196 protein-coding genes, 2 pseudogenes and 1 riboswitch (2 of these 199 running past the window's edge) are annotated in these 230,686 nt (G+C 65.6%); of the genes and pseudogenes, 105 read left to right on the top strand and 93 right to left on the bottom strand.

Annotated elements, in window-relative coordinates; all coding sequences use genetic code 11:
- Window positions 1–299, bottom strand: the start of a protein-coding gene (locus K2O51_RS02120; protein WP_011299972.1) for a TauD/TfdA dioxygenase family protein. Its footprint begins 550 nt before the window's first position; only the first 299 of its 849 coding nucleotides appear in the window; it begins with the start codon at window positions 297–299; its stop codon lies beyond the left edge, outside the window.
- A 129-nt stretch (window positions 300–428) separates the two neighbouring features.
- Here K2O51_RS02120 and K2O51_RS02125 point away from each other — a divergent pair, with 129 nt between their 5' ends.
- Window positions 429–1,445 carry an AraC family transcriptional regulator gene (locus K2O51_RS02125; RefSeq protein WP_011299971.1) on the top strand — a complete coding sequence of 339 codons (1,017 nt, stop codon included), beginning with the start codon at window positions 429–431 and terminating at the stop codon, window positions 1,443–1,445.
- Here the strand turns inward: K2O51_RS02125 and K2O51_RS02130 are convergent.
- On the bottom strand, window positions 1,442–2,635 hold the full coding sequence (locus K2O51_RS02130) for an alpha-hydroxy acid oxidase (protein ID WP_220630432.1): 1,194 nt from the start codon (window positions 2,633–2,635) through the stop codon (window positions 1,442–1,444). The genes K2O51_RS02125 and K2O51_RS02130 overlap by 4 nt on opposite strands.
- Window positions 2,636–2,765: 130 nt before the next feature.
- On the bottom strand, window positions 2,766–5,465 hold the full coding sequence (locus tag K2O51_RS02135; RefSeq protein WP_041680139.1) for a winged helix-turn-helix domain-containing protein: 2,700 nt from the start codon (window positions 5,463–5,465) through the stop codon (window positions 2,766–2,768).
- A 307-nt stretch (window positions 5,466–5,772) separates the two neighbouring features.
- Between K2O51_RS02135 and K2O51_RS02140 the strand changes: the two genes are divergently transcribed.
- The 5 genes from K2O51_RS02140 (at window position 5,773) to K2O51_RS02160 (ending at window position 10,902) form a co-directional block, all read left to right on the top strand.
- Window positions 5,773–6,804, top strand: coding sequence for a hemerythrin domain-containing protein (locus tag K2O51_RS02140; protein ID WP_011299968.1), 1,032 nt, complete (start codon window positions 5,773–5,775; stop codon window positions 6,802–6,804).
- A gap of 90 nt (window positions 6,805–6,894) precedes the next feature.
- Window positions 6,895–7,950 carry a beta-keto acid cleavage family enzyme gene (locus K2O51_RS02145; protein ID WP_011299967.1) on the top strand — a complete coding sequence of 352 codons (1,056 nt, stop codon included), beginning with the start codon at window positions 6,895–6,897 and terminating at the stop codon, window positions 7,948–7,950.
- Window positions 7,951–8,027: 77 nt separating this feature from the next.
- Entirely contained in the window at window positions 8,028–9,005 is a 978-nt protein-coding gene (locus K2O51_RS02150) for a tripartite tricarboxylate transporter substrate binding protein (protein ID WP_041680138.1), read from the top strand.
- 52 nt (window positions 9,006–9,057) lie between these two features.
- On the top strand, window positions 9,058–10,029 hold the full coding sequence (locus tag K2O51_RS02155) for a quinone oxidoreductase family protein (RefSeq protein ID WP_011299965.1): 972 nt from the start codon (window positions 9,058–9,060) through the stop codon (window positions 10,027–10,029).
- A 114-nt stretch (window positions 10,030–10,143) separates the two neighbouring features.
- Window positions 10,144–10,902 carry an SDR family NAD(P)-dependent oxidoreductase gene (locus K2O51_RS02160; RefSeq protein ID WP_220630433.1) on the top strand — a complete coding sequence of 253 codons (759 nt, stop codon included), beginning with the start codon at window positions 10,144–10,146 and terminating at the stop codon, window positions 10,900–10,902.
- Window positions 10,903–10,989: 87 nt separating this feature from the next.
- On the opposite strand, the gene K2O51_RS02165 is transcribed toward K2O51_RS02160, so the two are convergent.
- From K2O51_RS02165 to K2O51_RS02195, 7 genes are all read right to left on the bottom strand, one after another.
- On the bottom strand, window positions 10,990–11,802 hold the full coding sequence (locus tag K2O51_RS02165; protein WP_140949235.1) for an SDR family NAD(P)-dependent oxidoreductase: 813 nt from the start codon (window positions 11,800–11,802) through the stop codon (window positions 10,990–10,992).
- A 206-nt stretch (window positions 11,803–12,008) separates the two neighbouring features.
- Window positions 12,009–12,464, bottom strand: a complete 456-nt coding sequence (locus tag K2O51_RS02170; protein ID WP_011299962.1) for a MaoC family dehydratase — start codon at window positions 12,462–12,464, stop codon at window positions 12,009–12,011.
- 8 nt (window positions 12,465–12,472) lie between these two features.
- Entirely contained in the window at window positions 12,473–13,639 is a 1,167-nt protein-coding gene (locus K2O51_RS02175) for an acyl-CoA dehydrogenase family protein (RefSeq protein ID WP_220630434.1), read from the bottom strand.
- A 34-nt stretch (window positions 13,640–13,673) separates the two neighbouring features.
- Window positions 13,674–14,879: an acyl-CoA dehydrogenase family protein gene (locus K2O51_RS02180; protein ID WP_220630435.1), complete on the bottom strand. Its 1,206-nt coding sequence runs from the start codon at window positions 14,877–14,879 to the stop codon at window positions 13,674–13,676.
- Between the two features lie 78 nt (window positions 14,880–14,957).
- Window positions 14,958–15,869 carry an SDR family NAD(P)-dependent oxidoreductase gene (locus K2O51_RS02185; RefSeq protein WP_011299959.1) on the bottom strand — a complete coding sequence of 304 codons (912 nt, stop codon included), beginning with the start codon at window positions 15,867–15,869 and terminating at the stop codon, window positions 14,958–14,960.
- A 44-nt stretch (window positions 15,870–15,913) separates the two neighbouring features.
- The gene (locus K2O51_RS02190) at window positions 15,914–16,474 is read right to left on the bottom strand and encodes an AMP-binding protein (RefSeq protein WP_011299958.1); all 561 of its coding nucleotides are present in this window, start codon (window positions 16,472–16,474) and stop codon (window positions 15,914–15,916) included.
- A 179-nt stretch (window positions 16,475–16,653) separates the two neighbouring features.
- On the bottom strand, window positions 16,654–20,664 hold the full coding sequence (locus K2O51_RS02195; RefSeq protein ID WP_220630436.1) for a LuxR C-terminal-related transcriptional regulator: 4,011 nt from the start codon (window positions 20,662–20,664) through the stop codon (window positions 16,654–16,656).
- Between the two features lie 366 nt (window positions 20,665–21,030).
- On the opposite strand from K2O51_RS02195, the gene K2O51_RS02200 reads away from it, so the two are divergent.
- From K2O51_RS02200 to K2O51_RS02220, 5 genes are all read left to right on the top strand, one after another.
- Window positions 21,031–21,348: a hypothetical protein gene (locus K2O51_RS02200; protein WP_245001824.1), complete on the top strand. Its 318-nt coding sequence runs from the start codon at window positions 21,031–21,033 to the stop codon at window positions 21,346–21,348.
- A gap of 75 nt (window positions 21,349–21,423) precedes the next feature.
- Entirely contained in the window at window positions 21,424–22,008 is a 585-nt protein-coding gene (locus K2O51_RS02205) for a DUF2889 domain-containing protein (protein ID WP_220630438.1), read from the top strand.
- A 132-nt stretch (window positions 22,009–22,140) separates the two neighbouring features.
- On the top strand, window positions 22,141–23,307 hold the full coding sequence (locus K2O51_RS02210) for a thiolase domain-containing protein (protein WP_220630439.1): 1,167 nt from the start codon (window positions 22,141–22,143) through the stop codon (window positions 23,305–23,307).
- A 41-nt stretch (window positions 23,308–23,348) separates the two neighbouring features.
- Window positions 23,349–23,747, top strand: a complete 399-nt coding sequence (locus tag K2O51_RS02215; RefSeq protein ID WP_011299953.1) for a Zn-ribbon domain-containing OB-fold protein — start codon at window positions 23,349–23,351, stop codon at window positions 23,745–23,747.
- A 99-nt stretch (window positions 23,748–23,846) separates the two neighbouring features.
- Window positions 23,847–25,949, top strand: a complete 2,103-nt coding sequence (locus K2O51_RS02220) for an acetate--CoA ligase family protein (RefSeq protein ID WP_140949243.1) — start codon at window positions 23,847–23,849, stop codon at window positions 25,947–25,949.
- Between the two features lie 571 nt (window positions 25,950–26,520).
- On the opposite strand, the gene K2O51_RS35740 is transcribed toward K2O51_RS02220, so the two are convergent.
- The gene (locus K2O51_RS35740) at window positions 26,521–30,321 is read right to left on the bottom strand and encodes an alkyl sulfatase dimerization domain-containing protein (RefSeq protein ID WP_084791940.1); all 3,801 of its coding nucleotides are present in this window, start codon (window positions 30,319–30,321) and stop codon (window positions 26,521–26,523) included.
- A gap of 596 nt (window positions 30,322–30,917) precedes the next feature.
- Here K2O51_RS35740 and K2O51_RS02230 point away from each other — a divergent pair.
- From K2O51_RS02230 to K2O51_RS02275, 10 genes are all read left to right on the top strand, one after another.
- Window positions 30,918–32,084, top strand: coding sequence for an acyl-CoA dehydrogenase family protein (locus K2O51_RS02230; protein ID WP_220630440.1), 1,167 nt, complete (start codon window positions 30,918–30,920; stop codon window positions 32,082–32,084).
- Window positions 32,056–33,327, top strand: coding sequence for a CaiB/BaiF CoA transferase family protein (locus K2O51_RS02235; protein ID WP_220630441.1), 1,272 nt, complete (start codon window positions 32,056–32,058; stop codon window positions 33,325–33,327). Before K2O51_RS02230 ends, K2O51_RS02235 begins: the two co-directional genes overlap by 29 nt.
- A 219-nt stretch (window positions 33,328–33,546) precedes the next feature.
- Window positions 33,547–34,518 (top strand): LysR family transcriptional regulator, encoded by a 972-nt coding sequence (locus tag K2O51_RS02240; RefSeq protein WP_140950319.1) that lies wholly within the window; start codon window positions 33,547–33,549, stop codon window positions 34,516–34,518.
- A 217-nt stretch (window positions 34,519–34,735) separates the two neighbouring features.
- Entirely contained in the window at window positions 34,736–35,149 is a 414-nt protein-coding gene (locus K2O51_RS02245; protein WP_011299947.1) for a VOC family protein, read from the top strand.
- A gap of 426 nt (window positions 35,150–35,575) precedes the next feature.
- The gene (locus tag K2O51_RS02250) at window positions 35,576–36,481 is read left to right on the top strand and encodes a LysR substrate-binding domain-containing protein (RefSeq protein ID WP_011299946.1); all 906 of its coding nucleotides are present in this window, start codon (window positions 35,576–35,578) and stop codon (window positions 36,479–36,481) included.
- A gap of 165 nt (window positions 36,482–36,646) precedes the next feature.
- Window positions 36,647–38,176 carry an argininosuccinate lyase gene (gene argH, locus K2O51_RS02255; protein WP_011299945.1) on the top strand — a complete coding sequence of 510 codons (1,530 nt, stop codon included), beginning with the start codon at window positions 36,647–36,649 and terminating at the stop codon, window positions 38,174–38,176.
- A gap of 14 nt (window positions 38,177–38,190) precedes the next feature.
- On the top strand, window positions 38,191–39,147 hold the full coding sequence (locus K2O51_RS02260; protein WP_011299944.1) for a Bug family tripartite tricarboxylate transporter substrate binding protein: 957 nt from the start codon (window positions 38,191–38,193) through the stop codon (window positions 39,145–39,147).
- A gap of 102 nt (window positions 39,148–39,249) precedes the next feature.
- A complete protein-coding gene (locus tag K2O51_RS02265; protein WP_235679931.1) occupies window positions 39,250–39,624 on the top strand; it encodes a RidA family protein in 375 nt (124 codons plus the stop codon).
- A 297-nt stretch (window positions 39,625–39,921) separates the two neighbouring features.
- Complete coding sequence (locus tag K2O51_RS02270; protein WP_011299942.1) at window positions 39,922–40,209, top strand: CppA family protein; 288 nt, start codon at window positions 39,922–39,924, stop codon at window positions 40,207–40,209.
- Between the two features lie 253 nt (window positions 40,210–40,462).
- Complete coding sequence (locus K2O51_RS02275) at window positions 40,463–41,314, top strand: DMT family transporter (protein ID WP_041680133.1); 852 nt, start codon at window positions 40,463–40,465, stop codon at window positions 41,312–41,314.
- 257 nt (window positions 41,315–41,571) lie between these two features.
- Here K2O51_RS02275 and K2O51_RS02280 read toward each other — a convergent pair whose 3' ends face one another.
- On the bottom strand, window positions 41,572–41,715 hold the full coding sequence (locus K2O51_RS02280; protein ID WP_041680132.1) for an entericidin A/B family lipoprotein: 144 nt from the start codon (window positions 41,713–41,715) through the stop codon (window positions 41,572–41,574).
- Window positions 41,716–42,074: 359 nt separating this feature from the next.
- On the opposite strand from K2O51_RS02280, the gene K2O51_RS02285 reads away from it, so the two are divergent.
- Window positions 42,075–42,257, top strand: coding sequence for a hypothetical protein (locus tag K2O51_RS02285; protein ID WP_011299939.1), 183 nt, complete (start codon window positions 42,075–42,077; stop codon window positions 42,255–42,257).
- 348 nt (window positions 42,258–42,605) lie between these two features.
- Window positions 42,606–42,944 (top strand): hypothetical protein, encoded by a 339-nt coding sequence (locus tag K2O51_RS02290; protein WP_041680131.1) that lies wholly within the window; start codon window positions 42,606–42,608, stop codon window positions 42,942–42,944.
- A 61-nt stretch (window positions 42,945–43,005) separates the two neighbouring features.
- On the opposite strand, the gene K2O51_RS02295 is transcribed toward K2O51_RS02290, so the two are convergent.
- From K2O51_RS02295 to K2O51_RS02310, 4 genes are all read right to left on the bottom strand, one after another.
- Complete coding sequence (locus tag K2O51_RS02295; protein ID WP_011299937.1) at window positions 43,006–43,488, bottom strand: DUF1579 domain-containing protein; 483 nt, start codon at window positions 43,486–43,488, stop codon at window positions 43,006–43,008.
- 115 nt (window positions 43,489–43,603) lie between these two features.
- Window positions 43,604–43,960, bottom strand: coding sequence for a DUF2880 domain-containing protein (locus tag K2O51_RS02300; RefSeq protein WP_220630442.1), 357 nt, complete (start codon window positions 43,958–43,960; stop codon window positions 43,604–43,606).
- A gap of 63 nt (window positions 43,961–44,023) precedes the next feature.
- Window positions 44,024–45,208 (bottom strand): MFS transporter, encoded by a 1,185-nt coding sequence (locus tag K2O51_RS02305; RefSeq protein WP_140950333.1) that lies wholly within the window; start codon window positions 45,206–45,208, stop codon window positions 44,024–44,026.
- Between the two features lie 141 nt (window positions 45,209–45,349).
- The gene (locus tag K2O51_RS02310) at window positions 45,350–45,943 is read right to left on the bottom strand and encodes an acyloxyacyl hydrolase (protein ID WP_140950334.1); all 594 of its coding nucleotides are present in this window, start codon (window positions 45,941–45,943) and stop codon (window positions 45,350–45,352) included.
- Window positions 45,944–45,990: 47 nt separating this feature from the next.
- Here K2O51_RS02310 and K2O51_RS02315 point away from each other — a divergent pair, with 47 nt between their 5' ends.
- Entirely contained in the window at window positions 45,991–46,206 is a 216-nt protein-coding gene (locus tag K2O51_RS02315) for a hypothetical protein (RefSeq protein ID WP_220630443.1), read from the top strand.
- Between the two features lie 135 nt (window positions 46,207–46,341).
- Here the strand turns inward: K2O51_RS02315 and K2O51_RS02320 are convergent, their stop codons facing one another.
- Window positions 46,342–48,051 carry a methyl-accepting chemotaxis protein gene (locus tag K2O51_RS02320; RefSeq protein WP_011299933.1) on the bottom strand — a complete coding sequence of 570 codons (1,710 nt, stop codon included), beginning with the start codon at window positions 48,049–48,051 and terminating at the stop codon, window positions 46,342–46,344.
- Between the two features lie 332 nt (window positions 48,052–48,383).
- Between K2O51_RS02320 and K2O51_RS02325 the strand changes: the two genes are divergently transcribed.
- The 4 genes from K2O51_RS02325 (at window position 48,384) to K2O51_RS02340 (ending at window position 53,395) form a co-directional block, all read left to right on the top strand.
- Complete coding sequence (locus tag K2O51_RS02325; protein WP_011299932.1) at window positions 48,384–48,737, top strand: hypothetical protein; 354 nt, start codon at window positions 48,384–48,386, stop codon at window positions 48,735–48,737.
- Window positions 48,738–48,865: 128 nt separating this feature from the next.
- Window positions 48,866–51,640 (top strand): autotransporter family protein, encoded by a 2,775-nt coding sequence (locus K2O51_RS02330; protein WP_140950337.1) that lies wholly within the window; start codon window positions 48,866–48,868, stop codon window positions 51,638–51,640.
- A gap of 195 nt (window positions 51,641–51,835) precedes the next feature.
- The gene (locus K2O51_RS02335) at window positions 51,836–53,062 is read left to right on the top strand and encodes an MFS transporter (RefSeq protein WP_245001825.1); all 1,227 of its coding nucleotides are present in this window, start codon (window positions 51,836–51,838) and stop codon (window positions 53,060–53,062) included.
- A 150-nt stretch (window positions 53,063–53,212) separates the two neighbouring features.
- Complete coding sequence (locus tag K2O51_RS02340; protein WP_041680130.1) at window positions 53,213–53,395, top strand: hypothetical protein; 183 nt, start codon at window positions 53,213–53,215, stop codon at window positions 53,393–53,395.
- 93 nt (window positions 53,396–53,488) lie between these two features.
- Here K2O51_RS02340 and K2O51_RS02345 read toward each other — a convergent pair whose 3' ends face one another.
- From K2O51_RS02345 to K2O51_RS02365, 5 genes are all read right to left on the bottom strand, one after another.
- Window positions 53,489–56,605 (bottom strand): efflux RND transporter permease subunit, encoded by a 3,117-nt coding sequence (locus tag K2O51_RS02345; protein WP_011299929.1) that lies wholly within the window; start codon window positions 56,603–56,605, stop codon window positions 53,489–53,491.
- 6 nt (window positions 56,606–56,611) lie between these two features.
- Complete coding sequence (locus K2O51_RS02350) at window positions 56,612–57,772, bottom strand: efflux RND transporter periplasmic adaptor subunit (protein ID WP_011299928.1); 1,161 nt, start codon at window positions 57,770–57,772, stop codon at window positions 56,612–56,614.
- A 2-nt stretch (window positions 57,773–57,774) separates the two neighbouring features.
- On the bottom strand, window positions 57,775–59,136 hold the full coding sequence (locus tag K2O51_RS02355) for a TolC family protein (protein WP_140953215.1): 1,362 nt from the start codon (window positions 59,134–59,136) through the stop codon (window positions 57,775–57,777).
- Between the two features lie 191 nt (window positions 59,137–59,327).
- Complete coding sequence (locus tag K2O51_RS02360; RefSeq protein ID WP_011299926.1) at window positions 59,328–59,762, bottom strand: hypothetical protein; 435 nt, start codon at window positions 59,760–59,762, stop codon at window positions 59,328–59,330.
- Window positions 59,763–59,951: 189 nt separating this feature from the next.
- Entirely contained in the window at window positions 59,952–60,797 is an 846-nt protein-coding gene (locus tag K2O51_RS02365) for an amidohydrolase family protein (protein WP_140953214.1), read from the bottom strand.
- Between the two features lie 99 nt (window positions 60,798–60,896).
- Between K2O51_RS02365 and K2O51_RS02370 the strand changes: the two genes are divergently transcribed.
- The 7 genes from K2O51_RS02370 to K2O51_RS02400 all read left to right on the top strand — a co-directional run bounded on the left by K2O51_RS02370 (window position 60,897) and on the right by K2O51_RS02400 (window position 67,267).
- Window positions 60,897–61,652 (top strand): GntR family transcriptional regulator, encoded by a 756-nt coding sequence (locus tag K2O51_RS02370; protein ID WP_011299924.1) that lies wholly within the window; start codon window positions 60,897–60,899, stop codon window positions 61,650–61,652.
- Window positions 61,653–61,655: 3 nt separating this feature from the next.
- On the top strand, window positions 61,656–62,672 hold the full coding sequence (locus tag K2O51_RS02375; RefSeq protein ID WP_011299923.1) for a tripartite tricarboxylate transporter substrate binding protein: 1,017 nt from the start codon (window positions 61,656–61,658) through the stop codon (window positions 62,670–62,672).
- 93 nt (window positions 62,673–62,765) lie between these two features.
- The gene (locus K2O51_RS02380; RefSeq protein ID WP_011299922.1) at window positions 62,766–63,755 is read left to right on the top strand and encodes a Bug family tripartite tricarboxylate transporter substrate binding protein; all 990 of its coding nucleotides are present in this window, start codon (window positions 62,766–62,768) and stop codon (window positions 63,753–63,755) included.
- A gap of 185 nt (window positions 63,756–63,940) precedes the next feature.
- Window positions 63,941–64,396 (top strand): DUF305 domain-containing protein, encoded by a 456-nt coding sequence (locus K2O51_RS02385; protein ID WP_011299921.1) that lies wholly within the window; start codon window positions 63,941–63,943, stop codon window positions 64,394–64,396.
- Between the two features lie 15 nt (window positions 64,397–64,411).
- Window positions 64,412–65,893 carry a YncE family protein gene (locus K2O51_RS02390; protein WP_011299920.1) on the top strand — a complete coding sequence of 494 codons (1,482 nt, stop codon included), beginning with the start codon at window positions 64,412–64,414 and terminating at the stop codon, window positions 65,891–65,893.
- A 70-nt stretch (window positions 65,894–65,963) separates the two neighbouring features.
- Window positions 65,964–66,473, top strand: coding sequence for an RNA polymerase sigma factor (locus K2O51_RS02395; RefSeq protein ID WP_084791992.1), 510 nt, complete (start codon window positions 65,964–65,966; stop codon window positions 66,471–66,473).
- Window positions 66,470–67,267, top strand: coding sequence for an anti-sigma factor family protein (locus K2O51_RS02400; protein ID WP_011299918.1), 798 nt, complete (start codon window positions 66,470–66,472; stop codon window positions 67,265–67,267). The genes K2O51_RS02395 and K2O51_RS02400 overlap by 4 nt, the downstream gene beginning before the upstream one ends.
- A 30-nt stretch (window positions 67,268–67,297) precedes the next feature.
- Here K2O51_RS02400 and K2O51_RS02405 read toward each other — a convergent pair whose 3' ends face one another.
- The 8 genes from K2O51_RS02405 to K2O51_RS02440 all read right to left on the bottom strand — a co-directional run bounded on the left by K2O51_RS02405 (window position 67,298) and on the right by K2O51_RS02440 (window position 76,147).
- Window positions 67,298–68,470 carry a xanthine dehydrogenase family Fe-S subunit gene (locus K2O51_RS02405; protein WP_011299917.1) on the bottom strand — a complete coding sequence of 391 codons (1,173 nt, stop codon included), beginning with the start codon at window positions 68,468–68,470 and terminating at the stop codon, window positions 67,298–67,300.
- Window positions 68,471–68,478: 8 nt separating this feature from the next.
- Complete coding sequence (locus K2O51_RS02410; protein WP_011299916.1) at window positions 68,479–69,306, bottom strand: FAD binding domain-containing protein; 828 nt, start codon at window positions 69,304–69,306, stop codon at window positions 68,479–68,481.
- A gap of 3 nt (window positions 69,307–69,309) precedes the next feature.
- Window positions 69,310–71,691 (bottom strand): xanthine dehydrogenase family protein molybdopterin-binding subunit, encoded by a 2,382-nt coding sequence (locus K2O51_RS02415; RefSeq protein WP_011299915.1) that lies wholly within the window; start codon window positions 71,689–71,691, stop codon window positions 69,310–69,312.
- 158 nt (window positions 71,692–71,849) lie between these two features.
- Window positions 71,850–72,476: an N-carbamoylsarcosine amidohydrolase gene (locus tag K2O51_RS02420; protein ID WP_011299914.1), complete on the bottom strand. Its 627-nt coding sequence runs from the start codon at window positions 72,474–72,476 to the stop codon at window positions 71,850–71,852.
- 7 nt (window positions 72,477–72,483) lie between these two features.
- A complete protein-coding gene (locus K2O51_RS02425; RefSeq protein ID WP_011299913.1) occupies window positions 72,484–73,536 on the bottom strand; it encodes a 2,5-dihydroxypyridine 5,6-dioxygenase NicX family protein in 1,053 nt (350 codons plus the stop codon).
- Window positions 73,537–73,575: 39 nt separating this feature from the next.
- Window positions 73,576–74,400, bottom strand: a complete 825-nt coding sequence (locus K2O51_RS02430; RefSeq protein ID WP_220630444.1) for an alpha/beta fold hydrolase — start codon at window positions 74,398–74,400, stop codon at window positions 73,576–73,578.
- A 10-nt stretch (window positions 74,401–74,410) separates the two neighbouring features.
- A complete protein-coding gene (locus K2O51_RS02435; RefSeq protein WP_011299911.1) occupies window positions 74,411–75,163 on the bottom strand; it encodes a maleate cis-trans isomerase family protein in 753 nt (250 codons plus the stop codon).
- Window positions 75,164–75,184: 21 nt separating this feature from the next.
- Window positions 75,185–76,147 (bottom strand): amidohydrolase family protein, encoded by a 963-nt coding sequence (locus K2O51_RS02440; RefSeq protein WP_011299910.1) that lies wholly within the window; start codon window positions 76,145–76,147, stop codon window positions 75,185–75,187.
- Window positions 76,148–76,578: 431 nt separating this feature from the next.
- Here K2O51_RS02440 and K2O51_RS02445 point away from each other — a divergent pair, with 431 nt between their 5' ends.
- The 10 genes from K2O51_RS02445 (at window position 76,579) to K2O51_RS02490 (ending at window position 86,566) form a co-directional block, all read left to right on the top strand.
- A complete protein-coding gene (locus tag K2O51_RS02445; RefSeq protein WP_220630445.1) occupies window positions 76,579–78,180 on the top strand; it encodes an MFS transporter in 1,602 nt (533 codons plus the stop codon).
- Between the two features lie 172 nt (window positions 78,181–78,352).
- Window positions 78,353–79,570, top strand: a complete 1,218-nt coding sequence (locus K2O51_RS02450; RefSeq protein ID WP_220630446.1) for an ABC transporter substrate-binding protein — start codon at window positions 78,353–78,355, stop codon at window positions 79,568–79,570.
- Between the two features lie 5 nt (window positions 79,571–79,575).
- Window positions 79,576–80,367, top strand: a complete 792-nt coding sequence (locus tag K2O51_RS02455) for an ABC transporter ATP-binding protein (RefSeq protein ID WP_011299907.1) — start codon at window positions 79,576–79,578, stop codon at window positions 80,365–80,367.
- The gene (locus K2O51_RS02460; RefSeq protein ID WP_011299906.1) at window positions 80,364–81,101 is read left to right on the top strand and encodes an ABC transporter ATP-binding protein; all 738 of its coding nucleotides are present in this window, start codon (window positions 80,364–80,366) and stop codon (window positions 81,099–81,101) included. Before K2O51_RS02455 ends, K2O51_RS02460 begins: the two co-directional genes overlap by 4 nt.
- 12 nt (window positions 81,102–81,113) lie before the next feature.
- Window positions 81,114–81,998, top strand: coding sequence for a branched-chain amino acid ABC transporter permease (locus K2O51_RS02465; RefSeq protein ID WP_011299905.1), 885 nt, complete (start codon window positions 81,114–81,116; stop codon window positions 81,996–81,998).
- The gene (locus K2O51_RS02470; protein WP_220630649.1) at window positions 81,998–83,047 is read left to right on the top strand and encodes a branched-chain amino acid ABC transporter permease; all 1,050 of its coding nucleotides are present in this window, start codon (window positions 81,998–82,000) and stop codon (window positions 83,045–83,047) included. Before K2O51_RS02465 ends, K2O51_RS02470 begins: the two co-directional genes overlap by 1 nt.
- Window positions 83,048–83,127: 80 nt before the next feature.
- Window positions 83,128–83,433, top strand: a complete 306-nt coding sequence (locus K2O51_RS02475; protein ID WP_011299903.1) for a non-heme iron oxygenase ferredoxin subunit — start codon at window positions 83,128–83,130, stop codon at window positions 83,431–83,433.
- A gap of 11 nt (window positions 83,434–83,444) precedes the next feature.
- Window positions 83,445–84,737: an NAD(P)/FAD-dependent oxidoreductase gene (locus K2O51_RS02480; RefSeq protein WP_220630447.1), complete on the top strand. Its 1,293-nt coding sequence runs from the start codon at window positions 83,445–83,447 to the stop codon at window positions 84,735–84,737.
- A gap of 11 nt (window positions 84,738–84,748) precedes the next feature.
- Complete coding sequence (locus K2O51_RS02485; RefSeq protein ID WP_220630448.1) at window positions 84,749–86,038, top strand: aromatic ring-hydroxylating dioxygenase subunit alpha; 1,290 nt, start codon at window positions 84,749–84,751, stop codon at window positions 86,036–86,038.
- Between the two features lie 12 nt (window positions 86,039–86,050).
- Window positions 86,051–86,566 carry an aromatic-ring-hydroxylating dioxygenase subunit beta gene (locus K2O51_RS02490; protein WP_373460964.1) on the top strand — a complete coding sequence of 172 codons (516 nt, stop codon included), beginning with the start codon at window positions 86,051–86,053 and terminating at the stop codon, window positions 86,564–86,566.
- Window positions 86,567–86,638: 72 nt separating this feature from the next.
- On the opposite strand, the gene K2O51_RS02495 is transcribed toward K2O51_RS02490, so the two are convergent.
- Window positions 86,639–87,172 carry a MarR family winged helix-turn-helix transcriptional regulator gene (locus K2O51_RS02495; protein ID WP_011299899.1) on the bottom strand — a complete coding sequence of 178 codons (534 nt, stop codon included), beginning with the start codon at window positions 87,170–87,172 and terminating at the stop codon, window positions 86,639–86,641.
- 379 nt (window positions 87,173–87,551) lie between these two features.
- On the opposite strand from K2O51_RS02495, the gene xsc reads away from it, so the two are divergent.
- The 4 genes from xsc to K2O51_RS35050 all read left to right on the top strand — a co-directional run bounded on the left by xsc (window position 87,552) and on the right by K2O51_RS35050 (window position 95,138).
- Window positions 87,552–89,318, top strand: coding sequence for a sulfoacetaldehyde acetyltransferase (xsc, locus tag K2O51_RS02500; protein ID WP_041680409.1), 1,767 nt, complete (start codon window positions 87,552–87,554; stop codon window positions 89,316–89,318).
- 133 nt (window positions 89,319–89,451) lie between these two features.
- Window positions 89,452–90,489, top strand: coding sequence for a phosphate acetyltransferase (gene pta / locus K2O51_RS02505; protein WP_140951327.1), 1,038 nt, complete (start codon window positions 89,452–89,454; stop codon window positions 90,487–90,489).
- Window positions 90,486–91,256, top strand: coding sequence for a sulfite exporter TauE/SafE family protein (locus tag K2O51_RS02510; RefSeq protein WP_220630449.1), 771 nt, complete (start codon window positions 90,486–90,488; stop codon window positions 91,254–91,256). Before pta ends, K2O51_RS02510 begins: the two co-directional genes overlap by 4 nt.
- A 177-nt stretch (window positions 91,257–91,433) precedes the next feature.
- Entirely contained in the window at window positions 91,434–95,138 is a 3,705-nt protein-coding gene (locus K2O51_RS35050; protein ID WP_245001826.1) for an autotransporter outer membrane beta-barrel domain-containing protein, read from the top strand.
- Between the two features lie 230 nt (window positions 95,139–95,368).
- On the opposite strand, the gene K2O51_RS02520 is transcribed toward K2O51_RS35050, so the two are convergent.
- The 9 genes from K2O51_RS02520 to K2O51_RS02560 form a co-directional block, all read right to left on the bottom strand.
- Entirely contained in the window at window positions 95,369–96,670 is a 1,302-nt protein-coding gene (locus K2O51_RS02520; protein ID WP_011299894.1) for an MFS transporter, read from the bottom strand.
- Window positions 96,671–96,699: 29 nt separating this feature from the next.
- Window positions 96,700–98,196, bottom strand: coding sequence for an amidase (locus tag K2O51_RS02525; protein ID WP_220630450.1), 1,497 nt, complete (start codon window positions 98,194–98,196; stop codon window positions 96,700–96,702).
- A gap of 259 nt (window positions 98,197–98,455) precedes the next feature.
- Window positions 98,456–98,632 (bottom strand): hypothetical protein, encoded by a 177-nt coding sequence (locus tag K2O51_RS02530; RefSeq protein WP_181184483.1) that lies wholly within the window; start codon window positions 98,630–98,632, stop codon window positions 98,456–98,458.
- 925 nt (window positions 98,633–99,557) lie between these two features.
- Complete coding sequence (locus K2O51_RS02535) at window positions 99,558–100,283, bottom strand: GntR family transcriptional regulator (protein ID WP_140951321.1); 726 nt, start codon at window positions 100,281–100,283, stop codon at window positions 99,558–99,560.
- Window positions 100,284–100,361: 78 nt separating this feature from the next.
- On the bottom strand, window positions 100,362–101,360 hold the full coding sequence (locus K2O51_RS02540; RefSeq protein WP_220630451.1) for a 2Fe-2S iron-sulfur cluster-binding protein: 999 nt from the start codon (window positions 101,358–101,360) through the stop codon (window positions 100,362–100,364).
- A gap of 25 nt (window positions 101,361–101,385) precedes the next feature.
- Window positions 101,386–101,865 carry a GlcG/HbpS family heme-binding protein gene (locus K2O51_RS02545; protein ID WP_011299889.1) on the bottom strand — a complete coding sequence of 160 codons (480 nt, stop codon included), beginning with the start codon at window positions 101,863–101,865 and terminating at the stop codon, window positions 101,386–101,388.
- A gap of 27 nt (window positions 101,866–101,892) precedes the next feature.
- On the bottom strand, window positions 101,893–103,338 hold the full coding sequence (locus K2O51_RS02550) for an aldehyde dehydrogenase family protein (RefSeq protein ID WP_011299888.1): 1,446 nt from the start codon (window positions 103,336–103,338) through the stop codon (window positions 101,893–101,895).
- Window positions 103,339–103,365: 27 nt separating this feature from the next.
- Window positions 103,366–104,097, bottom strand: coding sequence for an iron-containing redox enzyme family protein (locus tag K2O51_RS02555; protein ID WP_011299887.1), 732 nt, complete (start codon window positions 104,095–104,097; stop codon window positions 103,366–103,368).
- Between the two features lie 171 nt (window positions 104,098–104,268).
- A complete protein-coding gene (locus K2O51_RS02560; protein WP_011299886.1) occupies window positions 104,269–105,201 on the bottom strand; it encodes an ornithine cyclodeaminase family protein in 933 nt (310 codons plus the stop codon).
- Window positions 105,202–105,564: 363 nt separating this feature from the next.
- Between K2O51_RS02560 and K2O51_RS02565 the strand changes: the two genes are divergently transcribed.
- From K2O51_RS02565 to K2O51_RS02580, 4 genes are read left to right on the top strand one after another with little or no spacing between them, the layout of a single operon-like run.
- Entirely contained in the window at window positions 105,565–107,112 is a 1,548-nt protein-coding gene (locus K2O51_RS02565; protein ID WP_011299885.1) for a hypothetical protein, read from the top strand.
- A 59-nt stretch (window positions 107,113–107,171) separates the two neighbouring features.
- Window positions 107,172–107,528, top strand: coding sequence for a 2Fe-2S iron-sulfur cluster-binding protein (locus K2O51_RS02570; RefSeq protein ID WP_011299884.1), 357 nt, complete (start codon window positions 107,172–107,174; stop codon window positions 107,526–107,528).
- A gap of 1 nt (window position 107,529) precedes the next feature.
- Window positions 107,530–107,847, top strand: a complete 318-nt coding sequence (locus tag K2O51_RS02575; protein ID WP_011299883.1) for a hypothetical protein — start codon at window positions 107,530–107,532, stop codon at window positions 107,845–107,847.
- Window positions 107,848–107,884: 37 nt separating this feature from the next.
- Window positions 107,885–108,244, top strand: coding sequence for a 2Fe-2S iron-sulfur cluster-binding protein (locus tag K2O51_RS02580; RefSeq protein ID WP_220630452.1), 360 nt, complete (start codon window positions 107,885–107,887; stop codon window positions 108,242–108,244).
- 20 nt (window positions 108,245–108,264) lie between these two features.
- Here K2O51_RS02580 and K2O51_RS02585 read toward each other — a convergent pair whose 3' ends face one another.
- The 3 genes from K2O51_RS02585 to K2O51_RS02595 form a co-directional block, all read right to left on the bottom strand.
- Entirely contained in the window at window positions 108,265–109,986 is a 1,722-nt protein-coding gene (locus K2O51_RS02585; protein ID WP_140951317.1) for a cobaltochelatase CobT-related protein, read from the bottom strand.
- Window positions 109,983–110,951, bottom strand: a complete 969-nt coding sequence (locus K2O51_RS02590) for an AAA family ATPase (RefSeq protein WP_011299880.1) — start codon at window positions 110,949–110,951, stop codon at window positions 109,983–109,985. Before K2O51_RS02590 ends, K2O51_RS02585 begins: the two co-directional genes overlap by 4 nt.
- Before the next feature lie 113 nt (window positions 110,952–111,064).
- Complete coding sequence (locus K2O51_RS02595; protein ID WP_220630453.1) at window positions 111,065–111,892, bottom strand: IclR family transcriptional regulator; 828 nt, start codon at window positions 111,890–111,892, stop codon at window positions 111,065–111,067.
- Between the two features lie 311 nt (window positions 111,893–112,203).
- On the opposite strand from K2O51_RS02595, the gene K2O51_RS02600 reads away from it, so the two are divergent.
- The 6 genes from K2O51_RS02600 to nadC all read left to right on the top strand — a co-directional run bounded on the left by K2O51_RS02600 (window position 112,204) and on the right by nadC (window position 120,850).
- Window positions 112,204–113,640 (top strand): amino acid permease, encoded by a 1,437-nt coding sequence (locus K2O51_RS02600; protein ID WP_011299878.1) that lies wholly within the window; start codon window positions 112,204–112,206, stop codon window positions 113,638–113,640.
- Between the two features lie 65 nt (window positions 113,641–113,705).
- Window positions 113,706–115,247 (top strand): MocR-like pyridoxine biosynthesis transcription factor PdxR, encoded by a 1,542-nt coding sequence (pdxR, locus tag K2O51_RS02605; protein ID WP_011299877.1) that lies wholly within the window; start codon window positions 113,706–113,708, stop codon window positions 115,245–115,247.
- Between the two features lie 266 nt (window positions 115,248–115,513).
- Window positions 115,514–115,918 (top strand): nuclear transport factor 2 family protein, encoded by a 405-nt coding sequence (locus K2O51_RS02610; RefSeq protein WP_011299876.1) that lies wholly within the window; start codon window positions 115,514–115,516, stop codon window positions 115,916–115,918.
- Window positions 115,919–115,934: 16 nt separating this feature from the next.
- Entirely contained in the window at window positions 115,935–117,374 is a 1,440-nt protein-coding gene (locus K2O51_RS02615; RefSeq protein ID WP_011299875.1) for an NAD(P)/FAD-dependent oxidoreductase, read from the top strand.
- Window positions 117,375–117,565: 191 nt separating this feature from the next.
- Window positions 117,566–119,632 carry an elongation factor G gene (gene fusA / locus K2O51_RS02620; RefSeq protein WP_140949370.1) on the top strand — a complete coding sequence of 689 codons (2,067 nt, stop codon included), beginning with the start codon at window positions 117,566–117,568 and terminating at the stop codon, window positions 119,630–119,632.
- Between the two features lie 384 nt (window positions 119,633–120,016).
- The gene (nadC, locus tag K2O51_RS02625; protein WP_011299873.1) at window positions 120,017–120,850 is read left to right on the top strand and encodes a carboxylating nicotinate-nucleotide diphosphorylase; all 834 of its coding nucleotides are present in this window, start codon (window positions 120,017–120,019) and stop codon (window positions 120,848–120,850) included.
- A gap of 92 nt (window positions 120,851–120,942) precedes the next feature.
- On the opposite strand, the gene K2O51_RS02630 is transcribed toward nadC, so the two are convergent.
- Window positions 120,943–121,488, bottom strand: coding sequence for a MarR family winged helix-turn-helix transcriptional regulator (locus K2O51_RS02630; protein ID WP_011299872.1), 546 nt, complete (start codon window positions 121,486–121,488; stop codon window positions 120,943–120,945).
- 351 nt (window positions 121,489–121,839) lie between these two features.
- Here K2O51_RS02630 and phnN point away from each other — a divergent pair, with 351 nt between their 5' ends.
- Window positions 121,840–123,648 carry a phosphonate metabolism protein/1,5-bisphosphokinase (PRPP-forming) PhnN gene (gene phnN / locus K2O51_RS02635; protein ID WP_220630454.1) on the top strand — a complete coding sequence of 603 codons (1,809 nt, stop codon included), beginning with the start codon at window positions 121,840–121,842 and terminating at the stop codon, window positions 123,646–123,648.
- A gap of 43 nt (window positions 123,649–123,691) precedes the next feature.
- A complete protein-coding gene (locus K2O51_RS02640) occupies window positions 123,692–124,684 on the top strand; it encodes a tripartite tricarboxylate transporter substrate binding protein (RefSeq protein WP_011299870.1) in 993 nt (330 codons plus the stop codon).
- A gap of 124 nt (window positions 124,685–124,808) precedes the next feature.
- Here the strand turns inward: K2O51_RS02640 and K2O51_RS02645 are convergent, their stop codons facing one another.
- The 10 genes from K2O51_RS02645 to paaA form a co-directional block, all read right to left on the bottom strand.
- Window positions 124,809–125,141, bottom strand: coding sequence for a hypothetical protein (locus K2O51_RS02645; protein WP_011299869.1), 333 nt, complete (start codon window positions 125,139–125,141; stop codon window positions 124,809–124,811).
- Between the two features lie 335 nt (window positions 125,142–125,476).
- Window positions 125,477–127,141, bottom strand: a complete 1,665-nt coding sequence (locus tag K2O51_RS02650; RefSeq protein ID WP_011299868.1) for a cation acetate symporter — start codon at window positions 127,139–127,141, stop codon at window positions 125,477–125,479.
- Complete coding sequence (locus K2O51_RS02655) at window positions 127,138–127,452, bottom strand: DUF485 domain-containing protein (protein ID WP_140949373.1); 315 nt, start codon at window positions 127,450–127,452, stop codon at window positions 127,138–127,140. Before K2O51_RS02655 ends, K2O51_RS02650 begins: the two co-directional genes overlap by 4 nt.
- A 108-nt stretch (window positions 127,453–127,560) precedes the next feature.
- Window positions 127,561–128,907, bottom strand: coding sequence for a phenylacetate--CoA ligase PaaK (gene paaK, locus K2O51_RS02660; RefSeq protein WP_011299866.1), 1,347 nt, complete (start codon window positions 128,905–128,907; stop codon window positions 127,561–127,563).
- 86 nt (window positions 128,908–128,993) lie between these two features.
- A complete protein-coding gene (gene paaN, locus K2O51_RS02665) occupies window positions 128,994–130,658 on the bottom strand; it encodes a phenylacetic acid degradation protein PaaN (RefSeq protein WP_220630455.1) in 1,665 nt (554 codons plus the stop codon).
- 64 nt (window positions 130,659–130,722) lie between these two features.
- Window positions 130,723–131,799 carry a 1,2-phenylacetyl-CoA epoxidase subunit PaaE gene (gene paaE, locus K2O51_RS02670; RefSeq protein ID WP_220630456.1) on the bottom strand — a complete coding sequence of 359 codons (1,077 nt, stop codon included), beginning with the start codon at window positions 131,797–131,799 and terminating at the stop codon, window positions 130,723–130,725.
- Window positions 131,800–131,817: 18 nt separating this feature from the next.
- The gene (gene paaD / locus K2O51_RS02675; RefSeq protein WP_011299863.1) at window positions 131,818–132,333 is read right to left on the bottom strand and encodes a 1,2-phenylacetyl-CoA epoxidase subunit PaaD; all 516 of its coding nucleotides are present in this window, start codon (window positions 132,331–132,333) and stop codon (window positions 131,818–131,820) included.
- A 5-nt stretch (window positions 132,334–132,338) separates the two neighbouring features.
- On the bottom strand, window positions 132,339–133,091 hold the full coding sequence (paaC, locus tag K2O51_RS02680) for a 1,2-phenylacetyl-CoA epoxidase subunit PaaC (protein ID WP_011299862.1): 753 nt from the start codon (window positions 133,089–133,091) through the stop codon (window positions 132,339–132,341).
- Between the two features lie 26 nt (window positions 133,092–133,117).
- The gene (paaB, locus tag K2O51_RS02685; protein ID WP_011299861.1) at window positions 133,118–133,399 is read right to left on the bottom strand and encodes a 1,2-phenylacetyl-CoA epoxidase subunit PaaB; all 282 of its coding nucleotides are present in this window, start codon (window positions 133,397–133,399) and stop codon (window positions 133,118–133,120) included.
- Between the two features lie 55 nt (window positions 133,400–133,454).
- Window positions 133,455–134,438 (bottom strand): 1,2-phenylacetyl-CoA epoxidase subunit PaaA, encoded by a 984-nt coding sequence (gene paaA, locus K2O51_RS02690; protein WP_220630457.1) that lies wholly within the window; start codon window positions 134,436–134,438, stop codon window positions 133,455–133,457.
- Between the two features lie 128 nt (window positions 134,439–134,566).
- Between paaA and paaX the strand changes: the two genes are divergently transcribed.
- From paaX to K2O51_RS02705, 3 genes are all read left to right on the top strand, one after another.
- Window positions 134,567–135,490 (top strand): phenylacetic acid degradation operon negative regulatory protein PaaX, encoded by a 924-nt coding sequence (gene paaX, locus K2O51_RS02695; protein WP_011299859.1) that lies wholly within the window; start codon window positions 134,567–134,569, stop codon window positions 135,488–135,490.
- A 158-nt stretch (window positions 135,491–135,648) separates the two neighbouring features.
- The gene (locus tag K2O51_RS02700) at window positions 135,649–136,203 is read left to right on the top strand and encodes a YbhB/YbcL family Raf kinase inhibitor-like protein (RefSeq protein ID WP_140949379.1); all 555 of its coding nucleotides are present in this window, start codon (window positions 135,649–135,651) and stop codon (window positions 136,201–136,203) included.
- A 154-nt stretch (window positions 136,204–136,357) separates the two neighbouring features.
- Window positions 136,358–137,713 (top strand): esterase-like activity of phytase family protein, encoded by a 1,356-nt coding sequence (locus tag K2O51_RS02705; protein WP_220630458.1) that lies wholly within the window; start codon window positions 136,358–136,360, stop codon window positions 137,711–137,713.
- Between the two features lie 53 nt (window positions 137,714–137,766).
- Here the strand turns inward: K2O51_RS02705 and K2O51_RS02710 are convergent, their stop codons facing one another.
- The gene (locus K2O51_RS02710; protein ID WP_011299856.1) at window positions 137,767–139,308 is read right to left on the bottom strand and encodes a methyl-accepting chemotaxis protein; all 1,542 of its coding nucleotides are present in this window, start codon (window positions 139,306–139,308) and stop codon (window positions 137,767–137,769) included.
- Between the two features lie 307 nt (window positions 139,309–139,615).
- Here K2O51_RS02710 and K2O51_RS02715 point away from each other — a divergent pair, with 307 nt between their 5' ends.
- Window positions 139,616–140,041 carry a phasin family protein gene (locus K2O51_RS02715; protein WP_011299855.1) on the top strand — a complete coding sequence of 142 codons (426 nt, stop codon included), beginning with the start codon at window positions 139,616–139,618 and terminating at the stop codon, window positions 140,039–140,041.
- 113 nt (window positions 140,042–140,154) lie between these two features.
- On the opposite strand, the gene K2O51_RS02720 is transcribed toward K2O51_RS02715, so the two are convergent.
- Together K2O51_RS02720 and K2O51_RS02725 are read right to left on the bottom strand one after the other, a co-directional pair.
- Window positions 140,155–140,931: a 3-hydroxybutyrate dehydrogenase gene (locus tag K2O51_RS02720; protein WP_220630459.1), complete on the bottom strand. Its 777-nt coding sequence runs from the start codon at window positions 140,929–140,931 to the stop codon at window positions 140,155–140,157.
- Window positions 140,932–140,981: 50 nt separating this feature from the next.
- Window positions 140,982–142,373 (bottom strand): GntP family permease, encoded by a 1,392-nt coding sequence (locus tag K2O51_RS02725; protein WP_140949381.1) that lies wholly within the window; start codon window positions 142,371–142,373, stop codon window positions 140,982–140,984.
- A 289-nt stretch (window positions 142,374–142,662) separates the two neighbouring features.
- Here K2O51_RS02725 and K2O51_RS02730 point away from each other — a divergent pair, with 289 nt between their 5' ends.
- Complete coding sequence (locus K2O51_RS02730) at window positions 142,663–144,174, top strand: sigma-54 interaction domain-containing protein (protein WP_011299852.1); 1,512 nt, start codon at window positions 142,663–142,665, stop codon at window positions 144,172–144,174.
- A gap of 6 nt (window positions 144,175–144,180) precedes the next feature.
- Here K2O51_RS02730 and K2O51_RS02735 read toward each other — a convergent pair whose 3' ends face one another.
- The 3 genes from K2O51_RS02735 to gdhA all read right to left on the bottom strand — a co-directional run bounded on the left by K2O51_RS02735 (window position 144,181) and on the right by gdhA (window position 148,986).
- On the bottom strand, window positions 144,181–145,431 hold the full coding sequence (locus K2O51_RS02735; RefSeq protein ID WP_011299851.1) for a D-amino acid dehydrogenase: 1,251 nt from the start codon (window positions 145,429–145,431) through the stop codon (window positions 144,181–144,183).
- 142 nt (window positions 145,432–145,573) lie between these two features.
- Window positions 145,574–145,673: riboswitch (glycine riboswitch) on the bottom strand.
- Window positions 145,674–145,860: 187 nt separating this feature from the next.
- Window positions 145,861–147,333 carry a methyl-accepting chemotaxis protein gene (locus tag K2O51_RS35515; protein WP_011299850.1) on the bottom strand — a complete coding sequence of 491 codons (1,473 nt, stop codon included), beginning with the start codon at window positions 147,331–147,333 and terminating at the stop codon, window positions 145,861–145,863.
- A 309-nt stretch (window positions 147,334–147,642) separates the two neighbouring features.
- Window positions 147,643–148,986 carry an NADP-specific glutamate dehydrogenase gene (gdhA, locus tag K2O51_RS02745; RefSeq protein ID WP_011299849.1) on the bottom strand — a complete coding sequence of 448 codons (1,344 nt, stop codon included), beginning with the start codon at window positions 148,984–148,986 and terminating at the stop codon, window positions 147,643–147,645.
- Window positions 148,987–149,406: 420 nt separating this feature from the next.
- Here gdhA and K2O51_RS02750 point away from each other — a divergent pair, with 420 nt between their 5' ends.
- A complete protein-coding gene (locus K2O51_RS02750; protein ID WP_224002474.1) occupies window positions 149,407–150,306 on the top strand; it encodes a fimbrial protein in 900 nt (299 codons plus the stop codon).
- A 23-nt stretch (window positions 150,307–150,329) separates the two neighbouring features.
- Here K2O51_RS02750 and K2O51_RS02755 read toward each other — a convergent pair whose 3' ends face one another.
- The 4 genes from K2O51_RS02755 to K2O51_RS02770 all read right to left on the bottom strand — a co-directional run bounded on the left by K2O51_RS02755 (window position 150,330) and on the right by K2O51_RS02770 (window position 154,713).
- Window positions 150,330–151,085 carry a DeoR/GlpR family DNA-binding transcription regulator gene (locus tag K2O51_RS02755; RefSeq protein WP_011299847.1) on the bottom strand — a complete coding sequence of 252 codons (756 nt, stop codon included), beginning with the start codon at window positions 151,083–151,085 and terminating at the stop codon, window positions 150,330–150,332.
- A gap of 89 nt (window positions 151,086–151,174) precedes the next feature.
- Window positions 151,175–152,638, bottom strand: coding sequence for a phosphonoacetaldehyde dehydrogenase (gene phnY, locus K2O51_RS02760; RefSeq protein WP_220630460.1), 1,464 nt, complete (start codon window positions 152,636–152,638; stop codon window positions 151,175–151,177).
- Window positions 152,639–152,674: 36 nt separating this feature from the next.
- Entirely contained in the window at window positions 152,675–153,979 is a 1,305-nt protein-coding gene (gene phnA, locus K2O51_RS02765) for a phosphonoacetate hydrolase (RefSeq protein WP_425332976.1), read from the bottom strand.
- A gap of 35 nt (window positions 153,980–154,014) precedes the next feature.
- Window positions 154,015–154,713: a phosphonate utilization associated transcriptional regulator gene (locus tag K2O51_RS02770; protein ID WP_220630461.1), complete on the bottom strand. Its 699-nt coding sequence runs from the start codon at window positions 154,711–154,713 to the stop codon at window positions 154,015–154,017.
- Between the two features lie 342 nt (window positions 154,714–155,055).
- Between K2O51_RS02770 and K2O51_RS02775 the strand changes: the two genes are divergently transcribed.
- Window positions 155,056–156,192 carry a 2-aminoethylphosphonate--pyruvate transaminase gene (locus K2O51_RS02775; RefSeq protein WP_220630462.1) on the top strand — a complete coding sequence of 379 codons (1,137 nt, stop codon included), beginning with the start codon at window positions 155,056–155,058 and terminating at the stop codon, window positions 156,190–156,192.
- Between the two features lie 79 nt (window positions 156,193–156,271).
- Complete coding sequence (locus K2O51_RS02780; RefSeq protein ID WP_220630463.1) at window positions 156,272–157,123, top strand: EamA family transporter; 852 nt, start codon at window positions 156,272–156,274, stop codon at window positions 157,121–157,123.
- Window positions 157,124–157,138: 15 nt separating this feature from the next.
- On the opposite strand, the gene K2O51_RS02785 is transcribed toward K2O51_RS02780, so the two are convergent.
- Together K2O51_RS02785 and gudD are read right to left on the bottom strand one after the other, a co-directional pair.
- Window positions 157,139–158,143: a Bug family tripartite tricarboxylate transporter substrate binding protein gene (locus K2O51_RS02785; RefSeq protein WP_220630464.1), complete on the bottom strand. Its 1,005-nt coding sequence runs from the start codon at window positions 158,141–158,143 to the stop codon at window positions 157,139–157,141.
- A 56-nt stretch (window positions 158,144–158,199) separates the two neighbouring features.
- Window positions 158,200–159,570, bottom strand: coding sequence for a glucarate dehydratase (gudD, locus tag K2O51_RS02790; RefSeq protein ID WP_220630465.1), 1,371 nt, complete (start codon window positions 159,568–159,570; stop codon window positions 158,200–158,202).
- A 157-nt stretch (window positions 159,571–159,727) separates the two neighbouring features.
- On the opposite strand from gudD, the gene K2O51_RS02795 reads away from it, so the two are divergent.
- Together K2O51_RS02795 and K2O51_RS02800 are read left to right on the top strand one after the other, a co-directional pair.
- Window positions 159,728–160,465 (top strand): FadR/GntR family transcriptional regulator, encoded by a 738-nt coding sequence (locus tag K2O51_RS02795; protein ID WP_220630652.1) that lies wholly within the window; start codon window positions 159,728–159,730, stop codon window positions 160,463–160,465.
- Window positions 160,466–160,598: 133 nt separating this feature from the next.
- A complete protein-coding gene (locus K2O51_RS02800; RefSeq protein WP_220630466.1) occupies window positions 160,599–162,176 on the top strand; it encodes an aldehyde dehydrogenase (NADP(+)) in 1,578 nt (525 codons plus the stop codon).
- Window positions 162,177–162,182: 6 nt separating this feature from the next.
- Here the strand turns inward: K2O51_RS02800 and K2O51_RS02805 are convergent, their stop codons facing one another.
- From K2O51_RS02805 to K2O51_RS02830, 6 genes are all read right to left on the bottom strand, one after another.
- On the bottom strand, window positions 162,183–163,211 hold the full coding sequence (locus K2O51_RS02805; protein ID WP_425332981.1) for a porin: 1,029 nt from the start codon (window positions 163,209–163,211) through the stop codon (window positions 162,183–162,185).
- 62 nt (window positions 163,212–163,273) lie between these two features.
- Window positions 163,274–164,269, bottom strand: a complete 996-nt coding sequence (locus K2O51_RS02810; protein ID WP_220630467.1) for a Bug family tripartite tricarboxylate transporter substrate binding protein — start codon at window positions 164,267–164,269, stop codon at window positions 163,274–163,276.
- Window positions 164,270–164,363: 94 nt separating this feature from the next.
- Window positions 164,364–165,521, bottom strand: a complete 1,158-nt coding sequence (locus K2O51_RS02815) for an acyl-CoA dehydrogenase family protein (RefSeq protein WP_011299835.1) — start codon at window positions 165,519–165,521, stop codon at window positions 164,364–164,366.
- 26 nt (window positions 165,522–165,547) lie between these two features.
- A complete protein-coding gene (locus K2O51_RS02820) occupies window positions 165,548–166,771 on the bottom strand; it encodes an acyl-CoA dehydrogenase family protein (protein ID WP_011299834.1) in 1,224 nt (407 codons plus the stop codon).
- 13 nt (window positions 166,772–166,784) lie between these two features.
- Window positions 166,785–167,471 carry an enoyl-CoA hydratase/isomerase family protein gene (locus K2O51_RS02825; protein ID WP_011299833.1) on the bottom strand — a complete coding sequence of 229 codons (687 nt, stop codon included), beginning with the start codon at window positions 167,469–167,471 and terminating at the stop codon, window positions 166,785–166,787.
- A complete protein-coding gene (locus K2O51_RS02830) occupies window positions 167,468–168,685 on the bottom strand; it encodes a CaiB/BaiF CoA transferase family protein (protein WP_140951164.1) in 1,218 nt (405 codons plus the stop codon). Before K2O51_RS02830 ends, K2O51_RS02825 begins: the two co-directional genes overlap by 4 nt.
- 394 nt (window positions 168,686–169,079) lie before the next feature.
- On the opposite strand from K2O51_RS02830, the gene K2O51_RS02835 reads away from it, so the two are divergent.
- Entirely contained in the window at window positions 169,080–170,333 is a 1,254-nt protein-coding gene (locus K2O51_RS02835; RefSeq protein ID WP_140951167.1) for an alkyl sulfatase dimerization domain-containing protein, read from the top strand.
- A 31-nt stretch (window positions 170,334–170,364) separates the two neighbouring features.
- Here the strand turns inward: K2O51_RS02835 and K2O51_RS02840 are convergent, their stop codons facing one another.
- The 5 genes from K2O51_RS02840 to K2O51_RS02860 form a co-directional block, all read right to left on the bottom strand.
- Entirely contained in the window at window positions 170,365–171,324 is a 960-nt protein-coding gene (locus K2O51_RS02840) for a Bug family tripartite tricarboxylate transporter substrate binding protein (protein WP_049796540.1), read from the bottom strand.
- A gap of 66 nt (window positions 171,325–171,390) precedes the next feature.
- Complete coding sequence (locus K2O51_RS02845; protein ID WP_011299829.1) at window positions 171,391–172,701, bottom strand: DUF1254 domain-containing protein; 1,311 nt, start codon at window positions 172,699–172,701, stop codon at window positions 171,391–171,393.
- Between the two features lie 46 nt (window positions 172,702–172,747).
- A complete protein-coding gene (locus K2O51_RS02850) occupies window positions 172,748–173,749 on the bottom strand; it encodes a Bug family tripartite tricarboxylate transporter substrate binding protein (protein ID WP_140951173.1) in 1,002 nt (333 codons plus the stop codon).
- 94 nt (window positions 173,750–173,843) lie between these two features.
- Complete coding sequence (locus K2O51_RS02855; protein ID WP_220630468.1) at window positions 173,844–176,021, bottom strand: acetate--CoA ligase family protein; 2,178 nt, start codon at window positions 176,019–176,021, stop codon at window positions 173,844–173,846.
- A gap of 48 nt (window positions 176,022–176,069) precedes the next feature.
- On the bottom strand, window positions 176,070–176,876 hold the full coding sequence (locus K2O51_RS02860; protein ID WP_220630469.1) for an IclR family transcriptional regulator: 807 nt from the start codon (window positions 176,874–176,876) through the stop codon (window positions 176,070–176,072).
- 156 nt (window positions 176,877–177,032) lie between these two features.
- On the opposite strand from K2O51_RS02860, the gene K2O51_RS02865 reads away from it, so the two are divergent.
- The 6 genes and pseudogenes from K2O51_RS02865 to K2O51_RS35060 all read left to right on the top strand — a co-directional run bounded on the left by K2O51_RS02865 (window position 177,033) and on the right by K2O51_RS35060 (window position 182,662).
- The gene (locus K2O51_RS02865; RefSeq protein ID WP_140951178.1) at window positions 177,033–178,022 is read left to right on the top strand and encodes a LysR family transcriptional regulator; all 990 of its coding nucleotides are present in this window, start codon (window positions 177,033–177,035) and stop codon (window positions 178,020–178,022) included.
- A gap of 472 nt (window positions 178,023–178,494) precedes the next feature.
- Complete coding sequence (glnH, locus tag K2O51_RS02870; RefSeq protein ID WP_140951180.1) at window positions 178,495–179,241, top strand: glutamine ABC transporter substrate-binding protein GlnH; 747 nt, start codon at window positions 178,495–178,497, stop codon at window positions 179,239–179,241.
- 25 nt (window positions 179,242–179,266) lie between these two features.
- Window positions 179,267–179,923, top strand: coding sequence for a glutamine ABC transporter permease GlnP (glnP, locus tag K2O51_RS02875; protein WP_011299823.1), 657 nt, complete (start codon window positions 179,267–179,269; stop codon window positions 179,921–179,923).
- On the top strand, window positions 179,920–180,648 hold the full coding sequence (gene glnQ, locus K2O51_RS02880; protein WP_011299822.1) for a glutamine ABC transporter ATP-binding protein GlnQ: 729 nt from the start codon (window positions 179,920–179,922) through the stop codon (window positions 180,646–180,648). The genes glnP and glnQ overlap by 4 nt, the downstream gene beginning before the upstream one ends.
- Before the next feature lie 13 nt (window positions 180,649–180,661).
- A pseudogene (locus K2O51_RS02885) lies at window positions 180,662–181,711 on the top strand (C45 family autoproteolytic acyltransferase/hydrolase); the annotation flags it as partial.
- 3 nt (window positions 181,712–181,714) lie between these two features.
- Window positions 181,715–182,662 carry a MurR/RpiR family transcriptional regulator gene (locus K2O51_RS35060; RefSeq protein ID WP_049796539.1) on the top strand — a complete coding sequence of 316 codons (948 nt, stop codon included), beginning with the start codon at window positions 181,715–181,717 and terminating at the stop codon, window positions 182,660–182,662.
- 197 nt (window positions 182,663–182,859) lie between these two features.
- Here K2O51_RS35060 and K2O51_RS02890 read toward each other — a convergent pair whose 3' ends face one another.
- Window positions 182,860–183,510: a LysE/ArgO family amino acid transporter gene (locus K2O51_RS02890; RefSeq protein WP_011299819.1), complete on the bottom strand. Its 651-nt coding sequence runs from the start codon at window positions 183,508–183,510 to the stop codon at window positions 182,860–182,862.
- A gap of 73 nt (window positions 183,511–183,583) precedes the next feature.
- On the opposite strand from K2O51_RS02890, the gene K2O51_RS02895 reads away from it, so the two are divergent.
- Window positions 183,584–184,504 (top strand): LysR family transcriptional regulator ArgP, encoded by a 921-nt coding sequence (locus K2O51_RS02895; RefSeq protein ID WP_011299818.1) that lies wholly within the window; start codon window positions 183,584–183,586, stop codon window positions 184,502–184,504.
- A gap of 30 nt (window positions 184,505–184,534) precedes the next feature.
- Here the strand turns inward: K2O51_RS02895 and K2O51_RS02900 are convergent, their stop codons facing one another.
- Window positions 184,535–185,452: a LysR family transcriptional regulator gene (locus tag K2O51_RS02900; RefSeq protein ID WP_011299817.1), complete on the bottom strand. Its 918-nt coding sequence runs from the start codon at window positions 185,450–185,452 to the stop codon at window positions 184,535–184,537.
- A gap of 137 nt (window positions 185,453–185,589) precedes the next feature.
- On the opposite strand from K2O51_RS02900, the gene K2O51_RS02905 reads away from it, so the two are divergent.
- A complete protein-coding gene (locus K2O51_RS02905; protein WP_011299816.1) occupies window positions 185,590–186,354 on the top strand; it encodes an SDR family NAD(P)-dependent oxidoreductase in 765 nt (254 codons plus the stop codon).
- 332 nt (window positions 186,355–186,686) lie between these two features.
- Here the strand turns inward: K2O51_RS02905 and garD are convergent, their stop codons facing one another.
- On the bottom strand, window positions 186,687–188,261 hold the full coding sequence (gene garD / locus K2O51_RS02910; RefSeq protein ID WP_140951186.1) for a galactarate dehydratase: 1,575 nt from the start codon (window positions 188,259–188,261) through the stop codon (window positions 186,687–186,689).
- Between the two features lie 17 nt (window positions 188,262–188,278).
- Complete coding sequence (locus tag K2O51_RS02915; protein WP_220630470.1) at window positions 188,279–189,655, bottom strand: MFS transporter; 1,377 nt, start codon at window positions 189,653–189,655, stop codon at window positions 188,279–188,281.
- A 368-nt stretch (window positions 189,656–190,023) separates the two neighbouring features.
- On the opposite strand from K2O51_RS02915, the gene kdgD reads away from it, so the two are divergent.
- Window positions 190,024–190,938 carry a 5-dehydro-4-deoxyglucarate dehydratase gene (kdgD, locus tag K2O51_RS02920; RefSeq protein WP_011299813.1) on the top strand — a complete coding sequence of 305 codons (915 nt, stop codon included), beginning with the start codon at window positions 190,024–190,026 and terminating at the stop codon, window positions 190,936–190,938.
- 56 nt (window positions 190,939–190,994) lie between these two features.
- Here kdgD and K2O51_RS35520 read toward each other — a convergent pair whose 3' ends face one another.
- Window positions 190,995–191,126, bottom strand: coding sequence for a hypothetical protein (locus K2O51_RS35520; RefSeq protein ID WP_258234618.1), 132 nt, complete (start codon window positions 191,124–191,126; stop codon window positions 190,995–190,997).
- Between the two features lie 77 nt (window positions 191,127–191,203).
- Complete coding sequence (locus K2O51_RS02925) at window positions 191,204–191,653, bottom strand: ParB N-terminal domain-containing protein (protein WP_049796538.1); 450 nt, start codon at window positions 191,651–191,653, stop codon at window positions 191,204–191,206.
- Between the two features lie 328 nt (window positions 191,654–191,981).
- On the opposite strand from K2O51_RS02925, the gene K2O51_RS02930 reads away from it, so the two are divergent.
- Genes K2O51_RS02930 through K2O51_RS02955 form a run of 6 tightly spaced genes read left to right on the top strand, consistent with a single transcriptional unit; the run spans window position 191,982 to window position 200,925 of the window.
- On the top strand, window positions 191,982–194,111 hold the full coding sequence (locus K2O51_RS02930; RefSeq protein WP_041680124.1) for a TonB-dependent receptor: 2,130 nt from the start codon (window positions 191,982–191,984) through the stop codon (window positions 194,109–194,111).
- A gap of 16 nt (window positions 194,112–194,127) precedes the next feature.
- Window positions 194,128–195,576 carry a Y4yA family PLP-dependent enzyme gene (locus K2O51_RS02935; RefSeq protein WP_011299810.1) on the top strand — a complete coding sequence of 483 codons (1,449 nt, stop codon included), beginning with the start codon at window positions 194,128–194,130 and terminating at the stop codon, window positions 195,574–195,576.
- 12 nt (window positions 195,577–195,588) lie between these two features.
- Window positions 195,589–196,632: a PLP-dependent cysteine synthase family protein gene (locus K2O51_RS02940; protein WP_011299809.1), complete on the top strand. Its 1,044-nt coding sequence runs from the start codon at window positions 195,589–195,591 to the stop codon at window positions 196,630–196,632.
- The gene (locus K2O51_RS02945) at window positions 196,629–197,762 is read left to right on the top strand and encodes an NAD/NADP-dependent octopine/nopaline dehydrogenase family protein (protein ID WP_011299808.1); all 1,134 of its coding nucleotides are present in this window, start codon (window positions 196,629–196,631) and stop codon (window positions 197,760–197,762) included. Before K2O51_RS02940 ends, K2O51_RS02945 begins: the two co-directional genes overlap by 4 nt.
- A 5-nt stretch (window positions 197,763–197,767) precedes the next feature.
- Complete coding sequence (locus K2O51_RS02950; RefSeq protein WP_220630471.1) at window positions 197,768–199,681, top strand: IucA/IucC family protein; 1,914 nt, start codon at window positions 197,768–197,770, stop codon at window positions 199,679–199,681.
- Complete coding sequence (locus tag K2O51_RS02955) at window positions 199,681–200,925, top strand: MFS transporter (protein ID WP_220630472.1); 1,245 nt, start codon at window positions 199,681–199,683, stop codon at window positions 200,923–200,925. The genes K2O51_RS02950 and K2O51_RS02955 overlap by 1 nt, the downstream gene beginning before the upstream one ends.
- Before the next feature lie 33 nt (window positions 200,926–200,958).
- Here the strand turns inward: K2O51_RS02955 and K2O51_RS02960 are convergent, their stop codons facing one another.
- A complete protein-coding gene (locus K2O51_RS02960) occupies window positions 200,959–201,954 on the bottom strand; it encodes a Vgb family protein (RefSeq protein WP_011299805.1) in 996 nt (331 codons plus the stop codon).
- A gap of 149 nt (window positions 201,955–202,103) precedes the next feature.
- On the opposite strand from K2O51_RS02960, the gene K2O51_RS02965 reads away from it, so the two are divergent.
- The 4 genes from K2O51_RS02965 (at window position 202,104) to K2O51_RS02980 (ending at window position 205,744) form a co-directional block, all read left to right on the top strand.
- A complete protein-coding gene (locus tag K2O51_RS02965; protein ID WP_220630473.1) occupies window positions 202,104–202,421 on the top strand; it encodes a YnfA family protein in 318 nt (105 codons plus the stop codon).
- A 238-nt stretch (window positions 202,422–202,659) separates the two neighbouring features.
- Complete coding sequence (gene adh, locus K2O51_RS02970) at window positions 202,660–204,180, top strand: aldehyde dehydrogenase (protein ID WP_220630474.1); 1,521 nt, start codon at window positions 202,660–202,662, stop codon at window positions 204,178–204,180.
- 116 nt (window positions 204,181–204,296) lie between these two features.
- Window positions 204,297–205,325, top strand: a complete 1,029-nt coding sequence (gene adhP / locus K2O51_RS02975; protein WP_011299802.1) for an alcohol dehydrogenase AdhP — start codon at window positions 204,297–204,299, stop codon at window positions 205,323–205,325.
- Window positions 205,326–205,333: 8 nt separating this feature from the next.
- Entirely contained in the window at window positions 205,334–205,744 is a 411-nt protein-coding gene (locus K2O51_RS02980; RefSeq protein WP_011299801.1) for a DUF779 domain-containing protein, read from the top strand.
- An 81-nt stretch (window positions 205,745–205,825) separates the two neighbouring features.
- Here the strand turns inward: K2O51_RS02980 and K2O51_RS02985 are convergent, their stop codons facing one another.
- The gene (locus K2O51_RS02985) at window positions 205,826–206,068 is read right to left on the bottom strand and encodes a hypothetical protein (protein WP_011299800.1); all 243 of its coding nucleotides are present in this window, start codon (window positions 206,066–206,068) and stop codon (window positions 205,826–205,828) included.
- Between the two features lie 174 nt (window positions 206,069–206,242).
- Here K2O51_RS02985 and K2O51_RS02990 point away from each other — a divergent pair, with 174 nt between their 5' ends.
- From K2O51_RS02990 to K2O51_RS03000, 3 genes are read left to right on the top strand one after another with little or no spacing between them, the layout of a single operon-like run.
- Complete coding sequence (locus K2O51_RS02990; protein ID WP_011299799.1) at window positions 206,243–207,133, top strand: alpha/beta hydrolase; 891 nt, start codon at window positions 206,243–206,245, stop codon at window positions 207,131–207,133.
- 10 nt (window positions 207,134–207,143) lie between these two features.
- Entirely contained in the window at window positions 207,144–209,183 is a 2,040-nt protein-coding gene (locus K2O51_RS02995; RefSeq protein WP_140949628.1) for a penicillin-binding protein 1A, read from the top strand.
- Between the two features lie 55 nt (window positions 209,184–209,238).
- The gene (locus tag K2O51_RS03000) at window positions 209,239–210,498 is read left to right on the top strand and encodes an arsenic transporter (protein WP_140949629.1); all 1,260 of its coding nucleotides are present in this window, start codon (window positions 209,239–209,241) and stop codon (window positions 210,496–210,498) included.
- 26 nt (window positions 210,499–210,524) lie between these two features.
- On the opposite strand, the gene K2O51_RS03005 is transcribed toward K2O51_RS03000, so the two are convergent.
- A complete protein-coding gene (locus K2O51_RS03005) occupies window positions 210,525–210,680 on the bottom strand; it encodes a CAP domain-containing protein (RefSeq protein WP_235679908.1) in 156 nt (51 codons plus the stop codon).
- Window positions 210,681–210,939: 259 nt separating this feature from the next.
- Between K2O51_RS03005 and folE the strand changes: the two genes are divergently transcribed.
- The 3 genes from folE (at window position 210,940) to K2O51_RS03020 (ending at window position 212,618) form a co-directional block, all read left to right on the top strand.
- A complete protein-coding gene (folE, locus tag K2O51_RS03010; RefSeq protein WP_011299796.1) occupies window positions 210,940–211,683 on the top strand; it encodes a GTP cyclohydrolase I in 744 nt (247 codons plus the stop codon).
- Window positions 211,684–211,702: 19 nt separating this feature from the next.
- Complete coding sequence (locus tag K2O51_RS03015; RefSeq protein WP_011299795.1) at window positions 211,703–212,146, top strand: BLUF domain-containing protein; 444 nt, start codon at window positions 211,703–211,705, stop codon at window positions 212,144–212,146.
- A gap of 178 nt (window positions 212,147–212,324) precedes the next feature.
- Window positions 212,325–212,618 (top strand): nicotinamide mononucleotide transporter, encoded by a 294-nt coding sequence (locus tag K2O51_RS03020; protein ID WP_011299794.1) that lies wholly within the window; start codon window positions 212,325–212,327, stop codon window positions 212,616–212,618.
- A 23-nt stretch (window positions 212,619–212,641) separates the two neighbouring features.
- On the opposite strand, the gene K2O51_RS03025 is transcribed toward K2O51_RS03020, so the two are convergent.
- Window positions 212,642–212,893 carry a hypothetical protein gene (locus K2O51_RS03025; RefSeq protein ID WP_041680121.1) on the bottom strand — a complete coding sequence of 84 codons (252 nt, stop codon included), beginning with the start codon at window positions 212,891–212,893 and terminating at the stop codon, window positions 212,642–212,644.
- Window positions 212,894–213,025: 132 nt separating this feature from the next.
- Window positions 213,026–213,190 carry an FmdB family zinc ribbon protein gene (locus K2O51_RS03030; RefSeq protein WP_041680120.1) on the bottom strand — a complete coding sequence of 55 codons (165 nt, stop codon included), beginning with the start codon at window positions 213,188–213,190 and terminating at the stop codon, window positions 213,026–213,028.
- A gap of 443 nt (window positions 213,191–213,633) precedes the next feature.
- On the opposite strand from K2O51_RS03030, the gene K2O51_RS03035 reads away from it, so the two are divergent.
- The 3 genes from K2O51_RS03035 to K2O51_RS03045 all read left to right on the top strand — a co-directional run bounded on the left by K2O51_RS03035 (window position 213,634) and on the right by K2O51_RS03045 (window position 219,189).
- Window positions 213,634–214,281 carry a response regulator gene (locus K2O51_RS03035; RefSeq protein WP_011299792.1) on the top strand — a complete coding sequence of 216 codons (648 nt, stop codon included), beginning with the start codon at window positions 213,634–213,636 and terminating at the stop codon, window positions 214,279–214,281.
- Window positions 214,282–214,288: 7 nt separating this feature from the next.
- Entirely contained in the window at window positions 214,289–217,678 is a 3,390-nt protein-coding gene (locus K2O51_RS03040) for an ATP-binding protein (protein ID WP_140949630.1), read from the top strand.
- Window positions 217,679–217,788: 110 nt separating this feature from the next.
- Window positions 217,789–219,189, top strand: coding sequence for an MFS transporter (locus K2O51_RS03045; RefSeq protein ID WP_011299790.1), 1,401 nt, complete (start codon window positions 217,789–217,791; stop codon window positions 219,187–219,189).
- A gap of 25 nt (window positions 219,190–219,214) precedes the next feature.
- Here the strand turns inward: K2O51_RS03045 and K2O51_RS03050 are convergent.
- The 3 genes and pseudogenes from K2O51_RS03050 to K2O51_RS03060 form a co-directional block, all read right to left on the bottom strand.
- Window positions 219,215–220,187 (bottom strand): annotated as a pseudogene (locus K2O51_RS03050) (Bug family tripartite tricarboxylate transporter substrate binding protein).
- Between the two features lie 64 nt (window positions 220,188–220,251).
- Window positions 220,252–221,064, bottom strand: a complete 813-nt coding sequence (locus K2O51_RS03055) for an SDR family oxidoreductase (RefSeq protein WP_011299788.1) — start codon at window positions 221,062–221,064, stop codon at window positions 220,252–220,254.
- A 33-nt stretch (window positions 221,065–221,097) separates the two neighbouring features.
- The gene (locus K2O51_RS03060) at window positions 221,098–222,027 is read right to left on the bottom strand and encodes an IclR family transcriptional regulator (protein WP_011299787.1); all 930 of its coding nucleotides are present in this window, start codon (window positions 222,025–222,027) and stop codon (window positions 221,098–221,100) included.
- A 573-nt stretch (window positions 222,028–222,600) separates the two neighbouring features.
- On the opposite strand from K2O51_RS03060, the gene K2O51_RS03065 reads away from it, so the two are divergent.
- Genes K2O51_RS03065 through K2O51_RS03085 form a run of 5 tightly spaced genes read left to right on the top strand, consistent with a single transcriptional unit; the run spans window position 222,601 to window position 227,192 of the window.
- Window positions 222,601–223,464: a branched-chain amino acid ABC transporter permease gene (locus K2O51_RS03065; protein ID WP_011299785.1), complete on the top strand. Its 864-nt coding sequence runs from the start codon at window positions 222,601–222,603 to the stop codon at window positions 223,462–223,464.
- A gap of 10 nt (window positions 223,465–223,474) precedes the next feature.
- Entirely contained in the window at window positions 223,475–224,500 is a 1,026-nt protein-coding gene (locus K2O51_RS03070) for a branched-chain amino acid ABC transporter permease (protein ID WP_011299784.1), read from the top strand.
- Window positions 224,493–225,257 carry an ABC transporter ATP-binding protein gene (locus K2O51_RS03075; protein WP_011299783.1) on the top strand — a complete coding sequence of 255 codons (765 nt, stop codon included), beginning with the start codon at window positions 224,493–224,495 and terminating at the stop codon, window positions 225,255–225,257. The genes K2O51_RS03070 and K2O51_RS03075 overlap by 8 nt, the downstream gene beginning before the upstream one ends.
- Window positions 225,244–225,951 (top strand): ABC transporter ATP-binding protein, encoded by a 708-nt coding sequence (locus K2O51_RS03080; protein WP_220630475.1) that lies wholly within the window; start codon window positions 225,244–225,246, stop codon window positions 225,949–225,951. Before K2O51_RS03075 ends, K2O51_RS03080 begins: the two co-directional genes overlap by 14 nt.
- Before the next feature lie 59 nt (window positions 225,952–226,010).
- Window positions 226,011–227,192, top strand: coding sequence for an ABC transporter substrate-binding protein (locus tag K2O51_RS03085; protein ID WP_011299781.1), 1,182 nt, complete (start codon window positions 226,011–226,013; stop codon window positions 227,190–227,192).
- Between the two features lie 105 nt (window positions 227,193–227,297).
- Here the strand turns inward: K2O51_RS03085 and K2O51_RS03090 are convergent, their stop codons facing one another.
- Entirely contained in the window at window positions 227,298–229,889 is a 2,592-nt protein-coding gene (locus K2O51_RS03090) for a DUF6600 domain-containing protein (protein WP_425332982.1), read from the bottom strand.
- 417 nt (window positions 229,890–230,306) lie between these two features.
- Window positions 230,307–230,686, bottom strand: partial view of a putative bifunctional diguanylate cyclase/phosphodiesterase gene (locus tag K2O51_RS03095; RefSeq protein WP_011299779.1) — the 3' portion only. 949 nt of this gene lie beyond the right edge of the window; only the last 380 of its 1,329 coding nucleotides appear in the window; its start codon lies off the right edge, out of view; the stop codon is at window positions 230,307–230,309.

Consider the following 230,686-nt stretch of genomic DNA (forward strand, 5'->3'; position numbering starts at 1 on the left):
TCGGTGTGCCAGGAATTCTCGTAACGCGGAGTGGGCTCTTCGGGGCTCTTGTAGATGCGGACCAGCCCAGGGTGTTCGGGATCGCTGCCCGCGACCGGATGGTCCTCCAGTTCGCCAAAGCGGCGCGCAAAGGCGACGTGCTCGCCGGCGGTTATGTCCTGCCCGCGCACGAACAGGACACGATGTTTGAGCAGCGCTTCACGAATGCCGGCGAACAAGCCGTCATCGTGGATGGCATCGGCAAGGCTGACGCCGACCAGTTCAGCGCCGATGGAACAGGTAAGTGGCTCGACACGCATTGCGACTCCGAAAGATTGTAGGTAGAGGCCGAAGCAAAAGGGTCGATGCAAGTATTGAAGAGCCGGCGCGCGATGCGTTGACATTCCGGGGCAGTGACTTTACATTTTGGGGCACCTGGGGGAACTCCTATGTCGACGCTGCTGCAACACGTGAACCTGACGGAGTTTGTTGACGTGGCCCGCCAACTCGGCCTGGACCCTTACCGTCAACTGCGGCAAGCAGGTATCCGGCCGACGGCGCTGGTCGACCCGGAAATGCGCGTGCCTGCGAAGTCGGTCATGCAGTTGCTGGAGGATTCGGCACAGCTTGCGGGCCTGGAGGACCTCGGGCTACGCGTCGCGGAAGCGCGTGAACTGACCACGCTGGGCCCGTTGTGGACGGTGATGCGCGAGGGCGCCACCCTGCGCAACGCGCTGGGGGCGATGGCGCGCTACCTGCATTTGCTCAACGAAGCACTCGATCTGCGCCTCGAGGAAGTCGGGGACACCGCGGTGGTCAGGCTTGAATTCCTGGTGTCCGTGGACGGTTCCATGCGGCAATCGACCGAGTTCATCATCTGCCTGTGGTTCCGGCTGTTCAAGCTGCTGTCGGGCGATGCATGGAAGCCGCGCAGCGTCTGCTTCACCCACGCCGCGCCGGCGAGCCTTGCCACGCATCGGCGCGTGTTCGGCGTACCGGTGCGATTCCACCAGGATTTCGATGGCATCCTGCTGTCCGCCGCGGATCTCGACGTGGCGGGCACGACGTCGGACACGGCGCTGGGCCGCCATGCGCGCGAATTTCTCGATACCAAGCTGGCACAGTCCGATTCCACCATGCCGGACAAGGTACGGAAACTGGTATTCGCGCTGCTGCCCACCGGCGAGTGCGGGGCCGAACAGGTGGCCCGGCAGCTTGGCATCGACCGCAAGACCATGCATCGCCATCTGGCGGCCTATGGTCAGAACTACCTGTCCGTCGTCGATGCGGTCAGGGTCGAGCTCGTCACGAGATACCTGAAGAACAACGAACGACCGTTGTCGGACGTGGCGATCCTGATGGGGTTTTCCTCGCTCAGCGCCTTCTCCAGGTGGTTTGCCACGCGCTACGGCTGCAGCGTGTCGGCATGGCGCCGCCAGCGGACGGCACCGGAAATCAGGCGCTAGGCGCCGCGCATCGCGCCTGGCCTGCTGACACAGTCCGGCCCCAGATCCGTGAGCGCCGGGCAGCCGAGCAGGCCCAGCGTGCGATCGATCTCGGCACGCAGGATTGCCAGCGCGTGCGCAACCCCGGTCCTGCCGCCAGCCGCAAGGCCATACAGCGTCGCACGGCCCGACATTGCCGCATCGGCCCCGAGCGCGCGCGCCTTGACGAAATCGCCGCCGCGCCGCAGGCCGCTGTCGACGATCAGCGTCATGTCCGGGCCGACCGCCGCGCGGATCTCAGGAAGCACCTCGATCGGCGCCACGCAGCTGTCGAGTTGCCGCCCGCCGTGGTTGGTGATGACCAGCGCGTCGACACCAAGCGCGCGGGCGCGCAACGCATCGTCAGGCCGCACGATGCCCTTGAGGATGAGCTTGCGCGGCCACAAATCGCGCAGCCACTGCACGTCCTGCCAGTTCAGCGAGGGATCCATCTGCCGGGACAGGAAGGTGGCCGCATTGCGCGCATCGTCCTGGCCCGGTGGAAGGATGTCGCCGAGATTGCGGAAGTGCGGCATGCCGTGCGGCACCAGCACGTCCCACCACCACTTTGGCCGCAGGGCAACGTTGATCAGGTTGGCAACATCCAGCTTCATCGGGGCGCGATAGTTGCGCCGGTCCCACTCGCGGTTGCCAAGCACCGGCACGTCCGTCGTCACGACGATGGCTTCCGAGCCCGCCGCCTCGGCACGCCTGACGATCCCGGCGAGATTCTCGCGGTCCTTGAACGGATAGATCTGCATCCAGTGCCGTACGCCCGTTTCGGCAACGCGTTCGAGCGCAACCGTCGACACCATGCTCTGGCACATCGGGATGCCCGCATCACGCGCGGCATGCGCGAGCGCCAGGTCACCCTCGTGTGTGAGCAGTCCGTTGAAGCCGGTTGGCGCAATCACCGCCGGCATTTCAATGCGCTGGCCAAACAGCGTGCAGCCGGGATCGCGCACCGAGACGTCAACCAGCGTGCGCGGCGTGAAGGCGATGGCGTCATAACTGGCGCGGTTGCGGTGCAGCGTCAGTTCATCGTCCGCCCCGCCCTCCAGGTATTCCAGGCAAAAGTTGGGCAGCCGCGCTGACGCCATCGCGCGCAGTTCGGCAATGTTCTGGGCACGCCGCACGTCGCGGCCGCGATAGAGTCTGCGTTTCAGTGTCATGGGCACGAGTCGGTCCGGTTGGCGCACCGTGGTTGGGGCCTTCCGATTATCCGAAGCGCGCCGCCTCCTTCGCCCCCTGCGTGAAGGAGGGGGCGAAACTACCCGAAAGAGCGGGCACGAATGGACGGGACTACTCGAGACCTTCCAGCAGCCCCAGCAGCTGCGCGCGCCGTACGGCGTGCTTGCGCGTGCCGGCGCTGAGCTTGCCGAACAGGTTCTTCACATGCCACTTGGCCGTGACCTCGCCCACGCCGATGGCCTGCGCGATCTCCTTGTTGGAGAGATTGCGCGCCAGCAGTTCCAGGACTTCACGTTCCTTGGGCGTCAGCACCGTGCTGGCCACGGCGCGCGGCTCCGTCACCGCACGTTCGGCGCGGCGCGGCGTGCGCGCGACCGGCAGCGGCTGGCCGGCGCCCGGCTCCGTGGTCTCTTCCTCCACCAGGCGTCTGGCCCAGTCGGCCAGTGCCGGATGCGCGTCAGCAAAGGTGCGGGCCAGGCCATAGGTCTGCGCAAGATTCATGGCTTCCAGCATGAGCGTGCGGCTGTCCTCGCCCGCGCGATGACGCACGAACGCTTCCAGCGCCATGATCTCGATGCGCTTGCGCCCGAGCTTCATGGCCTCCGCCGCAGGCGCCGCGCGGCGCAGCGCATCGAGCGCAGACGACCAGTCCTGGGCCGCGATTGCCGCATTGGCGTGTGCCACGGCCTGCATCAGCACCACGTCGCGGCGCCACAGCGGGCCGTGGTCCGCCTCTGCCCCGGCAACGAGCTCATCAAGACGGACGATCAGGGCCCGGCACGTCTCGGCGCGGAAGCGTCCGGCGTGCATGCGCACCTGGTCCGCCAGGCTCGCCATGCAAAGCCGCGGCGTCCGGCGCGCAACGCCGACCGCATACAACGCTTCGAGCAGGTCCAGTGCGCGGTGCTCGACGCCCTGCAGGGCCGCCACGCGCGCCGCAGTCAGGTATGCCAGCAACGACGTCTCGGCCGTGCCCGACCGCTCCAGCACGTCGAGCCGGTTGGCGAGCAGCGCAGCGGCTTCGTCGACGCGTCCGTTCTCGTAGACCGCCGCAGCCAGCAGCGACGCGAGCATGCAGGAAAGCGGATGGCGGCGGCCGAGATCAGCTTCCGCGCTTGCCAGCGTAGGCCTCAGGATCGCTTCGCTCAGCATCATCTGCCCTTCCCGCAGGTAGCTGAGCCCGGTCACGAACTCGCCCCAGCGCGCCGCGTAGCGATGTCCTTCGCCCAGGTCGCCGCGTGGCGCGAGCTGCAGATGGCGCCGCGCATTGCCGGTCTGACCATGCAGGATCGCGGCCATTGCCATGCGGTTGGCATGCATCTGCGCGAGGCGTGGGTCGTGCGTGGCGGGCTGCTGCTGCCATGGCTCGAGCAGCGCCAGGCAACGGTCCGGCTGGTCCGCGTAGTAGGCCGCGATACTCAGGATCAGCGCGCATTCGTAGCGCAGCACAGTATCGTCGCCTGCCCCTTCGAGCATACGCGCGACCAGCGCCTCGGCCTCCGCATGGCGCTCGCCCAGCGCGAGCACCCACGCAGCGGCCAGGCGCAGGCCCGGGTAGCGGTCCAGTTCCGCGTCAGGCAGGCGTTCCAGCCATTCGAGCACGGTACCCAGCCGCCCCTGCATCACGGCGTCGTATAGCGAGCGCCCTGCCAGCTCGTAGGCCAGTGCATGCTGGCCCGCCGCGTGCGCGTGACGCGCGGCTTCCTCGGTGATCCCGCGCTCGGCAAGCCAGTGCAGCGCTCGCGCATGCAGTTCGGCCTGCTCATTGCGGGGCACCTCGGCCAGGCGAGCCTGCAGCGCGCCGCGCGCGAGCGCGTGGAGCCGGCACCAGTCGCTGCCGTCGCTGGAAACGAAGATCGGTGTTTCGCGGATCAGCCGCGCTAGATGTCCCGGCGCCTGCTCGTCGCCAGTCAGCGCGCGGCACAGGTCCGGATGGACGTGGTCGACGACGGCAATGCGCGTCAGGAACGCGACGTCGTCGGGCGTGAGCTTGGCAATCAGGCCACCCACCAGGTGCTCGCCCTCATCGGCCGGGCGGGCCGCCATGGTATCCACGACGCTGCGCGGATCGGCGCCCCGCTCCATGGCCGCCAGCACGAGTTGCAGGCCCAGCGGCCATCCGTCGGTCAACTCGTGCAGGCGCGCACAACGGTCGGCATCGACGCGGTCGCCGAAGCGGTTGCGCACCAGGGTCAGGGTCTCATCGAAGCGGAAACGCAGCGCTTGCGCGCCAATGCCGGCGCATTGGCCATACGCCGTGAGTTCGGCGACGGCGGTGTCGAACCCGCCGCGTGCCGCGACCACGATGCGCAGATTGGGCGGCGCGTTGTGCAGCAGGTAGAGCAATGCCGCAACGCCGTCCTGCGAGAGACGTTCGGCTTCGTCGACGATCAGCACGAGATCCAGCGAGGTCTGGGCCACCTCGGCAAGCCAGGCCGTGAGCCCTTCTGTGCTGCCGGGCGCCGCGGCCGCGCCTTCGAGCAGCGTGCGACCAAAGCCGGGCCGCGCGCCGCCGGCGCGGACAGCAAGCACCAGGCATTGCAGGAAATGCAGCGGATCGTCGTGCGTGTCAGCGGAAATCCAGGCCACGGCCGCACCGTGCGCCAGGTACTCGCGGCGCCATTGCGCCAGCAGCAGCGTCTTGCCGAAACCCGGCGGCGCCTGCACGACAATCGCGGGCCGGTCGCGCAGCGCCTCGCTGTCAAGGCTCAGGCGCGCGCGCGCAAGCAGGTGCCGCGGTGCACGCGGCGGCATGGTCTTGAGCGCAAGCTCGGAAAACGCGGCACCGGCGCCACGGTTCACGGAGGTCATCTGGCAGGTACTGGTTGGCTGGGGTGCGACGCTCGCCGGGGCCTGCGTGCCGGGCTGCGCGCGCGGCAATGCAGCGTCCGTGGCTTCGCGCTGCCGTTGGGGGCGGCGTGCCTGGCTCGGAATCTGGTGTCTCATTATAGGCACACGGCGCGCTTGGCGGGCAATCGCCCCCTCCTCCGCGGAGGGGGCGTATCGGGCGTGCCGGGGCTAGCATCCGTCCAGCTCGAAACGGAACCTGGGGGCATTCGATGCAGTACATGGACGTGTGCGCGCTGAAGCAGGGACGTAAGCGGGTCGGGGTGCCGGCATGAGCCGTCCTTGTCGCGATGCCGACGCCATCACGTGCCACCACCTGCTGGTGCCGCTCGACGAAGCGGACGCCTGCATGGCCACGGTCATCGGCGCCATCGAGCTGGCACGCATCGCCGCGGCACGGATCACGTTCGTCCATGTGCCGCCGCAGTCCGCAGTGCCGCGCGCCTCTATGGTTCGCGGCCGCGAACTGCTCGCCAAGGCCGAGTCAGTGGCGCGGGCACAAGGGGTCCCATGCGCGTCGGCTGGCCTGCTCGATGGCGACGCGCAAGCCGCCATCCCCGCAACCGCGCGAGAGGTTGGCTGTGACCTGGTCTTCATCGGCCCTCGTGGGCAAGAAGCGATGACAAGATCGCTCGTGCAGGCGGTGCTCGCGGCCGGTCTTCCGGTATTCGCCATGCCGGATCATGCTCCGGCAATGCCAGAGTCCGCCATCCGCGCGATCCGCGACGAGCACCGCGCTCTTAGTGCCGTACTGCGCGCCTGGCTGGACATGCTCACGGCTGCGAACGACCGCGACGCCGGTGCGGATGTGGTCGTGATGCGCGACATGATCCGGTTTATCGAGACCTTCCCGCTCGCTCGCCACCATCCGCGCAAGCAGGCCTGCCTCTACGACAGGTTGCGCCGGCGCACGGCCCGGGCCGACGCCGAGCTGGACGAACTGGAACGCCAGCATGAACGCGATGCGCAATGGGCCGGCGCGCTCACCGAGGCCATTGAGCGGTTTGCAACAGGTGGCCCGCTTGCCGAGCTGCTGGGCAAGGTCGATCACTACACGCAGTTTGTCTGGGCGCGCATGGGACGCGAGGAAGGCGTCATCCTGCCGGCGGCGCAGCGCTACCTGACTGAAGCGGACTGGGACAAGGTCAACGCCGCGTACGGCTCAGCGAATCGCTGCAACGTGCCCGACGATGAGGATCGCGCGTTCGGCCCACTGCTTGCGTACCTTGCCGACTTTCCGGATGCCGACTGCGTAGCGCGCATCTGCGCGCAGGCAGAAGACGTATCGATGCGACACAGCTAAGCGCAGCCACGCGCATCGCGTCGTGGCCTTTGAATCAAAGACCGTCAAACGGGCGCCAATGAATGCGCCATTCACCATCAGGAGGAGACCATGCAATTTCTCGACGATTCGCTGCACCCGGAGAACCAGGACAAAGTGGTGATCACCGTAGCCCCGTATGGCCCTGAGTGGATGCCGCAGGACTTCCCGGAAGACATTCCGGTGACCATGGAAGAACAGGTGCAGAAAGCCGTGGATTGCTACAACGCGGGCGCCACCGTGCTGCACCTGCATGTTCGCGAACTCGACGGCAAGGGTTCCAAGCGCCTGTCCAAGTTCAATGAGCTGATCGCCGGCGTGCGCGCTGCCGTTCCGGACATGATCATCCAGGTCGGCGGCTCGATCTCGTTCGCGCCGGAAGACGAAGGCGAAGCCGCCAAGTGGCTGTCGGATGACACCCGCCATATGCTGGCCGAACTCACGCCGAAGCCAGACCAGGTGACGGTGGCGATCAACACCACCCAGATGAACATCATGGAGCTGCTCTATCCCGAGTACCTGAAGGGTACCTCGCTGGAGCAGCCCGCCTACCAGGCCGCCTACCGCGAAATGACCGTGCCAGCCGGCCCGGGCTGGGTCGAAGAGCACCTGCGCCGCCTGAGCAACGCCGGCATCCAGCCGCATTTCCAGCTCACCGGCATCCATGCAATGGAGACGCTGGAACGCCTGGTGCGCGCCGGCCACTACAAAGGCCCGCTGAACCTGACGTGGATCGGCATCGGCGGCGGCTTCGACGGCCCCAACCCGTTCAACTTCTTCAACTTCGTGCATCGCGCGCCGGACGGTTGCACGCTGACCGCCGAATCGCTGCTGAAGAACGTGCTGCCGTTCAACATGATGGCGATGGCCATGGGCCTGCACCCGCGCTGCGGCATCGAGGACACCATCATCGACCAGCATGGCAACCGCATGACTTCGGTGCAGCAGATCGAACAATGCGTGCGCGTGGCGAATGAACTGGGCCGCGAGATCGCCTCGGGCAAGGAAGCGCGCGAGATCTACCGCATCGGCACGTGGTACGACAGCGCCGAAGAAACGCTGGCCGCCCACGGCATGGCGCCCAACCGCCAGGCCGGCATCCGGAACCTGCCGCTGCGCGCTGCGTGATGCGCCAGGCCGCCCGTACTGCAGCGACCTGGCTGCGGCCAGGGCGGCCGCCTATCCAGTCCCTGACGGAGTCCGACATGTCCAATCACCCCGCCCTCTTCGCTTTCCGCAAGGCCGCCGCCGCAGTCATCCTGGCCGCCGCAATGCCTGCTGCCATGGCCTGGACCAGCAAACCGGTGCGCATGCTGGTGCCAGCGCCCGCCGGCGGCACCATGGACGTCATCGCGCGCGTGCTGGCCGAACAGCTCACAGTCGACCTGGGCCAGCCCGTGGTCGTCGACAACAAGCCAGGCGCCGGTGGCGGCATCGCCATCAATACCCTGCTGGCGGCGCCGGCTGACGGCCAGACCATCCTGGTCACCCTCACCAATGTCTTCACGGAAGTGCCCCAGGTAATGAAGGTTTCCTTCGATCCGGTGAAGGACGTGAAGCCCGTGGCCGCCGTCAGCAAGGTGACCATGGTGCTGGTCGGGTCGCCTGACCTGCCGGCCAAGGATCTGCCAGCCCTGATTCGCTACGTCAAGGCCAACCCCGGCAAGCTCAGCTTTGCGTCGCCCAGCGCCGGGACGGTGGGCCACTATGCCGGCATGATCATGAACCAGAAGGCGGGCATCGACCTGCAGCACGTGCCATTTGCCGGCTCTCCGCCAGCCTTGACCCAGGTAATGGGCGGGCAGATCGCCGTGATGTATGACGGCATGGTGACCTCATTGCCGATGATCAAGGCCGGCAAGCTGCGGCCCTACGCGCTTGCGGCGAAGCAGCGTTCGCCACTGTTGCCGCAGGTTCCGACCTTTGCGGAACTAGGCTATCCGGATATCGACTTCAGCAACTGGGGCGGTGTCTTCGTCTCCGCCAGAGTGCCTGCCGACGTCAGCCAGAAAATCCAGGCCGCGGTCTACAAGGCGGCATCCAAACCCCATGTGCAGGAACGGTTCGCGGCGCTCGGCATGGAGCCGGTGCCGGTCCAGGGCCTGCCGGAACTCAGTCAGGCACTGCGCACGGAATACGAGCGCAATGCCGGCATCGTCAAGACCTACCACATTCAGCCATGAGGTCCGCCCTTGCGGGCACCGGACCGGCATGAACTTTCTCCAGGAGACCTAAATGGCAAAAGCAATCCGCTTCTACGAAACCGGCAGCGCCGACGTCCTCAAGCTCGAAACCGTCGAAGTCGGTGATCCCGGCCCGGGCCAGGCCCGTGTGCGACACACCTATATCGCGGTCAATTTCATCGACATCTACTTCCGCACCGGCCACTATCCGCTGCAACTGCCCAACGGGCTGGGCTCCGATGCGGTTGGCGTGGTCGAGGCCGTCGGCCCGGGCGTGACCGATATCCGTGTCGGTGACCGGGTCGGTTACCTGCTTGGGCCGCAGGGCGCATACTCGGATGTACGCGTGATGCCTGCGGAAGTCCTGATCCCGCTGCCCGATGGCGTGTCCGACCGCACGGCCTCGACGCTCATCATGAAAGGCATGACGGCGCAGTACCTGTTCCGCCAGGTGTACCCGCTCAAGGGTGGCGAGACCATCCTCTATCACGCCGCAGCGGGCGGCGTCGGACTGATCGCATGCCAGTGGGCACGCGCGCTTGGCGTGACCATGATCGGCACGGTCAGCTCCGACGAAAAAGCCGAGGTCGCCAGGGCCAATGGCTGCACGCACACCATCGTCACGTCGCGCGAGAACATCGTCGAACGCGTGATGGAGATCACCGACGGCAAGAAGGTGCCGGTCGTCTTCGACTCGATCGGCAAGTCGACGCTGGACGCATCGCTGTCCTGCCTGCAGGTACGTGGCACCCTCGTCAGCAACGGCACGACTTCGGGTCCGGTGGAAATCGACAGCCGCACGCTGGCGGCCAAGGGGTCGCTGTGGGTCACGCGTCCGGCCATGGTGCACTACGCCACGCCGCGCTCGCACATGCTGGATATGGCGAAGGAAGTGTTCGACATGGTGCTGGCCGGCAAGATCACGAGCGAGCCCCGGCAGAGCTTCGCGCTGGCCGATGCCGCCGAGGCCCATCGCGCGCTCGAATCGAGGAAGACCAGCGGCGCTACCGTGCTGGTGCCGTAACCGTTGCGGGCTGGCGCGGGCACCGCCGCCAGTGCGCCAGCCGCATCACGATCAACGGGGCGACGTGTTTATGGCACGATCGCCCCAAAGCCATTGCTGGATATCGGAGAAATCATGGACCTGAAGTTGAAAGGCAAGCGTGCAATCGTGACCGGCGGCAGCCGCGGCATTGGCAAGACGATTGCGCTGCAACTCGCACAGGAAGGCGTGGATGTCGTGCTCGCTGCGCGCGGGAAAGACGCGCTGGAAGCGACCGCAGCGGAACTTGCGACGCTGACCGGCCGCCGGATTGTGCCGCTCACGGTCGACACTGCCGACAAGGCTTCTGTCGACGCCATGGTGGAGCAAGCGATCGAAGCGCTGGGCGGCATCGACATCCTGGTCAACGCCGCGGCGCTGCCGGGCGGCATCTCGCCGGCCACGCAACTGGATCAGATCGTCGATGCGCAGGCACTCGAAGATATCGATATCAAGGTCATCGGCTATCTGCGCACCGCTCGGGCGCTGGCACCACATCTGGCCAGCAATGGCTGGGGCCGCATCATCAATATCGGTGGCCTGGCGATCTACCATACGGGCCGGCCCGTCGCCACGCTGCGCAATGTCGGCGTGGCGGCCATCACCAAGAACCTCGCTGATGAACTCGGCCCGAAGGGCATCAATGTCACGGCGGTCCATCCCGGACCGACACGCACCGAGAAGACCGATGCGGCAACCGAGGCGTGGGCGGCGACGAAGAGCAGCCTCGGCCGCATGGTCGATGCCCGCGAGGTTGCCTGCGTGGTGACTTTCCTCGCTTCACCGCTGAGCGTGGCCATCAACGGCGAGGCCATCCCGGTCGGCGGCGGAACCCCGGGCATCATCCACTACTGAACGTGCCCTGAACTGCTGACAGCAGCCTTGCCGCGCTGGCCCGCTTCAGAAGGGGCCAGGCCGGCGAGGCTGCCAGTTGCGCTGTACTCAGTGAGCCTGATCTTCCTGGAGCCGCTGGCGCAGCACCGCGCGCAGGTCCTCGCCATAGCCGGTAAGCGTGCCGCCATCCACGGCCAGCAACTGGCCAGTGATCATGTCCGCACGGTCGCTGGCAAGGAACGATACCGCTTCGCCGATTTCCTCGGGCTTGCAGAACCTGCCCAGCGGCACCGTGCGCCGGATCAGCGCCTCGCGCTTTTCCGCGCTCGCATACGCTTCGATGGCGGGCGTCAGGATACCGCCGGGGCACACCGCATTGACGTTGATGCGCTGGTCCGCAAGCTCCCATGCTAGATGCTGCGTCAGGCCCGTGACCGCGTGCTTGGATGCGGTGTAATCCACGCTGCTGAAGTAGGCCATCCGAATGCCGGCAATGGAGTCGATATTGACGATCTTGCCCTTGCCCTGCGCCTTCATGGCAGGGATGACCGCCTGGCAGCAGAACAGGATGCCCTTGGCGTTCACCCCCATCACGCGGTCCCAGTTCTCTTCCGTGACGTCGCACACCAGCGCGGAGGCGCCGCCGACGCCTGCGTTGTTGACCAGGATGTCGATGGTGCCGAACGCCTCCAGCGTCTGGCGTGCCATGGCTTCCGTATCGGCCTTCTTGCTGATGTCGGCGCGGATGGCGATTGCACGTTTGCCATCCGGATCAATGCTCGAAGCAACGCGTGTCGCAGCGTCAAGGTTCAGATCCACCACGGCAATCCTGGCTCCTTCACGTGCCAGCACGCGCGCAATGCCTTCCCCACCACCCTGCCCGCCACCCGTAATGATGGCAACCTTGTCCTTCAGCTCCATGCTCATCTCCTTGCGATCTTGCGTCGGATGTCGATACCGTTGGCCTTGGCCAATCTCAGCAAGTATCCAGCAACAGCGCGGAGCGTTTTGACAATCCGGGGCACCAGATTGACATTTCGGGGCGGCAAGGGAAATCACGAACCTCCGGCGAAACAGCGGCGCCTGCCAAGAACGACAACACCGCCCCTGCCAACGAAGACAAAACCTTACGGATATCTCCGAACAATCGACTCCGCAATACAAACCGGCCTCTGCCCCCCTTCCCGCTCGACAATCATCTCTACCTTGGTTTGCGCCCCGCCGCCTTCCAGCGCTTCATACGACAGCAGCTTGAACTGCGCCCGCAGCCGGCTGTTCACCGGCACCGGCGCAGGGAAACGTACCTTGTCGAGCCCGTAGTTCACGCCCGAGCGGGTCTCATTGACACGATAGGCAAGATTGGTGAACTCGGGCAGCAGGCTCAGCGTCAGGAAGCCGTGCGCGATCGGCGTGCCGAACGGACCGGCCTTGGCGCGCTCCACGTCGACATGGATCCACTGATGGTCGCCCGTAGCGTCGGCAAACTGATTGATACGGCCTTGCTCAACACTCACCCAATCGCTCGTACCGATGATTTCGCCCACCAGAGGCTGCAGGTCGCTGATCTTTTCGTAGACTTTCATGCTCGTTCTCACTCCGTGGTCAGGGATTGCTGCAACGCCTGGGCGACCAGCGATTCATGCAGGTCGGCGTTGCCGAAGAGCGCATCGGCTACCACCGCGCGCTTGAAGTAGTGACCGACCGTGTACTCCTCGGTCATGCCGATGCCGCCGTGCAACTGGATACCCTGGCCGCATACGTACTTGGCGGCGCGGCCGATCAGGACCTTGGCCTGCGACATCGTGCGTTGCATCGTTTCCGGCGTGCCGGTTTCGACGGCGGCCAGCAGCGCGTACAGCATCGAGCGCGCGACTTCCATTTCGGCGGCCATGTCAGCCATGCGATGCTGCAGGGCCTGGAAGCTGCCGATGGGAACGCCGAACTGCTGGCGCACCTTCAGGTATTCGGACGTGATCTCGATGGTCTTTTCCATCGCGCCTACGACTTCCGCGCACAAGGCGGTGGTTCCGTGCAGCAGGCCCTGCTGCAGTGCGGCCAGACCGGTTCCCGGCTCGCCGAGCAGCGCATCAGCCTTGACGGCAACGCCGTCGAACGTCACTTCAGCAGCCCACGTACCGTCATGCAGCGGCAGGGCGCGGCGCCTGACGCCCGGTGCATCGGCGTCCACCACGAACAGGCGCAGTTCGCCACCATCATGGGCGCTGGCCGGCTCGGCGATCGGCGTCATGGCCGAGACGATGAACGCGTCGGCTTCGGTGCCGCCGAGCACGAGGGTCTTGACGCCGTTCAGCACGTAGCCGCCCGGCGCGGCGTCGGCATGCGTGGATACCGGCGCGGGCAGGCCGCGGGAGCCGGCTTCGCTGTAAGCCAGCGCAATCTTGCGCGAGCCTTCCGTCACGGCCGGCAGCAACGCATCGCGCTGGGCGGGCGTGGCGGCGGCCAGCAGCGTCTGTGCGGCTGCGACGGCGCAGCCGAGGTACGGCTCGATGACGAGGCCGCGGCCGAGCTGGCCCGCGATCAGCACGGTGTCGAGCAGCGTACCGCCGAGGCCGCCCTGCTCTTCCGGCAGCGCGGCGGCAAGCCAGCCGTTGTTTGCGAAGGTATTCCAGTGCTTCGCGTCGCAGCGCGAACCGGCCTTGACCAGCGCGGTGCGAGCCTCGAAGTCATAGTCCTTCTCGACGAAGCGGGCCACGCTGTCCTGCAGCATCTGCTGCTCGGAAGTGAGATTGAAGTTCATGATCGTTATGTGCCAGGAGACGCGCGTCGCGGCGTCAGAGTTGGAACAGGGCGCGGGCGATGATGCCGCGCTGGACTTCGCTGGTGCCGCCGTAAATGGTCGAGGCTCGGCGGAAGAACAGTTCGTTGGCCATGCCGCGCGCCACGTGCTGCATCGGCAGCGGTTCGCCGCTGGTATCGCCCTCGGGCGCGGCGTATGCCACCGGGCCGTAGTCGCCAAGCGCTTCCACGACAAAGGAGCTGATGCGCTGCTGCAGTTCCGTGCCGCGGACCTTCAGCATCGAACCCAGCGCATGCGCGGCGGGACTGTGGTCCTCGGCCTGCTCCAGCGCGGCCACGCGCTGCACCAGCATGGCAATGGCGTTCAGCTCGGCTTCGAAGCGGGCGACCTGCTGCGCGATATGCGGCCGCTCGATCAGTGCGCAGCCTTTGGCGTCGCGTTGCCGCGCCAGGCTGCCGAGCTGGCGCATATAGCGCCGCAGCATCGGCAAGTCGGCTGCGGCGGCGTGTTCGTTGTTCAGCAGGAACTTGGTGATCTTCCAGCCATCGCCCTCGGCGCCGACGAGGTTCTTCACCGGCACGCGCACGTTGTCGAAGAAGGTCTCGTTCAGGTGATGGCAACCGTCGATCGTGTGGATCGGACGCACGGTGATGCCCGGCGTCTTCATGTCCACCAGCAGGAAGCTGATGCCGGCCTGCTTCTTGACTTCGGTGTTGGTGCGCACCAGCAGGAAGATCCAGTCGGCGCGGTGACCGTGGCTGGTCCAGATCTTCTGGCCATTGACCACGTACTCGTCGCCGTCGCGCACGGCCGCCGTGCGCAGCGACGCCAGGTCGGAGCCCGAGCCCGGCTCGGAAAAGCCCTGGCACCAGGTACGCGTGCCGCCGAAGATGTGCGGCAGGTGCTCGGCCTTTTGCTCGGGTGTGGCGAACTCGTTTAGCACCGGTCCGAGCAGCTTCTGTGCGCCGACGTCCTGCGTCGGCGCGCCGGCCAACGTGCATTCTTCATCGAACGCCAGGCGCTCGAGCACATTCCATCCGGTACCGCCATGCGCTGTCGGCCAGTACGGCGCCCCCCAGCCCTGTTCGTTGAGGATGCGCTGCCAGCGCGACAGTTCCTCGCGCGGCGAGCGCGTGCCGATACGCGGACGGCCGGCCAGGTCGGCCGGCAGCTTGTCGCGCAGGAAGGCGCGCACGCTTTCGCGGAACGCCTCCAGGCTGAGGTCAGGCTGAAAATCCATGTCTCTTCCTTGTCATCCAACATGGTGGCCAGCCGCCCCCCAGCGGCCGGCCACCAGCTACTACCCCCGTGGCAATGCTCAGACCGGGTCCCAGGCGAACGCGTCGCGCGAGAGATCCAGCGGGAACAGCGAGGGACGGAACATCGGGATCGCGCGCTCCAGGCAACTCTCCACGGTCCAGCCCTGGTCGTTGTGGGCGGTGCGGATCGGGCGCGGCTGCGACATCAGGTAGATCTCGTTGCTGCGCACGCCGAAGATCTGGCCGTTGACATCCTTGGCCTGGTCGGTCAGCAGCGCCAGCGTGAACGGGGCGATCTTGCCCGGCTCCATGCGCATATGGATCTTCATGCGCTCCACGGCCTCCGGCGTGTTGGCCGGGATGCTGCCGACCATGCGCGTGAACGCGAACGGCGCGATGCAGTTCGAACGCACGTTGAACTTCTTCATGTCGAGCGCGATCGACTTAGACAGGCCGACGATGCCCATCTTCGCGGCGGCGTAGTTGGCCTGGCCCACGTTGCCGATCAGGCCCGACGTCGACGTCATGTGCACGTAGGCACCGCTTTCCTGCGCCTTGAAGTGCGGGGCGACGGCGCGCGACACGTTCCAGGTGCCCTTCAGGTGCACGCGGATCACGGAGTCGAATTCTTCCTCGCTCATCTTGTGGAACATGACGTCGCGCAGGTTGCCGGCGTTGTTCACCACGCCGTCGATGCGGCCGTACAGGTCCATGGCCTGCTGGGCGATCTTCTGGGCCGATTCCCAGTCCGCCACGCTGTCGGTGTTGGCCGCGGCTTCGCCGCCGAGCGCCTTGATCTCGTCCACGGTCTGCTGCGCGGGACCGGCGCTGCCGCCCGAGCCGTCGATGGCCACGCCGAGATCGTTCACGATCACGCGCGCGCCCTGGCGCGCCGCTTCCATGGCGATACCCTTGCCGACACCGGCGCCTGCGCCGGTCACAATGACAACCTTTCCTTCTAGCAAGCTCATGCTGTGTCTCCACTACTGTCAAAGAATTCTTCAGGAACCGGATTTCACAAGGCAGCGTCCGGACAGCACGGCCGGTGCCCCGCTGGCAGCGGCACCGGCGCGATGCCGGCCGCCACGGCGCCCGCGAGGTCATGCACGCCAGGCCGGGCGAACTGACCTGCGCCCGGCACGATGCAGCCGTACAGCGAGCCGTCATCGAGCAGCGGCGCCAGCGCCATCAATGCTCTGGTCGGTGCGATTGCCACCTGCACGCCGTTCACCACCGTCTGCCTTGCAATCTCCGCGCTGTCTTCAAACGCCGCGGACGCAATGGCCCTGGCGCTGCAACGGGCCACGGCATAAGTGGCAATGGCCGACGACTCACCGTCTTCCAGCATCAGCAGTACGTGATCGCCCGCGCGCACACCGAGCCGCTGCTGCATGTACCCGGCCAGCGCAAGGCTGGCGTCAAGCAGGTCGCGGTAGGTGGCGTTGCCCGTCGCGATGGTGTCCGGCTCCGCTTCCGCCTGCGCTTCCAGCTGGCGGAACAGCGCACAGCCGGTGACGCAGGCTGCGGGCGAATCGCCGGCTGGCAGGTGAACGGGGAGCGAAGAGTGGCTGGACATGACGCGATGGAACTCCGGGAATCCGGTACGGCTGCCTTGTTGAGTCCATCATCGCGGGCGGTGCGGTTGGGGGGTACTCCCCGACGCGGGTGGATGGCAGGAGTGGAACTTATGGCGGGACTTATTGCTGCTCTTGTAATGGACAAGCAAGGCCACGCCGTTGTGCGTATGCCATCCGTTCAGGCAGCCAACACACTTCCCCTCTCCTGCGTCGCAATATCCCGCAACCGCGCCGCCGCCCGCCCACGACCATTCACGCCCAACTTCGCGTAGATATTCTTCAGGTGCCACTTCACCGTTTCCGGCGACACGTTGAGCACGCTGGCGATCTTCTTGTTCGACATCGCCTGCGCGAGCAGACCGAGGATCTCGCGCTCGCGCTCGCTCAGCACGGCAATCGGTGCCGCTTCGTCCGCCGGACGCGAAATCGCAGCGCCGGATGCCACTGCGGCGGCCTGCAGCCGCCGTGCATAGAACGCCAGCACCGGCTCGTCGATGCCTTCCCCGGCAAGCTCCAGGAACACCTGCGGCGCCCCGCCCGTGACATCGAGCAGCGTGCGGATCAGGCCGGCCCCGTGACCCATGCGCAGCGCGCTCAGGAAGGCCGGCCGCGCGCCGCGCGTGTTGCCCGTGGCATGTCGCGCCAGCGCGAGTTGCAGCCATAGCGCGGCAATGCGCAGCGGCTTGGCGCCGGCTTCGCGGGCGACAAAGGCTTCGAGGCGCGCGGCTGCGGTGGCGTAGTCCTGCGTATAGAGCGACATCTCGACCTCGGCCCGTGCCGCGGCCAATGCAATGTGCCGCGCCACCGTGCCGGTTTCGCCCGCATAGCGCTGGGCCAGTTGCTGTACCTGGCGGAACACCGTGTTGGCACGCTCCGTCTCGGCTTGCTGCAGGTGCCGGCGCAGCCGCAGCGTGAGGGCCTCGGTCTGCAGACGATCGAGGTTATTGCGTGCGGCGTAGGCTTCGAGCCGGTCCAGGCAGGCACTGGCCTGCGTACGCCTGCCCGCGAGCCAGTGCGCGTTCGACAGCAGCGTGAGCGCGCGCAGGACCACGTCCGGCAGGGACACGCGTTCCAGCATGCCGATGCGCGGCTCCAGCAACTGGCAGGCCCCTTCGTGATCGTTCAGTTCATACAGGATGTCGGCCAGCAGGCCTGCGGCCATGCAAGTGAGGCCAAGGAACGTCGCGCCCTGCCGCTCGGACTCGCGCAGCACTTCGCGCGCACTGCGGCCCGCGCGCTCGATCTCGCCTTCCATCACCAGGCTCATGGCCGTGATGTAGCGGCCGAACAGGCTGCTGCGCGGCACGCTGCTGCGGCGCTCGGTGTCGTCCTGCAGGCGGCGCGCCTCGTCGAACTCGCCGCGCAGGATGAAGAGCCACGACAGCACATTGCGGCGCGCGGTCCACCACAGGTCATCCGCCTCTGGCGGAATCGCCCACAAAGCCGGCAGCATGCCGAGCACGGTGTCGGGATCGTCGACCTGTACGGCGTGGCCCGCGCGCAGCAGGCAGACGACGTACTGGTGCACGGCGTTGCTGCGGTCGCACAGCGGATCCAGGCGCTCCAGGCTCCGGCCCAGGCCGTCGACATCGCGCATATAGAGCTGCAGGAACGAAACCAGAGCGAGGAGCCCGAAGCGGTTCTGCAACTGCTCACGGGGCAGCCGGCGCACCAGCCCCAGCAGCTGGGGCAGCTCGCCGCGCTTGAGCAGCGCATGCCCGCATCCCTCGACCATGGTCGCGGCGGCGTCGGCATCGCCGGCGCGCACCGCGTGGTAGACGGCATCATCAAGGTGGCCACGCCGGTCGAACCAGCGCCACGCCGCAGCATGGAGTTCGCGCGCCGTGCCATGCGCACAGGGCTCGTCGTTCGCCCGGCTGGCGTCGGCCATATCGTTCGGCGTTTCGGCAGTGTCTGGGTCTGACATGTCGACCGCATCGGCCGCATCGTCCTTGTCTGTTTCCAGCCTGGCCAGCAGCGTTTCACGCAGCAGCGGATGGATGCGGTACCACACATCACGGTCGTGCGTGTCCACCTGCGTGATGAACAGGTTATCCGCTTCAAGCCGCGCCAGGCGGTCGCCGATGCGCGATGGCGTCTCGGTCTCGCCCGGCATGGCCGTGCACAGGTCCGCGCAGAAGCGGTGGCAGGTAGACATGCGGGTGAGCAGCGCAAGGTCGTCCGGCGCCAGCAGGCCCAGGACCTCGCGCTCGAAAAACGCCGCGAAGGTGCGCGGATCCCGCACCTTCGTGAGCGGATAGTCGGCGCTGCGGCGTGCACGCAGGTCCACCGCGAACAGTTGCAGCCCGGCCACCCAGCCATCGGTCAGCGCATGCAGCGCGGCGGCGTCGCGCGGGGCGATGGTGCCAAGCTGCTCTTCCAGGAAGCGCGCGGATTCCTCGGCCGTGAAGCGCAGGTCGCGCATGTCGATCTCGGTCAGCAGGCCTTGCGCGCGCAGTGCCTCCAGCGCCAGCGGCAGTGCGCTGCGCGAGCTGAACGCCAGATGCAGATGCGGGGGCGCGTAGTCGAGCAAACGCTGCAGCGCGCGGTAAATGCGTGCGTCGGTGATGTGGTGCAGGTCGTCGATCATCAGCACCAGCTCGCGTTCACGCGGGCCGAGCGCCTGCACGAGCGCGATCACCCGTTGCTCGATGGCGTCGTCGTCCTCCGCGCCACCGACCTGCATGGCGGCATCGCGCGCCATGGCGGGATCGATCTCGGCGAGGCTCGCGAGCAGGCAGTCAAAAAAGCGCGTCGGCTCGTTGTCCTCGGCGGCCAGCGACAGCCAGCTCACATCGAAGCCGAGCGAGATCAGCGCCTTGCGCCAGGCCATAAGCGTGCTGGTCTTGCCCGCCCCGGCCTGGCCCTGGATCACCACGCAGCGCTGGCGGCGCGCGTCGAGCAACCGGTTCATCAGGCCCTCGCGCGGCAGCAGCTTGCGCGCATGCCGGGGCGGCAGCAACTTCGCGCTCGCCACCGGCTGCAGCGGACGCATCGGCCCGGGGCGCGTATCGAGTGCCGGCACGAGCGAGAGGAAGGGCTGTGCCGGCAATGCGGAATATTGCCTTGGCAGCCCCGGTTCTGCGGACGGTAACGTGGCCACCGAGTCGAATTCGGTACCCGTGAAAGCCTCGAACGAACGGCCGGCAGACATACCCGCGAAAGTGGACGGAGCAAATGCTGCCTGCGCGGTGAAGGCGCGCGGCACGGCCCCCTGCCCTTGCGCATAGCCTGCGTCGCCTGCGCTGCGAATCCATTGGAACGGTCCGCGCGCATGCCCGCCGATCACGGCCAGCACTTGTGGGATTCCTGCAGGCAGCCCGTCCGCATCGCGCAGCAGGCTCTGCACCGCACGCATCCATGCCGCCTGTCCGGCGGCGAAGCTGACGGTCCAGGGCTGACCGGCGATGACGTCCCGCACCTCGGGGTCGTTGTGCGAGACCGGGTTGTCCGCAAGGATCAGCAGTGGACGCCCCGCAGGTTGATGCTCCGCCAGCGCGTGGAGAAAGCCTTGCCAGCCGGACGCCCGCCCGGCCTGAAACGCCGTCGCCGTCCCGCTATGGATGACCTTGAGCGCCGTCATGAATGAGGCGGCCAGCGTACGGCGGTAGGTGGCGCTGTTGCGCGCGGCGGCGTCCAATGCCGGAGCCATGCCGGCAGGACGGGGATCGGCCTCGAGCGCCACAACGATGGCATGTTCCGGCTCGGCAATATAGAGACCGACGATCTCGGCGGCACGCACAGTGACGCCACCAGAGGCCGGCTGTTTATCCGCAAGGGCCACACCCCGCCGGGGCGGCAGCCCGCTCGCACGCCAGTGGCGCGAGACGCTGGCGGGGCTGACGCCGAGTTCGGCGGCAAGCTGGCGCGTACTGAGCGCTCCCGGGCCGCCGTCGCGGGCCAGCGCCACCAGGCGGGCCACGTCGGTGCGCACGGGCGGCGCGCCGCGCGGCAGGTCCTGCTCGATGCCCGCCAGCCGCGATGCGGCATACCGGTCACGCCATCGCGCGACTTGCACGCGGCCGACGCCGACCTGCGCGGCGATGTCCTTGTTTTGCCAGCCGGCGGCAGCCAGCAGGATCATCCGCGCGCGCTGCGCCAGGCGCAGGTTGCCCGCAGTGGCGGCGGACAAGGCCTCCAGTTCGGTCCGTTCTGTCTCACTCAGGACGATGCGGGATGCGATGCGCATAGTGGTTCCCCTTGCTGGCGGATCGGAGACCGTACGAGCAGTCGGACAAACCGTGGCAGGCCCCGGTCGCAAACGCTGCGACGCGCCGCCACCGGCTATCGCCCGGCAAATGGCTGTCTCCGATTTTTCTATTGACTACGAAACTACGGATGATGCTACCATATCTCGTAGACGATCGGCGGTTGGGACTTACCCGGCGCCCCGGGTGCGGTTCCCGTGGCAGAACGGATATCCACCATCGCGGAGGACCTCCGACGCCACAATCAGGCGCTTCGACGCTTCCGCCAACGGGCACGCCCCCGCCGCCGCCAACCCTTTTCGATAGTCGTCATGCCGCAGCACTCACCCCCCCCGATGGAAGGACTGATGGACCTGCTCCACGAAGTCCGGCAGTTCAGCCGCGACCTGCAGCAGTCCGCCAGGCGTTCGACATCGGGCGAGGCTTATCCGCAGGCGCTCCGGGCGCTGGTCGACAGCCGCATGCAGGCGGCCGATCCGCATGCGCGCATCGTCTGCTATGCCTCGGCGGTGGAACTCGGGGTGCCGGTGGATCTTCCGGCCGAGCATTGCCGGCAGGCCATGGCAGGCGGCCTCGGCTTTGCGTTGCGCGTGCTGTTCTGGGCCGCGCACCGGCGCATGCAAGGCGGACGGCAGCGGCCGGGTGCCTGGCCAAGCCCGCACTGACAGCGCATGCGGCAAGCACGAGCACGCTGACCGGCGGCGACAGACCGAAGAAACCGGCACAGGAGACAAAGCACAATGACCCTTCCCAACCGCAAGCCAGTACACACGCGCCACATCACGTGCAACGGCTACCTGCGCGATGACGGCCTGCTGGACGTCGAAGCGGAACTCAAGGACATCTCGCCAGACGGCACCGACCTGCTGTTCAAGATCGTGCCGCCCGGCGGCGTGATCCATCACATGCGCGTGACGGTGACGGTGAGCATCGACGACATGGTGATCCGCGACGTCTGCGCGCGCACGCTGACCGGGCCGACCGACTTCTGCCGCGAAATCGAAAGCGCCTATGACGCGCTCAAGGGCCTCACGCTGCGCCGTGGTTTCCGGCAGGCCGTGAAGGCACGCGTGGGCGGCGTGGGCGGTTGCACGCACCTGACCGAACTACTGGGTCCGCTGGCCACCACGGCCATACAAAGCGGCTTCGCGGTCGGCCGGGCGTTGCGCAACGGCCGTCGCCCTGCGGACGAACAAGGCCCCATGCAAAAGCCGGCCGTCATCGGCACATGCCACACCTATCGCCCCGAAAGCGTGGTGGTGGACGTCCTGTGGCCGCCGCACCGGCGCGTCGCCAGCGAAGAACCGACCGGCGCGCCCGGCTGACAAGGCGCCACGCCAACCCCTATTGCGCAAGCCTGTCCAGACAGATTCGCCAGGCCTGCACTCGCCCGAGGACTGGCCGTACGCGACAGGCTCCCCTTACCCAAACCAACCTTTCGACCCAAGGAATCACCCATGAGCATCAAAGGCAAGGCATATATCGTCGGGGCCTACGAACACCCGACCCGCAAGGCGCCGGACAAGTCGGTCGCGCAGCTGCACGCGGAAAGCGCCAAGGGCGCGCTGGAAGACGCCGGCCTCACGCTGGCCGACGTTGACGGCTACTTCTGCGCCGGCGACGCGCCGGGCCTCGGCGTGCTCAATATGGTCGACTACCTCGGTCTCAAGCTGCGCCATGTCGATTCCACCGAGACCGGCGGCTCGTCGTATCTGGTGCATGTGTCGCACGCCGCGCAGGCCATTGCCGCAGGCAAGTGCAACGTTGCGTTGATCACGCTGGCCGGCCGCCCGCGCTCCGAAGGCTCCAGCGGCACCAAGCCGCGCGCCTGGGGTGCGGGCGTTCCCGACCAGGCTTTCGAGGCGCCGTTCAGCCCGATGACCGTCAATTCGTACGCCATGGTTGCCATGCGCCATATGTACGAATACGGCACCACGGCCGAACAGCTCGCCTGGATCAAGGTCGCCGCATCGCACCACGCGCAGCACAACCCCAACGCGATGCTGCGCGATGTCGTGACGGTGGAAGACGTGCTGAACGCGCCGATGATCTCGGACCCGCTGCGCAAGCTCGACTGCTGCGTGGTGTCCGACGGCGGCGGCGCCCTGATCGTCGCGCGTCCGGAAATCGCGGCAAAGCTGAACCGGCCGAAGGTCAAGGTGCTCGGCGCCGGCGAATTCGTGAAGGGGCAGATGGGCGGCCATGTCGACCTTAGCTGGTCGGCCGCGAAGTTCTCGGGCGCGGCAGCATTCGCCGAAGCCGGGGTGACGCCGGCCGACATCAAATACGCCTCGATCTACGACAGCTTCACGATCACCGTGCTGATGCAGCTTGAGGACCTCGGCTTCTGCAAGAAGGGAGAGGGCGGCAAGTTCGTGATGGACGGCAACCTGATCTCAGGCGTCGGCAAGCTGCCCTTCAACACCGATGGCGGCGGCCTGTGCAACAACCACCCGGCCAACCGCGGCGGCATCACCAAGGTGATCGAAGCGGTGCGACAGCTGCGTGGCGAGGCGCATCCGGCGGTGCAGGTGAAGAACTGCGACATCGCCCTGGCCCAGGGTACCGGCGGCCTGCTCGGCTCGCGCCACGGCAGCGCCACCCTGATCCTCGAGCGCGAGTAAGGCGCACCAGGCATCCCACACCGAATCACCGAGACCTCATCATGAGCACTCCTTTCACCCCGCAAGTCCTGACGGCGCCTGAAGAGCTGCCCGACAACACCGAGTTCTGGAACGCCGCCCGCGAAGGCCGCCTGCTCGTTCGCCACTGCAACGACTGCGGCAAGCCGCACTGGTATCCGCGCACGCTGTGCCCGTTCTGCATGGGCGAGACCACGTGGAAAGCCTCGGCCGGCCGCGGCACCGTCTATTCGTACAGCGTCACGCGCCGTGCCGGCCCGACGCCGTTCTGCATGGCCTACGTCACGCTCGACGAAGGCGTCACGATGATGACGCGCATTGTCGACTGCGATCTCGACACCGTGCATATCGGACAGCGGGTCGAGCTGACCTTCACGCCGACTGATAACGGGCCGCCAGTGCCGACGTTCCGGCCGCTCTGACGGCATGACAAGCCGCACCCGGTGCCGGCCATGGTCCGGCGCCGGCGTTGCGGCCACTACACCGCTACACCATAGGATCCAACAAGACAATCCACCGCCATGAACACCACACCCACTGCTATTCCGGACTGCCTGCTCAATCCCCGCTCGGTCGCCATCATCGGCGCATCCGATGAGCCGACCCGCATCGGCGGCCGCCCGATTTCGTCGATGCTGGCCAAGGGCTATGCCGGCCGCATCATGCCCGTCAATCCGAACCGGTCCACGGTGCAGGGCCTGCCGACCTATGCATCGGTTGCCGACCTGCCGGAAGTCCCCGACGTCGCCATCATCGCCGTCCCTGCCCAGCACGCGCTGCAGGCAGTCAAGGCCCTGGCCGAGCGTGGCACCAAGGCCGCGATCCTGTTCACCGCCGGCTTCGCCGAAGTCAGCGAGGAAGGCGCCGCCATGCAGGCCGAAATGGTCGCCATCGCACGCCGCGGCGGCATGCGCCTGCTTGGTCCGAACACGCTGGGCATGGTCAACATGCACAACGGCTTCGTAGGCAGCTTCTCGACCTTCTCGTCATTGGGGGTCTCGCGTCCCGGCCGGGTCGGCATCGTCAGCCAGTCCGGCGCCTATGGCAGCCACCTGGTCAGCTCGGCGATGGAAGCGGGCGTCTATCCGTCGAGCATCGTCATGACCGGCAACGAAGCCGACCTGAACGTCAGCGACATCGTGCGCCTGTTCGCCGCCGACCCGATGACCGACGTGATCGCAGTCTATGCAGAAGGCATCAGCGATGGCCCGGGCCTGGTTGATGCGCTGAAGGCTGCCCATGCCGCCGGCAAGCCGGTGGTGATGATGAAGGTGGGCCGCAGCGAAGTGGGTGGCGCGGCCGCGCGCTCGCACACCGCTTCCATCGCAGGCGACGACGCGGTGGTCAGCGCGGTGCTGGATGAGCTTGGCGTGGTGCGCGTGCGCACCACCGAGGAAATGCTCGACATCCTGCGCCTGGCCTCGCGCCGCGTGTTCCCCGCCGACAATACGCTGGGCGTGGTGACCATCAGCGGCGGCGCTGGCGTGATCATTTCCGATGCCGCCGAAGACCTCGGCATCCCCATGCCCGAGATGCCGGCCGCGGCCCAGGCCCGCATGCTGGAAAAGCTGCCGATCTGCGCGCCGCGCAACCCGGTGGACGTGACCGCCCAGTTCATCAACGACACGACCCTGGTCACGCCGTTTACCGAGGCCATGATGGGCGAAGGCGGCTACGGCACGCTGCTCGCGTTCTTCAGCTATGCGGCCTCTTACCACACCGTGGCAGACACGCTCCTGCAGCAACTCGCCGACGTGCGCAAGCGCTACCCGGACCGCCTCTACGTGATGGTGGGGCGCGGTGACCCGACCGTCCTGGCACGCTACGAGGAAGCCGGCTTCACGGTATTCGGCGACCCGAGCCGCGCCGTAGCCGCCATCGCCGCGATGGGCCGCTTCGGCCGCGCCCTTGCCGGCAAGACCACTGCGCCGGCACCCCAGGTCCCCGCCGTCACCTTGCCCTCGGCAACGCCCACCGAGGCCGAAGCCAAGGCGCTGCTCGCCGAAGCCGGTATTCCGAGCGCACCGGAACGTGCCTGCGCCGATGAAGAAGCCGCGGTACGCGCCGCGCGCGAGATCGGCTTCCCGCTCGTGCTCAAGATCCTGTCGCCGGACATCCTGCACAAGTCGGAGATCGGCGGCGTGCTGCTGAACGTGAACAGCGAAGGTGCTGTGCGCGAAGGCTTCGCGCTGCTGCTCGAACGCGCGCGCAAGGCCGTGCCCGATGCGCGCATCGAAGGCGTGCTGGTGGCAAAACAGCTCGTTGGCGGCGTGGAATGCATTATGGGCATCAACCGTGATCCGGTGTTCGGGCCGATCGCCATGTTTGGTCTTGGCGGTGTGTTTGTGGAAATCCTCAAGGACGTGGTGTTCCATCGCTGCCCGTTCGGGCCGGATGTTGCCGAAGAGATGATTCGTTCGATCAAGGGAGCGCCGCTGCTGCTGGGCGCTCGCGGGCGGCCGGTTACGGATATTCCTGCGCTGGCGCGTACGCTGTCGCAGCTCTCCGCCTTTGCTGTGGCCGCCGGGCCGCGATTGCAGTCGATTGATCTGAATCCGGTGCTGGCGATGCCGGAGGGTCAAGGGGCTTATGCGGTGGATGCGGTGATTGAGGTTGGGGAATAAGGTGTGGAGGTGGCGTTGATCGGCCCATCGTGCTTGGCCGGCGCCGCCATTTTTTGCCGGCCTTGCCGACGGGTTCTGGTTGAGACCGGGTTATCGCTCTTGGCCAGCGCCGCTGTTTCGCCGGCGTAGCCGGCGACCTACTCTTTTGTCCAAGCGACAAAAGAGATAGGTAGAAAAACGTGTCGTTGCCGCTGGCATCAATGCCACGGCGGCAGTGGTTCCAACGGCTTTGGACGCCTGTCACGGTGGTCGGCCGTTCGAACCTGCTAACGCTATGTGAGTCAGAACCTGTGCCTGCGCGGCACGGCTTTTGGACAATCCCCAAGTCGGACTCGGGTACAGCGTTTCAACCAGGTCAGTGGTGGGACGCCTTCGGCTGCGCTGCGCGCACGTCGTAGTCTGGGCGCATGCTCATCAGCGTTGCTGGCAGTCGAGTCCCGATTTCCTGTCTCTACGCGCATGCAATGCGCTCAGGGCCTCGTTACTGAGGCGACATTCGGGTTAGAAGTCAAACGCCGAACGCCCCCGAGCCCTCCCAGGCCCGGGGGCGCCTGCCCTATCCCCTATCCCATCAACGCTTCAAACTCGGGGTAACAATCCCAAATGAGGGGTCAAACGTAGTCATCATCCCCATCAGCTCACCAAGCTTGCCGCCGTCTCCTTCAACCTTGACATCGCCCTGCGCCAGCGCGGTTTTCAAATCCACCTGCCGCAGGTTAATGCGATCCAGCGTAGGCTTGGTCATGGTCACCGTGACATCGGCCTTCGGATTTCGCATGCCTTCCCGATAGGTCAGCACGCCATTCCGCAGCGTCACCGCAAAGGGCGTCTTCAGATCCGAGAACACCCAGTTCAGCGTCATGTCGTGCCCTTGCGCCTTCTCCGAATCCAGCCGTACGCCCAAGAAGTCGAAGAACATCGACGGCTCCAAGGCGCGGACCATGTCGGCCGCATTGCGGCCCGGTAGCGGCCGCGTGCCGTTGCGCAATTCGGATGCACCCATCAGGTACATGTTCCGCCAGAGGGAACTCTCCGCTTGATAGCCAAGCTGCTCGAGCGCATCGGCCTGTGCGTCGCGTGCGACCTTGTTGTCCGGGTCCGCGAAGACGAGATGATTGCCGATCTCGGCCGCCCACCGGTAGTCGCCCTTCTGCATGGCTGCCTGCATCTGTTTGACCACGTTGTCCGCACCACCCATGGCTTCGACATAGCGCTTCCCGCCTTCAACCGGCGGCAGCGGATTCAGGTGTGCCGGGTTGCCGTCGTAGAAGCCGAGGTAACGCTGGTACACGGCCCGCGAATTGAAGCTGAGCGATCCGTAGTACCCGCGCGTGTACCACTTCTTCTCCAGATTGCCCGGCAGCTTCTGCATGGCCTCGGAGATCTCCATCGGTGTCTTGCCTTCGTTCAGCAGATGCAGCGTGCGGTCGTTCAGGTACGTGTACATGTCGCGCTGATCGGCCAGCAGGTTGCGGATGTTCTCGCCACCCCATGTCGGCCAGTTGTGCTGCGCTACCAGCACGTCGGCACGGTCGCCGTAACGCACCAGGCTTTCGTCGAGGAACTTGCCCCAGGCCTTCGGATCGCGCACCAGTGCACCCCGCGGCGTCAGGATGTTGTGCATGGTGCGCGTGGCGTTCTCTGCCATGCACAGCACGCGCATCTGCGGCAGGTAGAAGTTCATTTCGGCCGGCGCTTCGGTGCCCGGCGTGAACTGGAACTCGACTTCGACGCCATCGATGCGGCGCGTCTCGTAAGGCTTGGTGATCAGCACCGTCGGTGGGATCAGGCTGAGGGTGCCGCCGATCGAGCCCGACTTGCCGATGCCGGTGTCAAGCTGGCCGCGCTCGTTCCTCGGCACCCCGCTTCCGGCCTGATAGCGCGCGCGGCGGAACATCGCATTGCCCGCGAACACGTTCTCGCTTGCGGCCTCGTGCATGAAGCCGTCCGGCGCGTAGATGGCCACTTTTCCTGACTTCACGTCGGCTTCGTCCACCACGCCGCGCACGCCGCCAAAGTGGTCGGCATGCGAATGGGTGTAGACCACCGCGACAACCGGCTTGCGCGGACGGTTGGCGTAGTAGAGGTCAAGCGCCGCCTTTGCGGTCTCGGCGCTGGTCAGCGTATCGACCACGATGATGCCGCGCTGTCCCTCGATGATCGTCATGTTCGCGAGATCGAATCCGCGCACCTGGTAGACGCGGTCGGCGACGCGGAACAGGCCCGCATAGTTGTTGAGCTGCGACTGGCGCCACAGGCTGGGGTTGACGCTGTCGGGCACCTTCGCCTGCGGGTTGGCCTGCACCTGCGGCTTCTGGTCTGTTACGCGCATCAGTCCGCCATTCTGGCCGGAGCCTGCCGCACCACTAGCCGTCCAGGGTGTCTGCTGGAAGTCATAGGTGGCGGTATCCCACACCACCCGCCCCTTGGCATCGTGGATCTGTCCACGGAATGGCGCGACCAGGCCACGCTGCGCGGCCTCGTAGTCGTCGCGGTCGTCGAACGGCAGTTGCTGGAGGACGGCGGCGTTGGCAGCGGCGGTGATGGCGCTGGCGGGCTTCTGCTGCGCAGCCTCAAGCGCGTCCGCTGCTTGCGTGGATGCTGCCAGCGCCAGTCCGGCGGCCAGTACGGCCAACCGCTGATGACCGGTGCGAGCAGCGGGAGCGACCGCTTCGGGCCTCGCCGACTGTGCGGCAGGCTGCGACGCAGCGGCGCGCGGCTGGACGAAGACGCCGTCGCCAGCGCGCTCGATGCCGCGTACGAGGTCAGCGGCCTTCTCGCCGATCATGATTGCGGTCGCATTAGTGTTGCCGCCGATCAGCGTCGGCATGATCGACGCGTCGGCCACGCGCAGGCCCTCGACACCGCGCACGCGCAGTTGCGGATCGACCACCGAAGCGGCGTCGCTGCCCATGCGACAGGTACCGACCGGATGGAAGACGATGTCGGTGCGCGCGCGGATGAACTCGCGCACCGCGGCGTCGTCGGAACCGTCGAAGCGCACGCCTGCGTAGTTATGCGGCCGGCCGCCCAGGCGCCGGAACGGCTGCTGGTCGAGGATGCGGCCCACGACGCGCAGGCCCGCGAGCATGCTTTCGACATCACGCGCGTCGGCCAGCAGGTTCTGGTCGATGCGCGGTGCCTGCCGCGCGTCAGCCGATGCCAGCAAAACCTGACCACGGCTGTGGGGGCGCAGCACGCACACATGCAAGCTGTAGCCATGTACGCTGCGCGCGTTGGGATCGCTCAGTGCGGTGGAGAAATGAAGCTGCAGATCCGGGTCGGCAAGCGAAGGATCGCTCTTGATGAACGCTCCGGTCTCCGCGATGTTCGATGCGAACATGCCGAAGCGCTCACGCTTGTAGCGGCGCCACTCGCCGTACAGCCGGATTGCGCCGCGCACGCTGAACGCGTACAGGTCGGTGCTGAACACGCGCTCCTGCACCTTGAGGTTCGGATGCTCCTGCAGATTCTGGCCAACGCCGGGCGCATCATGCACCACGGCGATGCCGTGCGAACGCAGATGCGCGGCGGGGCCGATGCCCGAAACCATCAGCAGTTGCGCGGAACCGAAGGTGCCGCCACTGAGGATGACTTCACGGCGCGCGCGCAGCGTGACCTGCTCACCGCCGCGCTCGACCAGCACGCCCACCGCGCGCTTGCCTTCAAATACGATACGCAGGGCCTGCGTGTCGGTCAGCACGGCCAGGTTGTCACGGCCGCCATGGATCGATTGCTTGTTGCCCTGGTGCAGGTAGGCGCGCGCGGCATTCCAGCGCTCGCCGTCGCGTTGCGTACGCTGGTAAAAGCCGACGCCCTCCTGCTCGGCACCGTTGAAATCCGGGTTGTAGCGCAGGCCAGCGCATTGGGCAGCCTGCAGGAAGCGGCGGTCGAACGGATTGATCGAACGCGTATCGACCACATCCAGCGGACCCTTGCCACCGTGCCAGGCGTCTTCGGCCTGGCCACCGAGTCGCTCGTTGCGCTCGGAACGCTTGAAATACGGCAGTACATCTTCCCAGCCCCACCCGTCGCAACCTTCCGCGGCCCAGCGTTCGTAGTCCGACGGGACACCGCGGATGTAGATCATGCCGTTGATCGACGAACTGCCGCCCAGGCCCCTGCCGCGGGGCTGGTAGCCGACGCGCCCGTTGAGCCCCGGCTGTGGCTCCGTGGCGTAGCCATAGTTGAACGGCCCCGGCTTCGGTACCGTCGAGGCGATGCCGATGGGAATCGTGATCGCGGAGTTGAAGTCGTGGCCGCCGGCTTCCAGCAGGGCGACGCTGCCCGCGCGGCTGTCCGCGAGGCGGGCTGCTACGGCGCAGCCGGCGGAACCCGCACCAATCACGATGTAATCGTACTGCTCTTGCATGTCTGTCTCTCGTTGGAATCTTGAATGACGGCCTACGCCGTCTCTTGCTCTTCGCGCACGCCGGTCACGCATGTCGCGACGACCTGCGGGGGCGCCATCGCCATCACTCGGGCTAACTTCGCCGCGCGCATTGCGCCTGCGCCGTGTCGCGATTCGTACAGAGTTGCCGCTCAGTCGTTGCTGCCGCAACCATTTGCATGCATGGCGGATGGAAGCCTTCAGGCAGCCATGGTCATCCCCGCCCCAGAACTTCGCCCCACCCAACGCGGGGAGCTGGACGGCCGATGTCCAGAAGGCGTGTTTCAAATGAAACGGCACATCGTGTTGATCCGCGGCGGGCCGCGTCCGGTGCATACCCGGCATCGCAGCGGGCCTGCGCCTTCCGGCACATCCGGATCGTTTGATGATATGCCTTTGTACGTACAAATGTGGAGTGAATGAGACACCGTCAATCGATCAGAATGGAACTTAACCCACAAAAAATTTGCGTGCGCCTTCAAGGTTTCTTGCAAATTCCCTTTAATCCACTCCATACTATGTACGTACATAGTGCCAGAACAATGGGCAACCAGAGACCGGAGACGGAAGGAGCAAAGGTGCAGAAACTGACCGAAGAACGCCGCATGATCCAGGAGGCCGCGCGCCAGTTCACGATGGAGCGCGTGCTGCCCATCGCCAACAAGCGGGACCCCGAGAAAGGCAAGATCCCGCGCGAGCTGATCGACGAGATGGCCGAACTCGGGTACTTCGGCATCCTGATTCCCGAGGAATACGGCGGCCTGGGCCTGGGCGCCTATGAGTACTGCCTGGTCGCCGAGCAGCTTTCGCGTGGCTGGATGAGCGTCGGCAGCCTGATCGCACGCGGCAATGGCCTGATCGGCGCGCTCAAGGGCCTGTCGCCAGAGCGCAAGGCCGAATACCTGCCGCGCATGGCGCGCGGTGAATTCCTCGGCGCGTTCTCGCTGTCCGAGCCCAATGCCGGCTCCGACGTGGCCAATATCTCGTGCCGCGCGGTGCGCGATGGCGACGACTGGCTCATCACCGGCAGCAAGTACTGGTGCACGTTTGCCGACGAGGCCGACTTCATCCTGGTCATCTGCCGTACCGATCCGGTCATCGACCCGAAGGCGCGCCACAAGGGCCTGTCGGCCTTCATGGTGGAAAAGCCCCGCGGCGAACTCCCCGAGGGCGTCAAGGGCAGCCTGATTCCCAAGATCGGCTACCACGGCTGGACCACGTGGGAACTCGCGTTCGACGGCTGCCGTGTGCCGCATTCGAAGATGGTCGGTGAGGAAGGCAAGGCGTTCTACCTGACCACGGCCGGGCTTGAGACTGCACGGGCCCATACGGCCGCGCGCTCGATCGGCCTCGCACAAGGCAGTCTCGAGGACTCCATTCAATACGCGAAGGACCGCAACCAGTTCGGCAACCCGATCGGCAACTTCCAGGCGATTCGCTTTAAGATCGCCGACATGGCCACGCAGATCGAGGCCTCGCGCGCGCTGCTCTACACGGTGTGCGAGAAGATCGACGAAGGCGTGCGTGCCGACACCGAAGCGTCGATGGTCAAGCTGTTTGCGAGCGAGATGTGCGAGCGCGTGACCAGCGAAGGCCTGCAGATCCACGGCGGCGCGGGCTACACCACGCACTTCGCGGCCGAACGCTACTGGCGCGATGCGCGCCTGACCAAGATCTTCGAAGGTACCTCTGAAATCCAGATGCGCATCATCTCCGATGCGATGCTGGGCAAGATCGCGGCCTGAACGGGAGCACGAAGTGCAGACTCAAGCCAAACCCGCCGGGTCGCTTGCCGGCCTGCGCGTGATCGACCTCACGCAGATGCTGGCCGGCCCCTTTTGCACGCAGATCCTCGCTGACCACGGGGCGGATGTCATCAAGGTCGAAGCGATGACGGGCGACGGCACGCGTGTGACCGGCCCGTTCTGCCCCGACGACGCGCTGCGCGACTTCGGCGGCTATTTCCAGAGCGTCAACCGCAACAAGCGCTCCATCGCCGTCGACCTGAAGACGGAGGCGGGTCGTGCAGTCCTGCGCGCGCTGATCGACAAGGCCGACATCGTCGTCGAAAACTTCCGAGCAGGCGTGATGGAGCGCCTGGGCTTTGCCTACGAAACGCTGCGCCAGACCAACCCGCGGCTGATCTACGGCACGGTGCGCGGCTTTGGCGATCCGCGGAGCGGCGAAAGCCCGTATGCGCAATGGCCGGCGTACGACGTGGTTTCGCAGGCCATGGGCGGCATGATGGGCATCACCGGCCCGGATCGTTGCACACCGACCAAGATCGGTCCCGGCGTGGGGGACACCATTCCGGCGCTGATGCTGTGCATCGGCATCCTCGCGGCCGTCAATCGCGTGCGCGAAACCGGTCAGGGCCAGTTCGTCGACGTGGCCATGACCGACGCGGTGCTGGCCATGTGCGAGCGCATCGTCTACCAGAACTCGTACACCGGCGAAGTGGCCGCACCGGAAGGCAACCGCCACCCGCTGCTGTGCCCGTTCGGCTTGTTCCGTGCGCGCGATGGCCATGTCTCGATTGCCTGCGCGACCGATGCGTTCTGGGAAAAGCTCGCCGTGGCGATCGGCCGTCCCGACATGGCGCAGGACCCGGACTTCGCGACCAATGCCGCGCGCGTGCAGCATCAGCAGCAGGTGATCGAGGCGATCGAAGCCTTTACCTCGGTGCGAACCAAGGAAGAGATTGCCATCGCGCTGGGCGGCAAGGTTCCCTTCGGCCCCGTCTATACCTCGGCCGAGATATTCGCGGACAGGCACTACGCGGTGCGCGACATGATCGTCGAAGTGGAGCAACCGGGATCGGCCACTCCGGTCAAGATCGCCGGCGTACCGATCAAGCTCAGCGAAACCCCGGGCGCGGTGCGCACGCGCGCGCCAATGCTGGGCGAGCACACCGAAGAGATTTTGTTCGGTGCCGGGTATGTGGAGGACGATATTCGCCGTCTGCGGCAGGAGGGCGCGGTGCGGTAAGGCAGCACTGAAGTGAAAGCGGCGCTGCGGGCGGTCTGACGGGTTGTTGCAGCCGGGAGGCCGCCGGCAACTCAGTCGCGTGGCTGTGGAGCGTTTAAGGTGCAGGTCGGGCGGTGACCCGAGCGCCGTCAGATTCTCGGCTACGTCCTTCCCAGCCGCCCGTCAGGGCCGTAGCATCTACGTTTCCCGCATTTTCGCGGCCCCGCGCCTTCGCCTCCTATGCCAGATCCCCGAGCGGCCACCGCGGCCTACAGAGAATCCGTTCCCGCGCTGCAGCGCATCGGCGCACATCTTGACGACCTGCTGCTCTTCATCCACGTGGTCGATGCCGGCGGATTCAGCGCCGCCGAGCGGCAGACCGGCATCGCCAAGTCGCGGCTGTCCCGCCGGGTGGCGACACTCGAGCGCGCGCTCGGCGTGCGACTGCTGCATCGGTCGGGGCAAGTCTTCGGCCTCACGCCGGTTGGCGAGGCGGTGCTCGCGCACGCGCGGGAGGCGGCCACGCACGTCGACAAGATCGGCGCCCTCACGCGCAGCGCCGTGGCAGAGCCATCGGGGGTGATCCACCTCCATACCTCCATGCTGATCGCCGAGACCACGCTCCCTCCAATCCTGGCCGAGTTTGCGCGCGCTCACCCGGGCGTGCAGGTGCAGTTGACGCTCTCGAATCGCTTTGTCGACCTGGCTGAGGAGCGACTGGACCTGGTCATCCGCGCGGCCGTTGTGCCGCTCGCCTCGGAGGACGTGATCGCCGTACCGGTGGCGACGTCGGCGTCGATCGTCGTGGCCCATCCGTCGTTGCTGGAAGCCGACGGCCCGCCAGCGCGCCTCGACGAGTTGGCGGGCTACCCCTGCCTCGCGCAGGGCACACTGACAAATCCGCGGCCATGGCAGTTCATCGACGCAGACGACAAGCCGATCGATATTGCTGTCACGCCGGGCATTGCCGTGGATAACCTGCTGGCCATCCGCGAACTCGCACTGCGCGGCGCCGGCATGGCACAGTTGCCGTCTTATCTATGCCAGGACGCCATCGATGCCGGCATGCTGGTGCCCGTTCTGCAAGGCGTGCGTTCGCGCCCCGCCACGCTGTACGCGATGTACCCGAGCCGGCGCGGCATGACGTCCGCCGTGCGTGTGTTCCTCGACCTGGTACGCACAAGGTGGCCGTCCGATCCGGCTACCGCCTGATCCCTAGTGTCCGGCGGGCCCGTTCCAGTTCCGCAACGCCCTGTTGCAAACCACCGGCTTCCCCCCACCCGGGGCGAGCCGATAACGTTCCCCGCATCGACGGGCTTTCTTCTCGCCCGCACCTTCACTGTTCGTCAGTAAGATGCCATGGCAATCTCGTTATGGCTCACGTCAACAACCAAAAGTCATATATTGCTTAAATGGAGGAAGCCAGATCATGAACAAGCAGATTTTCATCAACCTGCCGGTGACAGACCTCTCGCGATCCAAGGCCTTCTACGAAGCCATTGGCGCGGTCAACAACCCCGCGTTCACTGATGAAACCGCGGCATGCATGGTGATCTCCGAGACGATCTACGCCATGCTGCTTACCCACGACAAATGGCGGCAGTTCACGGGGAAGCGAATCGTCGACGCGCACACGGAGGCACAGGTATTGCTGTGCCTGTCAGCGGGCGGACGGGTAGAGGTGTCTGACCTCGTGCAGAAGGCGACTGACGCCGGCGGCAAGGCGGACCCCACGCCTGTCCAAGATTTCGGCTTCATGTACGGACGCAGCTTCGAGGATCCGGACGGCCATATCTGGGAGGTGATGTGGATGGACCCGGAGGCCGTTCCGCCTCACGCTTAAAGGGCTGACGACTCGACGTCGAACCCTCACGCGTGCGCATCTTTCAGCGTCGTCTGGTATTGCTCCAGAACAGCCACGGCAGTCATCTGGCCCCCGACATCGAAGCCACGATTCAAGACTCAGCGGAGATTCAGGTGGACGCGGTCGCCTATGGCCTTTCCGCGATGGGTGACCCCGTCTAGGTGTTCGACATCCTGGCGGGGGGGCAGCGTCAGGGGATGGCCCTCTGTCCGAAGGCCGGGTTACCAGCGGACTTCCGGCAGTTTGCCTGATGGGCAGAGACCGGCCAGTAAGGGACATTCGCCCGCACGGCAGCCGGGAAACTCGTTGGGCCGCTCCAGGACCCAAAGGAGCCTCTCATGCTGCTTGCGGCAGTGTGAGACGTTCATTACGCTTATGCTCCGAAGAACCTCAGCCTAACTCCCGATGCAACTGAACCCCCGGCAACTAGAAGCCTTCCGCAGTGTCATGGTCGCCGGCAGCATGACTGTTGCAGCCGAGCTTCTGAAGATCAGTCAGCCTGCGGTCAGTTCACTGATCAGGGAGCTCGAAAAGAGACTTGAGATTCGGCTGTTTCGACGGGAAGGCAATCGGCTCATTCCGGGAGCGGAAGCCCAGCGACTGTTCCGGGAGGTGGACCGGTTCTACCAGGGCATGGAGCAGATCGAGCGCGTGGCGATGGACCTCAAGTCTGCACGCATCGGTACGTTACGGGTTGCGTCAATGCATACGTTGGGCTTGAGCTTGCTGAGCGAGGGAATCAAGGAGTTCTCGCTTTCGCGGCCCGATTTGGCCATCTCGCTCGACGTTCGAAACTCTCTGGGCGTGCTTGAGCTTGCCGCCGCACACCAGATCGACATCGGATTTGTGCAGATGTCCGGCAACGAGTTCCCAGGCGTGGATGTTTTTCCGTTGCCAAGCGTCGCGGCGGTCTGCGTGCTCCCACGTGGGCATGCTCTGGCCCGCAAAAGATCATTGAAGATAACTGACCTGCAAGACGAGCCGCTTATTTCCCTGAGCCGCAATAGCCCGGTACGTATGCGATTGGAGATGGAACTCGAAGCCGCCGGCGTGACATGCAAGCCCTCGGTGGTCACATCGCTGGGCCACGTGGCGTGCAGTCTGGTTGCTGGCGGCCTTGGCCTGACAGTCGTCGATCCCTTTACCGCTCGCAGGGTGCGCGAGCCGGGCGTGGTTTGGCGCCCTTTGTGGCCGGTAGTGGAGTTCCACTTTTCCATCGTTCTGCCTTCCCATCAACCGAAATCAAAAGTCGTCGAGGATTTCATCAAGGTGGTCAAGGCGCTCTTCAAAGCAAACGCGGCTCGGCCCTAACCCTCCCCACTCCCGTGTCCGCAACAGCAAACCAGGGTTAGGGTTGTTCACACCCAGAGCTGGACGACCGTCGCACCAAGCCTCTGTGCGAGCACAAGAATCCCTTATGCGCGTCCAACCCTGTCTGTAGTTGTGACTGCCTGACCAAGAATTCATCATCTCGTCATGGAATCTGCCTCACTTAATGCCATGACATCCTCCACTTCCCACGAAACACTGCTTGCCGAAGCCCGGCTAAGCTCGCCCCCGGCCTCCCGGCTTACCAAGCACTACGCCCTGCCGGGACTGGAGCGCGAGCGCAGGCAGTTCCACGAGTTTGTCGCCGTCGATCTTGCCCATACCACCATGCTGGTGGAACAGGGCATTGTTTCCACAGCTACCGGACGCGCAATCCTGGAGCAGTTACTGGCCATTCGCGACATGGAACCTTCGGATTTTCCAGTTGATGCGCGCAAAGGCAGCTTCCTGTTGCAGATGGAGTCGTATCTCTTCAGCGCGATTGGCGAGGATGTCGGTGGGCAGATGCACACAGGCCGCAGCCGGATTGACCAGGGCGCTACCGTACGCCGGCTGTATAAGCGCAATCGCATTCTGGATGTGATGGACCGGCTGAACGAGTTTCAGGATGCAGTCGCCGAGCAAGCGCGCCGCCACGCTCACACCATCATGCCCGGCTACACGCATATGCAGCAGGCACAGCCTTGGGTCTTCGGGCACTATCTCCTCAGTTTCAGCTCTCGCCTGCATGACAGCTTTGAGCGTCTCGCTCAGGCCTACGGGCGCGTCAACCGCAATCCATTGGGGACGGTCGGCCTTGCGGGCACGTCGTGGCCGCTCAACCGCGAGCGGACCACGGAACTGCTCGGCTTCGACGGTCTGGTCGAAAACTCCAAGCTGGGTCGCGAAGCTTTTGACGCCGCAGATGCCATCTGCGCACTTTCTTTCATCATGGCCGACTTGAACGATCTGGCTACCGATCTCCATATTTGGTCCAGCACCGAATTTGGACTGGTTGAATGCGATGACAGCTACTGTGGCACGAGCAGCATCTTCCCCCAGAAGAAGAACCCAGTAGCTTTGGAGACCATCAGGAAGGCTGCCGGCCCCGCAGTAACGTGGCTTGGCGCTGCGCTGGCGACTTTCCGGGCCGAGGGGACTGGGGACCAAGCGATGCGAACCGTCTCTCACATCGATGAAGCGTTCTCAACGACTGAGAGCATGCTGGATCTGTTCACAGGAGTCATCGAAACGCTGATCGTGCATCGGGACCGCATGGCCGAATCGCTCAAGGGTAGTTGGTGCACGGCAAGCAACCTCGCGGATGTAATCGTGCGTGAGCGTGGCCTTTCCTTCCGCCAAGTGCACCACATCGTCGCCCGTGCAGTCCGCAATTGCGTGGCTCAAGGCCTGAGCCCAAATGAATTGACCAGTGCTCGTCTCGACGAAGCCGCGTTCGAAACGGCTGGAGTCCGTCTCCGACTGAGCGACTGTGCAGTTCAGGAGGCGCTCGATCCACGTCGGTTTGTCGAGACCCGGATTACCGATGGAAGCGTCGGGCCGCATCAGGTTGCACGATTGCTCGAGCATGCCGCGCAGGAGCGCGCAGCAGACCGACAATGGGTGAGTATGGCGCGCACCCATTTGGATCGTTCGCAACGGATGCTCATCGAGGCCGTTGTCAAACTCGTTGCTTAAAGGAGACGCAGGTTATGTTGAAGTCTGTTGCAGTAGTTGTGTCGATCGCCGCACTTTCCATGGGTGTTCGTGCGGAGACCTATCCTTCAAAGCCCATCATGCTTGTCGTGCCCTTTGCGGCCGGCGGCACCGTGAACATGATGGGTCGCCTGGTAGCCGAGAATATGGGGGAAAAGCTGGGCCAGCCGGTTGTCGTCGACAACAAAGCTGGTGCCGGTGGCGCAATTGGCGCGGGCTTCGTCGCCAAGGCCTCCCCGGATGGATATACCTTGTTGCTGGGTTCGATGGGACAAGCCGTTCAACCGCTGCTCACCAAGAGGCTGTCGTACGACCCCAAGAAGCTCATTCCGGTTGCGACGTTCGCGACGGTGTCGAATGTCCTGGCGGTATCCGGCAAAGCTTCCGCAAAGAATGTCTCGGAGCTGATCAGCTATTCGAAGGCCAATCCCGGAAAACTGAATATGGCCTCGGCGGGGACGGGTTCCATCAATCACCTTATCGGTGAGCTATTCATGTCCAGAACGGGAGTGGATTTCGTACACGTACCGTACAAGGGTGCTGGTCCTGCAGGCGTGGACTTGCTCGCCGGTCAAGTACAACTGATGTTCGTAAATCTGCCGAACGTGCTGCCCTTTGCCAAGGCGGGAAAGGTCCGTCTGTTAGCTGTAGCCAGCGAAAAGCGCGATCCGGCAATTCCAGATGTTCCCACTTTTGCTGAAGCCGGTGTAAAGGATGCAGTTGTCGAGTCATGGTACGGCCTCATGGCACCTGCCGGTACGAAACCGGAGGTGGTGAAGAAGCTCCAGGATACTCTGCTTGGTATGACAAAAGACAGGCGCTTTATTGCTCAACTGGCGGAGCAAGGTGCCCGACCGTACCCCGGCTCCAGTGCAGACATGGCTCAGCTCATTGAAAAGGAAGCCAAGCGCTGGGGTGAAGTCATTGACCACGCCAAAATTTCACTGGACTAAATCACTGCATTGACGAGGCATGCAATCCTGGCCTGAAGGCCGAGCGTTCCCGCACTTCCTGATGAACAAATGACAGACCGAGAATTGATCGTCCCGCGAGCGATGCAACGTATCGTAGACCGTGCCGGCTATATACCCGCGATAAGGCTTGGCGCCACCGTTTTCTGCGCTGGACAGGTGGGGCGTACCGTTGACCTTGCAGTGATCTCGGATCCCGAAGCGCAGTTCCTGGCGTGCTGGGAGAACCTGCGCGTGGTGTTGGAGGCGGCAGGGTGTACTTTCGAGGACGTTGTCGATATGACGACGTACCACGTGGACATGGCTAAGCATATGCCCATATTCCGGGCAGTGAAGAATCGGATCTTTCCACACGGCACTTGCGCATGGACGTCAATAGGGGTTTCCGAACTCGCACACCCAGGCCTGCTGGTCGAGATCAAGTGCGTCGCAGCGAAGAGCCAGCCCGAGACCGAGTGACGGTGGAGCTTATCATGTCTCCGGCAGCGCCGGCCGAAGCTCGCCGGTAATTGTGTTCATGATAATGGACATGCTCGCTGGTTGCGGCGATTCCCAATGGCCGATCCTCTGCCAATAATCGCCTTGGGCATGGCAATGGTAGAGCGACCGTGATGGGTCGAAAACCGCCGGCGGACCACACCTCACCTAGCCGCGCTGCCTCCTGCAAATCTCACATCTATGATGTTTCCCCTTGCCTATCCCTCGATACTGTATATATTTACAGTACCTGTATGGATAAACAGTGTGAGGGAAGCCATGGAACATCTGATCCGCGTTCACAACGACTATGACCGCCAGGTGCTGGCCTGGCTGCGCGTGCGCATTGGCGATGCGGCGCTGCAGTCCGCCGCGGCCCGGCTCGCTGATGCGCGCAAGCCCTACCTGTCCACTATCTGCCGCAGCCTGGGAATCCGCCCGCCGACCCGGCGCGAATTTGCGCGCGAATCGGCACGGGAATCGGCTTGTGCCCACCGTGCGGTCGGGGACCACTACCTGGCGCGCATCCGCGCCATTCTTGCCGCGTCCGCCGGTGCTCAGCATTGATCCGGATGTTTGCGGTGGGTGCGCAGTGACTATCATCTATCACGACGCTGCGGGCGGCGCCCCCCGCGTCAACGTCACCACGCCACCATGCCATCGCAACCCAGCGGACAAGACATGAACCGGATCGGATTCATCGGAATGCGCAGCCCCCGCTGCGACCGTGTCGCACGGGTCAAGGCCATTGCGCATCGTTCCTGGTTCTCGCGAGGCCACACGCTTGCAGAGTGAACCGGTGCACGCCGCCCGTCCTGCCATGCCCGGCGCGCGCGTAGGCCTGCTGACAGCGCTGGCCATGCTGGCCTTTGCCGGCAATTCGATCCTGTGCCGGCTCGCGCTCAAGGGCACGGCTATTGATGCGGCTTCCTTCACGCTGCTCCGCATTGGCAGCGCGGCGGCGGCCTTGTGGCTGATCCTGATGGTTCGCCATGGTCCGCGCCGGCTGCCAGGTGGCGGGAGCTGGTTGTCGGCGCTGGCGTTGTTCGTGTACGCGGCGGCGTTTTCGTTTGCGTACCTGCATCTTTCGGCTGCCACGGGGGCGCTGTTGCTGTTCGGCGCCGTGCAGGCCACCATGACCGGCTACGGATTGTACGTGGGCGAGCGCCTGCGCTCCGGGCAATGGCTAGGCCTTGCACTGGCGTTGGGCGGGCTCGTGTGGCTGGTGCTCCCGGGGCTCGCCGCCCCGCCGCCGGGCTCATCGCTGCTGATGGTGATGGCTGGCATCGCATGGGGCGTCTATTCACTGCGCGGCAGAGGCGCGGCCGACGCCACTGCGACCACCGCGGGCAACTTCATGCGCGCCGTGCTGCCTGCGCTTGCGTTGGCGTTGGCGTGGGGGATGCATACGCAGCGCAGCGTGGACGGCAGCGGGCTGGCGAGCGCGCTGGTGTCCGGGGCGCTGACTTCCGGCCTCGGTTACGTGGTCTGGTACGCCGTGGTGCCACGGCTTCGCGCGGCGACCGCCGCGACCGTCCAGCTCAGCGTGCCGGTGATCGCGGCGGTGGGCGGCATCGCGCTGCTTGGCGAGGCGATGTCGATACGGCTGGCCGTCAGCGCCGCCGCGGTGCTCGGCGGCATCGCGCTGGTCATTGCCGGGAAGACGCGCTGATTTCCGCAAAGCCGCCGGCATGGAATACCAGTGGCTTGCTCTGTCCGACCTGCTGCGCGCGGTGCAACTGAGCGGTGCCGTCTGTCTCAACGGGGTGACTTCAAGGCGCCCTGGTGCCTGATCTCCGAGCCGACAGGGTTACTCAAGAGCCCGCTACCGCGCATTGATGCGCGACTGGTAGCGCAGGCACGACAGACGACAGGGGTCCGCAAAGGGCCCCTGTCGTCTTGTCAGCATGGCACGGGCGGCCCGCTGGCTTACATCTTCTGCTTGGTGTTTTCCGCGGCGCCTTGCATTTTCTCGCCGCCGCGCTCGACATCCTTGCCGGCGCCCGCAATCGTATTGCAGCCTGTGATGACCAGCATGCCCGCAAGGGCAAATAGTGCGCATAGCTTTCTCATGAGGATCTCCTTGCTTCGTGTGGATGCGGACATGCGCCGCAGCAGGAATAAAGGGGCCGGACTGGCAGATTGAGCGTAGCAATCAGCGAACCGTGCGGGCAGTCCGCATTCGTCCTACAACGGTGTCAGCGGGCAGCGCAAACGCAAGGCACGACCCGGGCTCGGAAGATGCGCAATACGTCATTGCGCGGCGTGCATTGAGTCAGGTCAAGCGGCTGACGACCGACAGGCGCAAGGCGGCCGGGCGTTGTCCATACTGGTATCAGCAAAGCGCGCAGGTTGTGGACCGGCAAGAGGACGAATGCACAAGCCGGCCTGTAACGCTGCCGATACATTCTTCCAATACGACAGACAACACCATGCCTTTCAGCCTCCGGTTCAGCCCCCACGACATCTACCCCGACGCGCTCGAGGCCCGCCTGGCCGAGCTGCACGAGATCGCCGAAGACGTACAGCGCGCCCAGGAACGCCGCTGGCGCAAGTACGGCACGCTGCTTCCGCAGGGCGTGCCGTCACAGGGCAATCCGCACACCCGTCACTGATCGCGCATGCAGGCCTGCTGCAAATAGCGCGCGGCTGGCGCAGCGTGACTCGGGTTGGGGGACTTCGCTCCTCCTGCGGATGCCGTTGTGCCGGGGAGCACCGCCTGCGATGCGTACCCGCCGGCTTTGTCGACCCCGGCCTGAGGCGGTAGCGACTAGCACGGCAAAGACAGCGGAAAAATGGGACATATCGGACATTTCCGACAAGCGGCCGCAATCCGACGCCAATTGTGAACAACTGTGATATCCGATTGGCAAGGCGCGGGGGCTCCGGAAGAATGGGCAGTTCAATGCGGCGCGGTTACAGCAGAACCCGGCCGCCGGGCAGATTCTTCCGACGTAGCCACCATGAAACGACCAACCCGGGAATGTGTACTCGCGCTGATCGCCTGCTTGCGACATGCTGGCCCCATGCGGCGCGACCATCTTGCCAGCGCCTGCAGGCTGACGGCTTCGGAACTCACGCGCGCGCTGAAATCCGCACGGCAGATGGGTGTGGTCGAAGACCTTCCGGCCGCTGACGACATTGCGCAAACCGAGCGGCTGTTTGGCCTGACCGGCCGGGCCCTCCCCCCCGCCCGCCGCGTTCCCGCGCGCGGCGCCGAAGCCGGCCCGAGCTTTCAGCCATTGCTGGATGCATGGGGCATTGCCCGGCCAAGCAACCGGCGCGGCACCCACGCTTCATGACGGCGCGCATCAGTGTGCGGCAAATCGGAAACGGCTTGGTCCGCCTCGCGCGGCCCGAGTGTCAGCGCACGCGCCGGTAACTGGCGCTCATGAATTGCGTCCACTCGCCGTCCGAACCCTGGACATGCGACGTCAGCGTGCGATGGTCGTCGTCGATGAAGCAGATGACGTCGCGATACTTCGCCATCTTGCCGCTGCCAGTGTTGTCCGGCCCCTCGGCGCGCAGCGTGAGTACCTGTCCGTCGGGATCGAGATCGCCTTCATAGGTCCATAGGTAGGTCATCATCGAACCGATGAACGTACCCACGAAATGCTTGCGCGAGGGATCGTAGCCCAGCGTCATCACCGTGGTGGCGGGCCCGCAGCCGGGCATCTCGCCTTCGCTCACGCACTGCACCCACAAGTCCCCCACGCGGCCGACGCGCTCTGGGATTTCCCATTTCACGGGCGGCTGGTCCGCACTCATCAGGGCCTCGCCTGTCGCCATCCACTCCCCCACCAGCCGTTGCAGCCAGCGATGTTCGTTGAGCGCCTCGGTATGCATGGCCTACCTCCTGTCACCTGGCAGTGCGCAGCCACATTTGTGGATGCCGTACACATACACTAGCAAACAGCCTGGACAGTGTCCACATCAACGTCGGCGCCCGGTCGCGCTTAGCTTATTCCGGCAGCCGGACCTTGGTGACGACGAACCTGTCGCCGGGGGCCCGGATCACGTCGCACTGGATCTTTGCCTTGCGCTGGGCACCGTCCGTGCCAAGGTATTCCACATCCGCGACAACGCTGTAGGCATCTTCGGCGACTTTGCGGTACGTGCTGCCATCCCACTTGAAGTGATCGGGATTCGGAAGCTTTGTCTTCACCGCCTTCCTGCACGCGACTGGCGCGCCAGGCGCTTCGTCCTTGCCACGCGGCCTGGGCATTTCGAGGTCGTCGGCGAGTGCCGCACTCGCAGCCAGCAGCAGTCCGGCTGCCGCAATGGCTGCACGGGTTCGGCGGGACAAGGCAAGCGTCATAAAGATCTCCTGGACAGATGGGGGCGTCACATTTTACGCGGGCGGGGCCGCTCATGCCGTCGATCAGGCATCTCCGCGGGCTGGCCGGGCCGCGAGCACCGCCATATTGCGCAGTACGAAGGCGGCGAGCAGTACGCCTGCCGTGCCCCACGCGATGGATGGCAGCCAGGGCAACAGGCCGGCCAGCGCCGGTTGCCTGGCGACGCCGGATGCGACCATGGCAATCCGCACGCAAGCCGCCAGCGCCGCCAGGGCGAACAGAATGCCTGTCAGCCTGCCTTCGCGACCGACATGCCCCGCGTCGATGGCGGCACCGGCCGCAGCACAGAAGACCACGCCCCACAAGAGTCCGACCGCGCACTGGGCCGCCAACAGTACCGTCAGTGAAGGTGCATGGGCAATGCCGGCCAGGACCAGCGCACCCAGCGTCGCAGCGGCCGTCAGTGCGCCATGGTGAAGGAAGCGTCCACGCGGCAGTCGCGCGGGCAATAGGACGCCCATCGCAAAGCCAATCCAGAAAGCTGGCATGACGCGCACGAGTTCGCCGGGCTTCACAAATCTCAGATAGGCCGGCGCGCTGTTCACGCTGCTATGGACCTGGAAGCCGAATGCCAGCAGGAACACGGCGGCCAGCAGCAGCCACGCCATGGCCATGCCGCCAGCGCGTACGGTCGCTGATGCCGCAACAGGTAGCGGCCCCGCGTGGGCTTCCACCCACTGCAAGGCGAGAACCGCGGCCAACAGGCCCAGGCTTGCCAACAGAAACGGCAGTGCCGGCGCTTGGCCACGCATCCACGCCGTGAGCAAGGGCGCCAGCGCGGAGGCCACCCCTACGCCGAGCATGGAGCACCCGACCAGGAATCGCGGAGCTGACTCCCGCAGCCGGCGGGCAATGATCACCATGGGCGGTGCGCGCAGCGCCGACGATGTGGCGGCCCAGCACACGGTCAGAAACAGCATCATCTGGGGCGAAGCCGATTTCGCGAGCAGGGCGAACGCGACAGCCGACACCACGCTGGCAGCGAGTATCCAAGTGCCAACCCGGTGCAAGGCATCGGCTACGCGGTCTGCGGCAATGCCCAGCAAACTGTCCATCACGACGAAGATGGCCTGGTCCATCAGGAGGATCCAGGCCACCTGCGCTGCCGGCAGGCCCGCCTGAGCGGCCAGTGCGGGCAGGAACGCCGTATAGAGCGTCCATGTCACCGCCAGCATGAACTGCACGGAGAACAAGGCCAATGCCTGCATGTCTGCCTGCCGGTATCCGGTATCCGGTATTCGGTCAGCCGCGCAAGGTCGCCGTGCGGCGCTCCGGCGGCATGTACCTGCGCACTAGCCGGCATGGCGGGCGGCCGGCCGCCATGCCTAAACAATAGTTGCTGGCACGTCTCAGAAGCGCGCCGAGTACTGGAGCAGGACGAAATTGATGCCCGGGTTGGGTTCCTTGATGCCCGCGTTCGAATAGTGCTGCAGGCGCAGGGCCAGTTCCGAATCAAGCGTATCGCCGAAACGGTACCCCACGGCCACGCGATCGCCAAACTGGAAGGCCGTGGAAAAGACCTTGTCGTCGGATAGCCGCGTGCGCGATAGCACGTGGACGCCGACGCCGGCTTCGACGAAGACGCCGCTGCGGCCCGCGCCCTGCAGGCGCAGGATCGGCGTCAGGCCAAGATCGCCAAGCGCATTCCCGCCGCTGCCATGGGGATTCCACACGCCACCCGAGACTTCTAACCCGAGGCGCAGGCGAACGGATTGCGAGGACGTCGCCCATAAATCCTGCTTCAGATCCCAGCGCGCTTCGAGCCGCGCCATCGCGGCATCCTTGCCGGCCCCGGCGGACACGCCGAGGCGCACGGGCTCGAACCATGGCTCGGCATGCAACAGGCCGCTGATAAGCGCGCCAGACAAGGCAATGGCAGCCAGTACGGAACGGCGAACGACTCGGCTGGATGGAAAGCGATACAGGGACAGATGGCTAGGCATGACAGCGTGGCAGGCGTGACAGCGTGGCAGGAGGGACGACGACGAGCATGGCAACGGCGGCTTCGGATGGCTGCCGGAATCCCGCTCTGGCGCGGCATTATGCAGCGTTCGGCGCATCGCAAGAAGTCACGTGGATTGCACACTGTGTTCCGTTTTTGGAACAATTCTTGGAATGCTATTGGGCCGTATGGAACAGCCCGTTTGATCTGCCTTTGCGCGCGCAGGCGAAAAACCAAAAAAAAGCCCTCCTTGCGGAGGGCTGAAGTCGGGGGGTGTAGCAAGATGCCACGTGACAGATTCTAAGGATTGGGCCTCGGAGCAAAGCCCCGAATAGTTGCGGCCGGCTTGCCATATTCACGCCTTTGTGACGGCATGCGATGGCTATGCCGGGACACGGCTCAGAAGGAATGCCAATCGTTGTCGGCCTCATCGCCAACACGCGGGGCCCGTGCAGGCTGAGCGGCCGGGGGCGGCCTGCGCACGGCCTGCAAGCCCGGTTGCGTGCCGCTGAATCCGCGTGCGACGGACACCGATGGCGCGCCCTGCACACGGCTCCCTCCCTCCCCCGCGATCCGGAATACCGAAACCGCATCGGCCATGGCATTGGCCTGCTCTTCCAGCGACTTCGCCGCCGCGGCGGACTGTTCGACCAGCGCGGCATTCTGCTGGGTGCCTGAATCGATCTGGCTGATCGCGAGGTGCACCTGTTCCACGCCCTGGCTCTGCTCGCCGGACGCCACGGAGATCTCGCCCATGATGTCCGACACCTGCTGGATCGCACGGATCACCTCACCCATGGTCTGGCCGACCTCCCCCGCTTGCCGCGAACCGTCCTGGACCATGTCCGCGGAGGACTCGATCAGCTCCTTGATTTCCTTGGCGGCCGCCGAAGAGCGCTGCGCCAGCGCCCGCACCTCGCCCGCCACGACCGCGAATCCGCGCCCCTGCTCGCCGGCACGTGCGGCCTCCACCGCCGCGTTCAGCGCCAGGATATTGGTCTGGAAGGCAATGCCCTCGATCAGGCTGGTGATGTCCGAGATCCGCCCCGAACTGCCGCTGATCCGGGCCATCGTCTGCACCATGGCCTGCACCGCCGCGTTGCCGGCATGCGCAAGGTCTCGCGCACTGCCGGCCAGCGTGTTGGCCTGGGACGCGTTGTCAGCGTTCATGCGCACGGTCTGGGAGATCTCCGTCATGCTGGCCGCGGTCTCCTGGAGCGAGGCCGCCTGTTGCTCCGTGCGCGCGGACAAATCCATATTGCCGCTGGCGATTTCACGCGATGCCACACGCACGGCCTCGCTCGATACCTGGATGCCGCGGACCGTTTGCGCAAGCTGGCTGCTCATGCGCGCCATGGCACCAAACAGCAGGCCGAACTCGTCGCGCGAGCGAATCTCGATCTGCTGGTCCAGGCGGCCTCCGGCGATCTCGTCGGCGATTTCCACGGAGCGGCGAAGCTGGCGCGTAATGGTTCGCAGCAGATAGTGCGACGCCCCCAGCGAAACGAGCAACCCAAGCACCACCAGCACCGCGGTCGTCCACAGCGCTGAACGCGCCTCCGTGAGACTCCGGCGATGGTAGTCACCGGCCTGGTTCAGGTTGACTTCCACACCGCGCGTGATGAGCTCGCCGACCTTGTCGCCGGCCGCACCGAGATCGCTTTCCTGCAGACGGGCTGCCGCGGCCCGGTCACCGGCTTCGAGCAGGTGCAGCTCCTGTGCGACAAGATCCGCGAAGCGCGCCAGCGCCGTGTCAAGCTGATCCGCCATGTCCCGCTCGCGCGGCGACGTGACCCGCGTGGGGTAATAGGCTTGCCAGCCCTTCTTCATTTTTGCCTGGTATTCGCGCACCAGGGCCATGTCCGCACTGCCTTCGTCCTCCGAAGTCGCCTGGATTTTCCACAGCAGCCGGCGGATATGGAGTTGTGCCACGCGGACGTCCGCCAGCTCGCCGATGGCCACGGTGTTCTGCTCGTAGGCGTCGTGCATGTTCTCGTTCAGGCTCGAGATGGTTTGCAAGGCGAAAAGCCCGATCGCCAGCATCAGCGCGATACAAACACTGAACACCAGGAGGATCCTGAACTTGATCGTATGGATGAACTGACTCATTGTGGAAATTCGATTGCAGGCTGGGTGAAACCCCCGATACTCGCGGCCGGCATGCCTGTGCGGACGCGGTCTGCGTCGGCACAATGGCCAGGCGCGGTTTTCCCGGCCTTAACGGCAGGGCTCCGGCGGACGTGATGTCCGCCGCCAGGATCGTTGATGCGCCGCAAACAATGAAGGTGCGACAAGATGGCGCCATGTACCGCCCCAATCGAATGAAGGGCCGCCAGTGTCGGCTAGCGAACAGTCCGCGATTGCCGCCGCCATCAAGATGCGCATAACCGCCTCCGGGTGCCCATGACGCCAGGCCGCGGTGCTCGTCACGGAGGCCCGCCATGTTCAGGAAAACCATGCTGACCGGCAAGCCGCAGGCTTGCACGGTAAACGCCGCGGTGCCGGCCCATGAGGCGGCCACGCCTGACGCTGTTCCCGACCAGCTTTCGCGCAGCCTCAAGACGCAGGGCGACGCCATGGTGCAGTACGGCGCGCGCCTGCTGGTGCTGCGCGAGTTCCTGGCTGCGCTGTGTGCGGGGATGTCTGCGGAACGCCGCGACAGCGTTGAGGGCGCCTTCCGCAAGCGTGTCGATGACCTGCTGTGCCTGACCGACGACCGGCAGTTGCCCGAAGCCTTTCACGCCACGCTTCTTGCCGAAATCAACTACTACCTGGGCGAGCTGAAGCGCCGCTGAGCGACGTGCTGACCGGCCCCCGGCCGTACCAGAGCCTCGCGCGGCACAGATCACCCTTGCCATCCGGCCAGCCGCGCCTATTGTTCCCGTGAAGAGCGCACCTCAGCGCGCCAGACCACCGGGACGCCATGCCGCATCGTTCCAGCCGCCCGCCCCACGGCACATGGCCAGCCACGGTGCTCGCCGTGGCGCTCGGCCTGCGCCCCGATGTCGCGCTCGCCGCCTGTGATCTCGCCGCCCCTGCCGACGGGCAGACCGCCACATGCACGCCGCTGGCGCCCAATCCCGCCACCACTCCCATCGTCGCGCAGCCGGGCAGCAGCCGGGTCACGGTGACCATTGAGCCGAATGCCGAACTGGCGGTGGCGGCAGGCAGCGCAGTCGTCGTCCGCGAGCAAAGCCTGGTGGACAATGGCGGCACCTTGCGAGGAACGGGTGACGCGGCCCCCACCGTGCTCATGCAAGGCACCGGCAACACGCTCGACAACCGCGGCACGATCATTGCCACGGGCACGGCGTCGCACGCCGTCTTCGTGGACGGGAACGCGCCTGCCACGGTACGCAACAGCGGCACGCTTCTCGCCACGGGAACGGACAGCTCCGGGTTGCAGGGCGGCACGGCGCTGACCGTGACCAACACCGCCGCCGGGCGCATCCTGAGCGATCAGTCCAACGCCATCTTCGCCAACCATGGCATCACGCTGGACAATGCCGGCCTGATCCACTCGGACGCGACCAGCATCATCGTCAACAACGGCCCCAGCTCGATCGACAATACCGGCACGATCGAATCGTTGAGTGGAAACGCCATCGGCGCGACAAGAGCGGCTGTCGTCATTACCAACCGCGGCACGATCTCCGGCGGCTTCCGCGCGATTGACCTGGACGTCGGCAATGACGTCGTGAACATGCTCGGCGGCACCATCCGCGGCGCAATCGTGCTGCGTGAGGGGGATGACCGCTTCGAGATGTCCGGCGGGCAAGTCGATGCCGTGGACATGGGTCCGGGCCGCGACGCCGTCGTCATCTCCGGTGGCCAGGTGAATGGCGCCATCGCGCTCGGCGACGACAGCGATGCCGCCACGTTGCGCGGGCTGACCGATGCCAACCTGGCTGGCATGCCACGTCTGGATGGCGGCAGCGGCCTGGACAGCCTGACCCTCGACCAGAGCCGTCTCTCCGGCGTGGCCCGCCTGGTCGGCTTTGAAGCAGTAAACCTGACCAACCACAGCACGCTTGTCATGGACGGCGACCTCGTACTCGGCGACCCGGCCCTGCAAGCGCCTGCGGCCCTTGGCTTGCAGCGCCCACTCGCTGTTACCGCGCCAACGGCCGGCACGCTGGACATCGACAGCACCAGCACGCTGCAGATCGGCCCCGCCGGCAACGCGGCCATTGTGGCAGCAGCCGCGGGACAACTGGCAGCGGTCAACAATGCCGGCGTCATCGACCTGACTACGGGCTCCACGCCGGCAGCGAGCCGCCTGCAGATCGTCGGTCACTACACGGGCAACGGCGGGCAACTGCTGCTGCGCAGCATACTGGGCGCGGACAACTCGCCCTCTGACCGGCTTGGCGTCTCGCAAGGCACGGTTTCCGGAAGCACCACGATCGCGCTGGCCAATGCCGGCGGCAATGGCGGGCTGACCGTAGTGGACGGGATCCCGCTCGTTGTGGTCACCGACGGCGGCACCTCGACGCCATCCGCGTTCCGGCTCGCGGGAGGCCAGATCCAGGCCGGCGCATACGTCTATGTGCTGTACCGCGGTGGCGTCAGCAACGGTACGGCCGATAGCTGGTTCCTGCGATCCAGCCTTGCCCCGGCTTCGTCAGTGTCCCCGGCACCGCCGTCCGCCGCGCCCCAGCCGGTACTGTCACCACAACCGGCGGCAGGCAGCCCCGCCCTGCCGCCCGCGCCGGCAGCCGATGCGTCGCCGGTCCCACTCTACCGGCCGGCAGTGCCCGTCTATGCGGCCATTGCAGGCGTCGCCCGACAGCTGGGCGTCGACCAGATCGCCACCTTCCATGAACGCCAGGGCGAGCAGGCCCTGCTGACCGAACGCGGCGCGCTCGGTGCTGCCTGGGCCCGGGCCTGGGGCAGCAACGGCCATCAGTCCCAAGGCGGCGAGGTACACCCGGATTTCAGCGGCACGCTCGCCGGCCTGCAAGTCGGGCAAGACTTGTACGCCATGGCGGGCGATGGCCCCGGTGGCCATCGCGATCATTTCGGTGCCTACTTCGGCTACGCGCGGGCGGCGGGCGACATTGCCGGCTTCGCGCTTGGCTTTCCCGGCTATGCGGCCGGCAAGCTCGATATCAACGCGTACAGCGTAGGCGCATACTGGAGCCATATCGGACCCGGCAACTGGTACACCGATACGGTGCTGCAGTACAGCACGCTGACGATCGATCCGAGCACCCATACCGGCACGGGCGCCACAACACATGGCAACGCACTGGCGCTATCCGCAGAGGGCGGCATGCCGCTCCAGTTGTCGCCCACCGTGACACTGGAGCCGCAAGTGCAGCTTGTGTGGCAGCACCTTTCCCTCAATGACCTGCAGGACCAGGTCAGCACCGTGACTTTCCGCAATGCCGACAGCACGCTCGCACGTGCCGGTGTCCGGCTCCAGAAAGTGCTGGAGTACCGCGGCGTGCGCTGGCAGCCCTGGCTGCGCACGGATATCCTGCACGCCTTCGGGGGCACGGACCAGACTACCTTTGCAGCCACGACCTCGATCCCTACCAGCCAGGCCTACACGGCTGCGCGTTTCGAGGCGGGGATCGCCGGAAAGGCTGGCCCGCGCGGCAGCGTCTACGGCACCGTCGGCTACCTGACCAGCCTGGACGGCGTGCCACGCAGCGCGTGGTTCGGCAATATCGGCGCACGCTGGTCCTGGTAACGTGCCCGGTCGCGGGTCCTATCGCCGGGCAGCCGTCGGGAGTCGGTCTGCAAGCCTGCGCTACAAGTGCTACCCTGCCGGCCACTACACGCTTGCGGCACCGGTCGACGGTGCACGCGTTGCGCCGACGTCGCATCGATATGCCGCCGGGAACACCATAAACCGGCACTCGATGCCGTCCAGTTGAAGATCGCCATGACCGTCCAGTCGACCACCGGCGGGGCCACCGCTTCCGGCACACGCCCGGCGCAGCCACCGCAATCCGTCCCCGCATGGGTGACGCCGCTGCTTGCCGCAGCCTGTGGCGTGACCGTCGCCAACCTGTACTTCGCCCAGCCGCTGGTCGGCCCGATTGCCACAGCGCTGCAATTGTCGCCGGGCGCGGCCGGCCTGATCATCACGCTGGTCCAGGCCGGCTACTGCCTCGGGCTGTTGTTGCTGGTACCGCTGGCCGACCTGGTGGAGAACCGGCGCCTTGTATGCCGGCTGCTGGCCGGCAACGCGGTGGCTCTTGCCGGTGCCGCCTTTGCAACGCACGCGGCCACGTTCCTGCTCGCCGCCTGGCTGATCGGGTTCTGTTCCGTGGCCGTGCAGGTGCTGGTGCCGTTTGCCGCCCACCTGGCGCCCGAGCATGCGCGCGGACGCGCCGTCGGCAATGTCACGAGCGGGTTGCTGCTCGGCATCATGCTGGCGCGGCCGATCTCAAGCCTGGTGGCCGATCTCTGGGGCTGGCATGCCATCTTCGCGCTGTCGTCGGTGGTCATGGCCTTGCTGGCCCTGGTCCTGTCACGGCGCCTGCCGCAGCGCGCGCCGGCACCCGGCGGGCGCTATGCGGAGATGCTGGCCTCCATGTGGCATTTGCTGCGCACGCAGCCGGTGCTGCGCCGGCGTGCGGCCTACCAGGCCAGCATGTTCGGCGCCTTCAGCCTGTTCTGGACCACCGTCCCGCTGTACCTGTCCGGACCGGATTTCGGGCTGTCGCAGCGAGGCATCGCGCTGTTCGCACTGGCCGGCGTGGCTGGCGCCATCGCCGCGCCCATCGCCGGCCGACTGGCCGACCGCGGGCGCGGCCGCCGCATGACGGCCATTGCCTTGTTGCTTGGCGCGGGGTCGATGCTGATCGGGCTGGCCGGCACGCCCGGATCGGCGATCGCCCTGGCAATGCTGACCGTCGCCGCGATCGTGCTCGATTTCGGCGTCTCGGCGAGCCTGGTCGTCGGGCAGCGGGCGATCTTTTCGCTGAGCGCGGAGCACCGCGGCCGGCTCAACGGCGTGTTCATGGCCGTGTTCTTCGTTGGCGGAGCGCTCGGTTCTGCACTGGGGGGCTGGGCCTACGCGCACGGCGGCTGGCCGCTGGCCAGCGGCATCGGCTTCGCGCTGCCGATCCTGGCACTGCTTTTCTTCGCCACGGAGCGGCGCTGAAGCCATCTCATGCATGGTGTCATGAACTGAAACAGGCTCCGCGTGCTTGCGGGGCAAAAGTCTTGAGCGCGCCTGCCGTTATTGTTCCTGCCTGGCAGCTGTCCCCCACGATTTCCCCGGTCAGGCACCCCTATCCCCGGAAGGCCAGCCATGTCATTTGTCACTAAGACCGTCGAAGTCCAGTACCGCCAGAAAGGCCACAAGTCGGTTGTCACCTCCACCGAAGCCGTCGCACTGTCCGACCGCCACGCGGAAGACCCGAAGGCGATCCTCGCCACGCTGCGGCTGCTGCATCCGCAGTGGGAGGACATCAAGGTGATGTCCGTGTCGTAAGACACAACGCACTGTTCAGGCAAAGAAGAAAGGCGCTCCGCGCACCGCGCGAAGCGCCTTTTGTCGTCGGGCCGGCGACCTCAGCTCACCGCATCAGACCGGCACATCCTTGGTCGGATCCGCCTTGCGGTCGTCAAACCAGCGGTACAACGTCGGCACCATCACGAGCGTGAGCAGTGTCGACGTGATCAGCCCGCCGATCACCACCACCGCCAGCGGTCGCTGCACTTCCGAGCCCGGGCCGGACGAGAACAGGAACGGCACCAGGCCAAGCATCGCAATCGTGGCCGTCATCATTACCGGCCGGAAGCGCTGGGTCGCCCCCTGCACCACCGCCTCCGTCACGGACAGGCCCGAATCGCGCAGCGTGCGGATGTACGACACCAGCACCACGCCGTTGAGCACAGCCATGCCCCACAGCGCGATAAAGCCCACCGATGCCGGCACCGACAGATACTCGCCCGTGACGAACAGCCCGATGATCCCCCCGATCGATGCGAACGGCAGCACCGTGATGATCAGCGTGGCGAAGCGCAGCGAGTTGAACAGCAGGAACAGCAGGAAGAAGATCGCGGCGATGGTCACCGGCACGATGATCTTCAGGTGGCCCATGGCGCGCTCCATATTCTGGAACTGGCCGCCCCACTCGAGGTAGTAGCCTTCCGGCAGCTTGACCTTGGCGCCCGCCGCCTGCTGCAACTCGGCCACGAAGCCGCCGAGATCGCGGTCCTTCACGTTGATCATCACCACCACGCGACGCTTGGCCATTTCTCGGCTGATCTGCGCGGGGCCGTCGCTGACCTCGATCTTCGCCACGCTTTGCAGCGGCACTTGCGTGCCGTTGGGCGTCGCCACCAGCAACTGGCGGATCGCCTGAACGTTGTTGCGGAAATCCTCCGGCAGGCGTACTGCCGCCGCGAAGCGGCGCTCGCCTTCGAAGATATCCGTCGCGCGCTTGCCGCCGATGGCAATCTCGATCACGTCGTGGATGTCGGACACGTTGAGCCCGTAGCGCGCAATCGCCTGGCGATCGATCTCGATCGACAGGTACTGCTGCCCCGACACGCGCTCGATGCGGATATCCTGCGAGCCCTGGATGCCGCCCGCCACGCGCGCGATCTCGCCCGCAAGTTCGCGCAACTTATCGAGATCGTCGCCGAACACCTTCACCGCGACGTCGGAACGCACGCCGCTGACCATCTCGTCGACGCGGTCGGAAATCGGCTGCGCCATCACGATCTGCACGCCGGGAATGGCCTTGAGCTTTTCACGGATGGCGTTGGCGATGTCATCCTGCGTCCAGCCGTCGGGCCACTCGTGGCGGTCCTTCAGGCTCGCGATCGGCGTCGATTCGTTCTGGCCCTGCGGATCCGCAGGGCTTTCGCCGCGGCCCACTCCCGACACCACCGACTTCACGCCCGGTACACCAAGCACGAGCTTGTTGGCCTCTTTCTCGAGCTTGATCGACTCTTCGAGCGAGATGTTCGGCACCCGGTCGATGGCCGGCACGATCGACCCTTCCTTCATCTCGGGAATGAACGATGTGCCAAGCAGCGGCACGATGGCCAGCGTCAACACAAAGGCACCCACTGCGCCGATCACCGTCTTGCGGCTGTTGCCCAGCGCCCAGTGCAGCATGCGCAGGTAGTGCCGCTTCATGAACGCGATGATCTTCGTGTCGTGCTCGGCACCACCCTTGAGCAGGTACGAACTCAGCACCGGCGACAGTGTGAGCGACAGGAGGAGCGAAATCGCAAGCGCAATCGAGATCGTGAACGCCAGCGGCGCAAACATCTTGCCTTCCATGCCCGACAGCGTCATCAGCGGCAGGAACACCAGGATGATGATGCCCACGCCGACGATCACGGGTGTGGCCACTTCCTGCACGGCCTTGACCAGTATCTGGGTCTTGGTGAGCCCCGGTTCCTTATGGCCTAGCCGCTCGAACGCGTTCTCGACCACCACCACAGAACCGTCCACCATCAGGCCGATCGCGATCGCAAGCCCGCCCAGCGACATCAGGTTGGCCGACAGTCCCATCCTGTTCATGACGATGAAAGTCAGCAACGGCGTCAGCACCAGCGTGGCGAGCACGATGACCGACGAACGCACGTCGCCGAGGAACAGGAACAGCACGATCACCACGAGCACCACGCCTTCGAGCAGCACCTTGGTCACCGTCCACAGCGCGGCATCGACGAGTTCGCTGCGGTCGTAATACGGCACGATCTGCAGCTTGCCGGGCAGCATGCCCTTGGCGTTGATCTCGGCCACGCGCGCCTTGACGCGGCTTACTACTTCCTTGGCATTGCCGCCGCGCATCATCATGACGATGCCGCCGACCGCCTCGGTCTGGCCGTTCTTCACGAGCGCGCCCTGGCGTACCTCGTGCCCGATGGTGACGGTGGCCACATCGCGCAGGTAGACCGGCGTGCCGGCCACTTCCTTGAGCACGATGCTGCCGAGGTCGTCCACGCCCTTGGCCAAACCGACGCCGCGGATCAGGTACTGCTCCGCGTAGTGCGGGAGCACGCCGCCGCCAGAGTTGGCGTTGTTACGCGCCAGCGCCTGATAGACCTGCTGGATCGAGACATCGTAGTGGCGCATGCGCTCGGGGTTGACCAGCGCCTGGTACTGGCGCACGTAGCCGCCCTGCGAGTTGATCTCGGCCACGCCGGGGATCGAGCGCAGCAGCGGGCGCACCACCCAGTCCTGCGCGATGCGGCGCTCGGCCAGTTCTTCCTGTGTCAGTTCACGGTTGCCGTCGTCGGGGCGATCCAGTGTGTACTGGTAGACCTCGCCGAGGCCGGTCGAGACCGGGCCCAGCACCGGCGTCACGCCTTCGGGCATGCGTCCGGACACTTCGATGAGCCGCTCCATCACGAGCTGGCGTGCGAAGTAGACGTCGGTGGCGTCGGTGAACACGAGCGTGATCAGCGACAGCCCGGCTTTGTTCAGCGAGCGCATCTCTTCCAGGCCGGGCAGGCCAGTCATGGCCATTTCCACGGGCACAGTGACAAAGCGCTCCACTTCTTCCGGCGAACGGCCGGCCGCTTCGGTGGCGATCTGCACCTGCACGTTGGTCACGTCGGGAAACGCGTCTACCGACAGCTTGGTGGCCGCACGCAGGCCGAAGAAAAACAGCACCACGGCCAGCACGCACACCACCAGCCGCTGCTTGATGGCGGCTTCAACCAGGGATTTCATCATGGCCGATTACCCCTGTTCGATGCGCTTGCGCTCGTTGTCGAGATGGAAGGCGCCATCCACCACGACACGGTCGCCGGCCTTCACGCCGCTGAGCACCACGCGCATGCCGTCGCTTTCCGCGCCGAGCTTCACGCGCGTCTGACGGAACTGGCCGCCGGGCATTTCGACGTAGACGAGTTCGTCGTTCCCTTCGCGCACCACGGCGGAAGCCGGCACCACGAGCTGGTCGACCGGCTTGCTGGCAATCAGCATGCTCGCCAGCATGGCCGGCTTGAGGCGGCCCTCCCGATTTTCCAGCTCCGTGCGGACCAGCACCGTGCGCGACTGCGGGTTCACCGTACGGCCCACATAGATCAGTTTGCCGGTGATGGTCTGACTGCCCTTGCCATTAGCCAGCGACGGCACCTCGATCTCCACGCTCTGCCCTTCGGCCACCTGCGCGGCCTGCTGTTCGGGCACTTCGGCCACGACCCATACGCGCGACAGGTCGGCCACGGTGTAGAGCGCGTCAGCCGGCTGCACGACCTGGCCTTGCGCCACATTGCGTTCCACCACGGTGCCACTGAGGCTCGAATACACGGGCGAATGCGAATTAATGCTGCCGTTCTTGGCCAGCTCCGCAATAGCGGCCGGGGACATGCCCAGCACGCGCAGCTGGTCGCGGTAGGCGCGCATTTCGGCCGATGCAATCGCCAGCTCGCTTTGGCGGCGCTGCAGCTCGCCGCGGCCGATCACGTCGGCCGCATAGAGTTGCTTCGCGCGTTCAGCATTGCGGGCCTGCAGTTCGTGCTGCGCCTCGCTCTTCAGGAAGGCCATCTGGGCTGCGCCGAGTTCAGTACTGTGCAGGCGCGCGAGCACCTGACCCGCCTTGACCTCCTGGCCCAGGCTCGCATACAGGTCGGTCACGCGCCCGGTCACGCTGGCGCCGACGCGCGACACGCGCTGTTCGTCGAAATCGATGCGTCCCGCTACGCGCAGCATCTCGCTGAACGCGGACGTGGACACCGGCGCTACCTTCAGGGTCTGCATCAGGTTGGGTTCGGGCTTGATGACACCGGGCGGCAGCTTGGGGGCTTCGGTCGCTTGGGCCGGCTCCTTCGAGCAGCCTGCCAGGGCAAACACCATGACGGCAGTGGCCGTCAGCGAAAGCAGGAAATTGGGGCGCATGATTATCGGTTCTGGATGGTGGAAGACGGCAGCGCAGCAGGCGCGGTGCCCAGGGCCGTCGACATGAGCTTTTCGATCTGGATGGCAGCGACCTGCAGGTCGAACTGCGCCGCGATCAGTTCATTGCGCGCGCCGCGCAGCACGCGCTGCGCGTCCAGGTAATCGAGAATGCCGCGCTCGCCGAAGCGGTAGGCGGACTCGGCCACGTTCAGCGCGGACTCGGCTTCGCGCACGATGCCGGACTCCAGTGCTGTCACCTGCGACTGTGTGATTTCGTACTGGCGGTACGCGGCTTCCAGTTCCTGCGTCAGCTCGAATTCGCGCGCTTCCAGCGCAGTGCGCGCCTGCGTGGCCTGCGCGGTGGCTTCGCCCACCGGACCGCTGCGGCGGTCCCACAGCGGAATCGTCACCACCAGCCCGATCTGCGAGACGTTGTTGTCCGGCTGGCGGTCCGTGCTCGCGCGCACGGCGACTTCGGGCCAGCGCAGCGAACGCTGGTAATCCACGCCGAGGCGCGCGCGCTCGAGTTCCATGCGGCGCTGGGTCAGTTCGGCGTTGCTGGCGTTCATCGTGCCGCGCAACTGCGGCAGCGGCGGCACATCGGGCACTTGGCCGAGATTGCCGTCCAGCGAGAACAGCGCCGGCATGGCGCCGCCAACCTGCTGGCGCAGCGCGGCCTTGGCCTGGTTCACGCGCAGTTCCGCCGTCTGCGCGCTTTTCTGCGTCGCGAGCAATTCGGTCTCTGCCTTGATCAGTTCATAGCGCGGGGCCTCGCCCACTTCCACGCGAAGGCGCGCGCGCGAATGGATCTGCCGCATCATCGCCAGGTCTTCGGACGCGGCCTGGAGTTCGCTCTCGCGGCGCAGAACCTCGAAATACGCCGTCTTCACGCGCGCGGCCAATTCGGCGCGAAAGCCCTGGCGCACGGCCTGAGACGCTTCCAGGCCGCGCGAAGCCATGTCCTGGCGCAGGCTGCGCTGGTGCGGATAGTCGAGCTTCTGGGTGATGGCGTAGGTGGGCGCGTTGCCGCTGGTCACGCCCGGCTGCTTGCCCTGCAGGCGGCCGTACATCACCTCGACCTGCGGGTTCGGATAGGCGCGCGCGCTAGTGATGGCGGCATTGGCGGCATCGACATTGGCCTGCGCGGCCTCGACGCCCTTGTTGGTGGATTGCGCGAGCGCCAGCAGTTGCTGCAGGCCATAGGAAGGACCGGTCACTGGGGCAGCGGATGCGGGCGGTGCAACGTTGCCGCCAGCCAGGACGACGGCGGCCGGCGGGCGCATGTCGTCGCTGGCCTGGGCCGGCACGGCCGCGAACGCCACCAGCGAAAGCGACGCGATCAGGGTCAGCTTGGTGTGTGTCATGAGTCGGGAAAGCAAGCCATAGGCTGCCTGCGCCATGCGTCATCGCCCGCCCCCTCGCGCGATGCGCGAGACGGACGGCAGACGTACCGCAACGGACTCAGCCGGCTACCGTTAAGGCGCGCCGGGAGTTCTGGGCAGGCAATGGGACGCGGCCTGCGCACGGCGATGCCGTGCACAGGGCGCGAAGGGAATCAGGCGAGGGAAATCGGCGGCTTGAAGAAAGCCGTGGCGGGCGGCGCGGTGCGCCCGGCGGGCGCCTGCCAGATATCGTCCGCGGGCAGCAGCAGCTTCACGGTCGGCAGGTCGAACAAGGCGCTGGACTCTTCGATTTCGTCCAGCAGATCGAGCGGATCGAGCAGATCCGCAGACCAGATGTTGCAGTAGCCGGGCGGCGGTTCGTCGACGATGTCGTCGTCGTTCAGCCCATCATCGCCAGGAACGACGAGCCGGCCGGTCGCGTCGACCGAGGGCAGCGATGCGACGTCGCTGACCTTGTCCGGCACGGTAATCGCGTGGGCGGCCACCGCGGCAATGTTTCCCTGTACACCCGCGTGCGCGTCCGCCACCGCTCCGTAGGAGAGCAGCGACAGGCACATGGCAGTCAGCAGCAGAAACAGGAATCGCATGGGTCCCGGGGGGGCGTTCAGCAGGGCTGGATGGCGCACTTTGTGGGTGCGTCAGAGGCCTTGCTGCGGTACAGCATTGTAACTTAACGATTACGATTGACTTGGAATCGTTACTTTCGTTCCTTTCACAAGGCACCTCACCGAACCAAGGGAGAGCACATCCGAAGGCAATCAAGTCGCAAAGTCGTCCTACAACCCAAACCCGTAAAGCACCGTCGCATTCCTCCAGCGCAGCGACTCGGCAAACCCGCCATCCCCCGCCCCCTCGCCACCAGTCGGCTCGCAGGGCCACTGGAAGAGCGCCGCGCATTCTCCAGCGCGGGCCGACGATTCATGATTGGTCCAAGGCCAGTCGCTGCCAAGCAGCAACCGGTCCTGCCCCACGACCCGGCGCCATGCCATTGCGAGTGAACGCCAGTCTGTGCCGGGCGGGAGCCGGTATGGGGCGCTGAACTTTACCCACACCTGCCGACGCTGCAGTGTCCGCTCAGCCACCGCGAAGACCGGATCTCGAACGCCTTGTTCGCCGGGCCTGCCAAAGTGGTCGAGCACGACAGGTGCCCCGCAATCGCCAAGCGAAGCGTCGAGTTCAGACAGCAGCGCAGCACCCTGACCGTTCGCGGTATGCAGTTCCACATGCCAGCCGAGCAAGGCAATCCGTTCGAACAATGTCCGCCACGGCGCTGTGCCGATGCGGCGCCACTCCGGGTCGCCGAAGAAATTGAGCCGGATGCCTCGCACGCCCGCCGCCTGCATGGCGGCCAACTGGCCGTCCGTCACCGACGGATCCACCACGGCCACGCCGCGAAGCCGCCCTGGCCTGGCGCGCAGCGCCGCAAGCAGCGCCGCATTGTCCGTGCCGAGAAAACTGGTTTGGACTACGACGCCATACAGGTCCCCCAGCGGCGCCAGCAGGCTCTGCCAGTCTTCGATGCGCGCGGAGTATGCAGGCCGGTACCGCGCTGCCGGCATGCCGGTTCCGGCATCGAACAGATGAAAGTGGCAATCCACCAGTGGCATCGCGTTGCGCGTCATCGTCGCTGCTCCTCGCATGCGGGTAAGCCCTGATATGGCATCAGGCGCCCCCATCTATACTCTAGTCCTCTAGAGGACACCAATCTACACGAACCCCAGATGCAAGACAACGCCCCGCTGCACAGCTCCGCAACCGCCGTCGGCGTGAGCCGCTACGGCCGGATCGCGGCCCAGTTGCAGCGCAAGATCGTGGACGGCGAATGGCCGCCCGGCGCGGCCATTCCGGCCGAAAGCACGCTTGCCACTGAGTTTGGCACGGCGCTCGGCACCATCCGCCAGGCGATAGCCGTACTCGTGCAGGAGGGATTACTGGAGCGGGTGCAGGGCAAAGGCACCTTCGTGCGCAATGGACTCACCGGTGCCAGCATGATGCGGTTCTTCCGCTTTCGGGCCGATGCGGGTGCGGCTGACGTGGCCATCCCGCGTTCCGAGATCCTGTCGTGCCGCGCCGTGCGGCTGGAGAAGTCTGTTGCGACGCTGTTCGGGCTGGACACAGGCGCTCGCGGGCTGGCGATCTCGCGGCGCCGCTGGCTCGACGACAAGCCTCGCCTGCTCGAATCGATCTGGCTGCCGCTGCCGCGTTGCGAGCCGCTGCAGCGCCTGCCCAAGGCCGAATGGGGCGACCTGCTCTATCCGTTGCTGGCTTCGCAATGCGGCATCACGATCCACCGTGCCGTCGACGAAGTGACATTCCGCACGCTCGATGCGGACCAGGCCGAATTGCTCGACCTGCCCGATGGTCACCCATGCGCGCTCGTGACACGGCGCGCGTATGACCTGCAGGGCAACTGTGCGGAGTACCGGCTGACAGAGGGCGACGCCTACGCGTTCCGCTACCAGGCGGACATCCGCTGACCCATGAAAAAGAACACTGATGTGGAGACAAGCTTGAATCCTTCGACAACATGCATCGCAGCCGCCGTGGCCACCAGCCTGCTGCTCAGCCCCGTCCTTGCGCAGGCCACGGAGTCGGCCGCGCAGTGGCCGAGCCGGCCCATCACCATTGTCGTGACCTACCCGCCCGGCGGCGGTGCGGACCTGATGGCGCGCATGATCGCGCCCGGGCTCGGGCGTGAACTGGGCCAGTCCGTCATCGTGGAAAACCGGCCCGGTGCCGGCGGGCAGATCGGCGCATCGTACGTCGCCAAGGCGGCGCCGGATGGCTACACGCTGATGGTCGATGCCTCGTCCTATGCGGTCAATCCAAGCCTGTATCCCCGCCTGCCCTACGACCCTGCCAAGGCCTTCACGGCAATTGGCGTGCTTGCGCGCTATCCCAATGTCCTGGTGGCCACGCCAGGATTCCCCGCGCATTCGGTCAAGGATGTCCTGGCGCTAGCGAAGCAGAAGCCGGGCACGGTAGCCTTTGCCTCGTCGGGCAATGGCTCCGCCCAGCACCTGTCCGGGGTGCTGTTCGAGCAGCGTGCGGGCGTGGACCTGCTGCACGTGCCTTACAAAGGCGGCGGCCCGGCCATGACCGATGTCATCGCGGGCCAGGTGCCGCTGTTCTTTGCCAACGTGGCCTCCAGCCTGCAGCACATCAAGGCCGGCAAGCTCAGGCCGCTTGCCGTGACGAGCCATACGCGCACGCCGGCGCTGCCGTCGGTGCCGACCATGGAAGAAGCCGGCGTGGCGGGCTACGAAGTTTATGAATGGAATGCGGCATTCGTCCCGGCCGGCACGCCCCAGCCGATTGCCAGCAAGCTCTCTGAAGCGCTGCAGAAAGTCATGAACAGCCCCGACGTGCGCAAGCGCATTGCGGAACTGGGCGGCGAGGTCGTGGCCGCGCCGCCGGCCGAGGCCGCCCGCTATATCGATAACCAGACCCGCCTGTGGGCCAAGGTCATCAAGGATGGCAACGTCAAGCCGGAATGAGGCAACCGCTGTCCTCCCGCCACGAATTCAAGTCACCAAGCCAAGCCGCCGAGCCAGGCCAAGCCAAGCCACTACGCATCACCGGAGAATTGCATGACCCAGTTTGACCCCGTCCGCCGCGACGTCCTGAAGCTCGCCGCCGCGCTAGGCGCCGGCGCCCTTGCCCCATCGCTCGCGCGCGCCCAGGCATGGCCGGCCAAACCCATCCGGCTGGTGGTGCCGTTCGCACCAGGCGGCAGCTCCGAGATCGTGGCACGCTCGACGGCCGCCGAACTGACCCGCCTGCTTGGCGTATCGGTGTTCGTGGAGAACAAGCCGGGCGGCGCGGGCAACGTCGCCATGGGGGAAGTGGCGCGCGCGGATGACCAGCACACGCTGATCCTCGGCCATATCGGTACCCTCGCGGTGAATCCCTACATCTTCGCGAAGCTGCCCTACGATCCGAACAAGGACTTCCGACCGGTTTCGCTGCTATCCAAGGTGCCGAGCCTGTATGTGATCCATCCCGACGTGCCGGCGAAGAACCTGAAGGAGTTCATCGCGCTGGCCAAGAGCAAGCCCGGCAAGCTCAACTACGGTTCGGCCGGCAATGGCAGCGCCGGCCATCTGGCATTCGAGTACCTGAAGGCCGCCTCCGGCACCTTCATCACCCACGTGCCCTACCGCGGCAGCGGTCCGCAGATCACCGATCTGCTGTCCGGCAGGCTCGATGCGGCTGCGGTCGGTGCGCCGGCAATCCTGCCGTTCATCAAGGCCGGCAAGCTGCGCTGCATCGCCACCGGCACGTCGCAGCGCATCCCGCAGTTGCCTGACGTCGGCACGGTGGCGGAACAAGGCTATCCGGGCTTCGAGATGACGCAGTGGTATGGCCTGCTTGCGCCGGCAAGTCTTCCCCAGGCGGCCACCGACAAGCTTGCGGACGCCGCCATCAAGGCGGTAAAGAGCCCGGCGTCGGCACAACGGCTCGGCGCCGATGCCGCGCTGGTGGTGGGCAGCACGCCGGAAGAGTTCGCGCGCTTCATCGCCCAGGAGCAAGCGCGGTGGAAGCCGATCATCGCGCGCGCGCAGATCAAACCGGACTGACATCGTCCGTGGCCCGGCTGCGGTACCTGCCAGCAACGTGGTGCGAACTTCGCATTCGACAGAGCCCCGCCGGGCACCTTGCATGCCTCGCTGAAGAATTCCGATTCGCGGTGGAATAAAGCCGCCCCCTCGTGCGTCTACCAGGCATGGGTCCGCTTCCCGGACCGCCTGAACCACGAGGAATCATGGCTCTCCCGCCCCGCCCACCGCGATCCTCCGCCTCTGCCCGGACTGTCCTGGCATTGACGGCGGCATTCCTGCTGCCGGCTATCGCTGCGGCCCAGGCCACCACCGACCAGCAGAAGTTCGCGGCCGAGAACGAGGCCGCCATGACCCGGATGATGGACGGCATGGCCGTCAAACCTAGCGGCGATATCGATCAGGATTTCGCGGCCATGATGATCCCGCATCACCAGGGCGCCATCGACATGGCCATGGCCGAACTGCGCTACGGGCGCAATGAACAGCTGCGGCGTATCGCGCAGGAAATCGTCGTCGAACAACTGCAGGAGATCGCCGCAATGCGGCTCGCGCTCGGCCAGCCATTGCCGCCATCCGCCCCAGCGCCGACCCAGCCTGACAACAGCGTCCAGCCAATGCCACAAGCAGCCGGGCACAGCCGCTCCACGCACGCACACTGACAACAAGACCAAGCCATGAACCGGAATCCTGTCCAGTCGTTCAAGACCGCCCTGACCTTCTCGCTGCTGGTCGGCCTGTCCGGCATCACCCTGGCCGGACAAGCGCCCGGTCCGCTGAACGCGCCCGACGTGCCCCTGAGCCACCGCGACCGCATCTATGCGGCCGAGCAGTTTTCCAACACGGTGTCGGTGACGGACCCGGCCGACAACAAGCTGCTGGGCGTGATCCGACTGGGCGATCCTGCGCCGGGCAATTTCAGCCCGCTGTATCGTGGTCAGGTGCTGGTGCATGGCCTAGGTTTTTCGCCCGACCGGCGCACGCTGGCCGTGGTGTCGATCGGCTCCAATTCGGTGTCTTTCATCGACACGGCGACCAATGCCATCCAGCACGTGACCTATGTGGGCCGTTCGCCGCACGAAGCGTTCTACACGCCCGACGGCAAGGAAGTCTGGGTGACGGTGCGCGGCGAGAACTATATTTCGGTCATCGATGCAAAGACGTTCGGGGAAAAGACACGCATCACCGTCGCCGCAGGCCCCGGCATGCAGATCTTTTCGCCGGACGGCAAGTACGGCTATATCTGCTCGTCGTTCAATCCTGAGACCGCGGTGGTGACCGTCGCGGATCACAAGGTCGTCGCACGCGTGAAGCAGGAAAGCCCGTTCTGCCCGAACATTGCCGCTACGCCGGATGGCTCGCAGGTGTGGTTCACGCTCAAGGACGTCGGCAAGACCCAGGTGTTCGAAGCGCGTCCGCCGTTCCGCATGATCAAGACCATCGAGACAGGACCGATCACCAACCACGTCAACTTCGCGCACACGGCGGCCGGGACGTTTGCCTATATCACCATCGGCGGGCTGAACCAGGTGAAGGTGTTCCGGACCGACGATTTCTCACAGGTCGCGACCATTCCAGTCGGCAGCCTTCCGCACGGCTTGTGGCCGTCCGGCGATGGCAAGCGCATCTATGTGGGGCTCGAAAACGCGGACAGCCTCGCGGCGATCGATACGGAGACTAATAAGGTTGTCGCCAATGTGCCCGTGGGCCAGGCGCCGCAGGCCATCGTCTATGTGCCGGATGCCGTGGCCGAAGGTTCGGGCACGCAAGGGCTGCAGCCGATCGGGCTGGCTGGACAGACCACGCAGCTCCGGCTACTGCCCGTGGTCAATGGCAAGCCCGTCGCCAGCGACAATGCGCCGACTAGCGTGACGTTGTTCGACCAGGGCCTGCTGCAGGTGTTGCAGGCGTCCGCCACGGGGCTCCAGCCCAAGCAGGCTTATGTGTTGGCGCTGGCCAGCCAGGCCGATGGCAGCGGTGTGCTGGAGCCGCTCGCCAATTTCATGGCGAACCCTGCGGGAGCGGCCATCGTCAATGCGATCGGGCCAATCCGGCAGGTTGTGCAGGGCATTGCCGGCACGGAAACGCGGCGCTATCTTGTGATCGCGCCCACGGACAACGGCAAACCCACTGCACCCGTGCAGGTGCAGGCCATGTAGGCGGGCGCGCGTTGTGGACGCTTATCCGGGAGGGCTGGCGGTGAAGGACCTGTTGCAGCAAGTCGAGCCGATGATCCCCGCGCTGCGGCGCTATGCGCGCGCACTGCTGCGAGACGCAGCCGCCGCCGACGATCTCGTGCAGGACTGCCTCGAGAAGGTCATCACTTACTGGGACAGCCGCCGCCACCACGGCGACACGCGCAGCTGGGTGTTTGCGATCCTGCACAACCTGGCGATGACCACGCTGCGCCGCCACGCCGGCACGTCGGGCCTGCATGTCGACATCGACGATGTGGCGGAATCCCTGAGCACCCGCGCCACCCAGGAGGATGCCCTGCACTACCAGGACCTCATGAGCGCACTGGACGCGCTGCCGGCCGAGCAGCGCAGCGTGCTGCTGCTGGTGTCGGTCGAAGACATGTCGTACGCGGACACCGCGCGCGTGCTCGACATCCCGATCGGCACAGTGATGTCGCGCCTGTCGCGTGCACGGGATAGGCTGTTGAGGATCATGGAAAGCGGCGAGACGGCGACGACAGCAGGATCGCCCCGGAAGGCGGCATTGCGGAGGGTCAAATGAACGAGAACCGGCCCGTGCAGGAAGAAGACCTGCAGGCCTATGTCGACAACGCGCTCGACGAAGCGCGCCGGCAAGAGATCGAGGCCTATCTGCGCGACCATCCGGACGTCGCGCGCCGCGTCGATGGCTATATCGTCCAGCGCCAGCGCCTGCGCGCTGCACTCGCGCCGGTTGCGAGCGAGCCGATCCCACCGGAACTGAACCTGCGCCATATGCTCGCCGCACGCCGCGCGCACACGGCTGCCCCGTGGCGCATGGCCGCGTCGGTGATCGTTGCGCTGTGCGTGGGCGGCCTGGCCGGATGGATGGGACGCGGCGCTACCGAGCCCGCGTCAGGCGGCATTGCCGCACTGGCGCGCGAGGCGACGGCGAGTTATCAGGTCTTCGCCCTGGACCTGAACCGCCCCGTGGAGATCAGCGCGAACGACCGTGCCGACCTGGTCAGATGGGTATCGGCACGGCTGCAGCGCCCTATTTCTGTCCCGGACCTCAGCCAGTCAGGCTACCGCTATATGGGCGGGCGCCTGGTGGCGACGGAGCACGGGCCGGCCGGGCTCTTCATGTACGACGACGGGCACGGCTCGCGCGTGGCCATGCTGGTGCGGCCGATGCAGATCGACCAGGATACGCCGATGAAGGCCCATCGCCAGGCCGGCATTGCCGGGTATTCATGGGCGGACCAGGGACTCGGCTACAGCCTGGTCGCCTCGGCTTCCACCAGCGGCCTGCATCCGCTCGCCGATGAAATGCGGCGGCAGATCGGCGCGCAGGTGCGCAAGCCCGCGCCGGCGTAGTGCCAACTTAACGCCAGGCGGGCCTGCGCATCAGCGCCCGCCTGCGCCGAACACCCGTTTCACGCGTTCCCACAACACGCCAAAGAACAGCGCGACGGGATTGAGCTGCGCTGTCTTCATCCGCTCGGCTTCGCTCAGCGTGGGATCCATCCTGCGCGCGACCGACTTGCCGAAGTCGGCGATCATGCGCCGCACGAAATCGCGCACGAGTCCGGAACGAGAGAACTGGGCGAGCGGGCCTTGCAGCGAATACTGGAGGTCCACTTCGACTTCCGTCTCGCTGGCCGAGCGTGCGGTGAGCTGGTAGGCAATATCGCCGGCGGCCTTGGAGTTGCTCAGCGAATCCTGCCCTGCGCCTTTGAGCACACCACGCATGCGGCTGTCATCGCGCTGCAGGCGTGCCGCACCTTCGAACCGCGCGGACATGGGGCCGAACTTGATCGCGATGTGTCCCTTGACCTTCTCGCCCTCGATTTCGGTCAGTACCGCGCCCGGCAGGCAGCCTGCAACGGCCGGCAGGTCGGCCATGAATGCCCATACGGCGTCGACCGGATAGGGCACGGCGAAGCTGCCTTCGATGCGGGACCAGCCCTTGCGGTCCGCGGCGCGCCCCGCTTCATTGGCTGCCGTGGCGGCCTGTACTGGCGCAGCGCCCAATGCCTCGTCGGAGACGGTAAAGCCGGTGAACTTCTTCGTAGCAGCGGCCAAAGGCGCCCCTGGCACCGTTGCGCCCGATGCCGCCCGGCGCGCATCAAGCACCGAACGGATAGCCGCGACAATGCCCATGTAGCCCGTACAGCGGCACAGGTTGCCCGACAGTTCATGGCGGATCGTGGCCTCGTCCGCATCGGGCAAGCGCAGCACGATATCGCGCGCGGTGGCGAGCATGCCCGGCGTACAGAAGCCGCACTGCAACGCATGATGACGATTGAACGCCGCGCGCAGGTCGGCCATGACGGCATCGTCCTCGTACCCCTCGACGGTGACGATATCGGCGCCCGCGCAACCGGCGGCGAAGGTAATGCATGAGCGCACGGGCTTGTCGTCGACCAGCACCGTGCAGGCGCCGCAGACGCCGTGCTCGCAGCCGAGGTGGGTGCCCGTCAGGCGATGCGTGTCGCGCAGGAAGTCGCCGAGATGCGTACGGTCCGTGCACGCGCCGGATACCTGCCGGCCATTGACGGTGAATGCGATGGTTTGCACAGGGCTCCTCAGTTCAGCATTTGCATCACGCAGCGCGTGACAACGGTGCGGCACAGCTTGCGGTCGATGGCGTCCTTGTCCGGCGCGGCGACGGCAATGGCCTCGTCCACGGCCTGGGCGGTCAGCGCGGCGGCGCCTTGCGCGGCGACGGCACGGGTCAGGTCGCGCAGGACGACCGGCGGACCGTCGAGCGCGCCGAGCACGATGCGTGCGAAGCGGCGGCTCGCGTCAAAGTACGCAGCACAGCTGGCCTCCGCGAACTCTCCGGTCTTGCGGCACAGCTTCTGATAGCCCCATCGCGTATCGGCAGTTACCGGAGGCACCCGTACTGCGGCGATCAGTTCGCCCTCTTCGAGCACCGTGGTGTAGGCGCCGATCATGAAGGCATCCATCGGTACTACGCGGGTGCCAGCGGCCGAGGCGAGCTCGACCTGTGCGCCGAGCGCCGTCATGGTCACCACCCAGTCTGCAGCAGGATCGGCATGCGCAAGGCTGCCGCCCACGGTGCCGCGATTACGGATCGCGCGGTAGGCAATGCCACCCGCTACCGCCTGCAGCATGGTGCCGCGCAGTGCATCGAAGACGCCGTCTTCGATCTGCGCGTGAGTCACGCACGCGCCGATACGCACATAGTCGGAACTCGCCGTGACCTCGCGCAGTTCCGCCAGCCGCGATACGTCGACGACAGTATCGGGGCGCGTCAGGCGCAGGTTCAGCATGGGGCCGAGCGACTGGCCCCCGCCCATGGTCTTGGCAACGTCGGTGCCCGCGCCAAGACGCGCGAGCGCATCGGCGAGCGAGCCCGGGGCTTGATAGGAAAAAGCGACGGCTTTCATCGGTCAGGCAGCCTTCCTGCTTTCGGACTGTGCGGCAGCGGCATCCAGTGCCTCCAACACCTTCCGTGGGGTCAGCGGGGTTTCCTTGAGTTCGACGCCGAAATCGCGCAGCGCATCGTTCACGGCATTGAAGATCGCGGCCGGCGGCGCGATGGCACCGCCCTCGCCCATGCCTTTCGCACCGAACTCCGTATGCGGCGACGGCGTTTCGAAATGGTGGATGCGGATCGACGGAATCTCGGTCGGTCCCGGCAGCATGTAGTCCGCCAGCGTCGACGCGAGCGGCTGGCCATTGCCGTCGTAGCGCATCTCTTCGAACATCGCGGTACCGATGCCCTGCGCCACGCCACCGTAGGTCTGGCCCTCCACGACCATTGGATTGATCATGGTGCCGCAGTCCTCGACGACCACGTAGTCGAGAATCTCGACGTGGCCGGAATCGACATCGACCTCCACGGCGACCGCATGCGTGGCATAGGTGAAGCTGCCCGTATCGACGGCCGGCTTGAAGCCCATGGTCGTTTCCAGCCCTTGTGCATCGACGTCGGACGGCAACAGGTGTGGGTTGATGTACCAGGCGTCTGCGATGCGATTGACGGCGATGCTGGCTTCCCCCGCGCGCACGTGTCCCGCCTCGAATCGCGCGGACTCCTCTGGCTGGCCGAGCATGTGCGCGCCGATCTTCAGCAGCCGCGGCAGCAGCGCCTTGCAGGCGCGCGACACCGCGCCGCCCGACATCACCAGCGAACGCGATGCGTAGGTGCCCGTCGAAAACGGCGTCAGTCCCGTATCGCCATGGACGACCTTGATCCGTGCGACATCGACGCCGAGGATTTCATTGGCAATCTGCGCGAACGTTGTTTCCATGCCCTGGCCATGCGAATGCACGCCTACGCGGACTTCCAGGCCGCCATCGGGCGTGATGCGCACGGTGGCGGAATCGAAGCCCGGAATCACCGGCGTGCCCCATGCCGCGAACACCGACGTACCGTGAGCCGATTGTTCGGTGTAAGTGCCGAAGCCCACGCCCACGTAACGACTTCCTTCCGGGCCGGCCTTCTGGCGCGCGCGGATCCCCGCCAGGTCGATCATCTCCATCGCCTTGCGCACGCTGGCGGGATAGTCGCCGCTGTCGAAATGCTTGTTGGTCACGTTGACGTAGGGCATGGCCTGCGGCGGCACGACGTTCTCGCAACGGACTTCCCAAGGTTCACGGCCGACTTCGCGGGCAATGGCGTCGATCAGCAATTCCATCGCAAAGCACACGCCCGTGCGCGCCACGCCGCGGTACGGCACGAAGCCGGGCTTGTTGGTGGCGACGCAAACAGTCTCGCAGCGATAGGCGTCGAACGCATACGGACCCGGCAGGTTGCCGATGGCCTGTCCCGGCTCCAGGCCAATGGTGAATGGCCAGACAGAGTAGGCACCGCCGTCGATCGCGATCTTCGCGTCCAGCGCCAGCAGCCTGCCGCGCGCATCGGCGTAGGCCGTCAGTTCATAGTGGTGCTCGCGCGAATTGGCCCCGGCGGTCAGGTGCTCGCGCCGGTCCTCGATAAAGCGGAATGGCCGCTTGTATGTCATGGCCAGCCACGCGATGCAGAGCTCCTCCTGCTGCAGCACACACTTGTAGCCGAACGCACCGCCCACATCGGGCGAGATCACGCGCACGCGTTCCTGCTCCAATCCGAGGCAGTGGCTCAGGATCGTGCGGATCATATGCGGCACCTGCGTGGCGCTGTACACGACGAGCTGGTCGAACTGGTGGTCCCAATAGGCCAGTACCGCCTTGCCTTCCATCGGCACCATGCACTGGCGCGCCAGGTCGATCTTGCGGTGCACCACGACGGTTGCCTCGCGCTGCCGCGCTTCGAAATTCTTGTCGGCGGTGAGCGTCAGGAAGTTGTTGTCGCGCCAGTGCTCGTGCACGCGGACCTCGCCCGCCAGTTGCTGCGCCTGCGCGACTTCGGTCAGCGCAGTCAGCTCGTCCAGTTCAAGCGAGACTTGTTCGGCGATGTCCTCCGCCTCGGCGCGGGTCGGCGCGAACGCCATCGCCACGGGTTCGCCGACGAAGCGCACCTTGCCGCTGGCCAGCGGCGGCTGCGCCGAAGGCTGATAGGACGGAAACGCCGAGTCGGCGACGATGTCCTTGGCCTCTTGCATGTCCTCGCGCACGATCACGGACGCGGCCAGACCCTGCGGCTTCGTCACCGCGAGCAGCCTTGCATGCGCCACAGGACTGCGCAGGAATGCCACTTCCTGCAGGTCCGGCATGGCGATATCCGCCACGAACCGGCCCTTGCCGTGCAGATGCCGGGCGTCTTCCTTGCGCGCGACACGCGCGCCGACCCCCTGGCCCCGCCCTTCCTCTGAATGATTCGGTTCCATCGATGTCCTGTCTTCGTGGCCGGCGGCCACGGCGGGCGAAGTGCCCGCCGCGACCCTTCACATACTCAGCATACTGACCAAAATGCTAAGGACCGTGGCCCCGGCCTGTCAATTGCGGCTTCACCGCATGGCAAGCGGCGCAAACGCCATACCTGCGCTCAATCGCGCACGCCGATCGCCGCCAGCGCGGCGGACCGCGGCATCACGGCCGCGTATTTCTGCTCCATGTCGAACAGATTGGCCTCGTGCGGGCCCAGCGCCCGATCGCCCACGCAGTCCGAGAGGACTAGCGGGCGGAAGCCATACTGCATCGCATCAACCACGCTTGCACGCACGCAGCCACTGGTGACGGCCCCGGCTACTAGCAGCGTCTTCACGCCACGCTGGGTCAGCCATGCAGCCAGTGAAGTACCGAAGAATGCCGATGGCACGGTCTTGCGTACCACGAGCTCGCCCGGCGCTGGCGCCAGTTCGTCCACGATGGCGCTGTTCCGGTCATGCTCCTTCAGCGTCAGCATGTTCGGCACCTTCATCGAGAAGACGTTGTGGTCAGCGCCATTGTCGGCATAGACAATGCGGCTGTGGGCAACAGGCCAACCTTCGCGGCGGGCTGCGGCCAGCAGCGGCACCGTGGCGCCGATAGCCTCGCGGATGTTCCCGCCGCCAAACACCGCGGGATCGGCAAAACCGTTGACGAAGTCGATGACCAGCAGGCCGAACGGCGGGGCCAATTCAAACGTGTTGCCGAAGCCCTGGCGCTGGTAGGCGCCGATTTCCTTGTGCATATAGGGACTACTCCTTCGGGTACTGGAAGCCGTCCGTGACCTTCCCTTCGGCCACCACGTCCTCGCCGTCGAGCCGTACAGTGCAGCGGCGCAGCGGGATATCGATATGGCAGGTCGTGGTGCGCTGCCCGCCGGCCTCGTTGTTGGGACCGAGCGAGAACAGGAAATTGCCCTCGAACGCGCGTGCATCCATGCCGATGGTCGCTTCGCGATCGTAAAGCCCCAGCGTCGCCCAGTGCGCACGTGGCTGCAGGCCCCAGCCAATGTGCGAGATCGCATAGGCCTCCGGGTCCTTGAACGAGGCCATATACTCGCTGAGCATTTCTGCGTGCAGGCCGCCTTCGATGCGCGTGGCGAAGCCATTCTCGACTGTCAGCGTGACCGGTTCGGTGACGTACGTCTTCTGCGGCAGCAGGATGTCGCCGCGATCGAGCACGATGGTGCCGCTGGCTCCTCCTTCATTCGGCCACGTCAGCACGAAGCCGCTGGGCCAGTGGTCCCAGCGTCCGGGCTCGTCGACGAAGCCGTACTCGCTGATGGCGGGGAACTCGCCAAGCGGGCAATGCAGGCTGGTGCCCGCAGCCGATACCACATGCATTGCCTTCGCGCGGCCCAGCCGCTCGGTGGCCGCCTTCACGCGCTCTCGGTCAGCCTCGGTCGGCACCATGCGCGCCAGCACCTCGGGGGGCTCGACAGCGAGCAGGATCTTGGTGCCGCCTTTCAGGATGTCGTGCTGCTCGGGCGAGAACAGCAGCGTCATCAGGTCCAGCACGAGGTCGCTGGCTTTCAGCGCCGAAATGGCGGCACGGTTGCCAGTCAGCGGCGTGGTGCCGAGATAGGCCAATGCATCGCGGCTCAGCGCCTTTTCACCGTTGACGGGCGGCAAGTCCAGCCGGTTCACGATCGCACCCATTGCCTGCGTCGCGATCAACGCGGTGGACAGGGTCTGCGGGTGCGTGGCGGCGCCGGTGAGGATGGTTACCGTCTGCCCTCGCTCGAGCTTCGACAGCTTGAGCACCTGGGTCCAGGCTTCGATCATCTGATGGTCGCTGACCGGCATGTCGGCTCCTTGCGTGACGGGGTGGGTGGCAGGCGTTCATCAAAGCAGCGGCGCACTGAGGAAATCGCCGAAGGCACGGTAGAAGCCGGCCTCGTCGTCCCACGGAATCATGTGGCCCGCATCGGCCACGTGGCTCACCAGTATGCCGGGCACGAGCTTGCGGATTTCCTCGACGTCTTCGGCGCGCACCACGTCGCCACGCCCGGCGGTCATCAGCAGCGTGGGTACCTTCACGTGCGGCAGGTCCGCGTGGATGTCGTCTTCGTGAAAGCCATTGAAGCTGGCGAGGATGGCGCGCTCGTCGCACGTGTGCAGCCATTCGGCGCGCAGGCGCAACTGATCTTCGGTCCACGTCGGGCAGAAGCGGCGCATGCCTTCGGCGTCGATACCTGCGCGGGCAAGGCAGATCGAATCGATGTACCACGGCAGTTGCGCGGGATAGGCGCGTCGGCCGGGGCCGGAGACAGGCGGATCGACCATTACCAGACGCGTGAGTCCTGCTGGATGCTGGCGCGCGGCACGCACGCCAATGCGACCGCCCATCGAATGACCAACGATGGCATAGCGCTGTAGGCCCAATGCTTGCGCGAACGCGATCACGTCAGCGGCTTGTGCATCGAGGCTGTAGTCGAGCGTGTCGCTGGCCTCAGACAACCCACGGCCGCGTACATCCAGCACATAGGTATCGAAGCGCTGGCCGAACTGCTCGCCGACGAAGCCCCACGTAATAGCCGGGCTCGTGATGCCCGGCACGATGATCACGGCATCGCGCGATGCCCGTTCGCCATCGTTGCCGCCATAGCGCAGGTAATGCTGGCGGATGCCGTTGGCATTGACATTGCCGCCGTAGAGGAAGGTGCTCACGGCGCAGGCCTCAGTAGGCGCCGGACAGCAGCGCACCGGCGCCCGGCACGACCGGCTCGAGGTCCAGCGCGCGAAGCATGGCGTAGGTCGTGGCAATGGCCGCGGTGATCACCGGCTTGCCGGTCATCGCTTCGACCTTCGCCACAGCCGGCAGCGAAGGCATCTGCACGCACGCCGACAGCACGATGGCATCGACATCGGCAATGTTCATCTGCGCAACGATAGCGGGCAGCTTCGCCGGATCGTGGCGACCGACTTCCAGGTTGTCCGGAATCTCGAGCGCCCGGTAGTCGACGACTTCATAACCCTCATTGCGGATGTAGTCGACGACCAGTTCGGTCAGCGGCTTCATGTACGGCGCGACAACAGCGATACGCTTCGCACCGATCACCTTCAGTGCATCGACCAGCGCGCCAGCACTGGTAATCACCGGCGCATCGCCGCCGTTCTCAGTCGTGTGCGCTTTCAGGCGCTGCTCGGACTTGCGGTGGTAGCCGTGGCCCATCGCCATGATCGCAACCAGGCAGGCATAGCCGAGCACGTCGACGCGCGCATCGGAAAGCTCGACGGCGCAGCGATCGGATTCGGCATCCATCGCGGCCAGTTCTTCCTTGACCACCTTCTTCATGCGCATGCGGCTCGAATGGAAGGTGAACCGTTCGGGGCGGATCTGCTGCCGTGCGGTCAGCATGGCCGGGATCTCGGTTTCCATCGTGGTGTTGGAGCTCGGCACGATCTGGCCGATGCGAAAGACTTTTTGCATGGGTGTCCTTGCGTAGTGCGATTACAGCTTCAGAATGCGTTGCGCGTTGCCGTGGCAAACCAGCGCACGCGTCGTGTCGTCGAGCGGCGCTTCCTCGATGAACTTCGCCGCAACCTCGGTGGATTCGTAGGGATAGTCGACCGAGAACATCACTGCTTCCGGCCCCATTTCGGCAATCGCGCCGGCCAGCGCACCGTGCGAGCACACGCCGGATGTAGTGATCACGATATTGCTGCCGATGTACTCCGACGGCGCGCGCGCGAGCCGCACGCCGTGCGAATAGACCGCAAAGCGGCTGTCAAAGCGCCAGCGCTGGAACGGCAGCCCTTCCCCCATATGGCCGAGGATGATCTTCAGGCGCGGGAAGCGGTCGAACACGCCGCCAAACAGCAGGCGCAGCGCATGCGATGCAGTTTCCACGCCCCAGCCCCACGCGGCACCATCGAGTTCTGGATGGCCGTTCAATACCTGCGGCTTCACAAAGGCATCGGTCGGATGCAGGTACATCGGCACGTCGAGCGATTGCATGCGCTCCCAGAATGCGTCGTAGGCCGGATCGTCGTAGTAGCGCCCGTGCGTGTGCCCATTCACCAGCGAGCCTTTGAAACCGAGCTCACGCACCGTGCGCTCGAGTTCCCTGGCGGCCAGTTCGGGGTCGTGCATGGGCAGTGCAGCAAAGCCCGCGAAGCGCGTGGGATGGCGCGCAATCTGTTCGGCCAGGAAGTCATTGCTCTGCTGCGCGCGCGCCACCGCAAGTTCGGAATCGGCTTCGCCCTGTACGCCCGGCCCCGTCTGCGACAGCACGGTGATATCGATGCCCGCGCGATCCATTTCCGCGAGGCGCAGCTCGTCAAAATCGGCAAGCCGGCGACCGAGGTCGGCAAAGACCGCCGGGTCGATATGTTGCGTAAATCCCTTTGAATAGGCCTGGAAACCTGGGGTCATGAAATGCTCTTCCAGGGCAATCTTCTTCACTGTCGTCATGCTGCGGGGGCTCCTGATGAGGGACTACCGTGCGCCGAACGCTTCTGCCGGGGCGCGGCGTCATTTATTCAGTACACTGACTAATTGCGGATTCTAGACAGCGAAATTTCAAAAGTCCAGCCAGGAGATCCGGAGGGTTAACACCTATAACGATGGCCCAACACGCTCAGTACACTGCCCCATATGCTCAGTATGCTGACGATATTAGCAAAGCATTTAAAAACAGCGATCGCAGCGAATCAGGGTTCTGTGTTCTGGCCCGCATTTTGCTCAGCATACTGCGTTTCTCATCAGCATACTGACTGATGCACCGGAAGCATGCACAGTGGCTCGCAACCGGGCTGTCGGCAGCCAAGTGGCTCGCTGCTTTGCACCATCCGGGAAGAAGAAAAGACAAATGAGACAACTGGCTTCACCATAGGACCCCCGCCATGACTATGAGCCTGACCCGCGATGAAGCGCGCGCCTCCGCTTCCGGCATGACCGCCGAAGAACGCAAGGTCATCCTTGCCTCCTCCTTCGGTGCGCTGATGGAGTGGTACGACTTTTACATCTACGCTGCGCTGGCGGTTTACTTCGGCGCCCTGTTCTTCCCGAAGGGCAATGAAACCGCCGCCTTCCTCGCCAGCCTCGCGACGTTCGGCGCCGGCTTCCTGATCCGCCCCGTTGGCGCACTGCTGTTCGGTCGTCTGGGCGACCTAATCGGCCGCAAGTACACCTTTCTCGTCACCATCCTGCTGATGGGCATTGCCACGGTCGGCGTTGGCGTGCTGCCCACCTACGAGCAGATCGGCATCGCAGCCACCGTGCTGCTGGTGCTGCTGCGGTTGTTGCAGGGCCTCGCGCTCGGCGGCGAGGTGGGCGGCGCGGTCACCTACGTGGCCGAGCATTCGCCGGTGAGCAAGCGCGGCCTGTACACAAGTTCGCTGCAGACCACGGCGACCCTGGGCCTGCTGTCGTCGCTGTTCGTGGTGTATCTGCTCAAGACGTTCCTGACCGAGGCGGAATTCCGTGCCTGGGGCTGGCGCATTCCGTTCATCGTGTCGCTGGTGATGCTGGTGATATCGGTGTACATCCGCGGCAAGCTGCACGAATCGCCAGTGTTTGCGCGCATGAAGGCCGGCAACGCGACATCGAAGGCGCCGATCCGCGAGAGCTTCACGCAATGGCACAACCTCAAGTTCGTGCTGCTGCTGTTCGTGGTGGCAGCCGGCCTTGGTGCGATTTTCGGCACGGGCCACTTCTACACGATGTTCTTCGTGAACAAGACGCTGCATGTGCCGATCGAGACGGTGCACATGCTGATCGCCATCGCACTGGTTGTAGCCACGCCTTGCTACCTGTTCTTCGGCTGGCTGTCGGATCGCATCGGCCGCAAGTACATCATGATGGTGGCCTGCTTGCTGGCGGCGCTCACGATTCAGCCCATCTTCCAGGGCCTGACGCACTACGCCAATCCGGCGCTCGAACACTTCCAGAAGCAGGGAAGCGTGCAGGTCACCGCAGGCAACTGCAAAGCGCGTCTGTTCGGTGATCCGGTGTCCGACTGCGACAAGATCCGCGGCTACCTGACCGACCTTGGCGTGGGCTACACCTTCGTGCCCGCCAGCGATGCGAAGGCCGAAATCCGCATCGGCGCGCAAGCGCTGCAGGGCTTTGACCGCGACGCAATCAAGCAAGCGCTCGTCGCAGCCGGCTGGCCCGAACGTGCCGATCCGGCGCACATCAACATGCCGATGCTGTTCCTGCTGCTGCTCGTGCCCATCCTGTACCTCGCGATGGTGTACGGGCCGATGGCCGCGTTCATGGTCGAACTGTTCCCGGCACGCGTGCGCTACACCTCGCTGTCCCTGCCCTTCCACCTGGGTGCGGGCTGGGTCGGCGGCATGCTGTCCTTCGTCGTCACGGCGATGAATGTATCGAGCGGCGACGTCTACTACGGGCTTTGGTATCCGGTGATCATCGCGGGCACTGCATTCGTGATCGGCATGCTGTTCGTGCCGGAGACGCGCGGTCGCGACCTGTCCACCTGAACCGCACGCGGACCCGTGAAGGGGCGGAGTCATCCGCCCCCTCTTTTCCGCCACATCGTCAGCATACTGATTTCATGACCGAGTGTCCGGGCGCGGCGATGGTGCCGGGGCACCGCCAGCCATAACCATCGCACCCACACGGATCATCCACGAAGACAACCGGGAGCCCCACATGTCAAACACTCGCACCGTCCGCACAATTGCCGTATCCACGGCCCTGCTGGGCCTCGCTGCTGCCGCACCCGCCTGGGCTGATGCCAATGGCGTGAAAATCGGCGTCATTACCGATATGTCGGGGTCGTATGCCGACCTCTCCGGCAAGGGCTCCGTGCTGGCCGCCCAGATGGCGGTGGAGGAATTCGGCGGCAAAGCGCTGGGCAAGCCAGTTTTGGTCCTCTCGGCCGACCACCAGAACAAGGCCGACATCGCCTCGTCGCTGGCTCGCCGCTGGTTCGACACAGATGGTGTCGATATGGTGATCGACTTCCCGAACTCGTCGACGGCACTGGCCGTGCAGGAAGTCGCGAAGCAAAAACAGAAAATCGACATCGTCTCGACCGGCGGCGCGATGGCGTTGACCAACCAGAACTGCTCGCCCACGGGCTTTCACTGGGCATGGGACACGTATTCGGTGTCGTATCCGCTGGTCAAACGAATGATCGACCAGGGCCGCAACAGCTGGTACTACATCACGGTTGACTATGCGTTTGGGCAGTCGCTCGAAGCCGACTTCCGCAAGGCGGTGGATGTCAGCGGCGGCAAGAACGTGGGCAGCACCAAGCATCCGCTCAACGCCAGCGACTTCAGCAGCCCGGTGGTGGCAGCGTCGGCGTCCAAGGCCAAAGTCGTGGTGCTCGCCAACGCCGGCAACGACATGATCAACGGCGTGAAAGCCGCCGGGGAATTCGGCCTGGTCAAGGCCGGCCAGACCGTCATCACGCCGTCCACGTTCATCACTGATATCAAAAGCCTGGGCCTGAACACCGCGCAGGGTCTGACCTATGTGGACCCGTTCCGCCTGGACCTGGATGAGAAATCCAAAGACTTCGTCGAGCGCTACTACAAGCGCCACAAGGCCTACCCGACGCACGGCCAGATCGGTGTCTACTCCGGCGTGCTGCACTACCTGAAGGCAGTGGAAGCGGCCAAGACAGTCGATGGTCCGGCCGTCGCCGACAAAATGCGCGCGCTGCCCGTCAACGACGCCTTCGTGCACAACGGCAAGGTGCGCGCAGACGGCCGAATGGTGCATGACATGTACCTCGCGCAGGCCAAGACCCCAGCCGAATCAAAGGGCCCGTGGGACCTGGTCAAGTACATTGCGACCATCCCTGGCGACGAGGCATTCCGCCCGCTGTCGGCCAGCGAGTGCGCGCTGGTGAAGAAGTGAGCGCCATGTCCGACAACGACGTTATCCTGCAGACGCGCGGCCTGACCAAGAGCTTCAAGGGCTTCACGGCCGTGAGCGATGTCAGCCTGCGCGTGCGCCGCGGGTCGATCCATGCACTGATCGGCCCGAACGGCGCGGGCAAGACCACTTGCTTCAACCTGCTGACTAAGTTCCACGCGCCCTCTTCGGGTTCGATCCACTTCAACGGTACCGATATCACCGCCCTGCGGCCTGCGCACATCGCTCGCATGGGCGTGATCCGCTCGTTCCAGATCTCGGCAGTGTTTCCGCAACTGACCGTGCTCGAGAACGTGCGCGTGGCGCTGCAGCACAAGCTCGGAACGGCTTATCACTTCTGGCGCAGCAAGCGGTCGCTGTCGAGACTGGATGCGCGCGCCATGGAACTGCTCGATGCAGTGGGACTGGCGAGCTTCGCACGACTGCCGACCGCCGAGCTGGCCTATGGCCGCAAGCGTGCGCTGGAGATCGCCACCACGCTGGCGATGGACCCGGAACTGATGCTGCTTGACGAACCGACGCAAGGCATGGGGCACGAAGACGTGGAAACGGTCACAGCGCTCATCAAACGTGTCTCGGCGGGACGCACGGTGCTGATGGTCGAGCACAACATGAGCGTGGTCTCCTCCATCGTCGATCGCATCACCGTGCTCCAGCGCGGCGCAGTTCTGGCCGAAGGCAGCTATCAGGAAGTCTCGAACGACCCTCAGGTGAAAGAAGCGTATATGGGAACCACCGACGAGGCCGACGACCTTCACGTCCGTGCGGAGGCCGCATGACCCAGGCCACGATACCTGCACTGGAAATCCGCGACCTCCACGCCTGGTACGGCGAATCGCACATCCTGCATGGCGTTGATCTCACGGTGAATGCCGGCGAGGTCGTCACGCTGCTGGGCCGCAACGGCGCGGGCCGCACCACTACCCTGCGCGCGATCATGGGCCTGGTGGGCCAGCGCAAGGGCTCGGTGCGCGTGCATGGCCAGGAGACCGTCACGATGAAGACGCACCGCATCGCGCCGCTCGGACTCGGCTACTGCCCGGAAGAGCGCGCCATCTTCTCGAGCCTGTCTTGCGAGGAAAACCTGCTCCTGCCGCCCGAGTTCCCGCGCTCGGCCGGCGCAGTTGGCCTGCGCGAGCCCATGACAGTCGGCGAAATCTACGAGATGTTCCCGAACCTGCTCGAACGGCGTAAGAGCCAGGGCACGCGTATGTCGGGCGGGGAGCAGCAGATGCTGGCGGTCGCGCGGATCCTGCGCACGGGCGCTAGCGTACTGCTACTCGATGAAATCTCGGAGGGCCTCGCGCCGGTCATCGTGCAGAAGCTCGCGAAGATGATCACCATGCTGCGCCGGCGCGGCTACACCATCGTGATGGTCGAACAGAACTTCCGCTTCGCCGCGCCGCTGGCTGACCGCTTCTATGTGATGGAGCACGGCGCCATTGTGGAGGCATTCGAATCGGCGGAGCTGGAACGCAAGATGCCGACGCTTAACGCACTGCTCGGCGTGTAAGGAGATTTGCCAATGGAATTGTTCGGAGTGCCCCTGCCGGCGCTGCTTAGTCAGCTCTTGCTGGGACTGGTGAACGGGTCGTTCTACGCGATCCTGAGTCTGGGCCTGGCCGTGATCTTCGGCCTGCTCAACGTGATCAACTTTGCCCATGGTGCGCTGTTCATGCTCGGCGCAGTGCTGGCGTGGATGGGCATGAACTACCTCGGCCTCAACTATTGGCTGATGCTGCTGCTCGCGCCGCTGGCGACCGGCGCCATCGGCGTGGTGCTGGAGCGCACCATGTTGCGCCACCTGTACCGGTTCGACCATCTCTACGGACTGCTGCTGACGCTGGGCATCTGCCTGCTACTGGAAGGATTGCTGCGTTCCGCCTACGGCGTTTCGGGCCTGCCTTACCCAACACCGGAAGCGCTCACGGGCGCGACGTCGCTGGGTTTCATGGTGCTGCCCAACTACCGCGCGTGGGTCGTACTGGCGTCGCTGGCCGTGTGCTTTGCGACCTGGTACATGATCGAGAAGACACGGCTCGGTTCCTACCTGCGTGCCGGCACCGAGAATCCGCGCATTGTCGAAGCGTTCGGCATCAACGTACCGCTGCTGGTGACACTGACCTATGCGTTCGGCGTGGGGCTGGCCGCGCTGGCCGGCGTGCTCGCCGCCCCGGTAATGCAGGTGTCCCCGCTGATGGGCCAGAACCTGATCATCACCGTCTTTGCGGTCGTGGTGATCGGCGGCATGGGCTCCATCCTCGGATCGATCTTCACGGGCCTTGGCCTCGGCGTGTTCGAAGGCCTCACCAAGGTGTTCTACCCCGAGGCTTCGGCCACGGTCGTGTTCGTGGCCATGGTTTGCGTGCTGCTGGTGCGCCCGGCCGGTCTCTTTGGAAAGGAAGCATGATGACGGCACGCGACAACCGCGCCACGTTCGCTTACGGGCTGCTGCTCGCGGTCCTGGTGGCAGCCCCGTTCCTGGGCGCCTATCCGGTGCTGGTGATGAAGCTGCTGTGCTTCGCGCTGTTCGCCTGCGCCTTCAACCTGCTGCTGGGCTTCACCGGGCTGTTGTCGTTCGGCCATGCGGCCTTCTTCGGCGGCGCGGCCTATGCCTGCGGCTATGCGATGAAGTCGCTGCATGTCACGCCCGAACTCGGCTTGCTGTTGGGCACAGCATTCGGCGCGCTGCTCGGCCTGGCCTTTGGCGCACTCGCTATACGCAGACAAGGCATCTACTTCGCGATGATCACGCTGGCGCTCGCGCAGATGTTCTACTTCTTCTGCCTGCAGGCGCCCGTCACCGGCGGCGAAGACGGCTTGCAGGCAGTGCCGCGCGGCAGCCTGTTCGGCGTGGTCTCGCTGGAGCCGGACATGACCACGTATTACCTGGTACTGGCCATCACGGCGGCGGCGTTCCTCGGCATCATGCGCATCGTCAATTCGCCGTTCGGGCAGATCCTGCGCGCGATCAAGGAGAACGAGCCGCGGGCAATCTCGCTTGGCTATGATGCGGATCGTTTCAAGCTGCTGGCGTTCGTGCTGTCATCAGCGCTTGCAGGCCTGGCCGGCGCACTCAAGACGCTGGTGCTCGGCTTTGCGACGCTGACGGATGTCCACTGGATGATGTCGGGCGCCGTGATCCTGATGACGCTCGTTGGGGGCATGGGAACGCTTTCGGGCCCCATCGTCGGCGCTCTCGTCATCGTTGCACTGGAGAACAAGCTTGGCGATGCCGGCACCGCGCTCGCTTCGCTGACCGGCATCCCCTGGTTCGACTCGCTCGGCGAATCCGTCAGCATGGTCACCGGGCTGATCTTCGTGGTTTGCGTGCTCACGTTCCGGCGCGGCGTCATGGGCGAAATCGAGGCGCGGTGGAAAAACCGCCCTGCCTCACGCCCCATCGTTCCGACCCCCCGCACAGTCCAATCCGGCGCCGCCGGCACCGGACAGGGTTAACGCGGATAGTTCCCACATAAAACATCAGTACACTGACCGTTATAGTCAGTGTACTGACAGATAAGTAACGGAGAACCTCCATGGCATGGATTGAAATCGACAACGTCGGCACGCTGCAGAACGACGAAGTGATGCCGCTCAACCTCGGTGAACGCCAGCTGGCCGTCTACCGTAGCGACGACGAGTACTTCGTCACCGACAACGTCTGCACGCACCAGTACGCGCTGCTGTCCGACGGCTACCTGGAAGATGGCTGCATCGAATGCCCATTGCACCAGGGCCGCTTCGACATCCGCACCGGCAAGGCCATGTGCGCGCCAGCCAGCACCGACATCCGCACCTACCCGGTCAAGTTCGAAGACAGGCGGGTGTGGGTCGAGCTGTGACGAGGCAGTACATGTCAACGCAAACCCCCATCCTTATCATCGGCGCTGGCCAGGCCGGTGCCATGGCCGCAGCGGAGTTGCGCAAGCTGGGCCATGCCGAGCGCATTGTCATGGTCGGCGGCGAGCGGCATGCACCGTACGAGCGGCCCCCGCTCTCCAAGGCGGTGCTGGCCGATGCCAGCCAGCAAGGCCAGGTTGGCGTGCATCCCGCCGGCTTCTATGCGGAGCGCGACATCGAACTGCGCCTATGCACCACCGTGAGCGCCATCGACGCCGCGCGCAGCGTTGCCACCTGCACGGACGGCAGCGAGATCCGCTTCGACGCCTGCCTGCTCGCCACCGGCGGCCGCGCGCGCACGCTGCCCCACTTGCCAGCCGGCACGCCTAACGTCCATTACCTGCGCACGCTGGACGACGCAGCTCGCTTGCGCGAAGCGATGCAGGGCGCCGATGAGGTCCTCGTGATCGGCGGCGGTTTCCTGGGGCTGGAAACGGCGTCCACTGCAGTCGACCTTGGTTTGAAGGTAACCATTCTTGAGAGCGCCGACAGGTTGCTCGCTCGCGCGGCGCCGGCCGAGTTGAGCGACTGGCTAGCACAGCGCGTCCGCGCACGGGGCGTGGACCTCAGGCTTGGCTGCAGGATTACCGCGATCGAGCCGCAGGCGCAAGGCGTGCAGGTACGGCTGGCGGATGGCACCACGTGGCACATACCGGTGCTCGTCGTAGCCATCGGGCTGACCCCCAACACTGAACTTGCCGCAATCGCAGGGCTTGCACTGCATCCCGGCAACGGCGGCATCCAGATCGATGAACAAGGCCGCACCAGCGTGCCGAACATCTATGCCGCCGGCGATTGCGCCAGCCAGTTCCAGCCGCTGTTTGGCGCCGAGATGCGCATGGAATCGTGGCAATCGGCCAATGAGCAGGCCCGCATTGCCGCCACGTCCATGCTCGGCTTGCAGGCCGCACTGGCTGCCACCCCGTGGTTCTGGACCGACCAGTTCGGCTGCAACGTGCAGATGCTCGGCGCCGCCCTTCCCGGCATGCGCTACGTATGGCGCGACATGCCGGCCAGCGGCGCGGCAAGCCCGAAGTCCATGCTGCTTGGCACGCTGGACGGCTGCCTGCGCCATGCCATCGCCGTCAATGCGGGCGGAGATCTGCGCCAGCTACGCGCGCTCTTCGACTTGCCCGTCAACGAACACCTGGCCCGCCTGTGCGACGCCGCCCTGCCCCTGCGCCAGATCGTACGCGAGGTACAGGCGGAGATCTCCAGCCGGACCGCGAGCCTCACCACAAACTGAAAGGAACACCCATGTACCAGACACAAGCGGTGATCCAGCACAAGCTGGGACGCAAGGACACCGAGCTGGGCGACTGCCGCTGGCCCGAAGATGGCCTGCACTTCATCCCGGACTGGGTCTACACGAGCCAGTCCGTGTATGACCTCGAACTCGAAAAGATCTTCCGCGGCCGCTCGTGGAACTACGTCGCGCTCGAAGCGGAAATCCCCAATGCGGGCGACTACAAGCGCTCCTATGTCGGCGCCACGCCGGTTGTGGTGTCGCGCGCCGAAGATGGCTCGATCAATGTGTTCGAAAACCGCTGCGCGCACCGCGGCGCGGAGTTCTGCCGCCACAGCCAGGGCAATACGAAGGAGTTCGTCTGCCCCTATCACCAATGGTCCTATGACCTCAAGGGCAACCTTCAGGGCGTGCCGTTCAAGCGTGGCGTGAACCGCGCGGGCGGCATGCCGAAGGACTTCCGCAACGAGGACCACGGGCTCGTAAAGCTGAACGTGGCCACGCGCAACGGCGTGATCTTCGCCTCCTATGCGGACAACATGGAAAGCCTGGAGGAGTACATGACGCCGGAGATCCTCAAGGACTTCGACGTCGTGTTCAACGGCAAGCCGCTCAAGGTGCTCGGGTACTACAAGAATGAGCTGCCGTGCAACTGGAAGATGTACCACGAGAACCTGAAGGATCCCTACCACGCCACGCTGCTGCACTCGTTCCTCGTGGTGTTCGGCCTGCTCGTCGCGGGCAACGAGTCCGCGATGATCGCCGACTCCGTGCATGGCCGCCACGGCACCATGGCATCGGCCAAGAAGGAAGACAAGTACGCGGCCGTCAGCGACGAAAACAAGAAGGAGATGCGCTCTTACCACGAAGGCATGCGGCTCGAAGACGAGCGTTTCCTGGAGTACGTGAAGGAATTCGACTCGCCGTGGTCCGTCACCATGCAGACCATCTGGCCGAACCTGATCGTGCAGCGCGAGATGAACACGCTGGGCGTGCGCCACATCGTCCCCAACGGCCCCGACAGCATGCTGATGCTGTGGACCATGTTTGGCTACGAAGACGACACCGAGGAAATGACCCAGCACCGCCTGCGCCAGGGCAACCTGATGGGGCCGGCCGGCTTCCTCGGGCTGGAGGACAACGAGGCGATGAAGTTCGTGCAGGAAGGCGTGCGCCGCTCGACCACGGACGTCAACGTGCTCAAGCTCGATGCCAACCATGTGGGCACGTCGAATTCGCTGATCTCGGAATCGGCGATCCGGGCCATGTACCAGTACTACCGCGGCGTGATGGGGTTCTGAACGATGAAACCGATGTACTACGCTGTCTATCGCGAAAGCAAGCTTGGCGCGGCGCGCGCCATCGAACTGCGGCTCGAGATCGAGAATTTCCACGCGGAATACTGCGCGGTGCTCGACGCAGGCCTGGTCGAGCAGTGGCCGCGCTTCTTCACCGAAGACGCGCTCTACCGCATCACGGCCCGCGAAAACGCCGAACTCAACCTGCCCGTGGGCCTCGTCTATGCCGAAGGCATCGGCATGATGCGCGATCGCGCTGCGGCCATCGCCAACACGCAGATGTTCGCGCCGCGCTACAACCTGCATCTCGTGACCAACACGCGCGTCACCGACGAGACTGCTGACGGCGACATCGTGGCGCAGTCCAACTTCTTGCTGCTGCAGACGCTGGTGGAAGGCCCTACCACCATGCATATGGCGGGCACCTATCACGACCGCTTTCAACGCACGGGGAACGGGCTGCTGCTACGTGAACGCCAGGTGATCTACGACACCACGATCATCGCCAACGATCTGGTCTATCCGGTCTGACATCCGCGGAAAGCACAAGGCGGGCCTTGCGCCCGCATTGTCATTTTTGGCCGACATTCGCCGCTTCTTGCCTTACATGCTGCGCAACACCGTGCGGCTGTACTGGTTGTTCGCCTCCACCAGCGTAGCCAGCAGGTCCATGAACACTTCGCGCTGGGCCGGCTTCAGCGGCGCCAGCATACGCTCCTGCGCGCGCGCCATATCGGCGCGCAGCGCCGTCACCACGCTCCGGCCCTCCTTGGTCAGGTAGACATGCCGCGTGCGGCGGTCCGCCGGGTTGTCGCGGCGCTCCAGCAGGCCGCGCTCTTCGAGCCGACGCACCACGTCCGCCGTGGTCGTGCGGTCCAGCCCAACTTCCTGACCGAGCGAGGTCTGGTCCAGCCCGGGCAGCACCGACAACACCGTCAGGATCGCGTACTGCACCGGCGTGATGTTGGGCGACTTGCACTCCTCGAAGAACATCGCAACGTGGATCTGGTGCAGCCGCCGCACCAGGAAACCCGGCCGCGCCCACAGCAGTTCCTTGGCGGGATCGCTTTCGGGCTCGACCGCCGACACCGGCGCGCTGTCGTCCGCGGCCGCACCGCGCTTCGTTCTTGGACCCATAGCACTCACCATTTTGTTAGCACACTGAAAGTATATAGGAAGGCCCAGCGCGGAACCCGACTTTGTCCAGACATGGACGCTCGCGCTGGCAAAGCCGCATTGACGATCTGCCACCCCTATTATAAAAAGTTAACTTAAAATCACTTTTATGACGATTCGTCTCGTTTTTTGATTCCAAACATTCCAAAAACTAAAACTTCCTATTGACCACGGGCTGTTCTCCGCCTACATTTCCCTCACCAAACAGTTTCTGGAACGAATCGTTCCACTTATTACGTCACACAGGAGACACCCCATGCGCGACCTCGACACGACTACGCAGCCCGCCGTTTCCGGTGGCTCGGCCACCGAGACCCAGGTGCCAGCCGGCCCCCAGACCATGACGCCGTCCGAAGCGTTCGTGGAGACCATGGTCGCCAATGGCGTGACCGAGATGTTCGGCATCATGGGCTCCGCGTTCATGGACGCCATGGACATCTTCGCCCCGGCCGGCATTCGTCTTATCCCGGTCGTGCATGAACAGGGTGCTGGCCATATGGCTGACGGCTATGCTCGCGTGTCGGGCCGCCATGGCGTGGTGATCGGCCAGAACGGTCCCGGCATCTCGAACTGCGTGACGTCCATCGCTGCCGCGTACTGGGCGCATAGCCCGGTCGTGATCGTCACGCCCGAAGCCGGCACCACCGGCATCGGCCTGGGCGGCTTCCAGGAAGCCAAGCAACTGCCGATGTTCCAGGAGTTCACCAAGTACCAGGGCCACGTCACGCATCCGCAGCGCATGGCCGAGTTCACCGGCCGCTGCTTCGACCGCGCGCTGGCCGAAATGGGCCCGACCCAGCTCAACATCCCGCGTGACTACTTCTACGGCAAGGTCAATGTCGAGATTCCGAAGCCGCAGCGCCTGGACCGCGGCCCCGGCGGCGAACAGAGCCTGAACGAAGCGGCCGAGCTGCTGGCACAGGCCAAGTTCCCCGTGATCATCTCGGGCGGCGGCGTGGTGATGGCCGATGCCATCGAGGAATGCAAGGCACTGGCCGAGCGTCTGGGCGCGCCGGTGGTCAACAGCTACCTGCACAACGACTCGTTCCCCGCCAGCCACCCGCTGTGGTGCGGTCCGCTGGGCTACCAGGGTTCGAAGGCTGCAATGAAGCTGATCTCGCGCGCCGACGTGGTGATCGCACTGGGCTCGCGCCTCGGGCCGTTCGGCACGCTGCCGCAGCACGGCATGGACTACTGGCCGAAGAACGCGAAGATCATCCAGATCGACGCCGATCACAAGATGCTGGGCCTGGTGAAGAAGATCTCGGTGGGCATCTGCGGCGACGCCAAGGCTGCCGCCATTGCGCTCACGCAGCGCCTGGCCAACCGCACGCTTGCCTGCGACAGCAGCCGCGACGGCCGCGCCACGGAAATCGCCAACGAAAAGGCCGCATGGGAAAAGGAACTGGACGGTTGGACGCACGAGCGCGATCCGTACAGCCTGGACATGATCGAGGAGCAGAAGAACGAGCGCACCTTCAACGGCGGCACGTACCTGCACCCGCGCCAGGTGCTGCGTGAACTCGAAAAGGCCATGCCAGCCGACGTGATGGTGTCGACCGACATCGGCAACATCAACTCAGTCGCCAACAGCTACCTGCGCTTCGAAAAGCCGCGCAGCTTCTTCGCGGCGATGAGCTGGGGCAATTGCGGTTATGCGTTCCCGACCATCATCGGCGCCAAAGTAGCGGCACCGCACCGTCCGGCCGTCTCGTACGCCGGTGACGGCGCCTGGGGCATGAGCCTGATGGAAACCATGACCTGCGTGCGCCACAACATCCCGGTGACGGCTGTGGTCTTCCACAACCGCCAGTGGGGCGCGGAGAAGAAGAACCAGGTGGACTTCTACAACCGCCGCTTCGTCGCCGGCGAGCTCGACAACCAGAGCTTCGCCGCCATCGCCAAGGCCATGGGCGCGGAAGGCATCGTGGTGGATCGCCTGGAAGACGTGGGCCCGGCACTGAAGCGCGCCATCGACCTGCAGATGAACCACGGCAAGACCACGATCATCGAAGTGCTGTGCACGCGTGAACTCGGCGACCCGTTCCGCCGCGACGCGCTGTCCAAGCCGGTGCGCTACCTGGACAAGTACAAGGACTACGTCTGATCGAGTCTGATCGAAGCTGCGCCCTATCGTTCGCGATCGGGTGCGCCCTCTCCCGCTTGCGGGAGAGGGCGATAACACCAAGGGCATAGCGCTGATCGCTGGCCCTTTTTTCAGTCTTACCGAGCCACCCGCCATGAAACCCATCCTCCGCATCATCGATCGCGCGCGCGCCGCGCCCCGTCGCATCGTCCTGTGCGAGGGCGAGGATCCGCGCATCCTGCAGGCAGCCGAACGCGCTGCGCGCGAGGGCATTGCGCAGGTCATCCTGGTGGGCAACGCGGCGCGTATCACCGATGCAGCGGCAAACCAGGGCATCGATCTCCCGCGCATGACCATTGTCGATCCGGCCACATCGGCGCTGACGCCCTCTTTCGCGCAGGCGCTCTACGCGATGCGCCAGAAGAAGGGCATGACGCTCGATCAGGCGCGGCAAGCGGTGCTCGATCCGCTGTGCTTCGCCAACCTGATGGTGCGACAAGGCCATGCCGACGGTTCAGTAGCCGGCGCGGTCCACACCACCGCAGACGTGGTGCGCAACGCGATCCAGCTGATCGGTCTGGCGCCCGGATTCCGGCTGGTTTCGAGCTTTTTCCTGATGATGCTGTGCGAGCCGTTCCACGCGCTCAAGGGCGGGCTGATCTTTTCCGATTGCGGGCTCGTGGTGGACCCCGATGCCGAGGAGCTATCCGAGATCGCCATAGCCGCGTCAGACAGCGCACGCTCGCTGCTCAATGAAGATCCGCGTGTGGCGATGCTGTCGTTTTCGACCTGCGGCAGCGCGAAGCATGCGGCCGTCGACAAGGTCGTCGCAGCCACGGAGCGCGTGCGCGCGCAGCGGCCGGGCCTCGCCATCGATGGCGATGTGCAGCTCGACGCCGCCATCGTCGCCGAGATTGCCGAGCGCAAAATTCCTCACTCCCAAGTGGGCGGCCATGCCAACGTGCTGGTCTTTCCGAATCTCGAAGCCGGCAATATCGGCTACAAGCTGGCCGAACGGCTCGGCGGCGCCAAGGCCATCGGCCCGATGCTGCAGGGGCTCAGGAGGCCGGCTAACGACCTTTCGCGCGGTTGCAGCGCAGAGGATGTGTTCCATGTCATCGCTGTCACCGTCGTGCAGGCACAAGCCGCCTCGGCGCAGCAACCATCATCCGGAGAGCAGGCGGCAGCATGAAGCTGGAATTGTTGATGCCCGTGCTGGGCCTGCAGGCCCTGCTTGGCGCGGGAACGTATTTTCAGACGGTGACGGGTTTCGGGCTCGGCATGATCGTGATGGGCGCGACCAGCGGGCTGGGCCTCGCGCCGGTGGCCACGGTGGCTGCCGTGGTGAGCCTGGTGACGCTGGCCAACAGTGCGTTCGCACTGCCGGGCAAGATGCAGCATATCGACTGGCGCGCGGTGTTTGCCGCGGCCATCGGCATCCTGCCGTCCGTGGTTGCCGGCGTGCTGCTGCTCGACTATCTCAGCAGCACCGCGGCCACGCTGCTGCAGTTGCTGCTTGGCGCAGTGATCCTGTATGGCGGCCTGAGCGCGGCGCTGCGCCCCGAGCCGCTGCCGCGACGCTCCGGCGATAGCAGCTTTCTCGTGAGCGGCATATTCGGCGGCCTGCTGAGCGGTATGTTCGGCGTGTCCGGCCCGCCGCTAATTTTCCAGTTCTACCGCCAGCCCATGAAGCCGGTGGAGATCCGCTGCGCGCTGATCCTGGTCTTTACCGTGACCTCCAGCGTGCGCACCCTCTTCTCGGCCTGGCAGGGCCAGCTCGACGCGCAGATCTGCCTGCAGGCTGCCATTGCCGTGCCTGTGGTGGTGCTGGCCACGGTGCTGGGACGGCGGTTTCCGCCGCCCTTCTCTCCCACCACCACGCGGCGCATCGCGTTTGGGGTGTTGATGGGCATTGGGGCGAGCCTGATGGTGCCGGCATTGGTCAGCCAGCTCGGCTGAGCGAGAGCTGTCGGGGAACCCATTCGGGTGAGGCGAATTCCCGGCACCTGTCGCTGCGTTCCAGTCTGTTCAGGACAAGTCTTCAAAGAATTCAACACGCGAAGTACCGCGAGAAGCCAATAATGCCTGGGATGTCCATCGCATGCTGCCCTCCCCAGGGCAGGACACAGGACGGCCATGCAAAAGAACAAGACGAAGTTGCAGCACCGCCTGGTGCTGCGTCCCATGCCACGGGCAATTCGTGCCGCGTGCCATCTCGCGGGCTCGCGCCATGTGCTGTACCTGTTCGTGGGCGGCATGTTTGCCGGCCTGGTGCCGGAAGCCGAAGGACAGACGCCATGCGCGACCGTCGGCACAGGCCAGGTTTCCGCAACCGATACCTGCACGGTCCCCCCATCGACCGTGATCGGAACCACGGTGGCAAACCCCGTCGCCGTGACCGGCACGGGAGCGGCTGCCAACGTCACCGGACAGGCATTGACGCTGAACCTCGGCGTCGCCAACGCCGGCGGGGCCAATGCGCAAGGTGGTGCCAGCATCCAGCTCACGGGTGGCCAGGTCATGACCACATCGAACACGGCTGCGACGGCCAACGGGCAGACCGGCTTGCTTGCGAGCGGCGCGCTCAGCGCAATCAGCGCCAACGGGACCACCATCACCATGACGCCGGCGGCGGGGATCAACCTGACCGCCGCGCGCGCCGTCGATGGCGGGACCGTGACGCTCACCGATCTCGCCATCAACATCGGCAGTGCCGGCAGCGGCCGGAACTTTAACCATGGCCTGGTGGCAAGCGGCGCGAACAGCAATGTGTTCGCGACAGGCGTCAACGTTACCGCGCTTTCCAACTTCTCGCAGGCGGCGCGTGCGGAACTGGCCGGCACCGTCACCGTGACCGGAGGCTCGCTGACCGCCACGGGAACGGGTAGCGCTGCGACTGGTCCCGTGGCGGCCGCCGGGGCATTTTCAGGCGGGCAACTGAACATCCGTGGCGGCACATCGCTCAATGGCGGAGCCGCGACCGAGGCCTATGGCCTGTACGTGAAGGATGCTGGCTCGGCGGCCACGGTGTCCGATGCCACCATCAAGACAGATGTCCGTGCGATCGGTGTACTGGCCGACGCGGGTGCCACGGCCACCCTGACAAACAGCACCGTGCAGGCAGGCACTGCGCGCGGCGTCTGGGCCAAGGGCAACGCCACGATTGGCCTGATCAACACCAATGTCACCTCGCAGAGCTATGCGGTCACGAGCGGGGAAGGCGGCGGCATTACGGTCAATGGCGGTACCTTGTCCGGCTCGGGCCAGGTGCCGACGGTATCGGCCGGATCAACCGTCGGCATCGCCACGATCACGACCCAGAACACGGCGATCGTCAGCAACGGCAGCGCCAACGCGGCTGGGGTCTATGCAAATACGGGATCGCTCATCACGCTCAACGGCGGCACCGTCGACACCTTCGGCTCGCTCGACCGCGGACAGACACCCAATGCGCTGGCGGCGGTCAATCCGGGCGCACAACTGGTCGCCAACGATGTCAGCGTGCGCACGCACGGCGAGCGCGCACTGGGCGTGGCCGCGGACGATGGCGGCACCATCACGCTGAACCGCACCACCGTCACGACCGACAGCCTGCGCGCACTGGGCATCTATGCGGGCGTCGATCCGACCAAGCCCGGCGCGGCGGCGGTCATCGCCACTGCGAGCCGCGTCGAGACATCTGGGCAGTTTGCACATGGCGCCCAGGCACAGGCACGGACCAACCTCGATATTCCCGCGACCATTACGCTGAATGACAACAGCACGGTTACCACGCATGGCGATGGAGCGGTCGGGCTGCGGGCGGTCCTGAAAGGCAAGATTGACGCGACACAAAGCAGCGTCGTGACGGAAGGCGCGGCCGCGCACGGCATGCTGGCACTCGGTGAACAAAGCCTTGTGACGCTCAACGGCGCCACCGTCACCGCCGGCGGCATCAATGCGCATGGCGGGATCGCGCAGGACGGCGGCATCATCACCGGCACGAATGCTGCCGTGACGGCTAACGGTGCCAATGCGGCGGCGCTCTTCGTCGCCGGAGAGCTCAGCCCGTCCAGCGCGGGCTTCACCTCGTCCACGCTGCGCAATACCAGCGGTCCGACCATTGCGGTGGGCGGCAACGGCACCATCAGCCTGTCGGGCTCCACCGTTTCCGGCAGCGGCGAATGGCTGCGTGTGGGCACTATCGCCGATTTCCCCTCGCTGCCCGCCGCTGAAGACCCCATCGCGCGGCCTCAACCGCTTCCGCCCGATGACGCGGTCCCGTTGCTCGCCACGCTGGCGCTGTCGCCAGGCGTCGTCGCCATGAAAACGCCGCTGGCGACCGCCGGTGGCGCCATCCTTGACGTGTCCGCGTCCACACTGACCGGTGCGGCTACTACGCTGCCCGGCAGCACCTCCACGGTGACCGCACGCGATGGCACGGTGTGGAACATGACCGGCAACTCGAACCTCACCAATCTCACCAACGATGCGAGCCGGATCCTTTTCTCCGCACCGGTGGCGGGCGCATTCAAGACGCTGACCGTCACGCGCTATACCGGCGCCAACGGTGGCGTGGTCGGCCTCAACACGGTGCTGGCGGCGGACAACTCGCCGTCCGACACGGTCGTGATCGACGGCGGCACGGCAGGCGGCCAGACCGGCCTGCGCATCACCAATGCCGGCGGTGCGGGCGCCGTGACGACCGCCAACGGTATCCTGGTAGTCAACACCGCCAACGGCGGCGCAACGCAGCCCGATGCTTTCCGGCTCGACGGCCGCGCGGTGGCCGGCCCCTACGAATATCGCCTGTTCCGCAGCAGCGTGGATGGCACCAATGCCGATGCGTGGTACCTGCGCTCGGAGAAGACACCCCCTCCTGCCCCGCCAGCGCCACCAGACCCGCTCTATCGCCCCGAAGTCGCCGCGTACCTGGCCAACCAGCGCCTGGCGGGACAGATGTTCGTGCACAGCCTGCACGACCGTCTGGGCGAGCCGCAGTATGTCGAAGACCAGGGCTTCGACCATGAAGAAGACAAGCCGCGCAGCGGCTGGCTGCGCGTGGTCGGGAGGTGGGAAGGCAGCCACAGCAAGGATGGCAATTTCAAGGTCGATACCGATTCGTTCCTGCTCCATGGCGGCGTGGAACTCGCCAAATGGAAGGTGGCGCGCGAGGAAGACCGCGTCCACCTGGGGTTGATGGCTGGCTATGGCTACGCCCGCAGCAATGCCGAGGCCGCCGCCAACCCCGCCCGTGCCCACGGCACCGTCGAAGGATTCAGCCTGGGCGCCTACGGCACGTGGTACCAGAACGACGAGCACAAGCTCGGCACCTATGTCGATACCTGGTTCCAGTACGGCTGGTTCAACAACAAGGTTGAAGGCGACCAGCTTCCGACGGTGAGCTATCACGCACAGGGATGGGCAATATCGGGCGAAGTCGGCTATGCGATGCCGACGCGCTACGACTGGGTGATTGAACCGCAAGCCCAACTCATCTACGTCAGCTATGGCGAGGACGACATCACCGAGCCCAATGGCACCCACGTGAGCGGTGCGGACTCGAACGGGTTGATCACCCGGCTCGGCGTGCGCGTGCATCGCACCTTCATCCGCGAGGACCGTCGCAAGCTGCAGCCGTACGTGACCCTGAACTGGTGGCACACCAGCACGGACAGCAACATCTCGTTCAATCAGCTTCCGCTGGGCAGCCTCTATCCCTCAAACCGGTATGAACTGAAGCTGGGCCTGAATGCCGATCTCGGCAAGCGCTGGACCGGCTGGGCGAATGTCGCCGGCGCCTGGGGCGCGCAAAGCTACCACCAGTACGCCGCGCGCGTCGGGGTGAAGTACACATGGTAGCGATGCATCGACCACGTCAAGAACGTGAACGGCAAATAGGGCCGCAACAGAAGCGCATGCTGCGCTGAAGCTGCTGGCGCAGGTCTGCCAGTGCGCGTCAGGCGCACCGACCCGGTTGCGCAGCCGGGCGGTGAAGCGTTCGGCATCCTGCTCCCGGCAACAGCACGGCCTGGCGCTGCAGGCCCAGGCACGACACACGTATCGCGTTCGCGGCCCGCGAACGAACGGCTTCAGGCCACTGTCCCCGCGGGTTGCGCCAGCGGCGCCGAATCCTGCTCTTCTCCACCGCCAGCCTGTCCGAGATCCATCCCGGTCGTCTCGGGCAGCAGCAGCGCGGCCATCACGACCATCACGTAGCCCACCCCGGCGACAATCGCAATCGCGGTCGGCAAAGACGTGTGCCCGGAACTCAGCCACCCCACCGACAGCGGGAACAGCGAGCCGATCACGCGCCCGGCGTTGTACGACACGCCGTATCCCGTCGCACGGATATCGTTGGGAAACGATTCCGAAATCGTCGCGCCGATGCCCGAGAATACGCCCTGCATCAGGATCCCCAGCGGGAAGCCGAGGAACAGCATCGACGTGTTCGACACCGGGATCACCATATAGACCAGCGCGGCCACGAAGGCCCCCGCCGCGAACACTATATAGGTCAGCCTGCGGCCCCAGCGATCCGTCGCGTAGGCGCCCGCCACATAGCCGATCAGTGACCCGATGATCGTCACCGCCAGATAGGAACTGGTGCCGAACACCGATAGCCCGCGCTCGGTCTTGAGGAAGGTCGGTAGCCACGTGGCGATCGCGTAGTACGCACCGAGCATGCCGCCCGAGAGCAGACTGCACAGCAGGGTCTTGGACAGCAGCGGACCACGGAACAGCCGGCCCAGGCCTGCCAGCGCCGTCCCCTGCCGGCCAGCCGCGCGGCTCTTCAGGAATACCTCTGGCTCCTCCAGATTGCGGCGCAGGTAGATCACCACCAGTGCGGGCAGGATGCCGAGGAAGAAGCAGACGCGCCACGCCGTTTCGGCCGGCAGCATGCTGAACGTGAGCGCGTAGACGATGGCCGCCGCGCCCCAGCCGAACGAGTAGCTGCTCGCGGTGAAGCCCGAGTATTTGCCGCGATGCGCGGGGTTGCGGATCATCTCCGTCACCAGCACCATGCACAGCGACGATTCGCCGCCGAAGCCCAGGCCCTGGATCATGCGGAACAGCATGAGTTGTTCCGGTGACTGCGCCAGCCCGCACAGGAAGCAGGCGATGGCGAACACGATAATGGTCCAGCGCAGCACCCGCACGCGGCCGTAGCGGTCGGCCAGGATGCCGGCCCCGATCGCACCGACCAGCGACGACACCAGCGTCCACGTGACGATAGCGCCCGCGGTCGACTTGCTCATGCCCCACTGCCCCAGCAGCGTGGAGATGAGGAAGGAATAGATCATGAAGTCGAATACATCGACCGCATGTCCTAGGAAAGCGCCATAGAAGCCCTTGCGCTCCATGCGCGACAAATCGCGGAACCAGTCAAACATGATCCCTCCCTATGTTGTGTGTGGGGGTCTTAGTGGTGGAGGTTCGCCGGCAGCGTGGACGGCCGCGGTGGTGGCCGGAAAGCGTAGCCTGCGTCTTCGAGCAGCGTGGCGAACCGCAGTGCGGTGAGATCCTGGTAGCGGCCGGCAACGATCTGCACGCCGACGGGCAGGCCGTTCGAGGCCGGCCCGATCGGCGCGACGGCCGAAGGCAGCCCGCACAGCCCGGAATGGCCGGCCCAGAACAGCTGCGTGGTCATCGGTTGCGATTGGCCGTTCACGTCAAGCATGCGTGTCCATGGTTCACCCGCTTCGTTCAGCGTGAAAGCGGTTGTCGTCGCGGCAGGACACAGCAGCACGTCATGGTCGGCAAAGAGCTGGCGCCACGCGGCCGCGAAACGTTCGCGCGCAGCCTGCAGGCGCAGCCAGTCGCGATGGCTCAGCGTTGCACCGGTGTATTGCAGCGTGGAATAAGAGGCATCGCCTGCGGCGGCATTGGCCGCGCGGTCGAGCGCATCGGCATATGCCGCGTCATCCATATGCAGCGAGGTGGCCGCGCGCAGCAACGTCACGTAGGCATGCCATAGCTCGGCGGCGTCGAAGTCCGGCCGCGCGTGCCATGCCACGCGCGCGCCTTGTTGCGCGAGCCAATGGCCAAGCTGCTCGATCTGCGTGGCGACTGCGCTGTCGGCTTCGGCCTGCGGATGGCTCGGCAGCACGGCAACGCGGAAATCGGCGAGCCGCCGATGCGGGCACGCGGGCAGTTCGAGGCGGTATGCCATCTCCTGGTCACCGTACGGGCCGGCAATGGCACGCAGCACGGGTTCAAGATCGCGCGCGCTGCGGGCCAGAGGCCCGGCCACGTTGATGTCCTGTTCGCCGAAGCGCGCCGGGCCGGTGCCATGGCCGGCCAGCGGCACCAGTCCATGGCTAGGCTTGAGCGAGAAGATGCCGCAGTAGTGGGCCGGGTTGCGCAGCGAGGAACCAATGTCCGAACCGACATCGAACGCCGACAGTCCCGCACACACAGCCGCAGCACTCCCGCCGGACGAGCCGCCCGGCGTACGCGACGGGTCGTGCGGATTGCGGGTCGTGCCGTAGATCTCGTTGTAGCTCTGCCAGTCCCGCAGGCCGAGCGGGACGTTGGTCTTGCCGAGCAGGATCGCGCCGGCATCGCGCAGACGCTGCACCACTACCGCATCGCGCCGGGCCACGTGGCCGCGAAGAGCCGGGTTGCCGCAAGTGGTCGGCCAGCCAGCCACGTCGAACGATTCCTTGATGGAGAACGGCACGCCGTCGAGGACCCCACGCGCCTGTCCCGCGCTGCGGCGACGGTCGCTCTCCTGCGCGGCGGCGCGGGCGGCATCGAAGTCAGACACCACGAGTGCGTTGATGACTCCATGCCACGCGTGCCACGCAGCCTCGCAAGCCTGCACCAGTTCCACCGCCGATACCTCGCCATCGGCCAACCATTGCGCCATCTTCCACAACGGCGCAAGGCCGGTTTTGCTCCGGTCGGGCAGATTCACGTCGACTCCTTGTTGTCATCCGTGGCAGTGCACGGTGGGGGCGTTGGGAGAGACTACGGGAGGGACTGCGATGTATTTCGGTATACTATATTCACTTTTTCACGAACGGCAAGACGATTCTGGACGGATCAATACGCTTGGCGCGCTAAGACGTCAGAAAGGAGAGCGATACGGGGAGCGGGGCGGCAGTAAGAACGCTGCCGGAAGGGGTGTTGGCCGCAGCAGCGTGGCAGCCAACGATGGTAACCGGACGATCAGATCAGCAGTGATGACGGCGCTGCACATGGCCGCCCAGCGCCAGGAAGAACCGGCCGATATCCCGCAGCTTCAGCGGCACGAGCGGTGTCGCATGTCGCACTGCATCGCGTGCCGCGTAGTAGCGAAGCAGTTGCTGGCCGACCGGTTGCGAGAGATAGCGTTGCTCGGGAGACTTCATGGTAAATCCCAATTGAATCAAATTGACTACAGTATACATTAATTGGTGCAGTGCGCCATAAAGTGGGGCGCAATGCACTGTTGCAGGGCGCGAAATGGCCGGTTGGGCGATGGAGAAACGATGCTCCTTTCAATATAGCCGGGTTATCGTGCTTGGCAGGCGCCGCTGTTTCGCCGGCGTAGCCGGCGACCTCCTTTTGTCCGAGCGACAAAAGGAGGCAAAAGCGCGTCAGGCTTGCCCTAACGGGCGAATATTTATCGTAGTGGGCTGAGGGTGTTGTACGGGTATGGGCTTCAGAGTCTTTCTGGCTGCCTGCCGCGTGGTGCACCACCGTGGTCAGAATTACAGCGCTGATTGAACGAGCCCCGAAACTGTCCGTGGACCCTGCTGCTGGCGATATCGTGTGATCGCCTTCGGCTGCGCTACGCGCAGAGCTCAAGTCTGAGCGCGAAAGGCCCAGGGCAAACCACGCCTCGGTGACAGGCCAGGGCATTGCATGCGAAGTAGAGAGACTGTGGGAGGGAGAGGGAAGAAAGCGGACCTCGGGCGTCAGCATCGTTGATGAGCTTGCACCCAGACGACGACGTGCGCGCAGCGCAGCCGAAGGCGTCCCACCACTGACCTGGTTGAAACGCTGTACCCGAGTCCAACTTGGGGATCGTTCAAAAGCCGTGCCGCGCCAGGCACAGGTTCTGAATCACATAGCGTGAGCAGGCTTGAACGATTACCACGCCTCGCGAGACCAAAGCCACTTGATAACAAGAAGCGTACCGTTGATGACCAGCCGCCAGGCGACGCGTTCTTTGGTTACTTTCTGTCGCTCGGACAGAAAGTGACTCGCCGGCTACGCCGGCGAAACAGCGGCGCCTGCCAAGAACGACGCCCCGCCATTCACCGAAGAATCCAAAAGATCCCGCCAAAACCCTCAAGCCACCTGCACCTGCCCCCCACCACCCTGCCCTTCCACCGGCAAATCCGCCGCCTTCGCAGCACTATAAACATGCCGCGCCGCCAGCAAGGCAGCCAGATCAGCGTCCCCCGCAATCACCGCCTGCAGGATCTGGGCGTGCTCATCCCAGTTCTGGCGCGCACGGACCACGTTTGCAGGCCCGAACAGCACGGCGGTGCGCTCGCGCAGCGAGCGCATCATTTCCTGCAGCACGCTGTTGGCAGCAATCGTACCCAGCACCTCGTGGAAACGGGAATTCAGCGAGAGCAGTTCATCCGCGCGGCCCTGCGCGGCGGCGTCCATGCCCTGGCGCAGCACGGTTTCCAGTTCGGCGACCAGCGCCGGGTCGCGGCGCTGTGCGGCGAGCTTGGCGTTGAGGCCTTCCAGCGTGGCGCGTACCTCGACCATCTCGCGCGCGATCACCGGCGACAGGCTCGCCACCGAGGCGCCACGGCGTGGCTCGATCAGTACCAGGCCTTCGCTGGCGAGCGCGCGCAGCGCCTCGCGCACCGGAATACGCGACACCCCGAGTTCGGCCGACAGCTTGTTCTCCACCAGCCGTTCCCCCGGCGCGAACTTGCCGTTCAGGATGCCCTCGCGCAGCTTGTCGGTGACAAGGGCGAACAGCGGCGAATGGCTGGCGCCGAGACTAAGCGGCTCGGCAGTCGGAGCAGTCGAGGCAGTGGGCGAAGTGAGGGCCATGGATGAACGGAAGCGAAGCAGGACACGAACTGGCCCTCATTGTATACCAAGCCTCCGACTGTATACCGCAATGTCTTATCAATCGCGCTGGAAGGTAAAACTGTCCGCGTAGAGATGCTCGGGACTGGCGCCCCGCGCGATGAAGGCGGCGCGGGCATCACGGATCATGTTCGGAGATCCGCAAAGGTAGATCGCATGCTCGCTCAGATCGCCCAGGTCGGCCAATGCCGCGTCGTGCACGTAGCCGCGCCGACCCTGCCAGCCATCGCCGGCGCGCGATAGCACCGGCACGTACTGGAAGTCATAGAGCCGCTCTCCCCATGCCGGGATGTCCGCGTGCAGGTAAAGGTCTTCGGGTTGGCGCATGCCCCAGTAGAGCGACACGGGCGGACAGTCGGGATCGTCCATCAGCGACTCGAGGATCGCCTTGATCGGCGCCAGCCCCGTGCCCGTGGCCACCATCAACAATGGCCGATAGTCTTTCGCACGATAGAAAAAGGTGCCAAGCGGCAATTCGACATCGACAGCGTCACCGGCCTTCAGCCTCGGCAGGATGCCGTCGGTAAAAGCGCCACCCGGGATGCGCCGCACATGCAGGTCAACCCGCCCTTCGCTTGGCACCGACGCCATCGAAAAGCTGCGCGCGAGGCCGTCACCCGTCACGAGCTTCAGGTACTGGCCCGGGCGATACGCAAGCGTACCGGCATCGGGCACCTCAAGCGCGACATGCAGTACGTCCAAAGACAACGGGCGCACGCCGCGCACGATGGCCTGATGGCGCGCCGGCTCGGCGCACGCTTCGTCCTCGCGCGCGGTGCTGATGACCAGATCGGCCAGCGGTTGCGCCTGGCACGCCAGCGCATAGCCAGCAGCAGCCTCGTCCGGCGCAAGCCCGAACGGTTCTTCGTCATACCGCACCTGTCCGTCGAGCAGACGTATGCGGCAAGTGCCACAGCCACCGAGCTGGCAGTCATGCGGCAGCGAGATATCCGCACGCCCGGCGGCCTGCAGCAGCGTTTCGCCGCGTTCGACAAAAAAGACCTGCTGCGTCTCGGCGATCTGGATGCGGTACGACATGGAACCTCCGCGCAAGATGACTGCGTTACTTCTTGATATCGGCCTGCACCAGGACCTTCAGGTCCTGCGGCGCCAGCAGTTCCGCCAGCGCCTGCAGCGCCGCCACGCCGGCCTGCGTGTCCTGCTCCCCGTTGCCGCCGGACAGGCCGATGCCGCCGATCACTTCATCATTCACAACGATCGGGAAGCCGCCCACGAACGCGGCGAACTTTCCTTCGAAACTCCACTGGATGCCGAACGCCTCGTTGCCCGGCAATGCCGGCCCATTCGGCGGCGTGGTGAACAGGTGTGTCGAACGCTTGTGGCCCGCGGCGGTGAACGCCTTGTTCCACGCAATCTGCGGCCCGGTGATACGCGCGCCGTCCATGCGCTCCAGCACGAGCGGATAGCCGCCCTCGTCGACCACGCAGATCGACTCGAGCACGCCGATTTCTTCGGAACGGCGAATGGCTGCGGCAACCATGTGGCGCGCTTCGCGCAGTTCCAGCTTGATGGCTTTCTTCATCTCTGTGACTCCTTGCGACGGCCGGGCTCAGGCGCCCCGATAGACCGTCTTGATCTGCGTATAGAACTCCAGCCCGGTGCGGCCCGATTCGCGGAAGGTCGAGGTACTCGATCGTTTCAATCCGCCGAACGGGGCGTTGACCAGGTTGCCCGTGGTGGTACGGTTGATCTTGACCGTGCCCGCTTCGATGTCGTTGGCAAAGTGGTGGATGTAGCGCGGATTGCTGGTGACGATGGCCGCGGCAAGGCCATACTCGGTATCGTTCGCTTTGGCGATGGCGTCGGCGTAATCGGTGAAGCCGAGGATGGCGATCACCGGCCCGAAGATTTCCTCGCGTGCGATGCGCATCTGCTGCGTCACGTCCGTGAATACCGTCGGCGCGACGTAGTAGCCCTTGTCGAACTCGCCGCCGGTCAGCCGTTCTCCACCGCATAGCAGCGTCGCCTCGGACTTGCCGATGTCGATGTAGCGCAGCACCGTTTCCATCTGCTTCTGCGATGCCAGCGGCCCCAGGTCCATCCCGGCGGTCATGCCGCTGCCGACCTTGAGCGTGGCGACCTTTGCCAGCAATCGCTCGGTGTAGGCGGCCTTGACCGATTCCGCCACCAGCACGCGGCTGGTTCCGGTGCAGGCCTGCCCGGACAACGAGAAACCGCCCTTGATGGTCAGGTCCACCGCGCGGTCGAGATCGGCATCCTCCATCACGATCAGCGGGTTCTTGCCGCCCAGCTCCATCTGCGTGCGCGTGGTCAGCGGCACGGCGCGGTGGATCTGCTCGCCGGCACGCGACGAGCCGGTGAACGAAATCGCACGCACGACCGGCGCCTCGGTGATCGCGGCGCCAATCTCGGCCGCACTGCCCGTGATGAAGTTCAGCACTCCCTTGGGCAGGCCGGCCTTGATAAGCGCCTCAGCCAGGCGATACCCCGACAGCGGCGCTTCGGATGACGGTTTGAACACCACCGTATTGCCCGTCACCAGCGCCGGAGCGATCTTGCGCGCCGGGATCGACACCGGGAAATTCCACGGCGCGATCACCGTCACCACGCCCAGCGGCTCGCGCTGGCTGAAGACGAGTTGGTCCGGGTCGTCGTTCGGGAACACCTCGCCGGTAAAGGTCTGCCCCTCCACCGCGTAGAAGCGCAGCGTTTGTGCCGAGCGCAGGACTTCGTCACGGGCCAGCGTCAGCGCCTTGCCCTCTTCGCGGGTCAGTTCGGCCGCGATGCTGTCGGCATTGGCTTCCAGGTGATCGGCGGCGCGGTTGAGGACAGCAGCGCGCTTGCCGACCGGAGTCTTCTTCCAGCCGGCGAACGCGGCCGCCGCCGCGGCGACGGCCGCCTGCGCGTCCACTGCCGACGACGCCTGGAAGCGGCCCACGATATCGCCGGTGTCGGCCGGGTTGACGTTGTCGAAGGTGCGGCCCGACTGGCAGGCCGTCCATTCGCCGTCGATATGGTTGAGGAATACGTTCATCGTCGGTCCGGGTTGGGGGGGCGCGGCTCAGGCGGCCATCTCGAGTTCGGGCAGCGGCAGTTCGTGCGCGACGTAGTCGTGATAGAGCGCCGTGGTGTACAGCAGACGCATCTGCGCGCCGATCTCGCAGATCTTCAGGCAGCGCTGCTGCAGCTCGGGCGTGTTGGCGTGTTCGAGCACGATCTGGTAGCCGCGCTCGCCGTGGATCTCGTCGGAGACGATATGCAGGTCGAAGAACTCGACTTCCTCGTCGGTGAACTGGTACTTGTCGCGCAGCGTCGGAGTCTGCTTGCGGTAGATCGACGGCACCTGCGATTCGAGCCCCACCACCAGCCCGGCAACGGCCACGATCGGGTCTTCGCGCATGGCGACTGCGTAGCACCAGCTCTGCAGGCCGCGCGTGGTCGGCGACATGTTGTCCGGGTCGATCACGCGTTCGCGCGTGGTGCCGCAAGCTTCGGCGAAGCGAATCAGCAGGTCGGTATGGCGGTCGCCGCCGATTTCTTCCTCATACATATTGGCGAGCAGGAAATCCTTGGCCTCGGTATACCGGTCCGGCGTGCGCGCATAGATATAGCCGAGGTAATCCGCGAACGGACCGACATAGTGATAGTGGTTCTCTGCCCAGCGTGCGAGATGGGCGCGGGTCAGCTTGCCGCTGGCCCAGGCCACGCTGAACGGCGCCTTGTTGGCGCTCTTGCCCTTGATGGCTTCTTCAAGGGCGGCTCGGAATGCTTCACGGTTCATCAGTTCGGCCATGGCGGAGGCTCCTGTTGGCGGATGTGGGGCGATTCGGTGGGTTGGAATGCCGTGGTCGTCAGAGAATCGATCGCATCGGCATGCTTGTATACTATATACAGTTAATGCGGGACGGCAAGCGCTTCGTTGACTCGTCACGCCGGGGTTTACCCGGCAAGAGCCGTAGATGAATCAGGCGACGCGAAGCTCCACTGCGCCGGCAATGCGCGACCACGCAAAACCGGCCAACGCAACGTCCTCCAGGCCGACACCCACGGACTTGTAGATGACGATGTCGTCGTCGCGCTGTCGCGGCGAAACCTTGCCGAGCACGACGTCGCCGAGCTCGACGATCTTTTCCGTCGGCAGCGCTTGCGGATCGGCCAGTACGATGTCGCCGGCCTCGCGCGTGGATTGCGGACGCCACTCGACCACCACGGCGGCGGCCCGACGCAGCGCCGTGTCGTCGAGTTCGCGCGTATGCGGCAGGCTGGAGCCGATGGCGGCTACGAAGGCGCCCGGCCGCAGCGACGCACCCGCGAACAGCGGCGTGGTCGCGCGCGAGGCGGTGACCACGATATCGGCCTCGGCCACCGCAGCATCGGGCTCGGACACTACAACCGGAATGCCGCATTGCGCCGACAGGCGTGCGGGCATGCCGGCATCGGCATGCGGATCGGACACGAGGATGCGTTGGAGCCCCAGCGTGGCGCTGAGCTGGCGCGCGTGCTGAACGCCCTGCGTGCCGGCGCCGAAAAGCGCCAGCGTGCGCGCGCCCGGCCGCACAAGCCGCTGCGCCGCAAGCGTGGTGCACGCGGCCGTCCGCAGGCGCGTGATGGCGCCCGCATCGAATGACGCAAGCGGACGGCCGTCCTCCGTCGAGAAGATCAGAATGACAAAAGAGAACTGGCCGTTGATGGTGGTGTAAACCTTGGCGCCTGCAAAACCCTGCTGCGGAATCACCGCGCCCAGCGTGGACAATTTGACGCCACCCGCCTCGGTGCGGATGCGCTCCTGCATGGCCGCATCGCCCCGGCCAAAGCTGGCAAACGCCGCTTCCATGACTTGCCGGGCGTCTTCGGGACTGACGTGGGCGTCGATCATCGCGTCTGTGATGTGCTGCATGGGGGCTCCGCTGGTTGGGTTTGGGTTGTCAGGACGGAAGACCGGGGTCTGGTTCCAGGCACGCCTCATGCTCATCCGTGAGGCACGCTGTTCCGTCCAGTTGCATAACGGTATACAGTCTACATAGACGACTGCCAGCGAGCAAATAACACAGACGCTCGACGCGCCACCAAAAGGGTGCCGGGAAAGCCCCTATCCCAACAACAGTGCGACGTCACAGTACCTTGCACCGTATTGGGCTTCGCGTAAGTCCCGATGAAAATCTGCTTGGCTCGCACCCACTTAGGAATATAGTATACCAACACCGATTCACGCCCCGACGAGAACCGGCCCCCACAACCCCTCGGCCCCCAGGGAGTTTTCATGTCACAACAAGTCGTGATCGGTGCAGCGCACTGGATATATCTGGCAGGGGTAGCAGTCATCGTGCTGACGATGATCCTGCGTGCCAATGTCGTAGTGCCTTCGATCGTGGGTACTGCGCTCGTGGTCTTCGCGCTGACTGGCAGCCCGGTATCGGCGCTGGCTGGTGTGTTCTCCGCCAGCCTGGTTGCCGCGAAAGAGCTGTTCAATATCTTTCTGGTGATCGCGTTCATGACCGCGCTGCTCAACGCGCTCAAGACGCTGCGCTCGGACATCCGCATGGTCGAGCCTTTCCGCATGGTGATGAAGAACGGGCATTCGGCCTTCTTCATCCTGGCGGGCATTACCTACGTCATCTCGCTGTTCTTCTGGCCGACGCCTGCCGTGCCGCTGGTATCGGCCATCCTGCTGCCGGCGGCCATCGCCGCGGGGCTGCCGCCGCTGGCGGGCGCAATGGCCATCGCCATCGCCGGCCAGGGCATGGCGCTGTCGTCGGACTATGTGATCGGTGTGGCGCCCGGCATCAGCGCCAAGGCCGCCGGTGCGGCGGTGAGCGCTGCGGTGGTGGCCGATCGCGCGCTGGCGCTGTCGATCATCACGGGCTCCATTGCGCTGTGCCTGGCCTACCTGACGATGCGCAAGCACATCGTGCCTGCCAGCGGCGCCCTGCTCGACCGCTGGCAGGCACGCGCCGGCGGTACCGCAGCGCAAGCCGGGCACATCGAGGGCAGCGGCACCTTCGACAAGGCAGAGATCGCGCGCGGCACCGCCCATTCCGAACCGCTGGCCACTGACAGCAACATCGAAGCCAGCCTGTCGATGGTGGCCCGGCGCCGCGTGAAGTGGTCGAAATGCTTCGCCATCGTCACGCCGATTGCTTTCCTCGCAGTGGTCGCCATCATGGTGCTGCCGAAGCTTGGCACCGGCGTGCAGGACCTCAAGGGCGGCGACGCGGCCGCGCTGGTTGGTGGGGTGGCGGCCGTGCTGATGATGCTCGCCACGCTGGCCGCGGAAGGCCCGCGCCGCATGCTCGATGTCTGCCCGGAACACATCACCGACGGCTTCGTGTTCGCCTTCAAGGCGATGGGCTCGGTGCTGCCGATCGCGGGCTTCTTCTTCGTCGGCGCGGGCGAGACCGCCGCGCAGATTCTCGGCCTGCCGCCCGGCAAGGCACCGAGCCTGCTGTTCGAGCTGATCCAGGCGTACCAGCACACCATCCCTGACAACCACGTACTGGTCGCGTTCGGCGTGCTGCTGGTCGGCATGATCACCGGCATCGACGGTTCGGGCTTCGCGGGCTTGCCGCTGACCGGCACGCTGGCCGGTGCGCTGGGCCCGGTGGTCGGCTTCGACCCGGCCACGCTGGCGGCGGTCGGCCAGATGGGCGCCGTCTGGACCGGTGGTGGCACGCTGGTGGCGTGGTCCTCGCTGATTGCGGTGGCCGGCTTTGCCCGGGTGCCGGTGCTTGAAGCGGTACGTGCGCTGCTGATTCCGGTGCTGATCGGGCTGACCTGCTCGACGGTCGCCGCGATGCTGCTGTGGTCGTAAGCGGCAGCAGGCGCTTCAAGACGTTTCCGAACTCATTCTGAATCCGCAGGATCCGCACTATGCCGACAGTCACCTTCCACAAGCAGGGCCAGACCTACACCGACGAGGTCAAACCCCAGACCAACCTTGTCGTGCGCGCGGGCATCCGCCAGTTCCCCTACCCCAACCTGCGCTATGAGTGCGGCATGGGCAAGTGCTCCAAGTGCGCCTGCCGCGTGATCGCCGGCGCCGAGCACCTCCCGCCACCGAACTGGAAGGAAAAGAAGCAACTGGGCGATCGGCTCGAACAGGGCTATCGCCTTGCCTGCCAGTTGTGGATCGAGCATGACATCGAGCTCGCGCAGGACGACCTGCCCGCTCCCGCATCTGCTACCGCAGGCACCGTTGCCGTGCCCGCCGACAGCGTGGATGCCTGACATGTTCGTCCTGCTCACGAGCCGCCCCGGCCAGTTCCGCACCGAGCCCACCGATGGCATGACAGCGGTGGAGGCGTACGACTACGTCTTCTATGGCAAGCGCACGGCACGCTTCGTCATTGCAGAACTGGCCGCCGACACCAAGGTGCGGGTGCAGGAGGAAACGCCGCCCGGCATCGTCAACCTGGTGCCGACCAAGTTCCTAGAAAAGTACGACACGCTGGATGCGGCCCGCTCGGCGCTACGCGAGCTGGCGCAATTCGGCACGATGGACATCGCCCTCGTGCCCACGCCCGTCACCGCTGGCGGACAGCCCTGAGCACGCGGCCATTCCGGCGCACAAACCCTTCATCGCCATGATTCAGATCACCTTCCTCACCAACCACGGCAAGACGGTCAGCGCACCGCCCGACAGCAACCTGCTGCGCGTGTCCCTGCGCGAACAGGGCGGCATTCCGTTCAAGTGCGGCGGCGGGCTGTGCGGCACCTGCAAATGCCGCATCGAAACGGGCCACGAGCATACGGACGCGGTCAAGCCGAAGGAAAAGAAGCTGCTGACGGAGCAGGAACTTGCCGGCGGCTTCCGCCTGGCTTGCCAGACGTTTATCCGCGGCGATATTGCCGTGTCGTGGCAGCCGCGTGAGATGGCGCGCGGCCCTGCGCAGGCGGGTGCAAATGCCCCTGCCCCGCAGAGCGAGTGTTCGTCGAGCGCCTGAGCCTCATCGGTGCGGCTGGCTTAACGCCGCCGTGCCGCCAGCAAGTTCGCCACCTCGTCGAGCATCGCCATATCCACCGGCTGCGACAGGTCCACCGCCAGCGCATGCCTGTAGTATGGGCTCAGGTCGAGCCCTACCCCGAGCCCCAGCACTTCCACGTCACGCAAGAACTCGTGCCGCGCGACGACGGCCTTCAGGTGGTTGTCGAGGTAGCTGGCGTCGTTGGCCTGGCCCGTGGCCGTATCCATCGGGCTGCCGTCCGACAGCACCAGCAGGATGCGGCGCGCCTTGCCGGTCGCGTGCAGGCGGGCACAGGCCCATTCCACGGCCTCGCCGTCGATGCCTTCGCGGAACAGGTCAGGCTTGAGCAGGGCCGTGATGTCGGTGCGGGAACGGCGCCAGCTCCGCGTAGCGTCCTTGAACACCATGTGGCAGGTCTCGTTGAGCCGGCCCGGATGCGCGGGCCGGCCGCGCGCGAGCCAGTCGGCGCGGGCGCGGCCGCCATTCCAGGCACCGGTCGTGAAACCGAGCACCTCGGTGGCGACGCCAGCCTCGTCGAGCGCGCGGGTGAGCAAGTCCAGCAGCAGCGTCAGCGGCTCGGCCCGTGCCTTCATCGATCCCGAGCAGTCCACGAGGAAGCCGACCACGCAATCGGCATGGGCCCGGTGCGCTTCCAGCCGGAACAGGCGGCGTTCGGCCGGCGAGCTGACAAGCTGCGCGAGGCGGCGGCCATCGATACGCCCACTTTCCTCGCCAAAGGACCAGCCGTCCACGCGCGGCAATGCCAGCGCGGCACGCAGGCGTCTCGCAAGTCGAGCCACGTTGACGCCGGCACGCGCGATACGCGCGTCAAGCTGCGTGCGGTATTCGTCGAGCAAGGCACGCCGCACCAGCGTGGCGGCACGCACCTCGCGGTCGTAGCGCGTGGTGAAGACGCGATAGCCGTCTTTCGCTTCTGCCAGCACCCGGCTGTGGCCGCTGTCAGCGAGGGCGAAGGTCTCCGGTTGCTCTTCTTCGAAATCGAGCCACAACGCAAACCCGGCGCGCGCGGCGGATGCGGCGTCGTCATCATCCTCGCCTGCATTGGGCGCTTCGCTGCGCACCATCTGCGCCACCGCGCGGGCCAGTGCCAGTGCGTGCTCGGCGAACGCAGGCTGGTCATGGCGATACGCGCGCAAGCCCGCGAGCGATGTGCCCAACACGGGTACGATCGCGGCGCGCGTGGCTTCGATCAAGTCCTCGGTTTCATCGAGTACGGGCTCGCCGCTCAGGCGTGACCAAGCAATTTGCGCCACCGTGTAGAGAAGGATGCCAAGCTGGCCCTCGGTCAGGCCCGAGCGATGAAACGCACGCGACCACGCCAGGAAACGATGGCGCAAGTTGGCTTCGACGCCGGCCATGCCGCGCGGCACGCGCGTTTCGCAGCGCAGTTGTTCCAGCATTTCGAACAGCAGCCGCTCGACGGCGTCCTCTGGACAAAGACTGCGATGCAACGTGGCATCGGAATGCGCGTGGCGCAGCGCGGCGCCATCGGCGGCCCCGCGCAGGCAGGCCGCGCTGTCGATGTCCGGATCGGTGCGCAGATGCGGCGCATGCTGCGGCACGGGCCGCATCTCGCGCCACAGCCGGCCGTCGCGGAAATGCAGCGCCGCATCTCCGGTGAGCGCACGCACGGCGGCACCCGACAGCGCATCCTGCCGCTGTCGCCGGCGCAGCCGTTGCGCGGCCGCCGCCGCGCTCATTGCGCCGGCTCCGGTCGGGTCGCGTTGCTGGCCGCCTGCCCCGCCGCTTCACCGGGCAGGTTGCCGAAGCAGCGCTGGTAGTACTCCGCCACCACCGGCCGTTCGGCCTCGTCGCACTTGTTCAGGAAGGTCAGGCGGAACGCGAGTGCAGGATCGCGGAAGATCTGGCAGTTCTCCGCCCAGCTGATCACGGTACGCGGCGACATCAGGGCTGACACATCGCCCGCGGCAAACCCGCGCCGCGTGAGCGCGGCCAGTGCCACCATGGCATCGACCAGTTCGCGGCCGTCGGTGTTGTCGAGTTCCGGCACGCGCGCCAGCACGATGCCTGTCTCTTCCGCATGCGGCAGGTAGTCGAGCGTGGCGACCACGTTCCAGCGGTCGATCTGCGCGTGATTCAGGAGCTGGGTGCCGTGGTACAGCCCGTTGAGATTGCCGAGGCCTACCGTGTTGGACGTCGCAAACAGACGGAACGATGGATGCGGACGAATCACGCGATTCTGGTCCAGCAGCGTGAACTTGCCGTCGCGTTCGAGGATTCGCTGGATCACGAACATCACGTCGGGCCGGCCCGCATCGTACTCGTCGAAGATCAGCGCGACGGGCCGCTGCAGCGCCCACGGCACGATACCTTCCTGGAACTCGGTGATCTGCTGCCCGTCACGGATGACGATTGCATCCTTGCCGACCAGGTCGAGCCGGCTGATGTGGCCGTCGAGGTTCACGCGCACGCACGGCCAGTTCAGGCGCGCCGCAACCTGCTCGATATGCGTCGATTTGCCGGTGCCGTGCAGGCCCTGCACCATCACGCGCCGGTCGCGCATGAAGCCCGACAGGATGGCCAGCGTCACCTCGGGCTGGAAACGGTAGGCCGGATCGATCTCCGGCACATGGTCATCGCGTTCGCTGAACGCCGGCACCATCAGGCCGGAATCGATACCGAACAGGCTGCGCACCGGCACCATGCGGTCCGGTCTGCCAAACTCCTTCTGCGTCACGTCTTGCTCCTCTTGCTTGCCTTGCTTGTGTCCTTCTTGTGGCGGACAGCAGACAAGCCGGGAGCCTGCGCGATCCGCCGCTACTCGTCCTCGTCCGCGCCGCCCCAGGCGGTACCGCTCTCGGCCTCGATGGCCGCCAGCGCCCTGGCCGCGCGCTGCAGCGCGGGCAGCATCTGCAGCGCCTTTTCGTGCGTCACGCGCATCACCGGGGCCTGCAACGCGAGCCCCAGGTTGGATTTCCCGCCGTCCACCGCCGGCACCAGCACGCCGATGCACAGCAGGCCGGGCAGGAACTCTTCGTCATCCATCGCGTAGCCGTCGCGCTTCACGCGCTCGATCTCCGCTTCCAGCTCCACGTGGTCGGTCAGCGTGTTGGCCGTGTAGCGTTCCAGCTCCGCATGCGCGAGCAGGCGCTGGCGCTGTGCTGGCGTCAGTTGCGCCAGGAACAGCTTGCCGGTGGCCGAGCAGTGCGCCGGCACGCGCGAGCCGGGGTGCAGGTAGAAGCGCAAGGGCGCCGCTGTTTCCACGCGGTCCAGGTACAGCACTTCGCCGCTCGAAAACGCGGTCAGGTTGCAGCTTTCGCCGACCTCTTCCACCAGCTTGCGCAGCACCATGTGGCGCGCGCCGTGCGAGGTGTTGTTCAGCAACAGGTTTTCCGCCAGCCGCCGCAGGCGCAGGCCGGTGCCGTAGTGGCGGCCATCGCCGTTGCGCTGGACCATGCCGGCCGCTTCGAGCTGCTGCAGCATGCGGTGCAGCGTGGGCTTGGGCAGGCCGGTTTCCTCCACCAGCGCCTGCAGGTTGAAGGGGTGATCCTTGGTGGCAATGACTTCCAGCAGGCCAAAGAGACGCAGCGCCGGCGTGTCGCCGTCAGCCCTGGCATCGCTCTTGGCAAGACGCAATTCGTTCATGCCTGGCTCCCATCATAGTCAAGTTTCAGTTTCAGATACAAATCATATCAATTCCTGAAATTCCGGGTTGACCTTCGGCTCAGGAAGACCTACATTCCGATACAAATACATTTATCGGAACAATCTGTTCCGTTTTACAAGGCGACTCGGAGACACAAATCGATGGATGGATGATGCCACCGCCCCTTTTCGTACCAAATTGGGGTGACCGACCACGGCACAGGCCTGCAACCAAGCGCAGGGCCGACTATTACAGAGAAAGACGCCGTGGCGGCTGACAGTACAGCAGTCAGCAGTACAGGAGACACAACATGACCCAAACACCGCAGCCCTCCTCAGGGCTATCGCACGGCCTCAAGCAGCGGCACATGACCATGATCGCCCTGGGTGGCGTCATCGGCGCCGGCCTCTTTGTCGGCAGTGGCGTCGTCATCAAATCCGCCGGGCCCGCCGCGGTCCTTTCCTTCCTGATCACCGGCCTCCTTGTCGTGCTGGTAATGCGCATGCTCGGTGAACTGGCCTGCGCCATGCCCGGCGGCGGCTCGTTCTATGAGTATGCCCGCGAGGCCTGGAGCGACCGCCCCGCAGTCGGCAATCTGGCCAGCTTCCTGACCGGGTGGATGTACTGGTACTTCTGGGTCATCGTTGTGGCGCTCGAAGCCGTGGCAGGGGCTGACCTGGTGCGCTACTGGCTGCCGGACGTGCCGAACTGGACCATCAGCCTGGTGCTGCTGGTCATGCTCACGCTGACCAACCTGATCTCGGTAAAGTCATTCGGCGAGTTCGAGTTCTGGTTCGCGTCCATCAAGGTCGCGGCGATCATGGTGTTCCTGTTCGTGGCCGGCGTGTACGTGCTTGGCCTCGCGCCCGGCGCCCATGGCATGAACGTGGCCAACCTGACCGCGAACGGCGGCTTCATGCCGAACGGCATCGTGCCCGTGCTGACCGGCGCGGTGGCGGCGACAGGCTTCTACTTCGGCGCCGAGATCGTCACCATCGCCGCGGCCGAAACCGCCGAGCCGCAGAAAGCGGTGGCCCGTGCCACGAACTCGGTCATCACGCGCGTACTCGTGTTCTACGTGGGTTCGGTGCTGCTGGTGGTTTGCCTGGTGCCGTGGAACGCCACTGGCATCGCCACGCCGTACGTCAGCGCGCTCAACGTCATGGGGATTCCGGCAGCCGCGCAGATCATGAACGCGATCGTGCTGACCGCCGTGCTGTCGGCGCTGAACTCCGGCCTGTATGCCTCGTCGCGCATGCTGTTCGCGCTCACGAAGCGCGGCGACGCACCGCGTTCCCTCGCCCGCGTCAGCCGCAACGGCGTGCCGACGCGCGCGATCCTCGTCGCCACACTGTTTGGCTACGGCGCGGTAGTGATGTCGTATGTATCGCCGGACAAGGTCTTTGCATTCCTGGTGAACTCGTATGGCACGGTGGCCATCTTCGTGTACATCCTGATCGCGGTGTCTCAGTTGCGGTTGCGTGCGCGGCTTGAGCGCGAAGCGCCTCACCTGCTCAAGGTGCGGATGTGGTGCTATCCGTATCTGACGTGGCTGGCGATTTTCGGGATGCTGGCGATTGTGGTGGCGATGGCGTTTATTCCGGATCAGCGGACGCCGCTGGCCCTGGGCGTGGCTAGCCTTGGACTGTTGGTATCGGCCTATATCGTGCGGCATCTGTTTCGGCGTGGCGTCCAGCAGGTCGTGCCCCTAGCGGAGATGCCTCGGCCGGATTTGCATGAATATTGATTGCGGATGGGAAAGGGTGTGGAGATGGGGTAACCTGTCTTCCGCCCCCTCAAGACAGCCGCCCTATGACCTCCAAGCTGACGCCCCCCATGTGGGACCAGCTCTTCCAGCAGCACGCCCACTCCGGCCTGAGCCTGCAAGGCAAGATCCGCCAGATGCTGGTCTCCGCGATCCTGGATGAACAGCTCCCGCAGGGCGTCCCGCTGCCGAGCAGCCGCGAGATGTCCGCGCAGCTGCGCGTGGCCCGCAATACGGTGGTACTGGCCTACCAGCAGCTCGTGGACGAGGGCTATCTGATCTCCCGCGAGCGCAGCGGCTATTTCGTCAATCCGGACATCCTGGGCACGCGCGTCAGCGGCGTGGCATCGCTGCGCGGCACGCCGCAACCCGACACGCACGGCAGCGCCCGTCCCGACTGGGACAGGCGTTTCGTGTTCCGCCCGACCCACCAGCGCAATATCGTCAAGCGCCACAACTGGCGCGATTACCCGTATCCGTTCATCTACGGTCAGTACGATCCCGTCCTCTTCCCCACGGCCGACTGGCGCGAGTGCTGCCTGAAGGCACTGAGCGTGCTCGATATCCACGAGTGGGCGCAGGACATGATCGTGCGCGACGACGAATCGCTGGTGCAGCAGATCCGCACGCGCGTGTTGCCGCGCCGCGGCGTGTGGGCCGGCGCTGACGAGATCGTGATTACCGTGGGCGCACAGCAGGCGCTCTACCTGCTGTCCGATTTGCTGGCTAGCCCAGATACACCAGTCGGCATCGAGGAACCGGGCTACCCGGACGCGCGCAATATCTTCGGCCGCCATACCTCGAAGCTGATTCCACTGCCGATCGACGCCGAAGGCGTGATTCCCTCCGATGCGCTGCGCGCATGCGACTACGTCTACGTCACGCCAAGCCACCAGTGCCCCACCACGGTCACCATGCCGCTGGCGCGCCGGCAGGCGCTGCTGCGGCAAGCGGAAGAGGCGGATTTCGTGCTGATCGAAGACGACTACGAAAGCGAGAGCCGCTTCGAAGGCGACCCGACGCCGACGCTGAAAAGCCTGGACCGCAACAACCGCGTGATCTACGTCGGCAGCCTGTCCAAGAGCCTCGCACCGGGGCTGCGCATCGGCTACATCGTCGGCCCCGCCGAACTGATTGCCGAACTGCGCGGCGCGCGCCGGCTGATGTTGCGGCATCCGTCCGCGTATATCCAGCGCGCGTTCTCGCTGTTCCTGTCGCTGGGCCACTATGACGCGCATCTGCGGCGCCTGTCCGCCGCGCACCGGGCGCGCGCCGAGACCGTGCTGGCCGCGCTGGCCGCCCATATGCCCGAGTTCCGCCCGGTGCCAATCGCCGGCGGCGCGTCGTGCTGGATCGAAGGGCCGGCGTGGCTCGATGCCGATGCGCTGGCGCGCCTCGCCGAACTGCAGGGTGTGCTGATCGAGCCCGGCAGCGTGTTCTTCATGGGCGAGCCAGCGCCACGCAACGGCTTCCGGCTCGGCTATTCGTCGATCGCGCCGGAACGTATCGAGCCCGGCATACGCGTGCTAGCCAGCGTGGCACGCGAACTGCACGCAGCTATCCCCGCACGGGGCGCATCGGCGGCCTGAGCGGCGGCTCAGGCGGCACTGAGGCAAGAAGGGCTACCGCGCTCCGCGCAGTAGCCCTTTCTGCATTTTCGGCTCTGCCGGAGGTCATTTGCCGGGCCTATCCGCAGCCCGCAAACTGCTGGCCCAAGCGATTAGCACCAACTGGTCCTACAGCGCAGCGCGCAGTCTCCCTATCCTCGAGTCATGGTCGATGCGCGGTCCCTGCTGCCGCATCGTCACGCAATACCGGCCATACCAGCAACACCAGAAATACCACGGAGACCCCTATGAGCAAGCCCAGCACCACCCCGGTCGGCACCGACCTCCTGCAAGCCTTCAACGACGCCTGGAACCGCCACGACATCGACGCGCTGATGAGCTTCATGGCCGACGATTGCGCATTCCACGGCGTGGCGGGCGCCGACTTGCTCGGCCGCAGCTTCGTCGGCCGCGATGCCGTGCGCGAGGGCTTCATGCTGGCCTGGCAGACGTTTCCCGATGCGTCGTGGACTGAAGGCGAGCATTTCGTGTCTGGCGACCGCGGTGTCAGCGAATCGACGTTCCGCGGCACGCGTGCCGATGGCGCACGTATCGAAGCGCGCATGGTGGACGTGTTCACGTTCCACGACGGCAAGATCGCGGTGAAGAACGCGTACCGCAAGGATCGCCCGCCGGTGACCAACGCGGCCTGAGCACCGGAGACGCGCCATGGAAGCAGTAGCCACCCGCAATCTCCTCACCGGCGGCCATGCCACCGCGCCGCAGCGGCCGTATGACCCCGCGTACGACCCGCTGCGCACGCCTACGCCGGGCCAGGGCCGTGAATATGCGCCGACCTACTGGATCGGCACGGCCGGCGAGCCCCCTGCCGATGACGGCCCGATCACGCATGACATCGACGTGGACGTCGCCATCATCGGCTCCGGCTTCACGGGCCTTACCAGCGCGATCTTTCTCGCGCAGGAGCACGGCATCAAGGCGACCGTGCTCGAAGCGAACCGCGTGAGCTGGGGCTGCAGCACGCGCAACGGCGGCCAGGCGCAATGCGCGTCGGGCCGGCTCAAGCGCTCGCAATGGATCCAGCGCTATGGCCTGGATACGGCACTGCGCCTGCATGAAGAAGTCTGCGACGGCATGCAGACCTTCAAGAGCCTGATCAAGGACATCGACTGCGATCCGCAGCCCGGTGGCCACCTGTATATTGCACACCGCGCCAAGGCCATGCCTGCGCTCGAAAAGGAAGCGAAGGTCCTGCGCGATATCTTCAAGTACGATGCGCGCATCATCGATGCCGACACCGTGCGCCGCGAGTACGTCGATGACAAGGAAGCCGCGGGCGCCATGCACGAGCCCGAGGGCATCGGCATCCACGCCGGCAAGCTCGCGTTCGGTTACCTGCGCCGCGCGCGCGAACTCGGCGTCAAGGTGCATCCATCGAGCCCGGTGACGGGCTGGGAGACGCGCAATGGCGTGCATTACCTGCGTACGCCGGGCGGCATCGTGCGCGCGCGCTCGGTAGGCGTGGCCACGGGCGGCTATACCTCGCAGTCGCTGCACCCGCAGCTCAAGAACCGGCTGTTCCCGATCCTGTCGAACTCCATCGTCACGCGCGTGCTGACGCCCGCCGAGATTGAAGCGTGCAACTTCCGCACGCACCAGGTCATCACCGACACGCGCATCCTGCGCCACTACTACCGCCTGATGCCCGACGGGCGCCTGCAGATCGGCAGCCGCAGCGCGATCACCGGTCATGATGCACCGCAAGACCAGTACCGCCAGAAGCTCGTCGACGACATGTACCGCAAATTTCCGTCGTTGCGCGGCATCCAGATCGACTATTCGTGGTGGGGCTGGGTCGACGTGAGCCACGACATGATGCCCCGCATCACCCAGCCCGATCCGTCGCAGTCGATCTATTACGCGTTGGGTTATGGCGGCAACGGCGTGATGTATTCCGCGCAGGCCGGCAAACGGCTTGCGGCGCTGATTGCTGGCAAAGGCGATTCACTGCCGCCGCTGCCGATCTTCCGTTCGTCGCTGCCCTTCCCGAATGTGCGCGAGATGGTGGAATCGCAGATGTTCGCGCCGTTCCGCCGCTTTGGCCAGCGCTTCCTGTATCACTGGTACCACTTCAAGGACGAGGTATAACGCCCTAACGCCCCGGCGGCAGGCTTCGCTGCGTCGCAGCATGCCGGCCGGCCGCGCTGTGGGCCGCAGCGCGAGTGCACAGGACGGGACTCCTTTGTCTGCTCCCGCCCCATCGGCGGGTTTCCGCATATGGTGCTTCCGGCAATTTTCGCCAATAATGGCCTGACTGCCATTGCCGGACGAGAGCTGCCATGCACTATAGTCCCGACGCAATTCGAACCATTGCCCTGCTGGGCCACGCGGGGTGCGGCAAGACCTCGCTAGCCGAGGCGCTGCTGCACAAGGGGGGCGCCCTGCATGCCCCAGGCAGCGTCGAGCGGGGTTCAACGGTCAGCGACTTTGACCCGCTCGAGCGCAAATACCACCACTCCCTCACCTCCGCAGTCCTGCACGTCGATTTCCGCAACACCCGCATCTACCTGATTGACACCCCCGGATATCCCGACTTCTCTGGCCAGGCCATCAGCGCCCTGCCTGCGGTGGAAACGGCCGCCATCGTCATCAATGCCCAGACCGGCATCGAGATGACCACGCGGCGCGCCATGGCGTGGGCCCAGGCGCGCAAGTTGTGCCGGATGATCATCGTCAACGGCATCGATGGCGAGAAGGTCGACCTGCCAGCGCTGCTTGCCGACATCCAGGAAGCGTTCGGCAAGGAATGCCTGCCGATCAACCTCCCGGCGGCGGGCGGCAGCCAGGTGGTGGACTGCTTTTTCAACCCTGCCGGCGAAGCGGATTTCCTGAGCGTGCCCGCCGCGCATGATGCGCTGGTCGACCAGGTGATCGAAATCGATCCGGAGCTGATGGAGCTTTACCTCGAGCAAGGCGAAGCGATTCAGCCCGAGCAGTTGCACGCGCCGTTCGAGCGCGCGCTGCGCGAAGGGCACCTGGTGCCGATCTGCTTCACCTCGGCCGCCACCGGTGCGGGTGTGCCAGAACTGCTCGACGCGTTCGTGCGGCTGCTGCCGAACCCGACCGAAGGCAACCCGCCGATGTTCTACCGCAGTGTCGGCGAAGGCAACGACGGTGCGGAGCGCAAGAAGGAAGTGCGCGCCGAGCCCGTGCCCGACAAGCATGTGCTCGCGCACGTCTTCAAGATCGTGATGGACCCGTACGTCGGCAAGATGGCGGTGTTCCGCATCCACCAGGGCACCGTCACGCGCGACAGCCAGCTCTACATCGGCGATGCGCGCCAGCCGATCAAGGTCGCGCATTTGCTGTTGCTGCAAGGGAAGGAGCACGAGGAAGTGCCACGCGCGGGGCCAGGCGACATCTGTGCGGTGGCCAAGATCGACGAGATCGGCTTCGATGCGGTGCTGCATGATGCCAACGAGGACGGCAATATCCACCTGATCCCGCTCGAATTCCCGACGCCGATCTATGGCCTCGCGATCGAGCCTGCACGCCGCGGCAACGAGCAGCGCATGGCCGAAGTCCTGCACAAGCTGTCCGCCGAAGATCCTTGCCTGCGCGTCGAGCATCCGCCCGGCACGAATGAGACCGTGCTGCTCGGGCTCGGCGAGTTCCACTTGCGCTGCGTGATGGAGCGGCTGACCGAGCAGTACAAGCTCGAAGTGGTCACACGGCCGCCGCGCATCGCCTATCGCGAAACCATTGGCGGATCGGCGGAGGGCCATCACCGCCACAAGAAGCAGACCGGCGGCGCGGGTCAGTTTGGCGAGGTCATGCTGCGCGTGGACCCCCTGCCGCGCGGCACGGGCTTCGAGTTCGTCGACGCGGTCAAGGGTGGCGCGATTCCCGGGCAGTTCATTCCGGCCGTGGAAAAAGGCATCCGCCAGGCACTGGAGTGCGGGCCGCTGGCCGGCTTCCCGATGCAGGACGTGCGCGTCACGGTGCTCGATGGCAAGAGCCATCCTGTCGATTCCAAGGAAGTGGCATTCGCCACTGCCGGGCGCAAAGCCTTTGTCGACGCCGTGCTAAAGGCCAGGCCCAGCGTGCTGGAACCGGTGGTCGATATCGAGGTGATGATGCCCGACTCGTCCATGGGCGACGTGATCGGCGATCTCTCGTCCAAGCGCGGCCAGGTGCATGGCACCCGTACCGGTGCGGCCAACACGGTAATTGTCGCCGGCAAGGTCCCGCTGTCGGAGCTTAACGACTACCAGTCGCGGCTGAACAGCCTGACCGGCGGCCACGGCAGCTACACCATCCAGTTCAGCCACTATGAGGGCGTGCCGCCCGGGCAGCAGGACAAGATGGCGGCCAAGCACAAGGCGCAGGCCGATACCGGGGCCTGAGCGCGTCCCCTCTGCGCGTATGGCCGCGGCACGCTCGCGGCCATACGCGAGCATCGCGCGCACCGTTCGGACGATAATGGGCCCCGTTTCCCACTGATTGCTCCGATCATGGACAAGGCCCGTGTCCTGACTTTCTTCCTTGGCGTGGTGCGCGCCGGCAGTTTCCATCGCGCGGTTCCGAAGATGCCCTGGTGCGGCTGGCCGGCTCTGCGCCACATCCCCTCGCCTCCCACCGTCGCAGCAAAGTCGCTCCCGGCTGATCTCGCCAATTTATCTTAGACATCGAAATATTATTGACACGGTACGCCGAGGTGCTAGTATTGCGCCATGTACTTCGATATCTAAGATTATTGAGTACAGCCACCGACCACTCAGGAGCGACATATGTACGACATTTTCTCCACCGACAAGCTCATCGATCTCTGGCTGACCGAAGACATCGGCATCTGCGACCTGACCGTCCAGACGATGATCGAACCGGGTGAAACCGGCACGTTCTGCATGAATGCGCGGGAACCGATGATCATTGCCGGCATTGACGTGGCCGCACGCATCTTTGCCCGCTATGACCCCAGCCTTTCGATCGACGTGCGCGCGGCCGATGGCGACAAGGTCGAAAAAGGCGCGGTGCTGCTCAACGTCAGCGGCAATGCACGCAGCGTACTGACCGCCGAACGGACGGCGCTCAACATCATGCAGCGGCTGTGCGGCATCGCCAACCTGACGGCGCGGTATGCCGATGAAATCGCGCATACGAAAGCGCGCCTGATCGACAGCCGCAAGACCACGCCGGGCCTGCGCGCGCTGGAGAAGCATGCCGTAACCTGCGGTGGCGGCCTGAACCACCGGCTCAGCCTCGACAACGGTGTGATGATCAAGGACAACCACATCGCCGTGTGCGGCAGCATTGCCGCGGCCGTGGCGCGTGTGCGCAGGAAGCTGCCAGTGCTGACCAAGCTCGAGGTCGAATGCGATCGACTCGATCAGGTGCGTGAAGCGCTGGACGCCGGCGTGGATGTGATCATGCTCGACAACATGTCGCTGCCCGACATGAAGGAAGCCGTGCAGATCGTCAACGGCCGGACCAAGGTCGAGGCGTCGGGCGGCATTCGCCTGGAGACAATCCGCGCGGTGGCGGAAACCGGCGTCGACTACATCTCCACCAGCAAGATCACGCAATCGGCGCCCGCCGTGGATATCGGGCTCGACGACGCCTGAGCGGCGCGCAAGGCTGTTCCTCGTCTACCCGAGGGCACTTCCCCTTCGCCGGTACCTGCCGGCGCGGGGCTTTTTCGTCTTCGCTTTCTGCGTCAGAGATCAGCCAGCAGGCGCCCGACTTCCTGCGTCGAAGGCACCCTGCGTCCGCTTTCCGCAAGCGCGGCCTCGTCGGCGACCAGCTTCTCGGCGATCGAGATCAGCACGCGGCGCGTGGTCATCACGTCCTCTTCCGTCACGCCTTCGACGCTGATCGCGTTGACCTCTTCGGCCAGCGGCTCGAGCTTGCGCCGTAGCGCCCGTCCTGCCTTGCTCAGGAACACATGCACTTTCTTGTTGTTCCCCGGCAGGTGCATCCGCTCCACATAGCCCAGCGCTTCCAGCGCCTTGACCGCAGAGAACGTCGTTGGCTCCGTCACGCCGGCACGCTCGCTCAGCTCGCGCTGCGACAGGCCATCGTGCCGCCACAGGATGCGCAGGATGGTCCAGTGCCCGTACGACACGGAATGCTGCGCGAGGCGCAGCTGCAGCGCGCGGATGTAGGCGCGCGCGGCGTCCTTGACGAGGTGCGCCAGGCGCTCGACGTCGACTTCGTCGGAAGGCGTGATCGTGACCGGGGATTCCTGCTTTTTCGTGGCCATAGCGGTGACATAGAAGGCGATGCGATCCCGGTATGGCCATCGTGGCCACGAGCGGGGCGGTGCACATGATAGCGCTTCCGGACATCGCCCGCGCTGTTCCCGCCATACCGCACAGCCCCATCCATGTAGCCGTCACTACATCAGTGCAGCATGCGCGACGCTGATGCGCCGGGCACCGGCAACGCGCATCGCCCATCCCCGTGTTTTCCCCTAGAACATCAGAAATCCCGCGTACACACTGGATTTGCGGCAGCGGGCCCGTTGCTTGCATTAACTTAGACATCGAACTTGTCTTGACAGTCCGGAGCTGGCTGCTAGCATACCCAAACATCTTCGACGTCTAAGGTAATCATGAAAGAGAGCGGCACGTTTTTTCTTGTGGTGGGCCCTAGCGGGGCAGGCAAGGATTCCCTGATCGACGGTGCACGTGCGACCCTCGGCAACGACGAGTACGTGTTCGCGCGGCGCATCATCACGCGCCCGAGCGGATCGCCGGGCGAAGACCACGAAGGTGTCGCCGAGGCAGAGTTCGCCGAGCGCGAGCGCAATGGCGAGTTCCTCGTTACGTGGCATGCCCACGGGCTGCGCTACGGGCTGCCCCAGTGGCTGGTCGGGCTGCTGGAGACGGGAAAGCACGTGGTCGCCAACGGCTCGCGCGGCGTGATTGCGATGCTGGCCCGGCAACTGCCGCGCTTCGTCGTGGTGAATGTGACTGCGCCCCAGGTCGTGCTGGCGCAGCGCATTGCCGCACGCGGCCGTGAATCCGGCGACGATGTCATGCGCCGCGTCGCACGCCAGGCCCCGCCGATGCCCGACGGCGTGCACTGCGTCACGGTGACGAACGACAGCACGCTCGATCTCGGCGTGGCGCGCTTCACCGATGCGCTGCGGAACGGCGCGAACGCAGGCTCTGTGCCGCAGCCTGCCAGCCGCCGCCATCTTGCGGCCAAGCTGGACGGCCAGCCGCTCGACGAAGGCGCCTATGAAGCCATCCTGCGCGACGCCATCGCAGGCCGCTACACCGAGCAGGAACTCACCGCCTTCCTGACTGCCGCCACACGCTCGCTCGACGACCGCGAAGTGGTTGCACTGGCCCGCGCGCGCACACGCTTTACCGCGCGCATCGAGTGGGATGAGCCAATCGTCGTGGACAAGCACTCCATGGGCGGCATACCGGGCAGCCGCATCACGCTGATCGTGGTGCCGATCGTCGCCGCATACGGACTGGCCATGCCAAAGACGTCTTCGCGCGCGATCACGTCGGCGGCCGGCACCGCCGACGCCATGGAAACCGTGGCGCGCGTGGACCTGACCCACGACGACGTGCGCCGTTGCGTCGCCCAGGCGCGCGCGTGCATTGCGTGGAACGGGCGTCTGAACCATTCGGTCATCGATGACGTGATGAACGCGATCACGCGGCCCCTCGGTCTCGACTCACGCCGCTGGGCAGTGGCCTCCATCCTGTCGAAGAAAGCCACGGCCGGCGCCACGCACGTCATCGTCGATATCCCCTACGGCCCGCAGACCAAGCTTTCCGCGCGTGCCGACGCCGACGCGCTGGCCGGGTTGTTCGAGGAGGTCGGCAAAGGACTGGGCCTGCACGTGCGCGCGCTGGTCACGGACGGCAGCCGGCCGATCGGCCGCGGCGTCGGTCCCGCGCTCGAGGTGCGCGATGTGCGGCAAGTGCTGGAGAACCACCCCGACGCCCCGATGGACCTGCGCGAAAAGGCGCTGCGCTTCGCCGGCGAGATCATCGCCTTCGATCCGCGTGTGGCGTCCGCGGCGCAAGGCATGCGCATTGCGACGGCGCTGCTCGACGAAGGAAGCGCCAGGGCCGCGTTCGATCGGATTGTCGCCACGCAGGGAATCCGCCCGGATCCGGTGGCGCCGGGCGCGCATACCCACGTGATCGTTGCACCGGCAGAGGGCCGTGTCGCAGCGATCAACGGGTGGCAGATCTCCGGCATTGCGCGCGCCGCGGGCGCGCCGCGCAGTGCCGGTGCGGGCATCGACCTGCTTTGCACGATCGGCGAGCGCGTTGCGGCCGGCGAGCCGCTGTACCGGATCCATGCGGAGTCCGCCGCGGATCTCGCCACGGCCGTCGCCATGACGGGCCCGGCCGGTGAAGCCTCCACGGCCGTGCGTGTTGATCCCGATTGACCTGGCTTCCTGTTTCCCCCACCCTAACCGACGAGGCAAATCAATGAGACCCCTAACCGTCGTCCGCAGTCTTGCATCGCTGCTGTTCGTGGCAGGCAGCCTGGGCACCTTGCCCGGACGCGCCGAAGCCAACATCGCGAGCACCTTCCCCCAGAAGCCGATCCGCATGGTCGTCACGTTCCCCGCCGGCGGCGGAACGGACGCGCTCGCGCGGCTGATTGGCACCGACCTCAGCAAGACCCTGGGGCAACCCGTTGTCGTCGACAACCGTCCCGGCGCGAGCGGCAATATTGGCGCCGAGTTCGTTGCCAAGAGCCCCGCCGACGGCTATACGCTGCTGATCGTCAACAGCAGCTTCGCCATCAACCCTGGCGTCTTCAGGAAGCTGCAGTTCGACCCGAAGAATGACTTCAATGCCGTCATCACCTTCGCGTCGGTTCCGTCGGTCATTTCCGTTCCGCAAAACTCCGGCTTGCGCACGTTCAAGGATCTGCTCGCGGCCGGCAAGAGCGCCACGCCGCCGAGCTATGCCTCGTGCGGAAACGGCACGCCGCAGCATCTGGCCGGCGAACTGCTCAAGATGTCCGCCAGGATCGACATGCTGCACGTGCCCTATAAGGGTTGTGCTCCGGCCATTGCAGACGTGCTGGGCGGGCAGGCGGAGGTCAGCATCAACACGCTGCCCAACACGGTGCCTTACCTCAAGAGCAACAAGCTGCGCGCGCTGGCCGTGACATCGAAGTCGCGTTCGCCGCTGCTGCCCGATGTGCCCTCCGTCAGCGAACTGGGCGTGACTGGCTACGAAGTCGACCAGTGGTTCGGCATTCTTGCGCCAGCGCATACGCCGCCTGAAATCGTGCAGAAGCTGAACGCGGAAATCGCAAAGGCCGTGGCCAAGCCCGAGATCAAGGCATCGCTCGCGCAACTCGGCTTCGCCACCACGACCAGCACCCCGGCCGAGTTCCAGAAGCTCGTGAACGGCGATATCGACCGCTGGCAGAAGCTCGCGTCGAAGATCAATCTGATCGCCGACTGATCCTGCCCGGGCGGGCTTCTGATGCATCAGGTAGCCCTTTTCCTCCGCATTACCTCAATGCCGCACGGGCGCTTGCCAGCATTCGTGGGAGCGCGTTCGTCCCTGCGTAGCGGGCGCCCCGTGCTCAGCCTCCCGTGATCGTGCAGACCTTCGAGATCATGTAGCCGACACCGGCGATCCGGTGCTCGTGCCCCGGATCGAATGCCTTCAGGTGAGCGGCGACGCAACGGTCGATCGCCGCGCATGCCGCCGCGTCGTCGAAGCCCGGCAGGAACGTCAGCGTGATCGCCGGCATCGGGTAGTCGAGCAGGCGCGCCTCTGCCATGCGGGTGTAGACATTGCCCTCGCGAAAGTCGTCGGGAATGTCCGGCCATTGGGGCAGAAGCCTCGTGGTGCTGCGCGCCAGTTCCGTATCGGTGATGCTGTCCACGTCAGCACGCGAAAGCGAGTAGGTCATGCTGGTTCCGTCCTTCCAGAAACATTGGAATGCGACGACGCGCGAGTGGGCGTACCGGCCCCAGCCGCTTCACGCCTCGACGATCGCCGCACCCAAAGACTAGCGGCCCGCCGCGCAACCAGCCATGCAAAGCGCGCCAGCGACTTTGCAATCCATGCCAGGCATATCGAAGGTCGCCCACGCGCTTTTCGAGCGAAAATATCTCAATCGAACACACCGGGCTATTCGATTGTATGGGAGCGCGCCGGCAACAACTACGCACAGCGTAACTCCGCTCTCCAGAAGTGGGAGAGGGAGCAACCCGACCCATGCATGATTGGCGCCGTCGGGAATTCTCAATGCTGCGATGCCCCCGCAGCCCCGATCCCCGTCATCGACCGCACGAACTGCGCGCCAAAGCGACGCCGCTCCGCAGCAGCCTGCGCCGAGTTGTCCAGCACCGACACGAGCCACGCGGAGACGAACGCAAGCGTCATCGAGAACAACGCCGGATTCGCATACGGGAAGATCGGCTTGTCATGGTGCAGCAGGCCGACCCACACCGTGGGGCCGAGCACCAGCAGCGCCACCGCCGATGCGAGTCCCGCGAGGCTTCCCGCAACGGCGCCCTTCGTGGTCAGTCCCTTCCAGAACATCGACAGGAACAGCACCGGGAAGTTGACCGAAGCGGCAATAGCCAGCACGAGCCCGGACAGGAAGGCGATATTCTGCTTCTCGAACAGCACGCCGAGCACCATCGCCAGCAGGCCGATGACCAGCGTGGCCGCCTTCGAGACGCGAATCTCGTCCTTCTCGTTCGCCTGTCCTTTGCGGAACACATTGGCGTACAAGTCGTGCGACACCGCCGAGGCCCCCGAAAGCGCCAGGCCCGCCACCACCGCGAGGATGGTCGCGAACGCCACCGCCGAGATGAAGCCGAGGAACAGGTCACCACCGATTGCATGCGCGAGATGCACCGCCACCATATTGCTGCCGCCGATGAGCTTGCCCGCGGCATCGCGGTAGGCAGGATCGCTCCCGACCATGACAATAGCGCCGAAGCCCACCACGAGGATCAGCACGTAGAAGTAGCCGATAAAACCGGTCGCATAGAGCACCGACTTGCGCGCTTCACGCGCATCCGCGACCGTGAAGAAGCGCATCAGGATATGCGGCAGACCGGCCGTGCCGAACATCATGCCCACGCCCAGCGAAATGGCGTCGATCGGGTTCGACACGAGGCCGCCGGGCGACAGGATGGCGAGTCCCTTGTCATGCACCTTCGCCGCGCCCGCGAACATCGCTTCGGGGCTGTAGTCGAAGTACGCCAGCACCATGAACGCCATGAACGTGACGCCGCCCAGCAGCAGCACGGCCTTGATGATCTGCACCCAGGTCGTCGCCAGCATGCCGCCGAACAGCACGTACAGCACCATCAGCAGGCCGACGACGACCACGGCCGATTCATAGCTGGTGCCGAACAGCAGTTCAATCAGCTTGCCGGCCCCAACCATCTGCGCGACCAGGTACATGATCACGACGGTCAGCGTGCCGAATGCGGCCGTGATGCGCACGGGCTTCTGCGACAGGCGGTACGACACGACGTCGGCAAACGTATAGCGGCCCAGGTTGCGCAGCCGCTCGGCCACGATGAACAGGATGATGGGCCAGCCGGCGACCACGCCGAGCGCGTAGATCAGCCCGTCATAGCCCTTGTCGAACATCATTGCCGAGATGCCGAGGAACGATGCGGCCGAGACCATGTCGCCCGCAATCGCCAGGCCGTTCTGGAAGCCGGTCAGGCCGCCTCCGGCCGCATAGAAGTCCGACGCTGATTTCGTGCGCCGCGCGGCCCAGCGCGTGATGCCGAGCGTGAACAGCACGAACAGCATGAACATCACGATGGCGCTCCAGTTCAGCGGCCGGCGCGTGACCTCGCCCTGGATGGCAGGCGCCGCCAGCGCAGCGCCACTTGCCAGGCTCATGATGAGAAGAGGCAGTTTGCGAAGAGTCGGCTTCATGCTTGGCACTCCTTGCGCAGGCGTTCGTTGATCGGGTCCAGCTCGGTATTGGCCCGACGCACGTAGACCGCAGTCAGCACGATGGCAGCCACGATGATGCCCACGCCGACGGGGATGCCGAGCGTCATGACACCGCCGCCAAGCGGCGTGCCGAGCGTGGCCGGCGCGAATGCCAGCAGCAGGATGAAGCCGAAATAGATGGCCAGCATCACCACCGTGAGCGACCAGCCCAGGCGCGCACGCCCGTTGGCCAGCCGGATGAAATCAGGGTGTTGCTGCAGGGTCTCAAGTTCCAGTTGTTGCGCGTCCATGCGGTCTCCTTTGGCGCGAGGGGGGCCGTGGCGCCTCTTGGCGGGCGCCATCGTCCTTGTCAAATCGGATTGGAATTGCGGGCCGGCAAGACTTGCCAGCCCGGAAGGTCAGATCGCCCCGACCGGCTGCTCATGCGTAACTTTCGGCCGCATATCCAGCACACGCCGCGCCTTGCCCACACTCGTGCGCTCGATGCCTTCGGCATCGAGCACCTGCACGCGCGTGGTCACGCCGACGTAGGTCTTGATCTGCTCCTTGAGTTGCTGCTCCAGCGCCGCACGGTCATTGCCGCTCAGGCCAGACGATTGCGGACGCGCTTCGACGCGCACCTCGAGCTTGTCCAGATGGCCGTCGCGCGTGACGACGAGCTGGTATTGCGGGGCCAGCGCGGGCGCCTTGAGGATCAGTTCCTCGATCTGCGACGGGAACACGTTCACACCGCGGATGATCAACATGTCGTCCGACCGACCCGTGATCTTGCCAATGCGGCGCATCGAACGCGACGTCGGCGGCAGCAGGCGCGTGAGGTCGCGCGTGCGGTAGCGGATCACCGGCAGCGCTTCCTTGGTCAGCGAGGTGAACACCAGTTCGCCCTCCTCGCCGTCCGGCAGCACTTCGCCGGTGACCGGATCGATGATCTCGGCATAGAAGTGGTCTTCCCAGATTACCGGGCCGTCCTTGCTTTCGATGCATTCGCACGCCACGCCCGGTCCCATGACTTCCGACAGGCCGTAGATGTCCACCGCATCGATGCCCGCGCGCGCTTCGATCTCGGCACGCATTGCATCGGTCCACGGCTCGGCGCCGAAGATGCCAACCTTCAGCGAGCTTTCGGCCGGATCCATACCCTGGCGCATCATCTCCTCGATCAGGTTCAGCATGTACGACGGCGTCACCATGATGATGTTCGGCTGGAACTCGCGGATCAGCTGTACCTGTTTCTCGGTCTGGCCGCCCGACATCGGGATGACCGTGCAACCCGCCTTTTCCGCACCGTAGTGCGCGCCGAGGCCACCCGTGAACAGGCCATAACCGTAGCTCACGTGCACGAGATCGCCTGGACGCCCCCCTGCGGCGCGAATCGAGCGCGCCACCACGCTCGCCCACGTGTCGATATCGCGTGCGGTGTAGCCCACCACGGTCGGCTTGCCCGTGGTGCCGCTCGATGCGTGCACGCGCGCCACCTTCTCGCGCGGCACGGCGAACATGCCGAACGGGTAGTTGTCGCGCAGGTCCTGCTTGGCCAGGAACGGGAACTTCGACAGGTCCGACAGCGACTTCAGGTCATCCGGATGCACGCCCGCCGCGTCAAACGACTTGCGGTAATGCGGCACGTTGTCATAGGCATGGCGCACGCTCCATTTAAGCCGTTCCAGCTGCAGCGCCTGCAGTTCATCGCGGCTGGCGCGTTCGATCGGCTCCAGCTCGTCGGGGTGGGAAGTGCGTTGAACCATTGTCTACTCCATCGTTATCGTGGCGCCGCATGCTTTGGGGGGCCGGCGCGAGGGGCTACGGTACTGCGAGCGAAGCTCGGTAAGGGTCAGATGTGCTTGCGGCTCTGCACCACGCGGAAGCGGTTGGCGACGAACGCCGCGTCTGACAGCGACGCATTGGCGGCAGGATTGGCGCCGGTGGCATGGAAATCGCTGAATGCCGCCGACTGATTGACGAACACGGCGCCGGTCAGGTTGAACGACAGCGCCACGCCGGCCTCTTCCGCTGCATCGCTGATCGCATCGGCCACGCCGTCGTTGGTGGTGTAGGCAGACAGCGTCAGCGCGCCGTGTTCCTTTGCGCCGCGGCGAGCCAGATCGATGCTGTGTGCGGTGTCTTCAGTGGCGACCACGAACGAGATCGGACCGAACAGCTCCTGCATGATCTTGCCTTCGTCGCTTGCATCGACTTTGAGCACCAGCGGCGTGTGCACGCGGGCGCCGGGGAACTCGGGATGCTGCAGCGCGCGGCTGTCGATGACGATCTCGCCCAGCGACCGAGATGCCTCGATACGCTGCACCACGCCATCATTCTGGATCGCGCCGATCAGTTCCACGGCCTTGGCAGCATCGCCCGTCAGCTTGCCCACGGCTTCGCCAATCGCGCTGGCGACCTGATCGAAGCTCAGGTGCCCTTCCGGCGTGTCGATGCCGCCCTTTGGCACATAGATGTTCTGCGGCGCCGTGCACATCTGGCCAGAGTACAGCGCGAGCGAGAACGCGATATTGCGCACCATGCCCTTGAAGTCGCTGGTCGAGTCGATGACGATCTGGTTCACGCCAGCCTTCTCGGTGTACACCTGCGCCTGGTGCGCATTGCGCTCGAGCCAGTCACCGTTGGCGGTGCTGCCGGTGAAATCGATCAGGCGCACTTCCGGACGCAGCGCGAGCGTCGATGCCATGCGCTCGGTCGGGTCGTGGGCGACCAGCGTGACGAGGTTCGGGTCGAAGCCGGCTTCCTGCAGCACTTCACGCGCGACTTCCACGGTGATGGCGAGCGGCAGGATCGCGCCCGGGTGCGGCTTGACCACCACGGCGTTGCCGGTGGCAAGGCTCGCGAACAGGCCCGGATATCCGTTCCACGTCGGGAACGTGCAGCAGCCGATCACCAGGCCGACACCACGCGGCACCACGGTGTACTGCTTCTCCATGCGCAGCGGCTCGTTCTTGCCTTGCGGCTTCTCCCACACTGCACGCTTCGGGATGCGACGCATCTCGTCCCACGCATAGGCCACGGCTTCCAGGCCGCGGTCCTGCGCGTGCGGGCCGCCGGCCTGGAAGGCCATCATGAAGGCCTGGCCGGTGGTGTGCATGACTGCGTACGCAATCTCGAAGCTGCGGCGGTTCAGGCGATGCAGGATCTCGAGCGAGACGCCAACCCAAGCCTCGGGGCCAGCCTTGCGCCATGCGGGCATGCCTGCCGCCACGCCGGCGAAAAGCTGGTCGAAATCGGGCTTCGGATAGGTAACGCCCAGTTCCGTGCCATACGGCGAGACTTCCTTGCCGGCCTGGCCGACCGTGCCCGGCTGTGTCAGCGCGAAGGGCTTGTTCAGCCGCGCTTCGAATGCGGCCTTGCCGTCGGCGTTGGCGGTCTCGCCGTACGCCCTGGGGCTCGGCATTTCGGGGAACGGGCTCCAGTAGCCGCGCTCGGCGATGGCCTGGGTGGCTTGGTCCAGCAGCGCCTGATGACGCGTGAAAAACGGATGGGACACAGCTTGCTCCGGGGAAATGTTTGCTTGAATGGCTTGAATGACTTGAATGGACGCCGGGAACCGCTCAGGTTTCCTGGTCGAAATCGATCACCAGCTTGTCGGTGACGGCGTAGCTCTGGCAGCTCAGGATGAAACCGCGCGCAACCTCGTAGTCTTCGAGCGCGAAGTTGACATCCATGTCGACCTCGCCTTCGATGCGCTTGCAGCGGCACGTGGAACAGACGCCGCCCTTGCAGGAGTAAGGCAGCTCGATCCCCTGCGCCAGGGCGGCGTCGAGGATGGTCTCCTTGTTCTTCTCCAGCGTGAACTGCCGCGTGCGGCCATCCTGGATCACCGTGACCTCGCACTGCTGCTGCCCCAGCTGCTTGTGTGCGTGCGCCGCGGGGCGCGCCGCGGGAATGCTGGTGGCGAACAGTTCGCGCTTGATGCGTGCCTTGTCGACGCCGTTTTCCTGCAGCGCATGCGACACCTCTTCCATCATCGAATGCGGGCCGCAGATAAAGGCCACGTCGATGTCCTGCGGGCGCACCCAGTGGCGCAGCAGCGCGCGCACTTTCTCGCCGTCGATGCGGCCATTGAACAGGTCGATGTCGAGCTGTTCGCGGCTCAGGATGAAGACGAGGTTGAAGCGCTCGAGGTAGGTGTCCTTCAGGTCTTCAAGTTCTTCCTTGAACAGCACCGACGACGATGCGCGGTTGCCGTAGAACAGCGTGAAGCGGCTGTCCGGCTCGGTCATCAGCGTGGTCTTGATGATCGACAGCATCGGCGTGATGCCGCTGCCGGCGGCGAACGCCACGTAGTGCTTGCTGTGCGTGTCCGACAGCGGCACGTGGAAATGTCCCGACGGCGGCATGACTTCCAGCGTCATGCCCGGCTGCAACGCATCGTTGGCCCAGTTCGAGAACATGCCGCCATCCACGCGCTTGATCGCCACGCGCAGGCGCCGGTCCTGCACGGCGGAGCAGATCGAGTACGAGCGGCGGACGTCCTCGCCGCCGATGCCGGCGCGCAGCGTCAGATGCTGGCCCTGCACGTAGCGATAGGTATCGGCCAGGTCCTCCGGCACGGCGAAAGTCACCGCCACGGCATCGCGCGTTTCGCGTGTCACGCTGGCGACGGTCAGTTCATGGAATTTGCTCATTCTGCGGCTCCGGGCGGCTCAATGGGCCTTGAAATAGTCGAAAGGTTCCTTGCAATCGCCGCAGCGGTACAGGGCCTTGCAGGCGGTCGAGCCGAACTGGCTGACCAGGCGTGTGTGGCGCGAGCCGCAGTGCGGGCAGGCCACCACCAGCGCGGGCGACGCCTTGCGGCTGATGCCGCTGATGTCAATCACCTGCTGCGCGGGCGGCGCAATGCCGTAGCCGGACAGGCTGGCCTTGCCGCGCGGGCTCATCCAGTCGGTGGTCCAGGCCGGCGCCAGGCGCGTTTGCACGCTGATGCGGTCGATGCCCTGCGCACCCAGCACGCGCTCGATGTCGTCGCGGATCACCGTCATGGCCGGGCAGCCCGAGTACGTCGGCGTGATGGTGATCACGCAGGCGTCGTCAATCCACGCCACGTCGCGCACGATGCCCAGGTCGACGACGGAGATCACCGGGATTTCCGGGTCGGGCACCTGCTCCAGCCAGTCCCAGAGCTGTGCAACGCTGGCGCGTTCCAACACTTGCGCTGACATGGCGCTCACCACCGGGCGCCAGGATAGGCGCGCTGCAGGAACTGCATCTCGGCCAGCAGGTAGCCAAGATGTTCAGTATGGCGGCCCTGGCGGCCACCGGTCTGCGACCAATTGCCAGCGGGGATGCGCAACGTGGCTTCCTCCAGTACCTCGCCCACATGGCGCTGCCACGACTCGGCCAGCGAGGCCGGATCGACCGCAACGCCCTGTGCAACCAGCGCGACTTCGGCAGCATCGGACTCGAACAGTTCGCCGGTGAACATCCACAGGTCGTCGAAGGCATCCTGCATGCGGCGATGGCTCTCCTCGGTGCCGTCACCAAGGCGAACGACGAGGTCCCCGCTGCGGCGCACGTGGTAGGTCACTTCCTTCAGCGACTTGGCCGCAATCTCTGCAATGCGCGCATCGGTCGAGTGCTGCAGCCGCTCAAGCAGGAAGTAGTGCCAGGTATCGAACAGGAACTGGCGGGCCAGCGTGTCGGCGTAGCTGCCGTTGGGCTGTTCGACGAGCAGCAGGTTGCGGAACTGGTGGGCATCGCGCAGGTAGGCAAGCTGGTCAGCGTTGCGGCCCACGCCTTCGACTTCCGCCGCGTAGCCGAGCCACAGGCGGGTCTGGCCGACGAGATCCAGCGCGACGTTGGTCAGCGCAATGTCCTCTTCCAGCGCGGGGCCGCGGCCGCACCATTCCGACAGGCGCTGGCCCAGCACCAGCGTGGTATCGCCCAGGCGCTGCAGATATTCGAACTTGTGTTGGTCCATGGTGGATGCGTCCTCGCGCCTGGAATTCAGATGTGCTTGACCTCTTCCGGCATCGGGAAGAAGGTGGGGTGGCGGTAGACCTTGCTGTTGGCGGGCTCGAACAGCGGGCCCTTGTCGCCGGGGCTGCTGGCGACTACGTCGGCGGCTTTCACGACCCAGACGCTGACGCCTTCATTGCGACGCGTGTAGACGTCACGCGCGTGATTGATCGCCATTTCGCCGTCCGGCGCATGCAGGCTGCCCACGTGCTTGTGAGCGAGACCGTGCTGGCTGCGGATAAAGATCTCCCAAAGCGGCCACTCTTTCATGGCAACTCTCCTGTCAGTTTGTGAGGGGTTGTTGGCGCGGCGGCGCGCCGGATGCTCAGGCGGCGGCGCGCTCTTGCTTGTCGGCGCGGGCCACCAGCGCTTCACGGAACCACGCACCGTCGTCCCAGGCCTTGACGCGCGTGCGCAGGCGGTCGCGGTTGCACGGGCCGTTGCCGCGCAGGACGTTGTAGAACTCGTCCCAGTTGATCGCGCCGAAATCGTAATGGCCGCGTTCCTCGTTCCACTTGAGGTCCGGATCGGGAATGGTCAGGCCCAGGTACTCGGCCTGCGGCACGGTCTGATCGACCATCTTCTGGCGCAGCTCGTCGTTCGAGAACAGCTTGATGCGCCATTTCATCGACTGCGCGCTGTTCGGTGAATCCGCATCGGACGGGCCGAACATCATCAGCGCGGGCCACCACCAGCGGTTCAGTGCGTCCTGCGCCATCTGTTTCTGTTCGGCCGTGCCTTGGCACAGCTTGAGCAGGATGTCGTAGCCCTGGCGCTGGTGGAACGACTCTTCTTTGCACACGCGCACCATGGCGCGGGCATACGGACCAAACGAGCAGCGGCACAGCGGCACCTGGTTGATGATGGCCGAGCCATCGACCAGCCAGCCGATCGCGCCGATGTCGGCCCAGCTCAGCGTCGGGTAGTTGAAGATGCTCGAATACTTCGCCTTGCCGGAGTGCAGGTCGCCCAGCAGTTCGTCGCGCGAAGCACCGAGCGTTTCGGCGGCGCTATACAGGTAGAGGCCGTGGCCCGCTTCGTCCTGGATCTTTGCCAGCAGCACGGCCTTGCGTTCCAGCGTCGGCGCACGCGTGACCCAGTTGCCTTCAGGCAGTTGGCCGATGATCTCGGAATGCGCGTGCTGCGAGATCTGGCGGATCAGGGTCTTGCGGTAAGCCTCGGGCATCCAGTCCTTCGCTTCGATCTTGATGCCGGCATCCACGCGTGCCTGGAACTCGCGCTCCTGCGGGTCCATCTCTTCCATCGCGCGGAGCCATGTTGCCCCGGTATCCACCAACTGTGCGTACATGCAGTACTCCGCTTTGTAGGGTCTTGACCTGCGTCAAATCATTCGGTTGCAATGGATGATAGTGATACAATTTGATTCAAACAATCGACGTTTGTGTATCACTTTCGGAATCATTTTGAGGGGCATGCATGGCCACTCGTTCGGCGACACAACCGGTTTCCCCGCAGGTCGCGCGGCTCGCACGCGGCCTTAAGCTCGGCGCCAATTCGATGCTCGTGACACTGTTTGGCGATGTGGTCGCGCCGCGGCCTCAGGCGCTGTGGCTGGGCAGCCTGATCCGCCTGGCCGAGCCGTTCGGCATCAACGACCGGCTTGTACGCACTGCGACGTTCCGGCTGACGTCCGATGACTGGCTCAACGCCACGCGCATCGGGCGGCGCAGCTACTACGGCTTGTCCGAGGCGGGGCTGCAGCGCTGCCTGCATGCCGGCAAGCGCATCTACGCCGGCGACGCACCCGACTGGGACGGCCGCTGGACGTTGGCGCTGGTGCGTGGCGACGCGCGCGCCACCATCCGCCAGCGATTGAAGCGCGAGCTGCTGTGGGAAGGCTTCGGCGCGATCGCGCCGGGCGTGTATGCGCATCCGAATGCCGATGCAAACTCGCTAGGCGAGATCATCCGTGCAGCGCATGCGCAGGACTTCGTCGCGGTGATGGACGCGACCAGCCTCGAGACATTCTCGATCCGACCGCTGCAGACGCTGATGCACCAGACGTTCAAGCTCGGCGACGTGGCGTCCGCGTGGCAGGCGCTGCTGCGCCGCTTCTCGCCCGTGCTGGCCGACGCACATGCCATGACGCCGGCCGACGCCTTTTTCGTACGCACGCTGCTGCTGCACGAATACCGCCGCGTGCTGCTGCGCGACCCGAACCTGCCGGAACAACTGCTGCCCACGGACTGGCCCGGTCGCACTGCGCGAGACCTGTGCCGTGATATGTACGCGGCACTGCTGGATGCCAGCGAGGACTATCTGCGCGAGGTTGTGGAGGTATCCGAAGGTACGCTGGCCAACGCCACCCGGCTTCTGCGCAGGCGCTTTGCCATGGCGTAGGCGGTTTGTGCCTGCTCATACCGCGGCCGCACCGGGCCCGGTCCGACGAGCTAGCATTTCGAAAGACGCAATCAACTAGGCATTTCCGAAATTCCGTCCTACCGTATTGGAGTTATGCCGTGCGGGTCATTTCTTTCCATTGCGGAACGGGTTCTCCGATGAAAACAACGCCTTTGCTGCATTGCGCTGTGGCAGTGCTGGGCCTGGCCGGCACGTCGATCGTGCAGGCCGCCCCGATGACCGTGTCATCGACCGCATTCGCCGAAAACGCCGTCATTCCAGCCGCACATGGTGGCAACACGCCAGCCAATTGCGGCGGCCAGGGCGTATCGCCGCCGGTGGCATGGACGGGCCTGCCGGCCGGAACGAAATCCGTGGCGATCTTTATGTTCGATCCCGATGGCGCCATGGGCCTGGGGGTTTCGCACTGGGTCGCCTACAACATCGCGGCGGATCGCGGCCATCTCAAGCAGGGCGAGGGACAGAAGGATGGCGCGGGTATTACGGTCGGCAAGAACGTTTCCGGCGAAGCCGCATACCGCGGACCGTGCCCGCCCGTGGGCGATGTGCCGCACCACTACATCGTGACGGTAGTCGCCACGGATCTGGAGCCTGGCGCCCTTCCCGCCGGCCTGACACGCGACGAACTGATGGCGGCGCTCAAGGGGCACGCTCGCGGCGGCGCCAGCGTGCTGGGCCGATACGGCCGGTAATCGGCAGCCTTGCCACGCAGGCAACTGGCAGCCAATCGCCTGTCTGCGGCGATTGCATCACAAATCTGTAAAACTCGACCGCCAGAATGGGGCGCTTTTGCTTGCGCGGTACGGTGCCGCGCTTACCGAAAATCCCGGCAAAGGAGCCCGCCCGATGTTCCGTCAATCCGTCCTGGCCAGCGCCATCGCGATGGCCTGTCTTGGCCTGTCCCCGTCGCTGCAAGCGCAGACCGCCTATCCCGCCACGCTGGCTGGCCACGCAGTGCTGCCGGCCCAGACCTACCTGCCCGTGCCGAAGGATGCGCCGGCCGACTTGCAGCTCAGCGGCAAATTCACCACTGCGCAGCGTGCCGACGCGCCGGGCACCGTGGAAGGCAAGTCGAACGGCCGCCCGACCGGCGTCTCGCTGCCGTTCCAGGGCCAGCCTGCACAGGGCCATTCCGGCATCAAGCGCATGGCCGATGGCACCTTCTGGGTACTGACCGACAACGGCGCAGGCGCCAAGGCCAATTCGCCGGACTTCATGCTGTACCTGAACCACTACAAGGTCGACTTCGCCAGCGGCAAGTTCCAGCGCTTGAAGACCGTGTTCCTGCACGATCCGGACAAGAAGGTGCCGTTCCGCATCGTCCACGAAGGCAGCAAGGCGCGTTACCTGACGGGTTCTGACTTTGATACCGAGAGCTTCCAGTTCGCCGGCGGCTCGCTGTGGATCGGTGACGAGTTCGGTCCTTTCCTGATTCAGGCGGACCTGAACGGCAAGGTGCTGGCCGTGTTCGAGACGAAGGTCGACGGCAAGGTCGTGCGCTCGCCCGACCACCCGGCCATCACCGCGCCGGGCGCCCCGGACGGCACGGTGAAATTCGAGGTACGCCGCTCGAAGGGCTTCGAGGGCATGGCTTCATCGCCGGATGGCAGCAAGCTGTACGCGCTGCTGGAAGGCGCACTGTGGAACGAGGCCAGCCGCGCGTATGAGTCCGAAGACGGCAAGCCCTACCTGCGCGTGCTGGAGTTCGACGTGAAGCAGCGCGCCTGGACCGGCCGCCACTGGAAATACGTGCTCGAAGCGGGCCACCACGCCATCGGGGACTTCAACATGATCGACGCCACCACGGGCCTGATCATCGAGCGCGACAACGGCGAAGGCACGCCAGACAAGGCCTGCCCGGCCGGCCAGAAGCGCACCGACTGCTTCGACGACGTGGCGAAGTTCAAGCGCATCTACAAGATCGAACTGACCGATGCCAACGCGGGCGCGCCAGTACGCAAGATCGGCTATATCGACCTGTTGCGCATGGCCGACCCGAACCACCTGGCACGCAAGCCGCTGACCGATGGTGTTCTGGCTTTCCCGTTCTTCACGATCGAGAACGTGGACGTGGTGGATGCCACGCACATCGTCGTGGGCAATGACAACAACCTGCCCTTCTCGAGCAGCCGCGAGCCTAACCGTGCGGATGACAACGAGCTGGTGTTGCTGGAAGTCGGGGAGTTTCTGAAGGCGCGCTAAATAAGAGGCCCGGCAGACGCCGGGCCTTGTTCTTTCAGGCTATCGATGCAGCGTCAGGCCGCAATACGAAACGTAGCCACCGCCTGCTTCAACCGCTGCGCCTGCTCTTCCAGCGAGCCGGCCGCCGCAGCCGCCTCTTCCACCAGCGCGGCGTTCTGCTGCGTGACCGAATCCATCTGCGTCACGGCCTGGTTGACCTGCTCGATGCCGGCGCTCTGCTCCGCCGACGCCGCGCTGATCTCGCCCATGATGTCCGTCACGCGCCTGACCGCTTCCACGATCTCCAGCATGGTCTGGCCCGATTGCGCCACGAGGGTCGAGCCCTTCTCCACGCGGTCGACCGAGTCGCCGATCAGCGCCTTGATTTCCTTGGCAGCGGTAGCGCTGCGCTGGGCCAGGCTGCGCACCTCGCCCGCCACCACCGCAAAGCCGCGGCCCTGCTCGCCCGCGCGCGCGGCTTCCACCGCGGCGTTCAGCGCCAGGATGTTGGTCTGGAACGCGATGCCTTCGATCACGGCGATGATGTCGACCACCTTCTTCGACGCGCCGTTGATCTCTTCCATGGTCTCGGCGACCTTGTCGGCCACGTCGCCGCCCTTGGCCGCGATCTCCGACGCGTTCACGGCCAGCGCGCTGGCCTGCTTCGCGTTGTCGGCGTTCTGGCGCACGATGCTGGTCAGCTCTTCCATGCTGGCCGCGGTCTGCTGCAGCGACGACGCCTGCTCTTCCGTACGCTGCGACAGGTCGGTGTTGCCCACGGCGATCTGGCTGGTGCCGGAGGCAATGGCCTCGGTGCCGGTGCGCACGTCGCGCACGATGTGCAGGATGTTGGTATTCATCTCCGACAGTGCGTGCAGCAGCTGGCCAGTCTCGTCCTGGCTATCTACGCGGATGTCGCTGGTCAGGTCGCCCGACGCCACGGTGCGCGCGATATCGACGGCATGGCCCAGCGGGCGGATGATGCCGCGCGTCAGCCACACGGCGAAACCAACGCCGATGGCCAGCACCAGCACGCCCAGCAGAATCAGGCTGTTGCGCGCATTGACGTAGATGGTGTTGATCTCGGCAGCCGTCGCGTCGATGCTGGTGCGCTGGATGTCGAGCAGCTTCTGGATCTCGGCCAGGTAGGCATCGCCGGCGGGCACGAACTCTTTCTCGAGTACCGCGTTGGCTTCCTCGGTCAGCCCTTCCTGCTTGAGCTTGGTGATCTTGTCGCGCGAGGCGTTGTACGGCTCACGCACCTGCAGGATCTTCGCGAACGCGGCCTTCTCGGCCTCGGATGTCAGCATCGGCTGCATCTTGTCGCGCAGCGCCGCAATGCCTTCGAGCGACGCCTTGGTTTCCTTCGCGAAGAACGCGCCCAGCGACGGATCCGCGCTCTTGGCCACCGCCGTGGTACGGCGCACGCTGGTATGCATCAGGCGATACCAGTCGCTGACCAGGCGCTCCTTCGTCAGCGGCTGCTGCATCATGTCATGCGTGCGCTCCGCCACCTGCTGCAGGCGCATGATGCCGAATGCGGACATCAACGCGCAAAGCACCAACACCACGCCAAAGCCAATGCCGAGGCGTACCCCGATTCCGAAATTCTTCATTATTTCTTCTACCTGATCTGGACTTCGATACGGCGAAGTGCTGGCGCGCGGACGCCGCCTTTCGCTCTCGTGGCCCGCCGACCTGGACAGGGACTGTGGCGGGCTATGGATGGGAACGGCAGCGGCAGGGCGAAACTTTAGGGTTTTTGCGAATACCCGGCGATGGTGGGGTGTGGCTGACAGGTTCGGAAATTGTGCCCGGAACGCTCCCATTCCTTGCCGCCCGGCCCGTCCAACACCTAGAGTATTCACAGACATGCTGCATGCACCGCCACGCCGATTCCCCCTGATGACAAGGAGCGACCGCATGACTACCCCTCCCAACCCCTTCGCGGATTTCACCAAGATGTTTGAGCAATTCAAGCTTCCGGGCATGGACATGAGCGCCGTGATGGAAGCGCGGCGCAAGGATATCGAGGCGCTCGGCGAGGCCAACAAGCTCGCCTATGAAGGCATGCAGGCGCTGATACAGAAGCAGACCGAGATCTTCGGCGAGGCCATGCAGCAGATCCAGTCCGCCGCGCAGCAGATGAGCACCGGCTCCAATCCGGTCGAGGCCATGGCGCAGCAGAACGAGTTCGTGCAGAAAGCCCTGCACCAGGCGCTGGAGAATATGCGCGAGCTGGCCGAGATGGCCCGCAAGTCGCAGGCCGATGCGATGGCTGTGATCGGCAACCGCGCACAGCAGAATTTGCAGGAAGCGGGAGCGCTGCTCAAGCCGAAGTCAAGCTGAGCGCACAACGCTCAGGGCGACCGTTCAGGTCAGCGAAAAGCCGGCTGTGTCCGCCGGCTTTTCGCGTTTGTGGACATGGATGTGGTGTGGAAGTCGTTTCCGGCCGGGGGCGATTACTGCGCCGTCCAACCTCCGTCAGCCACCCATGTGGCACCTCGTACTTCGGCCGCCAGCGGCGAACACAACATCAGCGCCAGCCCGCCCAATTGCTCGGGCGTGACGAACTGGCCCGAGGGCTGCTTCTCGCCGAGCAGGCGCGCGCGAGCCGCATCGATAGCAATCCCCTCGCGAGCGGCGAGATCGTCGATCTGCTTCTGCACCAAGGGCGTCAGCACGAACCCCGGGCAGATCGCGTTGCAGGTCACGCGGGTGCCCGCCGTCTCCAGCGCGGTCACCTTGGTCAATCCGACGAGTCCATGCTTGGCAGCCACATAGGCCGACTTTCCGGCCGAGCCGACCAGCCCGTGCACCGAAGCGATATTGATGATGCGGCCCCAGTTGCGCGCCCGCATGCCGGGCAGCACGTGACGCGTGGTGTGAAAGCCCGAGCTCAGGTTGATGGCGATGATGTCGTCCCACTTCTGCGCATCGAAGCTTTCGATCGGCGATACGTGCTGGATGCCGGCGTTGTTGACGAGGATATCCAGCGCGCCGAAACGCTCGTTGGCCGTGGCGATCATTGCGCCGATCTCGTCGGCCTTGCGCATGTCGGCCGGGTGGTGCACGACCTGTGCGCCCGTAGCGCCAATGGTGTCAAGCGCGGCATCGACGTCGCCGAAGCCGTTGAGCACGATATTGGCGCCCGCCTCGGCCAGTGCCCGGGCGACGCCCAGGCCAATGCCGCTCGTGGAACCGGTCACGAGCGCGGTCTTTCCGTTCAGGGTATTCATGGCAATGCGGATTCAGGAATTGCGGGAAACGTTGGAAACGTTCGGAACGGTCAGACCAGGCCGGTCATGTAGTAGACCAGGATGACGAAGAACACCGCCAGCGTCTTGATCATCGTGACGGCGAAGATGTCGCGATACGAGTCGCGGTGGGTAAGGCCGGTCACGGCCAGCAGCGTGATCACCGCGCCGTTGTGCGGCAGCGTGTCCATGCCGCCGCTCGCCATCGACACCACGCGGTGCAGCACCTCCATCGGAATGCCCGCCGCCTGCGCGCCCTGGATGAACGTGTCGCCCATGGCTGCGAGCGCAATGCTCATGCCACCCGACGCCGAGCCGGTGATGCCGGCCAGCGCGCTCACCGAAACCGCAGCATTGACGAGCGGGTTGGGAATGCTGTGCAGCGCATCGCCCACCACCAGGAAACCCGGCAGCGCCGCGATCACACCCCCGAAGCCATATTCCGAAGCTGTGTTCATGGCCGCCAGCAGCGCACCGCCCACTGCGGCCTTGCTGCCTTCGGCAAAGCGCTGGCGCACGGTGCCGAACGCGGTCACGACCACGAGCAGGATGCCCAGCAGCAGCGCGCCTTCCACGGCCCAGATCGCGACCACCGAGGCGACCGGGACGGTTACCGGCTTGGCCAGTCCGGGCAGTTCCAGACCAGCGGTCGTGCCGTACCACTGCGGGATCATGCGCGTCAGCACGAAGTTGGACACGCCGACCAGCACCAGCGGCGCGATGGCCAGCAGCGGGTTCGGAAGCTGGGCCGTCTCGATCGGTTCCGGCTCGTTCAGCAGCGACGTGCCATAGCCTTCGCCCTTCGCCATGGCGGCGCGACGGCGCCATTCCAGGTAGCTCAGGCCCACCACGATGATGAACAGCGCACCGGCTACGCCCAGCACAGGCGCCGCCCAGGCGGTGGTCTTGAAGAACGTGGTCGGGATGATGTTCTGGATCTGCGGCGTACCGGGCAGCGAATCCATCGTGAACGAGAACGCGCCCAGCGCGATCGCGCCCGGCATCAGCCGTTTAGGGATATTGCTCTGGCGGTAAAGCTCCGCCGCGAACGGATAGACCGCGAACACGACCACGAACAGCGACACGCCGCCATAGGTCAGCAGCGCGCACACGGCGACGATCACCGCGTTTGCGCGCGAGCTGCCGATGTAGCGGATCGCGGCCGCTACGATCGAGCGCGAGTAGCCCGACAGCTCGATGACCTTGCCGAACACGGCGCCGAGCAGGAACACCGGGAAATACAGCTTCACGAAACCGACCATCTTCTCCATGAAGATGCCTGTAAAGGCTGGCGCCACGGCCGACGGGTCGGTCAGCAGCACGGCGCCAAGGGCGGCCAGCGGGGCAAACAGGATGACGCTGTAGCCGCGGTAGGCGGCAAGCATCAGGAAGGCTAGAGCAGCAACGACGATCACAAAGGACATGAAGTCTCCGCGAGGATTGTTCTTGGTCTGGGGGAAATATAGGTGCCGGCGCGTGAGCGCGCTCGGTCACTTACATCTGTTGCAGAACACACGGCCAACGCCGCGTTCTTGCGAGCGGGGAGACATTGCACGGAACATGCCAACAATATAAGTGCTCTATAAGTATCTTATAGTCGAATTTAACCCCAGTCTACCTGGGGACGTCTTAATTCGGAGACACGAGCGCAAACCCCATGCACCATACGCGCTCGATTGTGAGACTATCCGTCTCCAAATCGAGAATAATCAAATGGAAACACTCAGTGACGCAGGAGACAACGTGCTGGGCAACTACGACTCCGTGGCGCGCCGCGCGATGGAATCGCTGTTCCGCACGTTCGAGAATTTCAGCGAGGGCACGATCGTCGTCGACGTCAACGGCCGCGTCGTGTGGATCAACAAGCGTTATGCGGCGCGCTTCGGCTTTGCCGATCCGCAGGAAGCGGTCGGCCTCGATTGCGAGCGGGTGATTCCCAACAGCCTGATGCGCGAGGTGGTGGACACCGGCAAGCCGATCCTGCTCGACATCATGGAGGCCGGGCGCGAGCCGATGATCGTGATGCGGCTGCCGATCAAGGACGACGACGGCAATACCGTGGGCGCAGTGGGCTTCGCGCTATTCGACGAACTCAAGGCGCTGACGCCACTGCTGTCGCACTACACGCGGGCCCGCGACGAACTGGCCGCCACGCGCCGCACGCTGGAGCAGACGCGCCGCGCCAAGTACACCTTCGCGAGCTTCGTCGGCAACTCGCCCGCGACGCTGGAGGTCAAGCGCCTGGCGCGCCGGGCCGCGCAGGTCGATGCACCGGTGCTGCTGCTCGGCGAGACTGGCACGGGCAAGGAACTGCTCGCGCATGCCATCCATGCCGGGTCATTGCGTGCCGACCGTCCGCTGGTCACCGTCAACGTCGCGGCAATTCCCGAAGCGCTGCTCGAAGTGGAGTTCTTCGGCGCCGCGCCGGGCGCCTACACCGGCGCGGAACGCAAGGGACGCGTCGGCAAGTTCGAGCTGGCCGATGGCGGCACGCTGTTTCTCGACGAGATCGGCGACATGCCGCTTGCGCTGCAGAGCAAACTGCTGCGCGCGTTGCAGGACAAGGAGATCGAGCCGATCGGCTCGAACCGCATCATCCGCTCGGATGTGCGCATCATTGCCGCGACCTCGGCCGACCTGCCTGCGCTGGTGGAAGCCGGCAAGTTCCGTGCGGACCTCTACTACCGGCTCAATGTCGTGCCGATCTGCCTGCCGCCGCTGCGCCAGCGCCAGGCGGACCTGCTGCCGCTCGCCTACGCGATCCTCGAAGAAATCTGCCGGCGCACGGAGCGCGACGCGCCCGTGCTGTCCGACTGTGCGCTGAGCCTCATGGGCGAACACGACTGGCCGGGCAATGTGCGCGAACTGCGCAACACGCTGGAGCGCCTGGTGATGCTGCACGATGGCGGCGCCGTCGATGCATCGATGCTGGCCCCGCTGCTCGGCCGGCGAGCCGTGACGGCGCCGGCTGCCGTGGCCGCTTCGGCGCCATCCCCCGACGCGATGACCGCTACAGAGCCGGTGCTGCCCGCGGATCCACCCGCCTACGCGGACGCCATGGCGCAATACGAGGCCGCCTACCTGTCACAAGCGCTGGCTGCAAGCGGAAGCAATGTGCCGCGTGCGGCCAGGGCCATCGGCATCAGCCGCGCCGCGTTCTACAAGAAGCTCGTGGCGCACCGCGCGGCCGGGCGCATCGCACCGGCCGGCACGGCGGAGTCCTGAGCGCGGTCAGTGGACGGGATGGCTTGTTGCGATGGTCTGGCCGATCATCGTCGCCGTCGCGGCCGACAGCGTCCAGCCCAGATGGCCGTGCCCTGTGTTGTAGAAGACCCTGGCAGCACGGCCACGCGCAACACGCGGCATCATGTCCGGCATCATCGGCCGCAGCCCTGCCCAGGGTACCGCGCGCGAGGTTTCGATATCGAAATTGCGCCGCACCCACGACACCAGCGGCGCGATGCGATCGGCGCGGATATCGCGATTGTGGCCGTTGAATTCCGCCGTGCCCGCCACGCGGAAGCGGTCGGCACCGAGCCGGCTGGTCACGATCTTGGCGCTTTCGTCGAGCAAACTCACGTACGGCGCATTGTTCACGCTGCGCACGTCATCGAGATGCACGGTGATCGAGTAGCCCTTGACCGGATACACGTTTAGCCGATCCCCCAGCATGGCAGCGATATGGCGACTGCCCACGCCAGCGCACACCACGACTGCCGTCCCCTTGATTTCGCGCTCGCCGCCATCCTGACCTGCGGCTACGGCGGCTTCCGACGCCGCCACGCGCATCACCACGCCATCGGAGCGCTGGTCCACGGCCTTCACATCGACGCCGTGCACGAACGTCACGCCGAGCCGCTCGCAAGCACGGGCCAGGCCGCGCGTGAACTTGTGGATATCACCGGTGGAATCGGACGGCGTGTAGTAGCCGCCGTAGTAGCTGCCCTGCAGCGTGGGCTCGATGGTGCGAATCTCTTCCGGCGTGACGGCGTAGCGTTCCAGCCCGCCCTCCATCAGCATCCGGTTGGTGCGGCCCGCGGCGTCGAAGCTCGGGCGGTCGTGATAGAAGTGCAGGATGCCGCGGCGCTCGAGATTGAAATCGATCTGCTCGCGCTCGGCCATTGCGAACAGGTGCTCGCGCGCGGCAATGGCCAGCCGCGTGGTTTCGATCGTGTTGGCGCGATAGCCGCGCAGGTGCCCGACGAATTCGCCGAGCCACGAATACTTGTGCCACGATGGACGCGGATTCAGCAGCAGCGGCGCATCGCGCTTCATCATCCATTTCAGGCCCTTGAGCAGCGTGCCGGCGTTGTTCCAGACCTCGGCATTGCAGGCGGAAAGCTGTCCGCCGTTGGCGAAAGACGTTTCCATCGCCGGATAGTCTTGGCGGTCCAGTACGGTGACGCGATAGCCGAGTTTCGCGAGGGTATAGGCGGTCGTGACGCCGGTAATGCCGGCGCCGATGACGAGCATGTGAGACATGACAGATTGTCCTGAAGCAAGGATAAATTTGACCGTTGCCGGTCCCCTGCCCCATCTGTCCGCGGTACCTGAGAGCTTGGACATGGCCAGGCCATGCCGTCCCCTTCGGTGGGCGCAAAGCGCCTCTCTCCAGATCTGTACTTGCGACGCCACAGTCCTGTGTGCCTGAGAGTTTCCGGGGCGGTTGCTCCGTCGGCGCCGGACGCGCCTGGCGGCGTTCCGGTCTCTCCTGCGAGGTCGCACGGTGCCGGAGGGTGTCCGATACCGCTATTTCTGGCAGGCCGTGAGCCCACCGAAAGGGGAATGATAGCCTGAAGGTTGGGGTGACGAGAGTCGGGTTATCCCCCACGCAAGGGGGATATTGCGGTCTAGACGACCTGGCGATCAACCCCGTGCGGGATGCGCCACGCTGCTGAGGACACGCTGGGCCTAAACCAGCCGGAAGACCTCCAGGGCTCCGGTCAGTTGCGTAGTCTGCGCCTGCTGGCGTTGAGCCGCGACGGCAGTTTCCGTGACGTGCGCGCTGTTTTCGGTCATGGCACGGTCAATGGCGTTAATGTCGACGCCAATGCGATCCGTATCGGCACGTTGATGTTCGGCCATACGGGCCAACTCCTCGACCAGTGCTGACAGTTTTGCAATACTGTCCACCACCTCGGTCATCGTACCGCCAGCGGTAGCAACCAGATCGGCGCCCTCATGTGCGTGATTCACTGACGCGGCGATCAGCGCGCGAATTTCCTTCGCTGCACCGGCACTGCGCTGGGCCAACGTACGGACTTCCCCCGCCACCACGGCAAAGCCGCGGCCGAGTTCCCCAGCTCGGGCTGCTTCCACCGATGCATTGAGTGCGAGCAAGTTGGTCTGGAAAGCAATGCCGTCGATCACGCCCACGATTTCAGCGATACGAGCGGACGAATCATTGATCTCCCCCATCGTGTAGATAACCGAGTCAATGACTGCGCCGCCACGCGTGGCGACATTGCTCGCAGCATTCGCCAGCGTGCGTGCCGCCGCGGCACTGTCGGCGGCGGCATGAGCGAGTCGCGTCAGGTCAGTTACCCCTTCGGCAATGCGTTCCACAGCCTGCTGCTGATCACGCGTACGCTGCGAGAGCGCCGTATTACCGTCCAGAATATGCGCGGCTGCGGCGTCCAGTTCGCGAGCGCTGTCGCGAACCTGGACCAGCGTGCCACGTACCGCATCCAGCGTGTCGCCAAACGTGCGGGCGATTTTGTTGCGAGCAGGTGCCTCCTGAGGAGACAGAGTCAGACACCCCGATTCGCTACTGATCGTCATGGCCAGGGACGCAAGCTCTTCCGCAGCCATGGCGTCGCGCCCCATGCGCCAGGCCAGACTCGCCAGCATGGCGGTCTGCGCCACGACGAAAGCGGCGTGCAACACGACCATGCCGAGTCCAGGTTCTGTAAAACAGACCGGCCCCCAACCCCACGCCTGCAGATAGTTGAATGACAGATGGTGCAAGGCGATTGTCACGGCGCCCACGAGAATGGGCCGGAAGTCGCGATATGCCAACAGTACGGAGAGCAGCACGAACACCGAGAAATGAAACTCCGTGCGGCCCATGGACTGGTGGATCTGCAATGCCGAAAACGCCATGAGCACCGCGCCCGCCATGAGACGCGTGGGCAGACGCCCTGGTGCGGCGAGAGCAGTCAGCGTGAATGCCACTGCCAGTGGCAAGCCCACCGTAAACGTTACACCCATGGTGCCGTAGTACCAGCCGATGGCGAGAGACACGGCCACCAGCCCCCAGATGATGGCCAACATCATGCGGTCGGCACGGCGATAGATGCGATCCAGCGGCTGCGCCTGCATCAGGCTCGTCCCTGGCGTATAGCGCGATTCGTGTTGCGAAAAGATGTTTGTGCTGCCCGCCATATCGTCTCCGCGACCGGGAATAACCCGGGGAATAATCGGCAATACGCAGCAACACCCCTTTCACTGTCTGCCTTTGTGCGCGGTCTGGATGCCGCTCGATTTCCCATCGACAATAACGGAAGTCTGACGGCGAAACTGTTACCCTGACGAGGGGTGTCGCGCAGACGCCATGGCATGACATCCGCCTCTACACCTTGGAGCTGCCTGCCTCTTGTCGCTCGGACAAGAAGCAGGTCGCGGGCTACACCGGCGAAACAGCGGTGTATGCCGGGCACGGCATCCCGGCAACACACTCCGCAGTCACAGCCGTCAAATCACCCCTTGCGCCAACATCGCATCCGCCACCTTCACAAAGCCAGCGATATTCGCCCCTTCGACATAGTTGACGTACCCGCCATCCTTCTGCCCATGGTGAATGCAGTTCTGGTGGATGTCCTTCATGATCGCGTGCAACTTCTCGTCGACCTCGGCATGGTGCCAGGACAGGCGCATGGCATTCTGCGACATTTCCAGACCTGAGGTCGCCACGCCACCGGCATTGCTGGCCTTGCCGGGTGCGTAGAGGATTTTCGCGTCGACGAAGCGGTCCACGGCTTCGAGCGTCGAGGGCATGTTCGCACCTTCGGCCACGCAGATCACGCCGTTGCCAAGCAGGGTCTCGGCGTCGTTGCCATCGAGTTCGTTCTGCGTTGCGCAAGGCAGCGCTACGTCGGCAGGCACATGCCACGGCGTGCGGCCGGCTTCGAACTTCATGCCATGGCGTGCGGCAAAGTCGGACAGTCGACCACGCTCTTCGTTCTTGAACGCCATCACTTCGGCCAGTTGCTCTGTGGTCATCCCCTCCGGGTAGTGCAGCACGCCACCGGAGTCGGTCAGCGTCAGCACCTTGGCACCCAGTTCGATGGCCTTCTCGGCTGCGTACTGCGCCACGTTGCCCGAGCCGGACAGCAGCACGCGCAGGCCGTCGAAGTCCATGCCACGGCGGTGGAGCATTTCCTGGGCGAAGTACACGGTGCCGTAGCCCGTGGCTTCGGGGCGCATCAGGCTGCCGCCGAACGCCAGGCCCTTGCCGGTGAACACGCAGGCCGACTGGTTCGACAGCTTCTTCATCATACCGGCCATGAAGCCGACCTCGCGCGCGCCCACGCCGATGTCGCCGGCGGGGATGTCGGTGTCCGGCCCCAGGTGGCGGTACAGCTCGGTGACCAGCGCCTGGCAGAAGCGCATCACTTCAGCGTCCGACTTGCCCTTCGGGTCGAAATCCGAACCGCCCTTGCCACCTCCCATCGGCAGCGTGGTCAGTGCGTTCTTGAAGGTCTGTTCGAAACCGAGGAACTTGAGCACCGACAGGTTCACCGTCGGGTGGAAACGCATGCCGCCCTTGTACGGGCCGATGGCCGAGCTGTGCTGCACGCGGAACGCGCGGTTGACCTGCACGCGGTTCTGGTCGTCGGTCCACGCCACGCGGAACTGGATCACACGCTCGGGCTCGACCAGGCGTTCGAGCAGGGCCTGATCGGCGTAGCGCGGGTGACGCTCGACAAACGGCCAGAGCGTCATCATGACTTCCTTCACGGCCTGCAGAAATTCAGGTTGGCCGGGGTCGCGCCGGGCGACGCCGGCAAGGAATGCGTCGAGGGAGGGAGAATTCACGGGATGTCTCTGCTGTGCTGGAAAAGGCGGCCGCGCCGGATACGTGCCGGGCTGCGTACCGTGAGAATGGCGGCGACCTGTGGAAAACCCTGGGCGGCGCCATTGTCAATACATTATGGTTGGGCATCGAATGTATCAACAAGGTGTCACTTTACCATTTCGTGACGATTTCCCGACAGTCAAAACTGCAATGACCGGGGTGAAGGCGCTGCAGGAATCACTTGAATGGAAGCAGCCATTTCAACGTTCGGCGATGTCGGCCGGGCCAGGGGTCGCCTAGAGTGGCGGGTTCTTTCGCGCACGCCTGCTCTGAAAAATCCCATGATCGACGCTTTGAAAAGCACAGCCCTGCTGACCCTGCTGCCTGCCAGTCTGCTTTGTTCCGGCCCAGCCCGGGCGGCCTGCACCTCAACACCCGGAATGCCTTACCTGCAGGCCATCGATACCATTGCCGCGGAATCGAACCTTGCGGTTGGCGCGACCATCCCCGGCACGGCAAGGCACTACACGCTGACCGGCAAGTGCGACTATGGTGAGCCGTACCAGGTGCCGGGAGCCGTGATCGTCGCGTGCTACTACGGTTCCGGCAAGGAAGTCATGCCCGGCGTGTATTCCACCGGCGTTTCCGGCCTGGGGATCCGACTGCGCAACGCCGCGGGCGAGCCCATGCTGAATGCGGCCGGACGCAGCTGCGATACCCGCGGCGCTTCGCTCGGGACGCTCAACGCGGACATGACCTATTCAGTCTCGGTCTCGACAGAATTCGTCAAGACCGGATCGATTGCCGCCGGGGCGCTGGACCCGTCCCAGACGCGCTTCGGCTTTGGCGTGTATCACGGAAACGGCCTCGGCGGCACATCTAACTACATCGGATTCAGCGGCATGCTGCAGGTCCGCCAGATCGCCTGCAATGCCACGTATCCTGCTGCCGTGCGGCTACCGAGGGTCAAGGCTTCGACGCTGGCATCGGCCGGTGCCACCGCAGGCGCAACGCCGTTCGCCATCGTGCTGAACTGCAATGGCACTGCGCGCGTTGGCGTGAGTTTCGATGCCGCCGGCGGCTCGACCGTCAAGTCGGCACAGGCCGGCGTGCTCGGCCCGGCCAACGAAGGCGCGCCCGGCGCCGCCGGCGGCGTCGGCGTGCAACTTACCGATGCGCGCACCAACCCCGTGCCGCTGCAGCAAAGCAATCCGGTCGGCACCATCGACGCCAATGCACCGGCCACCTACGCCTACGCGTTGAGATACTTCGCACTGGCCCCGCATGCGAAGCCTGGCGTGGTCAGTGGCGCAATGACATTCACGTTTGATTACCAGTAGCCCCGCGGGCTTGCCCGCGGGGGTCAGGCAATCAGCAGTTTCGGCCCCGCCTGCCGCAGCGCTTCGGCCAGCGGCGGCTCGGGTGCCATATCGGTGATCAGCCACGCGGCCTGATCGAAGTGCCGGATGTTCACGCCCGTGTTGCGGCCGAACTTCGTATAGTCGGCCAGCACGCAGGCGACATCGGCGGCCAGCAGCATGCGGCTGCGCAGTTCCGCCGCACCACGCGAAAAGTCGCAGATTTCGCCGCGCGGCGTTACGCCGCCGATGCCGACAAAAGCAAAGTCGGTGTGATAGCGAGAGACCTGCTCGATGGTGTCCCACCCGTGGGTCGCGTCCTCGTTGTCCTGCAGTTCCCCGCCGAGCACGATTACGCGGTTGCCGTTGCGCCGGCCGAGCAGCAGCGCGATCGACAGGTCGTTGGTATAGACCAGCAGGTTGTGATGGCCTTGCAGCGCCTGCGCCACGGCGTGGGTAGTGGTGCCGTAGTCGAGGATCAGCGACGCGCCGTCCGGCACCAGCTCCGCCGCACGCTGGCCGATGGCGCGCTTGCCTTCGGCGTTGATCGCGGCACGTGTCTGGGTGTCGGGCTCGGTTCGGTTCGGCGCCAGCGCGCCACCATGGGTCAGCACCAGCAGGCCGCGTTCGGCCAATGCGTTGAGGTCGCGCCGTATGGTCTCGCGCGAGACGCCGAGTTCCGTGACCAGCGCGCTGATAGCCAGCGCACCGGTCGCGGCAAGCTGATTTAGGATGTGTTTCTGCCGCTGTTCGGCCAGCACAGTGGACTCCGGAAGGGACGGACAAGTGCGCCGATTCTAGCCGAAGGCCGCCGGGGTCCGGCCTTGCAGCTGCCCGGCAACCGCCGCGCTCAGCCCCAGGGCAGCGTGACAGTCTTCAGGTTGGTGAAACTCTTGACCGCTTCCTGCACGCCTTCCTTGTAGCCAAGGCCCGAGTCCTTGATGCCGCCGAATGGCGTCAGCTCGATCCGGTAGCCCGGCACTTCCCACAGGTTGACGGTACCCACCTGCAGCGAATTGGCGATCTTGGTGAAATCGTCCATCCGGTTGGTGCAGACACCCGACGACAGCCCGAAGGCGGTGCCGTTGGAAATGCGGATGGCGTCATCCACGTCCCGGAACGTAATGATCGGGGACACCGGGCCGAAGGTTTCCTCGCGCACCACCGTCATCGAAGGATCAACACGGTCGAGCACGGTCGGCGAATAGCTCGCGCCGTTGCGTTTGTTGCCGATGAGCAGCCGCGCGCCCTGCGCCACGGCTTCGTTCACGCGGGCTTCGAACAGCTCCGCGGCCTGCGCATCGATCACGGTGCCCATGTCGACGCTGCGGTCCATCGGGTTGCCATAGCGCCACGCGCGCGTCTTCTCGACCACGAGTTCGGTGAAACGCGCGGCAACCGCCTCGTGCACAAGCATGCGCTTGACCGCCGTGCAGCGCTGGCCGGAGTTCTTGTAGGAGCCCTGCACGGCCAGGTCGGAGGCGCGGTCCAGGTCGGCGTCGTCGAGCACGATCAGCGGATCGTTGCCACCAAGTTCCAGGATCACGCGCTTGTAGCCAGCCTTGTTCGCAATGTACTTGCCTATGGCCACGCCGCCGGTGAACGTGATCAGGTCGACCAGCGGATGCGTAATGAGCTCGTCGGCGATCTCGCGCGGGTCGCCGGTGATCACCTGCAGCATCTGCGGCGGCAGGCCAGATTCATACAGCAGGTCAGCCAGGTAGTACGCCGACAGCGGCACCTTCTCCGACGGCTTGAGCACCATGCGGTTATTCGTCGCAATGGACGGCGCGACCTTGTGCGCGACTTGATTCATCGGGTGGTTGAACGGCGTGATGGCGCAGATCGCGCCCAGCAGCGGCTCGCGCTGCGTCATCACGCGGCGGCGCTTGCCGTGCGGCGTGAGGTCGCACGAGAACATCTGCCCGTCGTCGCGCAGCGTCTCGGTGGCGGCAAACCCGAGCACATCGGCCACGCGGCCGATTTCATAGATCGAGTCCTTCTTCGACAGGCCCGACTCCAGCGTGATCAGGTCCGAGGCTTCTTCCGTGCGCTCGCGCAGCAGCGCGGCGGCGCGGTTGAGGATCGCCGCGCGCTCGTAACGGGTCAGCGTCGAACGATAACCGTGCGCCACCTCATAGGCGCGCCGCACGTCTTCCACCGTGGCCTTGGGCACGGTGCCGACGAGTGTGCCGTCATACGGATTGCGCACTTCGATCACACGCTCGCGCACGACCTTCTGGCCATCGATGCGCAACGCTTCGGCGCGGAACTGGGGGCTGACAGCCTTGTCGGGAAACTGGGGGGCATTCATGGTCGGTCTCCGTATTGCGTTCACAGGATGGGCGGTTCAGTGCAGATGGTTCAGCGCCACATCGAAAATATCGAAATTGCGCAGCACGGCCTTGCCGGGAATGCCGGCCGTGGTGCGGTTGAACACCAGCGGTACCGTCTGCTCGGACACGCCGCCGTGCGAACGCAGCGGCGCATCGAGACCGGACAGGTCGTGCCGCGCGTGGCTCGTGCCGAGCACCACATGCTTCTCGCTGACCACGACGAGGTCGCCCACGCGGTCGGTCGGCAATTCGAAACGTGCGCACGCTTCGGCGTTGTCCATGACGTCTTCCACGCCGGGTAACCCGGCCAGTTGCGCGCGGATCGCCGCTGCGTCGACATCCTCGGGCAGGTAGATCGTCGCATAAGAACCCAGCGCGCCGTGGTGCACCACGTACGGATCGGTGATCGGCAGGATCACGCGGGCGCCGCCCGCTTCCACGCCGCGGCCGAGCCAGGCATCGAGCTGGTCCTGGAGGTAGATGACGTTGGGCGCCTTGGTCGCGTCGTCATGCTTGGCGTTCATGCCGTGGTCGGCCGTCAGCGCCACCACGCAGCCCAGCGCTTCGAGGTGCGCGAGGTACTTGTCCATCATCGCGTAGAACGCGTTGGCGCCGTCCGAGCCGGGCGCGAACTTGTGCTGGATGTAATCGGTCGTGGACAGGTACATCAGGTCCGGGCGGCGCGTTTCCATCAGGCGCACCCCGGCCGCAAAGACGAATTCCGATAGCTCCGCGCTGTAGACGTCCGGCACTGGCATGCCGACCAGTTCGAGCACGCCATCGATACCGTTCTCCTCGACCGTGGCCTGGTCCGCCTTCTCCGACGAAAAGCAGATACCGCGCATGCCGTGGCCCAGCAGGCGGCGCAGCTTGTCCTTGGCGGTGACCACGGCAACGCTGGCACCGGCATCGGCAAACGCGGCCAGGATGGTGCCGGCGCGCAGGTATTTCGGGTCGTTCATCATGACTTCCTCGCCCTTGCCGCCATTGGCCGTGCGGTCGAAGAAGTAGTTGCCGCAGATGCCATGCACGGCCGGCGGCGCGCCGCACACGATCGACAGGTTGTTCGGGTTGGTGAAGGTCGGCACCACGCACTTGCCTTGGAAGGCCGAGCCTTCAGCCAGCACGCGCTTCAGGTATGGCGCGCTGCCGCTGGCGGCCGCGGCTTGGAGATAGTCGTACTCGCAGCCGTCGACGCAGACCACGACGACGGGCTGCTGCATCCACTGGTAAGTGCGCTGGTTGACGGTGACGGTGCGGGGCAAGGCTTGGCTTTCAGGCATGACGACGATCAGTGCGGGACTTGGTTCGGTTTTCATGGCGCCGGGCAATGTACTGCCCCGGCGCGGCGTAATCAGGCGTTTGCCTGCGCGGGGGCCACGGCGGCATGCAGCCGGGCGCGGCCGCGCTCGACGTGCTCGCGCATGAGGCGTCCCGCCAGATCGGCATCGCGCGCGGCAATGGCGGAGACAATTTCACGGTGCTCGCGTGTCGAATCGGGCATGGCTGCGCTGTTGCCGGACAGTGCCTCGCGGCGGAACAACGCCAGTTCCTTGACGAGACGGCGGTAGGTATCGACGAGTTTGCCGTTGCCGGTCAGTTCGACCATGCGGTCATGGAAGCGCAGGTTCAGGCGCGTGTACGAATCCACGTCGCCGTCGGTACTGGCGCGGGCCAACCCTTCGATGAAGGCGCGCAATTCCCGCACGCCCTCGGCCGTAGCATGGGCCGCCAGCGCCCGGCCGACGTGCTCGTCCAGCACCGCGCGCAGTTCATAGATCTCGTCGGCTTCCTGCAGCGAGATGGCGCGTACGAACACGCCCCTGTTCTTCTCCATGCGCAGCAGGCCGGCCTGTTCCAGTGCCCGGAATGCCTCGCGCACCGGGCCGCGGGACACATTGAGCTGCCCCGCCACCTCGATCTCATTGAGCTTGGCCCCGGGGACAAGACCGCCGGACATGATCCGCGTCTCCAGTTCGCGCTGGACCAGCGTGGTCAGCGACTGGCTCTGCAGGATCGAGATTTCGCTCGCAAGCGGGGCTTGGATAGACATGAAGACTCCGGCTTCGGCGCTCGCGCCACGGCAGGTTTGCTGGCTGCGATTAAATCAAGCACCTTGTCTATTGTCAACAATCATCAGAAGGCGAAGAGGGAATCTGTCGCGGCGCTCGAATGTCGAAGCTCGGTTGTTTCACTTAAATTCAATAGGTTACGAAATAAATGTGCGTGAATATGTACTTTTTTATAACAACACAAATTCACCACATTGACACAAAATGCCAACTACAATGCCACAGAACCGACTGCCAAAGCTTCGTCACGGACGCCCTGGCGGCATCGTCGGTCAGACACTGATCCGACAACCCTCTCTCCCTCCCAACACCAGGAGCCCGACATGATCCGCGGCAACGATCCGATCCTTCTCACCCCCGGCCCTCTCACCACATCGCTGGCCACCAAGCAGGCGATGCTGCGCGACTGGGGATCGTGGGACGCCGCCTTCAACGCCATCACAGGAAGCCTGTGCGAGGACCTGGTGCGCATCGTCCATGGCGAAGGCACGCACGTCTGCGTGCCGATGCAGGGCAGCGGCACCTTCTCCGTCGAAGCAGCCATTGCGAACGTGGTGCCGCGCGACGGCAAGATGCTGGTGCCGCAGAACGGCGCCTACTGCCAGCGCATTCTGAAGATCTGCAAGGTGCTGGGCCGCGCCCACGTGGAACTGCCGATTCCCGAGGACCGGCCCGCCACGGCGGCCGCGATCGAAGCGGCGCTCAAGAAGGACCCGTCGATCACGCACGTGGCGCAAGTCCACTGCGAGACCGGCGCGGGCGTGCTCAATCCGCTGCCCGAAATTGCGGCCGTGTGTGCGCGCCTGGGCAAGGGACTGATCGTCGATGCCATGAGTTCGTTCGGCGCGATCGAGATCGATGCGCGCACGATGCCATTCGACGCGCTGGTCGCGGCGACCGGCAAGTGCATCGAGGGCGTGCCGGGCATGGGTTTCGTGCTGGTGAAGAAGACCGTGCTGGAAGGCAGCCAGGGCAACAGCCATTCGCTGGCGCTGGACCTGTACGACCAGTACACCTACATGCAGAAGACCACCCAGTGGCGTTTCACGCCGCCCACGCACGTGGTCGCGGCCTTCCGCACGGCGCTGGACCAGTTCCTCGAGGAAGGCGGCCAGCCGGTGCGCGGCGAGCGCTACCGCCGCAACTATGAAACGCTGGTGCAAGGCATGGCGGTGCTGGGCTTCCGTCCGTTTCTGTCGCCCGATGTGCAGGCGCCGATCATCGTGACGTTTCACGCGCCCGCCGACGCCCGCTATGACTTCAGGACGTTCTATGAAAAAGTGCGCTCCCGCGGCTACATCCTGTACCCGGGCAAGCTGACGCAGGTGGAGACGTTCCGCGTCGGTTGCATCGGCGCGATCGACGACAACGAGATGCGCAATGTCGTCTCGGCGATCGGCGAGACGTTGCGCGAGATGGGCATCAGCATGCAGCCCGAAGGGCGGGTGCGGGCCGCCTGACCCCGTCTGTTTCCAGCCCACGCCCTTTCCCGCCAGCGGTGGAAGGGCTCACCCTGCCAGCGCCACCAAGACCATATTGATGCCCCTTCCCGCCGACTTCCACGGCATGGCGTTCGCAGCCGTCATGCTGTCCGCGCTGATGCATGCTTCCTGGAATGCCATCATCAAGGTCGGTGGCGACCGGCTTTCGTCGATGGCGCTGATCGACACGTTCTGCCTGCTCGCGGCGGCGCCGTTGCTGTTTTTCGTGCCGTTGCCGGCGCCGCAGGTATGGCCGTTCCTGATGGCCACAGTGGCACTGGAGGTGGGATACAAGCTCTCGCTGGTGGCCGCCTACAACCGCGGCGATTTCAGCCAGGCCTATCCGCTGATGCGCGGTTCGGCACCGATGATGGTGGCAATCATCCTGCTGCTGACCGGCAGCGAACGCCTGGGGCCCGGCGGCTATGCCGGCATCGCGCTGATCTGCTGCGGGTTGGTCAGCCTGGTGCGCTGGCGCCAGCAGGCGCCTGACCTGCTTGGCTTTGCGTTGCTGGCGGGCGCGTGCCTGGCCGGCGGCACAGTCATCGACGGCACTGCCGTCAAGCGCTACGGCGAGGTCTTCACCTACATCGTCTGGCTGCAGGCGCTGTCGCACATTTTCATGCCGTCCTACGCCTTTGCCCGGCGCGGACAGGCGCTGGTGACGCTGCTGCGCAGCGAATGGAAGCGCGCGTGGATCGGGGGCATCAACCGCGTGGGCTCGTACGCGCTGATGCTTTGGGCGATGACGCTGGCGCCGGTGGCCAAGCTCGCCGCGCTGCGCGAATCGAGCGTCATCTTCGCCGCGCTGCTTGGCCACTTCCTGCTGCGCGAGCCATTCGACCGACGCCGGCTTGCCGCCACGGCGCTGGTCCTGGCAGGGATCATCACGCTACAGCTCGCGCGCTAGCGCCTCAGCCGCGCCTTATTCGATGGTGATCTTGCCCTGCTCGATCACCGTCTTCCAGCGCTTGAGTTCCTGGTTCTCGAACTGTGCGAACTGCTCCGGCGTATTGCCCACGACCTCGAAGCCGTTCTCGGCCAGCTTGTCACGCATCTTCGGCTCGTTAAGTGCACCGACCAGTGCGCCGTGAAGTCGGCTCTTCACGTCAGCCGGCAGGCCGCGCGGGGCCGCCACGCCTTGCCAGGAATAGACCTCCACATCCTTCACGCCACCTTCGGCCATGGTCGGCACGTTCGGCAGCACCGCGGCGCGCTTGTCTGAAGTCACCGCGAGCGCGCGCAACTTGCCGCTGCGGATGTGCTGCAGCACCGCGTTGATGTTCTGGAACGACACGTCGACCTGCCCGGCCAGGAGGTCGGAGATGGCCGGCGCACCGCCCTTGTAGGGCACGTGCAGACCTTCGGTGGCACTCTTCTGCCAGAACAGCGCGGCAGTCAGATGATCCGACGAACCGGCACCCGAGGTCGCGAAACTGACCTTGCCGGGGTTCTTCTTCATGTAGCTGACCAGCTCCTGCAGCGTCTTGGCCGGGAAGTTAGGGTTGGCGACCAGCACATTGGGCGCACGCACGGCCACGGTGAGCAGGTCGAAGTCCTTGGCCGGGTCATAGCCGAGGTTCTTCTGCAGGAACGGATTGACGGCATAGACGCCGATCGAGGCGACCATCATCGTGTAGCCGTCCGCCGGCGCGCGCTTGACGAAGGTCGCGCCGATCGCACCCGTGGCGCCGGGGCGGTTGTCGATGACGAAGGGCTGGCCGAGCTTTTCGTTGAGCGGCACGGCGAGCATGCGCGCGATCGTGTCGGTGGAGCCGCCGGCCGGGAACGGCACGACTACCGATACGGGCTTCTGTGGCCAGGCCGGGCTGGCGGCCGTTGCGGTGCCGCCAGCGACGGCCATGGCTACCGCAGCCAGGGCAATGCCCGCGCCCGCACAGCGGCGCAGCAGCGTGGAAAGTTTGATCATGGTTGTCTCCTGTTGTTTTATGTCGCTGTGTGTTGTGTGGTGGCTGTGCAGCAGCCCTAGCGGACCATGCAGGGTGCCTTGTTGTTGAATTTCCAGCCCGGAATCAGGAACTGCATGGCGATCGCATCATCGCGGGCGCCGAGGCCCTTCTCCTGGTAGAGCGCGTTGGCGCGCGCGAGCGCGTCCATGTCCAGCTCCACGCCAAGGCCCGGCGTCTTGGGCACCTGCACCATGCCGCCTTCGATCTTCAGCGGGTCGCGCGTCAGGTGTTCGCCGTCCTGCCAGATCCAGTGCGTGTCGATCGCGGTAATACGGCCCGGCGCGGCGGCGGCCACGTGAGTGAACATCGCCAGCGAGATATCGAAGTGGTTGTTGGAATGCGAGCCCCATGTCAGGCCCCACTCGGCGCACATCTGCGCAACGCGCACCGAGCCCTGCATGGTCCAGAAATGCGGATCGGCCAGCGGGATATCGACCGATTGCAGCCGCACCGCATGGCCCATCTGGCGCCAGTCGGTGGCGATCATGTTGGTGGCGGTCGGCAAGCCCGTCGCCGCGCGGAACTCGGCCATGATCTCGCGGCCAGAGTAGCCGTCTTCGGCGCCGCACGGATCTTCCGCGTAGGCCAGCACGCCGTGCTTGTCGCGGCACAGGCGGATCGCGTCGGCCAGCAGCCAGCCGCCGTTCGGATCGAGCGTGACGCGCGCTTTCGGGAAGCGCTCGTGCAGCGCGATGATCGCTTCCATCTCCTCGTCGCCGCGCAGCACGCCGCCCTTGAGCTTGAAGTCATTGAAGCCATAGCGCTCGTAAGCGGCCTCGGCCAGGCGCACGACGGCCTCGGGCGTCATGGCTTCTTCATTGCGCAGGCGGAACCAGTCGTTGCCGGCATCCGGCTCGGTACGGTAGTCGAGCGTGGTGCGGCGGCGGTCGCCGATATAGAACAGGTAGCCGAGCATCTCGACCGCATCACGCTGCTGGCCTTCGCCAAGCAGCGCCGCCACGGGAACCTGCAAATGCTTGCCAAGCAGATCGAGCAGCGCCGCTTCCAGCGCCGTCACGGCGTGGATGGCAATGCGCAGATCGAACGTCTGCAGGCCGCGGCCGCCCGCGTCGCGCCCGGCAAACGCGGCACGCGCGCGGTTGAGCACGGCCTGGTACTGGCCGATGGGTTGCCCCACCACCAGCGTCCGCGCGTCTTCGAGCGTCTGTCGGATACCCTCCCCGCCCGGCACTTCGCCCACGCCGGTATGGCCCGCGCTGTCGCGCAGGATCACGATATTGCGCGTGAAGTACGGGCCATGCGCGCCCGACAGGTTCATCAGCATGCTGTCGTGGCCGGCGACCGGCACCACGGTCAGTTCGGTCACGACCGGCGTGGCGGCGCTGTTGCCGGGAATGCCAGGGATGGCGGCTTGCGTGGCGTTCATGCGGGCTGCTCCAGGGTCTGATTGGCATGCGCTGTTGGCGGCGCATGCTTGAATGCTTTAGCATACGTTATCAGTCGTCGTATGACTTACAACCGAGTATAATGACGGCATCCCGGCCAGGTCAAGGCCGCAATTTCCCTACGCCATTCCCATGACCATGCCCGACGCCCAGATGACTTCGCCCGCACCGCTGCGCCGCCGCGGCCGTACGCTTGCCGAAGAAGTGGTCAGCGGCCTGACCGAGCGCATTCGCCAGGGACAGCTGAAGCCGGGCGACAAGCTGCCCACCGAATCCGAGGTCATGGCCACGTTTGGCGTGAGCCGCACCGTCGTGCGCGAGGCGCTGTCGCGCCTGCAGGCCAGCGGCCTGGTGGAAACGCGTCACGGGATTGGCACGTTCGTGCTCGCGCGCCCTGCCGAAACGCCGTCACCATTCCGCATCGACACCGCCGCCATGGGCACCGCCATGGATGTGCTGGCCATGCTGGAGTTTCGCGTGAGCCTGGAAGCGGAAGCCGCCGGCCTGGCGGCGACGCGCCGCGGCGACGAACATCTGGCCGCCATGCGCCGTGCGCTCGACGCCATGAAGCGCAATACGACCGAAGGCAGCGACGCCGTCGGCGCCGATTTCGAGTTCCACCTGTCCATCGCGCGCGCCACTGGCAACCGCTACTTCACCGACATCATGGGCCACCTGGGCACCATGCTGATCCCGCGCAGCCGCCTGCAGGTCAATACGCAGGAGCGCGCCCAGTATCTGGAACGCGTGCATGTCGAGCACGAGAACATCTACGACGCCATCGAGCGCCGCGACCCGGAGGCCGCCAAGGCCGCCATGCGCATGCACCTGACCAACAGCCGCGAGCGCCTGCGCAAGGCGTCCGCGGCAGCCTGAGCCTGCGTCGTCCCTACTGTTGCGGACGACCGTCGCATGTCATATGATGTCCTATGAGATTCGGCAGCATGCTCAGGCCGATCATTCCGTTTGATGGTGCCCCCGCACCCTTCTTCTGCAGGAAACCCCAGCCATGACGATAACCGGCGAAATGCTGATCGGCGCGAGCGCCGTGCGCGGCAGCAGCGAACCCTTCCACGCGATCAACCCGGCCACGGGGGAGACGCTCGAGCCCGAATTCCACGCCTCCGGCACCGATGATGTGGCACGCGCTTGCGAACTGGCCGAAGGGGCGTTCGACACCTTCCGCGCGACGTCGCCTGACCAGCGCGCACGTTTCCTCGAAGCAATCGCCGACCAGATCGAAGCGCTGGGCGATGCATTGATCGAACGCGCCCACGCCGAAAGTGCGCTGCCCATCGCCCGCCTGCAAGGCGAGCGCGGCCGCACCACCGGTCAGTTGCGCCTGTTCGCCAGCGTGCTGCGCGCCGGTCGCTGGCAGTCGGCCACGCTCGACAGGGCCCTGCCCGAACGCACGCCGCCGCGCCCGGACCTGCGCATGCAGAAGATCGCAATCGGCCCGGTGGCCGTATTCGGCGCCAGCAACTTCCCGCTGGCGTTCTCCGTGGCTGGCGGCGACACCGCTTCGGCGCTGGCCGCCGGCTGCCCCGTGGTGGCCAAGGCGCATCCCGCGCATCCAGGCACGTCGGAACTGGTCGGCCGCGCGATCCGCAAGGCCGTTGCCGATGCCGGCCTGCCAGAGGGCGTGTTCTCGCTGCTGACCGGCGCAGGTCACACCGTCGGTACGGAACTGGTCGCGCACCCAGCCATCCAGGCCGTGGGCTTCACCGGCTCGCGCAGCGGCGGCCTGGCGCTGATGCAGGTCGCGAGCAACCGCGCGCAGCCGATTCCCGTCTATGCGGAGATGAGCAGCATCAACCCGGTCTTTCTGCTGCCCGAGGCGCTGTCGGCGCGCGGCGAAGCCATTGCCCGCGAACTGGCCGATTCGCTGGTGCTCGGCGTGGGACAGTTCTGCACCAACCCCGGCCTGCTGCTCGCGCTCGAAGGCCCGGCGCTCGACACGTTCCGCGCGGCGGCCGGCGCCGCAGTGACCGCGAAGCCGGCCGGGACGATGCTGACGCCGGGTATTCAGCGCGCGTTCGAACATGGCATCACCAGTCTGTCGGACATCCCCGGTCTCGCCCGCACCGCGACCGGCCAGGCGAGCACCGGCCCGAACCAGGCCTGCGCCGCAGTATTCGAAACCACGGCGCAGCGCTTTATCGCCGATCCGCGCATGCATGCCGAAGTGTTCGGCCCTTCCACAGTCCTGGTGGTCTGCCGCGATGGGGAAGACCTGCTCGCCGTCGCGCAGCAATTGGAAGGCCAACTGACCGCCACCGTGCAAGCAGACCGTGGCGACTACGCGCTGGCCGCGCAACTGCTGCCGCTGCTGGAGCGCAAGGTGGGCCGCATCCTGTTCAATGGCTACCCGACCGGCGTTGAAGTGTCCTACGCCATGGTTCACGGCGGCCCCTTCCCCGCCACGTCCGATACGCGCACGACCTCGGTCGGCACCACGGCGATGGACCGCTTCCTGCGGCCGGTGTGCTACCAGAACGTGCCCGCGGAACTGCTGCCGCCTGCGTTGCAGGACGGCAATCCGCTGGACCTGTGGCGCCTGAAGGACGGCCAACCCGCGAAGGGCTGAGGGTCTTCAGAACCGGTGGCGCAAACCGACGCTGACGGACCTGGCATCGTCCCCGCTGCCCGGATCGATCGCAATGCTGTTGTTGGTGACGCTGCCACCGGGGCTGTTGTGCACGAGCACCGCGCGCAGATAGGCCGTGGTGCGCTTGCTCAGGTCATGGTCCCAGCCGAGCGTCACCGCGAGCGGGCGCTCGCCACCGCCCAGGATCTGCCGCTTGACCGCGGCGGCCTTGAACGTGTCGCGCGGCGTCACCGTCCAGCTGAACGTCACGCCATAGTGGCGCGCCGAGCGCGTATCAGGCCGGTTGCTGCTGGCCGTGCTGAACAGCAAGCCGACTTCGATCGGCTGGAACCGGTAAGAGCCACCGATGAAATGGTTCGATGTCAGCGTGGTATCGACGGGCACGTTGGCGCCCGTGTACATGCCCTGGTAGCTGTAGAACGCATACGCGTTGCCCGCCTCGTACGTCGCGTTCATGCCGAAGTTCAGGCCTGAGCGCGGCGTCCCGGGGACTTCCCCCGGCGCCACCGCGGCCGTGAAGGAAAAGCCGCCCCAGTTCGGTGAGAAGTACTGCACGGCATTGTCGAAGCGCGCGCCATAGGCCACATGCCCGGTGCCCTGCGATGCCGTGGCACTGAGCAGGTTGAACGGCGACACCGCGCCGTTGAGCAGGAACGGATCGAGCCGCAGCAACGCATAGAACGACGGCGTGTACTGGCGGCCGAGCCGGAATTCGCCCCAGCCATCCGACAGGCCCATGTAGGCCTGCCGCCCGAACAGCCGGTTGTTGCCGAAGAACTCCGTGCCGGTGTCGATGTTGAAGCCCGACTCGACCAGGAAGTTAGCCTTCAATCCGCCGCCAAGGTCCTCGATGCCGCGAATCCCCCAGCGCGAGGCCGCCTGCTGGCCTTCGCGCATCCGCACCACGCTGTCCGATCCCTTCGCATATTCGAGTGAGGCATCCACCACGCCGAACAGCTGCATCGTTCCCGCTGCCGCATTGCCGGCGGCCAGCGCCGCCCCAGTCGCCCCCATTGCCATCCACTGTCTTGCCTTCACGCTTGCACTCTCCCGTTCACTGACTGTTGTGTTGTGCCCTACTGCGCCTTGAGTCCTGCGATCTTCACTACCTCGCCCCAGGCGGCCAGGTCGGAACTGACCAGCTTGCCCAGCTCCGCCGCGCTCGTCGGCGCCGCCGGCTTCAGGTTCATGGAGGTGAAGCGTTCGCGGTCCTCCGGCGACTGCAGGACGCGGTTCACCTCGGCGTTGAGCCGCGCGACGATGGGCGCCGGCAGGCCCTTCGGTCCGAACAGCGCGACCCAGCTCGCCTGCTGGAACGGCACGCCCTGCTCCGTCATGGTCGGCACGTCAGGCGTGGGCAGCAGCCGCTCGGGCCCCGAGACCGCAATGCCGCGAATGCGGCCCGACTTCAGGTGCGGAATCGACGAGACCGAATCGGTGATGCCGATGGTCACGTGGCCGGCTGCCAGGTCATTGCTGCACTGGGTCGCGGTCTTGTAGGGGATATGGCGCAGGCGGATGCCGGTTTTGGCCTTCAGGTACTCCATCGCCAGATGGCCGCCCGAACCCACGCCCCATGAGCAATATGCGAGTTCCGACTTGCTGGCTTTCACATAGGCCAGGAACTCCCGCAGGTTGTGCACCGGCACGCTCGCGCTGACCGCGAGCAGGTTGCCGCCGGGCGCACTGGGGCGCGCGATCGGCGTGAAGTCTTTGAGCGGGTCGTACGGCAGCGACGGCGTGGTCCACGGGTTCACCGTCAGCGTGGCCGAATAGGTGAACAGCAGCGTGTAGCCGTCCGGCGCGGCGCGCGCCACGGTTTCGCTGGCGATGATGCCGTTGGCACCGGGGCGGTTGTCGATGACCACCGGCTGCTTGAGCGACGTGCTTAGCCGCTCGGCAATCAGCCGGGCAGTCTGGTCCGTCACGGTACCGGCGCCGGAGGGCAGCACCACGCGGATCGGGCGGTTCGGGTATGGGGCTTCGGCGTGCGCGGCGGCGGCGCTGGCCAAGGCCAGTGGTACGGCGAGTGCCGCGCCGGCCCTGCGGATGCCGGTGTGCTGGCTGAACATGATGTGGTCTCCATTGCGGCGCATTGGCCGCCCATGCCGGTGCGTTGCCGGCGTGTTGTGTATGGGCGCTCGCAGGCGCCCCGGGTAATGCGGCTCAGGCGGCCAGCGCCTGATCCGCGGGATCGACGGCAGAAAGCCGTTCGTAGTGCCAGTCGGCATCGCCGAACAGGTTGGCCAGCGCGGCGAGCCGCTTGTAGCAGTGGCCAACTTCCATCTCATCGGTCATGCCGACCGCGCCGTGCAGCTGCACCGCGTCTTCGCCGAGCGCGCGTCCCGCGACCGAGACGAAGGCCTTGGCGAGCGAGACCGCACGCATCCGCGCTGCCGCATCGCCCTGCAGCGCAGCGGCGGCCGCTTCGGTGATGGCACGCGCCTGTTCCACGCTGACATAGAGGTCGACCAGCCGGTGGCGGATCACCTGGTTGGCGGACAGCGGCCGGCCGAACTGCTCACGCGTAACGAGGTAATCGCGCGTCAGCTCGAACGCGCGCGCCATGGTGCCCACGGCTTCCGCGCAGGCCATGGTAGTGGCGCGATCGATAGCGGCTTCGACGCTCGGCCACGCACCGCCGACGGCACCGACTCGCGCGCTGTCGGGAACGCTCACACGCCGCAGCGTGACCGTGGCGGTCTGGCGGCCGTCATATGTCGGCAATGCCTCGATGGCGACGCCGCGTGTGCCGGCTGGCACGGCGAACAGCGTGAGGCCATCGCGGTCGCGGCGCTGGCCGCTGTTGCGCGCCAGTACGAGCAGGATGTCGGCACAGCCGCCGCCGAGCACCAGCGTCTTGCGCCCATCCAGCATCCAGTCGATGGGGCCTGCGCTTTGCCGTGGCTCTGCAGACGTAGCGACATCGAAGGCGTCATAACGCCCTTGCGCCTCCCATGCGGCCAGCGCCAGCATCGTCCTGCCCTCCGCCATCGCGGCTGCGGTGACGGCATGTGCAGCGTCGCCGCAAGCGGCCAGCAGCGGGCCGCACAAGGCGGCATTGGCCAGCCACGGCTCGGCGGGTTGAGCACATCCGAGCGCCTCGGCCAATACGGCCTGGTCCGATGCATCGCCAAACCCGGCACAGGCGTCGGGCAGGCCGAGCGCCAGCCAGCCGAACTCGGCAAATGCCTGCCAGTGCCTGCGCGAGAAGCCGCCCGGCTCCGCCAGCGCCGCGCGGCGCTGTTCAAAGCCATAGTCGCGTTCGACATAGCGCCGTACGCTTTCCCGCAGCATGCGGCGGTCGTCGTGGGAATCGCTCATGGGTTCCGTTCCTTTCGCAGAGTTTGTTAGAGCCCGAGCACTTGCTTGGCCAGCAGTTCGTGCTGGATCTCGCTGGAGCCGCCAGCGATGGTGTAGCCACGCGTCACGAAGCGCCTCGCGGAAGCGGCTGCCGAGTACGCGGATTGCCCGGAGCGTGGCGCCGCCGGCTCGAAGTGCGCCGCGCGGTCGTAGGCGAGCGTGCCGGGGCCGAGCGCGTCGACGGCGAGGTTCTCGATGTCCTGGATCAGGCGGCTGCCGAGCAGCTTGAGCATGCCGGTCTCGGGACCGAGCCGCTCGCCCGCACGCGCCCGCTGCCGAAAGCGCAGCACGGTCGCGGCCAGCGCTTCCAGTCGCACGTCGAGTTCACGATAGCGGCGCGCAAACCACGGCCGTTCCATCAGCGGCTGTCCGGCTTCTTCGACTTCCGCGGCAATGGCGCGCACCTTGACCAGCCGGCGCCGGTTCTCGGCCACGCGGGCGAGGTTCAGCCGCTCATGCTCGAGCAGCGACTTGGCGATCGTCCAGCCCGCGTTCTCGTCGCCGACGCGGTGGTCGACGGGCACCTCGACATCGTCGAAGAACACCTGGTTGAACAGGTGCCAGCCGTGGATGCCTACGAGCGGCCGCACGCTGATGCCGGGGCTGCGCATATCGATCAGCAGGAAGCTGATGCCCTGCTGCGCGCGCGCCGCGCTGTCAGTCCGCACCAGGCAGAAGATCCAGTCCGCGTACTGCGCGTACGACGTCCAGATCTTGCTGCCATTGACGACATAGACTTCGGTGCCGTCGGCGCGCGTCTTGCGCACCGCATGCGTCTTCAGCGATGCGAGGTCCGACCCCGCGTTGGGCTCCGAATACCCCTGGCACCACCAGTGCTCCAGATTAAGGATGCGCGGCAGGAAATACTGCTGCTGCGCCGGCGTGCCGTAGCGGATCAGAATCGGCCCGATCATCTCGATCGAGATGCCACCGGTCTCCGGCGCGTGGGCGAGCACCAGTTCCTCCTGGAACACGGCGCGCCGCTCGGCGCTCCAGCCTAGGCCCTGCCAGTCGCGCGGCCAGTGCGGCGCCAGCCAGCCGCGTTCGGCCAGCCGGTGCTGCCAGGCGACCATTTCGTCCTTGCTGACCTCAAGGCCCAGGCGCACCTTCTCGCGCACGATTTCCGGCAAGGCCTGCGCAACAAAGTCGCGGACCTCGCGGCGGAATGCCTCCAGGGAGGCTTCGCTGTCAGTCGTGATGGATTCACTCATGCGGGATCTCGCTTCAGTCGTGGGTATCGCGCGCCATGCGCGTGCTGGCGGCACGCATGCCACGCTTGATCGCGGTCACGCCGCCGGCCGGGAAAGCGGCAATGGTCGTGGCCAGGTCGCGCGCGCGGTCGAGCACCTGCGTGTCGTCGGTGACTTCCGTGGCCACGCCAAGCCGAAGCAGGTCAGCGGCGGGTACGCGATCGCCAAGCAGGCACAGCCGCGCGGCGACCGCTTCGGAATGGCGCAGTGCCAGCCATGCCGCATTGCGCGGCGCGGCCATGCCAAGGCGGATCTCGCCGATCTGCAGAAAGGCGCCGGCGCCGCACACCATCAGGTCGCCGGCCAGAGCCAGTGCCGCGCCGCCGTTGACCGCATGGCGCTCCAGCGCCACGATCCACGCCTTCTCGCTCTGTAGCAGCGACAGGTGGACACGCTCCCAGACCTGCGCGAATTTCGCCATGCCGTCCGGCTCGGCCTGCAGCGCCTTCAGATCCAGTCCCGAACAGAACGCGCCATCGGCGCCGCGCAGCAGCACGGCACGCGTGCTGTCGTCGGCGTTGACGCTGTCGATGGCGGTGGCCAGCGCGCTGGCTAGCGCAATGTCGATGGCATTGCGGCGCTCGGGCCGGTTCAACACGATCTCGGTCCAGCCGGCATGGCGCTCCAGCAGTACCGGTGAGGTTATTGCCGCTTCACTCATGCAGTCACTCCTTGCTCGCAGCCAATGGCGCCGGCGCAGGCCAGTTCATCAATTTCAGTGGCACCGTAGCCAAGCTCGGTCAGCACTTCAGTGGTGTGCTGGCCCAGCCGAGGCACGGCGGGAATACCATCCCCTTGCAGGCTCTCCATCGAGAACGGCAGCCCTGGCAGTTCGAGCAGGCCGCCTTCGCCATTGCCAACCGCGCGCAGGATGCCGCTGGCGCGCACATCGGAACTGGCGCCGACCTGGTGGTAATCCCGCACCACGCCGACCACGACCTGATGGCGTTCGAGCAGCGCACGCGCAGCGTCGCCGCTCAAATGGCGCAGCGCATCGTGCAGGATCGCGAGCAGCGCCGGACGGTTCTGCACACGCAGTGCATTGCTGGCGAAACGCGGATCCTGCGCGAGCGCGGGGTTGCCGATCGCTTCGCACAGGCGCGCCCAGTGTTCGTCGAGATACGCGGACAGCACCACATGGCCATCGGCCACTGCGATGACATCCGCCGCAGGTGCGGCCTTGGGCTGGCTGTTGCCGCTGCGCACCGGCAGCGCGCCCGAGCATTGGAACTCCGCCCACAACTGCGCCTGCAGTTGCACGCCAACCTGCAATAGCGACGTCTCGATGGTTTCGCCCTTGCCGGTGCGGAGGCGGCGAAACAGCGCAGCGAGAATCGCGTTGGCCGCAGCCAGTGCCGTGGCCGCGTCGATCAGTGCAAAGCCCGCCTTCAGCGGCTGTCCGCCGGCTTCGCCGGTCACGGACATCATGCCGCTTTCGGCCTGCGCGGCGATATCGAGCCCCGGCCGCGAGCGCGACGGTCCGCGCGTGCCGAAGCCGCTGATCGATGCATGGATCAGCTCGGGTTTCTCAGCGCGCAACGTCGCGGCATCCAGCCCCAGCGCTTCCATCACGCCGTGACGCGTGTTGTGCAGCACCACGTCGCTGGCCAGCGCGAGCCGCCGCGCAGCCTCCATGCCACCGCTGCTGCGCAGATCCAGCGCGATGCCGCGCTTGCCACGGTTGTACGCGAGGAACATCGGACTCTGCGCGCTGGTGCCGTCGAAACGCCGCGCGCTGTCGCCGCGCAGCGCTTCCACCTTGACCACGTCGGCGCCGAGGTCGGCCAGCATCATGGCCGCGCCTGGCGCTGCGATGAACTGCCCAAACTCCGCTACCCGAATGCCTGCCAGGGGCAGGTCTTGCCGGCTTGCCATGCCATGGACTCCATGCCGGTTTGCCCGGCGTTGCGATGATGCGAAAGGATCATGCGGCAGCAGCGGCGTTTGCGGCAGATGGCAGGATCGCTGCCGCGTAAACCTGCGGTTAGCACCCCGGGGTTATCCAGGCTGCCGGGTATGCGCTAGCGCGTGCGGCGCTTGCGGGGAACTGCCGCGCAATGCCCGCTGCTAACCACCGGTTCACACGGCGCCAACCCGAACGGCCGCCGGGCCGCGCCAGCGCTGGCCCGACGGGTGATGGGGGAACGGCGGCGCGGAGTTTCCCCTATCCCAATCCTCCGCCGCTTGCCCTGAAATTCGTGCTGAAGACGGCTGCCGTGGACATGCATGGCAGCCAGCCGGATTCACCATTTTGCGAAAGGAGTCACGCATGCAGGATCTCGAGGAAAGGGCCGTCGCGCTGGTAACGGGCACCGGCATCGAAGCCATCGACGATGGTGTATGGCTGTTGCACGGGCAAGGGCAGAGCTTTGTCGCGGATGTCGGCGGCGGCCTGCTGGTGGTCGACAGCGGCCCGGGCGGGCGCGTGACCGCTGGCATGATCGAAGCCCTGCGCACGCAGAGCAGCCTGCCGGTGCTGGCAATCTGCTACAGCCACGGCCATATGGGCTACAACGCTGGCCTGCAGCAATGGCTCGACCATGCCGCCGCACGCGGCGAGCCAGCGCCCCGTGTGCTCGCCCACGTGAACGTGCTGGCGCGCCAGGCGCGCTATCGCGAGACCAGCCGCATGCAGGAACGCATGGCCGAGATCCAGTTCCGCCGCCCTGCCGGCGCCATGGCGGGCAAGCTCGGCCACACCGCGCCCACCGAGACGTTTGCCGACAGCGTGACGATTGGCCAGGGCAATGGCCGTGCGGAGATCCTGTGGGCGCCATCGGAGACCGACGATGCCATCGCAGTCTGGCTGCCGGGACGGCGGCTGCTGTACGGCGGCCCGGCCGTGATCGACTCCATTCCCAACGTCGGCACGCCGTTCCGCACGCTGCGCGATACCGTGCGCTGGGCCGAGACGCTGGAACGCATGGCAGCGCTGGGACCTCGCACCGTCGTACGCGAGTTCGGCCCCACGCTACGCGGCGCGGAGGAATGCGAACGCGTGCTGTGCCAGACGGCGCGCGCGCTGCGCTGGCTGCGCGCCGAGGTGGTCCGGCTGATGAACGCGGGCTGCAACGAGCGCCAGATGCTTGCGGCGCTCAAGCCGCCCGCGGAACTGTTCGACCAACCGTGGATGCGGCCCACGTACGGCGATCCGAGCTATATCGCGCGCGATATCTATCGCTCGGAGAATGGCTGGTGGGACCGCAACGCGACCTCGCTGCACCCCGCCGCGCCGGAGCAAGCCGCAGCCGAGATCGCTGCCGCAGTGGCCGACCACGACGCGCTGATCCGCCACGCGCAGTCCCTGGCCGCGCGCGGCGAGATCCAGCTGGCGCTGCACGTGGTCGATGTGCTCGCACTCGCGCCCGGCGACGCGCCCACGCTGGCCGAAGCCCGCCGGCTCAAGGCCGGGTGGCTGCGCCAGCGCGCGGGCGAGGTACGGAGCTACGTGTCCCGCAGCCTGTATGGCGCCGCTGCAGACATGCTGGAACACGGCGCGGCCGATACCTTCGGCATCCACTGAGCGCCGGCTCGTCGCGTGCGTGCTGGCCCGGTTACTCCAGCACCACGCCGCTGGTCTTGATCACGGTGCCCCACTTGCGCACTTCCTCATCGATGAACCGTGCAAAGCTTGCGCTGTCGCCAGGCTCGGGCTGCAGACCGAGCGCCGTGAGCTTGTTGCGCACATCGCTGTCCGCGAGCACGGCACTGGCATCGCGGTTGATCTGCTGGACGATGGCGGCGGGCGTACGCGCCGGCGCCAGCAGGCCGAACCAGCCGTAGCCAACCACACCGGGGAACCCCTGCTCGGCGAAGGTCGGCGCATCCGGATAGACCGGCGTGCGCTGCTCCGACGCCACCGCCAGCACGCGCAACTGGCCGGCCTTGATGAACGGCAGCGCAGACGTGATCGCGGTCAGCGTGGCATCCACGCGGCCGGCAAGCAGTTCGGTATAGGCCGTCGCGTCACCACGGTAATGCACGTTCAGCACCTTGAACTTGGCCTGTGCGGCAAACAGCTCCGCGGTCAGGTGCGGCCCCGAGCCGGCGCCGGGCGACGCAAACGTGGCGCCGCCCGACTTCGCGCGCGCCATGCGCACGAAGTCCGCGACTGTGCGCGCCGGCGAATCGGCCTTGACGATCAGGAATACCGGGCCCACCACGCGCGGGCCCACCGCCACGAAATCCTTGTGGATGTCGTACTGCTGCGGCAGGCCGGCCGCCGTGTTGATCGCAAACGGCGCGGCAGCCCACAGCAGCGTGTAGCCATCCGGCGCGGCACGCGCGAGCGTTTCGTTGGCGACGCGGGTGCCGGCCCCCGGCTTGTTCTCGACCACGAACTGCTGGCCGTACTTGCGGCTCAGCGACTCGGCCAGCAGCCGGGCCGAGGTATCGTTGGATCCGCCCGGCCCGTACGGGGAAATCAGCCGCACCGTGCGCGACGGATAGGCCTGCGCCAGCGCGCTCCATGGCGCCAGCGCGGGCGCCGCGCCCAGCAGCAACAGGTCGCGCATGCGGGCCAGCATGGCCCTGCGCGATATCGGGTAGTCGTCTGTCTTGAGCTTCATGGACCTCGCTCCTCAGGAAACGCGGCGCACTGCGGGGATGCGGTACTGGCCTTCGATAAAGGCCGGTGCCGGGTGGTAGAGACGCAGGATCAGGTAGAACGAGCCCGCGGGCGCCGGCAGCCAGTTCTCCGCCTGCGCCGGCCTCTGGTGTGAAATCGGGATGACCAGCCCGCCGTCCGGTTCCAGGCGCAGGCCGGGCGTGCGGTCGCCCACGGCATAGCGGCCGATCTCGTTGGCGCTGAAGAAGCGGTCCTCGCCATACAGCGACACCGACCAGAACGCCTGTGCGGGCGGCAGCATGCCGGGCGGGAAACGCAGCTCGTACATGTGCTCGCCACGCAGCGGTTCGCCGTCGGCATCGAAATCGGCCATCGCGTAGATCGCCTCGTCGGCCCGCAGCGCGCCCAGGCCCTTCATCGCGGTGCAGGCGCGTTGCAGCCAGTCGTCGCCATAGAGCCCGAGCTTCATGCTGTAGCCCCAGCTCTTGCGGCCCTGGCTGCGCGTATGCGCCTCGATCACCTGCAGGGCCTGACGATAGGCATTCTCCAGGCCGGCACGGACTTCGGCGCGCAGGCCGGCGATGTCGATCTCGCCCTCGAGCTTCAGGCCGGCCTTGCGCAGCAGCGTCAGCACGCCCTGCTCGCGTTCGGCGGGCGGATACTCGCGCAGTGCATTGAACAGGTTCTGGAAGAAGTCGAGCGCTTCGTTGCCGGTGTCGCTCCAGGCGCGCAAGCATTCCGGCATGGTCTTCGCGGGCGCATCGAGCGCAAAGCCGCTTTCGAACGCATGCGCCGCGGCCAGGTCGGCGGGGCCCTGCACCAGCACGCGGCCCAGCAGCCAGACCAGCGAAGTCGGGCACGCCACCACATGGCTCCCGGTGGCCTGCTGGCCGGGGCCGACTAGCGTGACGGTGCTGCCTTCGGCGGACACGTTGCGCGGCCCGAGGTTCTCGAAGTTGTTGGTCCAGGCGTCGAGCAGTTCCACCACGTAGTAGCGGTCGCGCTCGGGCAGCGGCGGCACGCGCAGCGTGACCGGTCCGTCGGCCAGGTTGATCCAGCCGCAGAAGTAAAGCAGGTCATTGGCGGGCGTGACGACGTCGCGGTCTTCATGCGTCCACTGGCGCTCGCTGGCCGACAGTGTATTGACCGGCGCGCGGCCATAGCCGGTAGCCGTGCTGACCGAGGTCTGTATGCGGCAGGTGCGCAAGGTCTCGATTAGCGGATAGCCATAGATCACGACAGGCAATGCGGCGGCGGCAACCAGGGCTTCCTGGCTGGAGCTGTAGACGGGGGCGGAAAACAACTGTGGCGCGGGATGGTTCATGCAGGGCTCCGGGAATCTTGAGGGAATAGCGGACGGGCGCGGCGGCTCACTCCTGGGCCGCGCCGCTGGACTTGACCAGTGCGGCCCAGGACGTAACGTCGCTGCGCATCTGCGCGGCAAATGCACTGCGCGGCTGGGGCGTATAGCGCATGCCGAGCGAATCGGCCTGTGCCTTGATGGCCGGGTCGCGCATGGCTGCGGCCAATGCGCGCTCCAACCGGTCGACGATGTCGGTGGGCGTGCGCGCGGGCGCGAACAAGGCAAACCAGCTGTCGACACCGAACGCGACGCCGGATTCGGTGAAGGTCGGCACATCGGGCAGCGCGGGCGAACGTTCGGAGCCGGTGACGGCCAGCGCCCTCACCTTGCCGCTGCGAATCAGCGGCAGCGTACCGGCCAGATCGGACATGGCCACGGGCAGCGTGCCGCCGATCACGTCGGTGAGCATCGGGTTGACGCCCTTGTACGGAATATGGCGCAGGTGGATGCCACTCAAGACGTTGAGGCTTTCGCCGGCCAGGTGACCGCCCGAGCCATTGCCCCAGGAGCCGTAGGCCAGGTCCGCGCCCGGGCGCTTCGCTGCGGCAATCAGCGCGGGCAGGTCGCGGCCCTTGAAGGCGGGCCCGGCAATCAGCACATTGCCGCCATAGAAGAGCCGCCCGATCGGCACGAAATCGCGCACCGGATCGTACGGGAGTTTGGGAAAGATGGCCGGCGCAATCGCATGCGTGGCGGAAATGCCAAGCACCAGCGTGTAGCCGTCGGGCGCGGAACGCGCGACCTGTGCCGAGCCGATGGTGCCCGTGGCCCCGGCGATGTTCTCCACGACAACCGTCTGGCCGAGATCCTTGGACAGGCCGGCCGCTACCAGCCGGCCCACGACATCGGTGCCGCCGCCCGCCGGGAACGGCACCACGAGACGGATTGGCTTGTCGGGATAGGCGCCCGCATGCGCCGTGGGCGCCACCGCGCAAAACGCCGTCGCGGCGAGTGCGCCCAGTCCACGCAGCACCATGCGCCGCGCCGTCAAGTGCGTCTGCAATTGCATGTTTCGTCTCCTGTTTTATTGAGGGTCTGCTGCGGAGCCGGTGCCTGTCTGTGCGGGCATCCTGACTCCTTTTCTTCGGATGGGATTGCGTTCGCTACAGTGCGCCGTGGCTGTCCGCGCGAAGCGTGACGACCGCATCGGCGGCGACCAGTCCCTGCGCGGTGACGATGAACGGATTGATCTCGATCGTGTCAAGCCGGTCGCCCAACTCCGCGGCAAGCTGCGACACGCTGGCCAGCACCTGCGCGGCAGCGTTCAGGTCCACCTGCGGGTGGCCCCGGTGCCCTTCGCACAGCGCGGCGACGCGGCTCGCGTGCAGCATGGCGCGCGCCTGTTCGCGCGACAGCGGCGCCAGTCCGCAGGCGGTCTGGCGGAAGATCTCGACGGCCGTGCCGCCGATGCCGGCCAGCGCGACCAGGCCGAATACCGGATCGCGCCGCACGCCGACCATGACCTCGCCCCAGCCCCGCACCATGCGCGCTACCAGCACGCCGTCGAGCGCGACCGGTGTGCCTTTGTCCGTGCGCAGACCGGCCACGGCCTGCGCCATGCGGCCAAAGGCATCGCGCACCGCCTGCGCGTTGGCGAGGTTGAGCGCCACGCCGCCCACATCGCTCTTGTGCAGGATCTCGCGCGAGCACAGCTTGACGACGACGGGGTAGCCGAGACGTTCGGCAATGCGCACGGCCTCTTCAGCGTCACGTGCGAGGTCGTGCGGGGCGACCGGTACGCCGGCCTCGGCGAGCAGACGCATGGCCTCGTACTCGGACAGCGCGGTGGCAGCTGGCGGAATGTCGCGCAGCAGGTCGTCCTGCGGATCGGATTGTGCTTGCCCTTCAATCGCGTCATCTCCGCGCGCGTCTTCGAGCGCGGCCGCACGCGCCAGCGTGGCGACCGCTTCGACCGCATGGCCCGGTTCGCGGAACACCAGGCAGCCGCGCGCTTCGAGCCAGGCGCGCTTGTCGTCATCGACGAGGCCGGACACCATCAGCGGCGCGGCGTCCGCCGCTTCGCTCAGCACGCCGATGGCTTGCTGCAACTCCGGCCAGAACCGCGGGGCATTAGCGCCGCCGGCGAGAAAGACCGCCACGCTGCCGTAGGCGCCACTGCGCGCCACGTCGGCGATGGCGTCCATGAAAACGCGCGGCTGCGCCACGATCTGCCCCGTGACGTCGATCGGATTGGCGGTACTCGCGAACGGTATCGCGGTACGCAGTGCCGCGGCCGCGTCGTCGGGCATCGGCGGCAGCGGCAGGCCGAGTTCTTCGGCGCGGTCCGCCATCATGATGCCCACGCCGCCCGACACCGTGACGATGGCCAGCGGCGTGACCGCATCGGCGTCACCACCGCTGGTGCGCTGCCACGTGGCCGGCCGTCGGCCGCGCGACAGCACATAGCCGAGCCGGAAGAACTCTTCCAGCGTATGGGCGCGGTGCACGCCGTACGCATCGAACACCGCCTGGTACACCGCGTCTTCGCCGGCCAGGCTGGCCGTATGCGACTGCGCCGAACGTGCGCCGGCTTCGGTCGTGCCCACCTTGGTAACTACAACCGGCTTGCCGGCTGCACGCGCGGCGGCGAGTGCCCGGCGCAGGCGGGCGCCATCGCGACAGCCTTCGATATAGGCGAGGATCACGCGGGTGTTCGGATCATGGGCAAGCCACTCGATCACATCGGCCACCTGCAGCCCGGCCTCGTTGCCGGTCGTGACCCAGTGGCTCAGGCCGAGGCCCGCTTCACGCGCGAGCGCAAAAGCATAGGCGCCGAACGCCCCGCTCTGGCTCACCAGGCCCACTTCGCCGACCGGCGGCGTACCGCTCAGCGCAATCGGCGAGAACGTGGCGAACACGCGTTCGCGCAGATTCATGGCGCCAAGGCAGTTGGGGCCCAGCAGTGTGATGCCGGCTTGCTGCGCGCTGCGGGCCAGGCGCTCCTGCATCTGCACGCCGGCGCCGCCCGCCTCGGCGAAGCCTGAAGTGAACACCACCGCTGCGCGCGTGCCGTTGCCGGCAAGCTGTGCCATCACGTCCTGGCTGGCGCTGGCCGGCACCGCGATGATGGCCAGGTCGACCGGTTCGCCGATATCTGACAGCGAGCCATAGGCAGGCAAGCCCTGCACTTCGGCCGCTGATGCGTTGACCGGATAGATGCGTCCCGCATAGCCCAGTTCGCGCAGCAGCCGGATGGGCATGCCGCCCACTTTGTCCGGCTGGGTAGAAGCACCAATCACGGCGATCGAACGCGGATACAGCAGGGAATTCAGGTCAACCATACGAGCGTCTCCAATGCGGGTCTTGTTGTGGATGTTGGGCGTCAGCCGCTATTGCTGCAGGCCGGTGGCCGCCTCGATGGAGCGGACCATTTCCATCAGCAGCGGCGCGATCTTCTTTTCCATGGTCCCGCGCCTGACCTGCGAGCCAGGCAAGGCGCAGTTGAACAGCAGCGGACGGTTCAGGTAGCGGATGCGCGAATAGACCCCCACGCCATGCACGCCAATGCCGGCATCGCCCTCGTTGAGCGCAAAGCCGCGCTTCGGGTAGTGGGCGACGTTGTGGCACAGCGTGTCGTAGAACGCGGCGTATTGCTCCGGCCGCTCCTCGCTTGCGGAGGTCATCAGGCTTTCAAACTCGGCCTTTGACAAGGTGCACAGATAGGCACGCCCCATGGCCGTACTAAGCACCGAGCGCACGGCGCCGGTACCGGGTCTGGCCGGCGTCCCTTCGTTGTGGGTGCAGGACTGCAGATAGGTCACGTCGAGCCGGTGCGCCACACCCATCGACACCGCGCCTTCGATGCGGTCGGCCAGCGCCTGCATCAGCGGACGGGCCACGTGGCGGACTTGCAGGCCGGTCAGGTACGGATAGCCGAGCGCGAGCACCTGGGCGCTGACGAAATACTTGTCGAGCTTGGGATCCCAGTCGAGATAGCCAAGCTCGAACAGCGTGCGGCAGATGCGCGATACCGTCGCGCGCGGCAGCTGCAGCCGCTGCGCGAGTTCGCCATTGCCAAGCGGCCGCGGCTCGTCGATAAAGCAGCGCAGCAGGGCAAAGCCTTTGGCCAGCAGCCCCCCGAAAGACGGGTCTTCGCGGCGGCGCTCGGCAATGAATTGTTCGACGGGCAGGTTCATGGTGTTTCCTCTCTATCCAGTCTGGACACGGAGGCGCCCAGTGTCAAAACGTGGAATCCATTTCCAGATGTTGGAAATATAGGTCATCGCCTTGACCCGTTTCGCGGGTAGGGCATAAGGTACTTTGGACGCCGATTCTCAACCCGGATGCACAGCATGCGACTCAGCCAGATCCAGGATTTCATCGCGGTGGCGGAAGGCGGCAGCATCCGCGCCGCGGCTCGGACGCGCGACGTGTCGGCGCCCGCGCTGACGAAGAGCATCCGCCAGCTTGAGGACGAACTGCATGTGCCGCTGCTCACGCGCACGACGCGCGGGGTCGTGCTGTCGCACTATGGCGAAGCCTTCCTGCGCCGCGCGCGGCTGATTGCCACCGAAGCCCGCCGGGCCACGGAAGAAATGACGCAGATGCTGGGCGCGCGTACCGGCACCGTTCGCATTGGCGTCACCGGCGGTCCGGCGCACCTGTTGCTGCCCGCTGCCTTGAACCGGTTCCGCCGGCAGCATCCGGAAGTGCAGGTCTACATCGACAGCGGCCGCTCTGCGGTGCACCTGCAGGACCTGCGTGCGGGCCTCATCGACGTCGCGGTGAGCCCGATTCCCGATGAAGGCATTGACCACGACTTCATCTGCGAGCCGCTCTACAACAACGACTCGGTCGTGGTTGCACACCAGGACCATCCGCTGCGCCATGCGCGCACGCTGCGTGAGCTGGTGGGTTCGGAATGGATCCTGACTACCTGCCGCATGCACGGGCCTGGCGCGGCCATCATGGATGCCTTCCGCGCGCAGGATCTGCCCCTGCCCCGCGTGGCCGTGCGGTGCGACACCTTCAACCTCATCCAGGCGCTGCTGCAGGACCGCAGGCTGCTGTGTATGGTTGCGCGCCAACTCATGCAAGACCGGGTGGGTGCCTCGACGGGGCTGGCGGTCCTTCCGATCGAAGACCCGTTGCCGAGCCACACCGTCTGCCTGATCTACCGCGCCGATTCCCCGATGCCTCCGGTGGTCGCCAGCTTTGCCGCACAACTGCGGCGCGAGGCGCACTACCTGATCAACATGCCCGACAGCCCGTTGAAGCGACCCGGCGCGCCACCGGAACCGCGCGATGACAAGCCTGTGGAAACCGCAGACATTGCCGTATAGGCCACCCATCTCACGCGACGACACGTTGGCATCCGTCTCCGCAAGCGGCACAGACCGATTGCGCCCGTTCGACTTCGCGAGATACATCGCCTTGTCCGCCCGGTCGATCCGGGCCGCATCCGCCTCCAGTCATTCCTCGCTGCCGTAACGGCATACCACGTCATCGGCGCGCGCCCGCTGCCGCAACAGCTAGCTCCCGTTTCAGGAGCTGGTCCCCAGCCGAGTGCCCATACCGGCCGTGACCCGCGCTTCCAGCACCTGGCCGTCGCGCACCACCTTCTGCTCGTGTGGGGGCAAGTCCGACCGCATTCGATCCCATGGGAAAACCCTAGGTTGCGGCATCGGTCTTTCGGAACCACACTTCGCAACTACATTTGCTTTACGAGCACTTACGCAAATGTAGTTGCCTGACAATGTGCGATACGCACCTTGCCTGATTCATGTTGGTGAACACGTCTGAAAGGATTTCCGTATGAAGCTCTTTGCCAAGTTCGCCGCGGCTGTGTGCCTTGCCGCCAGTCTTGTCGCCCACGCCGCACATGCCGAGCAGCTGCTCGTGGCCGTAGACACCGCCTTCGTCCCGTTCGAGTTCAAGCAAGGCGACAAGTATGTCGGCTTCGACATTGATCTATGGGATGCCATCGCCAGGGATCTGAAGCTCGACTACAAGCTGCAGCCAATGGATTTCAATGGCATCCTGCCGGCGCTCCAGACCCGCAATGTCGACGTGGCGCTGGCTGGCATCACCATCAAGGAAGACCGCAAGAAAGTCATCGATTTCTCCGATGGCTACTATGACAGCGGCTTCATGCTGATGGTGCCGAGTTCCAGCACGATCAAGGGCCCGAACGAGCTGAAGGGCAAATCCCTGGCGCTCAAGACCGGTACTTCCGCTGCCGACTACGCCAAATCGAACTTCGCCGGAACCGATCTGCGGCTCTTCCCGAATATTGACAACGCTTACCTTGAACTGAGGACGGGACGCGTGGATGCGGCCATGCACGACACACCGAATGTCCTGTACTACATCCACACCGCCGGCAAAGGACAAGTCAAGGCAGTCGGGCCGCAGATGATGGCGCAGAAGTACGGCATCGGATTTCCGAAGGGCAGCCCACTGGTTCCCAAGGTCAACGAGGCGCTGGCAAAGATTCGGGCCGACGGCCGGTACGCCGCTATCTACAAGAAGTGGTTCGGTGTCGAACCGGCAAACATGTGATCCATCACCGAAGCGGAGAACCTAGATGGAGTTCGATTTTTCGGTGATTACCGACGCCCTCCCGGCCCTGCTCCAGGGCGCGAGGCTGACGGTCGCCATTACATTGGCCGGGCTGGTCGGCGGCACCCTGGTTGGCCTGCTGTTCGGCCTGATGCGCGCCTACGGCAATGCCTGGGTCCAGAACATTGCCTTCACGTATGTCGAGCTGGTGCGCGGCACGCCGATCGTGGTCCAGGTGATGTTCATCTACTTTGCCTTGCCGGTCTTGCTGCATGTTCGCGTTGACGCGATGACTGCCGCAGTGGCGTCGATCATCGTGAACTCTGGCGCCTACATTGCCGAGATCGTGCGCGGCGCATTCCTGTCGGTGCCCCGGGGCCTGCGCGAGGCGGGATTGGCGCTGGGCCTGCCACCGTGGCGTGTGCTCGCGTTTGTGGTCGGCCCTGTCGCGCTGCGCCGCATGACACCGCCGCTGGGCAACCAGTTCATCGTGAGTTTGAAGGACACCTCCCTGTTCATCGTGATTGGCGTGGGAGAGCTGACGCGGCAGGGGCAGGAGGTCATGGCAGCCAACTTCCGGGCCGTCGAAATCTGGACAGCCGTGGCGGCACTCTACCTATGCATGATCGGCGCGATGACATTCGTTCTGCGCACGATGGAAAAGAGGATGCGCATCTTATGAGCATGGTCAATTTCAAGGGCGTGACCAAACGCTTCGGGCAAACCACGGTGCTCGACCAGGTCGACCTTTCGATCGACAAGGGTGAGGTGGTGGTATTGATCGGGCCGTCGGGGTCCGGCAAATCGACCCTCCTGCGGTGCATCAACGCGCTGGAAACCATCGATGACGGCGACCTGGTCGTCGGCGGTATCAGCGTGCTCGATCGCGCAGCAAAGGTCCGCGAGATCCGCCTCGAGGCCGGCATGGTGTTCCAGCAGTTCAATCTCTTTCCACAGATGACAGCGCTGGAAAACGTGGCCTTCGGCCCCCGCCAGGTGCGTGGCACGACCAAGGCCGATGCCGAGGCGGTAGCGCGAGACCTGCTGGCGAAGGTCGGCCTTGCGGCACGGGCCGACCACTATCCGGGCGAGTTGTCCGGCGGACAGCAACAGCGTGTGGCCATCGCCCGCGCGCTGGCCGTGAAGCCTCAGTTGATGCTGTTCGACGAACCCACCTCGGCGCTGGATCCCGAGTTGCGCCAGGAGGTGCTGCGCGTGATGCAGACGCTCGCGGACGAAGGCATGACGATGGTTGTCGTCACACATGAAATGGCGTTTGCGCGTAAGGTAGGCACGCGCCTGATCTTCATGGAGCACGGCCGGATCACGGTGGATGGCTCGCCGGTTGATGTGCTCGACAACCCACCCAATCAACGTTTGCAGGACTTCCTCCAACACGTCGAGTAACAAAGAAGAATCCATGCCGGCAATTGCTTTCATCGATATTTCAGGTTCACCCTTCCAGGCCGGTCAGGCGCTCGGCCGCTTTGGCGCCAGCGCCGTCCGTGACCATCTGCTGCACACCGACGCGTGGCGCAGCGTGATGCGCTGGCGTGGCACGGAACAGGCCGCCCTCATGGCGGCACAGGTCCAGGCGCGGTTTCCGCGAATCTGGGACGAGTTGAAGGGCCTTGCCGACGGCCTCGGTCTTCCGCTGGAAGATACGTTCCTGTGGAACTGCCGCGGCGATGTCTGGGCCATGTCGCCCGACGGCTGCACCACCGTCCAGGTTCCCGGCGCACATCGGCGCCGCATCAGCCACAACGAGGACGGCGACCCTGGCTTCAGTGGCCACTGCGCGATCGCGCAATGCCACATCGCCGGCAGCCCGGGGTTCGCATCGTTTGTCTATCCGGGATCGCTGCCCGGGCATACGTTCGCGGCCACCGAATTGGGGCTCGCCATGACCGTCAATAACCTGCGTTACCGCAATACGACGGCTGGCGTGCCGCGCATGGTCCTGACCCGCGCGGTTCTGGATGCGCCCGATCTCGATAAAGCCCTGGCCGTGTTGCGCGACAATCCCCATGCCGGCGGCTTCCACCTGACGCTCGGCCATTGCCGCAGCACGGCGCTGCTCAGTGTGGAATTCAGCGCGTATGGATGCTCGGTGCTGGACATCACGCAGACGTCCATGCACGCCAACCATGCTATCCACCCGCAGATGAGGGACCACCCGCAGATCGTGACCGGTTCGTCCGGGCACCGGCAGATGCGCGGCGACACTGTCATTGCCGATGCGGCGCGAGATGGAAGGGAAATTGATCCTCTGGAACTCCTTGCCGATACCGCTCATCCCTCGTTCCCGATCTATCGGGATGACCCGCACGACAGCGACGGCGAGAACACCCAGGCGACCGCCGATATGCGGGTGGGTCCGACTTGCATAGAATGGGAGGTTTACGAACAGCCCGGCACTGCCCCCCGGTACCGAATGATCAATGGACATACGCGAGAAGAAGACGCACCGACGCTGGCGCCCGGCCAGACGTCCAATCCCGCCACTAGCCTGCCGCCGCGCACGGTCGAAGGACTGCGCGATCTGGTCGTGAGCATTGGGCGCGACCAGGCCGAGGTAAAGCTGGGCGCGAAGGCCCTGACGGTCCTGGCTCATCTGGTAGAACGCCCCGAGGAAGTAGCCGTCCGGACAATCACGGACCTGGCCAACTCCCTCGACGTGAACGCGTCGACACTTACGCGCCTGGCGACCCGACTGGGCTTCGAAGGGTTCGCCGAATTCCAGGGCGTATTCCGGAACAGCATGGCCCAGCGCCACCGGCATTTTTATAGCCAGCAGGCCGAGCGGCTCGTTGGCGCGGACAATACCGGCATGCCCGGCGGCGTTTCTCCGGAGGTTGGCGCTGTCGTCCAGCTTGCGCACGAATCCATCCAGAATGTCGAGCGATTCGTAGCCCGACTGTCGGCCGAAGAACTGCGCGGGGCCGCGGAACTACTGGCCGAGGCACCGCGCGTGCGCGTTCATGGCCTGCGCCAGTTCAGCGCCCTCGCGAGCTTTCTGTGCTATGGCCTGAGCATGATCCGCAGCGACGTCGGCCTGCTCGACGCCCACGGGTTGGGCGTGGCGGAAGGCCTGGCTCAGTTGCAACGCGGCGATGTCGTCGTGGTGATGAGCGTCGCGCCCTATACGCGCAGCGTGGCCGAAGCCGCAGCAGCGGCGGCGGAAAGCGGGCTGACAGTCATTGCCATCACCGACACCAGCGCCTCCCCCCTCGCGGCCGCTGCGCGCCACGCCTTCTTCATCCCGCACGAAAGCAGCTTCTTCAGCAACAGCATGGGCGCCTACCTGATCTTTTGCGAAGGCTTGCTCAATCTGGCCGCGACAAAGCTTGGCAAGCGATCGCTGCGAGCGCTGGCCCGGCGGGAGCAAATGATCGCGGCGCTCGATATCGAGACGGAATAGGCCACGCGCGCGGTCGTTCGGGGTAGCGGCGTCTTGGCTGCCTCGCTCAGTCCGTGCGGTCGAACGTCCCCGCGCCGCTTGATACAAGGCGTTCCAGCAGCGGCTGCCGGTTCCCAGTGCGCGCCCTCGTTGATCAACGCGAGCATGCGGCGCTTCACGATCTTCAATGCCCGAAGGGCTCGCAGACCTGCGGCAGGTCACACTGCGTTGAATACGTGACGCACCAGCAAGGCGGACAGTACGAACATGGTCATGGCGATGACGCCGTCGAGCACTCGCCAGGCTTTGGGCCGCGCGAACCAGGGCGCCAGCCACCGCGCGCCAAATCCCAGAAGTCCGAACCAGAACAGGCTGGCGGCGCTTGCGCCGGCCACGAACCAGCCGCGCAGCGCCGCAGGTTGCTGGGCACCAATGCTGCCGACCAGCAGCACCGTATCGAGGTAGACATGGGGATTAAGCAGCGTGAAGGCCGCCGCCTGCGCCAGTACAGCGCCCCGGCCGAGCCCGTCCACACCGTCCGCAGCTTTCAATTGATGCGACTGCCGCGCGCGCTGCAATGCCTGCCAGCCATATATCGCCAGGAAGACAGAACCGGCCACGGCGAGGGCACGCGCCAGCCCGGGCCGGTCGCCCAGGGCCTGCGCCATGCCCATGACGCCAGCGGCAATCAACAAGGCATCGGCCGCGGCGCAGAACAGCACCACGCTGCCCACATGCTGGCGACGCAAACCCTGGCGCAACACGAAAGCGTTCTGCGCGCCGATGGCAACGATCAGCCCAAGACTCAGGGCAAGACCCTGCAGGGCAATGGACAGGGCGAGGGAAGCGGTGTCAGGCAGGGAGTTCATGCCCCCAGCTTGCCTGCTCCTTTTTGTGAAGACAAACTATCCTTCCTTCACCCAGTTTAGAAAAACTTAACATATGCTCGACTACGCCGCGCTTTCTGCTTTGGCTGCCGTAATCCGAGAAGGCAGCTTTGAGCGTGCTGCACGCGCATTGAGCGTGACGCCTTCAGCCATCTCGCAGCGCATTCGGCTGCTGGAAGAGAAAGTTGGCTGCACGCTGGTGGTCCGCGATCAGCCTTGTCGGCCGACGGAGACCGGACGGCGCCTGTGCCAGCACATCGACCGTGTGCGGCTACTCGAACAGGAGTTGCAGGAGGCGTTGCCGGCTCTCGCTCCACAGGGGCTTGCCCGGGTAACGCTGCCTGTTGCGGTGAATGCCGACAGCCTGGCGACGTGGATCGCTCCGGCGATTGCCCGGTTCGCCGCGGAAAATCCCGTGCTGATGGACGTGGCCGTGGATGACCAGGACCATACGACCGAGTGGTTGCGCTGCGGCGCGGTGCTGGCCGCCGTGACCGCTACGGCGCGCCCTGCCGCAGGCTGCAACAGCAGCCCTCTTGGCTCCATGCGTTATCGGGCTGCTGCGAGCCCCGGATTCATGCGACGCCACTTTGCCGACGGCGTTGGCGCTGGGAGCCTGGCGAAAGCGCCCAGCCTGGTGTTCAACACCAAGGATGAATTGCAGGCGCGCTGGGCGCGGCGTCTGTGCCACCGGCACGTGGAACTGCCCCGGCACACATTGCCTTCGGCCCACGCTTTCGTGTCCGCAGCCATTGCGGGCATGGGCTGGGGCCTACATCCGGAGTCGCTCATCGAGCCATATCTTGACGACGGCGCACTCGTCGAGTTGGTGGCGGATACACCGCTGGATGTACCGCTTCACTGGCAACACGCCCGTGCGACGTCGGGATTGATTGAAGGCTTGAGTCGCGAGGTGCTGGCGGCGGCCCGGGTAGCGCTCTTGCCGCCGTTGTCGGCTAAAGTATTTCCCCGGTGAACATAAAAGCGGCTCAACTTCGCCAACGCATTACCTCGGCCATCGCCATGTCGGCTCGGAGAGATGCTCCGCAAAATAGTCGGACAGCGCAGCCACCTTCGCGGGACGCGCGCGCGCCGATGGCGTGACGAAGTAAAGGCCGCCCTTCGTCAGCGACCAGTCGGTGAGGATCGTTTCGAGGCGGCCATCGGCCAAATATTCGCCGGCGATAAATTCGGGGAGTTCGGCAATGGCAAGGCCGTCGAGCAACGTGGGCAGCAGCGCCTCCGAATTCGTCACGCGCAACGGGCCGGTGGGCATGACCGACTCCTCCTCGCCCACAGCGTTCGTGAACCGCCACACATCGCTGCGTGCGCGGTACGCGTATGAGAGGCACGACCGGTCCGCCAGTTCGCGCGGATGGGCGGGCCGCCCTTCGCGCTTCAGATACGCCGGCGACGCCACTACGAATTGTGTGACTGCGCACAGCCGTCGAACGACCAACGACGAATCCGGCAGCGCGGCGATGCGCAGTGCGGCGTCATACCCATCGGCAACCAGATCGACCGACGCATCTGAAAGATGCATGTCGATCGACACCTCCGGGTACGCGCGAAAGAAGCCGGGCAGTAGCGGCGCGACCCAGCGCAGCCCGAACGACATCGGCACAGCCAGGCGCACCAGCCCGCGAGGCTGCACCGACATCTCGCGCGCGGCGCTTTCCGCTTCTTCGGCCTGACGGTAGATCGCTCCTGCCTTGTCACAGATCGTCTGGCCGAACCCGGTAAGCGAGAGCTCGCGTGATGTGCGGTTGAAAAGCCGAGCGCCCAGCCGTTCTTCCAGCCGGGCGACGCCACGCGAGACCGTGGCCACAGACACCCCCATGACGCGCGCCGCGGCCGTGAACGATCCCTCCTCGGCGACCTTCGCGAACATCGCGAGTCCTTCGAAATCAGGAAGTTTCGGCATTGCCCCTCATCTTTTCATTTTTGCAACGTTAGTTTGCAATCAATTCTATTTCGAAAAGCCGAGGGCGTCGATATTCTCCTCACATCGCAGCACGCAACCACGCAGTCATTCACTTACCGAACGAAAGGAGAAATGCCATGGCACGCAAGCTCGACAACAAAGTTGCACTGGTTACCGGCGGAACCAGCGGCATCGGCCTCGCTACTGCGCAGCGCTTCGCCACGGAAGGCGCGCACGTCTATCTCACCGGCCGTCGTCAGGCAGAACTTGATACCGCGGTGAAGAGCATCCGCGAAGCAGGCGGCAACGCGACGGGGGTACGTGTCGACTCAACAAAGCTGGGTGAACTTGACGCGCTGTATGCGCAGATCAAGGAAGAACAGGGGCATCTCGACGTGCTGTTCGCGAACGCCGGCGGCGGTTCGATGCTGCCGCTCGGCAGCATCACCGAAGAGCACTACGACGACACCTTCGATCGCAATGTGAAGGGCGTGCTCTTCACGGTGCAAAAAGCGCTGCCGCTGCTCGCCCAGGGCGCGTCTGTGATTCTAACTGGTTCAACGGCAGGCAGCGCGGGTACGGCTGCATTCAGCGTGTATTCGGCCTCGAAAGCCGCGGTGCGCGCCTTCGTACGCAGTTGGATTCTCGACCTGAAGGATCGCCGCATCCGCGTGAACACAATCAGCCCGGGCGCGACGCGCACGCCTGGCCTGCTCGACCTCGCCGGTGACGATATCACTCAACGCCAGGGCCTGGCCGACTACCTGGCTGCCCAGATCCCGATGGGGCGCCTCGGCGAGCCCGGCGAGATCGCGAGCGCCGCGCTGTTTCTTGCCTCGGAGGACGCGAGCTTCGTGAACGGCGTCGAGTTGTTCGTCGACGGCGGCCAGCAGCAGGTCTAAGCGGAGCTCTCGCGCGCGGGTGCGATGGTTCGCCCTGGGCAGCGAGCCGAGCAGCTTCGTCACCGCACGCTGGCCGGACGTGCCGGGACGGCGGCAACGGCAAGGACCTGCTTGTTGCCATCCACGTAGCAATAGAAGCCGGCGCCTGCCTTGTGCCCGACGAGCCAGCTGAGAATACCGGCTTCGCCGCATACTTAAGCCGGAAACAAGAACGAGCCCCGACACATCCGTGGGGGCGCATAGCCCTAGCAGGCCAGCACCAGTGATAGAGCCAAATCGTCCAGCGAATCACTTCAGCTGACAGCCGCCCGGGAGCGGAGTCGAATCCGCCCTCAGGTCACCGGCGCCGGATTGAACAACGCCAGCGCGTTATGCAGCTTGTGGTGCTCCGCCCAGGTCTTCTTGCGGCCGCTGGCCACGTCGATCATCAGGCGGAACAGCTCCCAGCCCACGTCCTCGATGGTGGCTTCGCCGGTCGCGATGCGGCCCGCGTTGACGTCCATCAGATCGTGCCAGCGGCGCGCCAGGTCGCTGCGCGTGGCCACCTTGATCACGGGCACTTCGGCCAGCCCGTAGGGCGTGCCGCGTCCGGTCGTGAACACGTGCAGGTTCATGCCGGCCGCAAGCTGCAGCGTGCCACAGATGAAATCGCTTGCGGGCGTGGCCGCGTAGATCAATCCCTTCTGCTTCAGTTTCTCGCCCGGCGACAGCACGCCCGAGATCGGTGCGCTGCCTGACTTGATGATCGAGCCCATCGCCTTCTCGACGATGTTTGACAGTCCGCCCTTCTTGTTGCCGGGTGTGGTGTTGGCGCTGCGGTCCACGCGGCCGCGTTCCAGGTAGCGGTCATACCAGGCCATTTCGCGGATCATCGCGTCGGCGACCTCTGGGGTGGCGGCGCGCGCGGTGAGCTGGTCGATGCCATCGCGCACTTCGGTCACCTCGGAGAACATGACGGCGGCGCCCGCGCGCACCAGCAGGTCAGTGGCGAAGCCGACTGCGGGGTTGGCCGTCACGCCGGAGAACGCGTCGCTGCCGCCGCACTGCACGCCGACCACCAGGTCCGACACCGGGCAGGTTTCGCGCCGACGCGCGTTCAGGCGCTCCAGATGCGTTTCGGCCATGGTCATGATCGATGCGATCATCGAGGCAAACCCGACATGCTGCTCGTCCTGCAGGCAGACCACGCCCACCTGCACCTCGCCCGCGCCGGTCTGGATCGGAATGGTGCCCGCCGGCATCAGGCGGTCCGGCTGCAGCTTTTCGCAGCCGAGGCTCACCATCATCGCGGTGCCGCCGAAGTTCGGATTGAGCGCGATATTGCGCAGCGTGCGGATCGGGATCACGGCATCGGGCGCATCGATGGCCACGCCGCACCCATACGTGTGTTCGAGCCCGACGACATCATCGACATTCGGATAGCGCGGCAACAGTTCTTCGCGAATGCGCCGCACGGCATGCTCGACCACGCCCGACACGCATTGCACGGTGGTGGTAATAGCCAGGATGTTGCGCGTGCCGACCGAACCATCCGGATTGCGGAAACCTTCGAAGGTATAGCCTTCCAGCGGCGGTAGCGGCGCGGGCACGCGCGTGCCGATTGGCAGGTCGGTCAGGCCCGGCGCCACCGGCATTTCAATGACGCGCTCGTTGACCCAGCTGCCGCGCGGCAGGTCCTTCAGCGCGTAGCCGATCACCACGTTGTAGCGCACCACTGCATCGCCCTGCTTCAGGTCGGACAGCGCGACCTTGTGCCCCTGCGGCACGGCCTCTTGCAGGACCAGCCCGCATGGAAACGCCGCGCCCGCAGGCAGGCCGCCGTCGTTCGCGACGATGGCCACGTTGTCCTCGGGATGGATGCGGATATAGAGCGGCGCCTTGACTGCCTGCGAATCGTGTTCTGACATGCTTGTGCTTCCTGCGGTTATTGCGGGTGCCTGAGTTCCACGCGGCGAATGTCCTTGACGATCACCAGGTAGCTCAGCACCGTGACCAGTGCATGGACTCCGACGAACACCAGCGCGCCGTTGAAGGAGCCGGTGACGCTCAGGATATAGCCGATCGCGATCGGCGTAACGATGCCGGCGATATTGCCGAACGTATTGAAGATGCTGCCCGCCAGGCCGATCACTTCCTTGGGCGCGGTATCCGCCACGACGGCCCAGCCCAGCGCGCCGATGCCCTTGCCGAAGAAGGCCAGCGCCATGAAGCCGACGACGAGCCATTCGGCATCGACATAGTTGCAGGCGATCATGCTGACCGACAGCAGCATGCCGGCCACGATGGGCACCTTGCGGGCGACAGTCAGCGTATGGCCGCGGCGCAGCAGCGCGTCGGAAATCATGCCGCCCAGCACGCCGCCAAGGAAGCCGCAGATTGCCGGCAGCGACGCCACGAAACCTGCCTTGAGGATCGACATGCCGCGCGCCTGCACCAGGTACACCGGAAACCAGGTCAGGAAGAAATAGGTCAGCACGTTGATGCAGTACTGGCCCAGGTAGACGCCGGCCAGCATGCGGTTGCTCAGCAGCTGGCGTGCATAGAACCAGCCCGCCGGCGCCGCGGCCTTGCCGGCACCGCGCGCCGCGCCTTCGTTCATGTGGATCAGGCCGCCGCCCTGCTCGATGTGCTCGAGTTCCGCGCGATTGACCGCGGGATGGTCGGCTGGGCTACGCATGACCTTGAGCCACAGCAAGGCCAGCGCCATGCCGATCACGCCCATCCACAGATAGACGTGGTGCCAGCCCCAGCTATGCGTGACCCATGCCATCAGCGGCGTGAACACCACGGCCGCGAAGTACTGCGCCGCGTTGAAGATGGCCGACGCCGTGCCGCGCTCCGACGTGGGGAACCAGCTCGCGACCACCTTGGCATTGGCCGGAAATGCGGGGGACTCGGCCAGGCCCACGGCAAAGCGCAACATGAACAGCACGGTCATCACCGCGCCCATGGAGGCGAACACACCCACCCAGCCCTGCAGGAGCGTGAACACCGACCACAGGCAGATACTGGCCGCATAGATTCGGCGCGCGCCAAAGCGGTCAAGCAGCCAGCCGCCCGGAATCTGTGCCATGACATAGGCCCAGCTGAAGGCCGAGAAGATATAGCCCATCTGCACGGCGCTGAAACCGAAGGCCTCGCGCATGGCGGGGCCCGTGATCGACAGCGTGGCGCGGTCGGCATAGTTGACCGTGGTGACGATGAAGATCATCGCCAGGATCCAGTAACGGATGTTGGTGCGGCGCGCGGTGGCTGCCCTGCCGGCTGCGGTCGTCGAGGTGGAAGTGGGGCTTGCGTTCATCAGGTCTCCTCATGGCCCTGCTTGCCACACGGCAAAAGGCGGATTGAGATATGTCGTCGTATGACTGAGATTATAGGGATCGGATCGGGGCATCGTAGTGCGCGTTTACCCCAACTTCCCCTGATTCACCCTGGAATTTTTTCCGTTTTCTTTGCAGAACATGGGTATCTGGCGGTTTGAAACCGCGCGCCAACAGCGCTGACCAAAGATACGACACCGGGGTTTTCCCGCAATCCGGCATTTGAATGCTTGTCTATTGTCGCGCCTAGTTGTACGATGACGTACATTGATAACGCACTGCAGGAACGCGGAACGCCGCCCTGCCCCAATCCATCACCCACTGCCGCCTCTGGCCCAGGATGAGAGACATGACGACACCGCAAGAACTGAAGCAGATCATTTCGGAAGGCCTGCTGTCCTTCCCAGTCACCGACTTCGACACGCAAGGCAACTTCCGGCCGGAAACGTACGTCAAGCGCCTCGAATGGCTGGCGCCCTATGGCGCATCGGCGCTGTTCGCGGCTGGCGGCACCGGCGAGTTCTTCTCCCTGACGCCGGATGACTACTCGAACGTGATTCGCACCGCGGTGGAAACCTGCGCGGGCAAGGTGCCCATCCTGGCTGGCGCAGGCGGCCCGACCCGCGTTGCCATCGCCTACGCTCAGGAAGCGCAGCGCCTTGGCGCCAAGGGCATTCTGCTGATGCCCCACTACCTGACCGAAGCGTGCGAAGAAGGCATTGCCAATCACATCGAGGAAGTCTGCAAGGCGGTGAACATCGGGGTGATCGTCTACAACCGCGCCAACTCGCGCATCGGTGCCGACCTGCTCGAACGCGTGGTCGACCGCTGCCCGAACCTGATCGGCTTCAAGGACGGCGTCGGCGAGATCGAAGCGATGGTGCGCGTGCGCCGCAAGCTCGGTGACCGCCTGGCCTACCTGGGCGGCCTGCCGACCGCGGAAGTCTATGCCGCCGCCTACAAGGCGCTGGGCGTGCCGGTGTATTCGTCGGCTGTGTTCAACTTCATTCCGCGCACTGCGATGGAGTTCTACCGCGCCGTCGCCGCCGACGACCACGCGACCATCGGCCGCCTGATCGACGACTTCTTCCTCCCCTACCTGGATATCCGCAACCGCCGTCAGGGCTATGCGGTGAGCATCGTCAAGGCCGGCGCCCGCCTGGTCGGCTACGACGCCGGCCCCGTGCGCGCACCGCTGACGGACCTGACGGCCGACGAGACGGAAAAGCTGGATGCGCTGATCCGCAAGCTCGGACCGCAGTAAGGTCGCTCCAGAACACCGGACACAGTTGGATACCCCGCCGCGAGCGGGGTATTTCTTTATGTGGCGGCCGACCTCGGCAGAAGGCGCACGCCCTGGTCATCAAAATACACGCTGAAGTGTGCCGGCTGATAGCCGCTCGCATAGAGCCGGTACGACCATGCCTCGCGCTTCGCGCGTACGATGATCATCGTCGATTCGGTCGGTGTCCATCGGCGGCGCAAATGAGATAACGGCATCGCGCGGCAGGTTCTGGCCGCTCACCCTGCTACCGGCCCTGGGTTCTCAGGCGCTCCAAAGGAATTGACGTGCGGGGCAAGGACGGCTCGAAGAAGTGTCGGGTGCTCTTGTGCGGCAGCAGCGCGCCGGCAGCCACGGTATGCAGGATGCAACGTGTATCGAATGGCTCCCCGGAATGCCAGTCACGCACGCAAATGCGCGCATCGCCATAGCACAGTGGAATGCAGGGCAAGCACTTGAGCCCGAGACGCATTGCGGCGCGCAACCGGTGGTTGCCATCCATCACGATACCGTGCGATGCCTCGACCGGAATGGGTGCCAGCCAGCAGCCATCGGAGGCAATCAACTCGGTAAGGATCCATACCCCCTCCATATCCACCTCCTCCGACTGGCGGAAGAAGGAAATCGGCAGCACGGCAATGCCATAGCCGCGGGCGTCGTGCCGCGCCAACGCGGATGTTTCCGGGATGTCGTTCATGGTCTCGGCAAGCAGGCTTGGGCTGGCCACACGTGCGTCGGCGCAGCCAGCGGTTTCGGACAGATCAAGTTATCTGCACAATTTACTTGATAATGATTCGCATTTGCAATAGGCTCCTGACACCACTTACCTGTCCGATACGATCCGATCCTCGCTGACCGCTCGTTGTGGACGTCAACGAGGAACCTTGAGCATGCCGGTCCCCGGTCAGACTGCCCTGGCAGCCCCCCTCACCACAACGAGATCGTTCCAGACAACAAGCACCCTCCCAGGCATAGCGGCCGCGTGCCCGCGACCGGCTTGGCGAGGTCTCGCACCGTCTCTGGCAATGGCAGGCCTGCTGGCATTGACCACCCTGGACCCCGCCCGGGCTCAGGACGGCGCCACTGCCACCGGCAATGTCAGTGCGCAAACCTTGCCGGAGGTCCGTGTCACCGCCGATGCGTCACCGGAAGACCTGCCCGCGCCCTATGCCGGCGGCCAGGTCGCGCGCGGTGCGCGGCTTGGTGTGCTGGGCAACACCAGCATCATGAAGGCGCCGTTCAACGTGAGCAGCTACACCGCGCAGATGATCCAGGACCAGCAATCTCCAACGCTGGCTGACGCTGTCAACAAGGATCCATCGGTGCGATTCACCGGCCTGCCCGGCGGCAACATCGACAACTTCTATATCCGCGGCTTCCCGGTAGGCGAAGGCAACAGCGGCGAAATCGCATTCGACGGCCTGTACGGCGTGGCACCGAATTACCGCGTCTTCACCGACTACGTGGAGCGCCTCGAAGTCATCAAAGGGCCGGCCGCGATGCTATATGGCATGTCCCCCAACAGCGGCGTGGGGGGCGTGATCAACATCGTGCCCAAGCGCGCGCACGAGGACCTGGCTTCGGTGACTGCGAGCTATGCGTCCGACACGCAGTTCGGCGGCCACGTCGACTTGAGCCAGCGCTTCGGCGAATCGAGGGAATGGGGTGTGCGCTTCAACGGCAGCTACTACCAGGGCGATACACCCATGGATAACCAGTCGCGCAAGGCCGGCATCGGCGCATTGTCGCTGGACTACCAGGGCAAGCAGCTGCGGGCCTCGCTGGACGTGATTGGCCAGCAGGAAAAGATCGATGCGCCGGGCCGCGCTTTCATCATGGGGCCCGGCCTGCAGGCCATCCCAGGCGCGCCGGACGGCCGACGCAACGTCACGCAGCCGTGGGAATGGACGCGCGGCACTGACGAGTCCCTGCTGTTCCGCACGGAATACGACATCAACGACCACCTCACCGTCTTCGCCGATGCCGGCGGTGGCTGGACACAGCTTTCGCGCCTGTTCGGCACCACGCCACAAATCGTCAACGCGCAGGGCGACACGTTGAGCACGCCCACCTATTACAAGTTCAAGGTCGATCGCGCCACGTACGATGCCGGCTTGCGCAGCCGCTTTGACACCGGCCCCCTGCGCCATGCCGTGACCTTCCAGGCGAGCGCCTACGCCGACAGCCTGGACCGCGCCAACACCACAGGCACGCCCGTGGCATCGAATATCTATAACCCCGTGGTACGTCCGGCCCAGGGTCTGCCTGCGCCCGATAGCGTTCCCAAAGTCTCGGATAACGACCAGACGGGCTTCTCGCTCGCGGACACCATGTCCGCGCTGGATGACCGCGTGCTGTTGACGCTGGGCGTGCGGCAGCAGCGCATCCGCTCACGCAATTTCGGCGCAACAGGGGCCGTGACTTCGTCCTATGAGGAAAGCGCCACCACACCGATGGCGGGCCTCGTCGTGCAGCCATGGAAGCGCGTGTCGCTGTATGCGAACTACGTCCAGGGCTTGAGCAAGGGCGACGTGGCGCCCCCTACGGCGAGCAACTCGGGCGAGGTGTTCGCGCCGTATAAGACCACGCAGTACGAGGTCGGCACCAAGGTCGATTTCGGCCGCTTCAGCGCCACGCTGGCCGCGTTCCAGATCAGCAAGCCCAGCGGCCAGCTCGGCGGCAATGTGTTCTCGGTCAACGGCGAACAACGCAACCGCGGGCTGGAGCTGAACCTGTTCGGCCAGGTTGCGCCCGGTGTGCGGCTGTTGGGTGGCGTGGCGCTGATCGATGGCGAGATCACGAGGTCCGGCACCGCGGCCGCGGTCGGCAAGGACCCGATCGGCGTGCCGCGCGTTCAGGCCAACCTTGGTGCGGAATGGGACTTGCCGTGGGTAGCGGGCCTGACCGTAAGCGGCACCATGATCTACACGGGCAGGCAATACGTGAACCAGCTCAATACCGCCAGCCTGCCGTCATGGGCCAGGTTCGACCTGGGCGCACGCTATCGCACGCGCATCACGGGAAAGACCACGACCTTCCGCGCCAACGTGCTCAACGTATTCGACCGCAACTACTGGTCGGGTGTGACATCGTGGGGCGGCTTCTCGCAAGCCGCGCCGCGCACGGTAATGCTGTCCGCCACCGTTGAATTCTGAGACGCGCTTGCACTGCATGACTGCATCGCTGACCACCAACGCCCCCTCGGACCAGACCATGTGGACTGACCATGATTCCGTACGCGCTTTGCCGGATCGCTACCGCACCGTTCCGCCCGGGCAATTGCCACCGTTCTGGGACCCGGTGATCGCGCGGATGCTGCGCAACGCACCGCACCTGCTGGCTGCGGCAGTGGCGCAATACGGGTCCCCGCTCAACGTGCTTTGGCCGCACGCGCTGCGCAACAACGTTGCGGCCTTGCGCGCGGTGCTGGCCACGCACTGCGTGCAAGCCGAGATCTTCTACGGCGCCAAGGTGAACAAATCACAGGCGCTGGTGAAAGCCGCGGTGATGGCAGGCGTGGGCATCGATGTCTCGAGCCGCCACGAGCTGCGCGATGCCCTGCGGGCCGGCGCCGACGCGTTGCGCATATGCGCGACGGGTCCGGCCAAGACCGAGGCGTTTCATGAGCAGTTGCTGGCGCATGGCGCACTGATCTCTGTCGATTCGCTCGAAGAACTGGACGACGTATGCGCCTGCCTGCGGCGAGCGCCGGCAGGCCGCCACGCCCGTGTACTGCTGCGCTACTGTCCCGATTCGGCGCGCGGCAGCCGCTTCGGCATGGCCGCCGATACCGTGGTGCAGGGCCTGAAGCACATTGCCAGTGCCACCGAGCGACTGGCGTTCGAAGGCTTTCACTTTCACCTGAGTGGTTATGGCTGGGAGACCCGGGCACAGGCATTGCGCGAACTGCTTCCACTGATCGATGCCGCGGATTCCATGGGGCTGACTACAACGATGATCGACATCGGCGGCGGCCTGCCGGTGCGCTATGTCGATCCCGACGTCTACACCGAATTCCTGCAATCGCAGCGGCCGGAACATTACCGCAACGGCATCGTGCCGGCGTCCTTCTATCCATACGGCGGCCACATCGATGCCGCTACATGGCTGGACGACTTCCTCAATGCGCCGTGCACGGCGGGTCAGTCGATCGCGGCATGGCTGCGGGCGGGCGGCGTCACGCTGGCGCTGGAACCCGGGCGGTGCCTTGCGGCCCAGGCCGGCATCACCGTGTTCCGCGTAACGCGCAGCAAGCCGCTTGGCGATGGCCGGCACGTCGTATTCGTGGAGGGCAGCAGCTTCAGCGCCTGCGAGACCTGGTTCGCTTCGGAATTCCTGGCCGATCCCGCATGGATCAGCGCCGTACCGCCGCGCACCGTTGGCGCAAGGCCCGTGCAGGCTTATATCGCCGGCCACAGTTGCCTGGACGAAGACGTGCTGACCAATCGCCTGCTGCCATTCGGCGGGCTGCCCCATCCGGGCGATCTGCTGGTCTACGCCAACACCGCGGGCTACCAGATGGATCTGCTCGAAAACGAGTTTCACCGCCACCCCATGCCACGCCGCGTGGCCGCGCAGTGCGGTGACGCGGGCCGCGTTTCCTTTTCCCTTGACCAATGAACGGAGCTCCCGATGATCCTGTGGAAAGTGTCAGACCTGATCGGCAACACACCGATGCTGGGCATCCCCGTCCCCGACAAGGACTCGGTGCTGTTGCTGAAGGTGGAGAAGAACAACCCGGGCGGCAGCATGAAGGATCGCATGGCCCGCAATATGGTATTGGCTGCGCTGAAGTCCGGGCGGCTGCAACCGAACGGCGTGATTGTCGAATCGTCGTCCGGCAACACCGGCATCGGGCTGGCGCTGGCCGCGATTGAATTCGGCTTGCGCTTCATTGCCGTGGTTGACCACCACGCGGCGCCGGACAAGATCGCCGTCATGCGCGCGCTGGGCGCCGAGATTCGCTACGTAGAAGGCAATTTCCAAGAAAACGAAGTCGCCGTGGTGGAGCGCCAGCGCCTCGCTGCTGAGATCGCCAGTCAGACGCCCGGCGCCGTATTCATGAACCAGTCGGACAATGCGGCCAATGCCGGCGGCTACCTCGAATTCGTCCGAGAGACCTTTGCCCAGGCGCGCGAAGTCAATGCGTTCGTGGGTTGCGTCGGCACCGGCGGCTCGATGACCGGCATCGCCCGCGGCGTGAAGCAGTTCAATCCCGACGCTGTAACCATTGCGGTCGAGCCGTCCGGATCGATCGTGTTCGGCATGCCTGGCCACCCCTACTACCAGTCGGGCACGGGCACGCCGCAGGGTGACACGGTCGGGCTCGTGCTCGACTACAGCTGCATCGACATGGGCGTACAGGTCACCGATGCGCAGGCCTTCGAGACCGCGCGCTACGTGGCCCGCCAGACCGGGCTGCTGGTGGGCGGCTCCACCGGTGGCGCCATCTACAAGGCACTGGAGGCCATCCATGACAGCCAAATACGCGGCAACGTCGTCGTCCCCGTGGCCGACGGCGGCGAGAAGTACCTGCACACCGTCTTCGACGAGGACTGGCTGCGGGCGCGCAACCTGCTCGCGCCGCAGGTATGGCAGCGCCTGGACGCATGGCTTGGCAAGGCCACGTGCCGCGACGAGGTCGCGCCCGACGTCCTGCGCCTGAATGCCGCATGAGCGCGCCACCGCTGTGCGTGACAGTCTGCGGCGGCGGCCGCACCGGACACCTGAACGCCATCCTGTTCGCGCAACGGCCCGGTGTGCGCGTGAAGCTGCTGACCCGGAACCATCACATCGCCGCGCGGCAGGATGCCGTGCTGACTGGCCTCCTGCCGGACGGCGCCACGCTCACGGCCAGCGCGGGCATGGTGACTGACGACCCTGCCGTCGCCTTGCGCGATGCCGACATCGTCATCATCACCGTGCCCGCCCATGCAAGGCCTTCGCTGCTGCGGGAGATCGTGGCTCACTTGCCGGAAGGCAAAGCCGTCTATGTCGGCGCTATCCCGGGCTTCTGCGGCTTTGACTGGCTGGCAGGGGCTTTACTTGCGCAACGGCCCAACGCGGTGATCTGGGGCATGAAAGACGTGCCGCATACGGCATTCGCGCTCGACCCCGGCGTCAGCGTGCGCATGGGCGGCGTCAAGCAACGGCTTTACGTTGGCTGCCATGCGCGCGAACAGCGTGCGGCGCGGCAGGCCCTGCTCTCGCACCTGAACAGGCTGTACGACGCATCGGTGGAGCTGCTCGACAGCTACCTGGAGATCACGCTGACTCCGGGCAATCCGATCATGCATAGCGCCGTCATCTACGGACTGATCGGTCCCTATGGGCAGTGGCACGGCCGTGCATTGCCCACGCCCTTGTGCTGGTGGACGGACTGCCCGGAACTGAGCGCATATTTTCTGGAGCGCGCCGACGAGGAAAGCCAGCGCCTGTGCCAAGCGGTCGCGCGCCGGCTCGGCGTGGATCTGTCTTCCGTCAAGCCACTCAGGCAGGAGATCGTCGACGCTTACGGCGATCAGATCCAGGACCCGTCGACGATGCTGTCGGTATTGCGCACCAACCGCGCCTACGCCGATATCGAGGCCCCACTGGTGCCGACCAGCGGCGGCTACCTCGTCGACACGTCCAGCCGCGCGTTCCACGAAGATGTGGCGTATGGGCTCGCGACGCTGGTGGAAATGGCCCGGCGGCTGGGGGTGGACACCCCTCACCTGCGCGAGATCTTCGAATGGAACGTCACCTACATGGGCGGCCTGCGCGGCTCCGCCCTCGACTATTTTCCTGAATTCTGGCCACGGTAATCACCATGCTGAATCTACAGTCCGCAAGCCGCACCACCACTGCAACCGATGATCCTGCCGCCAACGGTGAAGCCGACACGGCATTTTCGCGCCGAAATGCGCTGCGTCGGCTGGTCCGTTGCCTGTTCGCCGAGGGCATCCTCGACAAGACCCGACTGGTGCTGGCGCCGCACGGGCGCCAGGCATGGTTCCCGCTGTGGAAACAGCAGGCCATTGTCTACTTCGACGACCTCGAGGCAGCCCCTGCCGATACATTCGTGAATCACGGCAGCATCACGCTGCTGCGCGCCGATGGCATGCACCTTCCACTGGACACGCATGAGGCGCTGATTGATGCATTGCGCGACAGCTTCGATTTCGCGCCCCGCGACGTTGGCGTCGATGGACTGAAGGCCGACATGCTCAACAGTGTGCGCAACGACGCCAATGTGCGCATGCACCGCCAAGGCTGGGCCACCGCACTGCGATCCGACATGGCCGAGGCCGGCGTCGTGCGGCTGACCGACTACCTGCGCCGGCATGTCAGCACGCGAGATGCCGCCATGCTGCTTGATCAGTGGGGTGCCCTTGAAGGGCATCCCTACTACCCGACCTGGAAGGCAAAGCCGGGCCTGCGTGACGACGAAGTGCTCGCCCTGTCGCCCGAATGCCAGGCGCGGGTGAACGTGCGCATCGGCGCGCTGCGCGCGGACATGGCCTATGTGGAACGCATGCCCCATGTCCAGGACGCGCATGCATGGTTCGCCACGCAGTTCCCGTCGCTGTGGCAAGCATGGAAAACCGGGCTGAACGCGCGCGGCCTGTGCGAATCGGACTGGTTGCCGATGCCGATCCATAGCTGGCACCTGAACGCCCATGTCAGATCTGCCTACGCAAACGAGATTGCCGATGGCATCCTGATCGTCGATGGCCCCGACCTGCCCACGCTGCCGACCATGTCCTTCCGCACCGTGCTGCCGGCGACGCCGCAGACCGCACCGTTCATCAAGCTGCCTGTGGCGCTGTGGATGACCAGCGAGCAGCGCAGCCTCCAGGCAAAGTCGATCCACATGGGACCGCGCATCAGCGCGTTGATCGAGCACATCCTCAAGACGGAAGACGGCTTTGGCCGCACACTGGAAATATTTCCCGAAGAGATAGCCTGGCATTATCGCAATGCCTTGACGAAGGATGACGCGCCCGGCAAGCACTTGTCCGTAGTGTTCCGCGCCAGCGTACCGGCGCTGGACCGCGACGACGGCTGCCTCCCTGTCACGGTCGCAGCGCTTTTTACCGAGCGCCCCGACGGCGGCGGCCCGCTGTTCACCGAACTGGTAGAGGCCGGCGCCGGCGACGTCACCGCGCAGGACGCTGCGCAGCGCTGGTTCCGCCAGTACGCCCGCACCGTGACGCGGCCGGTCATTGCCATCTACCTGCTCTACGGCATCGCACTGGAAGCGCATCAGCAGAACACGCAAGTGCTGTTCGACGCCAACGGCCAGGCCCAGCGCCTGCTGGTACGCGACTTCGGCGATGGCCGCACCTATGCGCCGCTACTGGCGGCGCGCGGTCTGACGTTGCGCCCGTACGCCTGGCCCGGCATCCTGCCGACGGTCTTCGATGGCGACATCGAACCGGTGCGCACATTCGTGATCGACGCCTGCTTCGTCAGCCATCTGCACGAGATCGCGCTAGGACTCTTCCACACCTATGGGTTCTCCACGGCAAGGTTGTGGGAAATCCTGCGCGAAGAAACCATCGCAGCCTTCGACGCCGTGCAGGCACGCGTCGATCCGGCATTTTGGGCAGAAGAACAGCGCATCTTTCTCGAAGACCCATGGTCGACCCGCTCGCTGCTGCGTATGCACTTGCTCAAGTACAGCGATTACCGGCTGCAGCACGGGCTCACCAACCCCTTGCGTCAAGGGAAAGAGGCCTGATGCGCGGAACCGCGGATACCACCCGAAGCGACCCCAGGCAAACCGCGCGCCAGATCCGGCTCCTCTTCGTGCTGCAGTGCATCTCCATGGGCGCGATGGAAATGAGCGGCCCATTCTGGCCCATTCATCTGCGCGCGATGAGCAGTTCCGACGCGGTGTTCGGCTTCGCCGGCATCGCCGTCTACGTCGGCCCGATGCTTGGTATCGTGCTGACCAGCACCTTTTGGGGCCGCATCGGCGATCGCTATGGCCACAAGCCGATGATGGTGCGCGCGCTGGCCGGGCTATGCCTGACGCAGTTGGCGCTGGCCTGGTCACAGGACGTCTGGACCATTCTCGCGCTGCGCTTCCTGCAAGGCGCCTGCGCCGGCTATATCGCGCCGGCGCAGGCCTACGGTGTCAGCATCGAGAGCCCGCTGCGGCGCGGGCGGCTGTTCGCCTTCCTGCAAGTTTCCACCAACGTCGGCTCGCTGCTCGGCGCGGTGGCAGGCGGGCTGATCCTGGACGTCGCGTCCTTCTACTGGATCAATGTCATCGCGGCGGCACTGTGCGCGGCCTGCGCGGCCGCCGTCGCCACATGCCTGCCGACTGTGCCGCCGGCACCGTCCGCCCCCCCGGTTGCAACGAGCACCGGTCACGGCGTTGCGCGCTATTCGCCACAGATGCTGATATTGCTTGGCACCATGGGCCTGCTCCTGATCAGCCGGATGATGCCGCAGACACCGTTCTCGCTCTATGTCAGCTCGGTCTTCGCTGTCAGCAACTGGGTGGTGGGACTGTGTTACGGTTTGCTGGCGCTGGGCTTCATCGTATCGGCTGCGCCATGGGCACGCTATTTCGAAGGACGGCAGGCGGACGACGCGCTGCGACGCATCGGCTGCGTGGTAGCGGCCTGTGCCGCGCTCGCTGCGGTGGCGGCGGTGACGCGCAGCATCGCGGTATTTGTTGCCGTCTACTTCCTGTGGGGCCTGCTTCTGGGGGCCACAACACCGGTACTGACCGCGATGATTTCGCGCGCAGCGGGCGACGCGGGCCAAGGCCAGTTGCTCGGCATGACACAGAGCGTGACCCAGATGTCCGCGATAGCCGGCATTACGCTCGGCGGCTGGCTGAGCCAGACAGCGGGCTTGCAATACACCTATGCCTTTGTCTGCGCCGCGTATCTGATGACGCTACTACCCATGATTGTGCTGCAGCGCCGGCGCGCCCCGCTTATCTCGCCCCGGCCGGTGGATCGCGCATAGACGCGCAGGGCAGTCGACATCCTGTCCGCAGGTTCATCTTGGCGCACCAGTGCCGAAGCGATAGACAACCAGATGATCCGTACCTGACTCCGCCGCCCACGCTTCTCCCGGTCGACCCAACATCTGTCGCACATTGGCATCCGGCCGTGGACTGGTAAAGGTCTCGAACTTGCCGGCCTGCGGGTCGAAGCGCAGCACGGCATTCCTGCCCCAGTCGCTTAGCCACACCTTGTCCTGCTCATCCACATACATCGCATAGGCATGCGGACTATCGCCTGGCAGCTTCCATTCCCGCCAGCGGGCCGTGCCGGGATCATAGGCGCCCAGCTTGCCGGCGGTCCATTCGCTGATCCACAGCGTCCCCTTCGAGTCGGACCAGATGCGGCGCGGCCCTGACTTTGGCGTGGGTGGCGTCATTACCTGCGCGGCGCCGGTGGCGGTGTCGATGCGGGCAATGTAATCCCCGGCCAGCGAGGCGAAATAGACATCGCCTTTCGGCGTCACGGCAATGCCGTACGGGCCCCGGCCTCGCGGCGCATCGAACATGCGCATGTGGCCGCTGGCGGGGTCCAGTTCACCGTAGACCCCGTTCTGCCCCGTGAACCACAGACGTCCGCGCGTATCGAACACGGCGGTATTCAGATTGACATTGGCCTGTCCGGCAGGGAGCGGAAAACGCTTCACGCCATGGGTTCCGGGGTCGACCCGCAGGATCGCGTTCTGGCCGCCGTCCGTCACCCACGCAGCACCATCGGGTCCGATGATCACGCCATGCGGCGCGGAGGCTTCGCCGAGCGGGATATGGATGGTCTTGCCGGTTGCGGGGTCCAACCGCCCGAGCTCGCCCGTGCTCTGGGCCGTGTACCACACCGCGCCATCGGGCGCGGGCGCAACGTCGTGCGGATGCGCGCCGGCCGGCACTGGATAGCTCTGGACGCGTGGTGGCACTGTGCCCTGGGCACAGACCGTGGTGACCGACACGGCCATGATGCCGGCAGCCAGTACGGCGCGGAGCGAGCGCAGGGGCATCGCCATCTCCTGATCAGTCCAAGAAACTTCGATCCAAGCATAGGCCAGCCACGGCCAGACGGGGACACGCGTGCCCGTATACTGCGCGATTGATCCTCCAGCCCCCGCCACTACCCAGTGCGGCACCTGACCCGAGACCACACTGCCGCATGAAAACCATCGCGCTCTACCTGCTCACCGCCGTCGCCGAAATCCTTGGCTGCTACCTGCCTTACCTGTGGCTGCGCCAGGGTGCGAGCGCGTGGGTGCTGCTGCCGGACGCGCTGTCGCTGGCGTTGTTCGCATGGCTGCTGTCGTTGCATCCGGACGCTTCGGGTCGCGTGTATGCGGCCTATGGCGGCGTCTATATCGGCGTGGCCGTGCTGTGGCTGTGGCTCGTCGATGGCGTGCGGCCCAGCGCCTGGGATCTCGCCGGCGTGGGCGTGGCGTTCGGGGGCATGGCCATCATCGTGTTCCAGCCACGCTGAAGGCGTGCGCCAGCGCGGCAACTGTTCCGTTTTGCCACAGTTGCGCCGACACGGAACAATCGGTCCGGCCGCGCGATACACGTGAGATAGGGGCGTAAGCGCCAGAACGTCTGCAGAGTCCTGTTTTCACGACAGTTTTCGCCAGACACTCTCGCACCGGCACACCTCTTGCGATGTTCCCTGTCGCGTGCGGCACCTCGCCGCGCCAGCCAACGAACTTCACAAGACGGAGCGAGACATGAACATGGCCGAAATCGCCCAGCTGGGCGTCACCAACCCCTACAAGCAGCAGTACGAAAACTATATCGGCGGGGCCTGGGTGCCGCCCGCTGGCGGCGAATACTTCGAGGCCATCACGCCGATCACCGGCAAGCCGTTCACGCGCGTACCGCGCTCGAAGCAGGAAGATGTCGATGCCGCGCTCGATGCTGCGCATGCAGCCAAGGCGGCCTGGGGCCGGACCTCGACTACCGAGCGCGCCAACATCCTGAACCGCATCGCCGATCGGATCGAAGCCAACCTGACCCTGCTGGCCGTGGCCGAGACTATCGACAACGGCAAGCCCGTGCGCGAGACCATGGCCGCGGACCTGCCGCTGGCGGTGGACCACTTCCGCTACTTTGCCGGCTGCATCCGCGCGCAGGAAGGCGGCATCTCGGAAATCGACGCGGAGACCATCGCCTACCACTTCCACGAGCCGCTGGGCGTGGTGGGCCAGATCATCCCGTGGAACTTCCCGCTGCTGATGGCCACCTGGAAGCTCGCGCCGGCGCTGGCCGCGGGCAACTGCGTGGTGCTCAAGCCGGCCGAGCAGACGCCCGCGTCGATCCTCGCGCTAATGGAGGTGATCGGCGACCTGCTGCCGCCGGGCGTGGTCAATGTCATCAACGGCTTCGGCCTGGAAGCGGGCAAGCCGCTGGCATCGAGCCCGCGCATCAGCAAGGTGGCGTTCACGGGCGAGACCACGACGGGCCGCCTGATCATGCAATACGCGTCGCAGAACCTGATCCCGGTCACGCTGGAACTCGGCGGCAAGTCGCCGAACATCTTCTTCGAGGACGTGCTGGCCGCTGACGATGCGTACTTCGACAAGGCACTGGAAGGCTTCGCCATGTTCGCGCTGAACCAGGGCGAGGTCTGCACCTGCCCGTCGCGCGCGCTGATCCAGGAATCGATCTACGACCGATTCATGGAACGCGCGCTCAAGCGTGTGGCAGCGATCCGCCAGGGACATCCGCTCGACAAGGGCACCATGATCGGCGCGCAGGCATCGGCCGAGCAGCTCGAGAAGATCCTGTCCTACATCGACCTGGGCCGCAAGGAAGGCGCGCAATGCCTGACAGGCGGCGAACGCAACCAGTTCGATGGCGATCTCGCGGGCGGCTACTACGTAAAGCCGACCGTGTTCAAGGGCCACAACAAGATGCGCATCTTTCAGGAGGAAATCTTCGGGCCCGTGGTGTCGGTTACCACGTTCAAGGATGAGGAAGAAGCGCTGGCTATCGCCAATGACACGCTCTACGGCCTCGGCGCCGGTGTCTGGACGCGCGACGGCGCGCGCGCGTTCCGCATGGGCCGCGGCATCCAGGCGGGCCGTGTGTGGACCAACTGCTACCACGCGTATCCCGCGCATGCCGCATTCGGGGGATACAAGCAGTCCGGCATCGGCCGCGAGAACCACCGCATGATGCTCGACCACTACCAGCAGACCAAGAACCTCCTGGTCAGCTACAGCCCCAACGCTCTCGGATTTTTCTGACGATACGCAAGGCATCGCGTTTTACTGGTGAATTCGTAGTCCCGAGCCGCGAAGCGCGTGCCACTATCGTAACGGTGCCCTCCTCCCCGGGGCACCGCTTCCAACAAGGAGTCGATATGCCAGCGATGATGAAAGCTGCGGTGGTGCGTGCATTCGGCGCGCCGCTCACGATCGATGAAGTGCCCGTGCCGCAGCCCGGGCCCGGCCAGGTCCAGGTGAAGATTGAAGCCTCCGGTGTCTGCCATACCGACCTGCACGCCGCCGACGGCGACTGGCCGGTCAAACCCACGCTGCCGTTTATCCCCGGCCATGAAGGCGTCGGCTATGTATCGGCCGTCGGCAGCGGCGTCAGCCGCGTGAAGGAAGGTGACCGCGTCGGCGTTCCGTGGCTGTACAGCGCCTGTGGCTATTGCGAGCACTGCCTGCAAGGCTGGGAAACGCTGTGCGAAAAGCAGCAGAACACCGGCTATTCGGTCAACGGCGGCTACGGCGAGTATGTGGTGGCCGACCCGAACTACGTTGGCCTGCTGCCCGACAAGGTGGGCTTCGTCGAAATCGCGCCGATCCTGTGCGCGGGCGTCACGGTGTACAAGGGCCTGAAGGTCACGGATACGCGCCCCGGCCAGTGGGTGGTGATCTCCGGCATCGGCGGCCTGGGCCATGTGGCCGTGCAGTACGCCAGGGCGATGGGCCTGCGCGTGGCGGCTGTCGACATCGACGATGCCAAGCTCAACCTCGCCAGACGGCTCGGCGCGGAAGTGGCCGTCAACGCGCGCGATACGGATCCGGCCGCATGGCTGCAGAAGGAAATCGGCGGCGCGCATGGCGTGCTGGTCACCGCCGTGTCGCCCAAGGCCTTTTCGCAGGCGATCGGCATGGTGCGGCGTGGTGGAACCATTGCCCTGAACGGTCTCCCGCCGGGCGATTTCGGCACGCCGATCTTCGACGTGGTGCTCAAGGGCATCACCATCCGAGGCTCGATCGTCGGCACGCGCAGCGACTTGCAAGAGTCGCTTGATTTTGCCGCGCATGGCGACGTGAAAGCCACGGTCTCGACAGCGAAGCTGGACGACGTCAACGATGTGTTCGGACGGCTGCGCGAAGGCAAGGTGGAAGGCCGCGTGGTGCTGGACTTCTCGCGGTGAGATCAGTCATGCCCCGCGTCAGCGCCGATTCTGCAGGTGCAACTCCCGTGACCGTGACCCGCGTGGTCGCCACGCCGGCGGCGCTCGCGCTGATCGGCGAGCTGCGCGCGCGGCACGGTCCCCTGATGTTCCACCAGTCCGGCGGCTGCTGCGACGGCAGCGCGCCGATGTGCTTTGGCGCAGGCGACCTGATCGTGGGAGATTCGGATGTCTGCCTTGGCGAGATCGGCGGCGCGCCCTTCCACATGACGCGCGCGCAGTTCGAGTACTGGCAGCACACGCGCCTGGTGATCGACGTGGTGACGGGCGCGGGCGGCATGTTCTCGCTCGAAAGCGGGACCGGAAAGCGATTCCTGACGCGCTCGGAACTGTTCAGCGACGAGGAAGCGGCGGTGCTGGCGGCCCAGCCTCCGCTGTAGCGCTTGCGCGACCCGCCGCCGTGCGGCGGACTCGGACGACCCTGTCGCACGCGGTACGGGAAGCGCGTCTCGTGGCGGAGGCTACCGTTTCTCGTCGAGCAGATCGTTGAGGATTTCGTCGAAGGTGGCTTGCGCATCTTCCAGCGCCTGCAATGCGGCGTCGAAGGTCTGCAATGCCATCTTGGACGGTTTGCCGCTGCCCTGCGGCGGATACTGGGATTGCAGCGCGGAGAAGGCGACCTGGACTTGCCGGGTCGCGTCGACCACCCGCTGCATGGCCTGCGCCTCTTCGGCGCGCAATTGCTCGTGTTTCTGTTCGCTCATGCCATTGGCTCCTGGCCGCGCCCTGCGGTGGCGCAGCGTTATCAGCGTTATGGGCGATATCGTACAAGAACTGACCCCGCAGGCACCGGAACCCGCGTCGTCCTGCGCGAAAATCGGTTAGGCTCCACCTTAGGGGCGCCCGCCGCCCCGCGCCAAGGAACCCGCAACCCAAACATGTCATCCCTCATGCGCCGGGCGCTGGCCGCCACGCTGGTGACCGCCAGCGGCTTTGCCTGCTACTGGACCTATCTCACTGTCAATCAGGCGCGCCTACTGTTCGACGCGCGCCGCCGCCCTCCACGCGACCTGCCCGACGGCATCATCGGCTACTCGCATATCGTGCCTGGCGGCATGCTGCGCGGCTACATCTATCATGCGCCCGGCGAGAGGGTGCGCGATCTGCTTTTCTACCTGCCGGGCCGCGGCGAGGATGTACTCGAAACGCTGCAGTTCGCCCGCTGGCTGCCGCCCGGCATGGGTTTCGCGACCTTTGACTACCGCGGACTCGGCCACTCCGACGGGCAGCCGTCCGAGGCCGCGGCAGTCGCCGACGCAAGCCAGTTCCTGCTGCATCTGCGCCGCGTCTTTCCCGGCACGCGGGCCCATGTCGTGGGGCGCAGCCTTGGAACGGGCGTCGCCATCCAGCTCGCCGACCTGCAGGACTTCGAAAGCCTGCAGCTGATCACGCCGTACGATTCGATGCTTGAGCTCGTGCGCAAGCGCTTTCCGCTCGTGCCGCTGCGCCAGCTCATGCGCCACCACTTCGACTCCATTTCGCATTGCAAAAAAGTCGTGCAGAGCACCAAGGTGCTGCTGGCGGAAACCGACGACGTGGTGCCGCATGCGTGTTCCGAACGGCTGGTGGCCGCATGGCCGGCACCGGTCGTGCTGGAAACCATGCACGGTACCGATCACTTCACGATCGTGGAGCGTCAGGAAACTTGGCTGGCGTTGTGCGAATTTGCTCGCCAGGTGCAGCATGATCCGCTGCCGGACACACCGCGCACGGCTCCGACAGACCATGACGAGTCCGGTGTGCCTCTGCCGCTGCCCCGGTTCCGCTAGAATTGCGCGCATGAAAAAATTCGCAGTCAAGGCAGGCGGCGCCGCTCTGGCGCTGGCTGCAGCCGGCGTGCTGCTCGCCGGTTTCGCCGCGGTCGTCAGCCTGCGGCAGCTTCCCCCCGTCGACGCCCTGCGCGAGTACCGGCCGGACGTGCCGCTGCGGATCTTCACGAGTGACAACGTGCAGATCGGCGAATTCGGCAGCGAGCACCGGGAATTCATCGCGTTCGACAAGATGCCGCGCCAGATGACGCAGGCATTGCTCGCCGCCGAGGACGACCAGTTCTACGAGCACGACGGCATCGACATCCCCGGCATGTTTCGCGCGGCGCTGGCCAATCTGGGCAAGGGCTATTCGCAGGGCGCCTCTACCATCACCATGCAGGTGGCGCGCAACTTCTACCTGTCACGCGAGAAGACGCTTGCGCGCAAGTGGTACGAGATCCTGCTCGCGTGGCAGATCGACCGTACGCTGTCCAAGGACCGCATCCTCGAGCTGTATATGAACCAGGTCTACCTGGGCGAGCATGCGTACGGTTTCGGCAGCGCGGCCCACGCGTACTTCGGCAAGCCGCTGGACGGCCTGTCGCTGGCCGAGACCGCGATGCTGGCCGGGCTGCCCAAGGCGCCTTCCACGATGAACCCGGTGGTGAACTTCGCGCGCGCCAAGCGCCGGCAGGAGTATGTGCTCGGGCGGATGCTGGCGCTCGGCATGATCAGCCAGGACCAGTACCGCGACGCCCGATCGGCGCAGCTGGACATCGCCCCCGACAATGCGGGCCAGTTCGCCGGGCACGCCGAATATGTCGCCGAACTGGCGCGCCAGCTTGCGCGCGACCGCTTCGGCGATGAAGCCTACACGCGCGGCCTGAATGTCTACACTACGGTGTCGTCGGTGCGGCAAACCATGGCCTATGACGCCGTGCGGCGCGGACTGGAAGGCTACGGGAAGCGCCATCGCCTGGCCAGCCCGGCGGGCGCGCCGCAGGCGGCACTGGTTTCGCTCGATGGCGACACCGGCGCGATCGAGGCCATGGTCGGCGGCGCCGACTTCGACACCAACCGCTTCAACCATGCGACGCAGGCACTGCGCCAGCCCGGCTCGACGTTCAAGCCGTTCATCTATGCGGCGGCGCTCGAGCACGGCGTGTCGCCAGGCACGCTGATCAACGACGCGCCGCTCGACAACAACTCGCGCTGGCAGCCGTCCAACGACGACGGCCGATTCCTGGGCGCGGTCACGGTGCGCCAAGCGCTGGCCGAGTCGCGCAACCTCCCGGCCATCCGCACGCTGCAGGCCATCGGCATTCCGTATGCGGTCGAGTTCGCCAGCCGCTTCGGCTTCTCGACCAAGCGGCTGCCGCGCTTCCTGCCGCTGGCGCTGGGCACCGGCACGACGTCGCCGCTGCGGCTCGCGTCGGCGTATGCGGTGTTTGCCAACCAGGGCCATCGCGTGGAGCCTTACCTGATCTCGCGCATTACCGACAGCGAAGGCCACGTGCTGTTCGCGGCCGACAATGCCACGGAGCCGCCGCGCGTCATCAGCGAACGCAATGCCTTCGTGATGGACAGCCTGCTGCGCAGCGTGGTGGACGACGGCACTGGCGCGGGCGTGCGCCGCTATCTGCACCGCGAGGATGTGGCGGGCAAGACCGGCACCACCAACGACTCGGTCGACGGCTGGTTCGCGGGCTACGCCGGCAACGTGGTCACGGTGGCCTGGATGGGCTATGACGACAACCATAGCCTGGGCACCCATGAATTCGGCGCCACCACCGCGCTGCCGATCTGGGCTTCGTATATGGAAGGCCGGATGGCAGGCACCCCGGTGGCCGAGCGGGCCGCACCGTCCGGGGTCGTGCGCAGCAGCGGCGACTGGACGTATGCGGAATATGCCGACGGCAGGCAAGGTATCGCCTCGCTCGGCTTCCCGGCGCCGCTACCCGCGCCAGCACAGGATGCCGCCGCCACACCGGTAGCCAGCGAAGCCGTTGGCCTGCCCGGCCAGCCCGCAGCACCGGCCGCGAGCCGCGACGACAGGGCAAGCCTGTAGTCAAGCATCTGGGCTGCAGCGCCCTCCTTTCAACCTCTCAACAACAAGAACCACAATGTCGAGCGTCAGCGCGGTATTGATCTGGGCAATTGCTGCCCTCACCACCGCTGGCGTGCTGCTGCGGCCGTTTCGCCTTTCGGAGGCCTTCTGGGCGGTCGCGGGCGCGGTGCTGCTGTGCGTGGGCGGACTGCTGGCAGTGCCGGACGCGCTCGCCGCGGTCATGCGCGGCCTGGATGTCTACCTGTTCCTGGCCGGCATGATGGTGATTTCCGAACTGGCCCGCAAGACCGGGCTGTTCGACCACGTCGCGGCCCTGGCCGTGCGGCGCGCAGGCGGTTCCGCCCGAGCGCTGTTCCTGCTGGTCTATGGCTTTGGCACGCTGGTCACGGCGTTCATGTCCAACGACGCGACCGCCGTGGTGCTGACGCCTGCCGTGCTGGCCGCCACGCGCGCGGCAAAGGTGCAGAACCCGCTGCCGCACCTGTTTGCCTGCGCCTTCATCGCCAATGCGGCCAGCTTCGTGTTGCCGATTTCCAATCCAGCCAACCTCGTGATCTTCGGGACGCGCATGCCGCCGCTGGCCGGATGGCTCGCGCATTTTGCGCTGCCATCGCTGGTTGCCGTGGTGACCACGTTGGCCGCGCTGTACTGGACGCAGCGCGAGGCACTGGCCGAGCGAATCGCCAGCGACGTGCCGGTGCCGCCGCTGAGCCTGCAGGCGTGGCTGACGGCGGTTGGCATCGTGCTGACCGGGGTGGCCTTGCTGGCGGCATCGCTGCGCGGCAGCGACCTGGGTTGGCCAACATGCGCGGCGGGCGCGGCTACGCTGCTGATCGTGTGCGCGACCAAGCGCGACTTGCTCGCGCCGGCCCTGCGCGAGATTTCGTGGGGCGTGTTGCCAATGGTGGCGGGGTTGTTCGTGCTGGTGGCGGCGCTCGAGCATACCGGCGTGATCCACTGGCTTGCCGACATCATCCAGGCGGCGTCCCGCCAGGACAGCCTTGCGCGGCTTTGGGGTATCGGGGCGGCTGTGGCGCTGATCGGCAACGTTGCCAACAATCTCCCTGCAGGGCTGATCGCGTCCTCGGCACTGGCTGCGGGTCATGCGTCCAACGCCGTGACAGGTGCCGTGCTGGTGGGCATCGACCTGGGCCCTAACCTTTCCGCAACCGGTTCCCTGGCCACGCTGCTGTGGCTGACCGCGCTACGCCGCGATGGTCATATGGTCACCGCCGGCCAGTTCCTGCGGCTCGGCGCGGTTGTCATGCCGGCAGCCATGGTGCCGACACTGGCCGTACTCGCGCTCGCGCGCTGACTGTCGCGGGCGTCTGCCGCGTAGCGTCAGTCGCGGCTGGCGGACTGCGCGGCGCGCTGCGACAGCACGCCGTGCCAGCGCAGCGGCGGCGCGCCATGACGCACGGCGCGGCTATGGTGTTCGACGACGCCGGGTTCCATCGTCGCCTGGGGCAGCGGCACCGTGGCGACATGGAGCAACATTAGGCTGCTGCACGGAAACGCAATCGGCAAGATCACTGGCTGGTCCCTGGAAGATACCGCGTCGATGGGGAAGCATTATGTTCGCTTGTCGGCCTGCTGCGTGACGGGCTTAAGGCTTGTCATCAACAATTCACGGAGCGCGCTCGCCAAGTGCAGTGCGCGACGCTCGCCAGGGAGGGGCGCAGGTTGTGAGAGCCTGACATCTGCCATATAGTGAAGCACGGTGCACCATCCCTCTCCTACCTGAAAGCGGCTCTCCATGACAGACAAGGACGCTGCACACCACGGCGCGAAGCACAAGACCAGTGATGCCGCCCCCGGCGAGTCGAGCGTATCGGACCGCATCCGCTCGCGCCTGCTGGCGGCGCGAGAGCGCTTTCATGCCAACGACAATATCGCCCGCTACATCGAGCCGGGCGAACTCGACGCGCTGCAGGAAGAAGTGCAGGCACGGCTGGAAGAGGTACTGCGCGCGCTCGTTATCGACGTGGACCAGGACCACAACACGCGCGAAACCGCGCGCCGCGTGGCCAAGATGTACCTCAAGGAAATCTTCGCGGGACGCTACGCCAAGGCGCCGGCAGTGACAGAGTTTCCGAACGTCGAGCAACTCAGCGAACTGATGATCGTCGGGCCGCTCCGCGTGCGCAGCGCCTGTTCGCACCACCTGTGCCCGATCATCGGCAAGCTGTGGGTGGGCGTGATGCCGAACCAGCATTCCAACCTGATCGGCCTGTCCAAGTACGCGCGGCTGGCCGAGTGGATCATGTGCCGGCCGCAGATCCAAGAAGAAGCGGTGGCCCAGGTAGCCGACCTGCTGCAGGAAAAGATGAACCCGGACGGCCTGGCCATCGTCATGGAAGCCGAGCACTTCTGCATGCACTGGCGCGGCGTGCGCGATACCGATGCCAAGATGACCAACAGCGTGATGCGCGGCTCCTTCCTGAAGGACGGCAGCCTGCGCCGCGAATTCCTCGCCCTGCTCAATCGCAACGGCAAATAGCCATCCCGGAGCTGCCAGCATGCTCGTCCGCCTGCTCTATGCCAGCCGCGCCCGCCAGGCCATCGACGCCGCGACGCTCGACGCGATCCTGACCACCAGCCTGGAACGCAATCCGCGCCACGGCATCACCGGCGTGCTGTGCCATGGCAATGGGATCTTCCTGCAGGCGCTGGAGGGCGACCGCCAGGAAGTGTCGCGGCTGTTCCAGGCCATTACGCGCGACCCGCGTCATCATGACTTGGTGCTGCTTCAGTACGAAGACATTTGCGAGCGCGAATTCGCGGGTTGGGCCATGGGCCACGTCAATGCCGCGCGCATCAATACCGCCACGCTGCTGAAGTTCTCCGCGCGGGCCGAACTGGATCCGTTCTGCACGTCCGGCCAGGCCTCCCTGGCGCTGCTCAAGGAACTGATCGCCGGGGCGTCCGTCGTCGCGCGCACTGCCGAACGCGGCCGTCCCTGACCGACCATTGCGTATTCTGCTGTTCCGCAAACGTCATTCCTGAGGCGACCGCCTGTCACTCGTCTTGTCTTTCGCCTTTTCCCGAAAACCGGAAAACACTTGCACACGCGTGCGTTCCCGGCTAAAGTCGCGTCCGATTGTATGCAAAAAATGAACACAAAATCAGGAGACACGCGGCATGGATTTCACGCCCCAAATCGTTCCCAATTTGCTCAACGGACTCGAATGGTCGGGCTGCGCGCTGGCCATGAGCGGCTCGCTGCTGGTGGCCCTGCATAACCGGGCCTCGCGCTGGGGATGGATCGCGTACCTGTGCTCGAACCTGGTGTGGAGCGTGTTTGCGCTCGTGACCGGCACCTATGGCCTGTTCGTGCAGCAGCTCGGCTTCACGGCGACGAGCTGCTATGGACTGTATCGCCACACGAAATACCATCGCGAACTCGACCAGAAGGCGGCACACGCCGCCGCCTGATCGAGAGACTCCGCCGGGCTACGCTATACGGTCACGCGGCCGAACAGGCCGCATTCGAGATCGCTCTCGAACTCTTCGACCCATTCAGTGCCGCCAGCCTGGTAGGCACTGCTGGCTTCCGTGCTGAGGCGCCGCACGCTGATGCGGCGCAACGCGTTGCCGTTCAACTCGTCGGTGACGTCGAAGTCGTCCGGGGCCATTCCCATCTGCCCGCATACCTGCGCGAACTGTTGCTGCTCCTCGGGTGAAAACTCGGAAAACGGTCTCGTAGCCATGGCATCCTCCGTCAGGTCATGAGATCGCCGCATGCGCGCAGCGGGAGCGTGCGCGGCGCGGGATTGCGCCACGCAAAAAAATGTGCATGCCGGCGGCATGCATCGACCCACTGTGAGTTGTGTTTTGAGGGTTCAGCTCTTGCGCCCGGTCTTCGCCACGAACGGCGTGGGCGCATGTTGCACTGTCTGGCTACCGCACTTCGGACAACTGGGGTGTGCGGTCGCGTGCTCGGCCACATGTTCGGTATGCTCGAACACGTGCCCGCATTTGTCGCAACGGTACTGGTAGACAGGCATGACGCACCTCCAGGCGGCACACGTGCCCAGCGGCATGTTTCGCGTGCCGAATTCATTCTAGGCGCAAGGCGGCAAGTGGCAAGCCCGATACCACGGCAGCGCCCGGCACGCCACTCAGCTTTTGCGCTGCCTCAGTATTCGTGCGCGCAGATACGGAACAACGCTCAAATCGCCCCGGAATCTAGCCGAAATACGATTCAACGGCGCGCATAAGATAGCCAAAATTTCGGGGATTGTGGTGATGCAATAGTCCGTATCAATCGGCCCTTGCCGGTTGGCGTCCACAATTACCGAGGTCTTCGTCAAATGTTCCTTGCGTGTAGACAACTTCCGGCTTCCGTGCGCCGGTCGCAACGCAGCACCATCCCCCCTTCCTCCTCCCTTCTCCGCACCACAGCAGGTGCACCGCCGCGCAGCGTGCGCACCAGAAATGGGGGACAGTCATGAACGGACCGCTCATCCGCGTTGCGGTTGCGGACGACCACCCGCTCGTCGTCACCGCACTGCGCGATTGCCTGCATCGCTCCGCGCGTTTCCACATTGCCTGCGAATGCACCGGCGGCTCCGAACTAGTGCAGGCGCTTGACCGGCAGCCAGCCGATATCGCGATCACCGACTTCTGCATGGGCCACGGCGATGCCACGCTGGACGGCTTCAACCTGCTGAACCGCCTGGCGCGGCGCCATCGTGGCACGCGCATCGTCGTGGTCAGCGCGCAGTCGAACGCCGCCATCATCCGGCGCGCGGTGAAGCTCGGCGCACGCGCGTTCGTCAGCAAGGAAGACGAACTCGAAGAAACCTTGCGGGCGTGCTTTCACGTCATGACCAGCGAAAGCTGCTACTACTCGCCGTCGATCCGCGCGATCCTCGATGACGCGGCGATGGTCGATGCCCCCGCCACCGACCTCACGCTGCGCGAGCTCGAAGTGGTCCGCCTGTATGCGCAAGGCATGCAGCTCAATGAGATTGCCGCCAAGCTTGGCAGGTCGGTCAGCACCATCTCTAGCCAGAAGACCGTGGCCATGCGCAAGCTGGGCGTGAACACCAACACCGACCTGATCCGGTACGCGTACGAGAACGGTCTGATCTGAGCGCCCCATGCAGCAGCTCTTCGACAGTACCCGCGTGTCGCTGGCAAGCGCCTTCGACACGCTCGCGGACAATGCCCGCCGGCAACAGCATCTCTATTCGGCGACCATCGCCGTATTGATCGCCCTGGTGGTGTTCGCCGCCATCGTGCTGGTGGCACTGGAAGCCGACAAGCATCTGAGCCGTCAACATAACCAGGTCGCCGGCTATGTAGGGTCGATCTCGCAGCGCCTGGAAAGCGAGGCCGCCTTCTTGCGGCGCAGCGTGCTAAGCGTGCGCCGCTACCACGAGTCCGGCTCCGCGCAGTCGCCGGATGCCGCCACAGTCCAGTCCGTGCGCGCAACCGGCGTCGCACGAATTTCGGACAAGATCGCCGGACACGATTACTACCTGCTGGCAACGGCCGCCACGCGCCATGCCTGGGGCCCGGCCATGCCTACGCAGCTTGCGCGCCTGCAACAGATAGCGCTTGGCACGCTCGCGACACAGCAGGCCTTTGGCCTCGATCACTGGGTCTATGTCCTTTCGCTCGAGAACGACAGTGCCGCCATTCTCGCGCGGCAGCCTTCCGCGGCGCAGGTGACAGTCCCGATCCAGCCCGCGCTGATCGATACGCTTCGCGGCATCATTACGCAGGCGCTGCTGGACCGCACCGGCCATGCAGTGCCGCCCGGCGGCGAGCAGCTCTGGGCCGGCCCCGTGCGCGATCCGCTGACCGGTGCGATGGTCATGCTGAGCCTCGGCGCCGCCTACACGGGCGACACGCCCACCGTGCTGTTGGCGGCGTGCGTGCCCGTGGTCGATTTTCTCGCGCAACTGGATCGACCCGGCGATACCGCGCTGCTGGCGCTGCTCAATCCGGCCGACGCGGCTATCGATGTCGCGGCACCCGCGTTGCCCGTTGAGGGCCCGGTGGTCAGCGCCGTCATGGCACAGGCGCGCCGACAGCCACACAACGTATCGCACTACACGCGTCGTGGCGTGCTGATGGTCCAGCCGTTGCAGCCCGGGTTCGGCGTACTCGTCTGCTTCCTGCCGTATGGCCTGCTGGTGCCCGCACTTGCACCAGAGCTCGCCGTGATCCTCAGCGTGGCATTGCTGCTGATCGGCGCCATCGTCCTGAGCGCACGCTACTGGGACCGCCAGATGCTGCGCCGAACCCATTCGGAAGCGGCGCGCGCGCTCGAGAACGAGATCCTGAACCAGATCCTTGTCAGCGCCACTCCGGTCGGGCTGTGCATCGTCCGGCAACGCGACTACTCCGTACTGACTTCGAACCAGCTCGCGCAGGCACTGTTGCGGCTTGACAAGGCCAACGCCTTGCCCGCGCAGGTGACGGAGGCCTTCGAGCGCCAGCCGCCCGGTGCGGAGGCGAGCCAGCCGGCGCCGATCAACAACTTCACCGTCCCGGCGCCGGGCGACGACGCTGCCGCGCAGCGCTATCTGCAGGTCACGTACGCACCGGCACGCTACCACGACGATAAGGTGCTGTTCTGCGCCGTGCAGGACATTACGACGCAGCAGGCATTGGAGCAGCAGTTACGCACGGCACAACAAGCGACCGAGGCCATGATGCGTGCACGCTCGAGCTTCTTTGCGTCCATGAGCCATGAAATCCGCACGCCCCTGAACGCGTTGATCGGCAACCTCGAGTTGCTTGCGCGCAGCCCCGGCCTGGAAGGCCATGCGCAACGCCTGCACGTGCTGGGTACCGCGGCGGAGGGACTGCGGCGCATCGTCAATGACATCCTCGACTTCTCGAAGATCGATGCCGGCAAGCTCGAACTGGTCGACAAGCCGTTTCGCCTGGCCGAAGCGCTCGAAGGACTGGCACTGACCTACGCGCCCATGGCGACTGTTCGCGGCATCCGGCTGCAACTGCAACTGGCGCCTGAACTGGACCGGGAAGTTTGCGGAGACGGTATGCGGCTGACGCAGGTCGTCAACAACCTGTTGAACAACGCATTCAAGTTCACCACCAGCGGGCGCATCACGCTCAGTGGCAGCTACGGCGCTGGCGCGGATGGGCGGCACATGCTGACCTGCCGCGTCGGCGACACGGGAATCGGCATGCCGGCGGCGCTGGTCGAACGCATCTTCCAGCCTTTCGTGCAGGGTGATGACGTTGCGACCGGTCGCTACGGTGGCACCGGTCTCGGCCTGTCCATCTGCGCACGGCTGTGCGAGTTGATGGGTGGCAGCATCGGTGTGCAAAGCGTGCAGGACGTCGGGAGCGCTTTCACTATCCTCGTGCCCTTGGCGCCCACCGTCGACGATGCCGCGTTCGCCACTGTCTCCGATATCCCGCCCGCCCGGCATGGCAGCGTGATGGTGCTGAGCCAGGACGGCAAGACCGGGGACTGCATTGAAGCGTGGCTGACGACTGCGGGCTGGCGCCCGCATGTGCTGGCTTCGCTGGCCGCGGCACGCGAGCACCTTGAAACCCACCGGCCCCAGGCGATCGTCGCCACGGAGGAATTCGATCCTGGCGCACTGGAATCGCTGCATGCAGTGAGTTGCGCTCCCGTGATCTGGATGACGCCCGATGGCCCCCACCGGCCCCGGCGGCGGGCGCCCGGCGTCGTCGAGGTGTCCAGCTTCAGTCATGAGGCGCTACTCGCCTGCGTGGCCACGGCCACTGCGGGTCTGCCGGATCCGCCGGCACTCGCCTCCACCGCCGGCATTGCGGGCGGCCCCGTCGTGTCGGCGTCATTGCCCGACACTACCGGGCTGACCGTCCTCGTGGCCGAAGACAATCCGCTGAATCAGACGCTGGTCAGCGAACAACTGCGGATATTGGGCTACCAGCCCATCATCACCGACAACGGCAAGCAGGCGCTCGCCGTTGTCGAATCGACCCATGTCGATGTGGTGCTGACCGACATCCACATGCCGGTCATGAATGGCCATGCCCTGCTCGATGCGCTGCGCGAGTTGCGCCCGGACCTGCCCGTGCTTGCCTTCAGTGCGCTGGCTCAGCAGGAACATTCCGAGGACTGGCAGCAACGCGGCTTCAAGGGCTACGTCACGAAGCCGGCGTCCTTGCATGAGCTGGGACAGGCGCTGCAGGGGGTGCGCGAAGCGTCGATCGCGTCGGCCAACCAGGAACGCTACGCGCGACTCCTGCGCAAGCAACTGCAAAGCGACCTGCCAGCGCTTGCGCAAGTCCTCGGTGCGAATGATGTGGATGCACTGCAGGCGTGGGCACATCGCGCCGCGAGTGGCTTCAGGATCGTCCGCCAGAACAACCTGTATGCCCACTGCCGCGAAGTCGAGCGGCTCTGCCTGGACGCCGGCCGCTGGAGTCCGGCGATTGCCGCGGCCGGCGATGTACTACGGGTGCTCGCGCAGCGCTATGCCGGCGAAGGCCCGCCAGTTTCACCCACGGCGATGGCCTGATCGCGGCCAACTACCACATTCTGTGCATTTGCGCGCGACGCCCCGCGCGCCGATAATGACGGCGCCGCGCCCGGTTCCACGGATGCGGCCTCGCCGCCACTGTCTCCCGCATGTCGTCACATCAAGGGCTTCCGCACCCACAGCGCAGCTGGGCCATCCTTACCGTCTTCTGCGGCCTGATCATGGCCGTGCTGGACGGCTCCATCGCCAATATTGCGTTGCCGTCGATCGCGCGCCAGCTCCAGTCCGAGCCGTCGAACACGATCTGGGTCGTGAACGCCTATCAGCTCACGGTCACGGTTTGCCTGCTGCCGCTGTCGTCACTGGGCGATATCTTCGGCTACAAGCGTGTGTACCGAGCGGGGCTCGCCACCTTCCTGGTCGGATCGCTGCTGTGCGCGCTGGCCGTCAACCTGCCCATGCTGGTAGCGGCGCGCGTGCTGCAGGGCCTGGGCGGCGCCGGGATCATGAGCGTGAACACGGCGCTCGTGCGCTTTATCTATCCGCCTACGCGCCTGGGCCGCGGCATTGGGCTGAACGCGCTGGTGGTCGGCGTGACCACCGCAATCGGCCCTTCGCTCGGGGCGCTGATCCTGTCGCTGGCGAGCTGGCAATGGCTGTTCGCCGTCAATGTGCCGGTGGCCATCTTTGCGCTGGCACTCAGTCGCAGCGCGCTGCCTGACACGGCGCCGCAGCCACGCGAGTTCGACTACCCGAGCGCGGTGCTGTCGGCGGTGGTGTTTGGCCTGTTCATTCTTGGCGTCGACGGCCTTGGCCATGCGAGCCTGCGTATCGCCGGCGCGGCCGCGGTAGGCGGCGCCATCGTGCTGGGCTGGGTGCTGGTGCGCCGCCAGCACGGCCGCCCGTCGCCGCTCGTGCCCGTGGACCTGTTTGCCAGCCGCGCCTTCACGCTGGCGGTCGGCACGTCGTTCTGCTCGTTCATGACGCAGATGCTGTCCTTCGTGGCGCTGCCGTTCTATTTCGAATACCAGCTTGGCCGGTCGCTGCATGAAACCGGCCTGCTGATCACACCGTGGCCGCTGACGGTGGCCCTGATGGCTGCGCTCTCTGGCCGGCTGTCGGACCGCTACCCGGCCAGCATCCTGGCTGGCGCCGGGTTGGCGCTGCTCGCTGCCGGCCTGCTTGGCCTGGCATTGCTGGGACGCGATGCCACCAGCCTCGACATCGCCTGGCGCATGGCGATCTGCGGGCTTGGCTTTGGCCTGTTCCAGTCGCCCAACAACCGCGCGATGATTGGCGCCACGCCCCCCGAGCGCAGCGGCGGCGCCAGCGGCGCGCAGGCCACGACGCGGCTGCTCGGGCAGACCACCGGCACGGCCGTGGTGGCGCTGCTGTTCAGCTTCGACCAGACCGGTGCCGGGCGACTCGCGCTGTACGCGGCCGTTGGCATGGCGACGCTCGGTGCGGTCATCAGCCTGAGCCGCCTGCGCGATGGCAGCAGCCCTCGACATGCGGGAACTGCCGTTATACGGGACGAACCTGACGCGTAGTGGACGCGTCAGCACCACCGTTCGGCTATTCAGCCTTCGCGCCCGACTCCTTCACCACCTTCGCCCACTTGGCGATCTCCGACCGCTGGTAAGCCGCCAGCTTCTCTGGCGTGCCGAGAACCGGATCCAGCCCCAGTGTCTTGAGTTTTGCCTGCACATCCGGCAGCGAGTAAATGCGGGAATTCCGCATTGAGCTTTGCCACCACGTCTTTGGGCGTGTTGGCCGGCGCGAAGATGGCAAACCACGAGTCCGCCTCGAAACCGGGCAAGCCCTGCTCGGCCAGCGTGGGGATATCCGGCGCCGACGGCGAACGCTTCGCGCTGGTGACGCCCAGCGCGCGCAGCTTGCCCTCCTTCACCACGGGCAGCGCCGACGGCAGGTTGTCGAACATCATCGTGATATGGCCGCCAAGCAGGTCTGGGATCGCCATCGCCCTGCCCTTGTATGGCACATGGGTAATCTTCACGCCGGCCATGGAGTTGAACAACTCGCCGGCGACGTGCAGCGATGTGCCGACGCCCGGCGTGCCGAACGTCAGGCCGCCAGGCCTTGCCTTGGCCAGCGCGATCAACTCCGACACGTTCTTCGCCGGCACACCCGGATGGACCACCAGCACATTCGGTGTCGTCGCGACCAGGATCACGGGCGTGAAGTCCTTGACCATGTCGTACGGCATCTTGCTGTAGAGCGCACCGTTGATCGAGTGCGTGCCCACCGTGCCCATGGCAAGCGTGTAGCCATCGGCCGGCGCGTGGGCCACAGCCTCGGCGCCGATATTGCCGCCGGCGCCGGGCTTGTTGTCGACCACCACCGGCTGGCCCCATGAGGGCGATATTTTTTCGGAGACGATGCGGGCCAGCGTGTCCGGCGCCCCACCGCTGGGGAACCCGACCACCATCCGGATCGGCTTGTTCGGATAGGCCTGCGCCTGGACGGCGGGCGCGCTGAACACGGCAGCGGCGACAAGCGCCACCGCGGCAACGGAACTGACTCGCATCGGTTGTCTCCTGGCTGTCCGGTGCCTGCATGGGCACCGGCTGTTCTGGGGAAGAGCTTGGGAACTACACTGCGATACCGCCGAACTCCTGCATGACCTTATCGTGGAGGCGGCGCATGCCGCGCAGCCAGCGGTCGTAGTCCTGTCCCTTGCGGCGATAGTATTCCAGTACCTCCGGATGCGGCAGGATCAGGAAGCGTTCGCCGGCAATGCCTTCCAGCGTGGCGGCTGCGACGTGCTCGGCCGTGACCGAGCCCTCTTGCAAGAACCCCTTGCGCTCGCCGCTCTCGCCGAACAGCATATTGGTCTGCACGCCTTGCGGGCAGATGCAGCTGACCTTGATGCCGCGGTCACCATAGGTAATCGACAGCCATTCCGCAAAGCCGATCGCGGCATGCTTGGTCACGGCATACGGTGCCGAGCCGATCTGCGACAGCAGGCCCGCCGCCGATACGGTATTGACGAAGTAGCCGTCGCCGCGCTCCAGCATTTGCGGCAGCACCGCCTTCGCCGCGTGGATATGCGCCATGACGTTGATGTCCCAGATGCGCTGCCACTCCTCGGCGCTGGCGTCCAGGCCCTTGCGCAGGATGATGCCGGCGTTGGAACAGAACACATCGATTCGGCCGAAGCGGCGCGTCGCTTCGTCGGCCAGCGACTGCACCGCCGCTTCATCGCTCACGTCAACGGCCTGAGCAAACACTTTGCAATCTGGCGCAGCGGCCTGCACTTCGGCCGCCACCGTCGCGGCACCAGCGGCATTGAGATCGGCGATGGCCACGCCACGCGCACCGGCCTGGGCAAATGCCAGCGCCAGCGCGCGGCCGATGCCCGTGGCGGCGCCCGTCACGACGACGGTCTTGTCTTTGACTTGCATGCGTTGTCTCCTTATCTCTGCTTGATGGTTTGCTCAGTTTGATTCACAGGCGTCGGACGTTGCCGCCGCCGTACGTGTCGATCCCTGCCGTCCGGCACCGGCCTGCCACAGCCGCGCCTGCAGCGTCTGCGCAAGATCGCGAATGCGCGGGCCCAGGTTGCTTTCCAGGATTTCCGGCGACAGACGCGTCGCGGCGCCGCCGATGTTCAGCGCCAGCACCTCGCCGCTGCCTTCGAGCCGAAGCGGCGCCGCCGCGCCGCTGACAGTGCGGTCCCACTCGGCATGCGCCACGCAGAAGCCGCGCCGCGCGTGGTCGCGCAACGAGCGCTCGATCTTGCTGCGCACCGACGCCCAGCGCGCGCCATAGTGGCGCTCCAGTTCGGCCAGTGCCGCTTCTCGGTGCGCGCTGTCGAGCCCCGCTAGCCACGCGCGCCCCATGGCCGACGTGGCCATCGGCAGCCGCGCGCCGGGCGCGAGCCGGATCACCAGCGCGCCGCGCGGCTGGCACGATTCCAGATAGACCATCGCATGGCGGTCGGGCATGGCCAGCGCAACCGTGCAGTCCGTCGCAAATGCGAGCGATTGCATCAGCGGCTGCGCGATATCGCGGATGCCCGCGCCGGAAATGTAGCGGTGCCCGAGCACCATCGCGCCTTGCCCAAGCCGGTACTTCTCCATCGATTCGATGTAAGAGAGATAGCCGAGCGAAGCCAGCGTATAGGTCAGCCGCGACACCGTGGGCCGCGGAATGCCGGTGCGCCGGGACAGCTCCGCATTACCGAGATAGTCGTCGTGGGGGCCGAACGCGCGCAGCAACTCCATGCCGCGCGCCAGCGCGGTGACGAAGTTGCGGTCGTCGGCGGTATAGGCGTTATGGGCAAGATGGGCGGCAGCGCACGGCATGGCGGGCATGACATGGGCCGCGTCGGGCGGTGGTGCCGGGATGGAGGTCGAGCGCTTCATGCGGGCTGGGCGTTGTCCTGACTGACTAGATACCAGTTCCCGGGACCGCAGCACCGGCTATGTACCTAAAACATAGGGGTCATAGGTGCCATGGATGGTAAGTGCCGCTGCCCTGTAACCCGCGTCATGGCTGCTCGTCAGGGATTACCTCTATGCCGCGTGCCCTTCTGGCGGCAATGACTCGCCGGCTATTTCGCTGTGCGGAATACTGGACCGGTTTCCTTGACTGGCCCTTCAGCCCTATGCAAAAGTCGATGAAAACGAACGACCGTGCGGGAATCATCACACTTCCACGCCACGGCGTCGCCGGCCATGACCGGAACCGCGGCGCAACTGCGCAGACCGCATCGCATAGGAGACAAACCATGCAACATCAGCAGTACGTACCTGTCCACGAGCGCAACGCTCGACCGGCGCACGGCGCCGCTCCGACCGCGGCACCGCTTGCCGCGGCCCACGCCCCCGACTGATCCACACCCGCATGCGCGGCGGCCATCAGGCTGTCGCCGTGAATCCGCGCGCCCGCTTGCGGCCGGCGCGTGCCCTGTTTCGTGAACCACACGAGGTGAACCCGTGGCATTGTTCCTTCAACAGATCCTGAACGGCCTGACGCTGGGCGGCGTGTACAGCCTGGTGGCCCTTGGCCTGACGCTGGTCTACGGCATCCTGCACGTGCCGAACTTCGCGCACGGCGCGTTCTACATGGCTGGCGCCTACGTCTCGTACTTCCTGATGACGTCGTTCGGCGTGAACTACTGGCTCGCGATGGTCGGCGCCGCAGTCGTCGTCGCGATGCTGTCGATGCTGGCCGACCGGCTGGTGTTCCATCCGCTGCGCAACGCGCCCGAACTGCACGACATGATCGCGGCCATCGGCATCCTGCTGTTCCTGGAAGCCGGCGCGCAGGCACTGTGGGGCGCGGACTTCCATCGCATGCCGACGCCGTACGGCCAGGTGGTCGACCTGTTCGGCCTGACCGCGCCGCTGCAGCGCCTGCTGATCATCGTCGCCGCGTTCGCGCTGATGGTGCTGCTGCACCTGTTCCTCACGCGCACCATGACAGGCGCGACCATCATGGCGATGGCGCAGAACCGCGAAGGTGCCGCGCTCGTAGGCATCGATGCGACGCGCGTGACGCTGCTGGTGTTCGCGATTTCCGGCGCGCTGGCCGCCATCGCCGCCACGCTCTACGCGCCGATCAACCTGGTCTACCCGAGCATGGGCAACCTGGTCATCACGAAGGCCTTCGTGATCATCATCCTCGGCGGCATGGGCAGCATCCCCGGCGCGATTGCGGGCGGGCTCATCATCGGCATGGCCGAGAGCTTCGGCGGTTTCTACGTTTCCACCGACTACAAGGACATCATCGCGTTCGTGCTGCTGGTGGTGATCCTGTCGATCCGGCCGCAAGGCCTGTTCGCCGGCAAGGCGGCCTGAGGAGTACGGCATGAAAGCACTGCAAGGAAAGACCGGTTGGACCCTGCTGCTGGCACTGGCGATCGCGTTCCCGCAGATCGCGCCCAACAGCTACTACCTGACCGTGATGACGCTGGCGTTCATCTACGCCATCGCCACCCTCGGGCTCAATCTCATCACCGGCTACACGGGCCAACTCAACCTCGCGCACGGCGGTTTCATGGCAATCGGCGCTTACACGCTGGGCATCCTGACGGTGGACCACCAGGTGCCGTTCTGGCTGGCGTTCGCGCTGTCGGGCGTGGTCTGCATGGTGGTCGGTTATTTCGTGGGACTGGTATCGCTGCGTTTGAAGGGTCATTACTTCTCGATCTTCACGATGTGCATCGGCTACATCATCTATCTGCTGATCGAGAAGTGGGAAAGCCTGACGCACGGCACGGTCGGCCTGATCGGCATTCCGGTGCCGGCGGCAATCGGTCCGGTCACCTTCGACAGCGTGCCCGCGCAGTATTACCTCGTGCTGGCCTTCCTGGCGATCGGCACGTTCCTGATGCACCGCATCGTCACCTCGCTGCTGGGCCGCAGCTTCATGGCCGTGCGCAACAGCGACGCGCTGGCCGAGGCGCTCGGCATCAACCTGATGCGCACCAAGGTACTGTCGTTCGTGCTGTCGGTCGGCTACGCGGGTTTTGCCGGTGCGCTCTACGCGGGCCAGGTGCGCTTCCTCGGCCCCGATATCGCGCGCACCGACCTGACTTTCGACATGGTGATGGCGATGCTGGTCGGAGGCACCGGCACGCTGTTCGGGCCACTGCTGGGTGCGGTGCTGGTGCCGTGGGTCACGCAGACGCTGCAGTTCCTGCAGGACTACCGCATGCTGGTGTTCGGCCCGGTGCTGATCCTGCTGATCATCTTCTTCCCTGACGGCATCGTCGGCTCGTGGCTGAAGAAGCAGGCGCGCAAGGCGGCGGCGGCACGACGCGGCAACCGTCCGACCGCCGCTGCGCCTGCCGCTGCCCCCGTCCCTACCCGCGCCGGAGCCGACCATGCTTGAGATCCGCAACCTGACGAAGAAGTTTGGCGGCCTGACGGCGGTCAACGATGTATCGGTGAAGTTCGAACAGGGCCATATCAACGCGATCATCGGGCCCAACGGCGCTGGCAAGACCACGTTCTTCAATCTGATCGCCGGCACGCATGCACCCAGCTCGGGGCAGATCCTGCTCAAGGGGCAAGACGTCGCCGGCCTGCGCGCCGACCAGATCGCACGGCTCGGCGTGGCCCGCACCTTCCAGGCCACCGCGCTGTTCGACCGCGCCACCGTGCTGGACAACCTGATCGTCGGCCACCGGCTGCGCACGCGCTCGGGCCTTGGTGACGTGCTGTTCAACACGCGGCGCCTGCGCGAAGAAGAGCGCCTGTGTCGCGACAAGGCCGAAGCCGCGCTCGACTTTGTCGGCCTCACGCACCTGGCGCACGAGATCGCCGCCGACATCACGCAGGAGGCGCGCAAGCGCGTGGCGTTTGCGCTCGCGCTGGCGACCGATCCCGAAATGCTGCTGCTCGACGAGCCCGCCGGCGGTGTCAACCCCGAAGAAACCGTGGGCCTGGCCGAGTTGATCCGCAAGATGGTTCGCCACGGCAAGACGGTCTGCCTGATCGAACACAAGATGGACATGATCATGCGCCTGGCCGACAAGATCATGGTGCTGAACTACGGCGAGAAGATCGCCGAAGGCACCCCCGCGCAGATCCAGCAGGATCCGCATGTCATCGAAGCCTATCTGGGAGCCGACCATGTTGCAGCTTGAACGCGTCTCGCTGTCGTACGGCAGCTTCCGTGCCCTCGACAACATCACGCTGCATGCCGGCGCGGGCGAACTGGTGGTGCTGCTCGGCGCCAACGGTGCCGGCAAGAGTTCGATCTTCCTCGCGATGAGCGCGATCCACCGTATTAGCGGCGGCAGCATGCGCTTCGATGGCCGCGAGCTGTCGGGCATGAAGCCGTCGCAGATCGTGCAAGCCGGACTCGTGCACTGCCCCGAAGGCCGCAAGCTGTTCCCGGCCATGAGCGTGGAGAAGAACCTGACGCTGGGTGCCTACGTGCATCGCCGCGACAGTGCCGGCATCCGCAAGACGCTCGATGAGGTGTACGAGATGTTCCCGATCCTGCACCAGAAGAAGGACGACGCCGCTGGCTCGCTGTCAGGCGGACAGCAACAGATGGTGGCACTCGGCCGCGCGCTGATGAGCCGTCCGCGTGCTCTGTTGCTCGATGAGCCGTCGCTGGGCCTTGCGCCGCTGGTGGTTAAGCAGATGTTCGAGATCATCCAGCGCATCAACCGCGCGGGCACGACGGTGCTGCTGGCCGAGCAGAACGCCTACGCGGCATTGGGCATCGCGCATCGCGCCTATGTGATCGAAGGCGGACGCATCGTGATGGAAGGCGACCGCGATTCGCTGTTGAAGGACGAAGGGATCCGCAAGGCGTACATCGGCGGCTAGGAAGCCGCCATTCAAAAAGATCAGGACAAGCGTAGTAAGCATCCATAGAGGAGACAGACATGCAGAACAAGACCTTCCGCCGACTCTTCCCGCTGGCCGCCACCGCCGCCACCATCGCTGCCGCCATGCTGGCCTCGGGCGCCGCGCTCGCCCAGGAAGTCGTCAAGATCGGCTATACCGGCCCGCTTTCGGGCGGCGCCGCGCTGTATGGCAAGAACGTGCTGTCCGGCGTGCAGATGGCCGTCGACGAAATCAATGCCGCTGGTCTCGACGTCAAGGGCAAGAAGGTCAAGCTGGAAGTCGTGGCGCTTGATGACAAGTACTCGCCCGCCGAGGCCGCGATCAATGCGCGCCGCCTGGTGCAGCAGCACAAGACACCGGCCGTGTTCGTGCCGCATTCGGGCGGCATCTTCGCGCTGCAGGCCTTCAACGAGCAGGAGAAATTCCTGGTCATGGCCTATTCGAGCGTGCCGCGCATCACCGATGCCGGCAACAAGCTGACCATCCGCATCCCGCCCGCCTACACCGGCTATATCGAGCCCTTCGTCAAGGCGCAGATGAAGCGCTATGGCAAGAACGTGGCGCTGGCGCCGGCCGACCACGACTACGCCAAGGCGTGGGTGCAGGCCTTTGTGCCGGCCTGGGAGGGTGCGGGCGGCAAAGTCGTCGGCAACAATCCGATGTCCTACACCAAGGCCACCGACTTCTACAGCGGCGTATCGCGCGCCATCACCGACAAGCCGGACGTGATGTTCGTCGGCGGCCCGTCGGAGCCGACAGCACTGGTGGTCAAGCAGGCCCGCGAACTTGGCTTCAAGGGCGGATTCATCATCATGGACCAGGCCAAGATGGACGAGATGGCCAAGGTCACGAATGGCCTGTCGATGCTGGAAGGCTCGATCGGCGTGCTGCCGCTCGTCAATGACGGCCGCCCGGCGGCGCAGAACTTCAACGCCAAGTACAAGAAGCTGCATGACGGGCGCGACGCGACCACCGAGATGTCGCTGAACTACACCATGGTGTACGCGCTGGCCGGCGCGATGAAGCTGGCCGGCACCACCAGCGATGCCGTCGCCATCCGCGCAAAGATGCCCGACGCGATGAAGGCACTGCCGAAGGACGTCAACCCGAACGAGGTGGAAGGCATCGATGCCAAGGGCGGTTCGGTCGCCGATACCGTGGTGGGCTGGGTGCAGAACGGCAAGATCTCGCCGGTACGCCTGTCGGAACTGGCCAAGTAACCAGGTACAGGTAACGCGGCCGCCTGCGGAACGCGGGCCATCAGGCAACGCCCTGATGGCCCGCGCTGCTTTTGCGCGCTTGCCAGCGCTGTTGGAGGCGAGCGGCTACTGGCGGCGGTCTCCTTCGTTGCGAGCCTCCGTCTGTCCGCGGTCATGGTGCGCGCGCTGCTGCTGGCGCTGCTGATCCGTCTGCTGTTGCTGTTGTTGCTGTTGTTGCTGCTGTTGCCGCTGGCGCTCCTGCATCTGCCGCTGCTGGTCCTGCTGCCTGCGCTGCTGCTCCTGCACGGCCCGCTGCTGTTCCTGCATGGCGCGTTGCTGCTCCTGGGCCGCGCGTTGCTGTTCCTGCGCGTGCCGCTGTTGCTCCTGCATCTGGCGCTGCTGCTCCATCTGCTGGCGCTGCATTGCCTGTTGCTGACGTTGCTGCTCCTGCATGGCCCGCTGCTGCTCGATCTGCTGGCGCTGCTGGTCTTGCATCTGGCGCTGACGCTCCGCCTGCTGGCGTTGCTGCTCCATCTGCTGGCGCTGCTGGTCCTGCATCTGGCGCTGCCGCTCCGCCTGCTGGCGCTGCTGGTCTATCTGCTGGCGCTGGGCCGCCTCCTGCTGCCGCTGCTGGTCCATCTGCTGGCGTTGCTGGTCCTGCATCTGACGCTGTCGCTCGACCTGCTGACGCTGCTGTTCGACCTGCTGCCGCTGGACCGCCTCCTGCTGCCGCTGCTGGTCAGCCATCTGCCGCTGGTGATCGGCTTGCTGACGTTGCTGATCGGCCTGCTGGCGTTGCGACTGCATGTTGCGCTGGTCGGACTGCTGACGCTGCTGCTCCTGCATCTGGCGCAGCGACTCCATCTGCTGCCGTTGGATCCCTTGTTGCTGGTCGTGCTGAATCGCCTGGGCCTGGTCTTGCGCGTCGTGGCGCTGGCGCTGCTGCTCCATCTGCTGGCGCTGGATCGCCTGTTGCTGCTGGCGCTGCATGTCCTGCGCCTGGCGCTGAGCGTCGGGCATCTGCGCGAATCCCTGAGCCTGGTCGGGCCGCGTGGTCTGACCACGGCCATTGCCGCGCCACCCGTCGCCACCGGACGGCGGGGAGCCGCGCTCGGCACCGGCTGGCGGGCGGCGCATGGCATTGTCGTCCTGACGCGGCGGCGGCAGGCCGGGCCGCGCAGTCGGGGCTACCTGGCTCATCCGCACATTTGCGGCACCGTGCCCGTCCATGCCGCGGGGCCGCGCGTCTCCACCGCGCCATACCGGGCCAGCGCCGGAGACCACGCCGCCTTCGCGTGCAAAGCGTCGCGCCAGGTCGTCATGCGCGGGTTGTCCGGGCGGGCGCGCCGCGATCGCCTGGCGTTCGAAGCCCTGGCGTGCCTGCGGCGGAAGGGAGCGGGATGGTGCCGCGCCAAGCAAGCTGCCCTTGACCGGCGCCACCGGTGGCGCGCCGCGGCCCTCGCCCTGCGGCAGGTTGCGCCATTCATTGCCGCGCATATTGCGCGGTACCGGCCGGCCTTCGACGAAATTGCGCGCCGGCATGCCGCTGATCGCGCCGGGCACGTCGCGGTTCGGGTGCGGCTCGCGTCGGAAACGGTTGTCGATCGTGACGTTGTTGACGGTCACCCGGTTGATCCGCGTGACATAGCCGGGACTGGCGCGGTACACGGGCCGGTACGCGTCGCGCGGGCCAAGCGGGTACCAGGCCACGCCCGGTCCGCCGCCCACACGCACGCCACCGTAAGGGCCTGCGCCGCCGACGAAACCGACCAGCGCCGGCGCATAGCACGGCCGTGGCACGCGCGGCCCCGGCACCCAGCCCCAGCGCGTGCCAATGTAGGCCCAGCGCCCGTAATGGAAGGGAGCGAACCCCCACGGCGCATCGTCGATCCAGGTCCAGCCCCAGGGCGCGATCCAGGCCCAGTGCCCGGTGCTGTATGGCGCCCAGCCCGTTTGCACCACGCGCGGATACCACACGGCGCCATAGCCCGGGTCGTCCTGCCAGTCGCCATAACCGTCAAGCGCGGCATAGCCGGGCATGTCACGCGGCACATACCGGGCGGATGGCGAGGCGTCCTCGCGCGCATCGCGGGAGGCGGTCCAGCGGTCGAATTCGTCCTCGGGCGGCAGGTCGCCCTGCCCCGCATCGGCCAGGTCGGTTCCGGCAAAGCGCATGCGCTGGCCGCGTTGCATTTCCAGCGAGCGGCTTTCGCCGTAGATCGCGGCCCGGCCGTGGCGCATGGTCACCGTCGTGGTGCTGCCGTCGGGCGCCACATCGATGCGGTAGTCGCCAGGCTCGCGCGGCACGAACGCCAGGTTGGGGGTATCGATCTCCACAGGCTGGTCCGGGGGCAAGGCACGGACCCGCAGCTGCAGCGTGCCTTGCGTGAGCTTGACCTGGGTGGCGTTGTCGTCCAGGTTGAGCACGCTGACGGCAGTCGCGCTGCCGAGCCGGATCGCCACCGAGCCGGCATGGACTTCGGCGCGGCCGCCGTTATCCACCCACAGCCGGTCGCCGGTGGTGATGGGCCGGTTCAGGCCCGCTGCTGCCCATTCGTCCGACCCGGCCGGCGCAAAGCTGAGATTGCCCGCTGCATCGGTCAATGTCGCCACGCGCGTGGGCGGATCGACCTGCCCTACCTGCGCGCCGGGGTCGCCAAGTGGCGATAGCTGGGCCTGCACGGGCCATGGGGCCAGCGTCAGGGCCACGCCCGCCATCACCGCGAGCATCGGCAGCAAGGGTGCGGCACCGGCTTTCAGGCTGCGGTGGCGGGAGACGGAGTTGCGGTCAGGTGAAAGGAAGCGCGGCATGGAATCGAGAAACTGGAGAGCGAGACCCGTGACGGCGGACAGCCGCCTGATGTCACCATACATGGCCCAACGCTTGGGGATGTCCTGCGCGGACAAGACTTTGTAAGCGGGTATTTCCCCTGAACGGGGCATGGCGGCCGCGGCTGCGCTGCGGAGGCAGGACGGGTGCGGGGAATCGCAGTGCGGATGGCGTCAGCTGCGCCGCGGGAAGTCAAAGGTGGAAACAACTCCGCCAGTCACGGCCGCTCTGTGCCGGCCGTTCTCTGCCGGCAGTTCAGGCGGCCGAATGTGGCGCCCCTATTGGCCCGGCATGCCCCCCTTTCCTCAATTCCCAGACTGCTCCCGCAAGTGCTCCGTAAGGCGCTCGGCTGGCATCGGCCGCCCATACAGGTAGCCCTGCGCCTCCCAACAGCCATTGGCCAGCAGGAAGTCTCGCTGCTCGACCGTTTCCACGCCCTCGGCCACCACGCCGATCTGCAGGCTTTGCCCGACGTTGATCACGGACCGTACGATGGCGGCGTCCACTGGGTCTTGCGTCACGTTGCGCACGAAGGACTGGTCGATCTTGAGCCGATCGACCGGGAACGACTTGAGGAAGCTCAGCGAGGCGTAGCCCGTGCCAAAGTCATCGCAGGTCAGGGTCACGCCGTCGCGCCGCAGAGCCTGGAGCTGGTCGGACACCTCGTCGCCCTGCTGCAGAGCGA

It is taken from the genome of Cupriavidus pinatubonensis (assembly GCF_019602855.1).
Taxonomy (GTDB): domain Bacteria; phylum Pseudomonadota; class Gammaproteobacteria; order Burkholderiales; family Burkholderiaceae; genus Cupriavidus; species Cupriavidus pinatubonensis.

Bases quoted from the DNA above. Each gene is read 5' to 3' on its own strand.
- K2O51_RS02125 (WP_011299971.1), top strand. From the start codon at position 429: ATGTCGACGCTGCTGCAACACGTGAACCTGACGGAGTTTGTTGACGTG.
- K2O51_RS02130 (WP_220630432.1), bottom strand. From the start codon at position 2,635: ATGACACTGAAACGCAGACTCTATCGCGGCCGCGACGTGCGGCGTGCC.
- K2O51_RS02135 (WP_041680139.1), bottom strand. From the start codon at position 5,465: ATGACCTCCGTGAACCGTGGCGCCGGTGCCGCGTTTTCCGAGCTTGCG.
- K2O51_RS02140 (WP_011299968.1), top strand. From the start codon at position 5,773: ATGAGCCGTCCTTGTCGCGATGCCGACGCCATCACGTGCCACCACCTG.
- K2O51_RS02145 (WP_011299967.1), top strand. From the start codon at position 6,895: ATGCAATTTCTCGACGATTCGCTGCACCCGGAGAACCAGGACAAAGTG.
- K2O51_RS02150 (WP_041680138.1), top strand. From the start codon at position 8,028: ATGTCCAATCACCCCGCCCTCTTCGCTTTCCGCAAGGCCGCCGCCGCA.
- K2O51_RS02155 (WP_011299965.1), top strand. From the start codon at position 9,058: ATGGCAAAAGCAATCCGCTTCTACGAAACCGGCAGCGCCGACGTCCTC.
- K2O51_RS02160 (WP_220630433.1), top strand. From the start codon at position 10,144: ATGGACCTGAAGTTGAAAGGCAAGCGTGCAATCGTGACCGGCGGCAGC.
- K2O51_RS02165 (WP_140949235.1), bottom strand. From the start codon at position 11,802: ATGGAGCTGAAGGACAAGGTTGCCATCATTACGGGTGGCGGGCAGGGT.
- K2O51_RS02170 (WP_011299962.1), bottom strand. From the start codon at position 12,464: ATGAAAGTCTACGAAAAGATCAGCGACCTGCAGCCTCTGGTGGGCGAA.
- K2O51_RS02175 (WP_220630434.1), bottom strand. From the start codon at position 13,639: ATGAACTTCAATCTCACTTCCGAGCAGCAGATGCTGCAGGACAGCGTG.
- K2O51_RS02180 (WP_220630435.1), bottom strand. From the start codon at position 14,879: ATGGATTTTCAGCCTGACCTCAGCCTGGAGGCGTTCCGCGAAAGCGTG.
- K2O51_RS02185 (WP_011299959.1), bottom strand. From the start codon at position 15,869: ATGAGCTTGCTAGAAGGAAAGGTTGTCATTGTGACCGGCGCAGGCGCC.
- K2O51_RS02190 (WP_011299958.1), bottom strand. From the start codon at position 16,474: ATGTCCAGCCACTCTTCGCTCCCCGTTCACCTGCCAGCCGGCGATTCG.
- K2O51_RS02195 (WP_220630436.1), bottom strand. From the start codon at position 20,664: ATGCGCATCGCATCCCGCATCGTCCTGAGTGAGACAGAACGGACCGAA.
- K2O51_RS02200 (WP_245001824.1), top strand. From the start codon at position 21,031: ATGGACCTGCTCCACGAAGTCCGGCAGTTCAGCCGCGACCTGCAGCAG.
- K2O51_RS02205 (WP_220630438.1), top strand. From the start codon at position 21,424: ATGACCCTTCCCAACCGCAAGCCAGTACACACGCGCCACATCACGTGC.
- K2O51_RS02210 (WP_220630439.1), top strand. From the start codon at position 22,141: ATGAGCATCAAAGGCAAGGCATATATCGTCGGGGCCTACGAACACCCG.
- K2O51_RS02215 (WP_011299953.1), top strand. From the start codon at position 23,349: ATGAGCACTCCTTTCACCCCGCAAGTCCTGACGGCGCCTGAAGAGCTG.
- K2O51_RS02220 (WP_140949243.1), top strand. From the start codon at position 23,847: ATGAACACCACACCCACTGCTATTCCGGACTGCCTGCTCAATCCCCGC.
- K2O51_RS35740 (WP_084791940.1), bottom strand. From the start codon at position 30,321: ATGCAAGAGCAGTACGATTACATCGTGATTGGTGCGGGTTCCGCCGGC.
- K2O51_RS02235 (WP_220630441.1), top strand. From the start codon at position 32,056: ATGCGATGCTGGGCAAGATCGCGGCCTGAACGGGAGCACGAAGTGCAG.
- K2O51_RS02240 (WP_140950319.1), top strand. From the start codon at position 33,547: ATGCCAGATCCCCGAGCGGCCACCGCGGCCTACAGAGAATCCGTTCCC.
- K2O51_RS02245 (WP_011299947.1), top strand. From the start codon at position 34,736: ATGAACAAGCAGATTTTCATCAACCTGCCGGTGACAGACCTCTCGCGA.
- K2O51_RS02250 (WP_011299946.1), top strand. From the start codon at position 35,576: ATGCAACTGAACCCCCGGCAACTAGAAGCCTTCCGCAGTGTCATGGTC.
- argH (WP_011299945.1), top strand. From the start codon at position 36,647: ATGGAATCTGCCTCACTTAATGCCATGACATCCTCCACTTCCCACGAA.
- K2O51_RS02260 (WP_011299944.1), top strand. From the start codon at position 38,191: ATGTTGAAGTCTGTTGCAGTAGTTGTGTCGATCGCCGCACTTTCCATG.
- K2O51_RS02265 (WP_235679931.1), top strand. From the start codon at position 39,250: ATGCAACGTATCGTAGACCGTGCCGGCTATATACCCGCGATAAGGCTT.
- K2O51_RS02270 (WP_011299942.1), top strand. From the start codon at position 39,922: ATGGAACATCTGATCCGCGTTCACAACGACTATGACCGCCAGGTGCTG.
- K2O51_RS02275 (WP_041680133.1), top strand. From the start codon at position 40,463: ATGCCCGGCGCGCGCGTAGGCCTGCTGACAGCGCTGGCCATGCTGGCC.
- K2O51_RS02280 (WP_041680132.1), bottom strand. From the start codon at position 41,715: ATGAGAAAGCTATGCGCACTATTTGCCCTTGCGGGCATGCTGGTCATC.
- K2O51_RS02285 (WP_011299939.1), top strand. From the start codon at position 42,075: ATGCCTTTCAGCCTCCGGTTCAGCCCCCACGACATCTACCCCGACGCG.
- K2O51_RS02290 (WP_041680131.1), top strand. From the start codon at position 42,606: ATGAAACGACCAACCCGGGAATGTGTACTCGCGCTGATCGCCTGCTTG.
- K2O51_RS02295 (WP_011299937.1), bottom strand. From the start codon at position 43,488: ATGCATACCGAGGCGCTCAACGAACATCGCTGGCTGCAACGGCTGGTG.
- K2O51_RS02300 (WP_220630442.1), bottom strand. From the start codon at position 43,960: ATGACGCTTGCCTTGTCCCGCCGAACCCGTGCAGCCATTGCGGCAGCC.
- K2O51_RS02305 (WP_140950333.1), bottom strand. From the start codon at position 45,208: ATGCAGGCATTGGCCTTGTTCTCCGTGCAGTTCATGCTGGCGGTGACA.
- K2O51_RS02310 (WP_140950334.1), bottom strand. From the start codon at position 45,943: ATGCCTAGCCATCTGTCCCTGTATCGCTTTCCATCCAGCCGAGTCGTT.
- K2O51_RS02315 (WP_220630443.1), top strand. From the start codon at position 45,991: ATGGCAACGGCGGCTTCGGATGGCTGCCGGAATCCCGCTCTGGCGCGG.
- K2O51_RS02320 (WP_011299933.1), bottom strand. From the start codon at position 48,051: ATGAGTCAGTTCATCCATACGATCAAGTTCAGGATCCTCCTGGTGTTC.
- K2O51_RS02325 (WP_011299932.1), top strand. From the start codon at position 48,384: ATGTTCAGGAAAACCATGCTGACCGGCAAGCCGCAGGCTTGCACGGTA.
- K2O51_RS02330 (WP_140950337.1), top strand. From the start codon at position 48,866: ATGCCGCATCGTTCCAGCCGCCCGCCCCACGGCACATGGCCAGCCACG.
- K2O51_RS02335 (WP_245001825.1), top strand. From the start codon at position 51,836: ATGACCGTCCAGTCGACCACCGGCGGGGCCACCGCTTCCGGCACACGC.
- K2O51_RS02340 (WP_041680130.1), top strand. From the start codon at position 53,213: ATGTCATTTGTCACTAAGACCGTCGAAGTCCAGTACCGCCAGAAAGGC.
- K2O51_RS02345 (WP_011299929.1), bottom strand. From the start codon at position 56,605: ATGATGAAATCCCTGGTTGAAGCCGCCATCAAGCAGCGGCTGGTGGTG.
- K2O51_RS02350 (WP_011299928.1), bottom strand. From the start codon at position 57,772: ATGCGCCCCAATTTCCTGCTTTCGCTGACGGCCACTGCCGTCATGGTG.
- K2O51_RS02355 (WP_140953215.1), bottom strand. From the start codon at position 59,136: ATGACACACACCAAGCTGACCCTGATCGCGTCGCTTTCGCTGGTGGCG.
- K2O51_RS02360 (WP_011299926.1), bottom strand. From the start codon at position 59,762: ATGCGATTCCTGTTTCTGCTGCTGACTGCCATGTGCCTGTCGCTGCTC.
- K2O51_RS02365 (WP_140953214.1), bottom strand. From the start codon at position 60,797: ATGACGCGCAACGCGATGCCACTGGTGGATTGCCACTTTCATCTGTTC.
- K2O51_RS02370 (WP_011299924.1), top strand. From the start codon at position 60,897: ATGCAAGACAACGCCCCGCTGCACAGCTCCGCAACCGCCGTCGGCGTG.
- K2O51_RS02375 (WP_011299923.1), top strand. From the start codon at position 61,656: ATGAAAAAGAACACTGATGTGGAGACAAGCTTGAATCCTTCGACAACA.
- K2O51_RS02380 (WP_011299922.1), top strand. From the start codon at position 62,766: ATGACCCAGTTTGACCCCGTCCGCCGCGACGTCCTGAAGCTCGCCGCC.
- K2O51_RS02385 (WP_011299921.1), top strand. From the start codon at position 63,941: ATGGCTCTCCCGCCCCGCCCACCGCGATCCTCCGCCTCTGCCCGGACT.
- K2O51_RS02390 (WP_011299920.1), top strand. From the start codon at position 64,412: ATGAACCGGAATCCTGTCCAGTCGTTCAAGACCGCCCTGACCTTCTCG.
- K2O51_RS02395 (WP_084791992.1), top strand. From the start codon at position 65,964: ATGATCCCCGCGCTGCGGCGCTATGCGCGCGCACTGCTGCGAGACGCA.
- K2O51_RS02400 (WP_011299918.1), top strand. From the start codon at position 66,470: ATGAACGAGAACCGGCCCGTGCAGGAAGAAGACCTGCAGGCCTATGTC.
- K2O51_RS02410 (WP_011299916.1), bottom strand. From the start codon at position 69,306: ATGAAAGCCGTCGCTTTTTCCTATCAAGCCCCGGGCTCGCTCGCCGAT.
- K2O51_RS02415 (WP_011299915.1), bottom strand. From the start codon at position 71,691: ATGGAACCGAATCATTCAGAGGAAGGGCGGGGCCAGGGGGTCGGCGCG.
- K2O51_RS02420 (WP_011299914.1), bottom strand. From the start codon at position 72,476: ATGCACAAGGAAATCGGCGCCTACCAGCGCCAGGGCTTCGGCAACACG.
- K2O51_RS02425 (WP_011299913.1), bottom strand. From the start codon at position 73,536: ATGCCGGTCAGCGACCATCAGATGATCGAAGCCTGGACCCAGGTGCTC.
- K2O51_RS02435 (WP_011299911.1), bottom strand. From the start codon at position 75,163: ATGCAAAAAGTCTTTCGCATCGGCCAGATCGTGCCGAGCTCCAACACC.
- K2O51_RS02440 (WP_011299910.1), bottom strand. From the start codon at position 76,147: ATGACGACAGTGAAGAAGATTGCCCTGGAAGAGCATTTCATGACCCCA.
- K2O51_RS02445 (WP_220630445.1), top strand. From the start codon at position 76,579: ATGACTATGAGCCTGACCCGCGATGAAGCGCGCGCCTCCGCTTCCGGC.
- K2O51_RS02450 (WP_220630446.1), top strand. From the start codon at position 78,353: ATGTCAAACACTCGCACCGTCCGCACAATTGCCGTATCCACGGCCCTG.
- K2O51_RS02455 (WP_011299907.1), top strand. From the start codon at position 79,576: ATGTCCGACAACGACGTTATCCTGCAGACGCGCGGCCTGACCAAGAGC.
- K2O51_RS02460 (WP_011299906.1), top strand. From the start codon at position 80,364: ATGACCCAGGCCACGATACCTGCACTGGAAATCCGCGACCTCCACGCC.
- K2O51_RS02465 (WP_011299905.1), top strand. From the start codon at position 81,114: ATGGAATTGTTCGGAGTGCCCCTGCCGGCGCTGCTTAGTCAGCTCTTG.
- K2O51_RS02470 (WP_220630649.1), top strand. From the start codon at position 81,998: ATGACGGCACGCGACAACCGCGCCACGTTCGCTTACGGGCTGCTGCTC.
- K2O51_RS02475 (WP_011299903.1), top strand. From the start codon at position 83,128: ATGGCATGGATTGAAATCGACAACGTCGGCACGCTGCAGAACGACGAA.
- K2O51_RS02480 (WP_220630447.1), top strand. From the start codon at position 83,445: ATGTCAACGCAAACCCCCATCCTTATCATCGGCGCTGGCCAGGCCGGT.
- K2O51_RS02485 (WP_220630448.1), top strand. From the start codon at position 84,749: ATGTACCAGACACAAGCGGTGATCCAGCACAAGCTGGGACGCAAGGAC.
- K2O51_RS02490 (WP_373460964.1), top strand. From the start codon at position 86,051: ATGTACTACGCTGTCTATCGCGAAAGCAAGCTTGGCGCGGCGCGCGCC.
- K2O51_RS02495 (WP_011299899.1), bottom strand. From the start codon at position 87,172: ATGGGTCCAAGAACGAAGCGCGGTGCGGCCGCGGACGACAGCGCGCCG.
- xsc (WP_041680409.1), top strand. From the start codon at position 87,552: ATGACGCCGTCCGAAGCGTTCGTGGAGACCATGGTCGCCAATGGCGTG.
- pta (WP_140951327.1), top strand. From the start codon at position 89,452: ATGAAACCCATCCTCCGCATCATCGATCGCGCGCGCGCCGCGCCCCGT.
- K2O51_RS02510 (WP_220630449.1), top strand. From the start codon at position 90,486: ATGAAGCTGGAATTGTTGATGCCCGTGCTGGGCCTGCAGGCCCTGCTT.
- K2O51_RS35050 (WP_245001826.1), top strand. From the start codon at position 91,434: ATGCAAAAGAACAAGACGAAGTTGCAGCACCGCCTGGTGCTGCGTCCC.
- K2O51_RS02520 (WP_011299894.1), bottom strand. From the start codon at position 96,670: ATGTTTGACTGGTTCCGCGATTTGTCGCGCATGGAGCGCAAGGGCTTC.
- K2O51_RS02530 (WP_181184483.1), bottom strand. From the start codon at position 98,632: ATGAAGTCTCCCGAGCAACGCTATCTCTCGCAACCGGTCGGCCAGCAA.
- K2O51_RS02535 (WP_140951321.1), bottom strand. From the start codon at position 100,283: ATGGCCCTCACTTCGCCCACTGCCTCGACTGCTCCGACTGCCGAGCCG.
- K2O51_RS02540 (WP_220630451.1), bottom strand. From the start codon at position 101,360: ATGTCGTACCGCATCCAGATCGCCGAGACGCAGCAGGTCTTTTTTGTC.
- K2O51_RS02545 (WP_011299889.1), bottom strand. From the start codon at position 101,865: ATGAAGAAAGCCATCAAGCTGGAACTGCGCGAAGCGCGCCACATGGTT.
- K2O51_RS02550 (WP_011299888.1), bottom strand. From the start codon at position 103,338: ATGAACGTATTCCTCAACCATATCGACGGCGAATGGACGGCCTGCCAG.
- K2O51_RS02555 (WP_011299887.1), bottom strand. From the start codon at position 104,097: ATGGCCGAACTGATGAACCGTGAAGCATTCCGAGCCGCCCTTGAAGAA.
- K2O51_RS02560 (WP_011299886.1), bottom strand. From the start codon at position 105,201: ATGCAGCACATCACAGACGCGATGATCGACGCCCACGTCAGTCCCGAA.
- K2O51_RS02565 (WP_011299885.1), top strand. From the start codon at position 105,565: ATGTCACAACAAGTCGTGATCGGTGCAGCGCACTGGATATATCTGGCA.
- K2O51_RS02570 (WP_011299884.1), top strand. From the start codon at position 107,172: ATGCCGACAGTCACCTTCCACAAGCAGGGCCAGACCTACACCGACGAG.
- K2O51_RS02575 (WP_011299883.1), top strand. From the start codon at position 107,530: ATGTTCGTCCTGCTCACGAGCCGCCCCGGCCAGTTCCGCACCGAGCCC.
- K2O51_RS02580 (WP_220630452.1), top strand. From the start codon at position 107,885: ATGATTCAGATCACCTTCCTCACCAACCACGGCAAGACGGTCAGCGCA.
- K2O51_RS02585 (WP_140951317.1), bottom strand. From the start codon at position 109,986: ATGAGCGCGGCGGCGGCCGCGCAACGGCTGCGCCGGCGACAGCGGCAG.
- K2O51_RS02590 (WP_011299880.1), bottom strand. From the start codon at position 110,951: ATGGTGCCGGTGCGCAGCCTGTTCGGTATCGATTCCGGCCTGATGGTG.
- K2O51_RS02595 (WP_220630453.1), bottom strand. From the start codon at position 111,892: ATGAACGAATTGCGTCTTGCCAAGAGCGATGCCAGGGCTGACGGCGAC.
- K2O51_RS02600 (WP_011299878.1), top strand. From the start codon at position 112,204: ATGACCCAAACACCGCAGCCCTCCTCAGGGCTATCGCACGGCCTCAAG.
- pdxR (WP_011299877.1), top strand. From the start codon at position 113,706: ATGACCTCCAAGCTGACGCCCCCCATGTGGGACCAGCTCTTCCAGCAG.
- K2O51_RS02610 (WP_011299876.1), top strand. From the start codon at position 115,514: ATGAGCAAGCCCAGCACCACCCCGGTCGGCACCGACCTCCTGCAAGCC.
- K2O51_RS02615 (WP_011299875.1), top strand. From the start codon at position 115,935: ATGGAAGCAGTAGCCACCCGCAATCTCCTCACCGGCGGCCATGCCACC.
- fusA (WP_140949370.1), top strand. From the start codon at position 117,566: ATGCACTATAGTCCCGACGCAATTCGAACCATTGCCCTGCTGGGCCAC.
- nadC (WP_011299873.1), top strand. From the start codon at position 120,017: ATGTACGACATTTTCTCCACCGACAAGCTCATCGATCTCTGGCTGACC.
- K2O51_RS02630 (WP_011299872.1), bottom strand. From the start codon at position 121,488: ATGGCCACGAAAAAGCAGGAATCCCCGGTCACGATCACGCCTTCCGAC.
- phnN (WP_220630454.1), top strand. From the start codon at position 121,840: ATGAAAGAGAGCGGCACGTTTTTTCTTGTGGTGGGCCCTAGCGGGGCA.
- K2O51_RS02640 (WP_011299870.1), top strand. From the start codon at position 123,692: ATGAGACCCCTAACCGTCGTCCGCAGTCTTGCATCGCTGCTGTTCGTG.
- K2O51_RS02645 (WP_011299869.1), bottom strand. From the start codon at position 125,141: ATGACCTACTCGCTTTCGCGTGCTGACGTGGACAGCATCACCGATACG.
- K2O51_RS02650 (WP_011299868.1), bottom strand. From the start codon at position 127,141: ATGAAGCCGACTCTTCGCAAACTGCCTCTTCTCATCATGAGCCTGGCA.
- K2O51_RS02655 (WP_140949373.1), bottom strand. From the start codon at position 127,452: ATGGACGCGCAACAACTGGAACTTGAGACCCTGCAGCAACACCCTGAT.
- paaK (WP_011299866.1), bottom strand. From the start codon at position 128,907: ATGGTTCAACGCACTTCCCACCCCGACGAGCTGGAGCCGATCGAACGC.
- paaE (WP_220630456.1), bottom strand. From the start codon at position 131,799: ATGAGCAAATTCCATGAACTGACCGTCGCCAGCGTGACACGCGAAACG.
- paaD (WP_011299863.1), bottom strand. From the start codon at position 132,333: ATGTCAGCGCAAGTGTTGGAACGCGCCAGCGTTGCACAGCTCTGGGAC.
- paaC (WP_011299862.1), bottom strand. From the start codon at position 133,091: ATGGACCAACACAAGTTCGAATATCTGCAGCGCCTGGGCGATACCACG.
- paaB (WP_011299861.1), bottom strand. From the start codon at position 133,399: ATGAAAGAGTGGCCGCTTTGGGAGATCTTTATCCGCAGCCAGCACGGT.
- paaA (WP_220630457.1), bottom strand. From the start codon at position 134,438: ATGTACGCACAGTTGGTGGATACCGGGGCAACATGGCTCCGCGCGATG.
- paaX (WP_011299859.1), top strand. From the start codon at position 134,567: ATGGCCACTCGTTCGGCGACACAACCGGTTTCCCCGCAGGTCGCGCGG.
- K2O51_RS02700 (WP_140949379.1), top strand. From the start codon at position 135,649: ATGAAAACAACGCCTTTGCTGCATTGCGCTGTGGCAGTGCTGGGCCTG.
- K2O51_RS02705 (WP_220630458.1), top strand. From the start codon at position 136,358: ATGTTCCGTCAATCCGTCCTGGCCAGCGCCATCGCGATGGCCTGTCTT.
- K2O51_RS02710 (WP_011299856.1), bottom strand. From the start codon at position 139,308: ATGAAGAATTTCGGAATCGGGGTACGCCTCGGCATTGGCTTTGGCGTG.
- K2O51_RS02715 (WP_011299855.1), top strand. From the start codon at position 139,616: ATGACTACCCCTCCCAACCCCTTCGCGGATTTCACCAAGATGTTTGAG.
- K2O51_RS02720 (WP_220630459.1), bottom strand. From the start codon at position 140,931: ATGAATACCCTGAACGGAAAGACCGCGCTCGTGACCGGTTCCACGAGC.
- K2O51_RS02725 (WP_140949381.1), bottom strand. From the start codon at position 142,373: ATGTCCTTTGTGATCGTCGTTGCTGCTCTAGCCTTCCTGATGCTTGCC.
- K2O51_RS02730 (WP_011299852.1), top strand. From the start codon at position 142,663: ATGGAAACACTCAGTGACGCAGGAGACAACGTGCTGGGCAACTACGAC.
- K2O51_RS02735 (WP_011299851.1), bottom strand. From the start codon at position 145,431: ATGTCTCACATGCTCGTCATCGGCGCCGGCATTACCGGCGTCACGACC.
- K2O51_RS35515 (WP_011299850.1), bottom strand. From the start codon at position 147,333: ATGGCGGGCAGCACAAACATCTTTTCGCAACACGAATCGCGCTATACG.
- K2O51_RS02750 (WP_224002474.1), top strand. From the start codon at position 149,407: ATGCCTTACCTGCAGGCCATCGATACCATTGCCGCGGAATCGAACCTT.
- phnY (WP_220630460.1), bottom strand. From the start codon at position 152,638: ATGAATGCCCCCCAGTTTCCCGACAAGGCTGTCAGCCCCCAGTTCCGC.
- phnA (WP_425332976.1), bottom strand. From the start codon at position 153,979: ATGAAAACCGAACCAAGTCCCGCACTGATCGTCGTCATGCCTGAAAGC.
- K2O51_RS02770 (WP_220630461.1), bottom strand. From the start codon at position 154,713: ATGTCTATCCAAGCCCCGCTTGCGAGCGAAATCTCGATCCTGCAGAGC.
- K2O51_RS02775 (WP_220630462.1), top strand. From the start codon at position 155,056: ATGATCCGCGGCAACGATCCGATCCTTCTCACCCCCGGCCCTCTCACC.
- K2O51_RS02780 (WP_220630463.1), top strand. From the start codon at position 156,272: ATGCCCCTTCCCGCCGACTTCCACGGCATGGCGTTCGCAGCCGTCATG.
- K2O51_RS02785 (WP_220630464.1), bottom strand. From the start codon at position 158,143: ATGATCAAACTTTCCACGCTGCTGCGCCGCTGTGCGGGCGCGGGCATT.
- gudD (WP_220630465.1), bottom strand. From the start codon at position 159,570: ATGAACGCCACGCAAGCCGCCATCCCTGGCATTCCCGGCAACAGCGCC.
- K2O51_RS02795 (WP_220630652.1), top strand. From the start codon at position 159,728: ATGCCCGACGCCCAGATGACTTCGCCCGCACCGCTGCGCCGCCGCGGC.
- K2O51_RS02800 (WP_220630466.1), top strand. From the start codon at position 160,599: ATGACGATAACCGGCGAAATGCTGATCGGCGCGAGCGCCGTGCGCGGC.
- K2O51_RS02805 (WP_425332981.1), bottom strand. From the start codon at position 163,211: ATGGGGGCGACTGGGGCGGCGCTGGCCGCCGGCAATGCGGCAGCGGGA.
- K2O51_RS02810 (WP_220630467.1), bottom strand. From the start codon at position 164,269: ATGTTCAGCCAGCACACCGGCATCCGCAGGGCCGGCGCGGCACTCGCC.
- K2O51_RS02815 (WP_011299835.1), bottom strand. From the start codon at position 165,521: ATGAGCGATTCCCACGACGACCGCCGCATGCTGCGGGAAAGCGTACGG.
- K2O51_RS02820 (WP_011299834.1), bottom strand. From the start codon at position 166,771: ATGAGTGAATCCATCACGACTGACAGCGAAGCCTCCCTGGAGGCATTC.
- K2O51_RS02825 (WP_011299833.1), bottom strand. From the start codon at position 167,471: ATGAGTGAAGCGGCAATAACCTCACCGGTACTGCTGGAGCGCCATGCC.
- K2O51_RS02830 (WP_140951164.1), bottom strand. From the start codon at position 168,685: ATGGCAAGCCGGCAAGACCTGCCCCTGGCAGGCATTCGGGTAGCGGAG.
- K2O51_RS02835 (WP_140951167.1), top strand. From the start codon at position 169,080: ATGCAGGATCTCGAGGAAAGGGCCGTCGCGCTGGTAACGGGCACCGGC.
- K2O51_RS02840 (WP_049796540.1), bottom strand. From the start codon at position 171,324: ATGCGCGACCTGTTGCTGCTGGGCGCGGCGCCCGCGCTGGCGCCATGG.
- K2O51_RS02845 (WP_011299829.1), bottom strand. From the start codon at position 172,701: ATGAACCATCCCGCGCCACAGTTGTTTTCCGCCCCCGTCTACAGCTCC.
- K2O51_RS02850 (WP_140951173.1), bottom strand. From the start codon at position 173,749: ATGCAATTGCAGACGCACTTGACGGCGCGGCGCATGGTGCTGCGTGGA.
- K2O51_RS02855 (WP_220630468.1), bottom strand. From the start codon at position 176,021: ATGGTTGACCTGAATTCCCTGCTGTATCCGCGTTCGATCGCCGTGATT.
- K2O51_RS02860 (WP_220630469.1), bottom strand. From the start codon at position 176,876: ATGAACCTGCCCGTCGAACAATTCATTGCCGAGCGCCGCCGCGAAGAC.
- K2O51_RS02865 (WP_140951178.1), top strand. From the start codon at position 177,033: ATGCGACTCAGCCAGATCCAGGATTTCATCGCGGTGGCGGAAGGCGGC.
- glnH (WP_140951180.1), top strand. From the start codon at position 178,495: ATGAAGCTCTTTGCCAAGTTCGCCGCGGCTGTGTGCCTTGCCGCCAGT.
- glnP (WP_011299823.1), top strand. From the start codon at position 179,267: ATGGAGTTCGATTTTTCGGTGATTACCGACGCCCTCCCGGCCCTGCTC.
- glnQ (WP_011299822.1), top strand. From the start codon at position 179,920: ATGAGCATGGTCAATTTCAAGGGCGTGACCAAACGCTTCGGGCAAACC.
- K2O51_RS02890 (WP_011299819.1), bottom strand. From the start codon at position 183,510: ATGAACTCCCTGCCTGACACCGCTTCCCTCGCCCTGTCCATTGCCCTG.
- K2O51_RS02895 (WP_011299818.1), top strand. From the start codon at position 183,584: ATGCTCGACTACGCCGCGCTTTCTGCTTTGGCTGCCGTAATCCGAGAA.
- K2O51_RS02900 (WP_011299817.1), bottom strand. From the start codon at position 185,452: ATGCCGAAACTTCCTGATTTCGAAGGACTCGCGATGTTCGCGAAGGTC.
- K2O51_RS02905 (WP_011299816.1), top strand. From the start codon at position 185,590: ATGGCACGCAAGCTCGACAACAAAGTTGCACTGGTTACCGGCGGAACC.
- garD (WP_140951186.1), bottom strand. From the start codon at position 188,261: ATGTCAGAACACGATTCGCAGGCAGTCAAGGCGCCGCTCTATATCCGC.
- K2O51_RS02915 (WP_220630470.1), bottom strand. From the start codon at position 189,655: ATGAACGCAAGCCCCACTTCCACCTCGACGACCGCAGCCGGCAGGGCA.
- kdgD (WP_011299813.1), top strand. From the start codon at position 190,024: ATGACGACACCGCAAGAACTGAAGCAGATCATTTCGGAAGGCCTGCTG.
- K2O51_RS35520 (WP_258234618.1), bottom strand. From the start codon at position 191,126: ATGATCATCGTACGCGCGAAGCGCGAGGCATGGTCGTACCGGCTCTAT.
- K2O51_RS02925 (WP_049796538.1), bottom strand. From the start codon at position 191,653: ATGAACGACATCCCGGAAACATCCGCGTTGGCGCGGCACGACGCCCGC.
- K2O51_RS02930 (WP_041680124.1), top strand. From the start codon at position 191,982: ATGGCAGGCCTGCTGGCATTGACCACCCTGGACCCCGCCCGGGCTCAG.
- K2O51_RS02935 (WP_011299810.1), top strand. From the start codon at position 194,128: ATGACTGCATCGCTGACCACCAACGCCCCCTCGGACCAGACCATGTGG.
- K2O51_RS02940 (WP_011299809.1), top strand. From the start codon at position 195,589: ATGATCCTGTGGAAAGTGTCAGACCTGATCGGCAACACACCGATGCTG.
- K2O51_RS02945 (WP_011299808.1), top strand. From the start codon at position 196,629: ATGAGCGCGCCACCGCTGTGCGTGACAGTCTGCGGCGGCGGCCGCACC.
- K2O51_RS02950 (WP_220630471.1), top strand. From the start codon at position 197,768: ATGCTGAATCTACAGTCCGCAAGCCGCACCACCACTGCAACCGATGAT.
- K2O51_RS02955 (WP_220630472.1), top strand. From the start codon at position 199,681: ATGCGCGGAACCGCGGATACCACCCGAAGCGACCCCAGGCAAACCGCG.
- K2O51_RS02960 (WP_011299805.1), bottom strand. From the start codon at position 201,954: ATGCCCCTGCGCTCGCTCCGCGCCGTACTGGCTGCCGGCATCATGGCC.
- K2O51_RS02965 (WP_220630473.1), top strand. From the start codon at position 202,104: ATGAAAACCATCGCGCTCTACCTGCTCACCGCCGTCGCCGAAATCCTT.
- adh (WP_220630474.1), top strand. From the start codon at position 202,660: ATGAACATGGCCGAAATCGCCCAGCTGGGCGTCACCAACCCCTACAAG.
- adhP (WP_011299802.1), top strand. From the start codon at position 204,297: ATGCCAGCGATGATGAAAGCTGCGGTGGTGCGTGCATTCGGCGCGCCG.
- K2O51_RS02980 (WP_011299801.1), top strand. From the start codon at position 205,334: ATGCCCCGCGTCAGCGCCGATTCTGCAGGTGCAACTCCCGTGACCGTG.
- K2O51_RS02985 (WP_011299800.1), bottom strand. From the start codon at position 206,068: ATGAGCGAACAGAAACACGAGCAATTGCGCGCCGAAGAGGCGCAGGCC.
- K2O51_RS02990 (WP_011299799.1), top strand. From the start codon at position 206,243: ATGTCATCCCTCATGCGCCGGGCGCTGGCCGCCACGCTGGTGACCGCC.
- K2O51_RS02995 (WP_140949628.1), top strand. From the start codon at position 207,144: ATGAAAAAATTCGCAGTCAAGGCAGGCGGCGCCGCTCTGGCGCTGGCT.
- K2O51_RS03000 (WP_140949629.1), top strand. From the start codon at position 209,239: ATGTCGAGCGTCAGCGCGGTATTGATCTGGGCAATTGCTGCCCTCACC.
- K2O51_RS03005 (WP_235679908.1), bottom strand. From the start codon at position 210,680: ATGTTGCTCCATGTCGCCACGGTGCCGCTGCCCCAGGCGACGATGGAA.
- folE (WP_011299796.1), top strand. From the start codon at position 210,940: ATGACAGACAAGGACGCTGCACACCACGGCGCGAAGCACAAGACCAGT.
- K2O51_RS03015 (WP_011299795.1), top strand. From the start codon at position 211,703: ATGCTCGTCCGCCTGCTCTATGCCAGCCGCGCCCGCCAGGCCATCGAC.
- K2O51_RS03020 (WP_011299794.1), top strand. From the start codon at position 212,325: ATGGATTTCACGCCCCAAATCGTTCCCAATTTGCTCAACGGACTCGAA.
- K2O51_RS03025 (WP_041680121.1), bottom strand. From the start codon at position 212,893: ATGGCTACGAGACCGTTTTCCGAGTTTTCACCCGAGGAGCAGCAACAG.
- K2O51_RS03030 (WP_041680120.1), bottom strand. From the start codon at position 213,190: ATGCCTGTCTACCAGTACCGTTGCGACAAATGCGGGCACGTGTTCGAG.
- K2O51_RS03035 (WP_011299792.1), top strand. From the start codon at position 213,634: ATGAACGGACCGCTCATCCGCGTTGCGGTTGCGGACGACCACCCGCTC.
- K2O51_RS03040 (WP_140949630.1), top strand. From the start codon at position 214,289: ATGCAGCAGCTCTTCGACAGTACCCGCGTGTCGCTGGCAAGCGCCTTC.
- K2O51_RS03045 (WP_011299790.1), top strand. From the start codon at position 217,789: ATGTCGTCACATCAAGGGCTTCCGCACCCACAGCGCAGCTGGGCCATC.
- K2O51_RS03055 (WP_011299788.1), bottom strand. From the start codon at position 221,064: ATGCAAGTCAAAGACAAGACCGTCGTCGTGACGGGCGCCGCCACGGGC.
- K2O51_RS03060 (WP_011299787.1), bottom strand. From the start codon at position 222,027: ATGAAGCGCTCGACCTCCATCCCGGCACCACCGCCCGACGCGGCCCAT.
- K2O51_RS03070 (WP_011299784.1), top strand. From the start codon at position 223,475: ATGAAAGCACTGCAAGGAAAGACCGGTTGGACCCTGCTGCTGGCACTG.
- K2O51_RS03075 (WP_011299783.1), top strand. From the start codon at position 224,493: ATGCTTGAGATCCGCAACCTGACGAAGAAGTTTGGCGGCCTGACGGCG.
- K2O51_RS03080 (WP_220630475.1), top strand. From the start codon at position 225,244: ATGTTGCAGCTTGAACGCGTCTCGCTGTCGTACGGCAGCTTCCGTGCC.
- K2O51_RS03085 (WP_011299781.1), top strand. From the start codon at position 226,011: ATGCAGAACAAGACCTTCCGCCGACTCTTCCCGCTGGCCGCCACCGCC.
- K2O51_RS03090 (WP_425332982.1), bottom strand. From the start codon at position 229,889: ATGGCGGGCGTGGCCCTGACGCTGGCCCCATGGCCCGTGCAGGCCCAG.